221 protein-coding genes, 2 tRNA genes, 1 other RNA gene, 2 riboswitches and 6 other annotated features (1 of these 232 cut by a window edge) are annotated in these 230686 nt (G+C 38.4%); of the genes, 194 read left to right on the forward strand and 30 right to left on the reverse strand.

Features of this window, described 5'->3' with window-relative positions; genetic code table 11:
- The 3 genes from AC1ECF_RS00005 to AC1ECF_RS00015 all read left to right on the forward strand — a co-directional run.
- A partial coding sequence (locus AC1ECF_RS00005) for a DUF2269 family protein (RefSeq protein ID WP_480387327.1) occupies nucleotides 1–329 on the forward strand: 329 nt, incomplete at its 5' end.
- Nucleotides 330–380: 51 nt separating this feature from the next.
- Complete coding sequence (locus tag AC1ECF_RS00010) at nucleotides 381–590, forward strand: hypothetical protein (RefSeq protein ID WP_480387328.1); 210 nt, start codon at nucleotides 381–383, stop codon at nucleotides 588–590.
- Between the two features lie 285 nt (nucleotides 591–875).
- Complete coding sequence (locus AC1ECF_RS00015) at nucleotides 876–1502, forward strand: hypothetical protein (RefSeq protein WP_480387329.1); 627 nt, start codon at nucleotides 876–878, stop codon at nucleotides 1500–1502.
- Nucleotides 1503–1823: 321 nt separating this feature from the next.
- Here AC1ECF_RS00015 and rpsD read toward each other — a convergent pair whose 3' ends face one another.
- Nucleotides 1824–2426 (reverse strand): 30S ribosomal protein S4, encoded by a 603-nt coding sequence (rpsD, locus tag AC1ECF_RS00020; protein WP_480387330.1) that lies wholly within the window; start codon nucleotides 2424–2426, stop codon nucleotides 1824–1826.
- Between the two features lie 401 nt (nucleotides 2427–2827).
- Here rpsD and AC1ECF_RS00025 point away from each other — a divergent pair, with 401 nt between their 5' ends.
- Together AC1ECF_RS00025 and megL are read left to right on the forward strand one after the other, a co-directional pair.
- Entirely contained in the window at nucleotides 2828–4681 is a 1854-nt protein-coding gene (locus AC1ECF_RS00025; RefSeq protein WP_480387331.1) for a sensor domain-containing diguanylate cyclase, read from the forward strand.
- Nucleotides 4682–4749: 68 nt separating this feature from the next.
- Nucleotides 4750–5937 (forward strand): methionine gamma-lyase, encoded by a 1188-nt coding sequence (megL, locus tag AC1ECF_RS00030; RefSeq protein WP_480387332.1) that lies wholly within the window; start codon nucleotides 4750–4752, stop codon nucleotides 5935–5937.
- Between the two features lie 69 nt (nucleotides 5938–6006).
- Here megL and AC1ECF_RS00035 read toward each other — a convergent pair whose 3' ends face one another.
- Complete coding sequence (locus tag AC1ECF_RS00035; protein ID WP_480387333.1) at nucleotides 6007–6486, reverse strand: GAF domain-containing protein; 480 nt, start codon at nucleotides 6484–6486, stop codon at nucleotides 6007–6009.
- Between the two features lie 15 nt (nucleotides 6487–6501).
- A complete protein-coding gene (hisJ, locus tag AC1ECF_RS00040; protein WP_480387334.1) occupies nucleotides 6502–7299 on the reverse strand; it encodes a histidinol-phosphatase HisJ in 798 nt (265 codons plus the stop codon).
- 149 nt (nucleotides 7300–7448) lie between these two features.
- Here hisJ and ezrA point away from each other — a divergent pair, with 149 nt between their 5' ends.
- From ezrA to rarD, 5 genes are all read left to right on the forward strand, one after another.
- Nucleotides 7449–9149 (forward strand): septation ring formation regulator EzrA, encoded by a 1701-nt coding sequence (gene ezrA, locus AC1ECF_RS00045; RefSeq protein WP_480387335.1) that lies wholly within the window; start codon nucleotides 7449–7451, stop codon nucleotides 9147–9149.
- 427 nt (nucleotides 9150–9576) lie between these two features.
- Nucleotides 9577–10710, forward strand: coding sequence for a cysteine desulfurase family protein (locus tag AC1ECF_RS00050; protein WP_480387336.1), 1134 nt, complete (start codon nucleotides 9577–9579; stop codon nucleotides 10708–10710).
- A 6-nt stretch (nucleotides 10711–10716) separates the two neighbouring features.
- Nucleotides 10717–11919, forward strand: a complete 1203-nt coding sequence (gene thiI, locus AC1ECF_RS00055) for a tRNA uracil 4-sulfurtransferase ThiI (RefSeq protein ID WP_480387337.1) — start codon at nucleotides 10717–10719, stop codon at nucleotides 11917–11919.
- Nucleotides 11920–11999: 80 nt separating this feature from the next.
- On the forward strand, nucleotides 12000–12197 hold the full coding sequence (locus AC1ECF_RS00060) for an alpha/beta-type small acid-soluble spore protein (RefSeq protein ID WP_480387338.1): 198 nt from the start codon (nucleotides 12000–12002) through the stop codon (nucleotides 12195–12197).
- Between the two features lie 208 nt (nucleotides 12198–12405).
- Entirely contained in the window at nucleotides 12406–13323 is a 918-nt protein-coding gene (rarD, locus tag AC1ECF_RS00065) for an EamA family transporter RarD (protein WP_480387339.1), read from the forward strand.
- On the opposite strand, the gene AC1ECF_RS00070 is transcribed toward rarD, so the two are convergent.
- Entirely contained in the window at nucleotides 13318–14118 is an 801-nt protein-coding gene (locus AC1ECF_RS00070; protein ID WP_480387340.1) for an NAD kinase, read from the reverse strand. The two genes, rarD and AC1ECF_RS00070, sit on opposite strands and share 6 nt — an antisense overlap.
- A gap of 103 nt (nucleotides 14119–14221) precedes the next feature.
- On the opposite strand from AC1ECF_RS00070, the gene sppA reads away from it, so the two are divergent.
- The 5 genes from sppA to AC1ECF_RS00095 all read left to right on the forward strand — a co-directional run bounded on the left by sppA (nucleotide 14222) and on the right by AC1ECF_RS00095 (nucleotide 18601).
- Nucleotides 14222–15232, forward strand: coding sequence for a signal peptide peptidase SppA (gene sppA / locus AC1ECF_RS00075; protein WP_480387341.1), 1011 nt, complete (start codon nucleotides 14222–14224; stop codon nucleotides 15230–15232).
- 11 nt (nucleotides 15233–15243) lie between these two features.
- Nucleotides 15244–15819 carry an RDD family protein gene (locus tag AC1ECF_RS00080; protein ID WP_480387342.1) on the forward strand — a complete coding sequence of 192 codons (576 nt, stop codon included), beginning with the start codon at nucleotides 15244–15246 and terminating at the stop codon, nucleotides 15817–15819.
- Between the two features lie 33 nt (nucleotides 15820–15852).
- Nucleotides 15853–16356, forward strand: coding sequence for a thiol peroxidase (gene tpx / locus AC1ECF_RS00085; protein WP_480387343.1), 504 nt, complete (start codon nucleotides 15853–15855; stop codon nucleotides 16354–16356).
- 57 nt (nucleotides 16357–16413) lie between these two features.
- Nucleotides 16414–17346 (forward strand): class I SAM-dependent methyltransferase, encoded by a 933-nt coding sequence (locus AC1ECF_RS00090; protein ID WP_480387344.1) that lies wholly within the window; start codon nucleotides 16414–16416, stop codon nucleotides 17344–17346.
- Between the two features lie 64 nt (nucleotides 17347–17410).
- Nucleotides 17411–18601, forward strand: coding sequence for an acetate kinase (locus AC1ECF_RS00095; RefSeq protein WP_480387345.1), 1191 nt, complete (start codon nucleotides 17411–17413; stop codon nucleotides 18599–18601).
- Between the two features lie 278 nt (nucleotides 18602–18879).
- On the opposite strand, the gene AC1ECF_RS00100 is transcribed toward AC1ECF_RS00095, so the two are convergent.
- Nucleotides 18880–19323, reverse strand: a complete 444-nt coding sequence (locus tag AC1ECF_RS00100; RefSeq protein ID WP_480387346.1) for a universal stress protein — start codon at nucleotides 19321–19323, stop codon at nucleotides 18880–18882.
- A gap of 185 nt (nucleotides 19324–19508) precedes the next feature.
- Here AC1ECF_RS00100 and ald point away from each other — a divergent pair, with 185 nt between their 5' ends.
- The 3 genes from ald (at nucleotide 19509) to AC1ECF_RS00115 (ending at nucleotide 21483) form a co-directional block, all read left to right on the forward strand.
- On the forward strand, nucleotides 19509–20621 hold the full coding sequence (gene ald, locus AC1ECF_RS00105) for an alanine dehydrogenase (RefSeq protein ID WP_480387347.1): 1113 nt from the start codon (nucleotides 19509–19511) through the stop codon (nucleotides 20619–20621).
- A 173-nt stretch (nucleotides 20622–20794) separates the two neighbouring features.
- Nucleotides 20795–21148: a fluoride efflux transporter CrcB gene (gene crcB, locus AC1ECF_RS00110; RefSeq protein ID WP_480387348.1), complete on the forward strand. Its 354-nt coding sequence runs from the start codon at nucleotides 20795–20797 to the stop codon at nucleotides 21146–21148.
- On the forward strand, nucleotides 21142–21483 hold the full coding sequence (locus AC1ECF_RS00115; RefSeq protein ID WP_480387349.1) for a fluoride efflux transporter FluC: 342 nt from the start codon (nucleotides 21142–21144) through the stop codon (nucleotides 21481–21483). The genes crcB and AC1ECF_RS00115 overlap by 7 nt, the downstream gene beginning before the upstream one ends.
- A gap of 216 nt (nucleotides 21484–21699) precedes the next feature.
- Here AC1ECF_RS00115 and AC1ECF_RS00120 read toward each other — a convergent pair whose 3' ends face one another.
- A complete protein-coding gene (locus AC1ECF_RS00120; RefSeq protein WP_480387350.1) occupies nucleotides 21700–22791 on the reverse strand; it encodes a M24 family metallopeptidase in 1092 nt (363 codons plus the stop codon).
- Nucleotides 22792–22899: 108 nt separating this feature from the next.
- On the opposite strand from AC1ECF_RS00120, the gene AC1ECF_RS00125 reads away from it, so the two are divergent.
- Together AC1ECF_RS00125 and AC1ECF_RS00130 are read left to right on the forward strand one after the other, a co-directional pair.
- Complete coding sequence (locus tag AC1ECF_RS00125) at nucleotides 22900–23589, forward strand: metal-dependent hydrolase (protein ID WP_480387351.1); 690 nt, start codon at nucleotides 22900–22902, stop codon at nucleotides 23587–23589.
- 56 nt (nucleotides 23590–23645) lie between these two features.
- Entirely contained in the window at nucleotides 23646–24953 is a 1308-nt protein-coding gene (locus AC1ECF_RS00130) for a DRTGG domain-containing protein (RefSeq protein ID WP_480387352.1), read from the forward strand.
- Nucleotides 24954–25006: 53 nt separating this feature from the next.
- Here the strand turns inward: AC1ECF_RS00130 and AC1ECF_RS00135 are convergent, their stop codons facing one another.
- Complete coding sequence (locus AC1ECF_RS00135; RefSeq protein ID WP_480387353.1) at nucleotides 25007–25315, reverse strand: YtpI family protein; 309 nt, start codon at nucleotides 25313–25315, stop codon at nucleotides 25007–25009.
- A gap of 92 nt (nucleotides 25316–25407) precedes the next feature.
- Between AC1ECF_RS00135 and AC1ECF_RS00140 the strand changes: the two genes are divergently transcribed.
- From AC1ECF_RS00140 to AC1ECF_RS00175, 8 genes are all read left to right on the forward strand, one after another.
- Nucleotides 25408–26337: a DHH family phosphoesterase gene (locus tag AC1ECF_RS00140; RefSeq protein ID WP_480387354.1), complete on the forward strand. Its 930-nt coding sequence runs from the start codon at nucleotides 25408–25410 to the stop codon at nucleotides 26335–26337.
- 15 nt (nucleotides 26338–26352) lie between these two features.
- Entirely contained in the window at nucleotides 26353–29412 is a 3060-nt protein-coding gene (gene dnaE / locus AC1ECF_RS00145; RefSeq protein ID WP_480387355.1) for a DNA polymerase III subunit alpha, read from the forward strand.
- A gap of 691 nt (nucleotides 29413–30103) precedes the next feature.
- Complete coding sequence (locus AC1ECF_RS00150) at nucleotides 30104–30748, forward strand: FadR/GntR family transcriptional regulator (protein ID WP_480387356.1); 645 nt, start codon at nucleotides 30104–30106, stop codon at nucleotides 30746–30748.
- The gene (accD, locus tag AC1ECF_RS00155) at nucleotides 30749–31621 is read left to right on the forward strand and encodes an acetyl-CoA carboxylase, carboxyltransferase subunit beta (protein WP_480387357.1); all 873 of its coding nucleotides are present in this window, start codon (nucleotides 30749–30751) and stop codon (nucleotides 31619–31621) included.
- Complete coding sequence (locus tag AC1ECF_RS00160; protein WP_480387358.1) at nucleotides 31615–32568, forward strand: acetyl-CoA carboxylase carboxyltransferase subunit alpha; 954 nt, start codon at nucleotides 31615–31617, stop codon at nucleotides 32566–32568. The genes accD and AC1ECF_RS00160 overlap by 7 nt, the downstream gene beginning before the upstream one ends.
- Before the next feature lie 98 nt (nucleotides 32569–32666).
- On the forward strand, nucleotides 32667–33626 hold the full coding sequence (gene pfkA, locus AC1ECF_RS00165) for a 6-phosphofructokinase (RefSeq protein ID WP_480387359.1): 960 nt from the start codon (nucleotides 32667–32669) through the stop codon (nucleotides 33624–33626).
- 130 nt (nucleotides 33627–33756) lie between these two features.
- Nucleotides 33757–35517, forward strand: a complete 1761-nt coding sequence (pyk, locus tag AC1ECF_RS00170) for a pyruvate kinase (RefSeq protein ID WP_480387360.1) — start codon at nucleotides 33757–33759, stop codon at nucleotides 35515–35517.
- 274 nt (nucleotides 35518–35791) lie between these two features.
- Nucleotides 35792–36184 (forward strand): FxsA family protein, encoded by a 393-nt coding sequence (locus AC1ECF_RS00175; protein WP_480387361.1) that lies wholly within the window; start codon nucleotides 35792–35794, stop codon nucleotides 36182–36184.
- Here AC1ECF_RS00175 and AC1ECF_RS00180 read toward each other — a convergent pair.
- A complete protein-coding gene (locus AC1ECF_RS00180) occupies nucleotides 36162–37136 on the reverse strand; it encodes an AI-2E family transporter (RefSeq protein WP_480387362.1) in 975 nt (324 codons plus the stop codon). The two genes, AC1ECF_RS00175 and AC1ECF_RS00180, sit on opposite strands and share 23 nt — an antisense overlap.
- A gap of 185 nt (nucleotides 37137–37321) precedes the next feature.
- Between AC1ECF_RS00180 and citZ the strand changes: the two genes are divergently transcribed.
- The 28 genes from citZ (at nucleotide 37322) to AC1ECF_RS00320 (ending at nucleotide 66538) form a co-directional block, all read left to right on the forward strand.
- A complete protein-coding gene (gene citZ / locus AC1ECF_RS00185; protein ID WP_480387363.1) occupies nucleotides 37322–38437 on the forward strand; it encodes a citrate synthase in 1116 nt (371 codons plus the stop codon).
- A 77-nt stretch (nucleotides 38438–38514) separates the two neighbouring features.
- Entirely contained in the window at nucleotides 38515–39780 is a 1266-nt protein-coding gene (gene icd / locus AC1ECF_RS00190; protein ID WP_480387364.1) for an NADP-dependent isocitrate dehydrogenase, read from the forward strand.
- Between the two features lie 481 nt (nucleotides 39781–40261).
- Nucleotides 40262–40570 carry a hypothetical protein gene (locus tag AC1ECF_RS00195; RefSeq protein WP_480387365.1) on the forward strand — a complete coding sequence of 103 codons (309 nt, stop codon included), beginning with the start codon at nucleotides 40262–40264 and terminating at the stop codon, nucleotides 40568–40570.
- A 133-nt stretch (nucleotides 40571–40703) separates the two neighbouring features.
- On the forward strand, nucleotides 40704–41642 hold the full coding sequence (mdh, locus tag AC1ECF_RS00200) for a malate dehydrogenase (RefSeq protein WP_480387366.1): 939 nt from the start codon (nucleotides 40704–40706) through the stop codon (nucleotides 41640–41642).
- Between the two features lie 189 nt (nucleotides 41643–41831).
- On the forward strand, nucleotides 41832–42275 hold the full coding sequence (locus AC1ECF_RS00205; RefSeq protein ID WP_480387367.1) for a MaoC family dehydratase: 444 nt from the start codon (nucleotides 41832–41834) through the stop codon (nucleotides 42273–42275).
- 57 nt (nucleotides 42276–42332) lie between these two features.
- Nucleotides 42333–43040, forward strand: a complete 708-nt coding sequence (locus AC1ECF_RS00210) for a response regulator transcription factor (protein ID WP_480387368.1) — start codon at nucleotides 42333–42335, stop codon at nucleotides 43038–43040.
- Nucleotides 43037–44563, forward strand: a complete 1527-nt coding sequence (gene pnpS / locus AC1ECF_RS00215) for a two-component system histidine kinase PnpS (protein WP_480387369.1) — start codon at nucleotides 43037–43039, stop codon at nucleotides 44561–44563. Before AC1ECF_RS00210 ends, pnpS begins: the two co-directional genes overlap by 4 nt.
- Before the next feature lie 14 nt (nucleotides 44564–44577).
- A complete protein-coding gene (locus AC1ECF_RS00220; RefSeq protein WP_480387370.1) occupies nucleotides 44578–45792 on the forward strand; it encodes a carboxylate--amine ligase in 1215 nt (404 codons plus the stop codon).
- Between the two features lie 826 nt (nucleotides 45793–46618).
- A complete protein-coding gene (gene hflK, locus AC1ECF_RS00225) occupies nucleotides 46619–47626 on the forward strand; it encodes an FtsH protease activity modulator HflK (protein WP_480387371.1) in 1008 nt (335 codons plus the stop codon).
- On the forward strand, nucleotides 47626–48594 hold the full coding sequence (gene hflC / locus AC1ECF_RS00230; protein WP_480387372.1) for a protease modulator HflC: 969 nt from the start codon (nucleotides 47626–47628) through the stop codon (nucleotides 48592–48594). The genes hflK and hflC overlap by 1 nt, the downstream gene beginning before the upstream one ends.
- A gap of 105 nt (nucleotides 48595–48699) precedes the next feature.
- Nucleotides 48700–51327 (forward strand): DNA polymerase I, encoded by a 2628-nt coding sequence (polA, locus tag AC1ECF_RS00235; protein ID WP_480387373.1) that lies wholly within the window; start codon nucleotides 48700–48702, stop codon nucleotides 51325–51327.
- A 12-nt stretch (nucleotides 51328–51339) separates the two neighbouring features.
- On the forward strand, nucleotides 51340–52212 hold the full coding sequence (mutM, locus tag AC1ECF_RS00240; protein WP_480387374.1) for a bifunctional DNA-formamidopyrimidine glycosylase/DNA-(apurinic or apyrimidinic site) lyase: 873 nt from the start codon (nucleotides 51340–51342) through the stop codon (nucleotides 52210–52212).
- Nucleotides 52213–52224: 12 nt separating this feature from the next.
- The gene (gene coaE, locus AC1ECF_RS00245; protein WP_480387375.1) at nucleotides 52225–52815 is read left to right on the forward strand and encodes a dephospho-CoA kinase; all 591 of its coding nucleotides are present in this window, start codon (nucleotides 52225–52227) and stop codon (nucleotides 52813–52815) included.
- Nucleotides 52816–52934: 119 nt separating this feature from the next.
- On the forward strand, nucleotides 52935–53969 hold the full coding sequence (locus AC1ECF_RS00250) for a glyceraldehyde-3-phosphate dehydrogenase (RefSeq protein WP_480387376.1): 1035 nt from the start codon (nucleotides 52935–52937) through the stop codon (nucleotides 53967–53969).
- Nucleotides 53970–54215: 246 nt separating this feature from the next.
- Nucleotides 54216–54599 (forward strand): adenosylmethionine decarboxylase, encoded by a 384-nt coding sequence (gene speD, locus AC1ECF_RS00255; protein WP_480387377.1) that lies wholly within the window; start codon nucleotides 54216–54218, stop codon nucleotides 54597–54599.
- A gap of 120 nt (nucleotides 54600–54719) precedes the next feature.
- Complete coding sequence (gene nrdR, locus AC1ECF_RS00260; RefSeq protein ID WP_480387378.1) at nucleotides 54720–55184, forward strand: transcriptional regulator NrdR; 465 nt, start codon at nucleotides 54720–54722, stop codon at nucleotides 55182–55184.
- Nucleotides 55185–55208: 24 nt separating this feature from the next.
- Nucleotides 55209–56558, forward strand: a complete 1350-nt coding sequence (locus tag AC1ECF_RS00265; RefSeq protein ID WP_480387379.1) for a replication initiation and membrane attachment family protein — start codon at nucleotides 55209–55211, stop codon at nucleotides 56556–56558.
- A 10-nt stretch (nucleotides 56559–56568) separates the two neighbouring features.
- On the forward strand, nucleotides 56569–57507 hold the full coding sequence (gene dnaI / locus AC1ECF_RS00270; protein ID WP_480387380.1) for a primosomal protein DnaI: 939 nt from the start codon (nucleotides 56569–56571) through the stop codon (nucleotides 57505–57507).
- A gap of 78 nt (nucleotides 57508–57585) precedes the next feature.
- Nucleotides 57586–57810, forward strand: a binding site (T-box leader).
- Nucleotides 57811–57883: 73 nt separating this feature from the next.
- On the forward strand, nucleotides 57884–59821 hold the full coding sequence (gene thrS, locus AC1ECF_RS00275) for a threonine--tRNA ligase (protein ID WP_480387381.1): 1938 nt from the start codon (nucleotides 57884–57886) through the stop codon (nucleotides 59819–59821).
- A gap of 225 nt (nucleotides 59822–60046) precedes the next feature.
- The gene (gene infC / locus AC1ECF_RS00280) at nucleotides 60047–60610 is read left to right on the forward strand and encodes a translation initiation factor IF-3 (protein WP_480387382.1); all 564 of its coding nucleotides are present in this window, start codon (nucleotides 60047–60049) and stop codon (nucleotides 60608–60610) included.
- A 30-nt stretch (nucleotides 60611–60640) separates the two neighbouring features.
- Nucleotides 60641–60841, forward strand: a complete 201-nt coding sequence (gene rpmI / locus AC1ECF_RS00285) for a 50S ribosomal protein L35 (RefSeq protein WP_480387383.1) — start codon at nucleotides 60641–60643, stop codon at nucleotides 60839–60841.
- Between the two features lie 46 nt (nucleotides 60842–60887).
- Nucleotides 60888–61247 (forward strand): 50S ribosomal protein L20, encoded by a 360-nt coding sequence (gene rplT / locus AC1ECF_RS00290; RefSeq protein ID WP_480387384.1) that lies wholly within the window; start codon nucleotides 60888–60890, stop codon nucleotides 61245–61247.
- A gap of 99 nt (nucleotides 61248–61346) precedes the next feature.
- Nucleotides 61347–61631 (forward strand): DUF1294 domain-containing protein, encoded by a 285-nt coding sequence (locus tag AC1ECF_RS00295; RefSeq protein WP_480387385.1) that lies wholly within the window; start codon nucleotides 61347–61349, stop codon nucleotides 61629–61631.
- 922 nt (nucleotides 61632–62553) lie between these two features.
- Complete coding sequence (locus AC1ECF_RS00300; RefSeq protein ID WP_480387386.1) at nucleotides 62554–63927, forward strand: VanZ family protein; 1374 nt, start codon at nucleotides 62554–62556, stop codon at nucleotides 63925–63927.
- A 164-nt stretch (nucleotides 63928–64091) separates the two neighbouring features.
- Nucleotides 64092–64268: a hypothetical protein gene (locus AC1ECF_RS00305; protein ID WP_480387387.1), complete on the forward strand. Its 177-nt coding sequence runs from the start codon at nucleotides 64092–64094 to the stop codon at nucleotides 64266–64268.
- A gap of 166 nt (nucleotides 64269–64434) precedes the next feature.
- Nucleotides 64435–65169 (forward strand): DUF5694 domain-containing protein, encoded by a 735-nt coding sequence (locus AC1ECF_RS00310; RefSeq protein WP_480387388.1) that lies wholly within the window; start codon nucleotides 64435–64437, stop codon nucleotides 65167–65169.
- A 44-nt stretch (nucleotides 65170–65213) separates the two neighbouring features.
- On the forward strand, nucleotides 65214–65981 hold the full coding sequence (locus tag AC1ECF_RS00315; RefSeq protein ID WP_480387389.1) for a hypothetical protein: 768 nt from the start codon (nucleotides 65214–65216) through the stop codon (nucleotides 65979–65981).
- A complete protein-coding gene (locus AC1ECF_RS00320; protein ID WP_480387390.1) occupies nucleotides 65978–66538 on the forward strand; it encodes an ATP-binding protein in 561 nt (186 codons plus the stop codon). The genes AC1ECF_RS00315 and AC1ECF_RS00320 overlap by 4 nt, the downstream gene beginning before the upstream one ends.
- Before the next feature lie 483 nt (nucleotides 66539–67021).
- Here AC1ECF_RS00320 and AC1ECF_RS00325 read toward each other — a convergent pair whose 3' ends face one another.
- On the reverse strand, nucleotides 67022–67408 hold the full coding sequence (locus AC1ECF_RS00325) for a sigma-w pathway protein ysdB (protein WP_480387391.1): 387 nt from the start codon (nucleotides 67406–67408) through the stop codon (nucleotides 67022–67024).
- 95 nt (nucleotides 67409–67503) lie between these two features.
- Here AC1ECF_RS00325 and AC1ECF_RS00330 point away from each other — a divergent pair, with 95 nt between their 5' ends.
- From AC1ECF_RS00330 to AC1ECF_RS00350, 5 genes are all read left to right on the forward strand, one after another.
- Nucleotides 67504–67989, forward strand: coding sequence for a dUTP diphosphatase (locus AC1ECF_RS00330; RefSeq protein ID WP_480387392.1), 486 nt, complete (start codon nucleotides 67504–67506; stop codon nucleotides 67987–67989).
- Between the two features lie 111 nt (nucleotides 67990–68100).
- On the forward strand, nucleotides 68101–70002 hold the full coding sequence (locus tag AC1ECF_RS00335) for a DUF2207 domain-containing protein (RefSeq protein WP_480387393.1): 1902 nt from the start codon (nucleotides 68101–68103) through the stop codon (nucleotides 70000–70002).
- A 114-nt stretch (nucleotides 70003–70116) separates the two neighbouring features.
- Nucleotides 70117–71205: a M42 family metallopeptidase gene (locus AC1ECF_RS00340; protein WP_480387394.1), complete on the forward strand. Its 1089-nt coding sequence runs from the start codon at nucleotides 70117–70119 to the stop codon at nucleotides 71203–71205.
- Between the two features lie 137 nt (nucleotides 71206–71342).
- On the forward strand, nucleotides 71343–72308 hold the full coding sequence (gene argF, locus AC1ECF_RS00345) for an ornithine carbamoyltransferase (protein WP_480387395.1): 966 nt from the start codon (nucleotides 71343–71345) through the stop codon (nucleotides 72306–72308).
- Between the two features lie 216 nt (nucleotides 72309–72524).
- The gene (locus AC1ECF_RS00350; protein ID WP_480387396.1) at nucleotides 72525–74612 is read left to right on the forward strand and encodes an S-layer homology domain-containing protein; all 2088 of its coding nucleotides are present in this window, start codon (nucleotides 72525–72527) and stop codon (nucleotides 74610–74612) included.
- A gap of 167 nt (nucleotides 74613–74779) precedes the next feature.
- On the opposite strand, the gene sspI is transcribed toward AC1ECF_RS00350, so the two are convergent.
- Nucleotides 74780–74989, reverse strand: coding sequence for a small acid-soluble spore protein SspI (sspI, locus tag AC1ECF_RS00355; RefSeq protein ID WP_480387397.1), 210 nt, complete (start codon nucleotides 74987–74989; stop codon nucleotides 74780–74782).
- 126 nt (nucleotides 74990–75115) lie between these two features.
- Between sspI and AC1ECF_RS00360 the strand changes: the two genes are divergently transcribed.
- The 5 genes from AC1ECF_RS00360 (at nucleotide 75116) to AC1ECF_RS00380 (ending at nucleotide 82628) form a co-directional block, all read left to right on the forward strand.
- Nucleotides 75116–75877 carry a TrmH family RNA methyltransferase gene (locus AC1ECF_RS00360; RefSeq protein WP_480387398.1) on the forward strand — a complete coding sequence of 254 codons (762 nt, stop codon included), beginning with the start codon at nucleotides 75116–75118 and terminating at the stop codon, nucleotides 75875–75877.
- 54 nt (nucleotides 75878–75931) lie between these two features.
- Nucleotides 75932–76161: a binding site (T-box leader), on the forward strand.
- Nucleotides 76162–76469: 308 nt separating this feature from the next.
- On the forward strand, nucleotides 76470–77507 hold the full coding sequence (gene pheS, locus AC1ECF_RS00365; protein WP_480387399.1) for a phenylalanine--tRNA ligase subunit alpha: 1038 nt from the start codon (nucleotides 76470–76472) through the stop codon (nucleotides 77505–77507).
- Nucleotides 77508–77519: 12 nt separating this feature from the next.
- The gene (pheT, locus tag AC1ECF_RS00370) at nucleotides 77520–79931 is read left to right on the forward strand and encodes a phenylalanine--tRNA ligase subunit beta (RefSeq protein ID WP_480387400.1); all 2412 of its coding nucleotides are present in this window, start codon (nucleotides 77520–77522) and stop codon (nucleotides 79929–79931) included.
- Between the two features lie 417 nt (nucleotides 79932–80348).
- A complete protein-coding gene (locus AC1ECF_RS00375; RefSeq protein ID WP_480387401.1) occupies nucleotides 80349–81767 on the forward strand; it encodes a sodium:solute symporter family protein in 1419 nt (472 codons plus the stop codon).
- A gap of 126 nt (nucleotides 81768–81893) precedes the next feature.
- Complete coding sequence (locus tag AC1ECF_RS00380) at nucleotides 81894–82628, forward strand: Fe-S oxidoreductase (protein ID WP_480387402.1); 735 nt, start codon at nucleotides 81894–81896, stop codon at nucleotides 82626–82628.
- A 34-nt stretch (nucleotides 82629–82662) separates the two neighbouring features.
- Here the strand turns inward: AC1ECF_RS00380 and AC1ECF_RS00385 are convergent, their stop codons facing one another.
- A complete protein-coding gene (locus tag AC1ECF_RS00385; protein ID WP_480387403.1) occupies nucleotides 82663–82848 on the reverse strand; it encodes a hypothetical protein in 186 nt (61 codons plus the stop codon).
- A gap of 113 nt (nucleotides 82849–82961) precedes the next feature.
- On the opposite strand from AC1ECF_RS00385, the gene AC1ECF_RS00390 reads away from it, so the two are divergent.
- The 8 genes from AC1ECF_RS00390 to AC1ECF_RS00425 all read left to right on the forward strand — a co-directional run bounded on the left by AC1ECF_RS00390 (nucleotide 82962) and on the right by AC1ECF_RS00425 (nucleotide 86688).
- Complete coding sequence (locus AC1ECF_RS00390; protein WP_480387404.1) at nucleotides 82962–83372, forward strand: NUDIX hydrolase; 411 nt, start codon at nucleotides 82962–82964, stop codon at nucleotides 83370–83372.
- 102 nt (nucleotides 83373–83474) lie between these two features.
- On the forward strand, nucleotides 83475–83600 hold the full coding sequence (locus AC1ECF_RS00395) for a hypothetical protein (protein ID WP_480387405.1): 126 nt from the start codon (nucleotides 83475–83477) through the stop codon (nucleotides 83598–83600).
- A complete protein-coding gene (locus AC1ECF_RS00400) occupies nucleotides 83588–84028 on the forward strand; it encodes a DUF402 domain-containing protein (RefSeq protein WP_480387406.1) in 441 nt (146 codons plus the stop codon). Before AC1ECF_RS00395 ends, AC1ECF_RS00400 begins: the two co-directional genes overlap by 13 nt.
- Nucleotides 84025–84543: a GrpB family protein gene (locus AC1ECF_RS00405; RefSeq protein WP_480387407.1), complete on the forward strand. Its 519-nt coding sequence runs from the start codon at nucleotides 84025–84027 to the stop codon at nucleotides 84541–84543. The genes AC1ECF_RS00400 and AC1ECF_RS00405 overlap by 4 nt, the downstream gene beginning before the upstream one ends.
- Nucleotides 84540–84725: an NUDIX domain-containing protein gene (locus AC1ECF_RS00410; protein WP_480387408.1), complete on the forward strand. Its 186-nt coding sequence runs from the start codon at nucleotides 84540–84542 to the stop codon at nucleotides 84723–84725. Before AC1ECF_RS00405 ends, AC1ECF_RS00410 begins: the two co-directional genes overlap by 4 nt.
- Before the next feature lie 2 nt (nucleotides 84726–84727).
- The gene (locus AC1ECF_RS00415; RefSeq protein ID WP_480387409.1) at nucleotides 84728–85015 is read left to right on the forward strand and encodes an NUDIX hydrolase; all 288 of its coding nucleotides are present in this window, start codon (nucleotides 84728–84730) and stop codon (nucleotides 85013–85015) included.
- Between the two features lie 14 nt (nucleotides 85016–85029).
- Nucleotides 85030–86112, forward strand: coding sequence for an NAD(P)H-dependent flavin oxidoreductase (locus AC1ECF_RS00420; RefSeq protein WP_480387410.1), 1083 nt, complete (start codon nucleotides 85030–85032; stop codon nucleotides 86110–86112).
- A gap of 15 nt (nucleotides 86113–86127) precedes the next feature.
- Nucleotides 86128–86688, forward strand: a complete 561-nt coding sequence (locus AC1ECF_RS00425) for an AAA family ATPase (protein WP_480387411.1) — start codon at nucleotides 86128–86130, stop codon at nucleotides 86686–86688.
- A 437-nt stretch (nucleotides 86689–87125) separates the two neighbouring features.
- Here AC1ECF_RS00425 and AC1ECF_RS00430 read toward each other — a convergent pair whose 3' ends face one another.
- Both AC1ECF_RS00430 and rnhC read right to left on the reverse strand, forming a co-directional pair.
- Nucleotides 87126–87635, reverse strand: a complete 510-nt coding sequence (locus tag AC1ECF_RS00430; protein ID WP_480387412.1) for a GNAT family N-acetyltransferase — start codon at nucleotides 87633–87635, stop codon at nucleotides 87126–87128.
- A 12-nt stretch (nucleotides 87636–87647) separates the two neighbouring features.
- On the reverse strand, nucleotides 87648–88589 hold the full coding sequence (gene rnhC / locus AC1ECF_RS00435; protein WP_480387413.1) for a ribonuclease HIII: 942 nt from the start codon (nucleotides 88587–88589) through the stop codon (nucleotides 87648–87650).
- A 79-nt stretch (nucleotides 88590–88668) separates the two neighbouring features.
- Between rnhC and zapA the strand changes: the two genes are divergently transcribed.
- The 15 genes from zapA (at nucleotide 88669) to AC1ECF_RS00510 (ending at nucleotide 105500) form a co-directional block, all read left to right on the forward strand.
- Complete coding sequence (gene zapA / locus AC1ECF_RS00440; protein ID WP_480387414.1) at nucleotides 88669–88929, forward strand: cell division protein ZapA; 261 nt, start codon at nucleotides 88669–88671, stop codon at nucleotides 88927–88929.
- Between the two features lie 4 nt (nucleotides 88930–88933).
- Nucleotides 88934–89476, forward strand: coding sequence for a CvpA family protein (locus AC1ECF_RS00445; RefSeq protein ID WP_480387415.1), 543 nt, complete (start codon nucleotides 88934–88936; stop codon nucleotides 89474–89476).
- Nucleotides 89477–89538: 62 nt separating this feature from the next.
- Nucleotides 89539–91242 carry a DNA polymerase/3'-5' exonuclease PolX gene (gene polX / locus AC1ECF_RS00450; protein WP_480387416.1) on the forward strand — a complete coding sequence of 568 codons (1704 nt, stop codon included), beginning with the start codon at nucleotides 89539–89541 and terminating at the stop codon, nucleotides 91240–91242.
- Nucleotides 91243–91259: 17 nt separating this feature from the next.
- On the forward strand, nucleotides 91260–93623 hold the full coding sequence (locus AC1ECF_RS00455) for an endonuclease MutS2 (RefSeq protein ID WP_480387417.1): 2364 nt from the start codon (nucleotides 91260–91262) through the stop codon (nucleotides 93621–93623).
- A gap of 73 nt (nucleotides 93624–93696) precedes the next feature.
- A complete protein-coding gene (locus AC1ECF_RS00460; protein ID WP_480387418.1) occupies nucleotides 93697–94107 on the forward strand; it encodes a DUF350 domain-containing protein in 411 nt (136 codons plus the stop codon).
- A gap of 264 nt (nucleotides 94108–94371) precedes the next feature.
- Nucleotides 94372–96072, forward strand: a complete 1701-nt coding sequence (locus AC1ECF_RS00465; RefSeq protein ID WP_480387419.1) for a long-chain-fatty-acid--CoA ligase — start codon at nucleotides 94372–94374, stop codon at nucleotides 96070–96072.
- Nucleotides 96073–96160: 88 nt separating this feature from the next.
- On the forward strand, nucleotides 96161–96742 hold the full coding sequence (locus AC1ECF_RS00470; RefSeq protein ID WP_480387420.1) for a TetR/AcrR family transcriptional regulator: 582 nt from the start codon (nucleotides 96161–96163) through the stop codon (nucleotides 96740–96742).
- Between the two features lie 16 nt (nucleotides 96743–96758).
- Nucleotides 96759–97532: an enoyl-CoA hydratase gene (locus AC1ECF_RS00475; protein ID WP_480387421.1), complete on the forward strand. Its 774-nt coding sequence runs from the start codon at nucleotides 96759–96761 to the stop codon at nucleotides 97530–97532.
- A gap of 18 nt (nucleotides 97533–97550) precedes the next feature.
- Nucleotides 97551–98324 (forward strand): electron transfer flavoprotein subunit beta/FixA family protein, encoded by a 774-nt coding sequence (locus AC1ECF_RS00480; protein WP_480387422.1) that lies wholly within the window; start codon nucleotides 97551–97553, stop codon nucleotides 98322–98324.
- Between the two features lie 66 nt (nucleotides 98325–98390).
- Nucleotides 98391–99368, forward strand: coding sequence for an electron transfer flavoprotein subunit alpha/FixB family protein (locus AC1ECF_RS00485; protein WP_480387423.1), 978 nt, complete (start codon nucleotides 98391–98393; stop codon nucleotides 99366–99368).
- 316 nt (nucleotides 99369–99684) lie between these two features.
- Complete coding sequence (locus AC1ECF_RS00490; RefSeq protein ID WP_480387424.1) at nucleotides 99685–100404, forward strand: hypothetical protein; 720 nt, start codon at nucleotides 99685–99687, stop codon at nucleotides 100402–100404.
- Between the two features lie 311 nt (nucleotides 100405–100715).
- A complete protein-coding gene (locus tag AC1ECF_RS00495; RefSeq protein WP_480387425.1) occupies nucleotides 100716–101012 on the forward strand; it encodes a hypothetical protein in 297 nt (98 codons plus the stop codon).
- Nucleotides 101013–101626: 614 nt separating this feature from the next.
- Nucleotides 101627–101947 (forward strand): thioredoxin, encoded by a 321-nt coding sequence (gene trxA / locus AC1ECF_RS00500; protein WP_480387718.1) that lies wholly within the window; start codon nucleotides 101627–101629, stop codon nucleotides 101945–101947.
- A gap of 193 nt (nucleotides 101948–102140) precedes the next feature.
- Nucleotides 102141–103931: an excinuclease ABC subunit UvrC gene (gene uvrC / locus AC1ECF_RS00505; protein WP_480387426.1), complete on the forward strand. Its 1791-nt coding sequence runs from the start codon at nucleotides 102141–102143 to the stop codon at nucleotides 103929–103931.
- A gap of 39 nt (nucleotides 103932–103970) precedes the next feature.
- Nucleotides 103971–104148: riboswitch (Lysine riboswitch) on the forward strand.
- A 131-nt stretch (nucleotides 104149–104279) separates the two neighbouring features.
- Nucleotides 104280–105500 (forward strand): aspartate kinase, encoded by a 1221-nt coding sequence (locus AC1ECF_RS00510; RefSeq protein ID WP_480387427.1) that lies wholly within the window; start codon nucleotides 104280–104282, stop codon nucleotides 105498–105500.
- Between the two features lie 50 nt (nucleotides 105501–105550).
- Here the strand turns inward: AC1ECF_RS00510 and AC1ECF_RS00515 are convergent, their stop codons facing one another.
- Nucleotides 105551–105961 (reverse strand): YslB family protein, encoded by a 411-nt coding sequence (locus AC1ECF_RS00515; protein ID WP_480387428.1) that lies wholly within the window; start codon nucleotides 105959–105961, stop codon nucleotides 105551–105553.
- 289 nt (nucleotides 105962–106250) lie between these two features.
- Here AC1ECF_RS00515 and AC1ECF_RS00520 point away from each other — a divergent pair, with 289 nt between their 5' ends.
- The 13 genes from AC1ECF_RS00520 (at nucleotide 106251) to AC1ECF_RS00580 (ending at nucleotide 116144) form a co-directional block, all read left to right on the forward strand.
- Entirely contained in the window at nucleotides 106251–106862 is a 612-nt protein-coding gene (locus AC1ECF_RS00520; protein WP_480387429.1) for a succinate dehydrogenase cytochrome b558 subunit, read from the forward strand.
- 48 nt (nucleotides 106863–106910) lie between these two features.
- Entirely contained in the window at nucleotides 106911–108671 is a 1761-nt protein-coding gene (sdhA, locus tag AC1ECF_RS00525) for a succinate dehydrogenase flavoprotein subunit (RefSeq protein WP_480387430.1), read from the forward strand.
- 2 nt (nucleotides 108672–108673) lie between these two features.
- Complete coding sequence (sdhB, locus tag AC1ECF_RS00530) at nucleotides 108674–109450, forward strand: succinate dehydrogenase iron-sulfur subunit (protein WP_480387431.1); 777 nt, start codon at nucleotides 108674–108676, stop codon at nucleotides 109448–109450.
- A gap of 114 nt (nucleotides 109451–109564) precedes the next feature.
- Complete coding sequence (locus tag AC1ECF_RS00535; RefSeq protein ID WP_480387432.1) at nucleotides 109565–110017, forward strand: acyl-CoA thioesterase; 453 nt, start codon at nucleotides 109565–109567, stop codon at nucleotides 110015–110017.
- Nucleotides 110018–110078: 61 nt separating this feature from the next.
- Entirely contained in the window at nucleotides 110079–110303 is a 225-nt protein-coding gene (locus AC1ECF_RS00540) for a helix-turn-helix domain-containing protein (protein ID WP_480387433.1), read from the forward strand.
- Nucleotides 110304–110376: 73 nt separating this feature from the next.
- Nucleotides 110377–110832 carry a MarR family winged helix-turn-helix transcriptional regulator gene (locus AC1ECF_RS00545; RefSeq protein ID WP_480387434.1) on the forward strand — a complete coding sequence of 152 codons (456 nt, stop codon included), beginning with the start codon at nucleotides 110377–110379 and terminating at the stop codon, nucleotides 110830–110832.
- A 9-nt stretch (nucleotides 110833–110841) separates the two neighbouring features.
- Nucleotides 110842–111636, forward strand: a complete 795-nt coding sequence (racE, locus tag AC1ECF_RS00550) for a glutamate racemase (RefSeq protein WP_480387435.1) — start codon at nucleotides 110842–110844, stop codon at nucleotides 111634–111636.
- Between the two features lie 68 nt (nucleotides 111637–111704).
- Nucleotides 111705–112460 carry a ribonuclease PH gene (gene rph / locus AC1ECF_RS00555; RefSeq protein WP_480387436.1) on the forward strand — a complete coding sequence of 252 codons (756 nt, stop codon included), beginning with the start codon at nucleotides 111705–111707 and terminating at the stop codon, nucleotides 112458–112460.
- Complete coding sequence (locus AC1ECF_RS00560; protein ID WP_480387437.1) at nucleotides 112460–113056, forward strand: XTP/dITP diphosphatase; 597 nt, start codon at nucleotides 112460–112462, stop codon at nucleotides 113054–113056. Before rph ends, AC1ECF_RS00560 begins: the two co-directional genes overlap by 1 nt.
- A gap of 4 nt (nucleotides 113057–113060) precedes the next feature.
- Nucleotides 113061–113555 carry a metallophosphoesterase family protein gene (locus AC1ECF_RS00565; RefSeq protein WP_480387438.1) on the forward strand — a complete coding sequence of 165 codons (495 nt, stop codon included), beginning with the start codon at nucleotides 113061–113063 and terminating at the stop codon, nucleotides 113553–113555.
- 86 nt (nucleotides 113556–113641) lie between these two features.
- Nucleotides 113642–113715: transfer RNA gene (locus tag AC1ECF_RS00570), tRNA-Arg, on the forward strand.
- Between the two features lie 217 nt (nucleotides 113716–113932).
- Nucleotides 113933–114451 (forward strand): hypothetical protein, encoded by a 519-nt coding sequence (locus AC1ECF_RS00575; protein ID WP_480387439.1) that lies wholly within the window; start codon nucleotides 113933–113935, stop codon nucleotides 114449–114451.
- A 187-nt stretch (nucleotides 114452–114638) separates the two neighbouring features.
- Nucleotides 114639–114738: riboswitch (purine riboswitch) on the forward strand.
- Nucleotides 114739–114848: 110 nt separating this feature from the next.
- Nucleotides 114849–116144: an NCS2 family permease gene (locus AC1ECF_RS00580; protein ID WP_480387440.1), complete on the forward strand. Its 1296-nt coding sequence runs from the start codon at nucleotides 114849–114851 to the stop codon at nucleotides 116142–116144.
- 89 nt (nucleotides 116145–116233) lie between these two features.
- Here AC1ECF_RS00580 and AC1ECF_RS00585 read toward each other — a convergent pair whose 3' ends face one another.
- Nucleotides 116234–116788: a TVP38/TMEM64 family protein gene (locus tag AC1ECF_RS00585; protein ID WP_480387441.1), complete on the reverse strand. Its 555-nt coding sequence runs from the start codon at nucleotides 116786–116788 to the stop codon at nucleotides 116234–116236.
- Nucleotides 116789–117021: 233 nt separating this feature from the next.
- Here AC1ECF_RS00585 and AC1ECF_RS00590 point away from each other — a divergent pair, with 233 nt between their 5' ends.
- Together AC1ECF_RS00590 and AC1ECF_RS00595 are read left to right on the forward strand one after the other, a co-directional pair.
- A complete protein-coding gene (locus tag AC1ECF_RS00590) occupies nucleotides 117022–118338 on the forward strand; it encodes a hemolysin family protein (protein ID WP_480387442.1) in 1317 nt (438 codons plus the stop codon).
- Between the two features lie 45 nt (nucleotides 118339–118383).
- Nucleotides 118384–119448 (forward strand): hemolysin family protein, encoded by a 1065-nt coding sequence (locus AC1ECF_RS00595; protein WP_480387443.1) that lies wholly within the window; start codon nucleotides 118384–118386, stop codon nucleotides 119446–119448.
- A 94-nt stretch (nucleotides 119449–119542) separates the two neighbouring features.
- On the opposite strand, the gene cyoE is transcribed toward AC1ECF_RS00595, so the two are convergent.
- Complete coding sequence (cyoE, locus tag AC1ECF_RS00600; RefSeq protein ID WP_480387444.1) at nucleotides 119543–120439, reverse strand: heme o synthase; 897 nt, start codon at nucleotides 120437–120439, stop codon at nucleotides 119543–119545.
- Nucleotides 120440–120680: 241 nt separating this feature from the next.
- Between cyoE and AC1ECF_RS00605 the strand changes: the two genes are divergently transcribed.
- The 11 genes from AC1ECF_RS00605 (at nucleotide 120681) to AC1ECF_RS00655 (ending at nucleotide 132000) form a co-directional block, all read left to right on the forward strand.
- The gene (locus AC1ECF_RS00605; RefSeq protein WP_480387719.1) at nucleotides 120681–120788 is read left to right on the forward strand and encodes a sigma factor; all 108 of its coding nucleotides are present in this window, start codon (nucleotides 120681–120683) and stop codon (nucleotides 120786–120788) included.
- A 62-nt stretch (nucleotides 120789–120850) separates the two neighbouring features.
- Nucleotides 120851–121240: a hypothetical protein gene (locus AC1ECF_RS00610; RefSeq protein ID WP_480387445.1), complete on the forward strand. Its 390-nt coding sequence runs from the start codon at nucleotides 120851–120853 to the stop codon at nucleotides 121238–121240.
- Between the two features lie 195 nt (nucleotides 121241–121435).
- Nucleotides 121436–123640: an MMPL family transporter gene (locus AC1ECF_RS00615; protein WP_480387446.1), complete on the forward strand. Its 2205-nt coding sequence runs from the start codon at nucleotides 121436–121438 to the stop codon at nucleotides 123638–123640.
- 347 nt (nucleotides 123641–123987) lie between these two features.
- Nucleotides 123988–125211: a DUF819 family protein gene (locus tag AC1ECF_RS00620; RefSeq protein ID WP_480387447.1), complete on the forward strand. Its 1224-nt coding sequence runs from the start codon at nucleotides 123988–123990 to the stop codon at nucleotides 125209–125211.
- Nucleotides 125212–125352: 141 nt separating this feature from the next.
- Nucleotides 125353–126513 carry a GerAB/ArcD/ProY family transporter gene (locus tag AC1ECF_RS00625; protein WP_480387448.1) on the forward strand — a complete coding sequence of 387 codons (1161 nt, stop codon included), beginning with the start codon at nucleotides 125353–125355 and terminating at the stop codon, nucleotides 126511–126513.
- Complete coding sequence (locus AC1ECF_RS00630) at nucleotides 126510–127970, forward strand: spore germination protein (RefSeq protein WP_480387449.1); 1461 nt, start codon at nucleotides 126510–126512, stop codon at nucleotides 127968–127970. Before AC1ECF_RS00625 ends, AC1ECF_RS00630 begins: the two co-directional genes overlap by 4 nt.
- Entirely contained in the window at nucleotides 127960–129111 is a 1152-nt protein-coding gene (locus tag AC1ECF_RS00635) for a Ger(x)C family spore germination protein (RefSeq protein ID WP_480387450.1), read from the forward strand. Before AC1ECF_RS00630 ends, AC1ECF_RS00635 begins: the two co-directional genes overlap by 11 nt.
- An 85-nt stretch (nucleotides 129112–129196) precedes the next feature.
- Nucleotides 129197–129270, forward strand: a tRNA-Arg gene (locus AC1ECF_RS00640).
- Nucleotides 129271–129766: 496 nt separating this feature from the next.
- A complete protein-coding gene (locus tag AC1ECF_RS00645) occupies nucleotides 129767–130297 on the forward strand; it encodes an RNA polymerase sigma factor (RefSeq protein WP_480387451.1) in 531 nt (176 codons plus the stop codon).
- Nucleotides 130290–130991, forward strand: coding sequence for a hypothetical protein (locus tag AC1ECF_RS00650; protein WP_480387452.1), 702 nt, complete (start codon nucleotides 130290–130292; stop codon nucleotides 130989–130991). The genes AC1ECF_RS00645 and AC1ECF_RS00650 overlap by 8 nt, the downstream gene beginning before the upstream one ends.
- Before the next feature lie 37 nt (nucleotides 130992–131028).
- Nucleotides 131029–132000: a leucine-rich repeat domain-containing protein gene (locus AC1ECF_RS00655; RefSeq protein ID WP_480387453.1), complete on the forward strand. Its 972-nt coding sequence runs from the start codon at nucleotides 131029–131031 to the stop codon at nucleotides 131998–132000.
- Nucleotides 132001–132188: 188 nt separating this feature from the next.
- On the opposite strand, the gene AC1ECF_RS00660 is transcribed toward AC1ECF_RS00655, so the two are convergent.
- Nucleotides 132189–133418: a helix-turn-helix domain-containing protein gene (locus AC1ECF_RS00660; RefSeq protein WP_480387454.1), complete on the reverse strand. Its 1230-nt coding sequence runs from the start codon at nucleotides 133416–133418 to the stop codon at nucleotides 132189–132191.
- Between the two features lie 286 nt (nucleotides 133419–133704).
- On the opposite strand from AC1ECF_RS00660, the gene AC1ECF_RS00665 reads away from it, so the two are divergent.
- From AC1ECF_RS00665 to AC1ECF_RS00720, 12 genes are all read left to right on the forward strand, one after another.
- Entirely contained in the window at nucleotides 133705–136011 is a 2307-nt protein-coding gene (locus AC1ECF_RS00665; RefSeq protein ID WP_480387455.1) for a glycoside hydrolase family 2 protein, read from the forward strand.
- A 98-nt stretch (nucleotides 136012–136109) separates the two neighbouring features.
- On the forward strand, nucleotides 136110–137120 hold the full coding sequence (locus tag AC1ECF_RS00670) for a sugar kinase (protein ID WP_480387456.1): 1011 nt from the start codon (nucleotides 136110–136112) through the stop codon (nucleotides 137118–137120).
- Nucleotides 137121–137230: 110 nt separating this feature from the next.
- Nucleotides 137231–138589, forward strand: coding sequence for an MFS transporter (locus tag AC1ECF_RS00675; RefSeq protein WP_480387457.1), 1359 nt, complete (start codon nucleotides 137231–137233; stop codon nucleotides 138587–138589).
- A gap of 207 nt (nucleotides 138590–138796) precedes the next feature.
- Nucleotides 138797–139657 (forward strand): SDR family oxidoreductase, encoded by an 861-nt coding sequence (locus AC1ECF_RS00680; protein ID WP_480387458.1) that lies wholly within the window; start codon nucleotides 138797–138799, stop codon nucleotides 139655–139657.
- Between the two features lie 38 nt (nucleotides 139658–139695).
- Entirely contained in the window at nucleotides 139696–140337 is a 642-nt protein-coding gene (locus AC1ECF_RS00685; protein WP_480387459.1) for a bifunctional 2-keto-4-hydroxyglutarate aldolase/2-keto-3-deoxy-6-phosphogluconate aldolase, read from the forward strand.
- A gap of 84 nt (nucleotides 140338–140421) precedes the next feature.
- On the forward strand, nucleotides 140422–141840 hold the full coding sequence (gene uxaC, locus AC1ECF_RS00690) for a glucuronate isomerase (protein WP_480387460.1): 1419 nt from the start codon (nucleotides 140422–140424) through the stop codon (nucleotides 141838–141840).
- A 21-nt stretch (nucleotides 141841–141861) separates the two neighbouring features.
- A complete protein-coding gene (uxuA, locus tag AC1ECF_RS00695; RefSeq protein ID WP_480387461.1) occupies nucleotides 141862–142908 on the forward strand; it encodes a mannonate dehydratase in 1047 nt (348 codons plus the stop codon).
- Between the two features lie 88 nt (nucleotides 142909–142996).
- Nucleotides 142997–143836, forward strand: a complete 840-nt coding sequence (locus AC1ECF_RS00700) for an HAD family hydrolase (RefSeq protein ID WP_480387462.1) — start codon at nucleotides 142997–142999, stop codon at nucleotides 143834–143836.
- A 355-nt stretch (nucleotides 143837–144191) separates the two neighbouring features.
- Nucleotides 144192–144614: an organic hydroperoxide resistance protein gene (locus AC1ECF_RS00705; protein WP_480387463.1), complete on the forward strand. Its 423-nt coding sequence runs from the start codon at nucleotides 144192–144194 to the stop codon at nucleotides 144612–144614.
- A gap of 201 nt (nucleotides 144615–144815) precedes the next feature.
- Entirely contained in the window at nucleotides 144816–145574 is a 759-nt protein-coding gene (locus tag AC1ECF_RS00710) for a class I SAM-dependent methyltransferase (protein WP_480387464.1), read from the forward strand.
- Nucleotides 145575–145647: 73 nt separating this feature from the next.
- Nucleotides 145648–145851 carry a hypothetical protein gene (locus AC1ECF_RS00715; protein ID WP_480387465.1) on the forward strand — a complete coding sequence of 68 codons (204 nt, stop codon included), beginning with the start codon at nucleotides 145648–145650 and terminating at the stop codon, nucleotides 145849–145851.
- A 14-nt stretch (nucleotides 145852–145865) separates the two neighbouring features.
- Complete coding sequence (locus AC1ECF_RS00720) at nucleotides 145866–146003, forward strand: YfhE family protein (protein WP_480387466.1); 138 nt, start codon at nucleotides 145866–145868, stop codon at nucleotides 146001–146003.
- A 41-nt stretch (nucleotides 146004–146044) separates the two neighbouring features.
- On the opposite strand, the gene AC1ECF_RS00725 is transcribed toward AC1ECF_RS00720, so the two are convergent.
- From AC1ECF_RS00725 to AC1ECF_RS00735, 3 genes are read right to left on the reverse strand one after another with little or no spacing between them, the layout of a single operon-like run.
- Complete coding sequence (locus AC1ECF_RS00725; protein ID WP_480387467.1) at nucleotides 146045–146776, reverse strand: ABC transporter permease; 732 nt, start codon at nucleotides 146774–146776, stop codon at nucleotides 146045–146047.
- Entirely contained in the window at nucleotides 146773–147507 is a 735-nt protein-coding gene (locus AC1ECF_RS00730) for an ABC transporter ATP-binding protein (RefSeq protein ID WP_480387468.1), read from the reverse strand. The genes AC1ECF_RS00725 and AC1ECF_RS00730 overlap by 4 nt, the downstream gene beginning before the upstream one ends.
- Nucleotides 147491–147937 (reverse strand): helix-turn-helix domain-containing protein, encoded by a 447-nt coding sequence (locus AC1ECF_RS00735; RefSeq protein WP_480387469.1) that lies wholly within the window; start codon nucleotides 147935–147937, stop codon nucleotides 147491–147493. The genes AC1ECF_RS00730 and AC1ECF_RS00735 overlap by 17 nt, the downstream gene beginning before the upstream one ends.
- Nucleotides 147938–148117: 180 nt before the next feature.
- Between AC1ECF_RS00735 and AC1ECF_RS00740 the strand changes: the two genes are divergently transcribed.
- The 3 genes from AC1ECF_RS00740 to AC1ECF_RS00750 all read left to right on the forward strand — a co-directional run bounded on the left by AC1ECF_RS00740 (nucleotide 148118) and on the right by AC1ECF_RS00750 (nucleotide 151877).
- Nucleotides 148118–148708: a DUF6198 family protein gene (locus AC1ECF_RS00740; protein WP_480387470.1), complete on the forward strand. Its 591-nt coding sequence runs from the start codon at nucleotides 148118–148120 to the stop codon at nucleotides 148706–148708.
- 94 nt (nucleotides 148709–148802) lie between these two features.
- Complete coding sequence (locus tag AC1ECF_RS00745) at nucleotides 148803–150395, forward strand: amidohydrolase (RefSeq protein ID WP_480387471.1); 1593 nt, start codon at nucleotides 148803–148805, stop codon at nucleotides 150393–150395.
- A gap of 21 nt (nucleotides 150396–150416) precedes the next feature.
- Nucleotides 150417–151877 carry an alanine/glycine:cation symporter family protein gene (locus AC1ECF_RS00750; protein WP_480387472.1) on the forward strand — a complete coding sequence of 487 codons (1461 nt, stop codon included), beginning with the start codon at nucleotides 150417–150419 and terminating at the stop codon, nucleotides 151875–151877.
- A 94-nt stretch (nucleotides 151878–151971) separates the two neighbouring features.
- On the opposite strand, the gene ku is transcribed toward AC1ECF_RS00750, so the two are convergent.
- Nucleotides 151972–152802, reverse strand: coding sequence for a non-homologous end joining protein Ku (gene ku / locus AC1ECF_RS00755; protein WP_480387473.1), 831 nt, complete (start codon nucleotides 152800–152802; stop codon nucleotides 151972–151974).
- A gap of 114 nt (nucleotides 152803–152916) precedes the next feature.
- Here ku and AC1ECF_RS00760 point away from each other — a divergent pair, with 114 nt between their 5' ends.
- The 15 genes from AC1ECF_RS00760 (at nucleotide 152917) to AC1ECF_RS00830 (ending at nucleotide 171523) form a co-directional block, all read left to right on the forward strand.
- Nucleotides 152917–154755, forward strand: a complete 1839-nt coding sequence (locus AC1ECF_RS00760; protein ID WP_480387474.1) for a DNA ligase D — start codon at nucleotides 152917–152919, stop codon at nucleotides 154753–154755.
- A 118-nt stretch (nucleotides 154756–154873) separates the two neighbouring features.
- Entirely contained in the window at nucleotides 154874–155194 is a 321-nt protein-coding gene (locus tag AC1ECF_RS00765; protein WP_480387475.1) for a general stress protein, read from the forward strand.
- Between the two features lie 173 nt (nucleotides 155195–155367).
- The gene (locus AC1ECF_RS00770; RefSeq protein ID WP_480387476.1) at nucleotides 155368–155925 is read left to right on the forward strand and encodes an integrase; all 558 of its coding nucleotides are present in this window, start codon (nucleotides 155368–155370) and stop codon (nucleotides 155923–155925) included.
- Between the two features lie 1013 nt (nucleotides 155926–156938).
- On the forward strand, nucleotides 156939–157946 hold the full coding sequence (locus AC1ECF_RS00775; protein ID WP_480387477.1) for a hypothetical protein: 1008 nt from the start codon (nucleotides 156939–156941) through the stop codon (nucleotides 157944–157946).
- A gap of 124 nt (nucleotides 157947–158070) precedes the next feature.
- Nucleotides 158071–159351: a trigger factor gene (tig, locus tag AC1ECF_RS00780; RefSeq protein WP_480387478.1), complete on the forward strand. Its 1281-nt coding sequence runs from the start codon at nucleotides 158071–158073 to the stop codon at nucleotides 159349–159351.
- A gap of 160 nt (nucleotides 159352–159511) precedes the next feature.
- A complete protein-coding gene (gene clpX / locus AC1ECF_RS00785) occupies nucleotides 159512–160783 on the forward strand; it encodes an ATP-dependent protease ATP-binding subunit ClpX (protein WP_480387479.1) in 1272 nt (423 codons plus the stop codon).
- A gap of 147 nt (nucleotides 160784–160930) precedes the next feature.
- Nucleotides 160931–163249 (forward strand): endopeptidase La, encoded by a 2319-nt coding sequence (gene lon, locus AC1ECF_RS00790; protein WP_480387480.1) that lies wholly within the window; start codon nucleotides 160931–160933, stop codon nucleotides 163247–163249.
- Nucleotides 163246–163827 carry a ribosome biogenesis GTP-binding protein YihA/YsxC gene (gene yihA, locus AC1ECF_RS00795; RefSeq protein ID WP_480387481.1) on the forward strand — a complete coding sequence of 194 codons (582 nt, stop codon included), beginning with the start codon at nucleotides 163246–163248 and terminating at the stop codon, nucleotides 163825–163827. Before lon ends, yihA begins: the two co-directional genes overlap by 4 nt.
- A gap of 356 nt (nucleotides 163828–164183) precedes the next feature.
- A complete protein-coding gene (gene hemA / locus AC1ECF_RS00800; RefSeq protein WP_480387482.1) occupies nucleotides 164184–165551 on the forward strand; it encodes a glutamyl-tRNA reductase in 1368 nt (455 codons plus the stop codon).
- 78 nt (nucleotides 165552–165629) lie between these two features.
- Complete coding sequence (ccsA, locus tag AC1ECF_RS00805) at nucleotides 165630–166460, forward strand: cytochrome c biogenesis protein CcsA (RefSeq protein ID WP_480387483.1); 831 nt, start codon at nucleotides 165630–165632, stop codon at nucleotides 166458–166460.
- 16 nt (nucleotides 166461–166476) lie between these two features.
- Nucleotides 166477–167406 (forward strand): hydroxymethylbilane synthase, encoded by a 930-nt coding sequence (gene hemC / locus AC1ECF_RS00810; RefSeq protein WP_480387484.1) that lies wholly within the window; start codon nucleotides 166477–166479, stop codon nucleotides 167404–167406.
- Nucleotides 167399–168157, forward strand: coding sequence for a uroporphyrinogen-III synthase (locus AC1ECF_RS00815; protein WP_480387485.1), 759 nt, complete (start codon nucleotides 167399–167401; stop codon nucleotides 168155–168157). The genes hemC and AC1ECF_RS00815 overlap by 8 nt, the downstream gene beginning before the upstream one ends.
- The gene (hemB, locus tag AC1ECF_RS00820; RefSeq protein ID WP_480387486.1) at nucleotides 168157–169140 is read left to right on the forward strand and encodes a porphobilinogen synthase; all 984 of its coding nucleotides are present in this window, start codon (nucleotides 168157–168159) and stop codon (nucleotides 169138–169140) included. Before AC1ECF_RS00815 ends, hemB begins: the two co-directional genes overlap by 1 nt.
- A complete protein-coding gene (gene hemL, locus AC1ECF_RS00825) occupies nucleotides 169140–170432 on the forward strand; it encodes a glutamate-1-semialdehyde 2,1-aminomutase (RefSeq protein ID WP_480387487.1) in 1293 nt (430 codons plus the stop codon). The genes hemB and hemL overlap by 1 nt, the downstream gene beginning before the upstream one ends.
- A 374-nt stretch (nucleotides 170433–170806) precedes the next feature.
- A complete protein-coding gene (locus AC1ECF_RS00830) occupies nucleotides 170807–171523 on the forward strand; it encodes a hypothetical protein (RefSeq protein WP_480387488.1) in 717 nt (238 codons plus the stop codon).
- On the opposite strand, the gene AC1ECF_RS00835 is transcribed toward AC1ECF_RS00830, so the two are convergent.
- Complete coding sequence (locus tag AC1ECF_RS00835) at nucleotides 171500–171691, reverse strand: hypothetical protein (protein ID WP_480387489.1); 192 nt, start codon at nucleotides 171689–171691, stop codon at nucleotides 171500–171502. The genes AC1ECF_RS00830 and AC1ECF_RS00835 overlap by 24 nt on opposite strands.
- 74 nt (nucleotides 171692–171765) lie before the next feature.
- Nucleotides 171766–171993: a binding site (T-box leader), on the forward strand.
- A 45-nt stretch (nucleotides 171994–172038) separates the two neighbouring features.
- On the opposite strand from AC1ECF_RS00835, the gene AC1ECF_RS00840 reads away from it, so the two are divergent.
- Nucleotides 172039–174681 carry a valine--tRNA ligase gene (locus AC1ECF_RS00840; protein WP_480387490.1) on the forward strand — a complete coding sequence of 881 codons (2643 nt, stop codon included), beginning with the start codon at nucleotides 172039–172041 and terminating at the stop codon, nucleotides 174679–174681.
- Nucleotides 174682–174793: 112 nt separating this feature from the next.
- A complete protein-coding gene (locus AC1ECF_RS00845) occupies nucleotides 174794–175129 on the forward strand; it encodes a DUF3784 domain-containing protein (protein WP_480387491.1) in 336 nt (111 codons plus the stop codon).
- 3 nt (nucleotides 175130–175132) lie between these two features.
- Here the strand turns inward: AC1ECF_RS00845 and AC1ECF_RS00850 are convergent, their stop codons facing one another.
- Both AC1ECF_RS00850 and AC1ECF_RS00855 read right to left on the reverse strand, forming a co-directional pair.
- Complete coding sequence (locus tag AC1ECF_RS00850; protein ID WP_480387492.1) at nucleotides 175133–175936, reverse strand: ATP-grasp domain-containing protein; 804 nt, start codon at nucleotides 175934–175936, stop codon at nucleotides 175133–175135.
- A complete protein-coding gene (locus tag AC1ECF_RS00855; protein ID WP_480387493.1) occupies nucleotides 175933–176811 on the reverse strand; it encodes an ATP-grasp domain-containing protein in 879 nt (292 codons plus the stop codon). The genes AC1ECF_RS00850 and AC1ECF_RS00855 overlap by 4 nt, the downstream gene beginning before the upstream one ends.
- Nucleotides 176812–176899: 88 nt before the next feature.
- Here AC1ECF_RS00855 and AC1ECF_RS00860 point away from each other — a divergent pair, with 88 nt between their 5' ends.
- The 21 genes from AC1ECF_RS00860 (at nucleotide 176900) to pheA (ending at nucleotide 193980) form a co-directional block, all read left to right on the forward strand.
- Nucleotides 176900–178120 (forward strand): bifunctional folylpolyglutamate synthase/dihydrofolate synthase, encoded by a 1221-nt coding sequence (locus AC1ECF_RS00860; RefSeq protein ID WP_480387494.1) that lies wholly within the window; start codon nucleotides 176900–176902, stop codon nucleotides 178118–178120.
- A gap of 99 nt (nucleotides 178121–178219) precedes the next feature.
- A complete protein-coding gene (locus AC1ECF_RS00865) occupies nucleotides 178220–179923 on the forward strand; it encodes a sensor domain-containing diguanylate cyclase (RefSeq protein ID WP_480387495.1) in 1704 nt (567 codons plus the stop codon).
- Nucleotides 179924–180467: 544 nt separating this feature from the next.
- Entirely contained in the window at nucleotides 180468–180830 is a 363-nt protein-coding gene (locus AC1ECF_RS00870; RefSeq protein WP_480387496.1) for a hypothetical protein, read from the forward strand.
- Nucleotides 180831–180882: 52 nt separating this feature from the next.
- Nucleotides 180883–181638, forward strand: a complete 756-nt coding sequence (locus AC1ECF_RS00875) for a prepilin peptidase (RefSeq protein WP_480387497.1) — start codon at nucleotides 180883–180885, stop codon at nucleotides 181636–181638.
- Between the two features lie 87 nt (nucleotides 181639–181725).
- A complete protein-coding gene (locus AC1ECF_RS00880) occupies nucleotides 181726–182379 on the forward strand; it encodes a hypothetical protein (protein ID WP_480387498.1) in 654 nt (217 codons plus the stop codon).
- 95 nt (nucleotides 182380–182474) lie between these two features.
- Nucleotides 182475–183077 carry a Maf family protein gene (locus AC1ECF_RS00885; RefSeq protein WP_480387499.1) on the forward strand — a complete coding sequence of 201 codons (603 nt, stop codon included), beginning with the start codon at nucleotides 182475–182477 and terminating at the stop codon, nucleotides 183075–183077.
- The gene (gene radC, locus AC1ECF_RS00890; RefSeq protein ID WP_480387500.1) at nucleotides 183074–183772 is read left to right on the forward strand and encodes a RadC family protein; all 699 of its coding nucleotides are present in this window, start codon (nucleotides 183074–183076) and stop codon (nucleotides 183770–183772) included. Before AC1ECF_RS00885 ends, radC begins: the two co-directional genes overlap by 4 nt.
- Before the next feature lie 90 nt (nucleotides 183773–183862).
- Nucleotides 183863–184879, forward strand: coding sequence for a rod shape-determining protein (locus AC1ECF_RS00895; protein WP_480387501.1), 1017 nt, complete (start codon nucleotides 183863–183865; stop codon nucleotides 184877–184879).
- A gap of 17 nt (nucleotides 184880–184896) precedes the next feature.
- On the forward strand, nucleotides 184897–185799 hold the full coding sequence (gene mreC / locus AC1ECF_RS00900; protein ID WP_480387502.1) for a rod shape-determining protein MreC: 903 nt from the start codon (nucleotides 184897–184899) through the stop codon (nucleotides 185797–185799).
- Nucleotides 185796–186317, forward strand: a complete 522-nt coding sequence (gene mreD / locus AC1ECF_RS00905) for a rod shape-determining protein MreD (protein WP_480387503.1) — start codon at nucleotides 185796–185798, stop codon at nucleotides 186315–186317. The genes mreC and mreD overlap by 4 nt, the downstream gene beginning before the upstream one ends.
- A 38-nt stretch (nucleotides 186318–186355) precedes the next feature.
- The gene (gene minC, locus AC1ECF_RS00910; protein WP_480387504.1) at nucleotides 186356–187027 is read left to right on the forward strand and encodes a septum site-determining protein MinC; all 672 of its coding nucleotides are present in this window, start codon (nucleotides 186356–186358) and stop codon (nucleotides 187025–187027) included.
- A gap of 1 nt (nucleotide 187028) precedes the next feature.
- A complete protein-coding gene (gene minD / locus AC1ECF_RS00915) occupies nucleotides 187029–187829 on the forward strand; it encodes a septum site-determining protein MinD (RefSeq protein ID WP_480387505.1) in 801 nt (266 codons plus the stop codon).
- A gap of 549 nt (nucleotides 187830–188378) precedes the next feature.
- Nucleotides 188379–188924: a hypothetical protein gene (locus AC1ECF_RS00920; RefSeq protein WP_480387506.1), complete on the forward strand. Its 546-nt coding sequence runs from the start codon at nucleotides 188379–188381 to the stop codon at nucleotides 188922–188924.
- 25 nt (nucleotides 188925–188949) lie between these two features.
- A complete protein-coding gene (locus AC1ECF_RS00925) occupies nucleotides 188950–189513 on the forward strand; it encodes a site-2 protease family protein (RefSeq protein WP_480387720.1) in 564 nt (187 codons plus the stop codon).
- Between the two features lie 52 nt (nucleotides 189514–189565).
- Nucleotides 189566–189643, forward strand: a sequence feature (ribosomal protein L21 leader region).
- 12 nt (nucleotides 189644–189655) lie between these two features.
- Nucleotides 189656–189964, forward strand: coding sequence for a 50S ribosomal protein L21 (rplU, locus tag AC1ECF_RS00930; protein ID WP_142643117.1), 309 nt, complete (start codon nucleotides 189656–189658; stop codon nucleotides 189962–189964).
- Between the two features lies 1 nt (nucleotide 189965).
- The gene (locus AC1ECF_RS00935; protein ID WP_480387507.1) at nucleotides 189966–190301 is read left to right on the forward strand and encodes a ribosomal-processing cysteine protease Prp; all 336 of its coding nucleotides are present in this window, start codon (nucleotides 189966–189968) and stop codon (nucleotides 190299–190301) included.
- Between the two features lie 12 nt (nucleotides 190302–190313).
- On the forward strand, nucleotides 190314–190604 hold the full coding sequence (gene rpmA, locus AC1ECF_RS00940) for a 50S ribosomal protein L27 (RefSeq protein WP_480387508.1): 291 nt from the start codon (nucleotides 190314–190316) through the stop codon (nucleotides 190602–190604).
- Nucleotides 190605–190787: 183 nt separating this feature from the next.
- Nucleotides 190788–191321, forward strand: a complete 534-nt coding sequence (locus tag AC1ECF_RS00945) for a Spo0B domain-containing protein (RefSeq protein ID WP_480387509.1) — start codon at nucleotides 190788–190790, stop codon at nucleotides 191319–191321.
- Nucleotides 191322–191326: 5 nt separating this feature from the next.
- On the forward strand, nucleotides 191327–192616 hold the full coding sequence (gene obgE / locus AC1ECF_RS00950; protein ID WP_480387510.1) for a GTPase ObgE: 1290 nt from the start codon (nucleotides 191327–191329) through the stop codon (nucleotides 192614–192616).
- Between the two features lie 17 nt (nucleotides 192617–192633).
- The gene (locus AC1ECF_RS00955) at nucleotides 192634–193089 is read left to right on the forward strand and encodes an ACT domain-containing protein (RefSeq protein ID WP_480387511.1); all 456 of its coding nucleotides are present in this window, start codon (nucleotides 192634–192636) and stop codon (nucleotides 193087–193089) included.
- 12 nt (nucleotides 193090–193101) lie between these two features.
- Nucleotides 193102–193980, forward strand: coding sequence for a prephenate dehydratase (gene pheA, locus AC1ECF_RS00960; RefSeq protein WP_480387512.1), 879 nt, complete (start codon nucleotides 193102–193104; stop codon nucleotides 193978–193980).
- 186 nt (nucleotides 193981–194166) lie between these two features.
- On the opposite strand, the gene AC1ECF_RS00965 is transcribed toward pheA, so the two are convergent.
- On the reverse strand, nucleotides 194167–194694 hold the full coding sequence (locus tag AC1ECF_RS00965) for a 3H domain-containing protein (protein ID WP_480387513.1): 528 nt from the start codon (nucleotides 194692–194694) through the stop codon (nucleotides 194167–194169).
- A gap of 139 nt (nucleotides 194695–194833) precedes the next feature.
- Between AC1ECF_RS00965 and AC1ECF_RS00970 the strand changes: the two genes are divergently transcribed.
- The 8 genes from AC1ECF_RS00970 to AC1ECF_RS01005 all read left to right on the forward strand — a co-directional run bounded on the left by AC1ECF_RS00970 (nucleotide 194834) and on the right by AC1ECF_RS01005 (nucleotide 201642).
- A complete protein-coding gene (locus tag AC1ECF_RS00970) occupies nucleotides 194834–195724 on the forward strand; it encodes a LysM peptidoglycan-binding domain-containing protein (RefSeq protein WP_480387514.1) in 891 nt (296 codons plus the stop codon).
- Nucleotides 195725–195737: 13 nt separating this feature from the next.
- Nucleotides 195738–196586: a phosphotransferase gene (locus AC1ECF_RS00975; RefSeq protein WP_480387515.1), complete on the forward strand. Its 849-nt coding sequence runs from the start codon at nucleotides 195738–195740 to the stop codon at nucleotides 196584–196586.
- A gap of 196 nt (nucleotides 196587–196782) precedes the next feature.
- Nucleotides 196783–197400 (forward strand): Holliday junction branch migration protein RuvA, encoded by a 618-nt coding sequence (ruvA, locus tag AC1ECF_RS00980; RefSeq protein ID WP_480387516.1) that lies wholly within the window; start codon nucleotides 196783–196785, stop codon nucleotides 197398–197400.
- A gap of 18 nt (nucleotides 197401–197418) precedes the next feature.
- Nucleotides 197419–198441 (forward strand): Holliday junction branch migration DNA helicase RuvB, encoded by a 1023-nt coding sequence (gene ruvB, locus AC1ECF_RS00985; protein WP_480387517.1) that lies wholly within the window; start codon nucleotides 197419–197421, stop codon nucleotides 198439–198441.
- Nucleotide 198442: 1 nt separating this feature from the next.
- Nucleotides 198443–199483 carry a tRNA preQ1(34) S-adenosylmethionine ribosyltransferase-isomerase QueA gene (queA, locus tag AC1ECF_RS00990; RefSeq protein ID WP_480387518.1) on the forward strand — a complete coding sequence of 347 codons (1041 nt, stop codon included), beginning with the start codon at nucleotides 198443–198445 and terminating at the stop codon, nucleotides 199481–199483.
- Entirely contained in the window at nucleotides 199484–200623 is a 1140-nt protein-coding gene (tgt, locus tag AC1ECF_RS00995) for a tRNA guanosine(34) transglycosylase Tgt (RefSeq protein ID WP_480387519.1), read from the forward strand. It abuts the gene before it with no gap.
- Nucleotides 200624–200668: 45 nt separating this feature from the next.
- Nucleotides 200669–200929 carry a preprotein translocase subunit YajC gene (yajC, locus tag AC1ECF_RS01000; RefSeq protein ID WP_480387520.1) on the forward strand — a complete coding sequence of 87 codons (261 nt, stop codon included), beginning with the start codon at nucleotides 200669–200671 and terminating at the stop codon, nucleotides 200927–200929.
- Nucleotides 200930–201003: 74 nt separating this feature from the next.
- Nucleotides 201004–201642, forward strand: coding sequence for a DUF421 domain-containing protein (locus tag AC1ECF_RS01005; RefSeq protein WP_480387521.1), 639 nt, complete (start codon nucleotides 201004–201006; stop codon nucleotides 201640–201642).
- Here the strand turns inward: AC1ECF_RS01005 and AC1ECF_RS01010 are convergent.
- The gene (locus tag AC1ECF_RS01010) at nucleotides 201639–203165 is read right to left on the reverse strand and encodes an oligosaccharide flippase family protein (protein WP_480387522.1); all 1527 of its coding nucleotides are present in this window, start codon (nucleotides 203163–203165) and stop codon (nucleotides 201639–201641) included. The genes AC1ECF_RS01005 and AC1ECF_RS01010 overlap by 4 nt on opposite strands.
- Before the next feature lie 90 nt (nucleotides 203166–203255).
- On the opposite strand from AC1ECF_RS01010, the gene AC1ECF_RS01015 reads away from it, so the two are divergent.
- The 6 genes from AC1ECF_RS01015 (at nucleotide 203256) to dtd (ending at nucleotide 212295) form a co-directional block, all read left to right on the forward strand.
- Nucleotides 203256–203585: a post-transcriptional regulator gene (locus AC1ECF_RS01015; protein WP_480387523.1), complete on the forward strand. Its 330-nt coding sequence runs from the start codon at nucleotides 203256–203258 to the stop codon at nucleotides 203583–203585.
- Nucleotides 203586–203719: 134 nt separating this feature from the next.
- Nucleotides 203720–205999 carry a protein translocase subunit SecDF gene (gene secDF / locus AC1ECF_RS01020; protein ID WP_480387524.1) on the forward strand — a complete coding sequence of 760 codons (2280 nt, stop codon included), beginning with the start codon at nucleotides 203720–203722 and terminating at the stop codon, nucleotides 205997–205999.
- Nucleotides 206000–206651: 652 nt separating this feature from the next.
- Nucleotides 206652–208997, forward strand: coding sequence for a single-stranded-DNA-specific exonuclease RecJ (gene recJ, locus AC1ECF_RS01025; protein WP_480387525.1), 2346 nt, complete (start codon nucleotides 206652–206654; stop codon nucleotides 208995–208997).
- The gene (locus AC1ECF_RS01030) at nucleotides 208988–209503 is read left to right on the forward strand and encodes an adenine phosphoribosyltransferase (RefSeq protein WP_480387526.1); all 516 of its coding nucleotides are present in this window, start codon (nucleotides 208988–208990) and stop codon (nucleotides 209501–209503) included. The genes recJ and AC1ECF_RS01030 overlap by 10 nt, the downstream gene beginning before the upstream one ends.
- Nucleotides 209504–209651: 148 nt before the next feature.
- Nucleotides 209652–211844, forward strand: coding sequence for a RelA/SpoT family protein (locus AC1ECF_RS01035; protein WP_480387527.1), 2193 nt, complete (start codon nucleotides 209652–209654; stop codon nucleotides 211842–211844).
- A gap of 13 nt (nucleotides 211845–211857) precedes the next feature.
- Entirely contained in the window at nucleotides 211858–212295 is a 438-nt protein-coding gene (gene dtd, locus AC1ECF_RS01040) for a D-aminoacyl-tRNA deacylase (protein ID WP_480387528.1), read from the forward strand.
- 90 nt (nucleotides 212296–212385) lie between these two features.
- Here the strand turns inward: dtd and AC1ECF_RS01045 are convergent, their stop codons facing one another.
- Nucleotides 212386–213909: an N-acetylmuramoyl-L-alanine amidase family protein gene (locus AC1ECF_RS01045; protein WP_480387529.1), complete on the reverse strand. Its 1524-nt coding sequence runs from the start codon at nucleotides 213907–213909 to the stop codon at nucleotides 212386–212388.
- 113 nt (nucleotides 213910–214022) lie between these two features.
- Nucleotides 214023–214265: a binding site (T-box leader), on the forward strand.
- A 70-nt stretch (nucleotides 214266–214335) separates the two neighbouring features.
- Between AC1ECF_RS01045 and hisS the strand changes: the two genes are divergently transcribed.
- The 3 genes from hisS (at nucleotide 214336) to AC1ECF_RS01060 (ending at nucleotide 218816) form a co-directional block, all read left to right on the forward strand.
- Nucleotides 214336–215610, forward strand: coding sequence for a histidine--tRNA ligase (gene hisS / locus AC1ECF_RS01050; RefSeq protein WP_480387530.1), 1275 nt, complete (start codon nucleotides 214336–214338; stop codon nucleotides 215608–215610).
- Between the two features lie 4 nt (nucleotides 215611–215614).
- Nucleotides 215615–217372: an aspartate--tRNA ligase gene (gene aspS, locus AC1ECF_RS01055; protein ID WP_480387531.1), complete on the forward strand. Its 1758-nt coding sequence runs from the start codon at nucleotides 215615–215617 to the stop codon at nucleotides 217370–217372.
- Between the two features lie 1168 nt (nucleotides 217373–218540).
- The gene (locus AC1ECF_RS01060) at nucleotides 218541–218816 is read left to right on the forward strand and encodes a YqhV family protein (protein ID WP_480387532.1); all 276 of its coding nucleotides are present in this window, start codon (nucleotides 218541–218543) and stop codon (nucleotides 218814–218816) included.
- Between the two features lie 76 nt (nucleotides 218817–218892).
- On the opposite strand, the gene AC1ECF_RS01065 is transcribed toward AC1ECF_RS01060, so the two are convergent.
- Entirely contained in the window at nucleotides 218893–220167 is a 1275-nt protein-coding gene (locus AC1ECF_RS01065; RefSeq protein ID WP_480387533.1) for an MFS transporter, read from the reverse strand.
- 92 nt (nucleotides 220168–220259) lie between these two features.
- Nucleotides 220260–220886, reverse strand: a complete 627-nt coding sequence (locus AC1ECF_RS01070) for a LysE family transporter (RefSeq protein ID WP_480387534.1) — start codon at nucleotides 220884–220886, stop codon at nucleotides 220260–220262.
- Between the two features lie 209 nt (nucleotides 220887–221095).
- On the opposite strand from AC1ECF_RS01070, the gene ssrS reads away from it, so the two are divergent.
- The 3 genes from ssrS to AC1ECF_RS01085 all read left to right on the forward strand — a co-directional run bounded on the left by ssrS (nucleotide 221096) and on the right by AC1ECF_RS01085 (nucleotide 222390).
- Nucleotides 221096–221282, forward strand: a non-coding RNA gene (ssrS, locus tag AC1ECF_RS01075) — 6S RNA.
- Nucleotides 221283–221373: 91 nt separating this feature from the next.
- Nucleotides 221374–222132 (forward strand): tRNA threonylcarbamoyladenosine dehydratase, encoded by a 759-nt coding sequence (locus tag AC1ECF_RS01080; protein ID WP_480387535.1) that lies wholly within the window; start codon nucleotides 221374–221376, stop codon nucleotides 222130–222132.
- A 63-nt stretch (nucleotides 222133–222195) separates the two neighbouring features.
- Entirely contained in the window at nucleotides 222196–222390 is a 195-nt protein-coding gene (locus tag AC1ECF_RS01085) for a hypothetical protein (protein WP_480387536.1), read from the forward strand.
- A 225-nt stretch (nucleotides 222391–222615) separates the two neighbouring features.
- Here AC1ECF_RS01085 and AC1ECF_RS01090 read toward each other — a convergent pair whose 3' ends face one another.
- Nucleotides 222616–223914 (reverse strand): replication-associated recombination protein A, encoded by a 1299-nt coding sequence (locus tag AC1ECF_RS01090; RefSeq protein ID WP_480387721.1) that lies wholly within the window; start codon nucleotides 223912–223914, stop codon nucleotides 222616–222618.
- Between the two features lie 220 nt (nucleotides 223915–224134).
- Between AC1ECF_RS01090 and cymR the strand changes: the two genes are divergently transcribed.
- From cymR to alaS, 6 genes are all read left to right on the forward strand, one after another.
- Complete coding sequence (cymR, locus tag AC1ECF_RS01095) at nucleotides 224135–224557, forward strand: cysteine metabolism transcriptional regulator CymR (protein WP_480387537.1); 423 nt, start codon at nucleotides 224135–224137, stop codon at nucleotides 224555–224557.
- A 12-nt stretch (nucleotides 224558–224569) separates the two neighbouring features.
- A complete protein-coding gene (locus tag AC1ECF_RS01100; RefSeq protein ID WP_480387538.1) occupies nucleotides 224570–225709 on the forward strand; it encodes a cysteine desulfurase family protein in 1140 nt (379 codons plus the stop codon).
- Nucleotides 225710–225724: 15 nt separating this feature from the next.
- The gene (gene mnmA / locus AC1ECF_RS01105) at nucleotides 225725–226837 is read left to right on the forward strand and encodes a tRNA 2-thiouridine(34) synthase MnmA (protein WP_480387539.1); all 1113 of its coding nucleotides are present in this window, start codon (nucleotides 225725–225727) and stop codon (nucleotides 226835–226837) included.
- Nucleotides 226838–226848: 11 nt separating this feature from the next.
- Nucleotides 226849–227505: a tetratricopeptide repeat protein gene (locus AC1ECF_RS01110; protein ID WP_480387540.1), complete on the forward strand. Its 657-nt coding sequence runs from the start codon at nucleotides 226849–226851 to the stop codon at nucleotides 227503–227505.
- Nucleotides 227506–227522: 17 nt separating this feature from the next.
- Nucleotides 227523–229940: an SF1B family DNA helicase RecD2 gene (gene recD2 / locus AC1ECF_RS01115; RefSeq protein ID WP_480387541.1), complete on the forward strand. Its 2418-nt coding sequence runs from the start codon at nucleotides 227523–227525 to the stop codon at nucleotides 229938–229940.
- A gap of 36 nt (nucleotides 229941–229976) precedes the next feature.
- Nucleotides 229977–230182: a binding site (T-box leader), on the forward strand.
- Between the two features lie 133 nt (nucleotides 230183–230315).
- On the forward strand, nucleotides 230316–230686 hold the beginning of the coding sequence (gene alaS, locus AC1ECF_RS01120; RefSeq protein WP_480387542.1) for an alanine--tRNA ligase. 2263 nt of this gene lie beyond the right edge of the window; the window shows 371 of its 2634 coding nt (coding positions 1–371); its start codon is at nucleotides 230316–230318; the stop codon falls past the right edge of the window.

Genomic DNA, 230686 nt, shown 5'->3' on the forward strand with positions numbered 1-230686 from the left:
CAGCAAAGAATATTATGGTTGCTGACTATGTGTTTACTTTACCCAGTATTATCACTTTACTAATTTCTGGGTTTTTATTAGCGATAAAAAGTAATTATTCTCTTGATGAAATAAACTGGTTAACAGTTTCCTTAGCTTTATTTACAATTACAGGAGTGATATGGATTACTCTATTGTTACCCCTGCAAAGAAAAATGATTAAATATAGTGGAGAAGAATTCAATAAAATTGATTATAAAAAAGTCTCTAGAACTTGGGATGTTATTGGGATAATATCAACGATAATTCCCCTTCTTATTTTGTATTTAATGGTGGTCAAACCTTTTTAAAAATTTCACTAACGGGGGCTTTAGTGAAATAAGGATGAGGGGGATTTAAAATTGAAAGAATTTATTGGTGTATTTTTTGTTTGTATTGTTATCTGTTGGATTTTTGCTATTTTCTTCCTCAATCTCATCGTAGAAAATATATGGGCTTTAATTATTTTTATTGCATTTCTGTTAGCGGTGTTAATTACAATTTTCATAAAACTGGCAATTAAAATTGAAGAATTAGAAAAGAAAGTGGAAAAGTTATTAAATAACAAATAGGGTTAAGAGATTAAATTGCGTTAATAGTTGGAGTGCTTTTGTGAAACAACATACTTAAACAAACGGGTGCTTTACTACAATATCAAGGGCTGTGTGATCAGCTCTTTTTTGCTATGCTGCTAACGGGGCAGTTTAGTTTAAGAAGAAGGATTTTTTGCGATTGTATTGAATAAGTTAATATATGTAAATTCGTTGAACAAAAGGGGTGTTTTTTGTGGAAGAACTAGGTTCTTTTGGTATTGGTGATCTGTTATCTTATAAACGCTTATTAGGAGTGGTACATGAATGAATAAAAAAATATTCATAGGAATGCTTTTATTCACGTTACTGTTAATTTCAGGGTACTCTAATAAAGAATTAGTTCAGATTCATGCAGAAAAAGAACAATTAACTAGTGAGGTTTCACAATTGAATAAACTGCTCGCTGATAAAGATGAAGAAATAAGCAGTTTAGAGGAAGATTATTCAAATAAGATAACTGAGTTTGGCGAACTGACTAAGAATTTAGAAATGGTTCGATGGTCATCCATTGCCAGACTAGATGATTATAATAATTCATTCTATAATTTAGAAGAGGTTTATAAGATTCATTCGAATCATGTCATTAAAGATGATTGGTATGTGATTAATGATGAGTATTTTCAAATCGAATTATTAGATTATGAGAATGCTAAGAAAGTAGACTTCTATACATTAAGAATGGAGTCGGACGAAGGCAAAATTTTAGTATTTACTGATACTGATTCTAAGGATGGTTGGGTCTATACAAATGATACTATTAACAAAATCATAAATAAACATAAGATTTCTGGGAATTCTACGTTTAGACCATATTTCGTCATTTACACAGAAGTGACGCTTGAGGATGGGAATGTTATTAGGACATCAAGGTTACCGATATATTATAAATGAATTACCAAGATATACTTATTGAACTAACGGGGGCGTTAGTACAAGAAGATAAAAATGGCTTGGGTTGTAAACAACTCTAGAAAATAGAGTTTCGGAGAAGATGATATAGTGAATTTATACAGATTTAATTTAATATAGGCAAAGCAATAACAACTTAGATTGCTATTAAGAAGACACCTAAAAAACGCCCCCAAACTGCCCCCAAATTAACACATTTTAATAAACCTTAATGCGTATTTAATAATATTAAAAAAGCCTTACAAACCCTTTAATATCAGGGCTTGTAAGGCTTTTAATATCACTCTTTGCAGAGCAATTTAATTAACGAGAGTAGAACTCAACGATTAGAGCTTCGTTAATTTCAGCAGATAATTCGCTGCGCTCTGGAAGGCGTACGAATGTACCAACTTTTTTGTCAGCGTCGAAAGAAAGGTATTCAGGAACGAAGTTGTTCACTTCAATAGCTTCTCCAACTACTGCAAGGTTTTGAGATTTTTCACGAAGAGAGATCTCTTGACCTGGTTTTACGCTGTAAGATGGGATATCTACGCGTTTTCCGTCTACTAAAACGTGACCGTGGTTTACTAATTGACGAGCTCCACGACGAGTACGAGCAAGACCTAAACGGTAAACTAGGTTGTCAAGGCGAGTTTCAAGAAGGATCATGAAGTTTTCACCGTGTTTACCTTGCATTTTACCAGCTTTATCAAATAAGTTACGGAATTGACGTTCGTTTACACCATAAGTATGACGAAGTTTTTGTTTTTCTTGTAATTGTTGACCATATTCAGTCAATTTTTTACGTTGGTTAGGACCGTGTTGTCCTGGTGCGTATGGGCGTTTTTCTAATTCTTTACCAGTACCGCTTAGTGAGATACCAAGACGACGTGAAATTTTCCAAGATGGACCTGTATAGCGAGCCATGAATGACTCCTCCTTTTTATTGGTTTTATTTTGTTGTAAAATAAGACCAGATGTATTCAGTCTAGAAGCCATTTCATTTTCATGCATCATCGCCCTTGCAGCCAAAGGGTTACGGGATACACCATCTACGTGAGTAGAGGAACAAAATGAACAAACTAGTCCATACAACTGCTGCGTTTATTTTACACAAAGTCTATTGTATCTCTCGGTAATAGGAAAGTCAATAAATTTAAAAGGAGATTTCAAATAAACGGAGGAATTTTCTATAAGATTGGAAGTAAATGATTTCCTATGAATTAATAACTTCATATATTTGACAAAAAGTAAATTTTATAGTCAAATAGATATAACGAGGGAATAGGGATAAAAGCATCATTTCTTTTAAAAACTGAGGTGTCCACATGGAAAGCGATGTTAACTTGTTACTGTTAAAAAGCCGAATGTTTGACATTTGGAATGAATATTCATTTAGCCATGAATCAAGTGCTAAATGGTTTCAGGATTTAAGGGTTTTGCTCGCAGAGTTCTTCGATATACATGAAGCAAATTATTATATTAATGACACAAATACCTTTGTACAGGTTAATTGGAACAGCTCCTTCTTTCAGAAGAGAAACATCATACTTTTGAAAGAAATTGAGGGCTTCTTCTTTGAAAAGGACTATGCGGAAATTGCTTTTATTCATGTGGGGCAATCCTCTAGACCGACCGTTTCTGTTTTATTGCGAGAAAACGCAGAGGTACTAGGCTTGCTAACATTAGAAGTAACAGATAAGTGGATACAGTTTACAGAAACACCATATTTGAATGAATTCATTTCATTAGTAACTAAGTTAGTGAAGACAATCAGAACCTCTATCTATCTTTCTCAGCAGGAGCATCAGTATAGGAATTTGTTTAATATAACAAAGACTTTCTATTCAACTTTGGAAATAGGGGATATTTTGGAAGGGACATTATCTGCGGTGAAGGATGCCTTCCCAAATTTCCAATCAACGCTTATTTTATCAAATGATCAAGACAGAAAAACTTCTATTCCATACAAACTTTTTGATTTTACAATCGAGAGACCGGCTACTGTAGAAGCTTTCGTGTCTGGGGAAATCACTTCAGAGTTGGCAGAGGATTTAGTCGTCCGTCTTTTGAATGTCCCTATTAAAGGGAAACAAGGTATATACGGGGTCTTACGTGTTGCTACCCCTTTAGATTATCTGTTTTCCACTAGACAGAAGGACTTCATATCCATGCTCGCGAATACAGCAGGTAATGCTTTAGAGAATGCCAAGCTATATATTCAATCTCATCGTCTAGTAGCAGATTTACAGTTAATTAATGAAACATCTCAAAAGTTAAATATGAACCTATCTAAACAAGAAATGATTGAATTTCTAACAAACCAATTGATGAAATCCTTTCACCCAGAACAAGTATGTTTTGTTTTTATAGAGAACGAGGAATATCAAATTTTTAGCGGGTCGGAATATTTCTATACATTGGATGGGCAAAGGTATATACAGCATGTAGGGAATCATTTTAAAAAGCAGAAGGATTCTTTATTTATTGCTGACTTTAATAGAATCACAAGCATAGCTCAACGCTATCGTTCGTTAATAGCTATCCCCTTGCGTGAGCAAGATACAATTGTAGGCTTTAGTATTGTGATGCACAGTGAACCTTACTTTTTTTCTTTTGATAGCTTTAAATTAATGCAATCACTTATACAGCACTCGTCACTTGCCATTAGTAACGCTGCATTAAGAATGAAGCTTCAGGAGATGGTGGATCGAGATCATTTGACCAATTTGTATGCTCGAATATATTTGGACAAGTATGTAGAGCAATCCATTGGAAAGGACCAAAACGGAGTATTTGTGTTAATGGATATTGATAATTTTAAACAGATCAATGATACACATGGACATCAAACGGGAGATATAATCTTACAGCAAATTGCCACACTAATCCAACGAAAAGTCGAGAATATCGGTATCGGAGCTAGATGGGGAGGGGAAGAACTGGCTTTATATTTCCCAAACATGACACTGGAAGAAGGTATTAATAAATGCAAGGAGCTGCTTGAGGTTATTCCATTATATTCAGAACCAAGTGTCACAGTATCTATCGGATTGGCTAGCTGGTCAAAGGATACAGTTATCAATTATCATCATCTGTTCCATAATACAGATATTGCACTTTACGATGCTAAAAATAATGGAAAAAATCAGATGTGTATATTTGAAGGTGCTCGTCTTTAGGCGAGCTTCTTTTCTTTTTTCTGCTAAATGTGTAAACTGTATGTAAGCGTTTACAAAGGAGTGTATGTATGAAGAAACAAATAGTAGAAAAAGAGACAGTCATTATCCATGAAGGTTATGAAACAGCTAAACACTTAGATAGCTTAGCAGTTCCGTTGTACCAGACCTCTACCTATGCATTTGAAAATGCAGAACAAGGTGCAAAAAGATTTTCTGGAGAGGAAATGGGAGGAATATATTCAAGACTAGGAAATCCAACGGTCCAGGTATTAGAGGATAGAATGGCAGCGTTAGAGCACGGTGAAGGGGCACTGGCTTTTGGCTCTGGGATGGCCGCAGTTAGTACTATATTAGTTTACTTGACGAAGGCAGGAGATCATATCTTATGTACAAGAGGGATTTATGGCTGTACATTTGGTTTACTGAATATAATGGAGGAAAAGTATAATATTTCTCATGATTTAGCGGCGTTAAGTTCAAAAGAAGAAGTAGAAGCTGCAATCAAACCTAATACAGCTTGTATTTATATAGAAACACCGATAAATCCTACAATGGAAATTGTGGATATTGAAATGATTACCGAAATTGCAAAAAAGCATCATATCCCTGTGGTTGTAGATAACACGTTCTCTTCTCCATATCTTCAAAATCCTTTAGATTTAGGAGCAGATTTTGTATTACACAGTGCAACAAAATATATTAATGGTCATGGAGATGTCATTGCTGGTCTTTTGATAGGGAAAGACAAAGAGGAAATGGTAAAAATTAGATCAACTGTTCAAAAGGATTTTGGCGGGATTATTTCCCCATTTGATGCATGGCTTTTAATTAGAGGATTAAAAACCCTTCATATAAGAATGGACAGACATAGTGAGAATGCTGAAAAAGTTTTTCGATATCTAAGTGGTCAGGACAAGGTGGATAGTATCTTTTATCCGTTTGACCCTATGAGCCCACAATATGAGATTGCTAGGCGTCAAATGAAAAATGGGGGAGGATTAATATCTTTCAACATCAAGGGCGGGGTGGAGGTAGCCCAAAAGTTTATGAATAAGTTGAAGCTTATTAAAATAGCTGTAAGCTTAGGAGATGCTGAGACATTAATACAGCATCCTGCTACCATGACACATTCTGTCGTGCCTGAGAAGGAAAGAAACGCAATGGGCATCACAGACGGTATGTTAAGGTTGTCAGTTGGATTGGAAAATGTAAAGGATATTATAGACGACCTTGAAAATGCATTTTCTTCTATATAACAGGTAATAGAAAAGCTACTACCCAAGATCATGTAAATCCTTGTGTAGTAGCTTTTCCTTGTTATGGAGTTATAAGTGCTTAATCAGCACTTGAATAAATTGCCCCAGTCCTTTTGCATCTTCTTGGGAGAAACGATTTTTAATAGGGCTATCAATATCCAGGACCCCTATTAATTCCCCGTCTTTTACGATTGGTAAGACAATTTCTGATTGAGAAGCAGCGTCACATGCTATATGTCCAGGGAATTGGTGGACATCTGGAACTATGATTGTTTCCTGTGTTTCTGCAGAGGTCCCACATACCCCTTTTCCAAGCGGAATCCGAACGCAGGCAGGGAGGCCCTGGAATGGTCCAAGGACAAGCTCTCCATTTTCCACCAAATAAAAGCCTACCCAATTAATTTGATCAAAAAACTGATTGAGCAGTGCAGAAGCATTGCTTAAATTAGCAATGACATTTGGTTCGCCAGTTAAAAGTGCATCTAGCTGTTTTGCAAGCATTGTATAATTAGCGGATAAATCTTGTGAGTAAGTTGATTTTGTGAACATTGATACATCTCCATTCTAGTATAAGCATTCAAATTGCTTATAAAATTGATGTAAATCCTTAACTTGATGGGCGTCCGAACCAAATATGATAGGAATCCCAAGTGCTCGTGCCTCGTGGACGAAGGGAAGAGGAGGATAGCTCTCTCTACAATATGGCTTCGCAAGGCCGGCGCTATTTAGGTCGAGTTGTAGATTGCTATTTTTTAATTCTTGTAGGATTTCTCGAATATATTGCTCGTCGTTTATTTTCTCGGATAGTGCTAATTGGAATTTATGAACAAGTGTAATATGTCCAATCCTTTTCGGTTTATATTTTCCAAGTTCACTCTTTATTGAATCCATCACTGTTTTATAATACAATTTATAGACGGATAATGGTTCACTTGTAAGTTGAACAAACTCAAGGAAGGTTTCCTTCGAGTAATCAATACATACGTATTTTTGCTGATAATAAAGAAAATGAACCGATAGAATTGCATCATCCAAATATTTTCCATAAGTATCTAGAAATTTAGTAGTTTCCTCTTCGAAATTAGAAATATAATCCACCTCAAGACCGGTTGATATAACAATATCTTGTTTGTATTGCTTTTTCAACTGTTCTAAATCGGAGATGTAATTTTCTAATTGCTGGAGGTCCATGCCACTATCCTTTTGAGGGGTTGGATCAAGGAATCCTGCTGGCAGTGGGGCATGCTCTGTGAACGTGATTTCCTCAAATCCATGTTTAATTGCTTTTTCTATATATCGATGGAAGGTATCTAGTGTACCATGAGGACAATAGGGTGTATGAATATGCCCATCTTTTTTCATATATTGACCTCCTTTTGAGTATGAAGTATATTTTATGACAAATTTCATAGTTTTTATCATGTTTTATGAAACAATAACATAAAAAGCATGGTAAGATATAGAGTAAGATATTAAATAGTATTTTTTGATTTTGGAACAGGGGGCTTACGATGAAGTATATCATCCCAGCAGTCATTATACTTTTAGTAATTGCAGTAATTGCGTTTATTATAAGAAGAAAGCATACAACAGAGATCGCCAGGTTAGAGCATGAAAAACATCAAATTCAAAATAAACCCATTTTAGAAGAGATGACAAAGGTCAAGCAACTAAATATGAATGGGCAAACAGAAGAGATGTTTGAAAGATGGCGTAATACTTGGACGGAAGTTATGGATGTCCATATGTCTAAAATAGACGTCCTCTTGTTTGATGCAGAGGAATGTGTGGATAAGTTTATGTTTATGAAAGCCTCTAAGATAGAAAAAGAGCTCCATTTTCTAATTTCCACTTGTGATGATAAAATGAATGGAATTTTGAAAGAATTAGAAGAGCTTATCGGTAGTGAGGAAAAAAACAGGATAGAAATTGAACAGTTAAAAGAACAGCACCGTTCAGCAAGGAAAACTTTGCTAGCGCACCAATATTCTTTTGGAGAAGCTGCAAGACCATTAGAAGAAAAGCTCGAGTCCTTTATCCCTCTGTTTGAGCAATTTGATGAGTTAACTGACACAGGGAATTATTTAAAGGCTAGGGAAATCGTTATATCTATACAAGACGAGGCTCAAAGATTCTTCCATAAGATTCACCAAATTCCTACCCTTCTAACCGAGTTGCAACATAAAATTCCGGCTACTATTCATGAATTGCGTGTCGGGCAGAGAGAGATGGAAGAGAGCTCTTATTATCTGCAGCATCTGGAAATGACGAATAAGCTGGATTCTTTAGAGAAGGAGCTAATCGAGCTTAAGGCGGATATTGTCCAGTTAGAGGTAGCAAGGCCTTTGGCTAGAGTGGAAGAGATAAAGGATGAAATTGATACACTATATGACTTGCTTGAAAAAGAAGTGATAGCTAAGAAGTTTGTGGACGTTCATAAAGCTCAAACAGAAAGTCGTCTAAAAGAGGTGACGTCTGTCACTAGAGCAATAAGTGAAGAAGCGGCATATGTACAGCAAAGCTATCGACTTCCGGAGAAAGAGGCAGAAATCCCTCAAAGCTGCTTAAAGGAGTTAGAGGAGCTTGAGAAGCGTTTCTCTATTCTTTCATTACGAGTACAGGAAGAAAAATCTGCTTACTCCAGCTTGCAAGAAGAGCTACATGAGATTGCAGAGGAAATAGATCGTTTATATGAGGAGCAGGACCGATTTGCAAATCGTTTAAAAAACCTGCGAATTGATGAAAACAAGGCAAGAGAGAAGCTTGACGAGTTAAAGTTATTGCTTCATGAAACGGATCGAATGATTCAAAAGGCAAATCTTCCGGGGATTCCCGAAGAGATGGATGTTCGATTAGAAGAAGCAGAAGAGCATATTTATATTGCTATGCAAAGTCTTCAAGAGGTGCCTCTAAACATGACATTGGTGGATAGTTATTTAGTAAAAGCAGAAGCATGCATGGAAGAGGTTCATCAAAAAGCAAAAGAAATGCTAGAAAATGTAGAGTTAACAGAGAGAATTATTCAGTATGGTAATCGTTATAGAAAAACGAATCCTGAAGTTCACGCTCGTCTGCTCGAAGCAGAGGAAGCATTCAGACAATTGCGCTATGCAAAGGCATTAGAGGATGCTGCAACAGCAGTGGAGGAAGTAGAGCCAGGTGCCTTGAAGAAAATTGAAAAGCTGATAAAAGAGGCAGCTTGGCATACATAATACGACAGTGAAAAATGAACATGTTAACCGGAAAAATACCACCTCACATGGAAAAGTGAAGGTGGTTTTTTTCCGAGTCAAAATCCTCGTATGCCTTTTAAAGGTTCTATAATATTTGTTGAGGGTATTTATACAAATTATATGAAATAGCCCAAATCACATATTTTATATACCTGAATTGACTAGAAAGTAGTTATAGAAAGGTGATTTGTGCACTATCAAGCAAATGTATTTCTGAATTATGTATGCGGCAGACTCCAGCGGGAATAGCTCGTGCGGAAAATCAACTTTTATCGTGACATGGCACGATAAAAGTTAGTTGGAGCCGTGCCCGCGGAAAGCGATGCCTGTAATGGAGATCAACGGTACTTTATTAGGATAGGACACTACTCAACATTTGAATTATAACCTAAGAAGGAGTGAAAAAATGATTTATCTTGATAACAGTGCAACAACCAAGGCTTCCAAAGAAATATTGGAAACATATGTTGCGATAAATGAACAATATTGGGCCAATCCCTCTTCCATCCATTTATTTGGTCATAAAACAAATGAACTTTTAGAAACAGCTAGAGGCCAAGCGGCTACCATATTAAAGACTGCCAAAAATAAAATCTATTTTACCTCTGGTGGAACTGAATCAAATAACCTCGCTATTTTTGGCCTTGCAAATAAGTACCGATCTAGAGGTAGGCATATATTGGTCTCCGAAATTGAACATCCTTCGGTTTTAGAGGCTGCAAGAAGATTATCTACACTAGGCTTCGAGGTGGAATGGATTCCAGTTGGCGAGGATGGTGTGGTGGACATAGAGGCATTTGCTTCCTTGCTAAGAGAAGATACCGTTTTGGTTAGCGTAATGCATATAAACAATGAAACTGGGGCCGTACAACCAATTAAAAAAATTATTAGCCTAACAAGAGAGGCGAGTAGGGCGGTAATTCATGTAGATGCAGTTCAGAGCTTCGGAAAACTTCCTATAAACTTTAAGCTATATGATATAGATGCGCTTACTATTTCCTCTCATAAAATCCATGGACTAAAGGGGTCTGGCTTACTAGCGTTAGCTGAGAATAAAGAAGTAGAGCCTATAATCTTTGGGGGTGGACAGGAAAGTGGGATTAGAAGTGGAACCACTCCCGTTCCGTTAGCTGTTTGTACCGCAAAGGCAATGAGATTAGCGGATGAAGGATTGGAAGCAAATCAATTAAAAATGTGGAATATGACTAATTCGCTTATCCCATTTTTACAGAAATTTAAGGATGTAAAAATAATATCACCTGAGCAGAGAGCTCCTCACATCCTTACGTTGTCGGTAAGAAATATAAAGGGTGAGGTTCTAATCAATGCGCTGCAAGAAAAAGATGTGATAGTATCTACTAGTAGTGCTTGTTCCTCTAGACAAACAAAGACAAGTCATGTATTACAAGCGATGCATCTGTCCGATGAGTATATAAACGGAGTAATAAGACTAAGTGTCAGTCACGAAAATACAATGGATGAGATAGAGCAATTTAAACACATATTTAAAGAAGCGATGAGCGTCATCAAAGGAGACTAGAGATAGATGAAATGGGAAAAGATATTAGTTAGATATGGCGAGCTTTCTACAAAGGGAAGAAATAGAAAGCAGTTTATCAATCATTTAAGAAATAACATTAAATTTTCATTTGCAGACTTACCGAATTTAAAAATACAGGCAGAACGTGATCGTATGTTCTTAACTTCAACGGTGGAGGCCGAAATAGAAGAATTAATTAAACGATTACCAAATATATTTGGCATCCAATCCTTCAGTCCAGTGGCGTCTTGCGACAAAGAGTTAGACACGATCAAGCAGACAGCCCTTCAGATAATGGAGAACCTACCTACAGAGGGTCAAACGTTCCGAGTTACCGTGAAACGGACGGACAAGTCATTTCCTTTGGATACTTATGAGTTGCAAGCGAATATTGCTACTCATGTCTTAAGAGCGTATCCTTCTTTAAAGGTGAAGATGAAGCAGCCAGATATTGACCTAAGAATTGAAGTGTTAAGTGAGGCAGTGTATATGATGGCTCAAGTCATCCCGGGTGCTGGTGGTATGCCTTTAGGATCTAACGGTCGATCACTTCTCATGCTTTCTGGAGGAATAGATAGTCCGGTAGCAGGTTATATGTTAATGAAGCGAGGAGTAAGAATAGACGCAATTCATTTTCATAGCCCGCCATTTACTAGTGAACGTTCAAAGGAAAAAGTGATGGATTTAGCTAATATACTGAGTCAATTTGGTGCAACTGTTAGACTTCATATCATACCTTTTACAGAAATCCAGCAAAGTATACAAGCGCAGATTCCTGAAAATGTATCAATGACAACTACAAGAAGATTAATGCTGAAGATTGCGGATCAAGTGAGAGAAGAAATAGGAGCACTTGGAATAGTAACTGGAGAGAGCTTAGGCCAGGTAGCTAGTCAAACTTTAGAAAGCCTGACAGCTATTAATGCAGTTACCACAACGCCTGTCTTAAGACCGCTTATCAGCATGGACAAACTAGAGATTATTGATATTGCGCGTCATATTGGCACTTACGATACATCAATCCTTCCATATGAAGATTGCTGTACAATCTTTACTCCATCTTGTCCAAAAACGAAGCCTAAGCTTGAAAAGGTCGAATACTATGAGAGTTTTAGGGATTATGATGTGATGATAAAGGATGCAATAGAGAAACGAGAAATCATCTCGTTCCCTCAGAAAAAAGAAAAGGAATTTCACGATTTCCTTTAATCTTAACAAAAAATACCTCTCCTTCTTGTACATAAATTAGGGTCAAAAGACCATTCTAATCTCACAAGGAGGTGAGAAACATGCCAAACAACAATGAACTTCTAGTACCAGGAGTACAACAAGCAATTGATCAAATGAAATACGAAATTGCACAAGAATTTGGTGTTAACCTTGGTGGAGAAGCTACATCGCGTGCCAACGGATCCGTAGGCGGAGAAATTACTAAGCGATTAGTTCGTCAAGCACAACAACAAATGAGCGGTGGCTTTAAAGCTTAACCATTAAAGGAAAGCCGGTAGATTTATTCTACCGGCTTTTATGATGTTTTAAACAGAGAATATGAAAGCACCGATGAAGTGATAATCTTCATCGGTGCTGTTGTTCCTCTCCCAGCAAAATTTTTAAGAAACAAACCTGTTTACTGTACACTGAGAAAGTCATATAATTATTTTAATATTTCGTTTTTCAAAATAGTGAGGTGTTTAGATGGAGTCCGAAGAGCGGCATGGCATTTTAGCGGTTATTATCGCTTATTCATTATGGGGATTTATGCCTCTTTATTGGAAGGCTCTTTCCCACGTATCAAATGAAGAGATATTAGCCGGTCGCATCATCTGGTCATTTGTATTCACAATGGTTATCGTTTTGATTGGACGCAATTGGAGAGTACTTATACGTGATCTACAGGAGTTAAGGAAAAATAAGAAGTCGTTTTATAGCCTTTTTTTGGCCTCTTATTTAATTGCAGGAAACTGGTTTATCTATATATACGCTGTCAATGAGGAATATATTGTCCAAGCTAGCCTTGGCTACTATATCAACCCATTATTTTCTGTAGTTCTAGGAATATTATTTTTAAAAGAAACATTATCTCCGGCCCAGAAGCTTGCCGTTAGTATGGCGGGTCTGGGTGTTGTATTGCTTATTATTACATATAAAGAAATACCTTGGATTGCTCTCGCATTAGCAACAACCTTTGCTTTTTATGGTTTAATCAAAAAGCATATTGCAATCGACGCAATAAGGGGACTAACGCTCGAAACATTATTTGTCCTGCCTGTGGCATTGCTGTATTTTGGTTATCTGTTAATAAACAATGAGGCAGTATTCTTTACAAGTGATACAAAGACTATCTTATTAATAATTTTTACTGGTGCTGCTACAGCTATACCACTTATTCTCTTTGCCAAGGGAACAAAAACCATGCCTCTTTATATGTCTGGTTTTTTTCAGTATATAGCTCCAACTATTATGTTGTTAGTAGGTATCTTTTTATATAACGAGTCATTCAGTAAAATGGAGTTCTTTTCCTTTTCCCTTATATGGCTTTCTCTGATTGTTTTTACATTCTCGAAAGTATTGGAATATAGGAGGAAGAAGTTAATCCCTTTAGGAGATTTATAAGAATGATCGTTTGATCTTGTCCCAAAAGCTATTATTTTTTAGCTTCACAGTTTTCACTATAGCATCGCTTAGCTTAATAGAAACTGATTCTACACGCTGGATGCTTAATGCTTCATTATCAGTACTCATAGACGGAAAAGAATTTGTCTCTGGTGGTAGGTGTAAATCAAGTACACGATTGCCGCTTAGAATGAAAGAAGATCCTAATGTTCTAAATTCGTTATTATTTACAGAGGCAATCTCAGCAACCTGAATACATGGGATCAGTGGATCAACAATTGCTCCATTTAAAGATTTATTGTATCCAGAGCTACCGGTAGGTGTGGAAATAACCATTCCATCTCCACGGAATCTTTCAAATCTCTTTCCGTCTACATAAACATCCAAGTCGAAAGCTCTGACGATGTTGGAACGAATGGTAAATTCATTTAAACAAAGGAATTTAGGCTGCTTATCTACAGATACCTCTAGTACTGGATACTTTCTTACTTCAATGTTTTGATTTAAAAGTGCCTCAGCCATTTCTTCAATATTCTCTACGTAAAAATCGCAATACATATGAAGAGCATCTGTAAGAGAAATTCCTGCATAGAGACAATCTTGACGAAACTCTGTTTTTCTTACCGCTTGCAGGAATGTGGCATCTGTACCGATGCTAACGATAATAGAAGCATTTTTGTGGTCTTCTTCTACTTCGAATCCATATTGTTTGATTAAAGAAGTTACTTCTTTCTTCCTTTGAAGGGATTCTGTATCGTTTTTTGTGTAAAGATAGATTGTGTTTCTTGTTGACATATATTTTACTCCTTTATAAAAAGATATAATTTATTTTATCATTTATTGAAACATTTACTCACTATTTTCGTATGAAATAATGCAGGGAAAAGGAGGAAATTAAATGAATATGAAAAGATGGTTTGCCATACTAGGGGCATTCATATTATTAACCGTGTCAATTTTTGTTAATACGCTTTCAAGTGTCTTTTCCACAGACTGGGCAACTTTAATGGATGAAATGGCTGGTGCGAGTGCAACAGAGTTTTATGAGACAGTATTAGAACCGGGAAGTGGGTCCAATCGAATCGCATTGTTAACAGTAGATGGAACTATCCAAAATACAGGCAGTGCGGGCTTGTTTGCATCTGAAACATATAATCACGTATTTTTTATGCAACAGCTGGAGCAAGTGAAGGCAGATGACTCAGTTAGTGCAATTGTACTTTCCGTAAATACTCCAGGTGGAGGAGTTGTAGAATCCGCTGAAATTCATCGGAAGCTTGTAGAAATACAGCAAGAAACAGAAAAGCCTATTTATGTATCTATGGGAAGTATGGCTGCGTCAGGCGGATATTACATATCAGCTCCCGCTGACAAAATCTTTGTAACAAAGGAAACGTTGACGGGATCTATCGGCGTTATTATGCAAGGAGTCAATTATGGGGAGCTTGCAGAGAAATATGGTGTAGAGTTTGTAACGATTAAATCTGGTCAATATAAAGACATTATGAGCTCCACTAGAGACATGACAGAAACAGAAAGAGGAATGCTTCAAGAGATTATTGATGACTCTTACGAAGGATTTGTAGATGTCATAGAAGAAGGGCGGAATATGACGGAGCAAGAAGTAAAAAAGGTTGCGGATGGTCGTATTTTAAATGGAAGACAAGCTATTGAGGCAGGTCTAGCGGATGAATATGGCTTCCTTGAAGATACGGTGGCAGCGATAAAAGCAGACTATCAATTAGAGGATGCTGAAGTATTCCAATACGGATATTCCCCAAGCTTTAGTTCATTATTTGCTATGAAAGCTCAATCATTCTTAGGTGTTGATATTGAAACCCAAATGATTGCAAAGCTAATCACTGATAACAATGCACCAAAAATGATGTATCTTTATGGAAATGAATAGGAGGGATTAACATGACGGAAAACCATCATCCAGAGGTACAAGATAGTGAGCCTGTCAAACAGCAGGTGCTTGTACAACGAACGGAGAAATTTGAGCATAAGTTTGCTGGTTTCTGGATTCGCTTTTGGGCATATACTGTTGACCTCCTAATCTTATCAGCTGTCGGAATGCTGTTATTTAAACCAATTTTCCGACTGTTTTCTTGGGATATTGATAATCCTTTTTGGTATGCACCTTACACCTTGTTAACAGCAACTGTTTTTTATCTGTATTTTGTTATAATGACAAAATTATGGTCTCAAACAATAGGTAAGATTATTTTTGGTATAAAGGTAATTGCAAAGGACGGTTCGAAACCATCTTGGGGAACGGTTATTTTTAGAGAATGGATTGGACGACTAATATCTATCATTCCGATGAACCTTCCTTATCTAGTGGTAGCTTTTACGCCAAAAAAACAAGCATTACATGACTTTATTGCTGATACCCTCGTGGTGCATGAAGCAGTGTACGATAAAAAAGAGATTGTAACATATAAAAAGGTGCCTGTACTTGCAAATGAGTTGCAAGAGCCTAAAGAAGTTTAGTAAGATAAAGTTATTGAAAAGGAGGCTACAATCATGGCTCAAGTAACATTTAAAAATAACCCAGTAACCTTAGTAGGAGAAGAGGTTAAGGTAGGGCAAAAAGCACCTAACTTTACTGTGTTGGCAAATGATTTGTCACCTGTAACCCTAGATGATACAGCCGGAAAAATTCGTTTAATTAGTGTAGTTCCTTCCCTTGATACTGGAGTTTGCTCAACACAAACTAATAAGTTTAATGAAAGTGCTGCTAGTTTAAGTGACGATGTAGTAATTTTAACTATATCTGTTGACTTACCATTTGCACAAAAGCGCTGGTGTGGGGCAAATAATGTAGCTGCGGTTCAAACATTATCAGATCACAAGGATCTTTCCTTCGGTAAGGCTTACGGGGTTCTTATGGAAGAACTAAGATTACTTGCGCGTTCTGTGTTCGTAGTGGACAAAAATGATACGGTAACCTACGTGGAATACGTAAGTGAAGGTACTGAACATCCAGACTATGAAAAAGCAATTGAAGCTGTTAAATCATTAAGCTAATCAAACACATTAAAAGGAACCCACTCTTTGAGTGGGTTTTAATATGAGGGATAATAAATGACATCAAACGTAGAACAAATTTTTACTTTTATTGATCGAGAAAGTACTTTCATGGAAAATCAGGAATCTGCAACTTACCTGGAAGGAGTTGTATTTGCACTTGAATTATGGCTGGAAGGGAAAAGGTTGCCAGAAATAACATCACCTAAGAAAGAGGAAGTTCGTAAGGCAATTCAGCTTGCCATTTTAAAAGGTATGAACAAGTCCACTCAGCCAAATCATCAGATGACTCCGGATGCATTAGGTTTGTTGGTAAGTTACTTAGTAAACATCATGAATAAGGACAAAGAAAAAATTACTATTCTTGACCCTGCCTTAGGGACAGGAAATTTGCTTTATACCGTTATGAATATGCTTTCTCAACCAGCTAGTGCCTATGGAGTAGAAATTGATGAGTTATTAATACAGCTCGCTGCACAAACTGGGGAGCTTTTGGAACAAGACGTCCAGCTATTTAGACAAGATGGCCTTAGACCTTTATTTATCGATCCAGTTGACATAGTAATCAGTGACTTGCCAGTTGGATATTATCCAGATGATGAAGTATCAAAAGATTACCAATTGAAGGCGACTGAGGAAATGTCTTATGCTCACCATCTGTTTATAGAGCAATCTATGCGATATGTGAAAGAAGGTGGGTACTTATATTTCTTCGTGCCTGCTAGTCTTTTTGAGTCTAAGCAATCTGCTCAGCTGCATAAATTTATAAAGGAGCAGGGGTGGATAGAAGCAGTACTGCAGCTTCCAGATTCACTTTTTAAAACAAAAGGTCAAGAAAAAAGTCTGATAATATTGCAGAAGAAAAGCGATTCTTTGAGAGCTCCGAAGGACGTATTATTGGCAAAGGTTCCAAGTATGTCCAATAGAGAGGCAATGGTACTATTTTTGGAAAAAATTAATACGTGGCAAAAAGAGAAATCCTCTATGTAAAGTGTTGCTTGCTTCCTTTCTGCAAGGTACAATCATTGTACTTATTCAGAAAGGGGCGTTGTTAATGCCGAAAATATTAGCTGTAAACGCTGGCAGCTCTTCTTTAAAATTCCAATTATTTGAGATGCCACAAGAAACAGTCGTTGCAAAAGGATTAGTAGAACGTATAGGTCTATCAGATCCCTTTTTTACCATGACAACAGAAAATGAAAGAATTCAAATGACAGAAGTGATTGAAAATCATGAACAAGCTGTCGCTCTTTTGATCCGCATGCTGGTTGAAAAAGGAGTTATTGAGAAACTAGAGGATATTGAAGGTATTGGACACCGTGTGGTACATGGTGGTGAACAATTTAACCAGTCCGTGTTAGTCGATGAAAGGGTAATCGAGGTTATAGAAGACCTTGCGGATTTTGCTCCTTTACATAACCCAGCTAACGCAATAGGAATTCGTGAATTTAAGAAGGTTCTACCTAATGTACCGACTGTAGCTGTTTTTGATACTGCTTTCCATCAAACGATGCCTGAAAGCTCCTTCTTATATTCCATTCCTTATGAGTATTATGAAAAGTATGGAGTAAGAAAATATGGTTTCCATGGAACTTCTCATAAGTATGTTTCTCAACGTGCTGCAGAGATGTTAAAGAGACCGATTGAAAAGACACGCTTTATCTCCTGCCATTTAGGTAATGGAGCAAGTATTGCTGCGATTAAAGGCGGGGTATCCATTGATACATCTATGGGCTTTACACCATTAGCAGGTGTTACAATGGGAACTAGATCCGGAAACGTTGACCCTGCATTGATTCCTTACTTAATGGAGAAAACAGGAAAAAGTGCTGAAGGTATTCTAGATGTATTAAACAAAAAATCAGGTCTACTAGGAGTTTCAGGATTTTCTAGTGACTTGAGAGATATTGTTTCTGAAGCATCAAAAGGAAACGACAGAGCACAGCTTGCATTAGATGTATTTGGAAGTAAAATTCATAAATACATTGGATCTTATGCAGCTAAAATGGATGGTGTAGATGCAATCATCTTTACTGCTGGTATTGGTGAAAACAGTGATGTAGTACGTGCGAAGGTTCTTCAAGGACTACAATTCATGGGCGTTTATGTGGATCCAGATTTAAACAAGCTGAATGGAAAAGAAGGCTTTATTAACTTCCCTCATTCTCCAGTTAAAATCATGGTAATCCCAACAAACGAGGAGATTATGATCGCTCGTGACGTAATGGATCTTGCAGGATTGTAAGTCTCTGATAGCTTATAGAGAAGATAAAGTCCTTTAGAGGAAGTTACGCTAAAATAATACATGATCTTAGAAACGAGTATGTGAAAGTTTATCTATCACATACTCGTTTTTTTACTGATTGAATGGTATGAGATTAAAACGAAGCCTAAGTAATTAAGGGATATGCTTAGGATATTGTTTTGTTGGAAAAGGACAATAAAAAACGGATAGACGGCAGGGGAGCCTGCGTGTCTATCCGTTTTTATTTAAGATAAGAATTTATTTAGATGCTTCCTATCTTATTTTACATCATCAGTACGAACAACTAAAACATCACATTTTGATGAACGTACAATGTACTCAGATACACTTCCGATTAGGAATCTTTCCATTGCATTTAATCCAGTAGCTCCACAGATGATTAAATCTGCTTCTACTTTGCTTGCAATATCTTTAGAAATCATGATTTTTGGTGATCCGTATTCAACAATAACTTGAACATTTTCCACGCCAGCTTCTAAGGCTTCTTTTTTATAGCCTCCAAGTAGGTCCTCCGCAAAAGTTTGTGCTCTTTCAGCGATAGAACGGTCATAGGCTTCGATTGCCGCAAAAGAACGTGTATCAATGATGTTTACTAAATGTAGAGTTGCATTGTTTCTTTCAGCAATTGCAACCGCCTTTTTAAAGGCATATTCCGCCTCCTTAGAACCGTCTACAGCTACTAGAATGTGGTTGTACTTCATTTGAATTTCCTCCTTTTTATTTACACTATATAATTCGATAATATTCGTCAGATTCCTCCCAATTCTAAGAGTTTATTTAGGCAAATTTGTGAACGTAAAAGATAAATAATTGGGCATTTTGAAAATATTAATGATAAAATAAGACTTGTTAGTAACCAATGACTATTTTAAAAGGAGATATAGGGATGCGTATAGGAATTCCAAAAGAAACAAAAAACAACGAAAATCGTGTTGCCATGACACCAGCTGGAGTAGTTAGCTTAACATTAAACAATCATGAGGTGTTTATTGAGACAGGTGCTGGCCTTGGATCTAGTTTTACTGATGAGGATTATATTGCTGCAGGTGCAACGATTGTAAAAACTGCACAAGAGGCATGGGACCAGGAAATGGTTATGAAAGTAAAAGAACCAACGTCCGCTGAATATCATCTTATTCGTGAGGAATCTATTTTATTCACTTATTTGCATTTAGCACCAGAGGAAGCCTTGACTAAGGTTCTATTAGAGAAAAAAGTGACTGCTATTGCCTATGAGACAGTTCAGCTACCAAATAATAGCCTTCCACTTCTTTCGCCAATGAGTGAGGTTGCTGGAAGAATGTCAACGCAAATAGGAGCGCAATTCCTTGAACAAATTCATGGCGGAAAAGGTATTCTTCTTGGAGGAGTTCCTGGTGTGCCGAGAGCGAATGTTGCCATTATTGGTGGAGGTATCGCTGGGACGAATGCTGCGAAGGTTGCGATTGGTATGGGAGCTAAGGTGACAATAATCGACCTGAATGCAGATCGTTTACGTCAGCTAGAGGATTTATTTGGTTCGAACGTTCAAACTTTAATCTCTAATCCATATAATATTGGAGAAGCGGTAAAAGCAGCGGATTTAGTAATAGGCGCTGTATTGATCCCGGGTGCAAAGGCTCCTAAATTGGTTACAGAGGAAATGATTAAAGAAATGACACCAGGTTCTGTAGTCATTGATATTGCAATTGACCAAGGTGGAATCTTTGAAACATCTGATAGAATAACAACACATGATAACCCGACATATATTAAACACGGGGTAGTTCACTATGCAGTTGCAAATATGCCTGGTGCTGTTCCTAGAACGTCCACAATGGCTCTTACAAATGCTACGGTGCCATATGCGGTTCAGATAGCTAATAAAGGCTATAAACAAGCCTGCTTGGACAACCCTGCTCTATTAAAAGGTATTAACACCCTGGCGGGACATATTACGTTCGAGGCTGTAGCAGAAGCTCAAGGATTACCTTATACAAACGTAACAACTTTATTATAATCTTACGAGAATCACCCAGTCCCTTAGAGGATTGGGTGATTTTGTGTTTGTTAATTAATAAGTTTCTTATATCTTCAATCTTCGTTCATTGAATAATCCTCTTTCTAAAGGCTAGGATAGAAATGATAGTGTTTAATCGCAATTATAAATGATATTAGAAATGGGTGTAATGGGTGTTATATGTATATATCGGGTTAGCTGGTGCCCTTGGTGCAATTAGCCGCTATTCGTTAGGATTACTTTTATTCCCGACGTTCTCCTTTCCTTTTGGAACATTATTTATTAATATAGCTGGTTGTTATCTGTTAGCTACACTTCTTTCTAGAAGTAAAAAAATACCAGATAGTATGAAGACAGCAATTGGGACAGGCTTTCTTGGTTCCTTTACGACATTTTCTACTTTAAGTCTTGAGACCGTTAAACTGGTTGAAAGTGGACAAGAGGCTATGGCGTTTTTGTATATATTGTTTTCTGTGCTTGGTGGAATGGTAGCTAGTAAGCTAGGGTGGAGGAGAGAAGTATGCTGAATCAATTGATATTAATTGGATTAGGTGGGGCTTTAGGAGCTGTAAGCAGATTTTATATATCTGGAAAATTAAATTCCAAAGCTGACTTCCCGATCGGTACACTGCTTGTTAATCTAGCGGGTTCTTTTTTCTTGGGTTTTCTTTGGGGATGGTTGGAAGGTGAACCATTCTATTTATTTGCTGGAATAGGTTTTCTGGGAGCATTGACCACATATTCGACCTTACATGTAGAGCTGCAAAAATTAAGTAAAAAGAAAGGATTATGGATTATCTATTTGCTTTCTTCTTATCTTGGGGGCTTTCTTCTGGCTTATGCAGGCTACCTCTTGATATAAAAGGGGTTGCTAACCAGTGCAGGAGCAAGACTGCATAACAGACATTACAAAAGAAGGAAGAGGGTGGGAAAAACTTATTTCTATCTTGATGGGTTATATCCTTTTGGTAATTTATTAATCAGTATCTACCTTTAAGAATAAGAAAGCACTTATGATTCTCCATATACGAAAGAATCATAAGTGCTGCTCAATTGTTTTATCCCAATCTCTAGATTTCTAGAGGATTATCAATTCTTTCGGGAACTTGGTTAAAACCTCTACTCCGTCTTTTGTAACGACCACATCATCTTCGATACGAACTCCTGCAATGTCTGGGTGATAGATACCCGGTTCAATGGTAAAAACCATACCCTCTTGAAGCTGAAGCTCATTTACTCCAGTAATAGAAGGATATTCGTGGACGGAAATGCCCAACCCGTGTCCAAGTCTATGCGTAAAGTATTCGCCGTAGCCAGCCTCGGAAATAATATCACGAGCGATTTTATCTAGCTCCATTGCAGAGATGCCTGGCTTTACAGCTTGTACGGCACTTTCTTCTGCCTTTAAAACTGTATGATAAATCTCCTTCATTTCTTCTGTAGGCTCACCGTATGCTACGGTTCTTGTAATATCAGAGCAATAGCCGTTGTATACAACACCTAAATCGAAAAGGATAAAGTCTCCCTTTTGTATTCTTCTTTCTCCCGGTGTTCCGTGAGGGGAGGCTGTCTTTTTCCCGCTTAACACCATCGTGTCAAAGGACATTTGACTAGCACCCTTTTCTTTTACTGCTTTTTCAATTGTGTTAAGTATTTCTAATTCTGTTTTTCCTTCTGCGATTTCTTTTACTCCAACTTCAATCGCATAATCAGCAAGTTCAGCAGCTTTTCGCATATTTTCAAGCTCTTTTTCAGACTTGATGACACGAAGCTCGTTAATTTTTTCGTCTACACGACTAACTTGTAACTCAGGAAATCTTTCTGTGATTGCTTCTAATCTTTCCACTGTTACATGTGATTTTTCAATTGCTAGTGTATGTAAACTACCAACCTTTTCTTTAATGGAATCAGCTAAGATATCCCAAGCATTATCCGTATCCTGGTGACCTATTATATCGTCCTTCCAGCCTGTCTCCACCGCGTCTGGCATTTCCATTTTCGGACAAATCAATAACGGAGCTGCATCTCTGAAGATGACAACACCAAGTAATCTTTCATGTGGATTACTTTTAAATCCCGTGAAATAAAACACATTATCCGGTGTTGTAATAAAGGCAGCATCTAAGTTGCTTGATTGAAGAAAACCTTGTATTTTATCAATAGGAGTCATTTGAGCACCTCTTTCATCATGATAAAAATAGCATACCAGATTAAAGGATTTCAGGCATCTGCGTTGAATGAAACAAAGGAAAGAATTTTATCAAAGGGAGAGATATTAATGAAACTTAGTTATCATGGACATTCCGTTGTGAAAATTCAAACCAAACAGCATACAATTATTATTGATCCGTTCATCAATGGAAATGAGCTAACAGATTTAGTGGCCGATGACGTAAAGGTGGATGCAATTCTATTGACTCACGGTCACGACGATCATGTGGGAGATACAGTTGCCATTGCAAAGAAAAACGATGCATTGGTAGTCGCTCCATTTGAACTTGCAAATTATTTAGGCTCTAAGGGAGTAAAAGTTCATCCCATGGGGATAGGAGGAGAGTATGACTTCGAGTTCGGACGGGTAAAATTAACACAAGCCTTCCATAGCTCCTCTACAACACGTGAAGATGGGACTTCCATATATTTAGGGATGCCTACAGGTATTATTTTTACAGCTGATGATGTAACTATATACCATGCTGGAGATACTGGCCTGTTTGGAGATATGAAGCTTATTGGTGAGAGAAATGAGATTGATGTTGCTTTCCTGCCAATTGGAAGTAACTTTACAATGGGTCCAGAGGATGCTGCTTATGCGGCAGAATTGATAAAACCTAAAATTGTAGTGCCAATTCATTTCAATACTTTTCCACCGATAAAACAGGACCCACAGCGATTTAAAAATCTCGTGAAGGGTGTGCAGGTGCAAGTACTTTCAGCTGGTGAATATGTCCATTTAGAACTTCAATAGAAATCAACTAAAATGTGGTACAATAGGACGTATAACAATCGTTTGGATGTGACTACATGGTAACAAAACATGAGCAAATTTTAGCTTATATTGAAAACCTTCCTGTTGGAGATAAGATTTCTGTTAGGCAAATTGCTAAAGATCTTTCTGTCAGTGAGGGTACTGCATATAGAGCAATAAAGGAAGCAGAAAACAGAAGGCTTGTTAGTACGATTGAACGAGTAGGAACTATACGAATCGAATTAAAGAAGAAGGAACACTTTGAGCGTCTAACATTTGCGGAGGTAGTAAATATAGTAGATGGACAAGTGTTAGGTGGGAAGAGTGGCCTTTATAAAACATTAAACAAATTCGTGATTGGTGCGATGAAGCTTGAGGATATGATGAGGTATGTAGAGCCAAGCAATTTACTAATCGTAGGGAATCGATTTAAAGTTCATGAAGCTGCTCTATACGCTGGCGCAGCAGTATTAATCACTGGAGGCTTTGATGTGTTAGAAAGCACGAAAAAGCTGGCAGATGAATTAGAGCTCCCTATTATTTCAACAAGCTATGATACCTTTACCGTAGCCACGATGATCAACCGTGCAATAGATGATCAGCTCATCAAAAAGGATGTTCTGCTGATTGAGGATATTTATATTTCCTTGGAGGATACTCACTTTTTATATACAACAGATCACGTTAAGCAATACAGAGAGTTAAATGACGAAACCAGTCATGGAGGCTTCCCAGTAGTAGATAAATCAAACAAACTAGTGGGAATCGTTACTGCTAGAGACGTTATTGGAAGGACAAGTAATGAATTGATTGAAAAGGTAATGACTAAAAATCCAATCTCTATCACTACGAAGACAAGCGTTGCATCTGCTAGTCATCGAATGATATGGGAAGGAATCGATTTATTACCTGTCGTAAAGGATAGCAATTATTTGGTTGGCGTAGTTAGTAGGCAGGATGTGTTAAAGGCCTTGCAGGCAGCTGCTAGACAGCCTCAGAATGGAGAAACCATTGAGGATATTGTGAAGCAACAAATAAAAGTAGCATCGGCGGATGATTATGTATTTGAATTTGTTGTTACTCCTCAAATGACGGATCATTATGGGACAATGTCGAACGGAGCTTTAACTATCCTACTGACAGAAACGGGCGCTCAATCATTGAAAATCCGAAAACGTGGGGAAAGTGTTGTAGAAAATATGACCATCTATTTCACTAAGCCAATCCAATTAGAAAGCCTTCTGCGGATTCAGGTTCGTTTTTTAGAGCTGAGTAGAAAAGTTGCCAAAATGGATGTAGAAGTTTATAACGATAAGCAATTAGTCGGAAAAGCAATGATTACTTATCATTTACTGGAAAGGTAAGGGCAATAAAAAAAGTAGGCAGAATCGCTCTTTCGATTTTGCCTACTTAAGAGTTATTGGTTTAGCTCAAGCTCTTCTTGTACAAACTTTCCATAGTGTTTTGCAGCTTTCCAGTTGTGATACATAAAATATACACCTAGAATGATGAATATTGCCGATACAATTACAGTAATGCCCGATTGATAAATATATAGGAAGTTACCACCAAATAATGCGATAAAAGCGCCTAGACATACTGAGGATTTAGCTGCATACCATTTCTTCCGAATTGGCAAATAAGTCCGAATTTGTTTCGTTTTGAAATATAAATACCAAACGAAAGAAACTATTATTCCTACTACCAATATTCCATTTATAAACATAACGAACCTCCAATAAAGATTAGCTTCTATTATTGTAAAGGTAAATATTCAAAAAGGCGAATAGTTAATATCACCAAATGGAGGGAAAAGTCTTGAAAAGACAAATCATAGACACAATCGAAAGCTACGACAAAATTATTTTACATAGACATGTCCGTCCTGACCCGGATGCATATGGGTCACAGATTGGTTTAAAAGAGCTAATTGCCTACAACTATCCTGAAAAGCAAGTTTTTGCGACTGGGACGCATGATAGTACGTTAGATTTTCTGGCATATCCAGATACAGTAGAGGAAAAAGAATTTAAAGATGCTTTAATTATTGTGACAGATACTGCTAACACAGAAAGAATTGATGATCAGCGATATTCATTAGGCAGCTATCTCATTAAAATTGATCATCACCCAAATGATGATGCATATGGGGACTTACTATGGGTAGATACAGATGCTAGTTCTGTAAGTGAGATGATTTGTGAGCTATTCGATGAGGGGCAAGCCTATAAAGGCTGGAAGATGAATAGCTCGACTGCTAGACTACTTTATGCTGGAATAGTAGGGGATACCGGCCGTTTTATGTTTCAAAGCACAACAGAACAAACGATGATTCAAGCTGGCAAGCTACTACGTTATGGCTTTGACCGCTCTGAACTATTTAATGGTATGTATGAGGTGGAAAGTAACCTTCTTCAACTCAAGGGCTATATCTATGAGAATTTTTCAATGGAAGATGGCGGAGTTGGTCACATGAAGCTATCTAGAAACCTGTTACAGAAATATCAAGTTGGAGAATCCGAGGCATCTTTACTTGTCAGCAGCCTATCTGAGGTAAAGGGTATGAGATGCTGGGTATTCTTTATAGAAGATGAAAAGGAAATAAGAGTAAGATTCCGTTCTAAGGGCCCAGTCATTAATGGCATCGCTAAGAAATACGGTGGTGGAGGGCACCCTCTTGCAGCAGGAGCAGCCATACAAAGCTGGACGGAAGCGGATCAAGTAATAGAGGACTTAAAAAAGCTTTAAATTGAGGTGTTACCTATGAAAACAGTGTATCCACAAATTGTGACATCAGCGGATATGCTGAAAAGTACAATTCAATTGGAACAGCTTATGGAAAAATTGAAAAAGAATAATGCTAGGGCAGCTGCCATTACAAATAGTAGATTGTATGGTTTGTTGCCTTTTTGGCATGCAGCAAAGAAACATCAGATTCATCCGGTATTTGGTCTTAGCCTGAAGGTAGAACTAGTTGGAGAAGCTTCTGTCGTTTTGTATGCAAGAACGGATGTCGGCTATAAAAATTTGCTGAAAATTTCTAGTAGCATGGAAACAAGAGAAGCAACTCTATTGCCAAGAAAATGGCTGGAAGCATACAAGGAAGGGCTGTCCATTGTTTATAAAGGAAATGAGCAGTTCACCAAGGAAAATCTGCTTGCATTAAAGGATATCTTTTCAGAAGGCTATCTTTACCTAGGGATTGTAAGACCTAATGGTAACAGATTAACAGAGGAGCAGGAAATCGTAGAAACCGCCTCCCAAGCCTTCGTACCAATCACTGTTTATCATGAAAGTAGATATATTGATCCTAGTGATGCCTTTGCCTATGAAGTGCTTAATGCGATGGATCAGTCTGTCAAAATGTCTGACCCTCATAGGATTAAGCCTGCATTAGATGCCCATGTTCTTTCTGAAGCGGAATGGAACAACTGGTTTGCAGGTAATGAAGACTGGTTAGCAAATACCGAAGCTATGCTCGAATCCTGTCGAGTGGATGTGGGGAAGACGATTAGAATAATGCCCAAATTTCCATTACCTGATGGGATAACTGCAGGGGACTATCTAAGGAAACTTTGTGAAGATGGGCTTAATCAAAGATTATCACCTATACCGTCCCAATACTCTCAAAGGCTTACATATGAACTAGATGTCATAAAAACAATGAACTATGAGGATTACTTTTTAATCGTTCAAGACTTCATGAAATTTGCTAAGAATGCAGGAATATTAACAGGGCCCGGTAGAGGGTCCTCTGCCAGCTCCCTTGTTGCCTATTCTCTTGGGATTACGAATGTTGACCCATTAAAATACGGCTTACTATTTGAGCGTTTCTTAAATCCTGAGCGTATTTCTTTACCAGACATCGATATTGATTTCGCAGATTCTAGACGAATGGAGGTTGTCCATTACGTCGCCGAAAAATATGGGAAAAACTATGTCTCTCAAATTATTACATTTGGTACTTTATCCGCAAAATCTGCAGCGAGAGAAGTTGCGAGAGTCTTTGGATTTGAAAATACTACCCTCGAAGCTATCTCTTCGTTTATTCCTAACAAGCTAGGAATAACTCTGAAGGAAGCTTATCAAAGCTCACCAAAGCTACGAGAATTTATTGAGACCGAAGAAATAAGAAAGAAGTGGTTTCGGGTAGCCCTTGCAATAGAAGGTCTTCCAAGAAATGCTTCTACTCATGCAGCTGGTATAGTAATGTCCCCGATACCGATTGTAGAGATAGTTCCGATACAAAAAGGGCAGGAAGAGATCTATTTAACGCAATGGCCAATGAGGGAAGTAGAGGAAAAAGGTCTATTAAAGATGGACTTTTTAGGGCTTCGAAACTTGACTATTATCGAACGTATTTTAAAGACAATAAACTATCAGCGCTCTGTTAAGTTTACTTTAGAGGATATTCCATTAAACGATGAAAAAACCTTTGAAATGCTTCGGCAGGGTGATACAACGGGAGTATTCCAGCTTGAATCAGAAGGTATGCGGAATGCCTTAAGACAAATCAATCCAACAAAATTTGAAGATATTGTGGCAGTAAATGCTCTATTTAGGCCAGGACCTATGGAAAGCATACCTTTATATGCTGCTAGGAAAAGTGGTAAGGCAGCCATCACTTATGAGCATCCAGTGCTTGAGCCTATTTTAAAAGAAACCTATGGAATTATCGTGTATCAGGAGCAAATTATGCAGATTGCCTCTCAAATGGCAGGCTTCACGTTTGGTGAGGCAGATATACTAAGACGTGCTGTCAGTAAAAAGAATAGAGAAATACTAGAGAAGGAACGCAAACATTTTATGCAAAAGGCAATGGAAATGGGTCATACTTCAGAGGCGGCTGGCTCTGTGTATGATCTGATTGTTCGTTTTGCAGATTATGGGTTTCCAAAAAGCCATGCGGTAGCTTACAGTATCATCTCCTATCAGCTAGCTTATCTAAAGGCCAATTATCCTATTCACTTCTATGGAGCACTACTTACTTCGTCAATGGGGAACCAGGAAAAGATCAACCAGCTAGTGATGGAAATGAAGCACAAAAAAATTCCTGTTTTACCGCCATCCATTTTTAAAAGCTATGCATCTTTTACTATAGAAGATAACGCTGTTCGTTTTGGACTACAGGCTGTTAAGGGGGTTTCCTATCCTTTTACACAGAAACTCTTACAAAAGCGTTCGGAAAATAAAAAATGGGGAGATATATTTGATTTAGCAGCTGATTTATCAGCAGTCCATTTTTCAAGAAAAAATATAGAACCTTTAGTGAAGGCTGGTGCTCTAGATGAATTCGGCGAGGAAAGGTCCACCCTACTCGCTACAATTGATGCGGCTGTTAAATATGCGGAGCTTATTAATCCCAAGGACGAGGTAGACTTGTTTGAGGGAGATGCAAATCCCTTCGGAAAATCCAAATATGTTCGAAGGGAACCTATGCCATTATTAGACCAGCTTCAATTTGAAAAAGAAGTGCTTGGCCAGTATTTCTCAGAGCATCCTACTGCTTCATTGAAAAAAAATGCTCCGAATATCCAGGATATTTGGGATCTACAAAGAGTCTCAGGATTCATTTTTGGTAAGATTTTAGGAATTATTTTAGATATAAAAAAAATACGGACCAAAAAGGGAGAGGCCATGGCGTTTGCCACTATTCAGGACGATACCGGAACGCTCTCCATTACCTTATTCCCTGAGGAGTATACAAAATACAGCACGCTCTTAAAGGAGCGCAAGATTATCTATGTAGAGGGAAAATGTGAAAGAAGATTTGGCAAGGTGCAGATGGTGGCAAAAGTAATAAAAGAAATAAAAACTCTATAAGGCTTCTTTGGTAATAGAGTATCATATCTAGTAGAAGTAAAAACAAATAGGCCGAAAAGCCCTTATGATTCTTAATCTTGAAAAGAATCATAAGGGCTTTCTTACTTTTTGAAACTTAGTTCTCCGCTGCGTAGGACGCTTTCCGCGGGCCAACAGGATGTTGGTCAGGAAAAAGTTGTCACAGGATGTGACGTTCTTAGTTTTCCATCCCCAAAGGTAAGCCAGCACCCAACGCTTGCGCGTACGGCTGTGCTGTCTTACCTACCACCCTGCTCCCGCAGGAGTCGCCTACGCTGCTACGAACCAAAAGTTCTCCCACTAAACTCGAAAAGATATGATATTGACGACGCTATTATTCATTTCTTCTTACTTATTGTCGACGAACTAATTATTATTTACTACTAAAGTTAAAAATTTGATTAATAAATTTTATTAAAACCTATGACAAAAGGAATAGTTTTGTCTCAGCCTCTTTTCTCTATAATAAATCAGTCTCTCTCCATCCTAGCTACGGATAAATTCGCTAATTTTAAAGGATTTGCTGACTGCTCCTTCAAGTGCTTTCTTCCCTAACTTCTGGTGGTGAACCTAAATTTTTACACTATAACTCTTTACCTTTGTGAATTTTTTTTGTATTCTAATATTTAGAAGTGGTCAGACCACTTTGTAATTTATGGAAGAGTGATAGTTAGTGAACCCAAATAATAGTTCAAGAAAAATGTTTTTAGAGATTGTTAAACAGCTCAGACAGTTGATTGCAGATGAAAAAATTCCGGTTGGTGGAAAAATTCCTTCTGAAAGAGAGCTCGCTGAACGTCTACAAGTTGGTAGATCCACAGTAAGGGAAGCGCTGAGAAGCTTAGAGCTACTTGGCATTATAGAAACTAGAAGAGGAGAAGGAACCTTTCTATCCGATTACCGTAAGCATCAGCTTGTGGAATTATTATCTACCTTTATTCTTCAAGAAACGAAAGAAAAGGAAGATGTGCAGAAGACACGAGAAGCGATAGAAATTGATGCTATTCGTACGGTCTGTAGAAATGAAGAGCTACATAAGCTATTTATTTGGGATGCTTTTTTAGAAAAACTAAAAACGGAGGAAATTTTACAAGAAGATATTTTGCGTGAGATACTAATTATTTCTAACAATAGACTTGGATTGAAGATATGGTTTTTATTAAAGCAGTTTGCTGGTGAACCGTTTAAAAGTAACATGAGCAGTTTAGAAAAAGAGCTTTGGACAAAGCTACTCCTACATCTTAAGGAAGGCAACGTTCAGCAGGTAATAGATTTATATAGTGAATGGCTTCTGGTACTAAACAAGGGAGAGGTTTAAATGAGCATTCGAGATATATTTAAAAAAAATAATAAGAAAAAGTATGCAACTATTCCGAGTGAGAAAGCTAAAAATGATGTCCCAGAGGGTATTATGATTAAGTGTACGGAATGTCGTAAAAACGTCTTCACAAAGGATTTAATGAAAAATTTAAAGGTTTGTCCTTCTTGTGATCATCATATGAAAATGACTGCTCAAGAAAGAGTAGAAATTTTTTTAGACGAGGGGACATTTGCGTCTATGGATGACCATTTGGAAACTGTTAACCCTCTTGGCTTCCCAGGCTATATAGAGAAGGTGAAGGCAGATGCGAAGAAAACCTCCTTAAACGAAGCAGTCCTTACTGGTATAGGTACTTTGAAGGAACAGGTAGTAGTGGTGGCAATCATGGACTCTCATTTCCGCATGGGCTCAATGGGATCGGTTGTTGGAGAAAAGATCACTAGAGCGGTAGAAAAAGCAACGGAGCTTCGTGTTCCCTTTATCATTTTTACAGCGAGTGGTGGAGCTAGAATGCAGGAAGGGGTCTTATCCCTCATGCAGATGGCTAAAACCTCTGTGGCCCTTAGGAGACATAGTGACCATGGGCTTTTATATGTATCCATTATGACTCATCCGACTACGGGAGGTGTGTCTGCGTCCTTTGCATCGATAGGAGATATTAATTTAGCAGAGCCTAAGGCATTAATTGGCTTTGCAGGGCGAAGAGTAATCGAACAGACGGTACGCGAAAAACTTCCAGAGGACTTTCAAACGGCAGAGTTTTTGCTTGACCATGGGCAGTTAGATGCTGTAGTGCATCGGAAGAATATGAGAGATACTGTTGCAAATCTAGTGAAGCTTCATACTAGAAAGGAGGAAACAGTATGGTAAAGGCATTGCCTTTTGAAGAGCCTATCGTTCAATTAAAAAAGAAAATTAATGAGATTAAAGAATATACGACCAGTACTAATGTAGATATGAGCGAGGAAATTAGCAATCTAGAAGAAAGATTGAAAAAACTAGAAATAGAAATTTACGAAAATATGGAGCCCTGGGATAGAGTACAGGTTGCTCGTCATCCAAATAGACCAACTACGAGAGATTATGTAGAAAAGCTTTTCACCAATTTCTTAGAATTGCATGGAGATCGCTTGTATGGGGACGATGCTGCAATACTAGGAGGAATTGGTGAACTAGATGGAAATCCGGTTACGATTATAGGACATCAGCGCGGAGTAGATACGAAAGAAAACATTAAAAGAAACTTTGGGATGCCACATCCAGAAGGCTATAGAAAAGCTTTGCGTTTAATGAAGCAAGCTGAAAAATTTGATAGACCTATTCTTTGTTTTATTGATACAAAAGGTGCTTATCCAGGGAAAGCAGCTGAAGAACGTGGACAAAGTGAAGCAATAGCTAGAAACCTTGTAGAGATGGCCGGATTGAAGGTTCCTGTTATTAGTATTGTCATTGGGGAGGGAGGTAGTGGAGGCGCACTAGCGCTTGGTATCTCTAATCAGATTCTCATGTTAGAAAACTCTACTTATTCGGTGATTTCACCAGAGGGAGCAGCCTCCATTCTGTGGAAGGATGCTTCTCTCGCAAAACAGGCAGCGGAGGCAATGAAGATTACTGCACCTGATTTAAAAGAGATGAATATTGTGGACAAAATAATACCAGAGGTTCTAGGTGGAGCACACCAAAGCTTAGAAGAGCAAGCTGGATATATGAAAAAGGCGATCATAGCTTCTCTCCAAGAATTAAGTAAACTGTCAAAAGAAGAATTAATTCAACATAGGTATAATAAATTTAAAAATATTGGGGAATATAAAGAATAGCAGAAAAGATGCGTCTATTTTTGGACGCATTTTTTTTAAATCAATTTCATGATAAGCTAATAGCAAATACATATATTTTAGGTTAGGAGGTTTTGCAGATGAAACGTATTGGCGTTTTAACAAGCGGTGGAGATGCCCCAGGTATGAATGCTGCAATCCGCGCAGTGGTTCGGAAGGCTATTTTCGAAGGTTTAGAGGTATTTGGGATCTTACATGGTTACCAAGGGTTAATCGCAGGACAAATTGAACCGTTAGATTTAGGGTCTGTTGGTGATATTATACAACGTGGCGGTACAAAACTTTATTCTGCAAGAAGCGATGAGTTTCGAACAGAAGAAGGCCAACAGAAAGCGATTCAACAGCTTAAGAAACATCAAATTGACGGTTTAGTTATTATAGGCGGCGACGGTTCCTACAGAGGCTCCATGACCTTAACGAAAAGCGGCTTCCCATGCGTGGGTATTCCTGGAACTATTGATAATGATATACCAGGAACAGACTATACATTGGGCTTTGATACGGCGCTGAATACCGTAATAGAATGTATTGATAAAATAAGAGACACTGCAACATCTCATGATCGAACTTTTATTATCGAAGTAATGGGAAGGGATGCTGGTGATTTAGCACTTTGGGCTGGACTAGCAGGAGGTGCAGAGACCATTATCGTTCCTGAGATAGAGATGAATATAGAAGAAGTAGTAGATCGTCTAAAAAATGGAACAGCACGTGGAAAAAAACATAGTATTATAGTGGTTGCAGAGGGAGTAATGAGTGGAGAACAATTTGCAGCTAAGCTAAGGGATCATGCAAATATTGAAACACGAGTTTCTGTTCTTGGCCATATCCAACGTGGTGGATCTCCAACTGGAAGGGACCGTGTGTTAGCTAGCCAGTTTGGAGCGAAGGCAGTAGAGGTATTATTAGAAGGAAAGGGTGGTCGAGCAATTGGGATTCAAAATCACCAAGTGGTAGACTACGACATGACCGAGGCCTTTGAAAACAAAATAGTTTTTGATAATGCAATGTATCAATTATCAAAAGAATTGTCTATTTAATTAGGAAAGCTTTTCTCTTTGTAATTAATTCCTTCATTTTGGAAATGACTATTAAGAGTTGAAGGAGAAAAGATAACATATATTATGAATTCCTATAACTACAAAAGTTTAAAAAAGAAAGGACTATAATATGCGAAAAACAAAAATAGTTTGTACAATCGGACCAGCAAGTGAATCAGAAGAGGTATTGGAGAAGTTAATAAGAGCAGGCATGAATGTAGCTCGATTAAACTTTTCTCATGGTAGCCATGAGGAGCATGCAGCCCGTATTGAAAGAATCAGAGCAGTATCTAAAAAAGTTGGGAAAATTGTTGGTATCCTATTAGACACAAAGGGACCTGAAATCCGAACTCATAAAATGGAAAACGATGCAATCGATTTAGAAGTTGGCCAAACGATTGACATCTCCATGAAAGAGGTATTAGGAAATAAAGAGCGTTTTTCTATTACTTACGAAAAGCTTATTGAGGATGTAAAAGAAGGATCAATCATTTTATTAGATGACGGACTTATTGAATTAGTTGTAAAAAACGTAGACAAAGCAAACGGCCTTATTTCCACTTACGTTCAAAATGCTGGAACCTTAAAAAATAATAAAGGTGTTAATGTACCAGGAGTATCTGTTCAGTTACCAGGTATTACAGAAAAGGATGCAAAAGATATCCTTTTTGGAATTGAACAAGAAGTTGATTTCATCGCCGCTTCATTCGTAAGACGTGCAAAGGATGTACTTGAAATCCGTGAGCTTCTTGAAAAGAATAATGGTTCTCATATCCAAATCATCCCTAAAATTGAAAACCAAGAAGGCGTGGATAATATTGATGAAATTATCCAAGTATCAGATGGCCTAATGGTTGCACGTGGTGACCTCGGAGTAGAAATTCCAGCAGAAGAAGTACCACTTGTTCAAAAGATATTAATTCAAAAGTTAAACGATGCTGGAAAGCCAGTTATCACTGCAACACAAATGTTAGATTCCATGCAGCGTAATCCTAGACCAACAAGAGCAGAGGCAAGTGACGTTGCGAATGCGATCTTAGATGGAACTGATGCAATTATGTTATCAGGTGAAACTGCAGCAGGATTGTATCCGGTAGAAGCTGTGAAAACAATGGATAAAATTGCTCGTAGAACAGAGAATGCGGTTGATTACCGTGCAAACGTTAATAAGCTAAGTAAGGGAAGAGAAGTAAACTTAACAGATGCTATTGGTCAAGCTGTTGCCCACACTGCTATTAACTTGAAAGTAAAAGCTGTTATTGCTCCTACAGAGAGTGGATATACTGCAAAAATGATCTCGAAATTTAGACCAGGTGTGCCGATTATTGCCGTTACATCAACTAGTAAGCCATCAAGAAAATTAACGCTTGTTTGGGGTGTCTATCCGATTGTTGGGAAGAAGGCGCATTCTACAGATGAAATCTTAGAAATTTCGGTTGAGGAGAGCATTCTTCATCACTATGTAACACATGGAGATCTAGTTATTATCACTGCGGGTGTTCCAGTTGGTGAAGCAGGAACAACAAATCTCATGAAGGTTCATGTAATTGGAGATATGGTAGCCAAAGGACAAGGTATTGGTAAATTGACTGCTGTTGGTAAAGCGACTGTGGTTCATTCTGCAGATGACCTTAAAGGGAAAGATACTAGCGACAGCATCATCGTGACTATTGGATCTGATAAAGACATGATTCCAGCTATTGAAAAATGTCGTGGATTGATCACAGAAGAGGGAGGCTTAACTAGCCATGCAGCTGTGGTAGGGTTAAGCTTAGGTATTCCTGTCATTGTTGGTGTGGAAAATGCAACCAATATCATTTCAGACGGTCAAGAGCTTACACTTGATGCTGAAACAGGTGTCATCTACAATGGGCATGCAAGAATAATCTAACCAAGTCAAAGTTCTGTTGATCATACTTATCTAATTATATGTATTAGCAAAAGCACTCTTGGTTTAGAGTAAGACGAGTCCGGACAAACTCCGCTAAAATGTCCGACAAAGTGGAGAACTAAGTATATTAGATAAGGAAGCACTTACGTTTTTTACAATAGGTAAAAAATCGTAAGTGCTTTTCGTTTTTTATTCTCGGTCTTTGTTTCTTTTTAAGCAAGTCAACCGACTAAAGTAAAGAAGATGCTTTATAATAAATATAGGGGGGTTACCTATGAAATGGATCATTGGTTTATTTGTTTTGTTACCAGCAGTAGAATTATATATCCTGCTATTAGCGGGAAAGACCTTTGGTGCCCTTAATGCACTTCTATTAATCATCCTAACGGGTGTTGGTGGGGCAATCATTGCGAGAAGACAAGGGTTGAAAGCATACAAAGAGTTTTCAGAAAGCATGAGAAATTTTCAAGCTCCTGGAGATGCAGCGATTAACGGGCTTTTCGTCCTAGCCGGTGCAATCTTTGTTATTCTTCCAGGGTTTATAACGGATATTACTGGTTTACTGTTTTTATTTGCACCTACCAGAAAGCTTTTCAAACCAATTCTATATAAATGGATTCGAAAGAAGATGAAAAATGGACAAGTTATTGTAATGAAGTCTTCCTAGTGGCTTCCCATTTGTTTGCAAACAAATAAATAAAGGGACTAAATAAAATTCCTATAAAACCAAACATTAAAAACGCTGCTGCACTTAGAAAAAATACATGAACGGCTCTCATTTTCATCGATTTTGACCAGAGCATAGAATCGGCAATATATCGGGTTATCTGAACAAATATGTATAACAATAAGATAATGATCCCAAATAATTTGTCACCTAATAAAAAGAAGTAAATACTTAGTGGAATCAACACTATGCCGGTTCCTAAAAAGGGAATACTATCTACCAATGAAATAAGAAATGCATGCTTAATGGGATTATGCATTCCGAGTACGCTAAAGCCTATCGCCAATAAAGTAAATGTAAGGAATATGAGACGTACTTCCACACCTAGAAAATTATTTACAATAACATTAATTTTCACAAGTGCCTTTTCAAAGAAAAGTCGGACTCTATCCGGAAAGAATATTAAGAACCATAGGCGATCCTTTGTTGATTCCATTAAGGAAAAAAATAACCCTATACTAAACAACAGCACCTCAAAAAAATAGGAGGGAAGATGGGTTACTTTATTTAATAGATTCGTTAGAATCTCATTTAGTACATCTTGGAACTTACCTTCAAACATCACAAAGACTGGATGCTTTTGTAATTGGTCAATAGGGAGCAACATGATATGTTCATGAATTAATGGGATTAAGGTAATAAGTGATTGGATAATAAAGAAGACGAATAAGAGAAAAATAGAGAGAATGAGAACTTCCGTAAGAACTACGCTGACAAAGATAGGTAATTTTAGTTTTCTATGTAAGAAGCTTGTAAGTGGATAAAGGAAATAACCAAATAGGATGGATAATGTAAGTGGATATGCTATTAATAGGATGAGAGTAATGATTCCAATCGGTAACCAGTATGTAAGGAAATCTCTCTTATTTAATTGAAAACTTATGTTATTCATCCATTCTTTTCAAAATATGGTTTATTTAAAAGTTATTTTTTAATAATTTTAAGCGTTTTCATTCACAAATTATCCAAAATTGATTATAATACTTGAGTAAGCATTTTAGGTACATACAAATACAGGTAAACTTATTCTATAGATTCATAGAATGGAAGATGCTTGTAAAAGAAGGGGAGATTTAAATGACATCAACTCGTGGTTTAGAAGGAGTAGTTGCTACTCAATCTGCTATCAGTTCCATTATTGATGACACACTTACTTATGTTGGATATGATATTGATGATCTAACAACTAATGCGAGCTTTGAAGAGGTAGTATATTTACTTTGGCACAAGCGTTTACCAAATGTATCTGAGTTAGCAGAGCTTAAACAACAATTAGCTGACAATATGGCGGTACCTCAAGAGGTATTAAACCAATTCAAGGTATATCCTATTGATAAGGTACACCCAATGACTGCACTAAGAACAGCAGTTTCCATGCTAGCATTATATGATGATGCTGCAGAAGATATGTCAGACGAGGCTAACTACCTGAAAGCTATCAAGTTACAAGCAAAGCTTGCAACTCTAGTTACAGCATTCTCTCGTGTTCGAAAAGGATTAGAGCCAGTTGCTCCAAAATCGGATCTAGGTTATGCTGCAAACTTCTTGTACATGCTACATGGAGAGCTTCCAGCAGATATCGAAGTAGAAGCTTTTGACAAAGCATTAGTATTACATGCAGATCATGAATTAAATGCATCTACTTTTACTGCTCGTGTATGTGTAGCAACACTTTCTGATATTTACTCTGGAGTAGTATCAGCAATTGGTGCTCTGAAAGGGCCACTTCACGGTGGAGCTAATGAGCAAGTAATGAAAATGTTAACTGAAATTGGTTCACTTGATAAAGTGGACGAGTATATTAACAACAAGCTTGAAAATAAAGAAAAAATCATGGGATTCGGTCATCGTGTATATCGAAAAGGCGATCCTCGTGCTAAACATCTGCGCGAAATGTCAAGAAAATTAACAACACTTCGTGGAGAGTCTAAGCTTTATGATATGTCTACTCGTATTGAAGAAATTGTAACTGGTCAGAAAAATCTTCCACCAAACGTTGATTTCTACTCTGCATCCGTGTATCATTCTTTAAATATCGAGCATGACCTATTCACACCAATCTTTGCAGTATCTCGTGTTTCTGGTTGGACTGCTCATATCCTTGAGCAATACGCTAACAACCGCTTAATCCGTCCTCGTGCTGAGTACGTAGGTCCAGGAATGCAAAAGTATATTCCTATCGAGGAAAGATAAGATTGTTTGTACACAGATTAGGGCTTAAACACATCGTGTTTATGGCCCTATGATTATGATAGTAGGAGGAAAAAGCAATGACATCTGGAAAAATTACAGTAGAAAACGGTGTACTTAACGTACCAAACGAACCAGTAATCCCATTCATCGAAGGTGACGGAACAGGTCCTGATATTTGGGCTGCAGCATCTCGCGTGCTAGAAGCATCAGTTGAAAAAGCATACAACGGTGAAAAGAAAATTCAGTGGAAAGAAGTACTAGCTGGTCAAAAAGCATTTGATCAAACAGGTGAGTGGTTACCACAAGAAACTTTAGACGTAATCTCTGAATACCTAATCGCTATTAAAGGACCTCTTACAACTCCAATCGGTGGTGGTATCCGTTCTCTAAACGTAGCGTTACGTCAAGAGTTAGACCTATACACTTGCTTACGTCCAGTACGTTACTTCACAGGTGTTCCATCTCCAGTAAAACGCCCAGAAGACACTGATATGGTTATTTTCCGTGAAAACACAGAGGATATCTATGCTGGTATCGAGTATGCAAAAGGTACAGAAAATGCGAAAAAGTTAATCGACTTTTTACAATCTGAATTTGGTGTGAAGAATATTCGTTTCCCAGAAACTTCTGGTATCGGTATCAAGCCAATTTCTGAAGAAGGTACAAAACGTTTAGTTCGCGCTGCTCTAAACTACATCATTAAAGAAGGTCGTACTTCTTTAACATTGGTACACAAAGGAAACATCATGAAGTTTACTGAAGGAGCTTTCAAAAACTGGGGCTACGAAGTTGCTGAACAAGAATTTGGTGACAAAGTATTCACTTGGAACCAATACGATAAAATCAAAGAAGAACAAGGTACAGAAGCTGCTGACAAAGCACAAGCTGATGCACTTGCAGCAGGTAAAATCTTAGTAAAAGATTCTATTGCTGATATCTTCTTACAACAAATCTTAACTCGTCCAAAAGAGTTTGATGTAGTTGCTACAATGAACTTAAACGGAGACTATATCTCAGATGCATTAGCTGCACAAGTTGGTGGTATCGGTATTGCTCCAGGAGCAAACATCAACTATGTAACAGGTCATGCAATCTTTGAAGCTACTCACGGTACGGCTCCAAAATATGCTGGTCTTGATAAAGTAAACCCATCTTCTGTAATCCTTTCAGGTGTGTTAATGCTTGAACACCTTGGCTGGAACGAAGCTGCTAAACTTATCATGGATTCAATGGAGAAAACAATTGAATCTAAAGTAGTTACTTATGATTTCGCTCGTCTAATGGATGGCGCTACAGAAGTAAAATGTTCAGAGTTCGCTGACGAATTAATTAAAAACATGTAATTTAAAAAATTTGGAATTATATTTTGAAAGGCTGTCAAGAAAAGTCATGTGTTTGACTTTTCTGGCAGCCTTTTTAGTTTCTGTAATATTTGTAAGGGTATTCCTAAGAAATATAACTGGTAAGCGAGGTGATGGACGCTATCAGAATCTTAATTAGGAAATGTAATCACATGAGTTGTCGACCTTACTTTTCCTTCCTCTATGCTCTCTCTTTCTAAGAGTGGTAGTGTTTCCGTCTCAATACTAACTAATCAAAATCCACTTTTTACCAATAAAGGTGACTCCGTATTCTTCTATGCATAATCAGTAATACAGTAAAAACTTGGAGTCATTTATATTTACTTGTACATTACGTATAATAATGGAAGATATGTATTCATACTCTCAAAAGCATGCAGCATGTTATTGGATATTTATGTTCAAGTATAATGAATGAAAACTTATTCTATAAAAGCAAGGAGAAAGTCTGGAGGAAGGTAAAATGAAATATTTTTATCAAGTAGAAAACCCACAGCAACCTTTTCAGTTGTTTCAGCACGAGAAATATTATGAAATACCTCTAAAGGATATTTTGCTTATTAAAAAACATCTAACGGAATCTGTAAAATATGCCCTCTATATGGAAGAAGAAATTGTCTATTTGCTTACGAATGTATCTATCAAAGATAACTGTATCTTCGGTTATGGCAGCTATAGTAAGCCGTATTGCAAACGCGAAGATCTGAATAGTTTGTCTCTAGAAATCTTAGATAAAGATGCATATAACTGGTATATGACGCAAGCAAGGTAATGGAGGTTCACCAAAATTTCTAACCGAGTTATAATAGGGAATAGGATGACCGTTAGACTGACCTATAAATAGAGAGTATGTGTATGGAGGTCATGGTCTAAGAATGCTTGTCCAAAAAAGGAGAGTATATCAGATGACATTAAAACGTAAAAAAATTTCTGTTATTGGCAGTGGTTTTACAGGCGCAACTACTGCATTCTTGGTAGCTCAGAAAGAGCTTGGGGATGTTGTGCTAGTCGATATCCCGCAAGCTGAAAATCCTACAAAGGGAAAGGCTTTAGACATGGCTGAAGCTGCTCCTGTATTAGGCTATGATGTAAACATCACTGGTACGTCTAATTATGAAGACACCAAAGGCTCGGATTTAGTGATTATTACAGCTGGTGTTGCCAGAAAACCAGGAATGAGTCGTGACGACCTGGTCCAAACAAATCAAAAAGTAATGAAGGCAGTGACAAGGGAGATAGTAACATATTCTCCAAACACCACCATACTCGTATTAACAAATCCTGTGGACGCAATGACATACACGGTATACAAAGAATCAGGATTTCCAAAGGAACGGGTAATAGGTCAGTCAGGTGTATTAGATACTGCTCGTTTTCGGACGTTTATTGCTCAAGAGTTAAACCTGTCAGTAAAAGATATTACGGGCTTTGTTTTAGGAGGCCATGGTGATGACATGGTGCCTCTCATCAGATATTCTTATGCTGGTGGAATTCCATTGGAAAAGCTGCTAGATGCTAAGCGTTTAGAGGAAATTGTGGAAAGAACACGTAAGGGTGGTGCAGAGATTGTGAACCTTTTAGGAAATGGTTCTGCATACTACGCACCTTCTGCCTCATTAGTAGAAATGGCAGAGGCCATTTTAAAGGATCAAAAGCGAGTGCTACCTTCCATTGCGTACTTAGAAGGCGAATATGGGTTGGATGGTATTTATTTAGGTGTACCTACAGTACTGGGTGCAGGAGGAATAGAAAAAGTTATAGAGCTAGATTTAACGGAGGAAGAATTAGCTCTTTTAAACAAATCAGCGGATTCCGTAAAGGCAGTTATGAAAATGTTAAGCTAAGCTTTAGTGCTGAAGGGTAGGTAGGGTGAGATCCCTATCTATCTTTTTTTATGTCTGTTTAGGGATGTTATATACAAAACAATTCTGAGAATAGTTTTAGCGGAAGAATGTTTTGACTTTATCATCAGTTGCGAAGGACGGGGAATTATTGTTAAGATGAAAGTAGCTAACAGATTGGAGGAATAGTTTTTGCTATTAGGGAAAAAGCATAAAATCGGTCGCGGTATGGAGGAGCTTACAGTAGGAGAAAAACTAGTTCTTACTGAAAAAATCGAAGACAAAGATTTACTGCTCTACTTAGGTTTGACGAATGACAATAACCCTTTGTACATACAACATGATTTTACGATAAATACGATCTATTCTAAACCTATTGTTCCACCTATTATGCTAACGGGGATTGTGACTTCCTCGATATCTAAGTATTTACCAGGACCAGGTTCTCACGTTGTTAGACAGGAGGTAGCCTATCCGAAGCCAACCTTTCATTATGCTTTATTAACATTTACCTTAGAAGTGAAAGAAAAAGATGTACATAAAAATGAAATCACGGTTCATGCGATAGCGAAGGATGAACAAGAAGAGGTAGTTCTGGAAGGACTATTTACTGTTCTCCCACCAAAAGTACTGTAATCAGATGTTTTAAGTGATTTGGAAAGATATTTCCAAATTATAATTTGGAGGAAAATAATGCATACTGTATTAGTTGTAGATGATGAAAGCTCAATTGTTACGCTACTTACATATAATTTAGTGGAAGCGGGATTTACTGTTATAACCGCTAATGACGGTGCAGAGGGTTTTCAATTAGCGATGGAGGAGCAACCGGATGTAATTGTATTAGATTGGATGTTGCCCAAAATGGATGGAATGGAGGTTTGCAAGAAGCTTCGTCTCCAAGGAATCCATATTCCAATCATTATGCTCACTGCCAAAGGAGAAGAGTTTGATAAGGTACTGGGTCTAGAGCTTGGTGCAGATGATTATATGACCAAGCCATTCAGCCCGAGAGAGGTGATAGCTAGGGTAAAGGCCATGATAAGAAGAACAGGTCTTAGTGCGAATCCGGTAAAGGAAAAAACCGATGATTCGTATGTTTTTGGCCCTTTAGAAGTTTATCCAGAACGTTTTGAGGTTTTTTTGAATAAGGAGCAGCTCTTTTTTACGCCAAAGGAATTTGAGTTACTTATTTATTTAATTGAGAATAAAAACAAAGTCCTGACTCGTGACCAGCTTTTAAGTGCTGTATGGAATTATGATTTTGCAGGAGATACTCGAATAGTGGATGTTCATGTCAGCCATTTGCGAGAAAAAATAGAGGAAAATAGCCGAAGACCAATGTTCATCAAAACAATAAGAGGGCTAGGCTACAAGTTTGAGGAGCCAAAGTCTCTATGACATTTCATACTCAAATATTCCGTACCTTCGCTGTTCTATTAGGAGTTGTCATGCTTGGAATCGGAATCATTCTCGGGCAGATATTCCCCTTTTTAGTTCAACAAGCAGTAGATACAAATATTGACACGAAGCTAAAAGAGGCTTCTGTGTATATGGAGGAATATGAACTTACTGCAGAAGAACAATTTCTTTTAAGAGAAGCTTTACAAGCTGAATTTATTGAACGAGATATTCGAAAGGAAAAAGAATCTCTTTGGCTTTTTCTGTTCTTTGTCCTTTTATTTGTCTACTTACTATCCCTCTTTATCGGATTTAAGTTCTGTAAGAAATTTACCCAGCCTGTTGAACATGTAACAGAAACTGCAATGGAGTTAGCCAAAGGACATTATCATGTAAGAGCTTATGAGAACAATGACTTAGGAATGTCGAAACTAACAAACTCCATTAATATTCTAGCAAGGAACCTACAAGAGATTTCTGTAATTCGAGAAACAGAGCAAGAGCGACTAAAAACCTTAATAGAGAACATGGTGAGTGGTCTTATTATGATTGACAGAGATGGAAAAGTGACGATTGTCAATCGAGCATTCTTAGCACAGCTTGATATGTCGGCTGGGGATGTTACAAATAAGCAATTTAAATCAATTGGGCTTCCTGATAAAATAGAGGAGTTTATAGACCATCTTTTTTTGACGGAGACCTCTCATAAGCAGCAAATAAATATTCAAAGAAGTCCCCATAATTATAGTGTTGTTGCCTATGGAGCTCCAGTTATAGGGGAGCATGGGAAATGGCTGGGGATTGTGGTAGTGATTCATGACATCACAGAGATAGTGAAGCTAGAGCAGATTCGAAAGGATTTTGTTGCAAATGTTTCGCATGAGTTGAAAACACCCATTACTTCTATAAAAGGATTTGCCGAGACGCTCCTATTAGGAGCATATAAAAAGGAAGAAAATCTCCTCTCCTTCTTGGAGATTATCTATAAGGAAAGTAATCGTCTTCAAATGCTCATTAATGACCTATTAGACTTATCAAAGATTGAACAAGAAGGATATACAATGAATATTACCAAAGTAAGGCTCTATGATGTGGTTGTTAGTTGTTTGGAGATGACAAATCATTTATTAGAAGAAAAAGAGATGGAAATTGACTTAAATGTAAATGAAACAATCTACGTGAAGGGCGACTATCATCGTATTATTCAAATTATGATGAATCTATTAACCAATGCTATTTCTTATTCTGGAAATCATACTACGATTCATATAAGCGTTGGGCAAAAAGGTTCATATGGCTATTTACAAATAAGAGATGAAGGTATTGGAATCAAGCTAGAGGAGCAGGAGCGCATCTTTGAAAGGTTTTATCGAGTAGACAGAGCGCGCAGTCGAGAATCAGGTGGGACTGGTTTAGGGCTGGCTATTGTCAAGCATTTGGTAGAGACCCATCATGGATATATAGAATTAGAAAGTGAAGTAGGGAAGGGAACACAGTTCACTGTGTATATTCCTCAACCCTAGCAACGGAGGTAAAGATGAACAAACAACCATTTATTCCAATTATCGTTGGAACGGATATAAACGCCTATAATATGGCTATATCCTTTCATGAAGAATACAATATTAAACCTATCCTAGTCGGAAAAGAAGAAATGTCCTTTACTAAGTGGAGTAACGTAATTGATCATATTGAAATTCATCCTAACTTATGGGATAAGCAAGCATTTGTAGCTGTATTGTCTGAGGTGGCAGACAAATATCAATCACCGGACAAGCAGTTACTTTTGGTTGGAACAAATGACTTTTATGTTCGATTGATCATAGAAAATGCAGATGTTCTTCGAGAAAAGTTTGTTTTTAACTATATGTCTGAGGAATTGATGAATAACCTGTTAGTAAAATCTAATTTCTACAAGCTTTGTGAAGAACATGGCATTGACACACCTAAAACATATTTTTATTCCTGTGCAAAGAAAGAGCCGTTTACAGAGGAAGTCCTTTTTCCATTGATTATAAAACCAAGCAATGGGGTCGAATATTATAAGCATAAGTTTCAAGGGCAGCAAAAGGTTTATCGAGTAGAGAATCAGCAGCAGCTTCAAGAGGTCATCAGTAAAGTAAATGCGAGTGGATATCAAGAGGATTTGATTATTCAAGATTACATACCTGGTGATGATACTTATATGTGGGATTCTGTTTTCTATATGAGCTCGAAAGGAAAGGCCCAGCTTAGCACGCTTGCTCAAGTTGTGCTTCAAGAGCATACTGTGACAGCGATAGGAAATTACACAGCTTTGATTACGAGATATAACGAAGATCTAATGAAAAAGCTTCAGCATTTCCTAGAGGCAGTCGGCTATGTAGGCTTCGCCAACTTTGATTTGAAATATGACGAACGTGACGGCAAATTTAAAGTATTTGAAGTGAATATTCGTCAGGGAAGATCAAGTTATTATACTACTGCGCTTGGCCATAACATGGCTAGATATTTTGTGGATGATATTATTTACCATAAAGACAAGGAGCTAACCTTGTTGAATGAGCATTACTTGTTCACTGTAGTACCGAAAATTGTGTTGAAAAAATTTGTGGATAATAAAGAAATACAGCAAGAAATTCGTACACTGCTTCGTCAAGGAAAATGGGGTAACCCGTTATTTTATAAAAATGACCGAAATCTTACGCGTAAGCTTTATTTGATGGCACGTCAATTAAATTACTATAAAAAATATAAAAATAATTCTTGGTAAAAATAGAGGGCATTGAAAAAGTCTATTAGTATTAGAAGCGAGTATGTGGAGGAGAATCTTTCGCATTACTCGCTTTTTAAATTGTTGATTACCATTGTGGTAGACGCTTTTCACGGAGCCCAACAGGATGTTGGTTAGGAATACGTTGTCACACGATGTGACGTCTTGGTTTTCCCTCCTTTAGCCTCCCTCGCTTTGCTCAGTACAGGTGCTTTTCTGAAAAAACCGATGGGCTGGGAAAAAAGTGAATTCTTAAATAAAAGAGAAGGACAAAACAATTTTTTATGATTTGTTACACATTTTTTTACAAGATTCTTATCAAGATTTATTTATTAGAAGGTAGCACCAATGGTTCGAAACAGCGTCGGTGACTCCTGTGGGAACGCAAATTTATTAGCGACGAAAGAGGAGTCCCAAAGGAACAAAGGCAAAAAAACGTCACATCGTGTGACAATGCCTTTGTGACCAACATCCTGTTGGCCTCCGGCGCAGTGAAGAACCATACGTTTTAAAAGTAAGAAAGCACTTACGATTTCTTCAAAAGTATAAATCGCAAGCGCTGTTCTATTGTTTTGTCCCAGGCTTTCGTTCTTTTTTTATACGCTTAATTATTTGCGTGCCTACAGCTAGTCGGAAGAGTAACATCCTTTTCGTAATAGGCATATCATTTACCACTGAACTTTTTCGTAAGGGGCTTGTCAAAGAAAGAGAACTGATCACAAACAAAACTTGTTTTTTCGAGTTATTCATACTTATTAAAAATATATTGAAACCAATTGGATATCCTTTCCGTATAAGACCTATAGATAGAGAAAGGGGAAAGAAAATGAGTACAAAGAGAGTGTTATCGATCATAGCTATATCAGTCGTTGGTATCGTTTTATTATCTGCTTTGTTAACTTCTTGGTATACAGTGGATGAATCTGAACAGGCAATTGTTATAACCTTCGGTGAAGCAAGTGATCCAATTGTAGAGCCTGGCTTAAAGTTCAAAATGCCTTGGCCGATCCAAAAGGTAGAAAAGTTATCGAAGGAAACGTTCGGTCTTCAATTTGGTTATAGCCAATCGGAGGACGGTGAGATTACCTCCTTTGACAAGGACACCAAAATGATTACAGGCGATGATAATATCGTTCTTGCAGATCTAGTTGTTCAATATAAAATTACTGATCCTAAAAGATATTTATTTAACTCGGAAAATCCTCAAGAAATTCTTCATGATGCAACATCTGCATCTATTAGATCTGTAATCGGTAACTCGAAGATTGACGCAGCATTAACAAATGGAAAAGCGGAAATCGAGGCTGCTACAAACGAAATGCTTCAAGGCTTAATAGAGAAATATGATATTGGTATTACGGTGTTAACAGTGAAGCTTCAGGACGTGGAGTTGCCAAACGCCGAGGTTCGTGCAGCATTCACTGCCGTGACAGACGCAGAGGAAACGAAAAACACGAAAAGAAATCAGGCTGAAAAATACAAAAACCAAATGGTAAGTGAAGCGGTTGGGGAAAAGGATGCAATTATCTCCAATGCAGAAGCTTATAAATTTGAGCGTATTGCTCAGGCAAATGGTGACGTGGCAATATTTAACGAGCTTTATGAGGAATATCGTAACAACCAAGAAATTACTAAACAGCGATTAATCTTAGAAACGTTAGATTCTGTTCTTCCAGGTGCACAAATCTATATTATGAATGATGAAGGCGGCACGATGAAGTACTTGCCGATTCAGCCGGTAGATAGTAAGCAAGCGACAACTCCTAAGGCAGAGACAGAAGCAAAGACAGAAGCAAAAACAGAAGCAACTAAAACAGAAGGGAGTGGGCAATAATGGCTGACAATCATAACCCTTTTGAAAACCTAGAAAATAAATATAAAACGGTGAAAAACAAACCGAAGAAGGAAAAGACACCTTTTGACTTTAAAAAGCATTCCAAATCATTTATCGCTATTCTCCTTATATTTGTTGTAGCGATTATTGCGGTTGTAAACATCTATGTTGTAAAAGAAGGCGAATATAAAGTAGTCCGTCAGTTTGGTGAAATTAAAGACATTAAGAGTGAGCCAGGTCTTCATATGAAAATCCCTTTCCTTCAAAGTGTGTCTACAATTCCTAAGTACCAAATGAATTATAAGCTTTCTGAAAGAGAAATAAATACAGCTGATAAGCGTCGTATTATTGTAGATAATTATGCTGTTTGGAAGGTAACCAATCCAAAGCAAATGATATCTAGTGCGGGAAGTCTGGATGGAGCCGGCGCTCGGATGGAGGAGTTTATCTATTCTGTCGTACGTACAGAGCTTGGGCAACTAAAGTATAGCGATATTATTAATGATGAAAATTCAGAGCGTGGAAGTCTAAATGATAAAATTACTGCACATGTAAATGAGCTTCTTGCAAAAGAATATGGTATAGAAGTAGTAGATGTGCGTATTAAACGAATTGATTTACCGCAGGAAAATGAACAATCCGTATTTAATGAAATGATTTCAGAGCGTCAAAGTATTGCCCAAGAATTCCTTTCTACAGGTGATGCAGATAAGAGACGTATCGAAGCAGAAACAGATCGTACGGTAAAAGAGATGCTAGCAACAGCTAATGAACAAGCAGCTGAAATAAGAGCAGCTGGAGATGCAGAGGCTGCTAAAATCTATAACACAAGCTTTTCGAAGGATCCAGAGTTTTATTCCATATACAGAACGCTAGAATCCTATAAGAAAACAATTGGAGAAGACACTATGATTATCATTCCTTCTGATTCTCCATATGCACGAATTCTTTCTGGGTATCTAGAATAGTATATAAATCGTCATTCCCCTTACTCTCATGGTAAGATATAAGGAATGACGATTTTTTTTTGCGTAAATAACGCGTAATTATTTAATTTCAAGGAGTGAAGGATTATGTCATCTGAAAAAATCCTGTTGCTAGATGGAAACAGCTTAGCATACCGAGCATTTTTTGCGTTACCACTTTTAACAAATGAACATGGCATACATACCAATGCGGTTTATGGGTTTACCATGATGCTACAAAAAATAATGGAAGAGGAAAATCCTACGCATATGCTCGTAGCGTTTGACGCTGGAAAAACTACTTTCCGCCACGCTACATTTGGTGAATACAAAGGTGGAAGACAAAAAACTCCGCCAGAGCTTTCAGAACAATTTCCTTATTTACGAAAATTGATCGACGCCTATGGAATCAAACGATATGAACAAGAGATGTATGAAGCAGATGATATTATCGGCACCTTGAGTAAACAAGCAGAAGCTAAAGGTCGGCAAGTGGTCATCGTTTCAGGGGATAAAGACTTAACACAGCTTGCTACAGACAATACAACCGTATATATCACTCGAAAAGGGATTACCGATATTGAAAAATACACACCTTCCCATGTGCAAGAAAAATATGGACTGACTCCTATCCAAATTATCGATATGAAGGGACTAATGGGAGATTCGTCTGATAATATCCCAGGAGTACCTGGAGTTGGAGAAAAAACTGCGATTAAGCTGTTGAAGGAGCATGGATCCGTTGAAAAGCTATATGAAGCAATAGACTCTGTGAGCGGGGCAAAGCTGAAAGAAAAGCTTGTTGCCAATGAAGAGCAAGCGAAGATGAGTAAGGTGCTTGCTACAATTGAAACAAATGCGCCAATTCAAGTGAGTCTTGAAGATATTTCCTATAGTGGACCTAATATGGATGAGGTCATTAAGGTATGGAAAGAACTTTCCTTTAAGACCTTACTAGAAAAGACAGAATATGTCGTGGAGGACCACGAAACTACTGAAACGAACTTTGAGGTGTTGGACAAGCTAAACCCAGCTATTTTGACGGATGAAATGGCTGTTCTATTAGAGATGTTTGATGAACAATACCATACTGCTCAACTATTGGGAGTAGCACTTTCAGATGGAGGAAAATCTTACTTCATTGAAGGTAGTGAGGCATTTCAATCAAATGAATTTTGCACATGGCTAGCAGATGAAAGCAAAACAAAATATGTAGCAGACTCTAAAGCTACACAAGCAGTGTGTAGAAAGCACGGTGTCACAATTACCGGTGTAGAGTTTGACCTTTTACTTGCAGCATATATTGACAATCCAGCTATCTCTTCAGAGGACGTTGCTTCCATCGCCAAAGAATATGGATACTATAATCTTTTCACTGATGAAAGTGTATACGGGAAAGGTGCGAAGAAGGCAACTCCAGAATTACAAAGGTTAGCAGAGCATGCAACTAGAAAAGCGCTTGGGATTTGGCACTTAAAGCCTATCGTAGAGAAAAAGCTGAAGGAAAACGAACAGTTTGAACTATATAAAGAACTAGAGCTACCACTTGCCTCTATTCTTGGTTCAATGGAATCGGATGGAGTAAGTGTGGACAGACAGGTCTTAGAAGACATGGGCAAGGACTTAGAAAGCAAGCTTCAGGACATCGAAAAGAAAATTCATGAGCTTGCCGGAGAATCCTTCAATATTAATTCTCCTAAGCAGCTAGGAGTAATTCTTTTCGAAAAGCTAGGTCTCCCTCCAATTAAGAAAACAAAAACTGGTTATTCTACAGCCGCTGACGTACTAGAAAAGCTAGCAAGCGAGCATCAAATCATTCAAGAGATATTATTATACCGACAGTTAGGAAAGTTAAACTCTACTTATATTGAAGGCCTTCTAAAGGAAATACATGTAGAGGATGGAAAAATTCATACTCGCTATCAGCAGGCATTAACTTCCACAGGAAGACTAAGCTCCATCAATCCTAACCTTCAAAATATACCAATTCGTTTGGAAGAAGGAAGAAAGATTCGAAAGGCTTTTGTACCGTCCAGACCTGGCTGGGTTATGTTTGCTGCTGACTATTCTCAGATTGAGTTACGAGTACTAGCCCATATGTCTGGAGATCAGAACCTAATAGAAGCGTTTATTCACGATATGGATGTTCATACAAAAACTGCGATGGACGTTTTTCAAGTTACTCAAGAGAATGTGACCTCGGAAATGCGCCGAGCAGCTAAGGCGGTTAATTTCGGGATTGTCTATGGAATCAGTGATTATGGACTTTCACAAAGCTTAAACATTACAAGAAAAGAAGCAGCAAATTTCATCGAGCAGTATTTGAACAGCTTCCCTGGCGTAAAGGAATATATGGATGAAACCATAGCAAAAGCCAAGCAGAAGGGTTATGTCACGACTATTTTAAATAGAAGAAGATATCTTCCTGATATTACAAGCTCGAACTTTAATTTAAGAAGCTTTGCAGAGAGAACTGCTATGAACACCCCTATTCAAGGCAGTGCGGCAGATATTATTAAAAAAGCGATGATTGATATGGCTGAAAGATTATCAAATGAAAAACTACAAACAAGAATGCTGCTCCAAGTGCATGATGAGCTTATTTTCGAAGCACCACAGGAGGAAATAGCAATACTAGAAAAAATTGTGCCAGAGGTCATGGAATCTGCCATTAAGCTGATTGTTCCCTTAAAGGTAGACTATGCATATGGTCCTTCTTGGTATGAAGCAAAGTAAGGAGTAATAGAAATGCCGGAATTACCAGAAGTAGAGGGGGTTGTAAGAGGCCTCCAGCCAGTAGTTACTGGAAAAACGATTAAGTCTGTCGATGTTTCAGAAACAATCCTTACCTCCAAGATGAAGGGGAAGGAAGCCATTATTAAAGGGAGCAGCGTAGAAGATTTTCAAAGGCTGCTAGTCGGAAAACAAATTACAAGCATTCAAAGAAGATCCAAATATATTTATTTTCATCTTCAACAAGATAAAAAGGAACAGCTCCTCGTATCCCACTTAGGGATGTCGGGGGCCTGGTTCTATGTACGGAGCATACTCGATATATTGGAAGAGAAATTTAGGAAACATGCGCACGTTACCTTACACTTTGAAGAAGGTGACATGCTTGTATATGCCGATATTAGAAGATTTGGTGAACTGCGATTTTTAGAAAAAGAGGCTGATCACCCTCCCTTACTATTAATGGCACCTGAGCCGTTTGATGAAAATGCCCTTGATCATTTCTTAGAGCTAAGTAAGCTCCCTAAATATGAAAATAAAGCGATTAAGGAATTTATCATGGATGGGCATGTCGTTTCAGGATGTGGGAATATCTACGCAACTGAGGCGCTTTTTCGGATGAAAATACACCCTGCTAGAAAGGTAAAAAGGATTAGCAGAGAGAGAAAGATTCAGCTTTTCCAAGAAATTGTGATTGTTCTACTTGATAGCATCGAAAACGGAGGAAGTACTATTTCTGATTACCGTTCCATTAATGGTGGTGCGGGGAATATGCAACACAGGCTCCAAATGTATGGAAAAAAGGAATGTGGCGCTTGTGGCAGTAAAACGAAACAGCAAACAATTGGTGGTCGAACATCAACGTATTGTGGAAAATGTCAAAGGTAATGGGGGAACAAGATGATTATTGGATTAACAGGTAGTATTGCAAGTGGGAAGAGCACTGTTTCTAATATGCTGAAGTCTATGGGCTATCCCGTCATAGATGCTGACCTTGTAGCGAGAGTAGTGGTGGAAAAGGGGACAGAAACATTACAAGCAATTCAGTTTGCTTTTGGTGATGAAATATTAACGGAGGATGGGTCCTTAAATAGAGAAAAATTAGGATCCATCATCTTTCATTCTCCTGCTAAACGGAAACAGCTAAATGACATTATACATCCTGCAATCAGAGCAGAAATGCTCAGACAGAAAGAGGAGCTAATACAAGCCGGTCATCAAACAATTATTATGGATATACCCTTGCTCTTTGAAAGCAAGCTACAATCCTTTGTAGATAAAATCATTGTAGTGACCGTTACAGAGGAGACGCAGCTTCAAAGACTAATGAAAAGAAATAATTATACTTTAGAAGAGGCAAAAGCACGGATACACTCCCAATTGCCTCTCTCCATCAAAGAAAAGGGTGCAGATGCTGTCATATATAACAACGGTACGGTTCAATCGGCGGAAGAGCAATTAAAAAAAATATTGCTGTCATGGAATATATAATTGTTCGAATACTCCGAATATAATATACTGTCGTTTTAAGGCTGCGTATTCATAAAAATGTGTTATACTAATTACGAGTAAAAAACAAAAAAGTATCACACGTTATAGGAGGATATAAAATGTCAGCTTCGGTAGCAATTAATGGTTTTGGTCGTATAGGTCGTATGGTATTTCGTCAGGCAATTTTTCAAGAGGATTTAAGAATAGTAGCAATTAATGCAAGATATTCACTAGAGACGCTTGCTCATCTGATTAAATATGATTCAACACACGGTACCTTTACTGGAGAAATTGAAATTACAGACAATGCTTTAGTAGTGAACGGTCAAAGAGTAGAAATTGTTAACGAGCGTGAACCAGAAAATCTTCCTTGGAAAGAATTGAACGTTGATATCGTGATTGAGTCAACAGGAAAGTTCAATGATGGAGAAAAAGCTTCTGGACATCTGAAAGCAGGAGCAAAAAAAGTCGTTATTACTGCACCTGCTAAAAATGAGGATGCAACAATAGTGATTGGAGTAAACGATGATCAATTAGATGTTGCAACACAAAATATCATCTCTAATGCAAGCTGTACAACAAACTGCTTAGCTCCAGTAGTAAAAGTGTTAAATGATTCATTCGGAATTGAAAATGGGTTAATGACAACTGTTCATGCCTATACAAACGATCAAAATAACTTGGATAACCCACATAAGGACTTAAGACGTGCTCGTTCTTGTGGGCAATCAATTATTCCTACTTCTACGGGAGCAGCTAAAGCGCTTTCACTAGTTCTTCCGGAACTAAAAGGGAAAATCCATGGTATGGCGCTTCGAGTTCCAACTCCAAACGTATCTTTAGTAGATTTAGTAGTGGATGTCAAACAACCAGTTACAGCAGAACAAGTCAATGAAGCATTTGTGAAGGCTGCGGAAGGTCCGATGAAAGGAATCCTTGGAATTTCAATGGAGCCACTTGTTTCTATTGACTATAACACTACTACTCAATCTAGTACTATTGATGGCTTAACTACTATGGTAATGGGAGATACAAAGGTGAAGGTTTTAGCTTGGTATGATAACGAGTGGGGCTATTCTGCTAGAGTAGTAGACTTAACAAAAAAAGTGGCTAATGCGCTACAAGTTGAGGATAACTTTGTAAGAAATAGCTGATTGAAGTGTCGTCTGGCCATTTATTAAATGGTCAACAACCTATATTTTAAAATTTTTTCCATCCTCTTTCTAAATTTCTAGAAAGAGGATTTTTTTTATTGCCAAACGAATATATATATTCTATAATTGGAATCGTGTACTTCTAGTACATGGACTACTTAAAGGGTTAGGACCTCTTTGGACTAACTTTCCCCCGTGGTAGTCAACTTTGATAAAAATTAAACTAATCAAAGGGGGAAACGGACATTGGAGACAATGGGACGTCACATTATTGCAGAACTATGGGAGTGCGATTTTGACAAGCTTAACGATATGCAATTTATCGAGCAAACTTTTGTTGATGCTGCACTCAAATCTGGTGCAGAGGTTAGAGAAGTTGCATTCCACAAATTTGCACCTCAAGGTGTGAGTGGAGTCGTTATTATTTCTGAATCGCATTTAACGATTCACAGCTTTCCAGAGCACGGATACGCTAGCATCGATGTCTACACATGTGGAGATTTAGATCCGACAATCGCTGCTAACTATATTGCAGACGCTCTTAATGCTGGAACGCGCGAAACGCTCGAAATGCCTCGTGGTATGGGGCCAGTTAATGCACCAAAAGCACGTGTGTCAGTTCAAGCGTAAGAAAAACATGACTATAATGAGTGAGCAGAGGAAGAGATTCCTCTGCTTTTTCGATTTTATTGAAAAAAATTGTTATAATAGATATACAAAAATTTAATGTATGATTTAGGAGAGGTATATATGAGGTGCCCAGCATGCCAATTTAACGGTACGAAGGTAGTTGATTCACGCCCAGTGGATGACAACAAGGCTATAAGAAGAAGAAGGGAATGCGAAGACTGTGGTTTTCGATTTACCACTTTTGAAAAGGTAGAGGAAACGCCTTTAATTGTAGTGAAAAAGGATGGGTCTCGAGAGGAATTTAGTCGCGAAAAGGTATTGCGAGGTCTTATTCGAGCTTGTGAGAAAAGACCGGTGGCTTTAAGTCAGCTTGAAGATGTTGTTTATTTTATTGAGAAAGAGCTAAGAAGAACGGGGAATTCTGAAATTAAATCGGAAGAGGTCGGAGAAAAAGTGATGGACAAGCTTGCGGAAATAGATGAGGTAGCTTACGTTCGCTTTGCTTCCGTTTATCGACAATTCAAAGACATCAATGTATTTATTGAGGAACTAAAAGAGATATTAAAGAAAAACCCTTCGTTATAAAAGGAAAGAGATGGTGAATGAAGTATGTTATATAAAGAGCTGAATGCTACTGATTCATATAAAATTCGCTTGCCATATTCTTTTTCGGACTATGATCGTCAACTATTGACTTTGTTTTATCAGCCGATCGTTGGTGCTGAGGGAATAAGTCTTTATTTAACCTTATGGGCAGATGGAGAATTAAAAGATGAGCATGAGTGGCCCCATTATCATTTAATGAATGTGCTGGGTGTGTCCCTAGGTAAGGTTTTTCAAGCAAGAATATCGTTAGAGGCAATTGGTCTGCTAAAAACCTGGCAAAAGTCTGAGGATAGCGGTAGAATGTTTTACTATGAATTAGAGGCGCCGCTTGACCCCGAATCTTTTTTGAAGGATCCATTGCTCTCGATGTTCTTATTTAATAAAATTGGAGAGCATGCATACAAGCAGCTGCGTAGCAGGTACATACAAAATGCTGACTGGAACGAAGGGTATAAAGAAGTATCTCGTACTTTTTTAGATGTGTTCAAACCATCAACTAGAGGAAAAGCATCATTGTCTGTTGAAGAAGAATATGAATCTAGGGGAGAGCGTGGGAAAATCCCATTTTTTTATGACAGCTTTGATTTTGGTCTATTACAGGAGGGATTATCAGAGCAGCTTGTCCCTAAATCTGCTTTAACCTTTGAAGCAAAGGAATTAATCGCCAAGCTTGCTTACCTCTATAATTTAAGTCCAATTGAAATGCAGAAGGTAGTTATTCTAGCATTGGACGAGGAGCTTCGCTTGACGGAAGCCAGATTGACGAAAGCCTGTGCAGAATATTACAAGCTGACAGTCTCTAAAACAGCTCCTGTCATAGAAAAGATAGAGCCAAAAGTATCTACTCCTGCACCAATTAGGTCCATGTCTAAAGAGGAAGAGCTTCTCTATTATTTAGAAAATACTCCTCCGGTTGACGTACTAAGAGATATTGCGAACGGGAAAGAGCCGATTTTAGCGGATGTTCAACTGGCTAATCATTTTGTGACGTATTTCAAAATGCCAATTGGTGTGGTTAACGTATTGCTGCAATATGTTTTGTTGCGAACTGATATGAAGCTAACAAAAAACTATGCAGAAAAAATAGCTTCCCATTGGAATCGTAAGGGTGTCAAAACAGCCAAGGAAGCAATGGAGCTTGCAAGAAAAGAGCATGAGCAATACCTAAAATGGAAGACAGAGGGCTCCAGCGCAAAAACTTATACGAAAAAGCCTACCAGAGAAGAAAAGGTGCCAGACTGGTTCTATAAAAAAGATGGTAAGTTGAAACAATCAGGAAATGTAACGAACGGTATTCAAGACATTGATGCAGAGCGCCAAAAACTGATGGAAGAACTCGGAATAAAGAGGTAGGTGAAAAGAAATGGAACGAGTAAACGAAACATTAAAGAGAGTCATTTCCCCGGAAATATCTTCAAAATTAAGTGAACTACAGCAAGAGGTATTAGAGGATGCGGAAGTTCAAAAATTTATGGAACAGAATGCAGAAGTGATTACGAAAGAAATGGTAAGAAAGAGTTTAAACAAGCTTTATGAATTTAAATCTCAGTCACACCAATGCGAGGACTGTCCTTCCTTGGGTGAATGTGTTAACCTCATGAAGGGCTATGAGCCAAAGCTTTATATTGACCGTAACTTGATCGATACAGAGTATATTCGCTGTCGGCGTGGGGTAATGGAGGATGAGAGACGGAAGGTAACTTCTATGATTGATAGCATGCATATGCCGAAAGAAGTTATGGAAGCCAGCCTATCTAATATAGATCTGGAGGATGGAAGCAGGGTTGTTGCTGTTCGTGCTGCAAAGGATTTCTTAAATGAATGGGAGCAGACAAATGAACTGCCATCCAAAGGGCTCTATATATATGGGGAGTTTGGTGTAGGGAAGTCGTATTTGCTAGGAGCATTGGCAAACGAATTAGCAGCAAGACATATCCATTCCGTTGTTATCTATGTGCCTGAGTTCTTAAGAGAAATGAAGCAGGCTATTCAGGACCATACGTTGTCTCAAAAAATCGACTTTGTGAAAAAGGCTCCAGTACTCATGCTTGACGATATTGGTGCAGAGGCAATGACAAGCTGGACACGTGATGAGATATTAGGTACCATTTTACATTATCGAATGTCTGAGCGTTTACCTACTTTTATTACCTCTAATTTTAATTACAATGAGTTAGAGCATCACCTTTCAGTTACACAGAGAGGGGAAAAGGAAGTAGTAAAGGCAGGGCGTATTATGGAGCGTATACGTACCTTGACAGTGCCAATTATGCTACAGGGCAAAAACTGGCGTAATACGTAAAATCAAGGAGAAAATTGTTTAAATAACAACTTGCAAACAAACTTTTCCTAACGTATAATCAAGTTCATATAAGGATAACTAAATGCCTTGATGAGGACAATAATCAGTTTGTACGACTTTTTAGAGAGAGAAGCCTTGGCTGTAAGCTTCTTAAGTACCGGCAATCGATTTACCACCTCGGAGCAGTAGCTGTGAATAGCTGTAGCAGCTTACCGGTCACCGGCCCGTTAGCCGATGTAGAGCTTCGTCTATTTCTAATAGACTGAAGAAGGGTGGAACCACGAATCGTACCTCGTCCCTTTTATAGGGAGGAGGTTTTTTGTTGTATAAAAAACCTTTAGGTACCATGTAATTATTAAACGAAGGAGTGTCACAAATGGCAGAAATGATTAAATTAACATTCCCTGATGGGGCTGTGAAGGAATTCCCTGCGGGAACTTCTACTGAAGATGTAGCACAATCTATTAGTCCAGGTCTTCGTAAAAAGGCATTAGCAGGTAAACTAAGTGGACGTCTTATTGATTTAAAGACACCAATTACAGAGGACGGGGAAATTGCAATTATTACTCCGGAATCAGAGGAAGCATTAGAAATCCTTCGTCATAGCACTGCGCATTTACTTGCACAGGCAGTAAAACGCCTTTTCAAGGATGTAAAGCTTGGTGTTGGACCGGTAATTGAAGGGGGCTTCTACTATGACGTGGATTCTCCAGAGCCGATTACAGCGGACGACTTAGTTTTAATTGAAAAAGAAATGAAAAAGATTATTAATGAAAATATCGAGATTGTCCGTCATGACGTATCTCGTCAAGAGGCTTATAATCGCTTCAAGGAAATTGACGATGAATATAAGCTGGAGCTATTAGAAGCAATTCCGGAGGATGAGCAGGTTTCTATCTACGAGCAAGGTGATTTCTTTGATCTTTGCCGCGGAGTCCATGTTCCTTCTACAGGGAAATTAAGGGAATTCAAACTATTGAGCATTGCAGGTGCATACTGGCGCGGAAATAGTGACAATAAAATGCTTCAACGTATCTACGGGACTGCTTTCTTCAAAAAAGAAGACCTTCAAGAGCATCTTCGTCTGTTAGAGGAAGCAAAAGAACGTGATCACCGTAAAATCGGGAAAGAGCTAGATCTTTTCATGAATTCTCAAAAGGTTGGTCAAGGTCTTCCTTTATGGCTTCCAAATGGAGCTACGATTCGTCGTGTAATTGAGCGCTACATCGTGGATAAGGAGCTAAAGCTTGGTTACAAGCACGTGTATACACCAGTACTAGGGTCCAAGGAGCTTTACGAAACATCTGGTCACTGGGAGCACTACCAAGATTCCATGTTCCCACCAATGGAGATGGATAATGAGACACTTGTACTTCGTCCGATGAACTGTCCACACCACATGATGGTTTTTAAAAACGGAATGCATTCTTATCGTAACCTTCCATTACGTATTGCAGAGCTTGGAACAATGCACCGCTACGAAATGTCTGGAGCTGTTTCGGGATTGCAACGCGTACGTGGAATGACATTGAACGATGCTCATATTTTTGTGCGTCCTGATCAAATCAAAGAGGAATTTAAAAAGGTAGTAGAGCTTATTGTTTCTGTCTACAAAGACTTTAAGTTAGAAGACTACTCCTTCCGTCTTTCTTATAGAGATCCAGAGGATAAAGAGAAATATTTTGATGACGATGACATGTGGGAAAAAGCACAAAGCATGCTGAAGGAAGCAATGGATGAACTAGGCTTTGACTACTTTGAAGCAGATGGAGAAGCTGCTTTCTACGGTCCAAAGCTTGATGTCCAAGTGAAGACAGCTATTGGTAAAGAGGAAACGCTATCCACAGTTCAACTTGATTTCCTATTACCAGAGCGCTTTGACTTAACGTATGTTGGAGAAAACGGTAAGCAGCATCGCCCTGTTGTTATCCACCGTGGCGTAGTGTCTACAATGGAACGCTTTGTAGCATTCTTAATTGAGGAATATAAAGGTGCTTTCCCAACATGGTTAGCTCCTGTTCAAGTGGAAGTTATCCCAGTTTCTAACGAAGTACACTTCGAATATGCAAAAGATGTAGAAGAAAAATTAGTTGCTGCAGGCTTACGTGTAGAAATGGATGATAGAGAAGAAAAGCTTGGCTATAAAATTCGTGAGGCACAAATGCAAAAAATCCCATACATGCTTGTTTTGGGAGATAAAGAGTTAGAAGCAGGGACAGTAAATGTACGTAAATACGGAGAACAAAAATCAGAAAGCATTCCTTTTGATGAGTTCTTAGCTCGAATAAAAGAAGAAGTTTCACATAACAGTTGACATGTTACCTAGTAGATGATATAGTTAATAAGGTTATTGAATACAAGTTTGTGGTATAAGAAGAGGCTGCCCGCTTCTCACCTGTTTGACACATTTGTTGACTGGTAAGCACACGATCGACTGTAACATGCGTTGCATGTTCTCATATCGGCGGGCAGACATTTATGTCTGTTCGCTTTTTTAATGGATCGAAAACGGCGTAACTAATTCGTTTCTACGGAATGTATGCCCAAACCATGTATTCGCGACACTATCTGGAGGTGGATTGTTATTAGCAAAGACATGTATGTAAACGATGGCATTCGAGCACGCGAACTACGCGTTATTGACCAAAATGGAGAACAATTAGGTTTAAAAACTCGTAATGAAGCACTTGAAATTGCAGGTCGTGTAAATTTGGATCTTGTCCTTGTGGCTCCTCAAGCCAAGCCGCCGGTCGCTCGTATCATGGACTATGGTAAATTCAAATTTGAGCAGCAAAAGAAAGACCGCGAAGTTCGTAAAAATCAAAAAGTCATCGTTATAAAAGAGGTTCGTTTGAGCCCAACAATAGATGAGCACGATTTCCAAACGAAATTAAAAAACGCGATCAAGTTCCTTGAAAAAGGAGACAAAGTGAAAGCATCTATTCGCTTTAAAGGACGTGCGATTACTCATAAAGAGATTGGTCAACGTGTATTAGATAGATTCGCTGAAGCTTGTGCGGAAGTATCCACTATCGAAGCAAAACCGAAAATGGATGGCCGCAGCATGTTCTTGGTGCTAGCGCCAAAGAACGAAAAACAGTAATAGAGTACAATTGTTTAGGAGGAATTCGACATGCCGAAAATGAAAACTCACCGTGGAGCTGCGAAGCGTTTCAAAAAAACAGGTACTGGTAAATTAAAACGTGACCGCGCTTACGGAAGCCACTTATTCGCTAACAAATCTACTAAAGCTAAACGTCATTTACGTAAAGCAAAAATGGTAACTTCAGGCGATTACAAACGTATCAAAACTTTACTTACTTACATGAAATAATAAGAGAAACTTACACATTCGATAGAATAAGCAGGAGGTAATGAATATGCCACGCGTAAAAGGCGGAACAGTGACGCGCCAGCGTCGTAAAAAGGTATTAAAATTAGCTAAAGGTTATTACGGTTCTAAACATACATTATATAAAGTAGCAAACCAACAGGTTATGAAATCTTTAATGTATGCATACCGTGACCGTCGTCAAAAGAAACGTGATTTCCGTAAATTATGGATCACTCGTATTAATGCAGCAGCACGTATGAACGGTCTTTCTTATAGCCGTTTAATGCACGGTTTAAAGCTTGCTAACATCGACGTTAACCGTAAAATGCTTGCAGACTTAGCAGTAACTGATGCAGCAGCATTCGCTCAATTAGCAGATGCAGCTAAAAAAGCAATCAATAAATAAGTAGTACTTACGAAAAGCTGATAGAGGAATTCTATCAGCTTTTTTTAATAGGAATGAGAGTTTGTTGATGTAGTATTGCATTTTTATGGGGGAATTTTGATGATAAATGTGGTTCTTATTTTTATTTTGTTGATGTCCATTTCAGCGTTTTGCTTGATGGGGTATGATAAGGCTCAGGCAAGGAAAAGTGGGCAGCGAATTCCGGAGAGAACGTTATGGACGTTTGCTATTTTTGGTGGGGGAATCGGTGCTTACTTGGGTATGCGAGTTTTTCATCATAAGACGAAGCATACGAATTTTCGGGTTGGCTTTTTGATGCTCTTGCTTATGTATATGTTTTTGATATTCTGGCTGCTGTCGGATAATGAAGTGATAGTTTTTTAAGTGGACTGCTGTATGCTTAATAAGATATTAGTGGACCTCATTATAAGGAGTTCCTCCTAGTTGTTGATGTCCGCTTTAGGCGTACGCTTGGAGTGGAGGCCAACAGGATGTTGGTCAGGAAAACGTTGGCACACGATGTGACGTTCTTAGTTTTCCCTCCAGAAGATAAGCCATCACCGAACGCTAACGCGTGCCGTTGTGATGTCTTATCTGTCTCACTCATCCCACTGGAGTCGACGCCTACGCTCCCATCAACCAGATGGCTTTATAATTAATAGTACCAAACCATGGAACTCCTCGTTGTTAAGGTCCGCTTTTCGTAGAAACCAACAGAATCGTTTGCTCTTATCAACTACATACTCCACATATAGCGAAATGCTTCCTCGTGAAACTCCTTTCTCCCTCATCTTAGAGAAATTTTTAATAATCTCTTAATCATATACCACCTGCTAGTAGTGTGCTTAGAAAGCAGAGCTGCTTGCCGATTGTTCTAGTTGCTACATAAGTAAAGGAGGATAAAAAATAGTTTTCTCACAAAATACATAGCATTTAAATTCTAATCGTTTAATAACACTTATTCAGGATGTCCTTTCTGTAGAAACTTTTGTCAGCCTTTTAAATCCCACGCGAAACTATCTGGAATGGATTTGCCTAACCAATCATTCTACATATTTATTTAAAGAAAAATTATTTCTTCTAATCACCATCTTCCGTTTTGCAAGTATCTTCAACAATAGGGCCTGATTGTTGTATAACGAATATCATTAGTTATATGCGTTCTCAAGGTTATATACTATAAAATTCCCTAACAACGCTTTGGGGATTTTTTTGTGAAATAAAAACTCTCTTTATTGGAACTTTTTGCAATATAATTCCGTTAAAATTATAAGTGATTACTTAAATCAGAATAGGAGTGGTAGACGTGAGATTAGAAGAGATTATTCAGATGTTACAACGAAATATAGTGTTGGCACTAAGTGCGACAATTATTATTTGTTTAATTGTTTTTATACTATATCGATTTATTTATTTGAAAAAGTTTGCTGGTGATAAGCGATTGAAAGGTAAACAAGTAGTTGTTTCTGTATCGTTTATATTATATATCATATCAGTATGTGCGCTAACGCTACTGAACCGTGGGGCAAATTATGAAGGTAACGTCAATTTAGCACTGTTTAGCTCGTTTCGAGAAGCTTGGTATGATTTTAGTGTGCGTGATTGGCAATATATTTATTTTAACATTGCAATGTTTGTGCCCTTTGGCATTTTCCTGCCACTATTATTTAAACGATTTTCCTCACTAGTCTGGACGTCACTTGCTGCGGTATTATTTACTGGATTTATTGAAGCTGTACAATACATAACAGGTGTAGGCATTTTTGAATTAGATGATTTATTTAATAATGTAGTAGGAGCACTCATAGGTTTTGGTTTAGTGAAGGTTTTCATAGTGAAACGATGGTCTTTACGAGCTTTATCTTTAACGCCATTACTACTTGTCATTGGATTATCACTAGGAATGTTTACATATTATGAGCAAAAAGAGTTTGGGAATTTAGCTATCGTTCCCGCGGTTAAGGCGAATATGGGAGATGCGAGGGTATCAACGATGATAACTTTCAATGACGAAAACCCTACGGCAACAGTTTACAAGGCACCAAGTTTAACGAAGAACGAAGCGCAACAAAAGGCTTATGAAATATTTGAAAAAATCAATGTAGATACATCTTCAATAGAAATTATTGATTATCAAAATGAAGCAAATTACCGCTATCATGGGGAGCCTTCGTATTTTATATGGCTTCACTTTTTAGATGGATCCTATGAAATTACCGATTTTTCAAGTTTTAATGTGGAACCTGCTGATACAGATGAACAAACATTAGCATTTTCTCTCCAAGAAATGGGGATAACCATTCCGGAAACTGCACAATTTGAAAGAATGGATGTAGGTCGGTATGAATGGAAAATCAATCAATTTGAAACAAATAACCAGTTAATTGATGGAACATTGAAAGTAGCTTATTATCAGGATAAAACGATTAAAAGTGTATTAAATAACATAGTTGAATATAAAAGGGTAAGAGAAATTAAGTTAAAAAGCGAACAACAAGCCTATAATGAATTGTTAGATGGTAAGTTTAAGGTATATGATAAAAATATTAAGGAAATGCAAATTCAACAAGTAAAGCAAGCATATGAACTGGATTCTAAAGGATTTTATCAACCTATTTATGTATTTAGTGGCACAATTAACGGGGAAAAGAGCGTTATCTATATACCTGGGATAGAATAAAAAGTGAATATTAAAATTTTTATTTAACTCTAATCATAAAGAAACTGAGATATGATTTAAATTGAACTATACAAATTGAAGGTACGAATGTTGTTAAATCAACGTTTGTGCCTTTTTGCTTGTACTATTGATTATACAGTTTTTTATAAAAATTGCACAAACAGTTGAACAGAAAGTATTTGCTTGAGGATTCTGCATTTGAGGAGCTTTCTTCTATTGAGCTAGCGGCACTAATTTACAAGGAGCAATATGGGGCAAGCAGTATAGATGAATTTGGTATTGATTTATATCAAAAGCCTTTAACAAAATTATTATGTTTGAATACAAACGAAGCTTTTTGACAATCAAGCATTTAGTGGAAGAAAAAGGTGGAGGAGACCCACTTGTACTATTTAACGAGTATCACAAGTGGCATAAGGAAGACAGACAGAAATCTCTTGCCGACTATATCCAAAATGAAGGAGAATCCAAACTTCTGTAGAATGCTGAAGTAAGGGGGGATTTTATATGGGTAAACCAAAAGTGATGATATTGGGGACATTTCATATGGGGCAGACTGGTGATTTAATTCAGACAGAGGTAGATCAACTGTTGTCTGCTAAAAGACAAGAGGAAATAAAAATAGTAGTAGAGAAAGTGAAGGCTTTTAAACCTACAAAGGTAGCTGTCGAGGTGGAAAAGAGCAAAAATAACCAGATAAATGAAGAGTATAAAAACTACCTAAATGGTAGCTATTCGTTAGGATTAAATGAAGTTGATCAGATTGGTTATCGCATTGCTGCAGAATGTAATCATCCAGAGGTTTATTGTATTGATTGGATGGAAAAGGGAGTGGCAATAAAGAGTGCTGGAGAGGTCTATCAATGGGCGAAGACAAATGAACCGGAGCTGTTCCGATTTATATATGGGGAAATGGAAGCTATGCTTGAAGAAAAGTCTGGATATCAAAGTATATTAGAGATGTACCAAGAAATAAATAATCCTGAAATGATAAAGAAGCATCAGAAAATGTACATCAATTCTGCTAGATTAAAAAATGCCGATCAATATATTGGTCTGGATTGGCTGCTATGGTGGTACCAGCGAAACTTGATTATATTTACGAATTTAACAGAGTTAATTGAAGCCAGTCATGAAAGAATATTATTAATTATCGGTGGTGCACATGTAGAAATGTTAAATAACTTTTTAAGAGAAAGCGACCTCGTAGAAGTAGTATTGGCGGATGATTACTTATCTTAATTATTTTTGGAAATTATTGTAAAATAAGGGGAGGGGGGACTTTTATGAAACATATTTATGCGTTTGAAAAGCCAGAGGATGCGATACAGTATATGAAAAGAATTGAAAGCTTTCAGGAAAGACTTTCAGAATTTCAACAGCTTTTGCAAGAAAAATTTGAGTTAAGAGAGAAGCCGAAAGGATATGTATGGACCTCGGAGCCACTTGCAACAAGTTTCTTCTCTGAGCTGCCAATTCCAGCCTTTACAAATAAGGATCTTGTTTATATAACACCAGATTTGGACGCTTGGAGAAGCTTTTTCTTAAGAGTATATAAGGATATAAAAGACGAAAAAGTGACGAACTATTATCAAAATCTAAGTGATGAAATCATTTTAACTATTGCAGGACATGAGCTAGTACATCATATAGACTTATTTGTAGATGAATTCGAGGAAGATTACTTAGAATCCATCTGGTTTGAGGAAGGAATGTGTGATTATCTAAGTAGAAGGTATTTGTTAGGAGATTCAGCATTTGAGGAGCTTTCTTCTACTGAGCTAGCGGCACTAAACTTTTACAAAGAACAATATGGGGTGAACAGTATAGATGAATTTGGTACTAGTACATATCAAAAGCCTCTAACAAACATTATGTTTGAATACAAGCGAAGCTTTTTGACAATCAAGCATTTAGTGGAAGAAAGAGCTGGAGGAGACCCACTTGTACTATTTAACGAGTATCACAAGTGGCATAAGGAGGGCAGACAGAAATCCCTTGCAGATTATTTCCAAGTGAATCATTTGTTTCGTGCGAAGGAGACAGTTGAATGAATCGCTTCGTCATTATGACAGTAGGAAAAACGCATAGCGGGAAAACCACCTTTGCACATAAATTAGAAAAGGAACTTGCAAATTCGGTAGTAATCGATCAAGATAATCATGCCCAGTTTCTAAAAGACTATTACCCGACTTTATTTCACCAAAAAGGACCGAATAAGATAAAGTATACTTTGACTCAAACAATGGTAGATTATGTGGTACACGAAACAAACCATCATATAATCCTCTGTAATTCTAATTATAATAAGCTTGGTCGAGAAAAGCTGTTAACTTATTATAAGCAAAATGGTTTTACAACGATTCTTATATTTTTTGATCTCCCGGATGAAGTGCTCTACAAACGAGTGAAGAACAGTAGTAGAAATACGGATATGTTAAGGACTGCTAAAAGCTTTTTAGAGGTATTGGATCGTCAGCAATCAGATATGGAGAAGGAAGAGGTTTGTGCTCCAACCGAAGGGGAAGCGGATTATTTCTTTACAATTCAAATGGAAAAAGATGTGCAAGAGGTAGTGAATCATCTGGTTGCTAATTTCGAAGATAGATAGGCATTTATAACAGGCACGCACTTCCGATTTTATCTGGAAGCTGCGTGCTTGTTCATTTAGAGAATTCAAGTAGTCACTAAAAATTCCGTTAGCTTTTCTTTTAACGAAATTGGGTTATCAATGCATGGATATTGTCCTGCTTGGGGAATCAGGCAAAAAGGACTCTTTGGTATAGATGAGGACAGCTCCTTTACGAATTTAACCGGTCGGGGGTCTGTTTCCCCGTGTATAAATAGAGACGGAACATGCATATTGGCCAGTATTTGTTTCCATTCCTTTTTCTCGAAATAGGAGGGAATTTGAGAACCGATTTGTTCATTAACCTCATTGTTTATATATGGCGCTTCTACTTTAGGGAGCTTGTGAAAATTTGCTTGATCATATAAATCAGTTTTTAGGCTATGCTCTCCCTTTCTGCTTTTGAAAAATAAAAACAGACTAAAGAAGTAATAGTCTGTTTGAGATGTATAGTTGGGTATGGTCTTATGCTTCTTCCTTCATTAGCTGCTCGATTGGGCTTTTCCAATTGATATGAGCAGATGGGTAATTCATTTTAATCTCTTGTTGAAGGAAGTAAAAATCTTCTTTGGTGAAGCCGTGTAATTTTGATGGTTCCTTTGCCCATACAAAAATGGAGACTACCTCAAAAGCTTGGTCTGTAGTCCCTAAATATTTTTCTCCTTCAAACATAACTCCCTTATAGGTGATAAAGAAATTTTTACGAACATTTTTAATGTCATCATAGAAATAGTAGCTTTCCTTTTCATGTGCCTCATCAAGCTTTCTTTTTGGGTCAAATAAGTAACGCAAAATTTTATAAAAAATATATATTATAAGTACAATGATAAGCAATCGTAAAATATGGACCAAGAGAATGTCCTCCTTGTATAATGCAGTATAACTGCTATACGATAGAAGAAGTAGTTTGGTTTCAAAATATCTCAAAAAATTTTTTAGGAGGAAATATGAAGTTACAACAATTATTTCAAATGCAGAAGACGTTAGATCAATACATAGAAAAAAATATGAACATACAAGAAGATGTGTTTCAAAAGAAAGGACTCGCACTGTTAATAGAGCTGTCTGAGCTTGCAAATGAAACTCGATGCTTTAAATTCTGGAGTAAAAAGGGTCCTTCTGAACGAGCAATTATACTAGAGGAATATGTAGACTCTATTCATTTTCTGTTATCTCTAGGGATTGCACGTGACTTAGAAGATTTAGAAGAATGGCCAGCTGCAAAGGTGGAGGGAGAGTTAACAGCACTATTTCTTGAAACAAGTAACGCTATTCTTCTCTTCTTAAAGAATCCTACAAAAGAAGCTTATCAAAAAGTGTGGATATTATATGGGGCTATTGCGGAAAAGTTAGGCTTCACAAACGAGGATGTTTTAGAGGCTTATATTGAAAAGAATAAAACAAACTATGAAAGACAAAAAAATGGCTACTAAGTTAGCGTGTCGTGTGACTAGGTAAATCATGAGAGTGAGATTTCCAAAATAATGAAACCAACAAGTAAGGCAGCTCGTAAAGAAGCGAGAGGTTGATTTAGGGGGTGTCTTATGAAAAAAGCAATCATTTCTATCATTCTTTTACCCATCACTTTGTTCTTTTTTTCTAGCTATGCAGAGGCAAAATCCTTTGAAATTGAACGGATACATATAAAATCTTGGATACAGCCCAATGGGGATTTATTAGTCAACGAAGTCTATACTTATCAATTTGATGGGAAGTTTTCTAGGCTTACACGTGAATTTCCAAGCAAATATAATGGGAAAGTAGAAGATTTTTATGCTTATGAAATTACGGAGCCGGACGCAGAGCCAGGATTTATAAGTGGAGACTCCTTAAGGCAGTTAGAAGTAAAATTTGATGAGCATATGTTTAAAAGCTCTATCAATAAATCGAGTGAACGTGCATCCTTTCTATATGCCTATACATTAAAGGATGCAGTTCTCACTTATAACAATTATAGTGAGCTAAAGGTTACCTATTTTGAGAACGGTTCCTCTCATGATACGGATTATCAAAATGTAACAATTGATTTTATTCTCCCAGAAACTGTTTCTACAGACAATTTTGGCGGCTTTTTATTTGATCGTCATGCCTTAGAGGCAGAAAAAAGTGAATATGGGATTCGTTTTCATACTCCCGTTTCCAGGGCCTTCTCTACTACAAAGGCAAGCTTTTATTTTCCTTCTCATGTAATGAAAGAGATGGTCAAAAGGAATAGTGGATATTCCTTAAATGAAGTACTGGCACTAGAACAGGAAGAATGGAAAGATATGAAGGAGCGCCTAGATGCTATCGAAGTGTTGAAAAATAAAATTCCTTATTTTTCATACGGAATTCTATTGCTTGCCTTCCTATCTTTTATTCTTTTGCCACAAAGGCATTTCTGGCGAAGGGGAGCAATAGAGGATGTTATGACGGCTGATGTATTGTATTTGTACTTTGTGGATAAGAATGGGAAGGCAAAGACAAATAGTTTTTTAGCAGGGCTTTTTTCTTTAGTAGAGAGAGGCTTTGTGAAAGTATCTAATGCTAAACCGGCTTTCCGATTTAAAGGTGATGAGGAATCACCAAAGGAAACATTGGAATTTGACCTATTAAAGAAAGAGGCATCTTATTTTCCTTATGAACAAACAATGGTTGACTGGTTGTTCCGTGATAAGAAAAGATTCAATTTACATCAAGCTGCTGGAGTAGGAAAGAAGGATAAGAAAACAGAAGCTTCTGGTTTTTTTCATGGTCAGGTGAGGATATTTCGTACAAAGAAAAGAGATTGGGAGCAAGAGGTCTTTAAAGCCCTTAAAGAGGCAGGAACCTTTCATAATAAAATCCAATTAATCCTCCTTAGCATTGTTGTATTCTTATTGATGCTAATCACCTCCTATTCATTCTATTTGGACTTGCAAGGTATGATTATGATAGGATTGATCATCTTTATCTCGGTTATATTTATAGGAACTACTCTGTCTAAAGGAAGGTCTTATAAGGAGCTGACACTATATAGTGTCATCATGTTTTTTATTATTGTTCAAATAGTAGACGAGGAATTATTAAATATGCTGCTTGGGATGCTGTTTTCTATAATTGTTCTTTCTGTTGCCCTTCCAACCTATATACTTTCTCCCAGTGCAGTTCAAGTGAAGGATGCTATCCGCTCTTTCAAAGAAAGTCTTAAAAATAAACAAGAAGTAGAGCTTTACCAGCATAATCACAATTGGGTTGTCAGAGCATATTTATTAAAGCGGAGTAAACAAAAAATCCCGATATTATCTACTAATGTTCCAATTGCAACGATTTTAATGGCAGAAGAGGATCCAATTTCTTATGTAGAGAAGACATGGTTATGGACGAACACACCAATATCCGGTAGTTCATCTGGCGGAGACTCAGGTAGTTATTATGGATCGAGTGGAGGGTCTTCTGGTGGGGGCGGAGGGGCTGGAGCGGATTAACAGATAGTAGTCTGCTTCTCCTATCATCTGTCCACTGTAAATGAAAAATTATTTTGAAAATGCCGTCAATTTATCATATAATTGGATGGTGAGATTATTTAGGAGGCCGAAGTAATGACAAAATTAGATGAAACATTAACAATGCTAAAAGAATTAACAGATGCAAGAGGGATACCAGGCAATGAACGTGAACCTCGTCTTGTGATGGAAAAGTATATTGCTCCTTATGCAGACAAAATTGAGTATGACAACCTAGGCAGCTTAATAGCTGAAAAAGTTGGGGACGCAAACGGACCGAAAATCATGGTAGCTGGACACCTTGATGAAGTAGGCTTTATGGTATCGAAAATCGATGATAAAGGGTTTATTAGCTTCCAAACAGTTGGTGGCTGGTGGTCCCAAGTGATGCTTGCACAGCGAGTTTCCATTGTGACACGTAAAGGGGAAACAATTACTGGAGTAATCGGCTCAAAGCCACCTCATATCTTGCCTCCTGAGGCTCGTAACAAGCCAGTTGATATTAAAGATATGTTTATCGATATTGGCGCTTCCTCGAAGGAAGAAGCAATGGAATGGGGAGTACTTCCTGGGGATATGGTAGTACCTTATTTTGAGTTCTCTGTTATGAACAATGAAAAGCTTCTTTTAGCAAAAGCTTGGGACAATCGTATTGGTTGTGCTATTGCAATCGATGTATTAAAAGGGCTCCAAAATGAAAAGCACCCTAACATCGTGTATGGTGTAGGAAATGTGCAAGAAGAGGTTGGTCTCCGTGGGGCAAAAACTTCTACGATGAAGGTACAGCCAGACATCGGTTTTGCTGTTGACGTAGGTATCGCAGGAGATACTCCAGGTATTACTCCAAAGGAATCTACAAGCAAAATGGGAGCAGGACCACAAATTATCCTTTACGATGCTTCGATGGTTTCTCACAAAGGGCTTCGTGAATTTGTAATCGATACAGCGGATGAAAACAATATTCCTTACCAATTTGAAACAATTGCAGGTGGAGGAACTGATGCAGGATCTATTCACATTACAATGAACGGTGTGCCGGCATTAGCTATCGGTATCGCTACTCGTTATATACATTCACATGCAGGAATTTTACATCGTGATGATTATGAAAATGCAGTAAAATTGATTGTAGAAGTAATTAAAAAGCTTGACCGTGATGCATTAGACACGATTAAATTTAGTTAAAACATAGACAACTAAAGGGTTCATACCCTTTAGTTGTTTTTTTATATTTTTTGTATATAAATACACTTGACATTATAAATATACCTAAACTATAATTGTTAATACATAAATATACATGAAAAGGAGTTATTATAAATATGAAGCTGCTTGAATGGGTTAATTTAAAGGTGGTTGATAGTCTGAAAGGAAAAGATTTATTAACACTTTTAGATTATTCAAGGGAGGAGATAGAGGATTTAATTCAGCTTTCCATAGACTTGAAAAAGCTGACGAAGCTTGGTAAGTGCCCCCCTTTGTTGGAAGGAAAAACATTAGGGATGATTTTTGAAAAGCATTCTACCAGAACAAGGATCTCCTTTGAAGTTGGAATGAAGCAGCTTGGTGGAAATGGTATGTTTATGAATGCACGAGATCTTCAAATAGGTCGAGGCGAATCTGTATACGACACTGCGCATGTCCTTTCTGGTTACTTAGATGGGATTATGATTCGTGCCAATTCCCACGAAATGGTAAAGGAGCTTGCGGAGCATGCAAGTATTCCGGTGATTAATGGACTAACTGATTTGTATCATCCGTGCCAAGCATTAGCAGATATTTTAACTATACAAGAAGTAAAAGGGTATACGAAGGGCTTGAAGCTTGCGTATGTGGGTGATGGGAACAATGTAGCCCATTCCTTAGTGATAGCGGCCGCTAATATGGGCATGCACATTTCCGTTGCAACTCCTCCAGGATATGAGCCGAAGCCCGAAATCATTCAAAAGGCTAGAGAAATTGCTTTAAGTAACGGAGGTTCCTTGTTTGTCTCTAACGATCCAGTGGAAGCTGTTGTGAACGCTGATGTTATTTATACAGATGTTTGGACGTCCATGGGTCAAGAAGAGGAAACCATTAAACGTTTAGCAGATTTTAAATCTTTCCAGATAAATGACGCATTGGTATCCAATGCGAAAGCAGATTATATCTTCTTACACTGTCTTCCTGCACATAGGGAGGAAGAGGTGACGGCTTCTGTCATAGATGGCCCACATTCTTATATTTTTCAGCAAGCTGAGAATCGTTTGCACGCACAAAAAGCACTATTGGCTTCCGTGCTTGCCTAATAAATGAATAACTAAATATGCTGGCAGGATGGCTAGCTGTTTAGTGCTCGATGTTGTCTGTCTAGAAGGACGGCCTCATCGATACATAGTGAGAGTGGTTTGGGAGACGCCAAATCACTCTTTTTTTCTTTTTGAAATTTTTCCTGTTTTATCATCATTTTCTAATAAATAGTATTTATAATGAGAGCAATGACTATTAGCAAGGGAGCTTTCATCATGGTACATACATACCGTATATCATTATTTTTAAGCATATTTCTATCCTTCATTTGTTTAACTGTTTCAGCAGAAGAAGCTGATTCTAATGAAGTAAGTATAGATGCTCGTTTCACAGATATTTCAAACAAATATTGGGCGAAAAATCAAATCATGCATCTGGTGGAGCTTGGGATATTGACGGGCGACCGCGATTTACAGTTCAGACCTAACGCGCTAGTAACTGTTAAAGAAGCCAATCAGGTATTATCCAAAGCTTTTCAAACAAAAGCAATCGTCAAAGGAAGTCAGATAGGATATTTAACGGAAGGAAGACTGAAAGCATTTTTGGGAACAGTGGATTCTGAAAGTGAACAGTTAAAATTAGTCCCTAAAGAGAAAATACAAGATACGTTGAGTGACGATGGTTTTCTAACAAGAGCCACTTTTGCTGCTTTGCTTCATGAGGCGCTTGTAGAAAAGGAATATATCCGAGAGGGAAAGAACTACACTATTACGAATTTGGCAGTCTCAGAAAATTACTCGCTTATAGAGGAAAATGTCAAACTAGTAAAAGTGTCTTTTGATGAGCACCCTATCTACTTGAGATCTTTAGAAAACATCTCTTTTATTAAGCATGAAAGAATTGATAATGGTTTTTCAAGAGATAATATTTATACCTATAGGGTGGGCGAAAAGGGAGCAACTATTGAATTGACAGTTCGTTCCTTTGATAATGGAGATTATTTTTTATTCTCTAAAATGAATAATCCAACGAATACGCCACTTACAGTAGATGTGATTCAAAAGGAAAATTTTGTTGCGTCCATCGAGCTATATCGTTATGATCGCTATGAAATTAAGCGAAGTGGAGAAGATGTATTTGGGCAGGATATCACTTCCTATCCAACAGGCTTATTGCGATTTGTAAAAGAGGATGGAGTGTTAGAGGAGAGAATGGTAGGGCAATCCTATCAATCTAAGCAGCTGTATATGGATTACCCAGATGGTGGAGAGAGCTTTATGCGTGAGCTGTTAAATGAGTATGAGGCACTTTCTTATGCCCAAGTAGGAACTACCATTCAATCTGTCCATTCTCTGCATTCTGATGGAGAGGATATAGTAGAGCAATGGTATATGGATGCGGTGAACCCACTATTTCTTACAGACGAGCATCGGGAGAATTGGATGCTAGAATCCTCTCAGTATTATAAAAAACGAAATAAGTGGTACACTGCCGATGGTCAGTATAACAAAATGGCTACTACTACTGAGCCAATGCCTGAATCTGGATTAGGGTATGGCAGAATTCTTCTCCTGCAAAAAGAGGACCGTGCCCTTGTGCTGTATAAGGAACAAAAGGATCGATATTTTGAGAACCTTATCTATAATTCCTTTGTAAACCTTAAGAACTTTAAAGGAGAAAAGGAATACTGGGAAACTGAGGTCACAAGTACGTATTTAAAGGACTTATATAATATTACTGCCCCATTCATTGATACTAGGTTTAACGAGCAAATTGCCTTGTTTTATTATAATAGCGCGGATGATTTTGGGATTGACAACGGGAACGAGCCTCTTCGAAATTATGCGGATTTACTGGTAGCCCAGAAGGAAAAAGGAAATGTCATTTGGGTGGATGACAAATCTTATTACATCTCCGATTATTTCCCAATTATACAGGATGTAACGACACATGCGTCTATGAATCATGTATTAGGTGGGATGAACATTCTATTAATGGCCTATGAAACATTCGGGGAGCAAAAGTACCTCGATGCTGCGTTGGCAGTACAGACGGCAATTGAAAAAGATAAAAAGAGTTGGATCCGGGAGAACGGAGATATTTGGTATCGAATTAATGCTGAGGGTGAATATAAGGGGGATGATTATAAGCATCTAACCTTAGAGGATTTAATCATCTCTTATAAGCTCTGGAGCGGTATAGATTCAAAGCAATTACCGTTGCTAGAGGAAATGATTGCTTCGAAAGCAGCCTATTTGTCTAGTGAAAAGCTCGGTTACACAACGAAAATAAAAAATGGTCTACAGGAAATAGGGATGCTTCAGTATTTGCCTAAGGGAAATGAACGTACGGATGCACTATAAAAAGAGCTGCTGAAAATGGTTTATACCTTGTTTCAGCAGCTTTTCCTATGCTTGATCTACATGCCCCTTGTCTCTTGGTCTTTTAGCAGTTGGCACAGGAGAAACAAGGGGGAGTATGTAGGCTTGCAAGTTCATTGTTGGAGGAAATACCTTTGGTGTAAACTCAGTTACTTAGCAAAGGCAGCGGAAAGCTTGTTTAACACTGTTTGCTTACTAGCGTCATCTGCACTTTTCCACCATTTTTCAAAGAACACGCCTAAACCTGGCAGTAAATGCTCCTCGCCTCGTTGAATGGCATCCTCCACAACACCTTTGATTTGTGCTGGAGAGTAATTGGCCATATTTGCTGAAATTGCCTCTCTAATTTGAAAATCCATTATCATCACTCCTTGCTTTTATTTTTCCCAGTGCTTCACATGATATACATATTTTTTGATACACTTATGAAGTAGAATGAAATATAATGCAAGCATGACAAAAATTAAATTTGAGGCGGTTATAGAATGAAGAGAATTGAATCCCCACAAAATGCGTTGGTCAAGCATTGGAAAAAGCTTGTAAACGTTAGAAAAGAACGAGATAAAACAGGAGAATTTATAGTAGAAGGCTATCATTTAGTTGAAGAGGCAATCAAGCAAAAGAAAAATGTCCTGTCGATCATCATTAGCGATTCTAGCCATATTCCTGCTAACTGGGATGTGGAAGGTATACAAGTAGTAGAAATTCACGATGATATTAAGGATGAGCTTGCAGAAACGGAGCATACACAAGGAATATTTGCACACTGTAAACAGCAAGCTAATAATCAAGACATTACTTCTTGGAAGAAGGTTCTTTTAGTAGATGCTGTTCAAGACCCAGGGAATGTCGGAACGATGATTCGCACAGCAGATGCAGCAGGTATTGATGCAATTGTTCTTGGGAAAGGCTCAGCAGATGCTTATAATCCAAAGACACTTCGCTCCGCTCAAGGCTCTCATTTCCATATTCCGATTGTAAAGGGAGACCTGAACTGGTGGATTGAAAAGCTAAAGGAGCAGGGGATTCAGATTTATGGAACTGCTTTACAAGACTCTACTCCATATAATGAGGTCACTGGTGGTGACAGCTTTGCGCTTATTGTTGGCAATGAAGGAAGCGGGATTAAAGAGGAGTTTTTAAGACAAACAGATCGAAATATCTTGGTTCCACTTTTAGGACAAGCAGAATCCTTAAATGTTGCGGTGGCGACTGGTATTCTGTTATATGGCCTTACTTTAAAATAATTGTGCTTGAACATCTTGTCATAAATCCGTATAATATACAGTAATTTGATAAATTGAAAAGCTGTAATCGGGAAAAGTATGTATGTAGTTTCAAAATAGGGATTTTACACCGTGACTGGAAGTGTAAATTGCGAAAAACATATAGAAGTTCACCCCGCTAGCTGCCACCGGGACCAGTCGATACTGTAAAGGTGAGCCGGTGAAGAGCCGTTAATCAAATCAAGAGATTGCAGAGGAATCTGCAATAATCAGGGTGGTACCGCGAATAGAACCTCGTCCCTTTTTTGGGAGGAGGTTTTTTATTTTGGAAGAAAAGAGGGAGTCCTGTAAAAAGGTATCTGCCTAGCTTCAGCGTCTTGCCACCCGAGGTCAGATGTGCAAAGGCTGTGGGGCAGAGCCCCCTCGCCTTTTCCCATTTGCTTTTCTGGGCATACCAGGAGCTTCAGCATTTCTTGATGTCCAGCTTCAGCGCCTTGCCCCTCGAGGTCAAATGTGCAAAGGCTGTGGTGGCAGAGCCTCCTCGCCTTTTCCCATTTGCTTGTCGGGGCAGACATAGGCGCTTCAGCATTTCTTACTTATTAGGAGGGTTATTATGGAAGCACAACTTCAGCAGTTGAAGGAGGAAGCAATCCAAAAGATTGCCGAATCGCAAAATGTTAAAGAGTTAAATGATGTGCGTGTCGCATATCTAGGAAAAAAAGGTCCTATTACAGATTTATTAAAAGGAATGGGCAAGCTCCCAGCAGAAGAAAGACCAAAAATGGGCGCACTAGTAAATGTTGTTCGTGAAGAGGTAACAGCTGTTTTAGAGGAAAGAATGACTCTTCTGCAAGAGAAAGCGATTCAAGAGCAGCTAGAAAAAGAATCAATCGATGTAACACTACCTGGTCGTCCAGTTAAGACAGGTAATCATCATCCATTAACACGTGTAGTAGAGGAAATTGAAGACCTTTTCATTAGCATGGGCTATGAAATCGCAGAAGGACCAGAGGTGGAGAAGGATTACTATAACTTCGAAGCACTAAACCTTCCGAAGGGTCACCCAGCACGTGACATGCAAGATTCTTTCTATATCTCAGAGGATATCTTGCTACGTACGCACACTTCTCCTGTTCAAGCTCGAACAATGGAAGCAAAAGAAGGGCAGCCAATTAAAGTTATTTGCCCGGGTAAGGTGTACCGTCGTGATAATGATGATGCGACACACTCACACCAGTTTACTCAAATCGAAGGTCTTGTAATTGGCGAGAATATTCGCATGAGTGACCTAAAAGGTACGCTTTCGGTATTTGCGAAGAAAATGTTTGGTGAGGACCGTGAGATTCGCCTTCGCCCAAGCTTCTTCCCGTTCACAGAGCCTTCTGTTGAGATGGATATCTCTTGCTTCAAGTGTGGTGGTAGCGGCTGTAACGTATGTAAGAAGACAGGCTGGATTGAGATTCTAGGTGCAGGTATGGTTCATCCAAATGTGTTAGAAATGGCTGGCTATGATTCGAAAAAGCTTTCAGGCTTCGCATTTGGAATGGGACCAGAGCGTATCGCAATGTTGAAATATGGTGTGGAAGATATTCGTCATTTCTATACAAATGATGTGCGTTTCTTATCACAATTCCACCGCTCAGAAGTGTAAGGAGGAAATGACATGTTAGTATCGACTAAATGGTTATCAGAATATGTAAATACACAAGGATTAGACCCAAAAGAGCTTGGAGAGAAAATTACTCGCTCAGGTATTGAGGTAGATGCAGTAATTGATCGCTCTCAAGGAATGACGAATGTTGTGGTTGGTCATGTAAAGGAATGTGTAAAGCATCTCGAAGCAGATAAGTTAAATATTTGTCAGGTAGATGTAGGTGAGGAAACTACTCAAATTATTTGTGGTGCTCCAAACGTTGCTGCTGGACAAAAAGTAATCGTTGCACGTCCTGGTGCAGTATTACCAGGTGGAATAAAAATTAAAAAAGCGAAGCTACGTGGGGAAGAGTCAAACGGAATGATTTGCTCTCTACAAGAGCTTGGAATCGAAGGCCGTGTAGTGGCTAAAAAATATGCAGAAGGTATTTATGTGCTTCCTGAGACAGCAGTTCCTGGAGAAAGTGCTCTTCCTTTATTAGGTCTAGATGACATAGTTCTAGAGCTTGGGCTAACGCCGAACCGTTCAGATGCGCTAAGCATGCTTGGAGTTGCATATGAGGTAGGTGCTATCCTTTCAGAGGATATGAAATATCCAGAAGCTAGCTATACGGAAAGTAATGAAAAAGCAGAGGATTATGTGAAGCTTCATATTGAAGCGAAAGAAGAAAATCCGATGTATGTTGCAAAGGTAGTAAAAAATGTGCAAGTGAAGGAATCTCCACTTTGGCTACAAAACCGTTTAATGGCTGCAGGAGTTCGTCCACATAACAACGTAGTAGACATTACGAACTACGTGTTGATGGAATACGGTCAACCGCTACATGCTTTTGACTACGACCGAATTGCGACAAAAGAAATCGTTGTTCGTCTTGCAAATGAAGGCGAAAAAATTACAACGCTCGATGATCAAGAGCGTACACTTAAAGCAAATAACCTTGTCATTACAAATGGTCAAGAGCCAATTGCCATTGCAGGTGTTATGGGTGGTGCAAACTCTGAGGTTCATGATGGAACAACTACGGTTGTTATTGAATCTGCTTACTTCACAGGTGGATCAGTACGTCAAACGTCTAAGGATCATAGCTTACGAAGCGATGCTAGTGCACGTTTCGAAAAAGGGGTTGACCCTAACCGAGTGATAGCAGCTGCTGAGCGTGCTGCAAGTCTGCTTGCAGAGCTTGCAGGGGGAGAAGTACTTGCTGGTTCTGTAGTTGTAGATGAGCTAGATAAAACGCCGGCAGAGGTTGTAGTATCACCTGACTTTATTAACAGCCGTTTAGGTATGAAGATTTCATTAGAAGATATGACTTCTATTCTGACTCGCTTAAAATTTGACTTTGAAGCAGCCAATGGTTACTTATATATCAAAGCACCAACTCGTCGTCAGGATATTAAAATTCCAGAAGATATCGTAGAAGAAATTGCGCGTATGTATGGATATGATGAAATTCCAATGACTCTTCCAGTAGAAGAATCAAAACCAGGTGGCTTAACTCCTTACCAGGCTAAACGCCGTTTAGTTCGTCAATATCTAGAAGGCGCTGGGTTATATCAAGCAATTACTTATTCCTTAACCTCAAAAGAGGCAGCACAAAAATTTGCTTTAGAGACTGCTCCAGTGACTGAGCTACTTATGCCAATGAGTGAGGAACGCAGTACGTTAAGACAAAGCCTTATCCCTCATTTATTAGAGGCAGTTACGTATAACACTGCTCGCCAAGCAGATACAGTGGCACTTTATGAAGTAGGATCTGTATTCTTAGGAGAAACAGAATCAGGTCTACCGCACGAAGAAGAGCATTTAGCTGCAGTAATCGCAGGTAAATGGGGGGAGCACAGCTGGCAAGGCGAGAAAAAAGCAGTAGATTTCTTTGTCTTAAAAGGAATTGTGGAAGGCCTAATAGAAAAGCTTGGTCTTGCTGCAGAGCTAACATTTGAAAAAGCAGCAGTAGAGGGCTTACACCCAGGACGTACAGCTTCCATTAAGCTAGCGGGTGAGCAAGTAGGAATAATCGGACAGCTGCATCCTGCTGAACAAAAGGCACGAGACTTAAAAGATACGTACGTAGTAGAGTTGAATCTGGTGAAAATCTTACAACAGCCTGTTGACGCATTGTACTATGCACCAGTTTCTAAGTTCCCATCTATTACACGTGATATCGCTCTAGTGGTAGACCGTGACAAAACAGCCGGTGAGCTGCAAGCGGTTATCCAAATGTCTGGCGGCAGACTGTTAAAAGGTGTTCATTTATTTGACCTTTACGAAGGAGAAAAAATGGAAGCAGGCAAGAAATCCATTGCCTTCTCTCTAACTTATTTTGATCCTGAGCGTACTCTTACAGACGAAGAAGTTGTAAATGCTCATAATAAAGTACTAAAAGCACTAGCAGAACAAGCTGGCGCAGAATTACGCGGATAATAAATAGTGTGGACTGCATTCACTCTTGGCGAGTGAATGCAGTTTTTTTATTGGTGAGTAGGAAACGGAAATGCATTTTTACAAAAGAAGAAGCACCAGCCAAGCGGTCGCACGCTGAGTGAGAGTAAATCTGCTCTATCCGAGAGTAAACCTGGCCCAATCGAGAATAAATGCCCTGAATGAGAGTAAGCAAGCGCTATCCGAGAATAAAATCTATCTATCCGAGAGTAAACCTGTCCCGACCGAGAGTAAATAGAAGCTAACCGAGAATAAAGCGGAATAGGCTATCCAAGCCTATGTTTTTTCTTGTTTGTGGTTTAATCTACCTGAAAATGGGTACTGGAGTATTAGCAAAATTTTATCAATAACATAATTTAATTGATAAAATTTTCAATACATAGGGAAATGGGGAGTTGGATGGACTTAGGTTTTTGGACGTGGACAATCACGATTGTTTTATCACTTATTTTCATTGGAATGTCATTTTTATTTAAGAAGAAAGCGGATGAAAGCTTTGCTCATTATGCGATAGCTGGTGGGACATTGCCTTTCTTTTTATTACTCTTCACAGATATTGCCACGATTATGGGAGTTGGAAATTTTGTTGGGCATTCTTCAAAGGGTTATGAAATTGGGATAGCTAATATCCCGTTTGTGATAGGGGAACAAGGCGGGAAGATTTTATTCGCATTAGTATTTGCAGGTTTTGCAGCGAAATTTACATATAATACGGTAGCAGAAATGATGGATGATTTAATTGTACGAGACAAAATTTTTCGAAGTATGGTGGCTATTTTAATCTCGGCAATTATGATTGCCTGGGTGAGTGGTCAAGCGATGGGGATGGGCGCTCTCTTTTCAACTTTTACTGGAATAGATCCTGTTCCTATGATACTCGTATTTTCTGCTGTCTTTATTATTTATACTGCGGTTGGAGGGATGTATTCTGTAGTATGGACGGATCTCGTGCAGGGTGGAATCCTAATAGGAATGGCTGTGTGGTTTTACTTTCAAGTTTTTAAGAAAATTGATTTCAGTTATTCTAATTTAAAGGTTGGGCTGGAGGAAGCGGGAGCAATTGAGCTAGCCCAGATGAATCTTTCCGTTATGGAAATTATCTCTTTGGTTGTCACGGGGACTTTAGGGATGTTGGTTGCACAGGTTTACTGGCAAAGATGCTTTGCTTCTAAAAATCCCAAATCTGCCTCTCGAGCAATGTTAATCAGTGGTGTTGTTGCTATCATTTTTACTATCTTTGCGACGTTGAGTGGACTAGTAGTTAAGATGATAAATCCTAATCTTGATTCTAATAATGCGATTTCCTGGTTAATACTTGACCAAATGACGGAAGTTGCTGCACTTGCCTTTTTTACGATGATTTTCTTGGCGGCAATTTCAAGTGCCTCTTCTCTTCTTCATTCGGCAGCAGTAGTGATTGTTAATGACCTCGTAATACCTAATATGAAGCCAAAGTCCGATTCCTTTTATCTCAAGCTTACCCGTTGGTGTGTCGTCGGTTTTGGGATATTTACAATCGTGACAGCGATATGGGCCGACTCTATTATCGATCTCTTTTCTCTAGCATATACGATGGCTGGAGGAGGGGTTGTACCGGTATTAATTGTTGGGCTCCTCTGGAAACGAAATAAAGACAAAGCGTTTGCGATGGGCTCCAGTAATAGTAATGTCTCTATTTGGGGAGCTAGAATTGGAATAGTCGTTGGTTCAGTTGCTTCTTTAACTTTAGGGGTACTTTGGGGACTTTTGCTTTCTGCATTAGTGATTATTACTCTTTCTAAAATGATTCCGTCAAAGAATCCTCAAACAACGCTATAGTATATTCGTGTAGATAAAGTTGGATGGCCGACTTTGTCTACATTTTTTTATGCAAGCTCGTCGGATTGGCATAAAGGAATACTTCCGATAAAATAAAAGAGAATAGAAAGATAAATAGGTGATAGAATGCCAGCATTAACATTTGATCAAGAGTTTTTATTAAATGAACATCGAATTTACACAACGAAACCACTTCGCACGCTGTTTACATTGGAAAGATTAAGTAAAGAATTTTTTCAAGAAGAGTTTGGGAAGCTCATGCAAGGGATAACAGATGCAGAGAATCCTGTAGCGGCTGTGTCACACTTCAGTAAGCGATATGGAATGTTTTTTGCCACACAATTTTATATGTTAGCTGCTTATGATATGGTTTGGGATGGGAAGCACACAGAGTTACATTTTGATGTGACAAAGGAATTTGGTACTTACACAGTGGCAATGTTTATTAACCCAAATGATTTCCGATATGTGAAGGCTGATGAAAGAGAAAAAGTTATCGAAAAAATATTGTATCAGCAAGGTTATGAAATTGTTCAGTTTTTGAGACAAACGACTAGTATTTCACCTTTAACAATATGGGAAAATTTCTTTGTTCATTTGGTGAATCAATACGAGAGATTACTTGGAGATCCCGCATTTGCTACGCAAGCAATGGATGACATAGACATTTTAGAGGATGCAAAGGTATGGAGTCGTTTTTCGAATAAATCCCTCTATTACCAATACACTGAGGGACGAAATCCTGCTAACCTTGTTAATCAGCCGATTCGCAAGACCTGTTGCTTATCTAAGGATATTCCAGGGCAAGCTGCATGTGGGTATTGCCCATTAACGACAGATGAAAAACTTCTATCCAAATAAGAAGGATAGAAGTTTTCTTTGTATGGATCGTTCATCAAGTATCTCTATGATCAATCCACCAATCAATGTGGTCTAAATTAAATACCACTAGGTTATTAAGTGGCTTGAGGTGTGGTATTTCTTTCCGATATAAATAATATTCTACTTGCTCTTCTGTTAATGGGCGCCCGATAGATTGTAAATAAGCCACCAAGTTAGTAACCCCATAAACCTTTCTCAAGATACCACCCCCCGTAAGATTTAAGATTGAGACAATGTTAAAAGGATATATATATGCTATACCCGATTATCAGAAAATAAATCTTTGTTATACTAAAGAGAAGAGGTGAGTATATGGATAGAGTAGATGTGGTATATGCTCTTATCATAGATAAGGAGCGAGAAAATGTATTGATGGTACATAATGTCGGTGCAAGTTGGACATTGCCGGGTGGCACGGTTGAGCTTGGAGAAACATTAGAAGAAGCAATTGTTCGGGAGGTTCAAGAAGAAACGGGATTGACGGCTAGAATAGAAGGCATTGCTTCTGTAAATGAAGCATTTTTCCCTCAGCGAGATAGTCATGTTTTATTTGTCACTTTTGTAATGAGTGTGGATCATGATAATTTTTCTATTCAGCTGCCAGAGGAAATTTCTGAAATAAAATGGGTCCCTATAGAGGAAGCAAATAGGCTTATGCCATATCATCCAAATGGAGTACAATCACTATTAAAGGGAAAAGCTACCTATATTTATCAAGGGTAATGTTTTATATTATACTATGGTATTTTATGTAATATAAACGATAGTTTAGAGTATAATTTGAATTAATAGATTGGAGAGATCCAGTGACTTGGGGGGAAATGGGTGCTTAAAAAACGATTCGCAAATAGACCTGATTGGAAGCGAGTTAGTGAACGGAGATTCGCAATAATGGAAGCTTGTGAAAAAGATTTTGAAGGCACTGTTACTCTATTAAAATGGAAAAAGTAACAGAGCCTTTATTTGTCCGTTATGAGGAGCACGAGTTATGTATCGTGGATCATGGCTACTCCTGGCTTCAGCATTTCCCTATTGGTAAGCCATATACACTGACTACTGTGTTTAATGAAATGGGAGAAATTGTCCAGTGGTATATGGATATCTGTCAAAATAATGAGAGAAATGAAGAAATCCCGTACTGGGTGGATATGTTCCTGGATATCGTCGTTCTTCCCTCAGGGGAGATTTTTTTATTGGATGAAGAAGAGTTAGAGGAAGCGTTCGATGAACAAGTGATCTCACAGATACAATATGATTTTGTAAAACAAAAAGCAGTAAAACTAATGGAACTAATTAAGGAAGAGAAATTTCCACTCCTTTTTATTGCTCACAAACATAAAAAAGATCTGGAAGTCCTGCTTGAGGAGGTAATAACGTGAGAAGGGTTGAAGTAGTTCCTTACAACGAAGAATGGCCAAAGCTATTCCAGCTTGAAGCTGTCTTGATTAGACAAGTGCTTGAACCAGAAATAATAGATATTCATCATATTGGTAGCACCTCAGTACCTGGTCTACATGCAAAGCCCATTATTGACATGATTCCCGTAGTAAGGAGTATCAGCAATGTAGATAACTATACAAAAAGTATGGAAGACATAGGATATGAAGCGCTTGGCGAAAATGGACTTCCTGGACGGAGGTATTTCCGAAAGGGAGGAGACGAGCGCACTCATCATATCCATGTCTATGAAGAAGGACATCCTGATATAGAAAGGCATCTTGCTTTTAGAGATTATGTAAGAAGTCACCCAGAGGACCTGCATGCTTACGGACAATTAAAACTAGCGCTTGCTGCTCAATTTCCTACTAATATGGATGCTTATATTGAGGGGAAGGATCAATTAGTAAAAGAAATAGAAAATAAGGCAATTGCCTGGAGAAAAATGAGTATATGAATTTTCACAGGCCATTTGGTGTATATGGGATTTTAGTAGATGAAGGAAAGCTAATGGTTATTCATAAAGGGGGAGGCCCATACAAGAATCGATGGGATCTTCCTGGGGGCAACTTAGAAGAAAGGGAAACTCTTTTGGAAGCCTTACATAGAGAGTTTATGGAAGAAAGGGTCTACAAATAGAAGTGCTATCTCAGGTTGGGGCATTTGATTTTCTCTTAGAAACAGATTGGCGCCAGGGCACGCTCGTTCATCATATTGCTATCTTGTATTTGGTGAAGGCTGTCGGTGGGTCTATCTGTATACCAGAAAAATTCGATGGACAGGATTCTTTAGGGGCTTCGTGGGTTGGTTTAGAAGATATAGTAGAAGGAAATGCTTCTCCATTAGTGTTAAAAGCAAAAGAGTATCTTTCTTCACATACGGATAATCTGGAGGTAATTACCTATCGTGATTGGAAAGTGAAACTTTAACTGGAGTGATGGCCATGTTACGAAACAATTGGACGGATAGATTAAAGGTAAGCACACCTATTATTCAAGCGCCCATGGCTGGTGGGATAACGATAACGAAGCTTGTGACAGAGGTATCTTTATACGGAGGTCTCGGGATGATTGGTGCTGGCTATATGACTGCAGAACGGCTAGAGGAGCAGATAAAGGAAGTAAAACAGCATATGACTCACCCATTTGGAGTGAATTTGTTTGTTCCCAGTAGTTTTCAGGCTGATGAGGAAAAAATACGGGATACACAGCTCCTTCTTCAGAAGTACGAGAGTTCACTAGGAATGGAGCCTCAAAAGTTACGACTGCCTACCTTTGAGGAAACAAACAAGGAATTTGAAAATCAAGTGGAAACCATCCTGTCAAACCGTGTGCCTATTTGTTCTTTTACTTTTGGCTTACCTTCGAGAGAGGTAATCCAAGAGCTTAAGAAAAAGGGGATTCTTCTCATTGGAACGGCAACTACAGTAGATGAGGCAATGGCCAATGAGGAAGTTGAAATGGATGCTGTAGTAGTGCAAGGCTACGAGGCTGGAGGGCACCGTGGAAACTTCCTTAGTACGCATGAGGAAGGGAATATTGGTCTTATGTCTTTTATTCCCCAGGCCGTGGAGAAGGTTCGTATTCCAGTGATTGCAGCGGGAGGTATCATGGATGGAAGGGGAGTCGTAGCAGCTCTTTCATTAGGTGCGCAAGCAGTGCAGATGGGTACTGCATTCCTTGTATGCAAGGAGAGTGGAGCATCTTCTATTCATAAGCAGTCTGTTTTACAAGCAAGACCAGAAGAGATACAGCTAACTAGAGCCTTTTCTGGAAAGTGGGCAAGAGGCATAGAAAATAAGTTTATGCGAGAAATGAACGAAAGAGAAACCATAATACCTGACTTTCCGATACAGCATACATTAACACAGCCAATCAGGAAAGCTGCAACCGAGCAGAACAAATCGGACTACATGTCTCTATGGGCTGGTCAAAGTCCTATGCTCTCGAAGGATCAAACAGTAAAAATGTTAATGGATTGTTTATGGAAAGAGGTTGAGCTAGTTAAAAAATCAATTCTCATGTAAATGGAGGAAAAGACAGTGGAAAAGTTTGTTTTTATCTTTGGTCCGCAAGCTGTTGGGAAAATGACAGTAGGCCAGGAGTTAGCGAAAAGTACTGGGCTCAAACTATTTCATAATCATATGACCATAGATTTATTAGAGCCACTTTATGGATTTAGCCCTGAAATGTGGAGGCTGGCAAAGCTATTTCGGAAAGAGATCTTTCAATCCTTTGCAAATAGTGAGGAATACGGTTTAATTTTTACAAAGGTTTGGTATTTTGATCAACAAGAGGATTGGGAAGATATTGAACAGATTTGCCAAATTTTTAGAAGCAAAGGGGTAGAAATTTATTTTGTGGAGCTTGAAGCAGATGTAGAGGAAAGACTGGTTCGTAATAAAACCCCTCATCGTTTAGAGCATAAGCCGACCAAAAGGAATACGAAACAGTCAGAGGAGAATTTGTTATCCTCTTATAAGGACAAAAGAATGAATTCACTTGTTGGAGAAATAAAAGAAAAAAATTACTTGCGAATCAATAATACATACCTAAAGCCATGTGAAGTCGCTTCCTTGATAAAAAAGGAATTTAGCTTATAACGAGCAGGTATTTTATAATGGTTAGAACTCATTAATCAAAGAGAGTTGGACAAATCGAAAGAGAAGCACTTATGATACTAACTAATAAAAGAATCATAAGTGCTGTCTTAATTTGGTTTATTTTCATAATGGGTTATATTCTTTTGGGGAATTTAATGATTAAATTATAATTTTATAAGGAAACTTTAATGGTTCGTAGCAGCGACGGCGACTCCAGTGGGAGTAAGGTGTCAGGCAAGACGGCACAACCGCACGCGCGAGCGTTGGGTGCTGGCTTGCCGCGCCCCCATGGAAAGCGTCCGACGCAGCGGAGAACCTAGAATAGCTTTGTCTCAGTCTCTTTACTCTATTCAGTCTAGTTTCTCTTTATCTACCAGCCAGAACGGAAATCAACCTATCTTTGTGAAGGATTATGCAAATACATGAACACAAAAGCTCTACTTCTTCAACCTCATTTCATAGTATGGCTCTTCTTGCTCGGTATCCTCAAACCATTTGAGGCCTTTGTATTCAAAACCGATCTTTTCTAATATTTTCAGCGATTGGGCATTCGCTGGACTAGCGGAAGCGACAATTCGCTCCACCTGTCCATGCTTTTTTGCCAGCTCTATACTAGCAACAGCCGCCTCGGTTGCGTAGCCTTTTCCCCATGACTGTTTATTGAAATGATAAATCAGCTCTATTTCTTGCAAATCCGCTGTTATGTTAAAGCCAGCTGCACCGATGACTTCTCCTAATTTTTTCTCAAACAAACCATATACAGATAATCCATGTCTTCTATGACAAGCTTGATAAGCTTCTATGACCTGTGGGAGAATCTCGAGGGAGGTTGCTCCATTACACTGCTCCATGACTTCCTCATCGCCCCAGAACTTCATCATATCTGATAAAAAGCTTTCTTCTAGTACTACCCCTATTAAACGTTCTGTTTCAAACACAGCTTCCATTTTAATTCTCCCTTAGGTAAATCGTTTTTTATTTACTAGTGCAATAGCCTTTTGGGTATTGGCAAAATGCCATTTCGTGATGGCCTTCAAAAAACCTTCCCCGTGCTTCATATAAATTTTTGCTGCTACCTCATCCACTTTCGAGCTTGCCCCTTTCGGAATAGTCGTTTGAGCAATTTCTGTTAAACGATCCATTTCCTTTAAAAAAGCATATCTTGCAATAATGGAAGCAGCGGCGACTGAAACATGTAGTTGCTCAGCCTTCGTTGAGAAAAGCACATTTTCACGAATGATTTCTTTTTCGTTTTTAATGTGATTATAATAGATTCCCCGTTCAGCAAATTGGTCGATTAAGATGTAGTCCGGTCTAGCTGGTTCTATTTTTTTCAATACATGCTTTAGCGCCTGGTTATGTAAGAGGGCTTTTATTTTGCCTTGTGACCAGCCTTTTGCTTGTATCTCATTATATTTTACATTCTTTAATACCAAAACGCAATAAGTGATGGCAGACATAATGTCTGGAGCCATTTTACGCATTGCCTCATCCGTTAGCATCTTTGAATCCTTTACTCCTAGTTCTTTTATGAGCGCAACTTTTTCTGCCGGCACATAGCATGCGGCCACTGTGATGGGACCAAAGTAATCGCCAGTCCCTGTCTCGTCAGAACCTATTACGGAAAGTTCTTCGAAATTAGCCGGCAGCTTGTCTCCTTTTACTGAACTCACCACAGCTTTTTGCTTTGGTTGCTCGGATGTACCCCATCTAGCCGCTTCGCGGGTGGCACCACTTCCTTGGAATAAAACCTTGCCGGACTTATAGGCTGTGATAGCTGTATCTGCTAGCTTGGCTGCAAAAATTACTCCGTTAGCCGTCCGATCAATCTGGTAGGTTTTATAGTGATTTTTCAATTTTTGAATGTCATCGTTCGACAATATAATTACTTCATTTGCCATTAGGGTAGTTCCTTTCTTCACATCAGAATCTATTTCGTGTTATTATTATACATAGGATTTTCTGGGGGAGGGTTCGTCTTTGTCAGAACTAGAAAAAACAAGAATTTCTGTCGATATCTATGGACAGAAATATAAAATGGTAGGTTCCGAAACTTCTGGTCACATGAGACTCGTTGCCTCCATCGTAGATGATAAAATGAGAGAGATACATGCTCATAACCAACAACTAGATATAGCAAAGTTAGCAGTGCTGACCGCTGTTAATGCAGTAAACGATTACATAAAAGTGAAAGAGCAGCTTGAACTTTTAGAAGAAGAATTGAAAAGGCTAAAGGACTGAAAAAATGTTAGATATTATTATTCTTATTTTGCTGATAGCTGGTTTTATAACTGGGGCAAGAAGAGGGCTAATTGTTCAGTTGATTCACATGACTGGCTTTATTATTGCGCTCATCGTTGCGTATATCTATTATAAACCACTTTCAGAGAAATTTGTTTTATGGATCCCATTCCCAGCAATAACTTCTGATTCAAAGCTGACAATTGCCGTAGAAAATCTTGATCTCGATCAAACCTTCTATCGAATTATCTCTTTTGTATTAATTTTTATGGTGGTAAAGTTTGGACTGCAGCTGATTGCATCCATGTTTGATTTCTTGAAGTATTTGCCTATACTAGGCTTTGTAAGCAATGTAGTTGGTGCTTTTTTAGGACTGGTTGAATTTTATTTTCTTATCTTTGTATCTTTATATGTATTAGCGTTACTTCCAATAGGAACTCTACAGGGCTTGATGGATAGCTCCATACTTGCTGGCTGGATATTGGAGCATACACCGATCCTTTCAGAAATAGTGAAAAATTGGTGGTATATATATGTGGAAAACTAAACATGTATAACTAATTGACTTCTCTCAGTGGAGGGAAGTTTTTTTTGAATGGAGGATATGATATGGATAAAAAGACAATCATTAAAACGTTAGAAAAAATAGCATTATATATGGAGCTACAAGGAGAAAATCCATTTAAGGTTGGTGCTTTTCGTAAGGCGGCTCAGGTTTTAGAGTTAGATGATCGCAGCCTATCTGAAATGGATAACATCACATCATTAAAGGGAATTGGAGCAGCTACAGGGGCTGTAATTGAGGATTTAATAAACAATGGTGAGTCATCTCTATTAAAAGAGTTGCAAGAGGCTGTTCCAAGTGGGCTTCTTCCAATGCTTAAAATACCAGGTCTTGGGGGCAAAAAAATCGCAAAGCTCTATAAAGAATTACAAATAGATTCGATTGAAGCTTTAAAGGGAGCTTGTGAAGCTGGACAGGTTCGAGAGCTTGCAGGTTTTGGGCCGAAGACAGAACAGAAAATTTTAGCAGAGCTAGAAACCTTCCAGCTTAAGCCGGAGCGATCACCATATTGGCAAATGGAGCCATTAGTCGAAATGATTGAAGGAATTCTTGCCTCAATAGCGGAAGTGGAGAAGTTTTCGGTTGCTGGGTCCTTTAGAAGAGTAAAGGAAACTAGCAGCGATTTAGATTTTATTGTAAGCACTAATTCACCAAAGGAAGTTAGAGAACAGCTGTTAGACAAGCTGCCGCTTTTAAAGATAGATGCAGCCGGAGATACAAAGGTATCTGTCACACTGGACGTGGATAATGAGGTAGATGTGGACTTTCGATTGGTTGAGCCTGCCCAATTTGCTTCCGCACTACACCATTTTACTGGCTCTAAGGACCACAATATAAAAATGAGACAAATTGCAAAGGAACAAGGGAAGAAAATTAGTGAATATGGCGTTGAGTTGGAGGATGGAACCGTAGAGCACTTTCAATCTGAAGAAGAGTTCTATGCATATTTTAACTTGCCATTTATTCCACCTTCTGTACGAGAGGATGGTACTGAGCTTTCCAAGCTGGACAAGCTTTCTTCGCTTGTTGCATTAGAGGATATCCATGCAGATCTCCATATGCATACGACGTGGTCGGATGGGGCTCACTCCATTGAAGAGATGGTAGAGGCTTGTCGTGCAAAAGGCTATAAGTATATGGTGATAACGGACCACTCTAATTACTTGAAGGTAGCAAACGGTCTTTCAAGAGAAAGACTCTTAAAGCAAATAGAGGCAATCCGTGAAATAAATAAAAAATACGATGACATAGAAGTGCTTGCCGGTACTGAAATGGATATTTTACCAGATGCGACATTAGACTTTGATGATGATTTATTGAAGCAGCTAGATTTTGTTATTGCATCCATCCATTCTAGCTTCAGCCAGCCACAGGAAAAAATTATGGAACGCTTACTGACAGCGATGAAAAACCCATATGTCCATATGATTGCTCATCCTACTGGAAGAATTGTTGGAACGAGAAGTGGCTATGACCCTGATGTTCCTACGCTTATTCAATGGGCAAAGGAACATGGGAAGATTCTCGAATTAAATGCAAATCCACATCGCTTAGACTTAGATGTGGAGTATTTAAAAATGGCTCAGGACCTAGATATTCCTATTGCAATAAATACGGATGCTCATCATATTGATCAGCTGAAATACATGGACGTAGGGGCTCAATATGCACAAAAGGCATGGTTACACAAAGATACTGTAGTAAATACATGGCCACTAGAAAGATTTAAGGAGCAATTGAAGAAATAAATTAGGAGGTGTCTCTTGTGATAGCAGAAAGAGCACTGAAAACATTAGAATTCTACAAGGTTCGCGAAGAGGTAGCAGCCTATTGCACGTCCTCTCTCGGAAAATCACATATAGAAAATCTTGTACCGTCCATAGATCTTGCACAGGTGAAAAAGCTGCTAGAGGAAATGGACGAAGGACTAACGATTCTACGCATAAAAGGAAATGTACCAATGGGTGGAATTACAGATGTTCGCCCACATGCGAAGAGAGCACAAATTGGCGGAATGCTAAGCCCGGTGGAATTAATGGAAACAGCAAGCACTATTCGTGCAAGCAAGATACTACGCAATTTCCTAGAGGATGTAGTGGAGAAGGAAGCAGTTTCTATTCCTCATTTTCTAGAAAAAAAGGATGCACTACCTATTCTGACTGCGTTAGAGCATGAAATCAATGATTGTATCGATGAAAATGGGGGAGTGTTGGACAGCGCAAGCCAAACACTACGGTCCATTAGACAACAACTAAGAATACAAGTAAGTCGTGTACGTGAAAAATTAGAAAGCTACACTCGTGGAGCAAATGCATCTAAAATGCTTTCTGATTCCATCATCACAATACGTAATGATAGATATGTAATCCCAGTAAAATCTGAATATCGCAGTCACTATGGTGGGATTATTCATGACCAATCTGCTTCCGGTCAAACGTTATTTATTGAGCCGTCTGCTGTTGTTCAATTAAATAATGAAATACGGAGTCTAAAGGTAAAGGAGCAGGAAGAGATCGAGCGAATCCTTCTGCGTCTTACAGGTGAAGTGGCAGAGGTAGGACATGACATATTCCTTTTAGTAAACATACTTGGGGAGATAGATGCTATCCTTGCCAAAGCAAAGTATGGACAAGCGGAAAAATGTACAATGCCTACGATTAACGACCAAGGGTATATTCGTTTAATAAAGGCGAGACATCCTTTAATTACAAAAGATGTTGCAGTCCCAAATACAATTGAGTTTGGGAAAGATTATACAGCTGTTGTCATCACCGGTCCCAATACTGGTGGTAAAACGGTAACCTTAAAAACAGTTGGTATTTGTACATTAATGGCTCAAAGTGGAATTCCTATTCCCGCTTTAGATGGCTCAGAAGTATCGATGTTTGAATCAGTATTTGCCGATATAGGAGATGAGCAATCGATTGAGCAAAGCTTAAGTACTTTCTCCTCTCATATGGTGAACATCGTAGACATTTTAAAGAAATATAATGACCGTTCCTTAATACTTTTTGATGAGCTTGGTGCTGGTACTGACCCTCAAGAGGGTGCGGCACTAGCTATTGCCATTTTAGATGCTGTTCATGGGACAGGTGCTAGAGTAATGGCAACCACGCATTATCCTGAGCTGAAGGCATATGGCTATAATCGTCCAGGTGTAATAAATGCCAGCGTTGAATTTGATGTGGAAACACTTAGTCCAACTTATAAGTTGCTATTAGGAGTTCCTGGAAGAAGTAATGCATTTGAGATTTCTGAACGACTGGGTCTTCCACCTTTTATTATCAATCAAGCCCAATCCTACACGGGTACTGATCGCGGGGAAGTTAATTCAATGATCGCTTCCTTAGAGGAAAGTAGAAGACAGGCTGAACGAGATGCAGAAGAAACAGAAAAACAGTTAGACAACGCAAAACAGCTAAAGCAGGACTTAGAGGAAAGGCTTGCTGAACTGGAAGACAAAAAAGAAAAATTAGAGCAGAAGGCGAAGGATAAGGCGAAAAAAATTGTGGAGGATGCACGGAGAGAAGCAGACGAGATTATTTCCGAGCTGCGTAAAATGCAAGCCAACACCCACAAGCTTGTCAAAGAGCATGAGCTGATTGATGCGAAGAAACGTTTAGAATCAGCACTTCCAAATAATCCTGTTCTGAAAAAGCAGAAAAAGCTGAAGGAACAGCAAAGAGTATTGAAGCCAGGGGATGAGGTGAAGGTACTAAGCTTTGGACAAAAAGGAACGCTTTTAGAAAAACTGTCTGATACGGAATGGTCCGTTCAGATTGGTATGCTAAAAATGAAACTGGATGAATCAGATCTCGAGTATATGAAGCCTGAAAAACAAAAACAGACTGTTTCTGTTAACGCGGTAAGAGGTAGAGATACACATGTAAAGCTGGAGCTTGATTTACGCGGCGAGCGCTATGAGGATGCGATTATACGTACGGAGAAGTATATTGACGATGCGGTATTAGCTAATTATCCAAGAGTCTCCATCATTCATGGGAAGGGCACCGGAGTACTAAGGCAGGCTATTCAGCAGTACTTGAAAAATCACTCTCGTGTGAAAAGCTATCGTTTTGGTGAAGCTGGAGAGGGAGGCCATGGTGTGACCGTGGTAGAATTAAAATAATAAAAATAATAACTGGGAACTTTTTCTCTTTATTTTTCGTAAAGAGGAAAAAAGTGAAGGGGTTAGTGAGTAAATGTTACTGTCTAGTTTTTGGTCCAATCCTTTAGTCGAAGCTGCAGGTTATTTTAGTGTCGTTATACTCTGCCTTGTAGTATCCATGGTCCTGTTCGAAATCGTGACTAGGTATCGAAATTGGGAAGAAATAAAAAAAGGTAACGTCTCTGTTGCAATGGCAACAGGGGGTAAGATTTTTGGTGTGTGTAATATTTTCAAATATTCCATAGAGGAACATAACACCTTATTAGAAATGCTCGGGTGGGGCCTCTATGGTTTCACTCTACTAATCATTGCATATTTGCTTTTTGAATTTCTAACCCCTTCTTTTAATGTTGATCAGGAGATAGCAAAGGATAATCGCTCTGTCGGCTTTATCTCCTTGGTAATTTCGGTTGGATTGTCCTTCGTAATAGGAGCAAGTATATAGTAGGAGAGGCTTACATGGAAAAATTGTCGAAAGTTTTAATGGTTGTCTGCGTTATTTTTGTCGTGGTAGGTATAATATATTTAGCGTTAAACTAATAGAATAAGTTAACCGCTCATTTATCAAGACTGTTTATACTCGCTCCTTCAACTGAACTAGCGGATAAACAGTCTTTTTTATTTTAAGAATTGAATTGTCATTCATTTTTATCTATAATTAAAAATAGGAATATTCACTCTATTAAAATCGAACAAAGGGGGCAAACAAATGACTGAAAAACCATGGCTTTCTCACTACCCGCCAGAAATCCCGCATTCGCTCGACTATGAAGCTATTCCAGTTCAGGAGTATTTAACTCGAGCTTATAAAAGGTTTCCGTCGAAGGTAGCAATACATTTCATGGGGAGAGATGTAACGTACAAAGAGCTATATGAGTCTTCAATGAAGTTTGCAAATTACTTGGTGTCATTAGGGATCAAACCTGGTGACCGTGTAGCTATTATGCTACCAAACTGTCCGCAAGGAGTAATAGGCTACTATGGAATCCTTTATGCAGGGGCTATTGTAGTGCAAACAAATCCTTTATACACAGAACGTGAGCTTTCCTACCAAATGAAAGACTCTGGGGCTAAGGTCATACTAGCCATGGATATTTTATTTCCAAGGATCACAAAGGTATTAAAAGAAACAGACTTAGAAAACGTCATTATTACAGGTATCAAAGATTACTTGCCATTTCCGAAAAATCTTGTATATCCTTTTATCCAAAAAAAGCAATATGGCTTTAGTGTAAAAGTAGAGCATCGCGGGATGAATCATTTATTTACAGAAATTATGAAGATCAATAAAACGGGCACTATTGATGTGCCATTCAATTTTGAAGAAGACATCGCATTACTGCAATATACTGGAGGAACAACAGGGTTTCCAAAGGGTGTAATGTTAACGCATAAAAACATGGTTGCAAACGCTTCTATGTGTAACGCTTGGCTATTCAAATGTAAGCCAGGGGAAGAAATCGTCTTAGCTATGCTACCTTTCTTCCATGTATATGGGATGACTACAGTGCTTGTGTTCTCCGTAATGCAAGGAAATAAGATGGTCCTCATACCGAAATTTGATGTGGAAACTGCTTTAAAAACAATTCATAAACAAAAACCGACTCTTTTCCCAGGCGCACCAACTATGTATATTGGTATCTTAAATCACCCGGATATAAAAAAGTATGATTTATCCTCTATTCAAGCATGTATGAGTGGTTCTGCAGCATTACCAATAGAAATACAAGAGCAATTTGAGACGATAACTGGTGGTAACTTGGTGGAGGGCTACGGCTTAACGGAAACTTCTCCGGTAACGCATGCGAATTTGATCTACGATCGTGAGGCACGTGTGAAGGGATCTATTGGTTTACCATGGCCTGATACCGACGTTCGAATTTTTGGGATAGATTCAACAGACCCGCTTCCACTTGGGGAGATAGGTGAAATTGCTATTAAAGGACCTCAAGTAATGAAAGGCTATTGGAATAGACCTGAGGAAACAGAAGCGACGATGAGAGACGGATGGCTTCTGACAGGTGATTTAGGGTACATGGATGAAAACGGTTACTTTTTTGTAGTTGACCGTAAAAAAGATTTAATTATTGCGGGAGGCTTTAATATTTATCCTCGTGATGTGGAGGAAGTGTTATATGAGCATCCTGCAATACAGGAATGTGTTGTGGCAGGTGTACCTGATCCATATCGTGGAGAAACAGTCAAGGCGTATATTGTATTCAAAGAAGGAAAAACTGCAACTGAGGAAGAATTAAATAAACATTGCAGAGAAAATCTTGCTGCATATAAGGTACCTAGACTATATGAATTTAGGGCCGAGCTTCCAAAAACAGCAGTAGGAAAAATATTAAGAAGAAGTCTGATTGCTGAGGAAAAAGAAAAAGCGCAGCAAGAAGCAGTACCAAGTTAATTTCAAGATTGACAGAAGAAAAAATTGAATATAAAATAAAAATATGAATGAATCATCATTCATATTTTTATTTTTGGTGGTGGATTCATTGAAGAAGGACAAACCTAAGTATAAGCAGATTATCGACGCAGCAATTATAGTCATTGCAGAAAATGGATATCACCAATCACAAGTATCTAAAATTGCAAAGCAAGCTGGAGTTGCGGACGGAACAATTTACTTATATTTCAAAAACAAAGAGGATATTTTAATATCTGTCTTTGAAGAAAAGATGGAAGTGTTTGCTGATAACCTAAAAGAAATTCTAAAAGAGGATATTAGCGCTTCTGAAAAATTATATAAGATGATTGAGAATCATTTCACCGTGCTTTCTGAAAATCATCATTTAGCAACTGTTACTCAGTTGGAGCTAAGACAATCAAATCTTGCTTTACGAATTCGCATTAATGCAATTCTCAAAAATTACCTTGTTCTCTTGGATTCTATCCTAAAAGAAGGAATAGAAAAAAAGGAGTTCGAATATTCAGTGGATATTCGTTTAGCAAGACAAATGGTTTTTGGTACAATTGATGAGACGACAACCACTTGGGTGATGAATGAATATAAATATGATTTGGTTGCCCAAACAAGTAAGGTACACCGTCTCCTGTTAAATGGTATTAAAAGCTAAAAGAGGATGTGAGCAAATGGAATTTTTATCATGGACAGTGGAAGATCATGTAGCAACGGTTACACTTAATCGTCCACCAGCAAACGCTTTAGCAAGGGGTGTAATTTTAGAAGTAAATAGCCTGCTAGATGCTGTGGAAAACGATGAAAATGTTCGAGTTATCTTGCTTAAAGGTGAAGGACGCTTTTTCTCAGCAGGGGCGGACATTAAGGAATTTACACAAGTAACAAGTGGGGAAGAGTTTTCAGAGCTAGCTGCTAGTGGTCAAGCGATTTTTGAACGTGTCGAGACATTCTCTAAGCCAGTAATTGCTGCTATCCATGGTGCTGCCTTAGGTGGCGGTCTTGAGCTAGCAATGAGCTGTCATATTCGACTAGTTTCAGAGACAGCTAAGCTTGGGCTTCCAGAGCTTCAATTAGGCTTGATACCTGGATTCGCAGGGACTCAAAGACTTCCTCGATATGTAGGATTTGCTAAAGCAGCAGAAATGTTGCTAACTAGCGAGCCAATAAGTGGGGAAGAGGCCGCAAGACTTGGTCTAGCAAATCATGCTTATAAGGAAGAGGAGCTTTTTGAACGAGCAAACGAACTTGCTGTAAAGATTGCCAAAAAGAGCCCAATTGCTGTGAAAGAAGCGCTTAAAATGCTTCAATATGTGAAGCCTGCTTCCTATTATGAAGGGGTGAAAGCCGAAGCCGGTTCATTTGGAACTGTCTTTGTATCTGAGGACGCCAAGGAAGGGATTTCAGCTTTTATTGAAAAGAGACAACCTGTTTTTAGAGGTAAATAATCAAAGGAGGATGCTAACATGAACATTTATGTTTTAGTGAAACGTACATTTGATACGGAGGAGAAAATCGTTGTAAGCGGGGGGAAAATTCAAGAGGATGGTGCTGAATTCATCATCAATCCTTACGATGAGTATGCAATCGAAGAAGCAATCCAAGTTCGTGACGCACACGGCGGAGAAGTAACAGTTATCACAATGGGTGGAGAAGATGCAGAAAAGCAACTTCGTACAGCTCTAGCTATGGGTGCAGATAAAGCAGTCCTTATTAATACAGAAGATGATGTGGAAGAAATGGACCAATTTACCGCAGCGCATATCATTGCAGAATACTTGAAGGATAAAGATGCAGATCTTATCCTGGCTGGTAATGTTGCAATTGATGGCGGTTCTGGTCAGGTTGGACCACGAGTTGCTGAATTACTAGGCATCAACTATGTAACTACTATTACAAACCTAGAAATTGATGGTACAACAGCTACTATTAAACGTGATGTGGAAGGCGATACAGAAGTATTAGAAACTTCCTTGCCACTTTTAGTAACTGCACAACAAGGATTAAACGAACCTCGCTATCCTTCTTTACCAGGAATTATGAAAGCGAAGAAAAAACCTCTAGAAGAAATCGAATTAGATGACCTTGATATCGATGAAGATGATGTGGAAGCAAAAACAGAAACGATTGAAATCTATCTACCTCCTAAAAAGGAAGCTGGAAAAGTGTTAGATGGCGAGCTAGCAGATCAAGTAAAAGAGTTAGTTCACTTACTTCACTCAGAAGCAAAAGTAGTTTAATAGATACGTTTCTAGCTTACAAGTATCTATCTCGAGTATTTCATTAACAAAATGGGAGGAACAAACATGTCTAAAAAAGTATTAGTTTTAGGGGAAGCACGTGAAGGTGCACTTCGTAACGTATCATATGAAGCAATCGCTGCTGCAAAGCAAATTTCTGGTGGTGGAGAGGTAGTAGGAGTTCTACTTGGAGCTGCTGTACAAGACTTAGCTGCTGAGTTAGGGAAATATGGAGCTGACCGTGTCATTACGGTGGAGCACCCACATTTGAAGCAATATACATCTGATGGCTTTGGGCAAGCATTGATGGCTGTTATTGACCAAGAAAGCCCAGATTCCATCGTATTTGGACACACTGCACAAGGAAAAGACCTTTCTCCAAAAATCGCTAGTAAGCTACAAGTTGGATTAGTATCTGATGTAACAGCTATCGAAGGAGAAGGAGATGATGCAGTATATATTCGTCCAATCTACTCTGGTAAAGCATTTGAAAAAGTAAAAGTGAAGGATGGTATTGATTTCATCACCATTCGTCCAAACAACATTGCACCACTTGCGAAGGATGACAGCAAATCAGCAGACGTGTCATCTCTATCGGTAGATATTACAAACCTACGTACTATCATTAAAGAAGTAGTTCGCAAATCATCTGAGGGTGTAGATCTTTCTGAAGCGAAGGTTGTTATCGCTGGTGGCCGCGGTGTGAAAAGTGAAGAAGGCTTTGCACCACTAAAAGAGCTTGCGGATGTATTAGGTGGCGCTGTTGGTGCTTCTCGTGGAGCTTGTGACGCTGACTACTGTGATTATTCACTACAAATCGGACAAACTGGTAAAGTCGTAACTCCTGACCTGTATATCGCAGCGGGTATCTCTGGAGCAATTCAACATTTAGCAGGTATGTCTAACTCTAAAATTATCGTTGCAATCAACAAAGACCCAGAAGCAAACATCTTTAAAGTTGCTGACTACGGAATCGTTGGAGATCTATTCGAAGTAATCCCAATGCTTACGGAAGAATTCAAAAAACTTAAAGTGAATGCGTAAATAAACGAAAGGGCATCGAATTTCGATTCGATGTCCTTTATTATGTGGTGGTAAAATTTTTGTCATCGTTTTTTGGTTATCATCGTAATCATTTATCGCAGATTCATAACTCCAAAACATGGATAGCTATAACAGTCGAATTTGAGTTGGTTTCAATTCCTCGAAATTGTGAAGCACAGAAGTGATGATGGTTCCATCAGCAAAATAATAGTAGACAGTTGTTTATTACCAATTAATGAAACTTATCGTTCATTAAGAACGTATCGATTTTGAGTATATTATCCTCGAATATTGGCAGTTATCAAGGAGGGGTGAAATGAAGAAAAAGTTATTAATTATTAGTCTTATCCTATTGGTTATTTCAGCGATACCATTATTTCAAATACTAAGAGAAATAGTAATCGATTGGAATCTAAATAGTCGCTATAAAATCGAACATGCATATACTGAGCAAGGCTACCCCTCAACTATCGATGTGCAGGAAATTGAAATCAACGGTCGCACCATAGAGATAGTTGAAGAACAAACTGGTAAAAAGGGAAGTTTAACCCTATGGGATAAAGAGGAAAGAGTAGAAGCTGGAGATATCGTGAAACTTCATCTATTAGTTGATGGTAAAGAAGTCTCGCAAGCAGACGAAATCTGGCTCTCAAATCGTGATAGAGGAAGCCGTTATTTTTCTTGGCTCGATATTTTAACTGTTAACGAAAAGATAGCCATCGTACAACGTATCACAGACGATGATGAAGCAATGAACCATCGTAGATGGAAAATTATTTGGATTGATGAGCAAGGTGATATTACCGAAGAAGAAGTTTCCTATGAAAAGCGAAATAAAAATCCACTTGCGGTTCGTCTAATAAACGAGGCGGGTGCATCATTAATGAGTATGGGCTATTATTCAGACATTACGAAGGTGTATCCTTCATTCATCTTTCCTTTAGTATTTCCATTGGGAACGGGGTCATTAGGCATTCTGTTATGTATAATTGCATATCTCACAAGAAGAACATCATTAAATCAGATGAATAACTAAAAATGTAAATTAACAGATACTACGTCAAGAGTTGGTTGACGATACAGAGTTGACCCGTAAATCAGGGGCAACTCTGAGTTTTTATGTTAAAACAACAATATAAATTAACATAGCCAATACATTAGTGCCTAAAAACCTTTTATACTCGTTAATTGCTCTTCTCATCGTTTATGTTACAAGTTTTTATATTTTGAAGAAGTTTGGATTTAATATATAAACCTTCATTAATATTCATAAATCGCGATTTGGATGTCTAATATTATCCAGATTTAATGGTATATTTATTAAAAATATATTTAAGGAGGTTTTTTATGAATTCTTTGGTTATATTCGTTTTAGTTCTCTTTATTCTTAATGTATTTGTGATTTTTTTATCAAGATTGAATTGGTCGGTATGGATAATGGCAGGTGTTATTTTTATTATTTCTTCCCCAATAGTTCTAGTTCTGACAATGAATAACGTTGGTCGTAATGTTGGAGATGGAATTGCAGGCGCTGTGGCGGGGCTTACTTTTGGTGGTCTTTTGATTATCAATACAGTTATTTTATTAATTGTGGGAACTTTTGCAAGGAAAAAGTGGAAGCGAGCTGATTTAGAACAGCAATAAAGACTTATAAATCATATAAACAACATTTCCAAATGTTACGTTCAGGAGCCTTCTCAGAGCAGCTCAGAAGCCAATAAGAATAGCTGAATTTATATTGGAGTTTTCAATCTATTTCTTTATAGTTTACTAGTGAATAAGCAACTGCTCATTTGGTCAAGCTGATTCTTATAGTAAAGAAGCGAACAGCGACGACTCCAGTGGGATGAGTGAGACAGTTGAGACATTACAACGGCACACGCAAGCGTTCGGTGATGGCTTATTTTTGGGAGGGAAAACTAAAAACGTCACATCGTGTGACAACGTTTTCCTGACCAACATCCTGTTGGCCTCACGGAAAGCGTTCGCAAGAGAGCGCAATATACTTGTTTCTTCTTTTCTTATAATAGTGACATGAGCCATTATTTATCTTAATTATTTATTGCCTAACATAAATCCTTCATACGTATATTCCATTGTCTTTAAAACCAGTTTATCAACTAGCCAAAAGGGTAAATTACAATATCGCAATATGGACTTTTACTGATTGAAAGTATAGAATGATACCTCTAAGCTAAAATGTAGAACTAGCTTTTTTTGTCTGCTATAATCTTACTTAGAGTTACCAAAGGAGGAATATAAAAATGGCAATTGTTCACGGTACAGATCAAACCTTCAATCAAGAAGTAGAAAACGGATTAGTATTAGTAGATTTCTGGGCGACTTGGTGCGGGCCATGTAAAATGATCGCTCCAGTACTTGAGGAATTAGATGCTGAAATGAGCGATAAAGTGAAAATCGTAAAAGTAGACGTAGATGAAAACCAAGCTACTGCTAGCGAATTTGGTATCATGTCTATCCCTACACTAGTATTATTCAAAGATGGTAAGCCAGTAGATAAAGTGGTAGGCTTCCAACCAAAAGAAGCATTAGCTCAATTTGTAGAAAAAAATGCTTAATAAATAAAACCGGGTCCTTTTAGGCGCCCGGTTTTTTTAAAGACAAGAAAGTATATAATTCTAGTCTAGCTCCAGCGCCTTGACCCCTCGAGATTACTTGTGCCACAGTTGTGGTGGTGTGGTCTCCTTACTGTTCCCCATTTGCTTATCGGGACAGACATAGGCGCTTGTGCTTTTCTTAAAAGGTGATGAAATGAACGAATTAATTCAACAGAAATGTGCCATTTTACCTGACCAGCCCGGCTGTTACCTGATGAAGGACAGACAGGGCACTATTATTTATGTCGGGAAAGCCAAGGTATTAAAGAACCGAGTACGTTCCTATTTTACCGGTTCACATGATGGAAAGACCCAAAGATTAGTACAAGAAATCGTTGACTTTGAATATATCGTAACGTCGACCGAGCTAGAAGCACTGATTTTAGAGCTTCATCTTATCAAAAAGCATGACCCTAAATATAACGTCATGCTGAAGGACGACAAAACGTATCCATATATAAAAATTACAGCTGAAAAAAATCCTAAGCTGATTATTACTAGACAGGTTAAGAAGGACAAAGGGAAATACTTTGGTCCTTATCCAAATGCCCATGCAGCACATGAAACAAAAAAGCTGCTTGATCGTTTATATCCCCTCCGCAAATGTCAGAAGCTCCCAAACAAGGTGTGTCTCTATTATCATATTGGTCAATGTTTGGCTCCATGTGTGAATGATATTGAGGACAATGACTATACGGAAATCATCCAAGGAATGATCAGTTTTTTAAATGGTGGCCATGGAGATGTAAAAAAGAGCTTAACGGAAAAAATGAATCACGCAGCAGAGAATCTAGAATTTGAAAGGGCGAAAGAATATAGAGATCAGATTGCCCATATTGACCAAGTGATGGAAAAACAAAAGATGACGATGAATGATTTTACAAATCGAGATATCTTTGGCTACAAGGTGGATAAGGGTTGGATGTGTGTGCAGGTGTTTTTTATTCGCCAAGGTAAGCTAATAGAAAGAGACGTATCTCTATTCCCGCTTTATCGTGACCCAGAAGAAGAGTTTCTTACCTTCCTAGGGCAGTTTTATGCAAAGGCTGAGCATATTAAACCGAAAGAAATATACGTTCCTGCTACGACAAATATAGAGCTTGCGACGGAGCTCTTGCAAATGAAAGTAATCGTTCCGCAAAAGGGTACTAAGAAAAACCTAGTAGACCTAGCACAAAAAAATGCGGAAATTGCATTAACAGAGAAGTTTCACTTAATTGAAAGACAAGAAGAACGAACAATCGGAGCGGTGGAGGAACTTGGTAAGCTAATGGGGATAGCTGCTCCTAAACGGATAGAGGCTTTTGATAATTCTCATATTCACGGAACAGATGCTGTATCTGCAATGGTCGTATTTGTCGATGGAAAGGCACATAAAAAAGATTATCGTAAATATAAAACACGAACTGCCGCAAAGCACGATGATTATGGTGCTATGCGTGAGGTTGTAAGGAGAAGGTATATACGAGTGTTAAAGGACGATCTTCCACTTCCCGACTTAATCATTATTGATGGAGGGAAAGGGCAAATAGAAGCGGCTAGGGAGATTATAGAGGATGAATTGGGGTTAGATATTCCAATAGCAGGTCTAGCTAAGGATGGTAAGCACCAAACCTCCTCTCTTCTTTATGGCGATCCACTTGCAATTATTCCAATGAAACGTACTAGTGAGGCTTTCTATCTTCTTCAGCGTATCCAGGATGAGGTCCATCGATTTGCTATCACTTTCCACAGGCAGCAAAGAGGAAAGCATACAATTGCCTCTTCTTTAGATGGTATTCCAGGAGTAGGCCCTACTCGTAAAAAACAGCTATTAAAGCATTTTGGCTCTTTAAAGCGTATGGAAGCAGCTACAAAGGAAGAATTTATGGAAGCTGGTATTCCTGCTAAATTATCCGAACAATTAGTGGAGCATTTTCAAAAAAGTTCCTTGTCTTCCGAATAATACTGTGTTATGTTAGTAAAAACTTAATATTCACTTTTCAGTGAAGATAGAGGTGCGAGTCAACAAGAGTAATCTACAGGAGGAAGAAAAGTTCCTGCGATTGTAGAGGAAAGGGTTGTTCGCCGAAATATAGGATGGCTTTTCTCATTCTATGTTGGTCCTGCGTTTAAGAAATGTAGGATTGTCAGAATGTATATTCTGGAGGGCTATCTCAAATAGACATCTTTTTGACCGTGTATGAGAGTTAGCTTTTCACAATATGTGAAAAGCTTTTTTTTATCCCAACAGAGACTCGGGGTTAACTCGAGATGACGTATGTCATAGAGAAAAAAGGGAGATGAAAAATACGTGAGTAGAATTGTCATGAAATTTGGAGGAACATCTGTAGGTTCTATAGAAAAAATTGAGCATGTAGCAAGACGGATTCGAATAGAAAGAGAAAAGGGGCATCAAATTGCTGTCGTTGTGTCAGCCATGGGCAAGTCAACGGATGAGTTAGAAAAACTAGCAGCAGAGATTACGGACACACCAGTGAAAAGGGAGATGGATATGCTTCTATCAACTGGAGAACAGGTCACAATGTCCTTATTGGCTATCCAATTAAATGCCCTTGGAATAAAAGCAATTTCCTTAACTGGTTGGCAAGCAGGCATTATAACTGACCAGGTACATAGAAATGCTCGAATTGAAAAACTAGAATCAGAAAATATTCAATCCTACTTATCAGAAGGACAGGTAGTCATTGTAGCAGGATTCCAAGGCATGACAAAAGACTCTGCTATTACGACGCTTGGTAGAGGCGGCTCTGATACCACTGCAGTAGCGATTGCAGCTGCAATTGAAGCAGACATTTGCGATATCTATACAGACGTGGATGGTGTGTATACGTCCGATCCAAGGTATGTGAGAGATGCAAGAAAGCTAAAACAGTTAGAATACGATGAAATGCTAGAACTTGCTAACTTGGGAGCAGGTGTGCTTCATCCGAGGGCAGTTGAATTTGCCAAAAACTACAAAATTCCTCTCAGGGTTAGAGCGAGTTATAACGAAGGGGAAGGTACTATATTAAAGGAGGAAGTAGATTTGGAAAAAAACCTGATTGTTCGTGGAGTAGCGTTTGAAGCAGATATAGTACGGTTAACAATCGAATATGAGGTGCCTTTCAATGGATCGTTGTCCTCCATATTTACCACCTTGGCAAATCATCATATAAATGTGGATATTATTGTCCAAAGTATTATTGACGGTGTAAAGCCTACTGTATCTTTCTCTATTAAAAAGGAATCCCTTGCGGAGGCGATTTCTGTCTTAGAATCCCATAAGGGACAACTTGGTTTTACTTTTGCGGATTTTGAAGTAGGTCTTTCAAAAATTTCAATAGTTGGTTCAGGTATGGTCTCTAATCCGGGGGTGGCTGCACAAATGTTTGATCGATTGAGAAAGGAAAATGTGCCGATTAAAATGGTCAGCACCTCAGAAATAAAAGTGTCCGTAGTAGTTCCACAGGAAAATATGATTCAAGCGGCAAATGCTTTGCATGAGGAATTTGGTTTGGCAATCAGTAACTAAGCTCCAGATAAAAAAGCCAATCCAGTTATCATGGATTGGCAGTTTCTTTGTTATTTACTTTTTGCATCCCATTTAATAAGAAAAGAGACAATTCCTGTCTTTTTTGTAATCTCATCATAGCATTCTGTCAGATAGCCCTCAATTTTTTGATGTTGCTCAGCTAGAAAACCCGCCTCCAAGCTATGGCATCTATTTACTCCGCTAGGAGGTAAATGATACATATGTAAAAGATAGGACAAGGAATCCTTTGTGGATTTCTCTAATTCAAGCTTTCCCCAACCTGCTTCGTGAAAGAATGAGACAGCTTCTTCCATTGAATAAAGGGGAAATTTTCGAGCAAGATCTTTTCCCGCCCAATATAAAATATCTTTTTCATGTTTCCCGAGAATGGAAGTGAGAACGTGATCTCTTAACAGCTCATACCCGAAGGTAGAAACCTGGGACTCTTCTCTTTCACCCATGTACAACCCTACTTTCAACGCAATTTAACAAAACTACTACTCTATTTTAGCATAAATACTTTTTCTAGAGAAAAGGAATACTTTGTGAAAAAAGATACAATCTGTTATAGAGGAAACAGAGGGAAAGATATGCAAAATGCCCAAACATGCCTTGACGCTCCAAAATGTTGAGAGTACAATGGATATGTCATAAATTCGAAACATGAAGACAATAAACAAAATTGATACAATTATTTTATCGAAATAATAAATCTTTTTGTTTTATGTCAATTTGAGGGGGGTTATTTTGTTGACGAAAGAACGCGAATTTTACATGCGTCGTTTGCATTCTCTACTTGGTATTATTCCAGTAGGAGCATTCTTAATGGTTCACTTAGTAATAAACCATTTTGCTACAAGAGGAGAAGAGGCTTATAACAATGCTGTTGGGTTTATGGAAAGTATGCCGTTCCTCATTTGGATGGAAATATTCGTAATTTACATTCCATTGCTATTCCATGCTTTCTATGGTATTTATATCGCATTTACGGTTAAGTATAATCCAAATAGATATGGTACCCTAAGAAACTGGTTATTCATTTTCCAACGTTTTACCGGTATTTTCTTAGTTGTATTTATCGCATGGCATGTATTTGAAACTCGTTTCCAAAAAGCAATTGGTGCGAAGGAAGTTAACTTTAATATGATGGAAGAAATTCTGGCAAACAATTGGATGCTAGGTTTCTATATTGCTGGGGTTGTCTCTGCGGCATTCCACTTAGCAAACGGAATTTGGTCTTTCCTTATTAGCTGGGGAATTACACAATCTCCAAAATCACAAAGAATCACTACTTATGTAACTTTAATAATCTTCATAGCGATATCTGTAGTTGGTGTACAGGCGCTTCTGGCATTTAGATAAGAACCTACTACACTTTAAAACTACTTAATTAATGAGGAGTGAGATAGAATGGCAAAGAATAAACTGATTGTTGTCGGTGGAGGTCTAGCAGGACTGATGGCAACAATGAAGGCTGCCGAGGAAGGTACGCCAGTAGATCTATTTTCATTAGTTCCCGTAAAACGCTCACACTCTGTTTGTGCTCAAGGCGGAATAAACGGGGCTGTAAATACAAAAGGTGAGGGAGATTCACCTGCAGTTCACTTAGATGACACTGTATATGGTGGAGACTTCTTAGCTAACCAACCTCCAGTAAAAGCAATGACAGATGCAGCTCCTGGAATTATTCACTTATTCGACCGTATGGGAGTTATGTTCAACCGTACTCCAGAAGGTCTTTTAGACTTCCGTCGCTTTGGTGGTACACTTCATCACCGTACAGCTTTCTCTGGTGCGACAACTGGTCAGCAATTGCTTTACGCACTTGACGAGCAAGTTCGTCGTTTCGAGGTAGAAGGTTTAGTAACAAAATATGAAGGTTGGGAATTCCTGGGTATTATTAAAGACCAAAACGGACATTGCCGTGGTATTAAAGCACAAAACCTTCAATCTATGGAAATCCGTGCATTCCGTTCTGATGCTGTTATTCTAGCAACAGGTGGACCTGGGATTATCTTTGGTAAAACAACAAACTCTATTATTAACACTGGTTCTGCAGCTAGTATCGTATATCAACAAGGTGCATACTATGCAAATGGAGAATTCATTCAAATCCACCCAACAGCAATTCCTGGAGACGACAAGCTTCGACTAATGTCGGAATCAGCACGTGGAGAAGGTGGACGTATCTGGACATATAAAGATGGTAAGCCATGGTACTTCTTAGAAGAAAAATATCCTGCATACGGTAACTTAGTACCACGTGATATTGCAACACGTGAAATCTTTGATGTATGCGTTAACCAAAAGCTAGGTATTAACGGGGAAAACATGGTATACCTTGATCTTTCCCATAAGGATCCACATGAACTAGACGTTAAACTAGGTGGAATTATCGAAATTTATGAGAAATTCACAGGTGATGACCCTCGTAAAGTTCCAATGAAAATCTTCCCTGCAGTTCACTATTCAATGGGTGGATTATGGGTTGACTATGACCAAATGACAAATATCCCTGGATTATTTGCAGCTGGTGAATGTGATTATTCTCAACATGGTGCAAACCGTTTAGGAGCTAACTCATTACTTTCTGCAGTATTCGGTGGAAGCGTTGCCGGTCCAAATGCAGTAAAATATATGAAATCCCTAGACTCTCATGCTGACGATTTAGATGCTTCTATTTATGAAGAGGCAGTGAAGGAAGAGCAAGAGAAATGGGATGCAACACTTGCTATGCGTGGAACTGAAAATGCTTACTTGCTACACAAAGAGCTTGGTGAGTGGATGACAGACAACGTAACAGTTGTTCGTTACAACGATAAATTAGAGGCTACAGATAAAAAAATCCAAGAGCTTCTTGAAAGATATGAAAATATTAATATGGATGATACGCAACGCTGGTCAAACCAAGGCGCATCATTTACTCGTCAATTGAAAAATATGTTATACTTAGCACGTGTTATTACGTTAGGAGCATTGAATCGTAATGAAAGCCGTGGCGCTCACTACAAACCTGATTTCCCAGAGCGAAATGATGAAGAGTGGATGAAAACTACAATGGCTAAATTTGATCCAGCAACCGGAGCGCCTATTTTCCACTATGAAGATATAGACGTATCGCTTGTTCCACCACGTAAACGCGATTATTCTTCTAAGAAAGGAGAACATTAATCATGGTGACAGCTACGGAAACAAAAAAAGTACAGCTTGAAATTTTCCGTCAGGATACTCCAGAATCTAAACCATATTGGGAAAAATTCGAAGTAAATTGGCGTCCAAATATGAACGTTATCTCCGCATTAATGGAAATCCGTAACAACCCAGTAAACGCTGAGGGGAAAGCTACTGCACCTGTTACTTGGGACATGAACTGTCTTGAAGAAGTGTGTGGAGCCTGTTCGATGGTTATCAATGGTCGTCCACGTCAATCTTGTTCTACTCTAGTTGATCAGTTGACGCAGCCAATCAAATTGGAACCAATGAGAACGTTTCCAGTAGTACGTGACCTTCAAATTGATAGAAGCCGTATGTTTGACGCTTTGAAAAAAGTAAAAGCATGGGTACCAATCGATGGATCTTATGATCTTGGTGAGGGACCACGTATGCCAGAGCGTAAACGCCAATGGGCTTACGAGCTTTCCAAATGTATGACTTGTGGTGTTTGTTTAGAAGCATGTCCAAATGTAAATGAAAGTGCTTCATTTATTGGACCAGCTCCACTATCACAAGTACGTTTATTTAATGCTCATCCAACTGGTGCGATGAACAAAGACGAGCGCTTAAATGCAATCATGGGAGATGGGGGCCTTGCAAACTGTGGTAACGCACAAAACTGTGTCATCGCATGTCCAAAAGGTATTCCATTAACAACTTCTATTGCTGCGCTTAACCGTGATACAACAGTTCAAATGTTTAGAAACTTCTTCGGAAGCGATAACATGGTAGACTAATATAATAAAAAACTGCGTAGAACAAAATATTCTATGCAGTTTTTTTCGTTCTTTGTTACAATAATAAAAATGAACAACTATTCATTTTGTGGCGAAGGAAAAGGGGATGAAGTAATGAGAGCATCATACATAGAAGATTTAGCAACATGGGAGAAAGAGTTTTCTTTTTATTCAGAGGTAAGTGTTCGTTTTTCTGAAACGGATATGTACGGTCACTTAAATAACACCGTCAATTTTGCTTATTTTGAATATGCACGTATTGAATATTTTAAACATATCAAACTGATGAATGACTGGTTGAATCCCAAGGGAGAAAAAATACCTGTAGTAGCAGATCTTCAATGTGATTACGTCAAGCAGGTTTTCTTTGATGAAAAGCTACGTATTTATGTGAAGGCGAATTCTATTGGTGGCTCTTCTGTAGATATTCATTATATGGCGAAAAATGCGAAAGATGAAACTGTGTTTACTGGAAGAGGTACGATCGTACAAATTGAAAGAAAAACGGGAAAAGCTGCAAAATGGACGGAAGAAGAACGAAAAGTTTTTGAAAAGAGTATTCTGTAGCCGTCACCACCTCTATATACCCTACATACGTTAGAAGGAGAGCGGATAGGGGGCTATGGCATTGTACGATGGAAATCAGCAACGATCAATATTGACGAGTAGAGAACGTCAAATTTTTCAATTACTCGTAGAGGACAATTCTACAAAGGATATTTCAATTCAGCTATCTATTAGTGAAAAGACTGTTAGAAACCATATTTCGAACACCATCCAAAAACTTGGCGTTTCTGGAAGATCACAAGCAATTGTTGAACTATTAAGGTTGGGTGAATTGTCATTGGATTAATATGAATCCTTGCCATTTTCCTCAGAACAGTTCACAATAATAGATAGATGTATTGTTTTGAGGAGTGAAGCATATGGCAGAGGAAACAAACATGGTTAAGCAAAACCTGGAAGATGTTGCTTTTATAGAAAAAGAACTTCGACATATTTCCGGTATTATTAAACAAAAAGGGCGTCAAATCCTTAATTCTTATACAATTACACCTCCACAATTTGTTGCATTGCAATGGCTCTATGAGCATGGTGATATGACAATTGGGGAATTATCAAATAAAATGTACTTAGCTTTTAGCACAACCACGGACCTCATTGATCGAATGGAGAAAAATGAGTTAGTCCAGCGGGTGAGAGACGAACAGGATCGTCGGGTTGTTCGCATTCACCTTCTAGTGGAAGGAGAAAGAATTATCCAAGAGGTAATTGAAAAGCGACAGCAATACCTTGAAGAGGTTTTAAAGCAATTCGAACCAGAACAAGTAGCAAATTTATCAACTTTATTAGAAAAATTACATCAAGCGATGAAGAACTGAGGAATTAACGTGAAAGCCCCAATAGGTGTGATAGATTCCGGAGTCGGAGGATTAACTGTAGCAAAAGAAATCATGCGACTCCTCCCAGACGAAGAAATTATATATATTGGCGATACAGCAAGATGCCCATATGGGCCGAGGTCGAGTGAAGAGGTACGAAAGTTTACGTGGCAGATGGCTCTCGCCCTGTCTAAAATGAATATTAAAATGCTAGTGATAGCATGCAATACTGCAACTGCGGTAGCGCTTGACTCCTTAAGTAAGAAAATGCCATTCCCAGTGATTGGCGTTATTTTTCCAGGGGCGCGTGCAGCTAGTAAAGCAACGAAAACACATGAAATTGTAGTATTAGGTACAAGCGGTACAATTAAAAGCGGAGCCTATGAAGAAGCGATAGCTGCTCTTCATTCCTCCAGCAAGATAATTGGATTAGCTTGTCCAACATTTGTTCCCATCGTAGAAAGTAATGAGTACGAGGGTGAGTTTGCGAGAAAGATGGTTTTTGAAGCTCTCGCTCCCTTAAAAACGGAGCAATTCGATACGGTCATCTTGGGCTGTACACATTATCCGCTACTGCAAAAGCATATTGAAGAGGCGGTTGGTGATACTATACATGTACTATCCTCTGCGGAGGAAACTGCGCATGATGTGAAGGAGTACTTAGATTATCATCAGTTGCACCATCCTGAAAAAGGGATGAAGACGCCTATATTCTATACAACTGGCTCTGTACCGATATTTAAAACAATTGCAGAAAAATGGTTAGCAATACCAAACGCTGACGTAAGAACAATTTCATTTTAAAAAGGACCCTGTTAGAAGATTTCAGATAGCGGGGTCTTCTTTTGTCCAAAACATTAAAGGAGAATATGATGAGCAGAATTGATGGACGACAACCAAAGCAACTAAGAGAAGTAAAAATCGATACCAATTATTTAATGCACCCAGAGGGATCTGTTCTCATTTCCGTGGGAAATACAAAGGTCATCTGTAATGCGACAATCGAGGACAGAGTACCACCATTTTTAAGAGGACAGGGAAAAGGCTGGATCACTGCAGAGTACTCTATGCTCCCAAGGGCTACAGAAGCTCGTACGCAGCGTGAATCAAGTAAAGGCAAGGTTACAGGTCGCACAATGGAAATTCAGCGTCTAATCGGACGAGCACTGCGTTCAGTCGTTGACCTGGAATTAATCGGAGAAAAGACTATCTGGATTGACTGTGATGTCATTCAAGCAGATGGAGGGACAAGAACGGCTAGTATCACCGGCGCATTTGTAGCCCTTACGATTGCTTTACATAAGCTATACGTAGAAAAAGAGCTTCCGACATTCCCAGTTCGACAATTCCTAGCGGCGACAAGCGTTGGCATAGTTGAAGAGATTGGTGTTGTTCTAGACCTGAATTACCAGGAGGACTCAGCTGCTGCAGTGGATATGAATATCATACAAACGGGCAATGGAGAGTTCGTGGAGCTTCAAGGTACAGGAGAGGAAGCGACTTTCTCAAGGAAGGATCTACATGAGCTGTTGGAGTATGGTGAATACGGCATCCAACAATTAATTGAAATACAAAAGGCTGCGTTAGGTGACCTTGCGAATAAAATCGGTGAGGGAGAGAATGCATAATGAAACAAATTATTATTGCAACGAAAAATAAAGGAAAAGCAAAGGATTTTGAAGCATTATTTAACCCCCATGGCTACCAAGTGTTAACGCTACATGACGTAGCAGAGCATATGGATGTGGAAGAAACAGGTACAACATTTGAAGAAAATGCATTATTAAAAGCGAGAGCTCTAGCAGAGTATTTACAGGCAATCGTCATCGCGGATGACAGTGGTCTTGAGATTGACGCATTAGATGGCCGCCCAGGCGTTTATTCTGCCCGATATGCAGGAGAAGAGAAGAGTGATGAGGCAAACATGCAAAAAGTGTTAGAAGAGCTTCAGGGTGTTCCTGAGAGCGAAAGAACAGCTCGCTTTGTTTGCGCAATTGCAGTTGCCTCTCCATCCATCGAGCCATTTACAGTCCGAGGAACATGTGAAGGCATTATCGCAACTGAGCGAAGAGGGACAAACGGGTTCGGCTATGATCCAATTTTCTTTGTGCCTAGTGAAGGGAAAATGATGGCCGAGCTATCTCCTGAGGAAAAAGGTGCTATATCTCACCGTGGAAATGCACTTCAACAGTTATCCTCCAGACTAACAGAATTATTGGGGTGATTGGATGAAAATACTCGTTATTAGCGACACACATGGCGACAAGCGTAGAATGGAGCATGTGATAGCCAACAATCAGGATGTTGACCTAATCATTCATTGTGGTGATAGCGAGCTAGAAGCTGCTTATTTTGACAATAAAGAAATTCAGATTGTACGAGGTAACTGTGATTTTGATGAACATTATCCGGAGGAAAGAATTCTGGAGCTAAATCAGGAGAGATTTTTAGTAGTTCATGGTCATAAGCATAACGTAAAAAGTACGCTAATGCCTCTTTTTTATCGGGCGAAAGAGGTTGAGGCTACGGTTGTATGCTTTGGTCATTCGCATCTATTGGGAGCAGAGCTGCAGGACGGAATACTCTTTGTGAACCCGGGCAGCTTAACAAATCCTCGTGGTCGCAAGGAAAAGAGCTATGCCTTGCTTGAAAAGACTGACTCCAACTGGGTCGTTACATTTTACGATGAGGAAAATAAGGAAATAGAAAAAGGTATTTTCTAAATTTCTCAAAATACGATTGACATTCAATAGTTATCATTATATAATAAATTTTGTCTTTCCCATCAGATTTGATCGGAAAGAAAAATGTCTCGGTAGCTCAGCAGGATAGAGCAACGGCCTTCTAAGCCGTCGGTCGGGGGTTCGAATCCCTCCCGGGACGTAATTATTTAGAAAAATTTCACTAACTGAAAAGCGCTTCAAATCCTTCTATGTCAAGGGTTTGGAGCGCTTTTCTTTATTAAAAAAATAATGTCATAAATCTACTGTTACATTTATTTGGAAATTAAGTATATGATCGACCTTGCTAAATGGTAAAATTAGGTATACTTAGTTTAAAAAGTAACCTAACTTTCTATTTAAAAAGGCAGGAGGATAAAATGAGTAAAAAAATTCGAATATTAATTAGAGCTTCCATAATTTTAAATGTCTTATTGATTTCAATAGTAGCTTGGGGATTTAATCAAATGAATTATGTTACAGAACGTGTCCTTGTATTGGATGTCGCCGATAATTTATTTACATTGAACAATAAAATTACACACCAAAGTGATAATGATTGGGCAAATCCAAGTTTGGTTACTGATGAAGTAATTAATACTATAGAAGGTATTTCTCTTAGTATGAATATTGCTGCCACTTCGAATACACTTTCAGAGAAAGATTTAGAAATTCTTTGGCAGTTATGGGGTGTTTTGAGTGAATATCGACCTTATCCAATGGACACATTTGATAGTTATAGTAATATATCCGAGCAGGACATTAACGATTTTGAACAATTAGGCCAATTATTAAGTGAAGTTGGAATAGATATCAAAAATGCAAATGAATTTGGTTGGGAGACAGAATCTCTTATAGAAACATTTGAAGAATTAACAGTACAAATAGAAAACCGATAGTATGATGTATGAATCGATAAAGAGTTAAACCTTACCCTAGTGTTCCCTTAAACAAGAGGGATAGGATGATAAATTTTTCCTTATATTGAGTAGTTTCTCCGTAACATTTAGTATTATTAGAATTTAAGAACATTTCAATATTCTATTGACCTATTATGCTAACCTTGTTATTATTCTACTATAATTTTTAAACTGAATAGATACACCTTGTATAATTTCAAGAATATGGCTTGAAAGTTTCTACTAGCTACCATAAATAGCTGTCTACAAGGAATGGGAAATGTATTTAATCTTTATTCCATTTCGTAGATAAGCTTTGGCCAAATAGTGGTCAAAGCTTTTTTTATATCAAGGGAGATTGGACCATCTTTAAATCTAGCATATAGGAGACTACATCATGAGAAACTTTTTTAAATTTACAGAACGGAATACGTCCTATAAGCAGGAAACAATCGCAGGAGTAACGACCTTCCTATCTATCGCTTATATATTAGTCGTAAATCCAATTATTCTTAGCCAATCTGGGATGGATAGTGGGGCAGTATTCACTGCAACTGCCCTTATGGCAATCATCGGAACGCTAATGATGGGATTGCTTGCTAACTTTCCAATTGCCATTGCGCCTAGTATGGGATTGAATTCATTTTTCACTTTTTCTGTTTGCATTGGAATGGGGATAGAATGGCAAGTTGCTTTAACAGGAGTGTTTGTAGCAGGGATTATTTTTATGGTATTAAGTCTACTGAAGATCCGAGAGAAGATTATTAATATTATTCCAATCGATTTAAAATATGCGATAGCTTCTGGGATTGGATTCTTCATCACATTCATTGGCTTAAAAAACGGTGGAATTATTATAGGGAATCCAGATACATTTGTTTCAATCGGGGATTTAAATTCACCAATGACCTTACTTGCAATTCTCGGCCTTGTCATTACAATCGTTCTGTTAGTTCGAGACGTAAAAGGTGGCATTTTCTACGGAATGGTTATCACAACGGTTGTAGGTATGCTTTTCGGATTGATTGAAGTTCCTTCATCCGTTGTTGGGAATATACCGAGCCTTGAACCAACATTTGGTGTCGTCTTTTCCCATTTAGATGATATTTTTACCCCTGAAATACTGACGGTTATTTTCACTTTTTTAATCGTTGCTTTTTTTGACACAGCTGGTGCATTAATCGCACTTACTAGTCAAGCAGGAATGATGAAAGGGAATACTATCCCGAATATCGGAAAGGGATTACTTGCCGATTCTTCTGCTGCAGCAATTGGCGCTGTATTAGGTACATCGACACCGGCTACAAGTATTGAATCTTCTGCGGGTATTGCGGTAGGAGGAAGAACGGGCTTTACGTCTATTATTGTTGCAGCATGTTTTCTGGTTGCTTTATTCTTTTCTCCGCTTGTTGCAGTAATTTCCGTGGAAGTTACATCAGCTGCTTTAATTATTGTCGGTGCATTAATGGCTATGGAAATTAGTAAAATAAATTGGAAAAAATTAGAGGTCGTCATTCCTTCTTTTTTAACCATTATTATGATGCCTCTGACTTCTAGTGTAGCAATCGGGATTGGACTAGGCTTTGTTCTTTATCCAATTTGTTTAGTAGCACAAAAGCGTTATAAAGAAGTTCATCCAATTATGTATATGCTTTGTTTGTTATTCATTTTGTACTTTGCTTTTATTGTGTAGAAAAGTTGCTACTAGAGAGCAACTATTAAACGGAAAATGCATCAGAACCTTGCAAGAAAAGGTTTTGATGCATTTTTTATTCTCTAATTTTACTTTTGCCATTTCTTTTTGAGCTTATTTCCTAGTAAAAACAAAGCTAAAAGGTACAATGCAATGACCAAAAGAGAGTGCCAGTTTCCTGTTGCCATTTGATGACCTGCCAATGAAAACCCTAAAATGGTCGGGAGTTTTCCTAAAAAGGTAGTGGCGATAAAGGGAAACAGTCGAACATTCGAGATGCCAGCTATTAAATTAACGCCGGCAGAAGGCATAATTGGAATGATACGACCAAGGAAGACCGCTAAAAAGCTGTTAGTCTCAATTAGCTGAAGATATTTTGTGAATGTCTGTCGTTTTGCTAAATATTTCATTGCGATATTACGCAATACATTTTTACTGAGTAAAAATAAAATAACCGATCCCGTAATCGTACCTGTCATATTGATCAGTAAACCTATTTTGAAGGAATGCTGTCCAGCTATCAAGGCAGCTACCAATGGTATCGGAGCAAATGGCACCATAGAGACAAATGCCATCGCTAAAAATTGATAGAGCCAATCGAATGAATGCTCGCTTTGTAAGATAGAAAAGATAGTTTGTTTCATTGTAAAGCCTTTCTAGTATGTTTTAGTTATAGTATACAAAAAATTGGCTGGTTACTCATACATACACAAATTAGAGCTATGACGTAAGGGGTATTACTCGTTTATAATAAAAATTTTTGATATTATGAAACTATATAGTGGACGTTTTCGTATACTATATTTATTGCTTTAGAGTAACAAAATCTAAAGCTTTGTAAAAAAACGGAGGTGAATCCCTCATTTGAGGGAACATATTGGACTCGAGTATCGTAAACATTATTTTATTAATTATCTTTTTAGGACTGACAGCTTTTTTCGTCGCAGCGGAATTTGCAGTAGTGAAAATTCGTAAATCAAGAATTAATCAGCTGATTGAAGAAGGGAATAAAAAAGCTGTTATTGCTCAAAAGGTTGTAAGTGACCTGGACTATTATTTATCAGCATGTCAATTAGGGATCACGATTACAGCACTTGGCTTAGGAGCTTTTACAAAACCTTATGTGAAGCAATTAATGTATCCCGTGTTTGAATGGATGAATACACCTGAAACACTCATGAATGTCTTGTCATACGCAATATCACTTGCAGTAGTAAGTTATTTACACGTTGTTGTGGGAGAAATGGCTCCAAAAACATTGGCGATTCAGTTCTCAGAAAAAGTTACTTTAATGCTAGCGCCACCACTATACTATTTTGGTAAGGTGATGAATCCATTTATTAAAGCTTTAAACGGAACATCTCGCTATTTCCTACGTGCAGTTGGTGTGAAAGCAGCAAGCGAAGATCAAGCATACTCTGAAGAAGAATTAAAAATTATCATGGCACAAAGTTTTCAAGGAGGAGAGATTGATAAGCAAGAATTAGAATACATGGAAAATGTATTTGCCTTCGATGAACATGTTGTCAAAGATATTATGATTTCTCGTCAAGAGCTTGTAACAATTGATAAAAATATGGATACCAAAGAGATTTTATCGATTTTAGATGAACATAATTATACTCGTTATCCAGTGGTAGAAGAAAATGATAAAGATAAAATTATTGGTTTTGTCAATGCAAATAAATTGCTTACTAGAATTGTAACGAATAGACCAGTTGTATTGACTGACTTTATAAGAGCAATTCCATTTGTATTTGAACAAACGCCAATTCAAGATGCCCTTTTGAAAATGCAAAAGGAACGTGTACATATAGCATTGGTAATTGATGAGTATGGTGGTACAGCTGGTATTTTAACGTTGGAAGATATATTAGAAGAGCTTGTCGGAGAGATTCGAGATGAATTCGATGAAGATGAAGTAGATGAAATCCGAAAGACAGGTGAGCAAGAATACACTATTAATAACCGTGTATTATTAGAAGATTTAGAGGACCGCTTTGGTCTCGATTTCGAGGACACAGAAGAAATTGATACAATTGGTGGTTGGCTGCTTCAGGCTGTTTTGAAAGATGCTTCAGAGATAACTGAGGGATTAGAAATAAAGCATGGTAATCATTTATGGGTGATCGGTGAAGTAGAAAACTATCATATTAAAGAGGTAGTCTTTAAACAAGATGTTTTTAAACAATAATTACGGTTATTAATGGAGGTGAATCCCTTTTACTAAGGGAATATATTGGACAGTATAATTATAGTAAATTTAGCATTAGTCGCTTTATTCATCTTACTTACAGCGTTTTTTGTAGGTGCAGAATTTGCGATTTTAAAAGTACGTATGTCACGATTAGATCAGCTTATCTCAGAAGGAAATAAGAAAGCGGTGCTCGCTAAGAAGGTAACACAAGATCTTGATTATTATCTATCTGCCTGTCAACTTGGTATAACGATTACTGCGTTAGTTTTAGGAGCTCTCGGGGAACCAACTGTTGAAAAAATGCTGGCTCCTGTATTTGATTTCTTAAACATGGGAGAGACGCTGTCTACTGCATTGTCTTATGTGATTGCATTATCAGTTGTAACATTTTTACATGTGGTATTAGGGGAATTAATGCCAAAAACATTGGCAATTCAATATGCTGATAAAATGACACTTTTCTTAGCGCCCCCACTTTATTGGTTTGGTCAGGTTTCAAAGCCATTTATTTCGGTTTTAAATGGCTCTGCTCGTCTGCTATTAAAGGCTTTCGGTGTAAAGCCTGCGGGACATAACGAAGTATATTCAGAGGAAGAGTTGAAAATGATTGTAACTCAAAGCTATGAAGGTGGCGAAATAAACCAGACGGAGCTAGCTTACCTGGAAAATATTTTTGCGTTTGATTCTCGTCAACTACTAGATATTATGATTCCTCGCTCTGAGGTTATCATGCTGGAAAAACAGCAAACGCTAGAACAAATGGTAGCAGTTATCGAAGAATTTGAATATACTAGGTATCCTGTTATTGATGTGACAAAAAAGAAGAATGATGTCATAGGTATTATTAACACGAAGGAAATGTTGAATGATATAGCCGTTGGTCGTACGAAAGATATTACGTCCTTCATCCATGATATCCCTCGTTTTAAAAGCACGACGACTATTAAGGAAGTATTTTTAAAAATGCAGCAAACACGTAAACATATGGCTGTCGTGACGGACGGTAAGGGTAGTATCGTGGGATTATTAACAATGGAAGATATACTTTCTGAAGTTGTCGGAGAAATTCAAGATGAAGATGATGGAGATATTGTATACATGACATAAGATTCTTACTCCGTATGAGTAAAAGAAAAAGCGTCTAAAACCTTTATTACAAAGGTTTAGACGCTTTTCTTCTTGTTTATAGAAGAATGTTACTTTAGAAAGCGTGAGAGATCAATCCAATAATGGAGTATATGATTACAGTAAAGTAGATGGTCGTCATATGAAGGAGGGAAAAGACGAACATTTTATTTGCCCAAACCTTCATTTCCATTTTTCGTGCGCCGAACAAGCTTAATCCTAACCAAATAAGACCTAATACAAGAGAAACCAGTGTCAGCCCTAAGCTTAGTGGGTAAAATAAAAAGCTAGATAACACTAAGAGAATCAAGTAAAAATTGGTCTGAATATAGGTTCTTTTCGCGCTTTTTACAACAGGCAGCATCGGAATATTGGCTGCTGCATAGTCAGCGTGTTTCCGAATAGCGATTGCATAGAAATGTGGCATTTGCCAAATGACCATGATGAACACTAAGGCCCAGCAAGCAGGATGCCAAATATCTGGTGCCACTGCTGACCAACCAATTAAAGGAGGCATCGCTCCTGATATACTGCCAACCTCTGTATTCCAAACTGTATGACGTTTTGTCCACATTGTATAAGGCACTACATAGAAGAATACCCCTAGTAAACCAAGTAAAGCAGTTAAGGGTGAAGTCCAATATAATAAAATAAGTCCCCCCACTAATAAGAGGCTTGCCATAATGGCCACCTGTTTTATGGAGATTGTGCCAGTGACTGTTGGTCGAACCTTTGTACGAGCCATAATGGCATCTATATCTCGGTCATAAATATTATTGAAAGAACCAGCAGCTCCGATGATTGCAGCTGTCCCTATAATTGTAAAAATGACATTCCAAATATTTTCAATGAAACTATAATTATACGTATATAATGCAAGCATTAATCCGGCAATCATCGGTATGAGATTGGATTTTATAATGCCAGTCTTCACTACTTGTGCCCATAATGATCTTTGAGATTGTTTTTTCATTGTAATTATAACTCCTTATCTGTTCACCAGAACTAATATTACCTAATCATTTGAGTGAATACCATCCTTTTGCTTCTTTTTTCACAAAGAGTTATGAACATTTTAGGGCTAATTAATTGTCCAGCTTAATATGGATATAGAAATTTACTCTCATTTTCGTCTTTTCACCAGGTAGCTCCGTTTATATATTGTAAGGAAGGAAGGGGAAGCGTTGGGCCAATCAGAATTAGTTGAAAGAGGAATGCTTGAATATACAGATTTGCTGTATCGCATTGCTTATTATTATGTGAAAGATTCATATGTGGCGGAGGATATTGTACAGGAACTTTATCTTATATGTCATCCCTAACTTTTGGAGATGAACCTTTATGTTGTATAATTTAGAAAATTATATCAGGGAGGCTTTTGAAATTGAACAGGCTTTTACTACCTCTATTTCTCTTTCTATTACTAGCAGGATGTTCCGGTGAAGGAGAGGAGTTTGTTGCTCCAACAAATTCAGTTCCTACTGAAAATCCAAAACCTGGAGCTTATCTTTCTAAACAAAATGCAGATATCTTTTATTGGGAAGGACTTGTATATACCAATGGTTCTGGCCTTGACTGGGTACAAGATACAAACTACCAAATAAAAGAAGAAGCAGGAGAGATAATGAACCATACTAGTGAAGCGGAAAAGTTCATAGATAAATCGGCAAATGTTCTACCAGTAGGTACAAAAATTTTTGTAACAGATACGAGCTTACTGATTGCAATTGTGGAGGGGAAGGAAATTCCTTATATCCCTATGATAGAGGGTTAGCACATTCTATAAAGGGTACCTTTAGGACACATTTCATAAGTCTTTGCGGTTGCCAATAGAATACCGAAATATGGTATACTTCAAAGCTAGGAAGATATAAAAAAGCTATTATTTCTAAAGCGTTTTTAGGTGTTAAGGTACCAGAAATGTAGTTAAGAGGTAATGGTACTATGAGAGAGAAAAGAGGTAAGAGACATGAAGAAACACCCCCTTGAACGATGGGGAGAAATCATGGGAGGCCCAAAAACACGATGGGTTGTTGTAGCCTTGTGGCTAGCCGCAGCTATTTTGTTAGCCCTAATTTTCCCGCAAGTAAATAGCGTTGAAAATTTTGCTGGTGACGACCTGCCAGAGGATGTTATGTCCATACAGGCAGACAAGATAATCAGCGAGGAATTTCCTTCTGATTCAGGGATACCCTTGCTTATCGTATGGTATAAGGAAGCAGGTTTAGAGCTCTCGGATTTAGAAGGAATTCAAAAGCTTTACGGAGAGCTTGGGCAAAATCCACTTCCAGGACAGGAATCCATTCCTCCTTTTGATCAAATGCCGACTCAAGCTTTGATGGGGTCTCTTTCAGAAAATGGTGCGGCTATTGTAACGCCTATTTTCTTTGATACTTCAACAAATACGGAAACCTTAAAAGAAAATTTAGCAAAAATAACAGAAATAACAGAAGAACAGCTTGGGGTTAACCCTTATGAAACCAAATTAGATGAAGATGTACTGCATGCTCGCTATTCAGGGCCAGTAGGTATATCGGTCGATGCTACAGATCTATTTAAATCTGCAGACGTTCAATTGATGATTGCAACGGTTATCATCATATTAGTAATCTTGTTGTTGATTTATCGTTCTCCAATTCTAGCAATGATTCCATTGATTGTGGTAGGAGTGGCATTCTTAGTAGTAAGTCCGCTGCTTGGATGGATGGCTGAGAGTGGTTGGATTGATAAGGATGCGCAAGCTGTAGCAATTATGATTGTATTGCTATTTGGTGCCGGTACTGACTATTGTTTATTCCTCATTACCCGATACCGAGATATTCTTTTAACTGAGAGCAATAAATATACTGCACTTGCAATAGCGGTTCGAGAATCAACTGGTGCCATTGTCATGAGTGGATTAACAGTGGTTATCGGGCTTGCAACACTTGGTCTAGCTGATTACGGTGCTTTCCAACGTTTTGCTGTACCATTCAGTTTTGGTGTGTTATTGACTGGCTTTGCAGTTGTAACTTTATTGCCAGCTGTCTTAGCATTTTTAGGCCGAGGGGCATTCTGGCCGTTCGTACCTAGAACAGAAGAGCTAGGGAAAGCTCATGCGGAAAAGAAAAATAAACCGTATAAGCCACAAAAGGTCAATCATCGTTATATGCGTAAGATTGGAGATTTTGTCACGAATAAGCCATGGCGTGTTATTCTTATCTCCGGTATTGTTCTAGTTGCGTTAGCAATTGCATCTACCAATATAAAGTATAACTATGATTTACTTTCTTCCTTCCCAGAGGATATCTCTTCACGTGAAGGTTTTACGATAATTGAAGAAAACTTCACTCCTGGAGAGCTAGCGCCTGTTGAATTGCTTGTGGATACCCAAGGACAGGAATTAAATATTACAGAGCAGCTTTTGGCGTTGCCTTATATTGATCTTGTAAATGAGGTTCGTACAGGAGAAAAAAATCCAGATATTCAGTTGTATGAGGTGGATTTAAACAAAAATCCATATTCTAACGAAGCAATGGATGACGTTGTACAGATGAAGAAAGATGTCGAGGAAATTCTGAAGGAAGCAAATATTTCAGGAGAGTACTGGATAGGCGGAGAAACAAGCGCTCAACTTGATACAAAGGAAGTTCAAAAGGCTGATGAAACACTGATTCAACCTGTAATGATCGTTATCATCTTCCTCGTATTGGTTGTATATTTACGTGCACTTGTAACATCCATTCAGCTGATGGCTACGGTGCTTGTATCCTTCTTTGCGGCACTTGGAGCTGGCTGGTTAATCATTCATGGATTACTTGGTCATGAAGCAATGGCAAGTTCTATTCCTTTATATAGCTTTGTGTTCATCATTGCACTTGGAAATGACTATAACATCTTCATGATTAGTGAGATATGGAAGAATCGGAAGCGTGGAAAAACGCATAAGGATTCTATTGCTGGAGGTGTAGCTTCAACTGGAGCAGTAATCACTTCCGCAGGGTTGATCTTAGCTGGTACCTTTGGAGTATTGGCTTCCCTACCGATTCAATTGCTTGTTCAATTCGGTATCGTCACAGCAATTGGTGTATTACTAGATACATTCATTGTAAGACCATTATTGGTACCTGCTTTAATTACTGTGTTTGGAAAATGGTCTTACTGGCCAGGAAAGCTATTTAAAAAAGATTTATAAAAAATGAAACCGACTCTTTTGGGAGTCGGTTTTTTTGTTTTGAATGAATATAGAGCCGATTGCTAAGGTAAGGGAGAAAGCTATCGCGTGGAACGAGGGAGCTACTGCTCGGTCCGTGAGCCTTACTGTGCGGAAAATGATCTCCACTTCTAGAAATTGCAAATATTAATGGCAGCTCTGTTCGATGGGCCCATATTCATAACCGTCCTCAATTAATAAAGATTATACAAAGAAAGGCTCTTATTCTAGCAAAAGGATAGAGCTTTTTATTTTTGGATTTTGAATAATCTGATTTATTAGGCTATACTTATAGAGTAGTATATACATAACAAAAGGGGAGGAAAAGAATGAGTCAGACGCTCATACAAGCAGATGATACAATCACCCTTTGGGGCATCATTGTGATTGTTGCATCCTTGAGTATTTTTTTAGAGCAGCGTTTTAGCTGGGCTGCTAAGATGACAGGAGCGATCATCGCGCTGTTGATTGCTATCTTGCTGTCCAATACGGGTATTATTCCAACTGAATCTGCTGTCTATGATTCTGTTTGGGGAATTATCGTTCCATTAGCCATTCCATTACTTTTATTCCACGTGAATATTAAAAAGCTGTTTCGAGAGAGCGGAAGGCTTTTGTTGATCTTTTTGATTAGCTCAATTGGTACGGTGGCAGGAACAATTTTAGCATTCTTCATATTAAAGGATCATATCCCTATGCTCGATAAGCTTGCAGCGATGTTCAGCGCAAGTTATATAGGAGGAGGGGTAAACTTTGCTGCAATGGCAGCTAAATTCGAAACACCTGGTGAGCTAGTTTCCTCAGCGGTAGTAGCGGACAATTTAAATATGGCATTATTATTTGTTATCTTAATGTTTATCCCTACTATATCTTTCTTCCGAAATAAATATAAAACGCCACATATTGACTTGTTGGAAGCGGAAGGGTCAACAAAGGATGACAACTTAGCGAAGGCATATTGGAAGGCAAAAGAAATATCGTTAAAAGATATCGCTTTATCTGTGGGTATAGCTTTTGCTATGGTTATTGTGGCAAAGAAAGTTTCTGGCTGGTTTGATACGCTGATTCCATCAGGAGAGGACGTAAACTTTCTACTGAATCTTGTTAACGGCTTAATAGGTGACCAATATCTCATGCTAACTACGTTAACATTTTTAGCGTTGTTGTTCTTTCCGAGGTTTTTTGACGAATTACGTGGAAGTCAGGAAATTGGAACTTATTTAATTCATATCTTTTTTGTAGTAATTGGTATTCCTGCATCTATTCCATTAATTATCGAGAATGCACCTCTATTATTGGTTTTTGCTCTTATTATTGTGGTGATTAATTTGGTTGTTTCCTTATCAGGCGCAAAAATATTCAAATTTGAGTTAGAGGAGACACTACTAGCAGTAAATGCAAACATCGGTGGACCTACTACAGCAGCTGCATTTGCAATTGCGAAGGGGTGGAGAAACTTGGTTGCTCCTATCCTTATTGTGGGTACGCTAGGTTATATTATCGGAAATTATGTGGGAACATTCTTAGGTTTGTGGTTAGAAGGGTTTCTATAGTTGTTCAATTTTAGAGCACTCCAAACAGCTGGCTGTTTGGGGTGTTTTTTCTTTCTTCAAATTTTCATGTGCTAAAACTTATATAATGCACTAATTTTGTCCAAACTGGGGAGTATCAAAAAGTGATAGAGGGTTTTCGTATTGAACAGAGTAGGGCCTATTAGTATATTGCATGTCATCGCCATTACCTTAACGGTGATTGGCTTAAAAAATCATGTTTCGATTCTCCCAGCGATGTTAGCCAATGGAGGGAGAGATGGATGGATGGCGGTTATTTTATCAGCTATTCTTATTTTTCCTTGGCTATTTCTTTTGATATACGTCCATAATCAATCAAAACAACAAAATATGAGGGAATGGATATTAGATACCGCCGGGCCTAGACATGGTAAGTTGCTTCTTTATATCATTAGTATATTTCTCGTTTTCTCAGCCGCAATTAGTATGCGAGAAGCAATCCAATGGATGAAAATGACTTTCTTACCATTAACCCCTCTCCTTATTTTGTTAATAGTATTTACGGTTTTGTGCATTCTATTAGCATCCAGCAATATACAAACGATTGCCATTCTCAACGTGATAGTTTTGCTTGGGGTGCTTATATTAGGTTTTTTTATTGCGTTTGTAAATATAACAGAAAAGGATCATTCACTATTATTACCTATGCTAGAGCATGGGATGGAACCAGTTTGGAAGGCCACTGTTTTCCCGGCATCAGGTTATACCGAGCTCCTTTTTCTTTTATTCATACAGCAGCATTTTAAAGATAAAATGAAGTGGCATCACTTAGCGATTCTATTGTTTTTAATAGGCGGATTAACTTTAGGCCCTCTAATTGGTGCCATTACCGAATTTGGTCCAGATGAAGCTGCAAAACAGCAATACCCTGCTTATGAGGAATGGGGGCTAGCAACAATAGGCCATTACATCGAGCATGTAGACTTTTTTTCCATTTATCAATGGCTTACAGGAGCTTTCATACGTGTTGGTGTTTTCTTATTTATCGTTGTTGAGTTACTTGAACTAAAACAAAAAAATAAGAAAAAGAAAATTTGGCTTGGACTAGCTCCTGCTTTTTTCTTTCTTTGTATTTATTTTGTTTGGCTGAACGATCAAATTTTCACAAAATTAAGAGGTCATTATTTTCTCGTTTTTTCTTTTGTTTTTACTTTTATCTTAGCCTTTATATTGGCAGGCATGGCCTATTATTCTAAGAAGAAAAAGAAAAATAATGAAAAGCAAGAGCGATCAGGGAGGAGAAGGCGAGCAAAATCGGTTGGGAAGGAGAAGGAGACTTCATGAAACAATCAGAGGAAACTATTGATTTAAAAACCTTGAAGGCATTATTTCAGAAGAATGCAGATATCAAGCATCAAACGTATCAATTTGGTAAGAATAAGGTCTTTTTTATCCATTGTGAATCAATGGTTGATGTCCAGCTGTTGAATGAAGTGGTAGTTCCACGGGTCCAAAAGCTTTGTGAGGATAAGAGTGACGAAGAGAAGTTTAGAGATGAAATTTTAAACCACCTTTATGTTCCTGGATTAAAACAGGTAAATTCAAAGGACGACTTGATCACGGATGTGTTTAATGGCTTTCTACTCCTATATTTTGAAGAAGACGGCCTTTTGTTTACATGCAATATAGCAAAAAAACCAAATAGAAATCCAGAAGCATCTTCAATGGAGGTTCTGATTAAAGGACCTCGGGACAATTTTATAGAAAGCGTTCAGGTTAATACGGCGTTAATAAGGAAAAGACTTCCAACTAATTCGTTGGCAATAGAAAAGCTAGAAATAGGCACTAGATCAAAAACGAAGGTTTCCGTTCTTTACATGGATGACATTGTGGATAAAGAAATACTAGAAGATTTAATGAAGCAATTAAAACAGGTGGATATCGATATCATTGTTAGTGGTGAGTTATTAATGGAGATGGTGAATGTGACGTCTCCCTTTATTCCGAGAAATGACTACACTGGTAGACCCGATTATGCAGTTCAGTCATTAATCAGGGGAAGGATTGTTATCTTAATAGATGGTGTCTCCTATGCGATTATTACTCCTGTAAATTTGTTGATGCTACTTAAATCGGGAGAGGATATAGAATATCCTGTTGCTTTCAGCTCTGCTGAACGGTTATTAAGGGTGCTTGGATTAATCTTGGGATTAATACTACCAGCTTTTTGGCTAGCACTCACTAGTTTCCATCAGGATCAGCTCCCTTTTCAGCTTCTAGCAACCATTTCTCAAAACAATTCTGGTCTCCCACTTCCGTCAGTTGTAGAAATGCTAGTAATGCTTGTCATGTTCGAGCTATTTAGGGAGGCAGGTCTTCGATTACCATCCGTCATAGGAGGTACGATAAGTGTTGTTGGCGGTTTGATTGTTGGGGATGCGGCAATTCGAGCAGGTTTAACAAGTCCAGCTATGATTGTGATTCTTGCTATTTCTACTATTTCTACCTTTACTTTGGTAAATCAATCTTTGGTAACTGCAGTAAGTATTATTCGCATAATGTTTATTCTAGTTACGTCACTCTTGGGATTGTTTGGATTTTTTGTTTGTCTGTATGCGTTAATTTTATATTTATCGAATATACGAATTTTTGGGGTTCCATTTATGAATATAGGAACCGATCTTAGCTTTTCTACTATGAAAAAAACCCTATTAAGGCTAAGCCCTAAAAATTATATGAAGAGACCAAGCAACTTAGATACACAAGATAAGAACAGGGGAGAAGATGACAATGCAAACTAGAATAATAAAGCTTTGTATACTGTTAGCTTTTCTTCCGTTGTTGTCTAGCTGCTGGGATGCTAATGAACCAAATAGAATGCGCTATATTTATGGAATTGGAGTAGATTACAAAGACGGGAAATACGAACTGTATACGCAAATACTTGATTTTGTAAATATTGCAAAAACCGAATCTCCCCAACAGGATGCTTTACAGGTAGAGGTGACTAAGGGGAGTGGGCATACAATAGAAGAGGCTATTTTTGATGTCTACCATTCGATAGATTTAAAAATATTTTGGGGGCATATGACCTATATGGTGTTTTCGGAGGAAGCGTTAAAGGAAGGAAGGGCTGATGAAGCCATTAATGCATTTATTCGTAATAGAGATACAAGATATCAGGCATGGATTTATGCAACATCAGATCCTGTGGAAGACATCTTGCTCTTAAATCCACTATTTAATAATGCGATGACAAGGCTAAGGCTTGTAGATCCTATGAGCTCTTATAAACAAGAATCATTTATTGAGCCTATTAACCTCCGTAAATTAATTATCGATTTAAATGAACCTTCTCATGAGGTGAACATCCCCTATATCACCATGAAGGATTGGAAGACAGAAAAAGGCGAGGATCAGCTACCAGAAGTAGCGGGAGTAGCTACAATCAACTCAAAGGAACTAAAAGGGATTATCAAGGATGACAAAGTTCGCGGACTTCAGTGGATGACTAAGGAAACCATACGTGGCGAGGTATCGCATAAAAGAGAAGAAGAAGGCGACTATCTCGCTGCAATAGTGGATAACCTTAAAATTAAAGTAAAACCATTTGAGGAACAAGGACAAGTATATTTTGATATAAAACTAAATATGAATGTTCTACTAGGCAGCTTTGAAGGCAAGATTTCTGCCGATGAAGTGAAAAAGAATGTAAAAGAACAATTAAAGTACGAAATTAAAGAGACATATAAAGAAAGCCTAAAGCATGATATAGATATTTATCGACTATCAGAATATGTCTATCGACATGAGCTTGATATGTGGAGGAAATATCAAAAGGATGGAAAAGTAGAACTGACAGAGGACTCCATCCGATCTCTTACGATAGAAGTCAATAAAGTTTACAGTGGTAGAAAGAAATTTAAAGATACAATCGAATAAAAACCAAAAACAATATTGACTTTTATTAAAAAGTACCAGATAATATATATTGTCTTTCATTTCTTTAAAGAAACGAAAAACAATTGTCTCGGTAGCTCAGCAGGATAGAGCAACGGCCTTCTAAGCCGTCGGTCGGGGGTTCGAATCCCTCCCGGGACGTAATAAGGTTTAATATGTTAGAGCTTAAAGAAAAGCGCTTCAAATCCTTATATTTTAGGGAGTTTGGAGCGCTTTTTCTATTTTTGAGAAACCGATAGAAAATGAAAGGTTTCTACACATTTTCTACACAAGATAAGTTTATAGAAAAGGCTACTACTCTTGGAGTAAGAAATCGTGGTGTTAAAAAGGCTCCTTCTAAGCGAATTAATGAAAATATTAAAGTTGTAGATCCTTTTAATAAATAGGTGGGCTATCTTACCAGAAGTTTTATTTATCAAGGCAGACAATGATAGATAAAAGCAGAGCTCAGTTCGAGAACAAGCTGCAAAGACCATAGCAAGAGGAATGTTTAACTTTTCTAATTCAATTCCACCAAAAAGCTAATATTTAAGTTAAGGAGGATTTATCCTCCTTAACTTTTTTTGTAACCTTTTTCCTTTTCTTTGCGTCTAAAGGGTACATTGCAGTTAGGAGTTAATTGGAAAGGGAGGTTAAAATGAAGGGGATAAATGACCGACAATTTGAACAAATCATGAAAGAGCATGGGGAGCCGTTAATTCGTTTAGCATATTTGATGGTAAAGGATTGGGGAGCAGCCGAAGATATCATGCAAGATGTTTTTATAAAGTATTACTTAAATCGAGATCAATTCCAGGGAAAATCTACTCTTAAAACTTATTTATATAGAATCACAATAAATTGTTGCTACGACTATTTAAGGAGTTGGAAAAATAAGAAGAAGAATTTTACGGAGCAGATAAAGGGTTCATTCACAGAGAGTTATAACCCTGAAAAAGAAATACTTTCTAACGATCGTAATAGTACGTTACTAGAAGAGATATTAAAACTGCCAACTAAATATCGTGAAGTGATTTTACTCTTCTACTATCAAGAATTTAAAATAGAAACCATTGCTCTCATTTTGAGTTGTTCTGAAGGAACGGTGAAGACAAGACTATCAAGAGCTAGAAAGTCATTGAAAACAAAATTGTCTGTAGTAAACGGGGAGGGTTGGGCGAATGAATGAAATAAAAAAAGAAATCGATTATTTCATAGGAAAAGAGCCCCGTTTTAATCGTCACTTAGAGAACCGGATTAAGACGAAAGCAACCGAGAAACGTAAGGACGAGAGGTATAAAATATTTGGTAAAGGATTGCTGAGTTATACAATATCTATCGTTTTAGTGGCTTCTGTGTTCTTTCTGTTGTTCACTGTTTTGCAAAAGAACGTTGAACCTACCGGCAAAACTAACGGGGAATCAAACTCAAATTTAGAGGATGACAAGTCATTCATAGACAACGAGGAACATAATGAATTATCTGTAGATACAACGGAAGAAGACAAGGTGAAGGAACCAACTGAAGAAGAAATAGAGGAAACTAAAAGTTTAACGAATGAAGTTGTAGAAAAGTTCTTGCTCGCGCTTTACGCGAAAGACAGAGCAACAGCACAATCACTTCTTGCATCAGAAGCTAAATTAAAAGATAATTTTGCGATAGAATATGGGAATTATGAATTTGAATTTACGTTTAATTACAAAGAAGATGTAACTAGTTCTGAATTATATGGATACGAATTTATTGATGGAGACAGACAAAGATTTAGGTTGTTTTATGATATTACTTTTAATCGGTCCAATACTTATCCATACTTCTTGATAATAGAACTTGTCTATCAAAATGGGGAGTGGCTAATAGCCAATATAAATTCAGATGTATAGGTTGATTAAAAAATATCGAGTAGAGAAGGGGCAAATGATGAGAAAAAAATACCTGGTGTTATTTCTTATTTTTGTGTTAGTTGGGTGCGAAAGTGAAAGCAATAGTATAAAGAAGAATGATACTCAACAGATGGGAATTCAAGAAGAGACTGAAACAGCGGGGGTGGTAAATATTCCAGCTGCACTACTAAACGAAATTTCTCAGCAGATTGGAGTTCCGCAAGAAGATCTAACACATGAAGACTTATTAAGGGTAAGCAATTTAACCATTAATAGCCAGAATAATGATGATACCTCTGCATTATCTGAAATGAAAAATTTAGAACAGCTTTTCGTAACTGCTCCTATTGATATTGAATCCATTAGTCAGTTAAGCAACTTGAAATATCTTTATCTCCAAAATACACCTGTTTCAGAAGTGGATTTTTTAAAGTCTTATAAGCACTTAAATACTGTTGAAATATCAAATAGCGAGCTAGAGGATTTAAAGGGTTTTCCAGAGTTGCAAAATATAGAAAGTATTTTTCTAGTCAATAATCAATTACAAGACTTAGGGCCATTGGAACCTTTGAATTCTCTTAAATATTTAGATATTACGAATAACCAAGTTATGTCTTTGGCACCACTCGAAAAATTAGTGGCTCTTGAAGATCTTACTTTAATGAATAATCCAATTGAGGACTTTTCAGTAGTAGCCAAGTTAACCTCTTTGCGTTTTCTTTTAATGAATGGAACGCCTCTTACTAATCTTGAATTTGCTAGTTCTTTGAATAACCTGGAGCGTTTACAAGTTGCTGATACAGCCGTTTCAGATTTATCTCCTTTATCAAGATTAAAAAATCTAACATACTTGGACATAAGAAATACAAATGTAACGTCTATTAAACCGCTAATTGATAACAAGGAGTTAAAATATTTAATACTTAATAAAGACAAGGTGAAAGATTGGGAGCTGCTCGAAGGTAAAGGAGATTTAATGATTTCTGAAATAGAAATAATGGCTAATTAAAAAAATAGCTATCAATTCTAAACAATCTACTATTATTAATAATGAATAAAAAGGACGAAGCCTCTATATATCATAAGTACTAGTGGGCTTAGTCCTTTATTTTATCCACTTCCTCGCTTTTTAATAGGAATGATCCTGTTTATCTGTAGTTTTTATGAAGTAATTTAGCACTACAAAAATCCCATAGCCTAATCAAAAGGATGATTACGCCTATATTGGGATGGAGTAACACCAGTTATTTTCTTAAATACTCTACTGAAATAATTTACATCGTTGAACCCAACTATAAAAGCAATTTCTGTGATGCTAGTAGAGTTAGTTTGTAAGTAAACCTTTGCGGCTTCAATTCGATGTTGATTAATGAAATCAATCAAGCTCATTCCGGTATCTTCTTTAAACTTTCGTGAAAGGTGGGAGTCGTTCACGTGAATGGTTTCTGCAATTCCCTGTAGAGTAAGAGGGCTTTCGAGGTGTAATTTGATGTAATTAACAGCTTTCTGGACAATAGCACTGTATTTTCTGGTTGAATGTTCACTTACAAGATCACAATATTCTATCACCATCTTCTTCTTTAGATCCTTCAGATATGGTAAATTATTCGCTCTTTCAATTAAAATAGCAAATTTCTCAGAAATATTGTGTATATAAATTGGATGTACTCCACCGTTCTGAGCTGCAATTCTACATAAGGTATTCATCACAACTAATAAATTTTTAAAGCCTCTGAGAGGGCTTTCTGGTAATCGTTTATCTAATTGCGTATAACTTAGTTCGTTTATTAGTTTCCTTAACTCCTCTTTATTGCCTCTAGATATAGCTTCCATTAATATTTTTTCATTTTGATAACGCAGTTCGATAATATCAACGCTTTTTACAATATCTTCTTTTAGTTTCCCCTTATTTTTCACTGGATGTAAGGAACTAGAAGTAATTAACTGAGAAGGAAGGTATGTATGATTAACTAAATTCACAAGGGTTGCACCAATACTGCTAGCAGTACCACTACTCACAATAGGGAGTGATTTATAAAACTCCTTTAATGAGTTATGTTCGCTTACCGGTAAATTATTATAAGATATTACACTGCTAACAAAATAGTCGTTAGGAACTGTAGCCACAAAGGGTCCTACAATAATCCCTCCGTACAATACATTATTTCTCCATATCCCCACACTTATATAATCAAGTCCATAAGTGTTTGTGTGATAGTAATAAGCCGTGGGGGGGTGCTTCTCAAGTGTTTTGGTAATCTTGAAATATTTTACATTGTTTTTTTGTAAGCTTGCGGGCATAGTAAGTCTATCTAATTGAAATAGTATATTTTCCTCTTGATCGATTAGCTTTACATCAAGGTTTGTTAACGAAAAGATTATATTGCATATTCGAATGAAATCATCATATTCAAAGGTTTGGTCCATCCTTTTATCACCTCTTCTATCCTTACTTCCTAATTATTATGTCCCGGTCTGTACAAAATACGCATAATTTGTGCTAAAAGATGCAAGATAATACGATAAAAAATAATTGCTTGAGTAATACAATATAAACTGTTAAATGCACATTTTACAAGTTGAAAATTATTTTCAATAGAATGTAAGCGCTATCTTCATCAGTTTACATACCTGATTTAATCTTACTTTAGATACTTGTTCTATGAGTTTTTAGCGCTACCTCAAGTATGAATACTACACAAGGAGTCAAACAATGAGAAAAATACTTAATTTGAACACTGCTTGGAAGTTTAGCAAACAAGATGTAGAAAATGCTTCAGCTAAAACATTTAACGATCACGATTGGGAAAATGTAAGCGTTCCTCATACATGGAATGCAATAGACGGAGCGAATGGCTTTGATTTTTACAAAGGTGCTTGCTGGTACCGTAAAGAATTTTTGGTAGACACTTTGGCCTCTGGAAATAAGGTATTTATTGAATTCAACGGAAGTAATAGTGTGACGGACGTCTATGTAAATGGACAACACATGGGTCAACACCGTGGCGGTTATTCTACATTCCGTTTTGATATTACGGATGTCATTGAATTTGGCAAGCCTAATACGCTTGCTGTAAAAGTGGATAACACAGTTGTAGAGGATGTTTATCCGCAAATGGCTGACTTCACATTCTTTGGAGGAATTTACCGAGATGTGAACCTGGTAATTGCAAATCCGGTTCATTTTGATTTAATGGATTACGGCTCTCAAGGTGTTTATATTGTACAAGATGAAGTGAACGAAGAAAAAGCATCTCTTACGATTAAATCTAAATTAGTAAATGATTTGGAAGAAGAGAAGAAAGTACGTGTGTGGATAGACTTATTAGATTCTGAAGGCAATAAGGTTGCATACGCAGCAAAAGAGGTAGTTTTATCTGCTGGAGAAAACCAAGAAGTTCACATGCCAGCTACAATTGAAAATCCTATATTATGGGATGGACTAAAAAATGCCTATATGTATAAAGCACATATTACATTAACAAGCTTCAATGATGTGGTGGACGAGCTAATTATACCTTTCGGAGTAAGATATTTCGAAGTTGATTCAGAAAAAGGATTCTTCTTGAATGGTAAACCGTTACGTCTAAATGGTGTTTCAAGACACCAAGATCGTAAAGACATGGGTTGGGCAATCACACATAAAGAACATGATGAAGATATGGCTTTGATTAAAGAAGTTGGAGCTACATCCATTCGATTGGCTCATTATCAGCACGATCAATATTTCTACGATCTATGTGACCGTGAAGGAATGGTTGTTTGGGCGGAAATCCCATTCATCTCTATTATGTCTAAGACAGAATTAGAGGGAATTAATGCGAAACAACAAATGATTGAGCTTATTCGTCAAAACTTCAATCATCCTTCCATCATGTTCTGGGGCATCCAAAACGAGATTCAAATCGGCGGAGATCGTCCAGAAGTGCGTAGAGTCGTAAAAGAATTAAATGAATTGACTAAGCAAGAGGACCCAACTCGCTTAACAACGATGGCTAACGTTATGATGGTTCCTGATACGGATGAGTATAACTACCTTACGGATATCGTTGGTTATAACAAATACTACGGCTGGTACCAAGGGAAAGCGGAAGACTTTGCTGAGTGGCTAGATGGTTTCCATGCAATTAACCCACAGGTGAAGCTTGGGATTTCTGAATATGGTGCGGAAGGGATTATTGAGTATCACACAAATGATCCACAAGTGAAGGATTATACAGAAGAATACCATGCACTATACCATGAAAAAGTATGGAAAATTTTCTCTGAACGTCCATACCTATGGTCAACTTATGTGTGGAATATGTTTGACTTTGGTGCAAACATTCGTGATGAAGGTGGCGTGAAAGGTCGTAACAATAAAGGGTTAATTACTTACGACCGTAAGATTAAGAAAGATGCTTTTTATATGTACAAAGCAAACTGGTCTACAGAAAAATTTGTTCACATTACAAGCAAACGTTTTGTAGATCGCTCTGATGAAGTTATCAAGGTGAAGGTATATTCAAACTGTAATCAAGTGAAGCTTCTTGTAAATGGTAAGGAGGTTAAAGCAAGTTCAAGCGATAGCCATATCTTTATCTTTGAAAATGTAGTGCTGAATGCTGGACTAAATGAAGTGAAAGCTATTGCACAAGAAGATTCTAAAGAATTTGTGGATGTGGCACACTTCAATAAAGTAGCAGAACCAAATCCAAGCTATGAGTGCCCTGAGGAAGGGAAAGGCGGAGCTGTGGCTAACTGGTTTGATATGCCGGACTTAGAAGATGTGGAAGTGGAAGAAATAATCATCACGGATGATGTATACTCCACACGTTGTTCTTTAGGTGAGTTATTCGCAAATGAAGAAACAAAAGCAGTACTAAATAAATACCTAGCTGGTTTTGGTCCTGATCATCCGATGTTCGGCATGATGGAAGGTACATCAATTAACGATATTGCTTCATTAGCAGAAGAAATATTTACGGATAAATTAATGTACGCCCTAAACAAGGAATTAACGAAAATTAAAAAATCCTAAGTAGGCAAAAAGTAATAAGCAGAACAACTAGTTGAATACTCAGCTAGCTGTTCTGCCTATACTATTTGAACATACATTCTGAAAGTGATGGTGCAAAAATGAAGTCAATACTGTTATTCGGTGAAATATTAATGCGATTAACGCCATACAAAAACAGACTTCTTACACAGGCTAGCCAATTAGAAATAGAATTTGGAGGATCTGAAGCAAACATTGCTGTCGCCCTAAGCAATTGGGGGACTAAAGCTTCCTATACAACATGTGTACCTGATAATAATCTAGGATTAGCAGCAATTATGCAATTACGTAAATTTGGCGTAAATACAGATTATGTTGTGCATAAAGGTCACAGATTGGGTTTATATTTCGTAGAACAAGGATACTCGTCTCGTCCGACAGAAGTTATTTATGACCGTCAAAACTCGGCCTTTGTTGAAGCACTCCCGAGTGATTATCAATTCGAGGAAATGCTAGAAAATGTGAAATGGGTTCATTTAAGCGGTATTAGCATGGGAGTTAGTAAGCAAGCTCGTGAGGTTACTTTAAAACTCGCTAAATTAGCTCAAGAGAAGGGTATTAAAGTAAGCTTTGATTTTAATTATCGAACGAAGATTTGGAGTATTGAAGAAGCAAGGGACGCTTTTTTGGAAATTTTACCTTATGTCAATGTTTGTTTTGGAAGCTATTTAGATGCCTATACCATTCATGAGCTGCATGGGAAACAACCAAGAGTTGAAACGCTAGCTGAAAAACTAGTTATTCTAAAAGAATTGTGTGAAGAATTTGGTCTAGATGCATTTTTTACAACAGAGCGAGAAGTTCTAGGGGACAACGCACAGAAGTTAAGTTGTGCAGTTGTTACGAGCAACGAGCAACATATGCTAGGTCCCGTTAAAGTAAATGTGCTCGAGCGGATTGGAACAGGAGACTCTTTCGTCGCAGGAGTTTTATATGGTTTAAATAACTCCTTTAGTCTAACCGAAACACTGGACTTTGCTTTATCATCTTTTGCTTTGAAGCATACAATCGTTGGTGACTTCCAAGTCGCAAGCAAACAGGCAGTTATAGATTTTGATATTAACGGCAAACAAGTTGTCATCAAAAGATAGGTATTACCTCAATAAATTTACTCATAATAAAGTTATAAAGAAGTATGGGTGCTGCTCATACTAAACGAGTAGTACTCGTACACGTCAATATTATGGAGGTAATTATAACTATGCGGCCATTTGGTATGCGCGATAAGTTAGGGTATTTGTTTGGTGATTTCGGTAACGACTTTTTCTTCTTGTTAGTAAGTTCATTTTTAATGGTATATTACACGGATGTTTATGGACTAAGTGCAGCGTGGGTAGGTGGATTGTTCTTAATTGCTCGTCTATGGGATGCAGTTGCAGATGTTACTTGGGGACGTTTTATTGATACGAGAAATCCAAGTAAAAATGGCAAATTCAGACCTTGGATATTAAGAATGTCATTCCCGCTTGTGTTCACAGGAGTATTAATGTTCGTTACTTTCCCGGGTATGACTACAGGATTCTATGAGGCATATGCATTCGTAACGTATCTTGTATGGGGTACTTTATATAGTACGGTAAACATTCCATACGGGTCTATGGCATCAGTTATGACAGAAGACCCAATAGAACGTACAAGCTTATCTACCTATAGAACAATTGGTTCTACATTAGCAGGTTTAATTATCAATGCATTAGGACCACAAATTATCTTTGTGGATAATAAAGCAGATGCAGGTGGTTTCTTTGTAGCTGCAATTCTATTTGGTCTTCTTTCAATCAGCAGCTACATCGCTTGTTACAAGCTTACTACAGAGCGTGTCGTTGCTCCAAAAGGATCAGCTGAAAAGATGGATTTGAAAACGACATTAAAAGGTTTAGCAAAAAACAAGCCACTTATTGCAATACTTGCTGCATCGTTAATTTTTATGATGAACATGATGCTTGTTGGTGCGGTTAACGTATATCTATTTAAAGATTACTTCTCAAGTGCTGGTACATTAAGCCTTGTAAGTATTGCTCAAACAATAGCTGTATTACTTTGTGCCCCATTTGTGAAAACACTTACGACTAAGTTTGGTAAGAAAGAAATGTCCATTGTAGGTTTACTCGTTGCCAGTGCAGCGTATTTCGTATTGTACTTCTTGAAAGATATCGATGCAATGACATTCATTTATATTTCGTTCATTGGTTTTATTGGATTCGGCTTGTTTAATACCGTAATTTGGGCATTTGTAACGGATGTTATTGATTATCAGGAGTATCTAACCGCGCAAAGGGAAGATGGAACAGTTTACTCTGTCTATTCATTTGCACGTAAAGTGGGTCAAGCCATAGCCGGCGGTATTGGTGGTTTTGCTATAGCGGCAATCGGTTATGACGCTGCACGCGAAGTTCAAACAGAGGAAGCACTTAATGGGATTCATACATTAGCGACATTAGTCCCTGCTATCGTTTATTTACTCATTTTATTAATTTTATTGTTCTTCTACCCATTAACCAAAAATCGTTTAGCAAAAATGCAGAAAGAGTTGGCAGCAAAACGCGCTTCCAAAGAATAAGGAAACATCTAGTAGGGCATATTAGGATATCAGTGTCTTGTAAAAAGGATACTTATAGCTATACTGGTAAAAAAAGTTTTCAAATTATTGTAAGATATGTAAGGAAACTTATCTATTACCGTGCATAAGCAATTGAATTTGGGTGCTTTAGGCGTTAAAATGTAAAATCGCCGGAGGCACTAATATATTTCTGGAGGTCTATGTAGAATGACTTTTTTACCTTTTCAAATTGATTTAAAAGACAAAGTCGCTGTAGTAACAGGCGGAGCAGGAATCCTTTGCGGTCAATTCGTTGACGCTTTGGCTGCTTGTGGCGCAAAAGTGGCTATCCTGGATCGCGACTTAGCAAACGCAGAAGCAAAAGCAGCATCCGTTACAGAAAAAGGCGGAATTGCAATTGGTGTAGCTGCTGATGTACTTAGCAAAGAAAGCTTAAAAGCTGCTCATGAGGTTGTGCTTGAAAAATTTGGACCTTGCGACATTTTAATTAATGGCGCTGGAGGAAATCATCCACTTGGAACAACTACAAAAGAGTATTTATACGCTGAAGACATCAAAGAAAAGTTAGATGATACTATCACTTTCTTTGATTTGGATCCACAAGGAGTTCAATTTGTATTCAACTTAAACTTCTTAGGTACATTACTACCTTCACAAGAATTTGCTTCAGACATGATTAATCGTAAGGGCGCTACAATCATTAATGTTTCTTCCATGAATGCGTACACGCCATTAACGAAAATTCCAGCATACAGTGGAGCAAAAGCAGCTGTAAGTAACTTTACTCAATGGTTGGCAGTTCATATGTCAAAAGTGGGTATTCGTGTTAACGCAATTGCACCAGGGTTCTTCGTTACTGCGCAAAATGAAAAATTATTAAAAAATGAAGACGGTTCTTATACAGAGCGTTCTGAAAAAATCCTTCGCAACACACCGATGGACCGTTTCGGGGAAGCAGAAGAGTTAGTAGGTACAATGCTGTATCTAGTATCACATGAGGCTTCAAGCTTTGTTAACGGAGTTGTCATCCCAGTTGATGGTGCATTCTCTGCATACTCAGGTGTATAAGGTAAAAAAGTGAAGTTAAAGGCATAAGAGGTGATTAGATGTTACAAAAATTCGAAGTGCTTAAAGAAATGCGTGAAGGCTATGTAGTAGCTGTAGTTCGTGGAAACACGAAAGAGGAAGCTGTGGAAATTGCAAAGCAAGCATTTAAAGGTGGTATTCGCTCGTTAGAGATTACTTTCACAACACCAGATGCTGCGGAAGTAATTGCAGAACTTGCAAGCCTAAAGGAAGAGGGCATGATCATTGGTGCAGGTACTGTGCTTGATGACACAACTGCTCGTATTGCCATCATGAAAGGTGCACGTTACATTGTGAGTCCACATTTTGACCGTAATATTTCCTTAATGTGTAACCGCTACTGTGTACCATACTTACCAGGTTGCGGATCTGTAACAGAAGTGCTGGAAGCAGTAACCTATGGATCAGATGTTATCAAGATGTTCCCAGGAAGCTTGCTAGGTAAATCCTTCATTAAGGACGTACACGGGCCACTTCCACATGTTCAAATGATGCCATCAGGTGGCGTGAGCAAAGATAACTTAGCGGATTGGATCGAAGTAGGTGCATTCGCTGTAGGTATCGGAAGTGCTTTAACGAAAAATGTAAAAGATGGTGACTATAGCAGTGTGCAAACGACTGCAAGAGAGTTTATGGACCATCTAGAATCCCTTAGGGGTTAATCATAGTTCTTCTTTGCATTTGTTCGGCACTGAATGAATGCGAAGAAGATTATTTAGATTTGTATATGAAGGAGGGACAAGTGAATGAGTTCATTTATCCATGAGAACTTTATGTTGAAAAATGAAACTGCTGTGAATTTATACCATAAATTTGCAAAAGATATGCCAATCTATGATTATCACTGTCACTTATCTCCAAAAGATATTGCTGAAAATCGTAAATTTAATAACATCACGGAACTATGGCTCGAAGGTGACCATTATAAATGGAGAGCAATGAGAGCACATGGAATCTCTGAGAAGTACATTACTGGTGATGCTAGTTCAAAGGAGAAATTCGAGGCTTGGGCTAAAACAGTTCCATATACTGTTGGAAACGCTTTGTATCACTGGACACATATCGAGTTGAAAAATTACTTCGGAATCGAAGAATTATTAAACGAACATACATGGGAAAGCATTTGGGATCGTTGCAATGAATTGTTACAGCAAGACGATTTTTCTGTTCGTGAACTTATTAAACGTTCAAATGTAAAAGTAATAGGTACTACAGATGAACCGACAGACGATCTTATGCATCATGCGCAAATTGCTGAATTACCAGATTTCCCAGTGAAGGTTCTTCCATCATTCCGTCCTGACAAAGGATTAGAAATCAATAAAGCTACTTTCGTTCCATTCGTGGAATTACTTGAAAAGGTAGCTAATCAATCATTAGCAACTTATGCGGATTATATTGCGGCTCTATTAAATCGAGTACAATACTTCCACGAAAAAGGGTGCAGAATTTCTGACCATGGTCTTTCTGAGGTTCCATTTGCTGAATTTGAAGAAAGTGAACTAGATGCAATTTACCAAGCTGGACGTAACGGACAACCTGTAAGCATAGAGGATGAAAATAAATTCAAGACGGCCATTTTGATTGCTCTTGGTAAGGCCTACACAGATAGAGGCTGGGCAATGCAAATTCACTTTGGTGCTATCCGCAACAACAATACAAAAATGTTCCAAAAGTTAGGACCTGATGCTGGATTTGATTCGATCAGCGACCAAGGCGAAGTAGCAGCACCATTAAATGCTCTACTAGATGCACTAGAAATCAGAGATTCTCTTCCAAGAACAATTATTTACAATTTAAATCCTGTTTATAATGAACTAATTGGTACAACAATTCAAAACTTCCAAACAAACGAAGCTGGAATTGCAGGTAAAATCCAATTTGGTTCTGGTTGGTGGTTTAATGATACAAAACCAGGTATGATTCGCCAATTAACAGCTTTAGCTGATCAAGGATTATTAAGTCACTTTGTAGGAATGCTGACAGATTCACGCAGCTTCATCTCTTACAGCCGACATGAGTATTTCCGTCGTATCCTATGTAACTTAGTAGGTACATGGGTGGAAGAAGGAGAGCTTCCAAACGATGAAGCATTACTTGAAAAGCTTGTAACAAACATCTGCTTTAACAACGCGAAGAATTATTTTAATATAGATCTTCAATAATTTTTAGGAGGAAACACAACTATGGAAATGAGTTTTCGTTGGTATGGAAAAACTGATTCTATCCCATTAGAATACATTCGCCAAATTCCAGGCATGAAAGGAATTGTAACAGCTATCTATGATATCCCTGTTGGAGAAGCTTGGCCAATGGATAAAATTGAAGAGCTGAAAAAAACTGTGGAAGATGCTGGTATGCATATCTCTGTTATTGAAAGTGTACCTGTACACGAAGATATCAAGATTGGTTTACCAACTCGTGATAAATATATCGAAAACTACAAAACAACTTTACGTAATTTAGGAAAAGCTGGTATTCCAGTTGTATGCTACAACTTTATGCCAATCTTTGACTGGACACGTACAGATTTAGAATACCGTCTTCCAGATGGTTCTACAGCACTTATCTTCGAAGAAGAAGTTGCGAAGAAAATGGATCCATTAACAGGAGAACTTTCATTACCAGGTTGGGACTCCAGCTATAAAAAAGAAGACTTACAGCAATTATTTGATCACTACAAAAATGTAGATCATGAAAAGCTATGGGAAAACCTCGAGTACTTCATTAAAGAAATCATCCCAGTTGCAGAAGAAGCTGGCGTGAAGATGGCTATCCACCCTGATGATCCTCCATTCGATATCTTTGGATTACCACGTATTATCACAAACAAAGAAAACCTTGAAAGATTTGTTAATCTATATGATAGCCCTAACAACGGCTTGACTATGTGCAGTGGTTCCCTTGGATCTCATCCGGAGAACGATTTCCCTGAAATGCTTCGTTACTTCGGTAAAAAGGATCGTGTTAACTTCGTACATGCCCGCAATGTGAAATTAACAGGTGGTATGTCATTCGAAGAAAGTGCACATCCATCTGAGTATGGCTCTGTTGATATGCACGAAGTAATTAAAGCTATGGCTGACTTCAACTACACTGGCCCTATCCGTCCGGACCATGGAAGAATGATCTGGGGAGAAACAGGTAAACCAGGATATGGTTTATATGACCGTGCCCTAGGAGCAACTTACCTAATTGGTTTGTGGGAAGCAGAAACTAAAAATAGAAAATAATTTACCGTAGCTTTTGCCTAACTGGATTGTGACTTTCTCAATTCAGTTAGGCCTTATTTTATAGAATGGTGAAAATGGAGGACTTACATTGAAAGATCAAATTTCAGAATTCGTTAAAACAAAGAATTTTCTAGTTTGCGTCGATTCCGATGGCTGTGCAATGGATACAATGGACGTGAAACATATGAAATGTTTTGGACCAAAAGTAATTGAAGTATGGGGTTTAGAACACATTGAAGAGCGTTTCATGAAATTGTGGAATGATATTAACCTTTATACAAGATCAAGAGGAATTAACCGTTTTAAAGGTTTAGTAAAAACAATAGAAGATTTAGCTGCAGAAGGAGTAGAAATGCCGGATATCTCTTCTATTAAGCATTGGGTAGAGACGACGAACGAACTTTCTAATCCTTCATTAGAGCGTGCTATTGCAGAAACGAATGATGAACAGCTTAAGAAAGCTCTGCAATGGAGTAATGAAGTAAACAAAGCAATTACAGAACTAGAAGATGCAGATGCACCATTTGAAGGAGCAAAAGAAGGTCTTGCTGCAGCAGAGAAAGTTGCGGACGTGGCAATTGTATCCTCTGCAAATGGAGGGGCTGTAGCAGAAGAGTGGACTAGACATGATCTAGCACCACATGTCCAAGTAATGTTAGGACAAGAAGCTGGAACAAAAGCTTACTGCATTGAGCAATTAAAAAAATTCGGCTTTGAGAACGAGCAAGTACTAATGGTTGGGGACGCACCTGGTGACTTGCAGGCTGCTGAACAAAATGGTGTATGCTACTATCCAATCCTTGTTGGTAAAGAAGCATTCTCATGGGAAAGATTTAGAAATGAAGCTTTAACTAAGTTTACAAATGGTACATTTGCTGGTGAATATCAGGAACAGCTTATTAAGGAATTTTATGATAACTTAAAATAAGAGCCTTCCTACAATTGAAAGATGAGGGAACTTCCCGACTCACATAACAGAAGTTCTAATTGGGAGAGAATTTATCCATGCTTTCTGCGAATCAAAACCGTTAATAGAATTGAACGCTTCAAGCTTTTATTGAGCTTTGAAGCGTTTTTTTATTTGAAAAGAAACTGCAAAGAATATAGTGATATTTATACATTACTTAAATATTGAAAGGAAATATTCCAGAATTTTCAGTAGCGATTAATCCATCAGAACCTCGAGGGTTAAGATATCTTTATTGTTAATAATCCTTTGATATCTTTTTAGGAAACAGGGTATACGTTTAGGGAGAGATATTACGAATAAAGGAGCTGGAATGATGTCAGATAAATTATTTACTGCAAGTGCAACAGCTTTGGGTGGAAGAGAAGGAAAAGTACGCTCAGATGATGGGGTTATTGAACTGGATACAGCTATGCCAGGTACACCAAGAGCTAAGCAGCTAGAGAACGCTACAAATCCTGAGCAGTTATTTGCTGCGGGATATGCAGCTTGCTTTGATAGCGCATTACAGTTAACAGCTAGAAAGGAACGAGTACAATTCACTTCAGAGGTTACGGCCAATGTAAGCCTTTTAAAGGATGAAACAGATCAAGGCTTTAAGCTAGCTGTAGTTTTGCAGGTAAAAGGGACGGATATAGAGAAAGACCAATTGGAGGAATTAGTGCACAAAGCACACCAAGTTTGTCCTTATTCTAAGGCAACTAGAGATAATATAGAGGTTAAACTAGAAGTGGTTTAAATGGAAGGCCTATAAGGGGAATGCCTCTTGTAGGCTTTTTTGAGGTTGATAATTTTTTCTCATCTTTCTTCTATTAAATAACTGCTTTACTTTTCACGCAGTTCAAATCGCAACCATTTAAATTTGTTCTTTTCCCTTTTAACCCATCTTTCATCATGTAATAATCATATGAAAGTGATTGATTATCTTAAGGAGGAAGAAATGGATAACCATAACATTCAAAACAAAAAGGCATGGGAATTTAGAGCATATGAATTTTGGAATAAGAGATATGGTTCGCCAAGAGAGAAAGCAGAGCAAATACTGAAGGCTCCAATAGTTCAGTTAAAAAAGCATGCAAAGTATTTTAATGATAATATCCAAGGTAAGCGTATAGCAAATCTTTGTGGCTCTAATGGTCGTAAGGCAGTTCCACTTTCTCTATTAGGTGCAAAAGTTACTGTCTTTGATATATCAAAAGAAAATAAGAGATATGCCTTAGAACTGGCGAGTGAAGCAAACACATCTATTGAATATGTGGTTACTGATATCTATGAAATTGATCTCACAAAGTATGGGAACTCATTTGACATTCTGTACTTAGAGGGAGGAATATTACATTATTTCCATGATATAAACAAATTGATGAATATCCTGTTTACTTTGTTAAAAGATGAAGGTGTAATGATATTAAGCGATTTTCATCCATTTAGAAAATGTATTGTCAAAAAAGAGAATGCCTTTGAACTAGAGCTGAATTATTTTAATGAAGATATACAAACTGGTGAGGTAGCTTATAAACATTATTTTGATGAAAAGGAGCAGAAGGATTTCCCTGATGTATCTATTAGATTATACACATTCAGCGAAATACTGAATGCTATTATCTTTTCTGGCTTTAGACTTCAAAAAATGGAGGAACATCAAGGCTGGAATGGTGAAAATATTCCTTGGGAGTTTACGATCGTCGCTAGTAAATAGAGATAGAATCTGGCTTTTAGCATAAATCCTCTTGTAATGAGCAAAATTAACTCATGCAGGAGGTGAATGAAATTTGGGAAAGAATAGTAAGGAAACATTAAATAAAAGAACGCATAATCCTTTTCATACCTTTAAAGAATTACATCATAATAAGACAAGTCACAACCATAATCCTGAAGACAATGTAGCTGAGTTTGCAGAAGAATTTGATTCGAAGCTAAAGAATAAAAATAACAAGACGAATCACGATAAAAATCAGCAATCGAATAAAAAATAGAAAGGAGAAGCAATATGAAAAACCAGAGACCTCCACATGAGCAGCTCACGACAAAGGATAATGGATTGACTTCTACACAGGAAGTCCTTTACCAAAAAGAATTTAAGCACGCGGATAAAGCCGTGAAGAATAAAAAGCACAAAGATAGGTAAGAAATTACTGCTTCAAGCTTAGCTTGAAGCAGTTTTCTACTTTAATCCTCACTCATTTTCTTCTTAAATACCATAACTGCTATTACTAGTATTGCAATTCCATATCCAAGCACCCACCAAATATGAGGAAAAATAGCTTGATAATTTCCACTAACTGCAGCTTTTCCCATGTCTACTGCATGCACAAAGGGTAAATAGTAGGCGACGGTTTTAAAGAGTCCACCTACTAGGTTGAGATCAAACCATGCACCTGAAAGCCATGCAGTTAGATTCGTTAGTAAAGCACCACATATAGCGGTAGCTGCTTTTTCACTGAAGACAGTTCCACAAAATAAACCAATTCCAATAAATAAGATAGAAGTGGGGATTAATAACAAAAGTGCAATCAAGAGAGAGGTGGATATGTTCATGCCTAATATAATCGCTACCGAAAAGCAAACAAGACCTTGCAATAATGCCATAGGAAGTAACGGCAATGTATATCCTATAATATAATCCCTCGCCGTCAAAGGAGTGGTAAAAAGTCTTGTTAAAAAGGAGCTAGATCTGTCTTTAGCCAGGATTTGTGCAGAAAATAAAGACAAAAAAGATAGACTAAAGAAAGCAATACCAGGTGTCAAAGACTCAATATTAAATAAATCGGTTGGGATGTTTTGATTAATTGCTGTAAGCAATAAAAGCAATATGATTGGAAAGCATATACCGAAAAAGAGGGAAACGGGATCTCGTATTATTTCTTTTGTTGTTCTGCTTGCAAAAACAAGAGCTTTCATTGGCTATCTCCCTTCGTTACATAATACACGAACGCATCCTCGAAGCAAGAAGTGCCTGTCTTATCTACCAATTCTTTCGCACTCCCTAAAGCCTTCACTTGTCCGTCTTTCAAAATGCATATGCGGTCTGAAAGAGTCACTGCCTCTTCAAGGTAATGAGTGGTCAAAATAATTGTGGTAGATTCCTTTAATTTTTGGATAGATGTCCAAAGCTCTCTTCTAGCTAATATATCTAGTCCTAAGGTTGGTTCATCTAAAAATAAAATCCGTGGCTCACTTATTAATGCCATACCGATACTTAGGCGTCGTTTCCATCCTCCTGATAAGGTTTTGCTTTTTTGGTGTTTAACCTCCTGTAAAGAAAGCTTTTCCATCACTTTCTCTGTTTTTTGCGCTATCTCTTCTCTTGAAAACCCATATAAGCCCGCCATGAGCTGCAAGTTTTCGAGGACAGTTAAATTGGGGGCGATTGCAGTTTCCTGCGGGGAGACAGCAATCACTTTTTTTACTTTTTGGGGTGCTGTTTTTATGCTATTACCAAATAAAAAAGCGTCACCACTACTAGGCTTTGTAATACAGGATAGCATGTTAATAAGTGTTGTTTTACCCGCTCCATTTACTCCAAGCAAGGCAAGAAGCTCTCCTTCCTCGATGGTAAGAGAAAGCTGATGCACAGCGACTTTTGCTTTATACTTTTTCGTTAGGTTAACTACTTCAATTGGATTCGTCATGCTTGTTCTCCTTTTTACCGCCCATCATTGCCATATTAAAGAAGGGCTTCATATAGGTCTCCGGAATGATTGCTAATCCACGTTCTTCATCGCCTACGATGACGAGCGTATTTCCGGGATGTATATGAAAGAGCTCTCGAGCCTTTTTGGGTATTACTATTTGTCCTCGTTCTCCAACAGTGACCGAACCAAAAAAATGTTTCCCTTTCGGTGGTATTGGCAATCCTAGCCCTTCATCCTTGTAGTGAACTAGGCTATCAATCGATATATTATATAGCTTAGCTAATTCCATACAATGGGTGAGGTCAGGAATAGAATCGCCTTTTTCCCATTTAGCAACAGCCTGTCGTGACACGTTTAAATGTTCCGCGATCTCTTCTTGGGTAAGTTGATGCTGAGAGCGAAGCATTTTAAGATTCATACTTATCATACTTTACCTACCTCCTAATCTTATTATTCCTTGAAAACTGGTCAATTGTCTAGCAACCAACTGTAACATCGATGTTATAGTTGGTTGCTAAATATTTGTATAGAGACTTATTTCTTATTTATACATCTTGTCTACTTCATCTTCATACATTAGAGCATACCCGAAAAGGGAGTGGTGGAGATGTTTATAGTAAAGAAAGGAACCATCATTTTGGTGGGAAGTTTTCTTATATCCATTGGCATTAACCTTTTTTTAGTGCCGTATAAGGTGTTAGACGGTGGAATTATAGGAGTAGCTTTAATTTTAAACTACCTATGGGATTTAAAAACGGGTGCAACGATTATCTTTTTTAGCATCCCCATATTTTTAATTGCTTGGTTTAAATATCGTAATTATTTTTATAATAGTCTTCATGGGATGATTGTTTCTTCCTTATTTATTGACCTTTTGAAGCAAACAAACCCAAAAATATATTTCGAGGCAATACCAAGCGCAATTGTTGGTGGAATTCTAGTCGGCATAGGTATTGGGCTGATGCTTCGTTATGAAACAAGTACAGGAGGCACTGACTTAATTGCACAATTTATCTCTGACCGAACAGGAGTAAATGTAGGCATTAATATTTTCGTGATTGATTCATTAGTGGTAGTAGTAGGAGGCCTACTTCTTTCAGAAGATACTTTTTTTCTTTCTATCATTACCATTCTCTCTGTGGCGTTGACAACCAGCCTGTTAACCCGAAAGGTAATACAGAAACCAATAACCCATTGATTAAAAGGACAAGTTTTTAAAAGTATTTATTTATTGCTATTCATCTGTCAGAATATTAAAATAAAATAACTAACAACTAGAAGGGGTAGATAAATTGAAAACAATCTTTACTAACGGAAAAATTTATACGTTTAATAAAAATGAGCCTTTTGTAGAGGCGATAGTGACAAACGGAGAAAGAATAGAAGATTTAGGATCTTACGAGGATATGAAGCTGGCATGGGGAAGAAGCGGCACAAAAATAGTAGATTTAGGAGGAAAGACTGTTCTTCCAGGTCTCATTGATAGCCATTTACATATCTCTAGTGTAGGAATTAACTCGCTGGAGCTAGATTTAACTGGTGTAAAGTCGAAGGACGATTTGCTTCAACGTATAAAGTTTAAGGCAGAAACTCTTCGGCCAGGAGAATGGATTTTAGGCAGGGGGTGGGACGAGAATCTTTTTCCTGATAAACAAATACCGATAATAGAAGAGCTAGATTTTGTAGCCCCGGGTAACCCGCTATTCTTGCCAAGAGTTTGTGGACATGCCTTCCTAGCTAATAGTAAAGCCTTTGAAATCGCTGGTTATTATGATGAGTTGCCTATACCATTTGGCGGCACTGTCGTGAAAAACGAGCAAAACAAACCGAATGGTCTTCTATTAGAGACTGCTTCCAACATAATCACTGAGCACATTCCTAAAAAAACCTATTCACAGCTCAAAAAAGCACTAACTGTTGGTATGCAAGAGGCTGTACGTTTTGGATTAACAGGAATTCATACAAATGACCCTACTTATTTTTATGGTGCAAAACAGACGTATCAACTTTTTGACGAAGTAGTAAACAAGGAAGGCATTGGACCTCGCAGCAACCTTTTAATCGATTATCAATATCTAGAAGAGTTAAAGGCAGAAGGTATGTACGCAGGATACGGAAATAACAAGGTAATGATTGGAGCAATAAAGTTTTTTGCTGACGGAGCATTGGGTGGTAGGACAGCACACCTATCGAGAGCATATGCAGATGATCCAGGTAATTTTGGGAGCGCAATTTATGAAAAGGAGGAGCTTTTCCGCTATTTCCAAGATTGCAGAGACGCTGATATGCCAATAGCCGTTCATACTATTGGAGATCAAGCTCTCACCGATGTTCTAGATATATTAGATCAAATGGAGTCTGTAAAATTCCGAGATAGACTTATTCACGTTTCTCTTTTGAATGAAGAGCTGATTCGTAGACTAAAAAGTCCACATAGAATCACCGATTTACAGCCGAAATTTGTGTCCAGTGATTTTCCTTGGATTATCGACCGTATTGGAGAAGAACGAGCTAAACTTGCCTATCCGTTTAAAACGCTACTAGAGGCTGGTGTTATTTGTGCAGGTAGCTCAGATGCACCGATTGAGCCTTTAAATCCGCTACTAGGGATTTATGCTGCTGTTACTCGTCGAAAAGAAGGAGAAACACATGCAGGTTATATTGAAAGTGAGAAGCTATCTATGTACGAAGCAATTGAACTATTTACACTTGGTGGAGCCTATGCAACAAACGAGGAAAAAGAAAAAGGGTCACTGGAAAGAGGAAAACTAGGGGATATGACTGTACTTTCTAAGGATCCATTCACCATGGAAAGTCCAGATGAACTACTAAATACGGAGGTGGAGCAAACAATCATAGGAGGGGAAATAAAATATCATAAATAAAATAGAATAGGAGCTGAGAGAGTGGAACAAATCTTAGAAACAATAGTAGATTGGCTTTGGGGCTTACCATTAATTTTTACGGTATTATTTGTCGGTTTATATTTTACTATTGGAAGTAAGCTATTCCAATTTGGGTATTTGCCCCATATTTTTAAGGAAACGTTTGGTAGACTATTTAGCAAGCGTGATAAATCGGAAGATTCGAAAGGTCTGTTGACACCCTTCCAGGCTGTTAGTACCGCAATAGGAGGAAGTGTTGGAGTAGGAAATATAGGTGGTGTAGCAACAGCTATTGCTATTGGAGGACCTGGGGCAGTATTTTGGATGTGGATAACTGCACTTCTTGGAATGATTACCAAAACAGTTGAAGTAACGTTGTCCGTCTATTATCGAAGCACCGATGAAGAAGGAAATCCATATGGAGGACCTACCTATTATATTCAGAAGGGTCTAGGTGAAGAGAAGAGATTTAAATTTTGGAAGGTACCAGCTATTTTATTTGGGTTTGGTATTTTTACTACCTTCTTTATTACTCTTCAAAACTATACGATATCTGAAGCATTAAGTTCCTCCTTTGATATTGGGATGATTACTGCCTCTTTTATCTATTTGGTTCTTATTTATGTAATTGTTTATGGAGGCATTAAAAGAATCGGGGAAATTGCAGGTCGTTTAGTACCTTTTATGTGTATCTTTTATCTTGTAGCTGGACTTTTTATTATTTTTAAAAACTATTCAGATATCATCCCGGTTTTTGAGCTTATTTTTAATAGTGCATTTAGTGGTAATGCGGCGGTAGGTGGATTCGCAGGAGCGGCTATTGCACAAGTGATCCGTATGGGTGTGGCAAGAGCGGTTTATAGCAATGAAGCAGGTTGGGGAACTTCGCCAATGATTCATTCTACTGCAAAGACAAGTCATCCAGTAAAGCAGGGGATGTGGGGAGCGGTAGAGGTTTTTATTGATACCATCATCGTTTGTTCCATCACGGCGTTTACAATTATCATTACAGGTGTTTGGTCTTCTGGGCTTAGCGGAGCAGAATTAACACTATCTGCTTTTGAAATTGGCATTGGAGAGATTGGCCGTTATGTAATCACTATATCTGTATTCTTATTCGGATTAACCACTTCGACAGGTTGGTACACATATTACGAAATTATACTACGCCATGTGTTTGGTGATTCAGATCAGACAACTTTAAAATATAGGGTGTTATTAGCGTTTAAATGGCTATATCCAATCCCTGGTTTTTTAATGGTTGTTTACGCTGTATACTTTAATATGCCAGGTCAGGCTGTATGGTATTTTGCGGATATTACTACTGCCATTCCTACCTTTGTTAACCTTATCGTCATCCTGATCCTGAGTGGAAAGTTCTTCGAGCTTCTCCGAGATTACAAGGCTAGGTATTTAAACATTGGACAGATTGATCCAAATTTCAGTGTGTTCTATGAGGACAAAATGAAAAAAGGTAAGTAAAAGACAAAGTAGTACAAATAGACAAACTTGAATTTTAAAAATTGATACATTCATGAAAAAGCTGCTCCTAAGATCGTTAGGGCAGCTTTTTTCGTTAAGAGGTTTTCTTTTTTGGCGTTCTTTTTCTGGTTGTTGTTTTTTTCTTTGGCTTTGTTCTATCCAATGAAGCTTGAAGTGCAGCCATTAAATCGGTGACGTTCGATGCTGCAACAGGCTGTTTTGCATCTGTTTCTACTATTAAGGTGTTGTTCTTCTTCTCTTCTATTAGCTCCATTAAGGCCGTTCGATAATCATCCTTATATTTTTCAGGTTCAAATTCAGTTGTTAGCTGATCTACTAATAGTAAAGCTGTTTCTAGCTCCTTTTGAACCACTTCTTGTTCAATAGGGATGTTGGGCACCTCGGCAACTGGGCGAACCTCATCCGGAAAATGTATTGTCTCCATAACGAGCATGTTTTTATATACTCTTACAACAGCAAGCTGTTCCTTTGCGCGAATAATAATCTTTGCTACTCCAATCTTCCCGGAGTCTAAGAGTGCTTTTCTTAAAAGCGAGTAGGCCTTTGAGCCACCACTATCTGGAGCCATATAATAGCTTTTTTCGAAATAAATTGGATCGATTTCCTCTAGCTTAACAAAATCTATAATTTCTACCGCTTTGTCTTCATTTTCCTTGCGCAGCTTTTCCAACTCTTCCTCATCTAAAAGGACAAACTTATTTTTGGAATACTCATATGCTTTCACAATATCTTCATTTTTCACTTCTTTATTACACCCTTCACAAACTTTCTTATAAGTGATGGGCGTATGGCATTCTTTATGGAGCTGTCGAAGCTTAATGTCTTTATTTTCAGTGGCAGCATGGAGCTTTACAGGGATATTAACCAACCCAAAGCTAATGCTTCCTTTCCAGACGGTATGCATATCATTCACGACCTTTTTATCTTACTTTGGAATATTTTTAATGAAATATGTATGACTGACTAGAAAATAATAAAACTAACAGTAAAATGAAGCCAAGAGAAGGCAGGTTTACAAATGAAACCCATGCTATTAACATCCGCAGTTGATATTCCAAAAGGAAAGGATTGGTTATATGAAGTAAAGTATGATGGCTTTCGTTGTATCCTTGAATGGAATCAGGAGATTGTTTTATGGAGTAGAAATGGAAAAAATTTAAACAATATGTTTCCTGAAATTATTCATTTCTGCAAAGAGCTGAGAGATCAAATAGAAGAGTTTCTTCCTTTAAGCCTCGATGGAGAGCTTGTATATCTAACGAATAATTTTAATAGTGATTTCACCAAAGTTCAGGTAAGAGGAAGAATGCGAACGGAGAAGTCTATTTTGGAGCATGTAAATAAGTTTCCCTGTCATTATGTTGTATTTGATATTTTGCAATACAAGGGAGAATTACTAACATCTCTACCATTAAATGACCGTAAGAAAAAGCTACTGCAATTATTTAAAAAGCTTCAGCTTCCTCTTTCTATTTCTTATACAAACCCAGAAAGACTGCAAATGATTGATGTCTTTAAAAATAGTAAGGAGTTATTGGGACAGCTTCAAGCGTCTTGTGGAGAAGGAATGATTGCAAAGCAGCGAGCTAGTGTCTGGACAAGTGGGAAGAGAACAAACCAGTGGGTGAAAATAAAAAATTGGAAGCTTATACATGTCATCTTGACCAGTTACGATAAGGAAAATGGCTATTTTAAGGGAGAAGTTTATAAAGGGAACAAGCTTGTAGAGGTTGTAAACGTAAAAAATGGACTCTCTGAAGAAGAGGAGAAAACGTTAGTACAATTTTTTCGACGTAATGGACGTCAACTAACAGAGAATGTTTGGGATATTGAACCATCTATCTGTATCATTGTCGCCTGTATTGATTTTGATGGGAAAAGCTTAAGAGAACCACGATTTTATGCTTTTGCCTTAGATGTCGATCCACAAACATGCACTTGGGAAAGACTCACATATGATATGTTTCCTATTCCGGAGAGTGTGAAGGTTACCCATCCCGATAAGCCGGTTTGGCCATCGATTCAGATAGACAAGGAAGGTTTCCTATATTATCTGCAGCAAGCTTCGACATACATGCTTCCCTTTCTAAATAACCGACTATTAACAGTCATTCGCTATCCACATGGTACGCTACGAGAGGAGCGATTCTATCAGAAAAATTGGGAGGACAAGTTACCTAGCTATGTAAATACCACAGTTTTCGAGGGAAATCGTTATGTGGTTTGTAATAATATTGAAACGCTACTTTGGCTTGGAAACCAGTTGGCTCTTGAGCTCCACATACCTTTTCAGCTTTATGAAATGGACAAGCCGACTGAAATAGTGTTTGACTTAGACCCTCCATCTGTAGAGGGATTTTCACTAGCAATCGAAGCGGCAATTCGAATGAAAGCGATATTTGATCAGTTTCAGCTGCCCTCCTACGTGAAGACTTCCGGAGGTAAAGGATTGCAGCTGTACATACCACTTCCGGAAAATACGTATTCCTATGAACAAACTCGTATTTTCACTAAATTTATATGTGATTTTCTTGTGGAGCAGGAGCCTAATTGGTTTACCACAGAGAGGTTGAAAAAGAATAGGAATAATAAGCTTTATCTAGATTACGTGCAGCACCATGAAGGGAAGACAATTATTGCACCGTATTCAACCCGAGGAAATGATCGAGGCTTAATTGCCACTCCTTTGCTTTGGGAAGAGGTGAAGGAGGGGTTACATCCAGAGCTCTTTACCATTCCGGCAGTAATAGATAGGATACAAACAATAGGAGATCCTTTTCGTCACTTTCGACAAGATATTGAGCCGGAGCAGTTTCAATCTGTCTTAGAAAAGCTAAAAAATATCATGACAATGTAACTGATTAGGGCTTAAGCTTCAATTTGGTCATCTTATGTTTTAGATAATCTTTGCTGGGAATATAAAGACTACGTGAGCGATAGAAAAGCTCACTAAAACATGTAAGGAGGAATGTAACATGGCAAACAACCAAAACAATCGCAGAAACAACAACGGCAAGCTGTCATTTGAAGAAGCGGGACGTAAAGGTGGGGAAGCAACCTCCAAAAATCATGGACAAGACTTCTATGAAGAAATCGGCCGTAAAGGCGGGGAATCAACTTCTAGTAACCATGGCCAAGATTTCTATGAAGAAATTGGTCGCAAGGGTGGAGAAGCACGGAGCAATACCGGTAACTCTAGCAATACCGGTAATGGTAACAACGGCAAAATGAGCCGTGAAGAAGCAGGTCGCAAAGGCGGAGAAGCGAGCAGCCGTAGCCGACGCTCTAACAATTAATTTATACTAATTAGAAGACAAATAAAAAGTTTTGAAATACCCAAAGTCGAGATTTCGGCTTTGGGTATTTCTCGTGCAAAAATCTTGTTTTCTTCCTTTTTTTGTTATATAGTTTCTCTTGTGTGAAAAAAATGGTAGACAACTACCTTAAAGAGGAGAAACTGAATAACTGAATGAACCAAGTGGTAACTACTCAGAATATACAGCAGATAATTAGCTCGACAATGGATACAGTTGAAATGGATGTTGAGATTAGAAAAGACCGATCCGGAGTAAATATGAGCTATAACTTCATAGGGCATTATTTAAGCTTTGATGAAAAGCGTTTAATAGAAGCAAAAGAAGAAATGTCATTTCCTATTACCCTCGAAACTTATATTGAAATACTAACAATCCATGAGCTTGGCCATGCCATAGATAGAGATAATTTGATGGCTACTATAGATCGTACTTATGAAATCTTTGAAATGAAAAATAGTTATTCTATAAAAGAACTTTATACGAACCTAGCACTTCTCGCTATGCTGATTGAGGAGCATGATATGAATTTAGTTTTTGAAGAGACTGCATGGGAGAATGCAGAGAAGCTTAATAAACATTTTGCTATTGCAGATGAGATGACCTTTCAAGCAGTCAAACAACATAGCCTTTCCACATATATAGCGTCTTACCAAAGAGACTTACTATTATTTCAAAAGCTTCGTGAGCAAGAAGCAATGCAAATTGCTTAGAAGTTATGAAAAATCATATGAAATACACGAAAGTAGTACAAACCAAGGCTATGGTTTGTACTACTTTTTTAGTAGAGATGGAGGAAAGCCGAACAGTCTTTAGAATCATCCGAAAATAGTAAAAGAACAAATTAACTTTACCTCTTGTTATGTATCAGTTTAATATGCTGGGATCCTTAAAAGAAATATGTCAATGGCTTAACTTAGGGTAGGAAAAATTAAGTACCTCACGTCTTGTGACAACGTATTCCTGACCAGAATCCTGTTGGACTCCGGAAAACGCCCAACCATGTGGACAACCTCTTTTCCTGACATTGTTAGAGGAGGATGGGATAAAACTATTCCTTTCTTGAAAGGTTCTATTCTTTTAAAAACTATTAATTAAAAACTATTTTTAGAAGTGTACACGAATGGGTTCGGAGCAGTGTCGGCGACTCCTGCGGGAGGATGGAGACAGGTGAGACATAGCAACGGCACGCGTTAGCGTTCGGCTATGGCTCATTTTAAGGACGGAAAACTAAGAACGTCACATCGTGTGACAACGTTTTCCTGACCAACATCCTGTTGGCCCGCGGAAAGCGTCCGACACAGCGGAGAACCTAAGATTCATAAAATAAATTCTACCTTTTAATCGTACATTTTTTGATTCATCAATTATATATGAAGGGACAGAGATTAGTTATAAGAAAGTTATTATAAAATAGAAATGAACCTATTACTTGCAAAGAATACTATAAAGTTTAATTAGTAGCTATACAGGGAAAAGAATAAAGAAAAACACATAGGATATACCGAATACACCACAGCTGCAAAGTATTAAAAAGCTGAACAGTGAGAAGAATAATGAAAGAAGAGATGATAGCAAAATTAGGATATTCCAGAAAAAAGCGATATTGGAATATCTCTTTTTATTTTTCTTTCATTTTTTACAAAAAATCACATTTAAAAGTGAGAAAATAAATAGAAAATGATATACTATCATCATACATAGAACAAAGAGGCGGTTAGGTTTCATGAAGAAAAAAAATCATTACCTGCAGACAAATGATAAGGTTATCGTGTTCCCTGGCATGGTAGAAACATTGATAACGGAAGGTTTGGCTTTTGCAGAAAAGAATAATTATATAAAAGCAGCTGCATGCTTTGATGAGGCAAAGAAATTTGTAAAGCTTGATGATATGATTTTGAGTGTATATATCCTGACTTTATTGGAAACAAGAAGAACTCAAGAGGCAAGAGAAATTTGTGAGGAGCTATTAGAGGGGAAATCCCCTGCTTTTGAGCAAATTGTCGAGCTTTACCTAACCATCCTACTTGATTTGAAGGAATATACCGCTTTAAATGAAACGATATCTTACATATTATCTGAATATGAGTTCTCTAATGAGCGTAAGACCAACTTTCAGCAACTGCTTGAGCTTAGCGGTCGGTTAGCGGGGGAACAAAGTCCGCTGATGCCTGAGGGAGAAGTAGAAGAAGTGGAAAAAATAGAAAAAGATAAGATTGAATATGAGCATTTTATCAGTCTCCCCTTTGTTCAGCAGGAGCAAATCCTGCAACAGGCCTTTTATCAGAATATATCTGACGCTATTAAAGAAATTAAGTTGATTGCTGAGAGTGAGATGGTACCACCTACCATTCAAACGCTTGCTCTTTTACTTCTTGGTAGTGCAGGGGTTCTGGAAGAAGTGAAAGTTAACAAATATGGGCAACAGATGAGTATTTCTCCTGCTAAGCCACCAGTTAATACAGCAGTTGATCGAATGGAGCATATCACTCAATTGGTACAAGAAAAGCTAGCAAAGGATCCGTCTCAACAAGCATTGACAGCAGAGCTTATCCATCGACATGCTTACGCACTTTTTCCGCTAAACTGGAAAGGCTATGAGGATGAGGAAATAGCAGATGCATATTCCACATTTGTGGAAAGCTTATTTATGGGAGAACCAAATGTATCTACTCCTTTACTCGATTTTATATGGAAAATAGAACTCTCGCTTCAAGCACCAAATAATCAATAGTGTTGAAACTCTCTTTAGTTATGCTATAATATACAAGTTGTCAATATAATTAGTATGAACTAAGCCTTTTCAATTCTTTATCAGGCTACTAAATTATTGTAAATCATTTTTGGAGGTAGAATATATGTCAGTTAAATGGGAAAAACAAGAAGGAAATAACGGTCTTTTAACAGTCGAAGTAGCTGCTGACGTAGTGAACAATGGACTAGATCAAGCATTCAAAAAAGTAGTAAAGCAAATTAATGCACCAGGTTTCCGTAAAGGAAAAATGCCTCGCCAAATGTTTGAAAAAATGTATGGAGTGGAATCCTTATACCAAGACGCACTTGATTTCATTCTTCCAGAAGCATATGCTTCTGCTGTCGAAGAAGCTGGAATTGAGCCAGTAGATCGTCCAGAAATCGACATCGTAACTATGGAAAAAGGTCAGCCTCTTGTTTTTACTGCGAAAGTTGTTGTAAAACCAGAAGTAACTTTAGGAGACTACAAAGGTCTTGAAGTGACAAAACTAGATGAAACAGTTACTGACGAAGAAATTGAAGAGCAATTAAAAAGCCAACAAACTCGTTTAGCTGAACTAGTAGTGAAAGAAGATGCAATCGTTGAAGGAGATACAGCAGTTATCGATTTCGAAGGTTTCGTGGATGATGTTGCTTTTGAAGGTGGAGCTGGATCTGACTATCCACTAGAAATTGGTTCTAACTCATTCATCCCTGGCTTTGAAGAGCAATTAGTTGGTGTGAAGGCTGGAGAATCAAAAGATGTAGAAGTAACATTCCCAGAAGAATATCACGCTGCTGAGCTTGCTGGAAAAGCTGCAACTTTCAAAGTGACAGTAAAAGAAGTAAAGGGAAAAGAACTTCCTGAGCTTAACGATGAATTTGCAAAAGAAATCGATCCTGAGGTAGAAGGAATCGACGCATTACGTGAAAAGTTAAAAGAAAGAACAGCTGAAGAGAAAAAACAACAAGCTGCACAAAGCTTACGTGATGAACTAGTAGAAGCTGCAGCAAACAATGCAACAATCGACATTCCAGAAGCAATGATTGAAACAGAAACTGATCGTATGCTACAAGAATTCGGTCAACGTTTAGAGCAACAAGGAATGAACTTGGATCTTTACTACCAATTCTCTGGTCAAGATGAAGCGGCTCTTCGTGCACAAATGGCTGAAGATGCAAAAAATCGTGTAAAGGTTTCTTTAACTTTAGAAGCGATTGCTAATGCAGAAAATCTTCAAGCGTCTGAAGAAGATGTGAACGCTGAACTTGAAAAAATGAGTGCTCAATTCAACATGTCTGCTGATGACATTAAACGAGTTCTTGGTGGTACTGAGGTACTTGCAAATGACCTTCGTTTCCAAAAAACAGTTGAATTCTTAGTAGATAACGCAAAAATTTCTTAATTGAAAACATAGCGTTATAATAGAACAAGGTACAGATTTGATCTGTGCCTTGTTTTATACCATACATAGATGTTTCTAGATAAAAAAATATACTTAAACTTTTTATTTGATTCTCGGAATAGAATCTTGTAAGATAATGGCTTGAATAGGGGTGAATATTTTGTTCAAATTCAATGATGAAAAAGGGAACTTAAAATGTTCTTTTTGTGGCAAGCCACAAGAACAAGTTCGAAAGCTTGTTGCTGGACCAGGTGTATATATTTGTGATGAGTGTATCGATCTTTGTTCAGAAATTGTAGAAGAAGAGCTTGGTACAGAAGAAGAAGTAGAGTTCAAAGAAGTTCCTAAACCAAAAGAAATCTTAGCTATCTTAGATGAGTACGTAATTGGGCAAGAAAGAGCAAAAAAATCCCTTGCTGTGGCTGTTTATAATCACTACAAACGTATCAATTCAAATAGCGTAATAGATGAGGTAGAGTTATCTAAATCTAATATCGTGCTAATTGGGCCAACAGGTAGTGGGAAAACGTTACTGGCACAAACATTAGCACGTATCCTAAACGTTCCTTTTGCTATAGCAGATGCAACTTCCTTAACGGAAGCTGGATATGTTGGAGAAGACGTAGAAAACATTCTTCTAAAGCTAATTCAAGCGGCAGATTACGACATTGAAAAAGCAGAAAAAGGAATTATCTATATAGATGAAATCGATAAAGTGGCACGTAAGTCTGAAAATCCATCGATTACACGTGATGTTTCAGGTGAAGGTGTACAACAAGCCCTTCTAAAAATTCTAGAAGGTACAGTAGCGAGCGTTCCTCCACAAGGTGGTCGTAAGCATCCACATCAAGAGTTTATTCAAATAGATACAACTAATATTCTGTTTATCGTTGGTGGAGCATTTGATGGTATAGAACAAATCATCAAGCGTCGTCTTGGAGAAAAGGTTATAGGATTTGGAGCAGACCCAAACAAAGCAGCTTTACAATCTAAGTCAATGCTTTCTAATCTCATTCCAGAGGATTTATTGAAATTTGGTTTAATACCAGAGTTCATTGGTCGTTTACCTGTACTTGCAAGTCTGGAGCAATTAGATAATGAAGCATTGGTACGTATCTTAACAGAACCAAAGAATGCACTAGTAAAACAATATCAAAAAATGATTGAGTTAGATAACGTGAAATTGACGTTTGAAGACGAGGCATTAGTTGAAATTGCGAAAGAAGCCATCGAGCGAAAAACAGGTGCACGTGGTCTTCGCTCTATCATTGAAAATACGATGCTAGATGTGATGTATGAGCTTCCTTCTCGTGAGGACATTGTAGAATGTATCATTACAAAGGAAACTCTTACGAACGGTAAAAGACCAAGACTGTTATTAGCTGACGGTACCGAAGTAAAAGATACAGATAACAAAAAAACATCGGCTTAAATTTCAGCCATTTGAACAGCTGGCTTCCACTGCGTCATGCACGCAAGCAGGATGTCAGCTATTTTTCTTTGAAGCTCCTGTAGAGGGGCTGTTATTTGTATGATACTGTTTGCTTTCGGACACAATAATACGGAGGTGATATCCCGAATGGCAAATAAAAACTATTATCCCTTGTTACCCTTAAGAGGTCTTTTTATTTTTCCTACCATGATTCTTCATATAGATATCGGTCGTGAAAGGTCGATTGCTGCATTAAACGAAGCGATGAAAAGAGAAGAAAAATTATTTCTCACTGCTCAAAAAGAGATAGAGGTGGAACAGCCATCTGAAGAAGATATCTACTCGATGGGTATCCTTGCGCATATCAAGCAGATTATAAAGCTGCCAAATGGGACGATGCGTGTCCTTGTAGAAGGTATACAGCGAGCAGAATTCATTGATTATCGGGAGACGGAGACCTACGATGAGGTCACTGTAAAGGCATATGAGGAAGTCCTAGAAGGAGACCAGGAGACGAAAGCTCTTACTAGATCTTTACTGCTTAATTTCGAAAAATTCACGAGATCTTCTAAGCACCTAACAGAGGATAGCTATAAATCGGTGGCGAATATTGATGAGCCAGGTAGGCTTGCAGATATGGTTGCCTCTAGTCTACCTTTAAAAATTTCAGATAAGCAAAAATTACTTGAAATTGTGGATGTCAAAGAGCGTCTCGAAACATTGATCGCTCAGCTTTATAATGAGCAAGAAATATTGACATTAGAAAAGAAAATTCACACACGAGTAAAGAATGCAATGGAAAGAACCCAAAAGGAATTTTATTTGCGTGAGCAAATGAAAGCTATCCAAACAGAGCTTGGTGACAAGGAAGGGAAGACCGGAGAGGTTGCAGAGCTTAGGAGAAGAATTGAACAAGCAGGGCTTCCTGAAAATACAAAGAAAAATGTACTCAAGGAGCTTGATCGCTACGAAAAACTTCCTACTCAATCACCTGAAAGCGGTGTTATACGTAACTATATCGATTGGATTGTGTCACTTCCATGGACGAAGGAAACAAAGGATCAGCTAGATATTAAGCGCTCTGAACAAATCCTCGACCGTGATCATCATGGTCTAGAATCCGTTAAGGAACGCGTGCTAGAATATCTTGCAGTTCGCCAGCTAACAAAGTCTCTTCGGGGCCCTATCCTTTGTTTAGCAGGACCTCCTGGAGTTGGGAAAACTTCTCTTGCAAAATCAATCGCTGAATCCCTTGGAAGGAATTTTGTCAGGATTTCTCTTGGTGGCGTTCGAGATGAATCGGAAATTAGAGGACATAGACGTACCTATGTCGGAGCTATGCCAGGACGCATCATCCAAGGGATGAAAAAAGCAGGCACGATTAATCCACTGATTTTATTGGATGAGATTGATAAAATGTCGAATGATTTTCGGGGGGATCCATCAGCAGCCATGCTAGAAGTATTGGATCCTGAACAAAATAATTCATTTAGTGATCATTATATTGAGGAAACCTATGATTTATCAAAGGTTCTTTTTATTGCAACAGCAAACGATTTGAGTACCATTCCTGGACCTCTAAGAGATCGTATGGAAATTATCTCAATTGCTGGTTACACGGAAATGGAAAAGCAATCTATTGCCAAAAACCATTTACTACCGAAACAGCTGAAAGAGCACGGCTTGAAGAAGACACAGCTTCAAGTAAAAGATGAAGCAATATTGGATGTTATTCGTTATTATACACGTGAAGCAGGAGTAAGAAGTCTCGAGCGTGTACTTGCTAATATTTGCAGAAAAGCTGCATTGCAAATTGTCTCTGGAGAAAAGAAACGAGTAACTGTTTCCTCCAACAACTTAGAAGGCTTGATTGGAAAACACAAGTACAGATATGGACAGGCAGAAACGGAAAATCAAGTAGGGGTTGCTACAGGACTAGCTTATACGACAGTAGGTGGAGACACTCTTCAGATTGAAGTCTCCTTATCTAAAGGATCAGGTAAGCTACAACTGACTGGGAAGCTCGGAGATGTAATGAAGGAATCGGCACAGACTGCTCTCTCTTATGTGAGGTCAAGGGCTACAGAGCTTGGAATTGATTCGACCTTTCATGAAAATCATGACATTCATATACACGTTCCAGAAGGAGCTGTTCCCAAGGATGGACCTTCTGCGGGTATCACGATTGTTACAGCGCTTGTATCTGCCTTAACAGGACGTGCGATTAAACGTGAGGTAGGAATGACGGGAGAGGTAACACTTAGAGGACGAGTTTTACCGATAGGTGGGTTAAAGGAGAAAACATTAAGTGCCCATCGAGCAGGATTGACAACGATCATTTGTCCAAAGGATAATGAGCGGGATATTGAAGATATACCAGAAAGCGTTCGTGAAGTATTAACATTCCATTTGGTTTCCGATGCTGAGGAAGTGCTTCAACTAGCCTTAGAGGAGGCAAAACAATGAAGATAAATAATGTAGAGTTACTAATAAGTGCAGTACGCCAAGACCAATATCCAGAAGGAGGGCTTCCAGAGTTTGCATTGGCAGGACGTTCCAATGTCGGGAAGTCCTCGTTCATCAACAAGATGATTGGTAGAAAAAGTATGGCTAGGATTTCCTCAAAGCCTGGGAAGACTCAAACGCTTAATTTCTATAAGCTGGAGGAAGACCTGCTATTTGTGGATGTACCTGGTTATGGCTATGCCAAGGTTTCTAAATCAGAAAGAGCTGCATGGGGTAAAATGATTGAAACCTATTTTACCTCTCGCAGTGTTTTAAAGGCTGTTATTCTAATTATTGACTTGCGTCATCCGCCGACAACAGATGATGAAATGATGTACGATTTCCTAAAGCATTATAATATCCCTTGTATCGTCATTGCTACAAAGGCTGATAAGATAGCGAAAGGTAAATGGGATAAGCATAAGAAAATCGTAAGAGAAGGTCTTCAGATGGAGAAAGAGGATCCATTAATTGTCTTTTCTTCCGAAACCGGCTTAGGTAAGGATGCTGCATGGGCAGAGATAGAAAGTAGAATTTAGTAGAATACCTTTCTTCTCGAAGGGTTATAAAAAACCAATTAGGGAATGATACTCCTAATTGGTTTTTTTGTGCCTATTTTAGAAGTGCCTTAAAGGTTCGTAATAGATTTGGTGATAGATTCATGAATCGTTTAACATGAATTATTTATTAGCTTAATTGTACAGAAATGTTTAAAAAGTTAAACATTTTAAAAAGCAGTTAGAACGTTTGTATTACTGAATGTATTTTGTTATCATTATTTTATAATAATTCTAATCTAATAGTTCATATCTTAGTCACAAATAAAAAATTTGGTATTAATAACCTATGCTATAATAGGAATAATAAAATGAACGTGAAAGGGTGACATGATTCCATGCATACAATCGTGGTGGGTGTCAATTATCGAACTGCTCCAGTAGAGATTCGAGAAAAGCTTTCGTTTATAGAGGACGAGCTTCCAAACGCTATGCAGGCACTACAAGAGCAGAAAAGTATACTGGAAAATGTAATTGTTTCTACGTGTAACCGTACAGAGATTTATGCAACCGTGGACCAATTGCATACAGGCAAGTACTACGTTAAACAGTTTCTAGCTAATTGGTTTGAAATACCAATGGAAGAGCTGTCTAGATATTTATTTATCCATGAGGATGACCATGCGAATAAGCACCTGTTTCATGTTACAGCTGGAATAGACTCGATGGTTCTTGGGGAAACGCAAATATTAGGCCAAGTAAAAAAAAGCTTTTTAAACGGTCAAGAATATGGCACAACAGGTACAATTTTTAACCAGTTATTTAAACAAGCAGTGACATTTGCAAAACGAGCGCATGCGGAAACTGCAATTGGAGAAAATGCTGTATCTGTATCTTATGCGGCAGTGGAGCTAGGCAAGAAGATATTTGGTTCTCTAAACCATAAACATGTGGTCATATTAGGAGCCGGTAAAATGGGGGAGCTTGCCATTCAGAATCTTCATGGCAGTGGAGCAGGTAAGATTACGGTCATTAACCGAACTTACGAGAAGGCCAAACTGCTAGCTGCAAAATTTGCTGGAAATGCTAAGCCTATGGATGAGCTACAATGCGCTTTACTAGAAGCGGATATTCTAATTAGCTCTACAGGATCAACAGATTTTGTTATTGATCTGGAATTGATGCAATTTGTGGAGCGTCTACGCAAAGGAAAGCCATTATTCATGGTGGATATAGCAGTACCTCGCGATTTAGACCCGCGTATTGGTGATTTGCCAAACGTATTTTTATATGATATAGATGATTTACAAGGGATTGTAGAAGCAAACCTTGCTGAACGAGAACGTGCGGCAGCCCAAATTAGTAAGATGATAGATGAGGAAATTGCCCAGTTTAATGATTGGGTCACTACCCTAGGAGTAGTTCCAATTATTTCAGCACTTCGTCAAAAAGCTAACCGAATACAAGTAGAAACAATGGCGTCTATAGAAAATAAAATGCCGGATCTCACTGAACGAGAGAGAAAGATTTTAAGCAAGCATACGAAATCAATTGTAAATCAGCTCCTAAAAGAGCCTATTCTACAGGTGAAGGAGTTATCAACTTCGAATAACTCTGCAGAACAGCTAAGACTATTCCAACAAATTTTCGGAATAGAGGAAGAAGTAAGAAGAGAATTTGAATTACAGCATGACAAAACAAAAATAAACATAAATCAATCCCTAGTGGATAACAAAGCATTAAAAAAGGACTTATCATTTAATTAAGCAAAAGGAGGCGTTTGTATCTGATGGTGACTACTAGATATACGAACGTCTCTTTTTATGCTTAAGGGGAGAAATAATATGGCTGATTTGGCGATGACAAGGCTACACGAGATTATGGTCATCCTTCAATCTGTTAGCCTTGTTTTCTATTTTATTGACTACCTAAGTAAAGATAGGCGTGCACAGCGTTTAGCAGTAGGTCTCCTTGCTATTGTGTGGATATTACAAACCGTTTTTCTCATCATGTATATTATCGAAATGAAGCGATTTCCGATCCTCTCCTTGTTCGAGGGAATCTATTTTTATGCCTGGTTGATTATCTTGCTGGCGCTGGTCGTTCAGCTTATATTTAAACTAGAGCTGCCCGGCTTCTTCCTAAATATTATTGGTTTTATTTTTATGACGATTCATACCTTTGCACCTGGTCAATTGGAACAATCTGCTGTGAGAGATTCTCTAAGATCAGAGCTTTTATTCATCCATATTACCTTTGCTTTTTTAGCATATGCAGCTTTTGCTTTATCGTTTGTTTTCTCTATTTTATACTTACTATTATATAGAGTACTAAAGAGGAAGAAATGGACGAAGCAATTTTCACGGCTACCTTCGTTAAGTAAAGCGGAATCTGGAATGACAATGTCAGTAGTCACAGGAATTCCTCTGTTGTTCGTTAGTTTAATCCTTGGACTGCAATGGGCTTATATATCGCTGAATGAATTCTCCATTTTTGATTTTAAGATTGTGAATTCTTTTATTTTATTAGTCATTTATATCGCGGTTCTTTTCTTGCGAAAAAGAGCTAGATTTACAGGGACTAATTATGCGTGGATCCATGTGTATGCTTTCCTGTTTGTCTTGATAAATTTTTTATTGGGTAGTCAATTATCACAATTCCATTTTTGGTATTAAGAAAGGTAGCGATTTTATGCGTAAGATTATCGTAGGTTCTAGAAGAAGTAAATTGGCATTAACACAAACAAAATGGTTTATCCAACAAATGAAGGATAACGGAGCACCGTTTGAATTTGAAATAAAAGAAATTGTGACAAAGGGAGATATAATCTTAGATGTCACGCTTTCTAAGGTTGGTGGGAAAGGGCTGTTTGTAAAAGAAATCGAACAAGCACTTCTTAATAAGGAAATAGATTTTGCGGTTCACAGCATGAAGGATATGCCTTCTGTCTTACCTCCAGGTCTTACGATGGGATGTACGCCAAAGCGTGTGGATGAGCGTGATGTGTTCATTTCTAAAAATCATGTAAAATTCATGGATTTACCAGCAGGTGCGATTGTAGGGACAAGCAGTCTTCGTAGAAGTGCACAGCTGTTGACAATGCGTCCTGATATTGAAATAAAATGGATTCGAGGCAATGTGGAAACGAGATATCAAAAGCTAAAAGATGGAGAATACGATGCTATTATCTTAGCGGCAGCTGGACTTAAACGTCTAGGGTGGAGCGAGGATGTAATTACGGAGTACCTTTCTGTAGAAGATTGTGTACCGGCAGTAGGTCAAGGTTCTTTAGGAATTGAATGTCGGGAAGACGATAAGGAGCTACTAGCAGAGATTCATAAATTAACAGATAAGGATACATGGGATGCTGTAGCGGCAGAGCGTGCCTTTTTAGCTGCAATGGATGGTGGCTGTCAGGTACCAATCGCTGGACATGCAACTGTATCAGAATCGGGGATTACATTAACTGGTCTAGTAGCTGCGCCAGATGCTTCTGTTATCTATAAAGAGGTTGTTTCTGGAACGAACCCTGAGGAAGTTGGGAAAGAAGCAGCACGTATACTTACAGAGCAAGGAGCCTATGACTTAATTCAAAAAGTGAAGGCTGAGATGGATGTCTAAGCTTCCACTTTTAGATGAATACGTTATTTTTACTGGGATAGTTCGAACAGAGGAACCAATAGATCTTACTGTAAAGCTTGGCGGTATACCAATCGTCTCTCCTTTTATCACAACTAAGGAGATTGCAGATGAATGTGACCACGAACATTTAATGAATGGCAATACATGGGATTGGTTTATCTTCACTAGTCAAAGCAGCGTTCATGCCTTTATAAATAAAATAGAACGGTTTGGGATGTCTCCGTCAGATTTTCAAGTTAAATTTGCTGCTGTTGGTGAGAAAACAAAGGCTGCTCTTGAAAGGAAGGGCTTTCCTGTTCACTTTACACCATCTATTTATAGTGCGGATGTATTTGTTCAGGAGTTTCCGAAAATAGCACCGACAACGGCAAAGTGCTTGTTTTTAAGAGGAAATCTTGCAAAGGAGACAATCTCTCAACAACTTCACCATTACGTAGAGGAATGGACGGTCTATGAGACTGTAACGATGAAGGAAAACGTTCATAGAGTCCAAGAAATACTAGGTAGTGGTAAGAGCTGCTCTATCCTATTTACCAGTCCTTCTACCGCAAGGGCCTTTCATGAGACGATAGGGAAAGAAATCAATTATACTTTATTTACTGTCTGTGCCATCGGACATGTAACGAGAGATTACTTGACTACGTTAGGGATATCTGTTCAAGTGATGCCCGATACGTATACACTATTAGAGCTAATAAAGAAGCTCGCTGAATGGAAAGGAAGAGAATGATGAAAGAATTACACTTTCAGCGTCATCGTCGATTAAGACATACAGCTGGTATTCGATCAATGGTAAAAGAGACATACCTACATAAAGAGGACCTGATCTATCCGATTTTCGTGATAGATGGGGAAAATATTAAAAATCCAGTATCCTCAATGCCTGGAGTATTCCAATTTTCTTTAGATCGTCTTGGGGAAGAAGTGGATGAAGTAGTAAGTTTAGGCATTCCGTCTGTCATTCTATTTGGAATCCCAGCAGAGAAAGATGCAGTAGGGTCACAGGCTTACCATGATCATGGGATTGTCCAAAAAGGGATTCGTTTAATTAAAGAACGTCACCCAGATTTAGTAGTGATTGCTGATACTTGCTTATGCGAATTTACAGATCACGGACATTGTGGGGTTGTGGATGAGAATGAACGCATTTTAAATGATCCTTCTTTAGATTTACTTGCAAAAACAGCAGTTAGCCAAGCGAAAGCGGGAGCAGATATTATTGCACCTTCCAACATGATGGACGGCTTTGTAGCAGCCATTCGAGCTGGCTTAGATAAAGCAGGCTTTCCACATATCCCAATCATGAGCTATGCAGTGAAGTACGCATCTGCCTATTATGGTCCTTTCCGTGAGGCAGCAGACGGTGCGCCAAAATTTGGAGACCGCAAAACGTATCAAATGGATTATTCAAACCGTATGGAAGCGATGCGAGAAGCAACCTCTGATGTGGAAGAGGGAGCAGATTTCTTAATTGTAAAGCCTGCGCTTTCCTATTTAGATATCATTCGCGACGTGAAGAATAACTATGATTTACCAATCGTCGCTTATAATGTAAGTGGAGAGTATGCAATGGTAAAGGCTGCTGCTATTAATGGTTGGGTGAATGAAAAGGATATCGTGCTTGAAACGCTAACAGGTATGAAGAGAGCAGGAGCAGACATTATTTTAACGTACCATGCGAAAGATGTGGCACGTTGGCTGGAGGAAAAATAATGGAAAAATCATATGAACAATCAAAAAAAGCATTTGCAGTTGCAAAGGAATTAATGCCAGGAGGAGTTAATAGCCCTGTTCGTGCATTTAAATCGGTGGATATGGACCCAATTTTCATGAAAAGTGGGAAAGGTGCTATGTTAACCGATATCGATGGGAATGAATATATCGATTACGTGTTATCATGGGGTCCACTAATCCTTGGACACTCTGAGCCAAACGTAGTGAAAGCAATCCAAGCAGTTGCGGAAAGCGGAACAAGCTTCGGAGCTTCTACCTTGATCGAGAACGAACTAGCGCAGCTCGTAATTGATCGTGTTCCTTCTATCGAAATGGTCCGCATGGTTTCTTCTGGAACTGAAGCTACGATGAGTGCTCTTCGTCTAGCACGTGGATATACCGGTAGAAATAAAATCTTAAAATTTGAAGGCTGCTATCATGGACATGGAGACAGCTTATTAATAAAAGCTGGTTCAGGCGTAGCTACACTAGGCTTACCTGACAGCCCAGGGGTTCCTGAATCAGTTGCGAAAAATACGATTACAGTAGCCTATAATGATATCGAAGGTGTCCGCTATGTATTTGAAAACTTCGGTGACGATTTAGCGGCTGTAATCGTGGAGCCTGTTGCAGGAAACATGGGAGTAGTACCACCTGTAGCTGGCTTCCTAGAGGAACTAAGAGAGTTAACTGAAAAGAATGGTACCGTATTAATTTTTGATGAGGTAATGACTGGCTTCCGTGTAGGTTACAATTGTGCACAAGGCTACTTTGGAGTGACTCCGGACTTAACTTGCCTTGGTAAAGTAATCGGCGGAGGTCTTCCAGTCGGTGCATTTGGAGGTAAACGTGAAATCATGGAAATGGTCGCGCCTGCAGGTACTGTATACCAAGCGGGTACATTATCCGGAAATCCACTTGCGATGACTGCAGGCTATGAAACTCTTTCTCAATTGACAGAGGATTCTTATAAGCACTTTATAAAGCTAGGGGACATGCTAGAGGCTGGCTTTAAAGAAGCAGCAAGCAAGTACAACATCCCTCATACAGTAAATCGTGCAGGTTCTATGATTGGCTTCTTCTTCACAAATGAGCATGTTACAAGCTATGACGTAGCTAAGACCTCTGATTTAGAGTTTTTTGCGAAATATTATCGCCTGATGGCAGAGGAAGGAATTTACTTACCTCCATCTCAATTTGAAGGAATGTTCTTATCTACGGCTCATACAGAGGAGCATATCGCAAAAACGGTACAAGCCTTCCATACAGTATTCGAGAAATTAGCAAAATAATTGAGAAAATGGTAGGGGGAGCCCTACCAATTAAGCCAAACGCCTGACTGTCCTAGACAGTGAAGCGTTTGGCTTTTTTATGTGGTGGAGGTTTGGATAGTGGGCAGGGTGTCTAGCAGGTTTGGGATGTCTTTGTGGTTAAGGGTCTGATCTTTACGATTAGTTGCTTGATCTTAGCGATGAATGGCCGAGTCTTAACGATTAGCTAGTTGATCTTGACGATAACTTTATTGGTCTTACCGTTAAGCAAACACTCTTCACAATACCATCTCCTATCCTTATCATTTTGCTTGCTCAAGCGCTAGCAGCTTTTTATTTTCATCATAATTTCCCTCGCGCTATCATAATTTGTCCTATAAGAAGGAGGAGAGAGTATGGGAGTAAGAAGCTGGAATGTTAAGGAGCAGTTTTGTTTTCCGGAAAGTTTTGGCATGCTTAAAGGAGTAAAATCGTTAAATGTGACCCCGCAATATATTCATAGACAGGTTGAGGATACTGTGGAATTACAAGGTATTTATCACGTAACTTGTCATGTGGAGTTTGATAGGGAAAAGGTTGCTAGCTACACACCGAGTGATTTTACTCAAATTGACGATTTGGATCTCGATGGAGAAGTCGGTTATTTTGAATATGCAGTTCCCATGTATGAAATAATCGATGAACGTATCCAGTCTCACAGTGAGCCGGTAGTTAGTTTGAAGGAAATAGAATCAAAGACAGAGGAGAAAGGATTAGAGATTACCTGGTCAGTTAAGCTGGAATATGAGACTAGCAAGCCTGAGCAAGTAGAGCCTAATTCTGATAGCACTCCTACTTTTTTCGAGTCTTCTTCTGTAAAAATATTTGAGTCCATAAACCATGCCACTTACGATTTAGTGGAGGAAGCACCAGCTCTAATACCACAGGAAGCACCACCGCAAATGCCACAGGAAGCACCACCGCAAATGCCACAGGAAGAAGCTAAAATAAGATTAACAGAAACAAAATTAGAGAGCCCCGCTTTTGCAGACTCGGAGCTCGAATTTATTCATAGCCTGGAAGACGGCTACTCTAAGGTTGTATATCCATCAAATAATATCTTTCGAGAATAAATAACAAAGAAGAAATAAAAATACTAGTAGGATAAAATCCCAGCTCGTTGGTGCGAAAATCACTCGTAGTAATTGAAAGCCGGCGATGGGTATAATGATACCTTTTAGATAAAAGCGAATCGTCCGAAGCCAATACGGTAGGAAATACGGATTGTATCCTCTTTTCATTTGTTTTACCTCCTTTCACAATCCAATGCTTGACGGCATATAATATCATCTTATACAATAGGTACAACCAAATATTTGATGCTATGAATGGGAAGAGTAAAATGACTTGGCTCTCGAAAGAAAGGAAACAGCCAGCTGAAATGTTTCTGTTAGCCACCATTTGAAGGTAGCCCAAGAGCAGCTATTGTGAACTAGTAGTAGTAATAGCCGGTTTGAAGCCGTTATCTAATTGAGAGCGTGATGTGCATTTCTGCATCTGCGAATAAAGGTGGTACCGCGAAACAAACTCCTTCGTCCTTTAGTGATGAGAGGAGTTTTTTTATTTTCAGAAACGGGAGGAAACCAACATGACAAATGAAACAACGATGTCAACCAAGTACGATCCGCAGTCTATTGAAAAGGGGCGCTACGAGTGGTGGCTAAAAGGTAAGTTCTTTGAGGCTCAACCGGAAAGTGATAAGGAGCCATATACCATTGTAATCCCACCGCCTAACGTTACCGGAAAGCTTCACCTTGGGCATGCATGGGATACAACACTACAAGATATCCTGATTCGTATGAAGCGCATGCAGGGGTATGACGCTCTTTGGTTACCAGGAATGGACCATGCAGGGATTGCAACACAAGCAAAGGTTGAAGAGAAGCTTCGTGCAAACAATGTTTCACGCTATGACTTAGGCCGTGAAAAATTTGTGGAAGAAACATGGAAGTGGAAGGAAGAATATGCAGGCCATATCCGTGAACAATGGGCTAAGCTTGGGCTCGGTCTAGACTATTCTCGTGAACGCTTTACCTTAGACGAAGGGCTATCCAATGCAGTAAAAGAGGTTTTTGTAAAATTATATAATAAAGGCCTTATTTATAGAGGAAAGCGAATTATCAACTGGGATCCTACGACGAAAACAGCTCTTTCCGACATTGAAGTAATCCATAAGGATGTACAGGGTGCATTCTATCATATGCACTACCCACTCTCTGATGGTACTGGAACGATTGAAGTTGCAACTACTAGACCTGAGACAATGCTTGGGGATACAGCGGTAGCCGTTCATCCAGAAGATGAGCGCTATAAGCATTTAATTGGCAAAACAGTAACGCTGCCAATCGTAGGAAGAGAGATTCCAATCGTTGCGGACGATTATGTGGATATGGAATTTGGTAGCGGGGCTGTAAAGATTACTCCTGCTCATGACCCAAATGACTTTGAAATCGGAGCTCGTCACAATTTAGAACAAGTGCTTGTAATGAATGAAGATGGTTCCATGAATGAAAACGCTGGAAAATACGAAGGAATGGACCGCTTCGAATGCCGTAAGCAGATTGTGAAGGATCTTCAAGAGGCAGGGGTTTTATTTAAAATCGAGGAGCTTATGCATTCCGTAGGTCACTCTGAGCGAAGCGATGCAGTAGTAGAACCATATTTATCAACTCAATGGTTCGTTAAAATGCAGCCACTTGCAGAAGAGGCGATCAAGCTGCAAGAGACGGAAGGAAAAGTAAACTTTGTTCCTGAGCGTTTCGGAAAAACATATCTTCGCTGGATGGAGAATATTCATGACTGGTGTATTTCTCGTCAGCTATGGTGGGGGCATCGTATTCCAGCTTGGTATCATAAAGAGACTGGAGAAGTATACGTTGGACTAGAAGAACCAAAGGATCTGGAAAACTGGAAGCAGGATGAAGATGTATTAGATACTTGGTTCTCGTCAGCATTATGGCCTTTCTCTACTCTTGGCTGGCCGGATGAAGAGAACGAGCTTTATAAACGTTATTATCCAACAAGTACGCTGGTAACAGGCTATGATATTATCTTATTCTGGGTGTCCCGTATGATATTCCAAGGAATCGAATTTACAGGTACACGCCCATTTGAGGATGTGTTAATCCATGGCTTGGTTCGCGCAGAAGACGGACGCAAAATGTCTAAGTCTCTAGGAAATGGAATCGACCCGATGGATGTAATCGACAAGTATGGTGCTGACTCGTTACGTTATTTCTTGAGCACAGGTACTTCACCAGGCCAAGATCTTCGTTTCTCTGTGGAGAAGGTAGAAGCTGTTTGGAACTTTGCGAATAAAATCTGGAACGCTTCTCGATTTGCGTTGATGAACATGGATGGATTGAAATATGAAGAAATCAATCTAGAGGGTAAAAAATCCGTAGCGGATGCATGGATCCTCACTCGTCTAAATGAAACAATTGAGCAGGTAACAAGATTATCTGAGCGCTATGAATTTGGAGAAGTGGGTCGTGCCCTTTATAACTTCATCTGGGATGACTTCTGTGACTGGTATATCGAAATGGCGAAGCTTCCGTTAAATGGAGACGATGAAGAAGCGAAGCTAACAACTCGCTCCGTGCTTGCTTACGTATTAGACAATACGATGCGTTTATTACACCCATTCATGCCATTCATTACAGAAGAAATCTGGCAAAACCTTCCGCATGAAGGGGAGTCCATTACGCAAGCTGCATGGCCAACTGTGAACGAGGCATTCACTGACCATGAAAAAGCTAATGGTATGAAGCTGCTAGCAGAAATTATTCGTTCTGTTCGTAACATTCGCTCCGAGGTACAAACGCCAATGAGCAAAAAGGTTCCTTTATATATTTCTGCTCATGATGAACAGACACATGCAATTCTAGAGGAAAATGCGAAATACCTAGAAAGATTCTGTAATCCAGAGCCTCTAGTAGTAGGATTAAATCTGGCAGATCCAGGTCAATCCATGTCGGCGGTTGTTACTGGCGCAATTCTTTATCTACCACTTCAAGGCTTGATTGATATCGATGCTGAAAAAGCTCGCCTGGAAAAAGAATTGGAAAAATGGACGAAGGAAATCAAGCTTGTACAAGGCAAGCTTTCCAACGAACGCTTTGTAGCTAAAGCACCTGAGGCTGTAGTAGCAGAGGAGCGTGCAAAGGAACAAGATTACCTAGAAAAGCATGCAACTGTGTTGAAACGTCTCGAAGAATTAAATAATCTGTAAGGTGGAAGAGCAGCTGTGTGCTGCTCTTTTTTTCATCCTTTGTCTGTAATTATTGGTAAATGTATAATAAAATAGAATAATTGAATGGTTAAACGATTAAGGGGTGAGAAACATGAATACGCCTGCATGGGTGATGCTAGGTATTGTTGTTTTATTTAATATGCTCGGTATATATTTTTCCCTTGGTAAGGGTGCCATGCTAATTGCTGGCTTTAATACGATGCCAAAGGAGGAGCAGGAGAAATACGATGTAAAAGCTGTATGTAAAGCGATGGGGAAATTAATGTTTGCCCTCAGCTTTAGTATGATTTTTTGGGTCGTAGGAGCTGCTACTGATCAGATGGGTGTATTCCATATTGGGACAGCGCTTTTCTTCTTTATTATTTTTGTTGGCATAATCTATATGAATACAGGTAATAGGTATAAAAAAAAGAGTGATTCCCATTGAGGATCACTCTTTTTGCATTAGCTGCTTCTTTATATAATTCATAATCGGGATAGCAATATCCGTTTGGGTCGTCTGGAAAAAAGAACGTGCTCCAACAGGATCCTCTAATTCATTGAAAATCCAACCACCATTTGGCAATAAAAGAAAGTCCATTCCAATATAATCGCTCTTTAAGGCACGTGCGATTTTTTGGACATCCGCAATCTCGGCAGCATCTAGCTCATACTTTTCTACAGTCCCACCTAGCGTATAATTAGATTTAAAGCTATTGGGAGCTCCTATTCGCTTTACTGCACCAATTACCTCTGTTCCAAGCATAAATACTCGCACATCGGTTGCGTTGGTTTCAATATATTGCTGCGCGATAACAGTTTGCTCTTTATATTTTTCTATAAACTGCTTTGCAGCCTCTTCATTTTCAAACAATTCCACCTGCATCCCGCCATGTCCATCAATTGTCTTAAGGACCACAGGAAAAGTAGTAAGCTCCGAAGCTTCTTTTACGATTTGAGTAGGGACTGTCGAAATCCCTAGAAGCTGAACAAATTGAAGTGCTTTGTATTTATCATTGGCAATTTCATTTACCTGCGCACGATTAAACAAAGGGACACCTTTTTTCGCAAGCTCCTTGGAAAGTTTAGCGTTCCTGGAGCGAAAAAAGATAAAATCTGCAGGTGGGTAATGATTCTGTTGATCATCCATTACCTGCATATCAAGCCCGTTATTTTTTCCTGCATTTATTAATCGATCAATAAAGCTTTGGTTTCTTATTATTTCTTGAGGCTCATATATTAACAGACCTTTCATACAGAAAAGGCCCCTATTTTTGATAGAATATAAGAAATCATTGCATCTCCTACATTAATACCAGTTACGTTAAAAATATTTCGGATATGGGCAACCCCGTTTACTTCACAAACTAAAGGCTCCTCATTTTCTCCAAATAAAAGATCTACCCCTGCAAACTCAGCGTTTAGAGCCTGAGCGGCCTGTATCGCAACCTCTTTTTGTCGCTCTGTTAACTCAACACGGGAGGCTGTTCCACCGTTTGTGATATTTGCACGGAAATCAGTTTCCGAATGACGATGCATACAAGCAACTACCTGACCTCCAACTACATTTACTCGGATATCTCTTCCTCTGCTTGACTCAATAAATTGCTGGAAGACATATTCAATCCCTTTGAGCTCTTCCACCTTTTCGAAGAATTGCTCTCTCGTTTCGATTAGGTATACCTTCATCCCAAAGGAACCATGTGCCTCTTTAATAATAAGCGGGAGCTGCAGTGTTTGAAGCACTTGTTCATAGTAGCCAGTATGTTGAATCGTGAACTCCGGATATACCTTTGGCGCAATAATTGTTAGAGGCATCGGGACAGCCGCATTGGAAAGAGCTAGATATTGCTTTGCCTTATTGTCGCATATTTCGATTACATCTGGATCATTAAATACAGGGATACCCTGTTGCTTCAAGTATCGTGCTAGCAAGATATCTTTGTCTAAGAAAACGACAAAGTCTGGCCTTACTGACAGTTTTTCATGAATATTGATAAGTAGCTCATAATTTTTTACAAGGAGCACTTCAATTCCTTGCTTTTCAGCCGCTTCTTTTAGGAGGAGAGCTTGATCAAGAAATTTGTCATGTGTAAGACTACCGTTGTAAATGATCCAACATGTTTGCATATTATGAATGACCTCCACGAGTGCGTGTTATAATGTGTTCACAAGAAGTTTAGCACGAAAGTGAATCAACGGGAATAGGGTGAATGACTTGGAAATAAAAAAATTTAACAGCTATAAGAAAAAATGGAATGTAGGGAGTGAAACAATTATTAAACCAGGTCTTGATAGTATTTTAGCGGCACTAGAAAAGCTGCAAAATCCACAAGATAAACAGAGGATCATTCATGTTGCTGGTACAAATGGAAAAGGCTCCACCATCACATTTATGAAGGAGCTTGCTAAAGAGCATGGATATACATATGGCGCATTTACATCACCTTGCCTGGTAGATGTGCATGATCAGATTCAGATTAATGGGAAAAACGTAACAGAAGAACAAATGGATAGAGCCTTTCAAAAAATTCAAGCAGCTGGTCTAAGCGGAAAGCTGACTGAATTTGAATTACTGACAGTCGTAGCATTTCTAGTCTTCGAGGAGCAAAACCTAGATGTGCTTTTGATAGAAGCTGGGATGGGTGGAAGATTTGACAGTACAAATGTGTTTGCGCAGTCCATAGGGGTGATCCCAAGCATTTCCATCGATCATACAAACTTTCTAGGAGATACAATCGAAAAGATTGCTTGGCATAAAGCAGGAATTATAAAAGAGAATAGCAAAGTAATTATAGGAAATTTGCCAGACGATGCTAAAGTGATAATTTTAAGAGAAGTTATGGAAAAAAAAGCTAACCTAATAGAGCTTTCGAAAGATATAACAATAAATGAACATTCATTCATTTATAATGATTATCAGTTTGCCGAATTAAAGCCTAGTATGCTAGGCAGTCATCAATTTTCTAATATAGCTTTAAGCATCACTGCTTTATTAGAAGCAGGCTTCGAACTAGAAGAACAAAAGGTACGAAGAGCAGTGGGAAATGCGTCCTTATTGGGTAGGATGGAGCAAGTGAGTGATAACGTTTATATGGATGGGGCGCACAATATTGCAAGTGTGGAAGCCCTAGTAGAAACAATTAAAGCTAAGTTTTCAAATCAAACAATTCGTTTTATTGTAGGAATGCTTAAGGATAAAGAATATGTATCGATTCTCCGAAAGCTAGAAGAAGTGGCTGATAGCTTTGAATTCGTTGAATTTAAGCACGAGCGGGCACTTTCTCCCGAAGTATTATATAAACACTGTATACACAGTAAAAAGGTTATAACGAAGGATATAGACGAGATAGATTTAAAAAATATGGAAAAAAATCACATTACTATAGTCACGGGTTCTCTTTATTTAATTTCCGAGATTAGAAAAATAAACAGGTAATTGGTAATTTTAATTATTCGGAGAATTCGTGTTATAATTTTTCAATAGCAACAGTGTAAAAAGTAATAGTAAATAGCGGAGGAAGGGATGGATAGGCCTATGGATATTTCAGTTAAAGCTAAAAAAAATATATTTTACCTGTGGCTTTTAGTTGTTCCATTAGGGGTCTTGTTTGTGTATTCCTACTTCCCTAGTAAGCCGATTGATTGGGGGATCTACTTATCCTTTATCGTACTAGGGTTATTAACGACCTTGTTCCCTTTCTTTATTGGTGGCTCTACCATGTTCCTTACACAGTGGGTTACCCTTGCTATTATTATGAAATATGGGGTGCTCGCTGAATTAATTGCCATGCAGATTGCAATCCTACCACTGATCTATCATATGAAAATAACGAACGATACTAAATATAAGGTATACTATAGCTCCTTTATGTTTTTCCTTATCTCGGTAGTATCTGGTTTGTTTGCTTTACTGTTAGACTTTGAGCTCGGAACGAAAGATATTAAGAGCGTTATTATATTTGGTATTGTATATGGTTTGCTAAATATTATATTAAACCATGTTCTTCTTTATCTTCGTGAAGTAGTAACAGGCCTAAAACCACTGTTTTTAACGAAAGATTTTTTGTGGGATCTCATCTATTTATTGATTACCTTACCATTCGGCATTAGTTTATATATGCTAGAAGGACAGCTTGGATATATTTCTATCTTGCTTTTAGGTATCCCATTTTTTATTATCACTTTATTGATCAGAATGTATAACGACTCAGAAAGAGTGAATGCCGATTTAACGAGAGCTAGTGAGTTCGGGCATGAGCTAGCAGAGCAGCTTTCTTCAAAAGAAATTATGGACTTATTTATGGAAAGAATAACGAAAATGTTTCCTATAGATAGTGCCTATATTATCGATGTTGTAAAGGATAAGTTTATCGTTCTTCGGGCGATAGAGTACGAGGAGAAAAAAGAAATTTTTTGTTCCCATGAAGAAATTAAATATAGTCTGATCGGACGAGCATATGAAAAGGCCTCGCCGGCGTTATATAACAAGCAGACAGAGTGGATGTTTATGAGACCTCCGTTTCTCGGACTAAATATCCAAAGTGTTATGACGGTTCCTATTTATCGCAATAGTAAGATTGAAGGAATTCTCGTATTAGCATCTAGACATAAATATGCCTTTGAATCCTATCAACTAAATATTGTTCACTTGCTTTGTTCCTATTTTGCGGTTTCTTTAGAAAAAGCAAGATTTGTACGTGAACAAGTAGCGAAGAGTGAAATTTGTGAGCTGACGAAGCTACATAATTATCGTTATCTTGATAGACAGCTAGAAACAGATATGAATAAGTTGTCTTTAGGGGTATATAGGTCTGTCTCTTTGATCATGTTAGATATCGATAAGTTTAAATCTGTGAATGATACGTATGGACATCATAGTGGAAACCTAATCCTCCATAAATTTGCAAACATTTTGAAGGAGGAAATAGGAAATGAGGGAACAGTAGGAAGATATGGCGGTGAGGAATTCGTTGTCATTCTACCAGACTATACGAAGATCCAAGCAATCAATCTAGCTGAACAGCTTCGCTACAAAATAGAGCATACCCCATTTACCGTTCAAAAGGACCTATCCGAAATAATTACCGAAGAAATAATATTCATTACTGCAAGCATTGGCGTATCCAGCGCACCGGACGACAGTGACGAAGGCACATCCTTAATCCGAAACGCCGACCGCGCTCTATATATCGGTGCCAAGCAAGCGGGTAGGAATAAGGTTGCGGAGTATGTGAAATGAATATAAAGAGAAAGCCTTGATCGAAAGGACCAAGGCTTTTAATTATCTGGAAGGCAATATTTTCAAGGCACTATAATATTTGTTGGTATCCTTATTGAAGGGCATAGGACAAAACAAAAGTGATGAAACAGAATATGTATGAATCCGACGTTTCAATCACTTCTTGGGAAGATTATATTAGATTTATAAGATTAAACTATAATGTAGGAAGAAAAGCAGTTTGGAAATTATCTCTACCCATTATTCATCCTAATTTATACTTCTCTATCCATAATAATAGGTGGCTCTACTCTATAAATTATATGTTGTTTTCTTTTAAGATTTTTATATATTTTATCAATTTCAGGATCATAGTTAATTTTAAGTCGAGAATTACCTAGTAATTCAGCTCCATATAATTCAATGTTTTTCCCTGAAATTCCCCTCCTCAATGTTAATATTTGGAACTATCCCTAAAATTTTTATGTCATCTTCAGAGTAAAAAAATCCACCAATATTATTACTTCGTAAGTCATTTAATTATGATGATGGCGTAATTTATAGTATGCAATATGTCGTTGAGATACAGGACGTTGAGAATGAAAATACTGTTGATTTAGCGGAAGAAACTGAAACAGTTGGAGTGACAGATGAAGTAACAGATGAAAGTCAAGAGCCTCCCGTGTCTTCTCTAGAAACTGTTCATCTACCTAATAATTTAAAGTTAGTCACTTTTAATCTTTCTGTCTCAACTAAAAATTATCAGCATTTAGTGGAATTAATAAAAGAAATTGAAAATCTTGAACGTGTCATTCGAGTGAATCAAGTCACTTTAGCGGCACCGGGAGAAGAAGAGTTACTTCTAGCAGAGGAAACTGGATATACTTTAGCGACTATACAATTAACTACCTTTTTCCATAATCAATAACAGTAAGCGGAGTATCAAACTTGAAACTTATTACTAGAAATTAGGTGTTTAAGTGGAAATAGTTATTACATTCATTATATTTTTTTACGGTCTAATCTTCGGCTCTTTCTTCAATGTCGTGGGACTTCGTGTTCCTATGAAGGAGTCGATTGTTCGGCCTCCGTCACATTGTAAGACGTGTGATCGGAATTTGACGGCTAGGGAATTGGTGCCGGTTTTTTCGTATGTTTTCTTAAGGGGAAAGTGTAAGGGTTGTGGCAACAAAATCAGTTGGGTGTATCCGATGATGGAGCTGTTGACCGGCCTTTTATTTGCGTTGGCTTATTGGGATCTAGGGTTCTCATTAGAGTTTATCGTGGCACTTTTGTTTATTTCCCTGCTTGTGATTATTACGGTTTCTGATTTAGCTTATATGCTGATTCCAGATAAGATTTTGTTGTTCTTCCTTGTGCCTTTAGCTATTATGCGGTTTGTGTCTCCGCTAACTCCTTGGTGGGATAGTCCTCTGGGAGCCGTTGTAGGTTTCACGGTGCTTTTACTTGTGGCGCTTGTATCGAAGGGCGGCATGGGAGGAGGAGACATCAAGCTTTTCTTTGTGATTGGCTTGGTGCTTGGGACGGTTCATACCTTACTAACGTTATTCCTTGCTTCCGTTTTTGGGACAGTTTTCGGGCTTATTTCGTTGCGAATTATGAAAAAAGGACGAAAAACGCCGATTCCGTTTGGACCTTCCATTGCAAGTGGCGCAATTATTACGTACTTTTACGGAAGCTTGATTGTCGATTGGTATGTTAATTTGTTTGTTTAAGTAGATAACTTTTTAGGACAAGCCGACAAAGGTCTTGTCCTTTTTTATTTGCCAGATGATAAGGTGTAGGTAAACGAGGTGAAGCGGGTGCCAATACGAAGAAGAAATAGTCCGAAAAAAATGATTCTGCTAGCAGGGGCGCAAGGTGTGATTATTGGTGTTGTGGGGGTTTTGTTGTTTGGTCTCCTGTTAAATTTAGCAAGTGATAAGGAAGTGGCTGAGAAGGAGGACAATGAGCCGTCCACGGACGTTTCTGCTCCAAAAGATAACAAAGAGGGTGAAAAAATTGATGTCGCAGCAGAGCCAAATTTGGCGTTTAAGGCGCGGCAATATGGAATGTTCACGACGAAGGAAAGTGCTATTTCCTTTATGTCTGCAGAGCCGTCTTTAACGAAGGCGGGGATTGTCCAAATTGAAGGAAAGTTCTATGTATGGAGCGATGTGTTTGTGAATGAGGTTGCGGTGATTCAACAAGAGGAACTCCCTTCCTTTATTAAGACTTTTTATGTTTCCACCAGTAGCTGTGAAAGCTCACAGGTTCAAAAAATGTTTACAACTCTAAATGAAGAAACAATCTCTAAAAATTATTTTGATTCACTGTCTAATAAAGAGGAATATCCAGAGGATTTACCTAGCATCGTTCAAGCCCTATCAACGTTTTCCGACGCTCCATCCGTTCTTAGGCTACACCTTTTTACTCACTATCTAGAGAAGAACAATTGTATAAAATTAAGTTTCTAAAGGCAAAAAGACGTGAAAATCTTGTTGTTTTATTTTTTAACCAATTTCCATTTTCTCCTTTCTTCTGTATGCTTACATATATAAGGGAGGAATGTATGATGATAAAAGCAAATGTGCCAATTATTTTAGCGAGTCAGTCTCCAAGGAGAGAAGAGCTTCTAAGTAAACTGAATATCCCGTTTACGATTCAGGTATCTGGTGTAGATGAAGAGATAGCTGGAAAAGCGACACCTAAAGCTCTTGCGCTAATCATTGCAAAGAAAAAGGGAGAGCATGTTGCAAACGAGCATCCAGAATCAATCGTTATTGCAGCTGATACTACTGTATTCTTAGATGATTATTTATTATCTAAGCCTAAAAATGAACACCAGGCAAAGGAATATCTTAGAAGGCTATCCGGAAAAACGCATCGGGTGATTACTGGTGTCTCCATTAAAGGGATGGGAACTGATGTTGGATTTTCCGAAACTACATATGTGACTTTTCATGAACTCACCGATGAATTAATAGATGCTTATGTAGCGACTGGTGATCCGCTTGATAAGGCTGGTGCCTATGGAATACAAAGCATGGGAGGGCTATTAGTACAGCGGATTGAGGGAGATTACAATAACGTAGTCGGTCTTCCTTTAAGTAGGTTATTCCATATTCTTCTTGATATGAGAGTCTTTGAATTAGACGGGGAGGGAATGCGATGACCGTGCAGCTTCCTCCAACTTTGATGATTCGAGATGTGCATTCAGCAGATAGACCTAGGGAGAGACTTATCAGGCAAGGGCCTGAAAGTCTCTCTAATCAGGAGCTGATCGCCATTCTTCTGCGTACAGGAACAAAGCAGGAGTCTGTTCTACACCTTGCAAATCGTGTACTCACTTTCTTTGAGCATATCCAGGAGCTAAAAAATGCAACGCTGGAAGAAATGATGTCTGTGAAGGGCATTGGAGAAGCAAAAGCGGTGCAGTTATTAGCTGCCGTGGAGCTAGGTAGAAGACTTGCACAGCAGCAGACAAATGAAAAATTCACCATTAGATCCCCAAAAGATGCAGCCTCTTACTTAATGCCGGATATGGTTTCCCTCCAACAAGAGCATTTTGTCGTTTTATTCTTAAACGTAAAAAATCAGATTCTCCACAAACAAACGATCTTCATAGGCTCCTTGAATGCCTCTATCGTCCATCCAAGAGAAATATTTCGTGAAGCTGTAAAACGTTCCGCTGCTTCCATTATTTGTGCGCATAATCATCCTTCTGGTAATCCTACTCCATCCGCTGAAGACATTGATGTGACTAAACGCTTACTAGAAGCAGGAAAGCTCATGGGTATTGAGTTGCTTGATCATGTTATCATCGGAGACCATCAATTTATCAGCTTAAAAGAAAAGGGGTATATGTGACACTGTGCTTTTTTCTCTCTTTCCGTTATAATGAATGGTATTACTGAGACAGTAGTTGATATTTGTATTGGAAGAAAGGGAGTAAAAATTGTGTTTGGATTTGGATCAAGAGATGTAGGTATAGATTTAGGAACAGCAAATACGCTTGTTTTCATTAAAGGAAAAGGTATTGTGCTAAGAGAGCCTTCGGTTGTAGCGAAGAATGTTCAAAATGGTGATATTGTAGCTGTCGGAAACGATGCGAAAAATATGATAGGTCGTACACCAGGCTCTATTGTCGCAATTCGTCCAATGAAGGATGGCGTAATTGCAGATTTCGACACAACCTCTGCCATGATTGAGTACTATTTGAAGAATGCCATGAAAGCATCAGGTATGTCTTGGAGTAAGCCGAATGTCATGATTTGTGTACCGTTTGGAATCACTTCTGTGGAACAGCGTGCTGTAATTGATGCAGCAAAGCAAGCGGGAGCTAGAGAAGCGCTGACAATTGAAGAGCCTTTTGCTGCTGCTATCGGTGCGAATTTACCAGTTTGGGAACCTACCGGTAGTATGGTCGTTGATATTGGTGGAGGGACAACCGAGGTTGCTGTCATCTCTCTTGGTGGCGTTGTAACGAGTGAATCTGTACGAGTAGGTGGAGATGCGATGGATATGGCGATTACAAGCTATGTTCGCAAAACGTACAACCTAACTATTGGGGAAAGAACGGCAGAAGCGATCAAGATGGAAATTGGATCTGCTCGAGTGACTGATAAGGAAGAAATGATGGATATACGTGGTCGCGATTTAGTGACTGGTTTACCGAAAACTATTGATATTTCTTCTAAAGAAATCGCGAATGCGCTAAAGGAGTCTATTGCAGCAATCATTGATGGCGTGAAGAAAACTTTGGAGCAAACTCCGCCTGAGCTTTCTGCTGACGTGATGGAGCGTGGAATCATGCTTACTGGCGGTGGAGCACTGCTTAGAAATTTAGACAAGGTTATTAGTGATCAAACAAATATGCCAGTTTTCATTGCTGAGAATCCACTTGACTGTGTGGCTATCGGGACTGGTAAGGCGTTGGATCATATGTCATTATTAAAACGCCAACAATCTAAATAGTAGGGAGAAAGCGAGCTATGCCACAATTTTTTTCAAATAAGCGATTAATCTTGCTACTTGTAGGGATGATTTTTCTTGTGGCACTCATCGGCTTTTCTTTGCGAGACCGAAATCATGCATCTTTGCCTGAACAATTAATTAAAGACGTAGTCGGCTTTGGACAATCTATGTTTTCCAAGCCGACTCAATATGTTACTGGTATTTTTAACGATGTAGAGTCTCTGCTTCATACATATGAGGAAAATACAAAGTTAAAAGCAAGGTTGGAGGATTATGCATCTCTTCAAGCGAAGGTAAATGACCTGAAGCAAGAAAATGAAAAACTGAAGGATATCGTAGAGAAAGAGGATGACATAAGAGATTATGAGTCTATTCAGGCTACGGTCATCGCAAGAAACCCTGATCAGTGGGAAGAAAAGATAATTATTGACCGTGGGGAAATACACGGTGTGGAACAGAACATGGCAGTTATGACTGCAAAAGGTTTGATAGGCAAGGTTACATTGACTACACCTTATAGTGCGACCGTGCAGCTAATGTCTACTCAGAATCCAAATTATCGTGTTTCAGCTGTAATTACTGATTCAGAGGAAGTGTTTGGTTTGATTGAAGGATATGATCAAACAAGAAGAGAATTAATTATGAAGCGAATCGATTCAGATTATGAAGTTAAAAAAGGCCAAAAGGTTATTACTTCTGGATTAGGAGGAATCTTTCCAAAGGGCATCCTAATTGGAGAGGTTACCGAGGTGACTACAGATGATTACGGCCTTACAAAGCTCGCTTATATTAAGCCAGCAGCAAGTTTTTCTTCTTTAGATCATGTAATTGTTGCGAAACGCACTATTCATTCGGTGGATGGAGCAGATGGAGGAAACACAGAAGCTGACTTAGGAGAAGGCGCAGGGGATGAATCATGATTAGATATGTCATTGTCATCATTTCGGTTCTATTATTTTATATGGAACCGATTTTTGGGCTTTTTTCTCCCATCGAGCTTAATGGAGAGACATATACGCTAGTTCCCAGGTTTTTGATTATCTACTTAATATTTGTCTCGATTTATTATGATAGAAAACGTGCAATGTTGTACGGTTTGTTTTTTGGACTCTTGTATGATGTCTTTTTCATTGATATTATTGGATTATATTCTTTTATTTACCCGTTAATGTGTTTAGTTGCTAGTTTTATTATTAAATTCATCCACCAGCATTTGTTGGTAGCAACTATCTTGGCACTTTTGTTAGTAGCAGCTGTAGAGACATTGTTATTTTTCTTCTATACATTTATTGGTATTAAGGTAATGACATTAGCAAGCTTTTCGAGCTATCATCTCATCCCTACTATGATCGCCAATTTAGTGTTTATCCTAATGTTTGGGTGGGCGTTTAAATATCTTCTTCTATACCGTTTTAATCAAAAAGCATCGCTTTCCTAGCATGCTAGTCGTTAAATGGTGGATCTGAGGTGACTTGATTGACAAAAAAGCAGTTAATATCGATTAAAGGAACGAAAGAAGGCCTTGTATTACGTTTAGACGATCAGTGTTCATATGCAGAGCTTTTAGAAGAACTAACGAAAAAAGTTTCTGATGATGGTTTTGAAGGACAGGCCGAAGTACTTTTACAGCTAGGTTATCGATATTGCAACGATGAACAGAAAAAAGAAATTATTAATTGTGTGCAAAAGACGGAACACCTTCGAGTATCGAAAATTCAAAGCGAGGTAATGACCGTCGAGGAATGTAACCGAAAGCTGTTGGAAAATCAATCAGAAACATATGTAGGAATTGTAAGGTCAGGACAAGTCGTTACTGCAGAAGGCGATCTTGTGGTCATTGGTGATGTAAATCCAAATGGCAGAGTTGTCGCTGGCGGAAACGTATTTGTCCTGGGTAGATTAAAAGGGATTGCTCATGCTGGCTCTAATGGTAATAGAGAGGCTGTCATTGCAGCATCCTGGCTAGAGGCGACACATCTTATTATTGATAATGTCATAGAAACGATGACAGATGAGCTAAGTGTTTTGTCTGAACAACCAGAAATGGAATGTGCTTACTTACATACAAATGGATCTATCGCAATAGATCGTTTGCAGGAACTTAGATTAATAAGACCAAATCTATCATCATTTAAAGGAGGAAGCTAATGTGGGAGAAGCAATTGTTATAACCTCAGGAAAAGGAGGAGTCGGTAAGACGACTACCACTGCTAACCTTGGTACTGCATTGGCTTTACAAGGCAAAAAAGTGTGCTTGATGGATACCGATATCGGCTTACGAAATCTTGATGTTGTGCTTGGCCTGGAAAATAGAATTATTTATGATTTGGTAGATGTAGTAGAAGGTCGCTGTAAGATTCATCAAGCGCTTGTAAAGGATAAGCGCTTTGAGGACAAACTTTACTTGTTGCCGGCTGCTCAAACGACGGATAAAAACGCAGTCACACCTGAGCAGATGAAGAATCTTGTGACAGAGCTTAAGCGCGATTATGACTATGTGCTGATCGATTGTCCTGCTGGAATTGAGCAAGGATATAAAAATGCCATTGCTGGAGCAGATAAGGCAATCGTCGTTACGACTCCGGAGATATCAGCCGTTCGAGACGCGGATAGAATTATTGGCTTACTGGAGCAAGAGGAAGCAATTGATCCACCAAAACTTATTATCAATCGTATTCGTCAGCACCTTATGTTAAAGGGCGACGCATTAGATATTAATGAGATTACTACTCATCTCTCCATTGACTTGCTAGGTATTGTGGCGGACGATGAAAATGTCATTTCTTCGTCTAATAAAGGAGAGCCTGTAGTGATGGATCCAACCAACCGAGCTGCATTAGGCTACCGGAATATAGCAAGACGTATTTTAGGAGAATCCGTACCATTAATGTCCATGGATACCCCTAAAAAGGGAGTTATATCAAAAATCAAATCTATTTTCTCTAAATAATATAAACATAACATTAGTAGCACAACCAAGACCGTGGTTTGTGCTACTATTTTTTTTTTTTTTTTTTGCTGGGATCTTGAGATTTTGTCTAAGAAACTGGAATTGATAAGGCTATGGGAAGCGTTTTTGTTAGCCCTATCTAACACAGTGATTAAAAATTGTTTAAAGACCAATACATAAAAAACTATCACTAACGCATAGCAATTGTTAATAAAAGTAAATAAAAATTGTTTGTTCGGTCTCACAAATCAATGCTTTCTTGGTGGGGAATATCCTTCTTGGGATTCATATTACAAAATTTATGGTTCTTCGCCACAAGGTGGGGATGACATATAAGAAAAAGTTGGTTGCCAAGCGTCCGACGCAGCGGAGAACCGAAGATGCAAACTAAAAAAACAATCAGACTTTATAAGAGTCCTTTCATTCGCTTTATCCCAACAATAACTATCTATCCAAGAAGACTGAAACTACCTAAAAACTTTTTCGTGAGCTTTTTTTGGACATAGAACTGCAAGTAGTATCATACATTTTTCTTAGGGGGAATGTTATATGCTATCAAAAAAGAAATGGTTTCTAGCGATCATCTTCGTCATTTTCTTTATTACATGGTACAAGCTTGAAAGCAATGATACGCTATCTAGCGATTATACTACTATGCTTATGGCTCCTCAGAAGCCTTCTGAAATGTATGCAAAAGTAAAATCATGGGTAGCACCGGAGGAGGATTTGGTCAGTGTAAGTGGGCCTGTTCTGGATATTCCTGCAATTGAATATACGACGATCCAACCGTTTGATAAAGGAGCAATCCTCTCTTTGGAGTCATATATGGAAATTGGGGCTACGAATGATGGACTGATTATTTACACGGGCTATACAAAGAAAACTGGTAAAACACTTTCAGTTTTATACGACTCGGGAGAGACGGTTACTTATGGCTTTGTGGATGAGTTTTATCAGCTGCCATATACGACTGTAAATGCAGGAGAGCTCTTTGCCTCTGTAAAAGACAATGTCCTATATATGCAGGTAGAGAAGGATGGAGAGATATTGGAAACAAACGATATCGTGCAATGGTTAACGGCTAATTATGAGTAAGCAGTTTTTTCGTATACACCCGATCATGATTCCTTTTCTACTTTTTTTCCTTTTAGAAGGAGAGATTGCATTCTATGCAATAATCTTTGGCTCTCTAATCTTCCATGAGCTTGGACACTTATTTGGAGCTAAACTGGTAGGGGGTAAGGTGAGAAAGTGTACCATCCTTCCTTATGGCGGGGAAATTCAAATTGAACAATTTTCCAAATGGAAGAAAGGGGACCAGTTGATTGTGATACTAGGAGGTCCCTTTTTTACTGTTCTCATTTTGCTTATTAGCCTTTGGGCCTCCTTTCCACAATCTGAGCTCATTACCTATACCCAGCTGGCAATTCTTACGATAAACTTACTTCCCATTTATCCACTTGATGGTGGGAGACTTCTTTCTGCCCTTTTTCCAGCCTGGTATATTGAAATTATTAGCTTTTCTATATTGGTTAGTTTTTTGCTCTTTTACGTGAGTTTATTTCACTTCCCAAAGGCTCTTTTTCTTAGCATTTTGTTTTTTTATATCTTACTTCAGAACTTGAATTTTTGGCGTTATAGAAGATATAAGCTAGCTTTTGATAGATTGACGAAAAGCACTTGACTCTCATTAGTTAAGTGTGGTAATATTTTAATGTTATTGTTTGTAGCAGCACCCGTTGCTACAACCGCTCTGAAAAGGTTTAAGTATTCGGTAACGAATCACCTTTAAGAAGGCGAGTCTTAGTCTAAGAGGAGGTGCAGGTATGTACGCAATTATTGAAACTGGTGGTAAACAAATCAAAGTAGAACAAGGGCAAGAAATCTACATTGAAAAATTAGATGTAAATGCTGATGAAGTTGTTACTTTTGATAAAGTTTTATTCGTAGGTGGAGATGATGTAAAAGTAGGCGCTCCATTCGTGGAAGGTGCAAAAGTAACAGCGAAAGTTGTGAAAAACGGCAAAGCTAAAAAAATCATCGTTTTCAAATACAAAGCGAAAAAGAACTATCGTAAAAAGCAAGGTCACCGTCAACCATACACTAAATTAGTAGTAGAATCTATTAGTTTATAAGATGATTAAAGTGACAGTGACAAGAGATCAATCAGGTCTTATTCATTCTTTTGAAATGAAAGGACATGCTGACTTTGCTGAACATGGGAAAGATTTAGTTTGTGCTGGTGCATCTGCTGTGTCATTTGGTGCTGTAAATGCTGTTATAGCATTGACTGGTATCACTCCTATCATTAAGCAAAAGGGTGACGGAGGGTATTTATACGTTGAAGTGCCTAGTATTGAAGACTCTGAAAAAGCTGCAAACATACAGTTAATTTTAGAATCTATGATTGTCTCTTTACAAACGATTGAGCAGGATTATGGGAAGTATATAAAAATTACCTTCAAAAAGTAGGAGGTGGAACATATGTTAAGATTAGATCTTCAGTTTTTCGCTTCGAAAAAAGGAGTAGGTTCGACTAAAAACGGTCGTGACTCACAATCCAAACGTCTTGGCGCTAAACGTGCTGATGGACAATTCGTTTCTGGTGGATCCATTTTATACCGTCAACGCGGAACTAAAATTCATCCAGGTGAAAACGTTGGACGTGGTGGAGATGACACACTTTTCGCTAAAGTTGATGGCGTAGTACGCTTTGAGCGTTATGGCCGTGACAAGAAAAAAGTAAGTGTATATCCTGTAGCTCAAGAAGCTTAATTTGCGAATTCAAAAGGACTGCATTTATGCAGTCCTTTTTTTGTGGAAAAGTTTTGCAGCAATACCCAATGAGTGAAGGATAAATGAATAAATAGGAAAAAGTATATATTGCAGTAAAGCAAAATGTTCGCTTACCTGTTATACTTATTAGAGGATAGCAAACGGTGGAGTGTGTATAATAATATGACTGATAAAACTATTACAATCAATAAAGTACTTCGTCATTCCATGCATGATTTTTTGAATAATATGCATTTAATTCAATTAAATATTGATATGGGAAAACAGGAGGAAGCCAAAAGTTTAATCCGGAGTTATGCACAAAAATGCTCCCAATTCTTTGATATTAATAATATCGGTTTGTTCCTGACAAATGAATGGCTGCAAACATTTCCTATCAGGTTTAATCTTATTACTGTCGAAGTGGAAACCTCTTTAAGAGATTTTAAGGCAACGACAGAAGACGATCAGGAGATTTATGAGATACTAGAGCAATTTGTACAGTCTATTTATCCTCATTTGACTGGATATCAAGAGCAAAAATTAACTGTTTCTATATTTATAGAAGAGAGCCTGCGTATTCAGGTAGAAATGATAGGAGAATGGAGCTCCTATGATTGGTTTTCACCATCAACGCAGTTTGCATCGATTGAATATATACAAAATAAAGAAGGACGTTTGCAATTTAACATTATTGCAAAAGAAAGATTGGAGTGAAGTAAATGTTTGTCGATCACGTGAAGATTTATGTGAAGGGTGGAGACGGCGGAGATGGAATGGTTGGTTTCCGTCGTGAAAAATATGTACCCATGGGTGGACCAGCTGGTGGAGATGGAGGAAAAGGCGGAGATGTAGTCTTTGTTGTAGATGAAGGTCTTCGTACACTAATGGACTTCCGTTATAAGCGCCATTTTAAAGCAGATCGTGGTGTTCATGGATCTAGTAAAAACATGCATGGTGCAAATGCTGATGACTTAGTAGTAAAGGTTCCACCTGGCACGGTAGTTATTAACGAAGAAACAGGACAAGTTATCGCAGACCTTGTAGAACATGGTCAAAAGGCTGTAATTGCAAAAGGTGGACGCGGCGGACGAGGAAATTCACGATTTGCTACACCTGCGAACCCAGCGCCTGAGCTGTCTGAAAAAGGGGAGCCTGGTGCAGAGCTAAACGTTACACTTGAGCTTAAAGTACTGGCAGATGTAGGGCTAGTTGGGTTCCCAAGTGTAGGGAAATCTACTTTGTTGTCTGTAGTTTCTGCAGCTAAACCGAAAATTGCCTCTTACCACTTTACCACGATTGTTCCTAATCTAGGAATGGTGGAAACAGAGGATCACCGAAGCTTTGTTATGGCAGACCTTCCAGGGTTAATAGAAGGTGCACACCAAGGTGTAGGGCTTGGTCATCAATTCTTACGTCATATAGAACGTACAAGAGTTATTGTGCATGTGATTGATATGTCTGGTATGGAGGGCAGAGACCCATACGAGGACTATGTAACAATCAACGAAGAGCTAAAGCAATATAATCTTCGATTGACTGAAAGACCTCAGCTAATCGTTGCAAACAAAATGGACATGCCGGAGGCGGAAGAAAACTTAGCGGAATTTAAGAAGAAGGTATCTTCTGATCTTAAAATATTCCCTATTTCTGCGATATCTCGTCAGGGACTAAATGAGCTTCTTTTTGCCATTGCAGACGAGCTAGAGGCAGCACCTGAATTCCCGCTAGAGCATGTAACAGAGGAAGAGTCACAAACCGCAGTTATGTATAAGCATGAAGCGGAAAAAGATGATTTTGTCATCACAAGAGACGATGACGGTGCATATGTGCTTTCTGGTGGATCAGTAGAACGTTTATTTAAAATGACTGACTTTAGCAGAGAAGACTCTATTAGAAGATTCTCTAGACAGCTTCGCGGCATGGGAGTAGATGATGCTTTACGTGCAAGAGGTGCGAAGGATGGAGACACTGTACGCCTGCTACAATTTGAATTTGAATTTATCGAATAAGGAAAGAGGAGAGCCGGATGAAGGATGTTACGAGTCAACGTTTTTTTCTAGTGAGAGAAGACGTGCTAACCGAAGCAATGCAAAAAACACTTGATGCTAAGCAATTGCTACAATCAGGGAGGGTATCCTCGATATGGGACGCGGTAAAGCAGGTAGACTTGTCTCGAAGTGCCTTTTATAAATATCGTGATGCGGTTTTTCCGTTCCATTCGATTGTTCAAGAAAAAATCTTAACTGTATTTTTGCAGCTTGAGGATAGAGAGGGAACGCTTGCAAGGCTCCTCTCCTTGGTTGCAGAATCAGCTTGCAATGTTTTAACGATTCATCAGACGATACCGATCCAGGGTAGGGCAAGTGTTACGTTATCATTAGATGTCACAGCCATGAACAAAGAGCTAGATGAATTCATGAGCGAAATGAAGCGTTTGGATTTTGTGGAGTCTGCAGAAGTAATCAGCTCAGGAGCTATTTAAGGAGAGGGTATTTTGTCTACTCAACAAGTTTCATACTTAGGACCAGAGGCTTCCTTTACACATCTAGCCTCTAAGTTTTTATTTCAACAAGAAGAGCTAATTCCTATGAGAACAATTCCAGAATGTATTGAGTCTGTTAGTAACGGAACTGTTGATATAGCAGTGGTGCCACTAGAAAATGCATTAGAAGGTACAGTCCCATTGACCATCGACTATTTGTTTCATGAAGTGGAAGTATCGGTGATTGCAGAAATTTTAGCTCCTATTGAGCAGCACTTAATGGTGCATCTAAAAAACAAGGATAGATGGGAGCAAATTACACAGATATATTCTCATCCACACGCTTTGGCTCAGTGTCACAAATATTTATATAATCGATTCGGTAAGGTTCCATTGGAGCAGTCTTCCTCCACTGCAGCTGCAGCGAAATATGTTTCGGAAAATGAAGAGCTTTGTATTGCTGCAATAGGTAATGCTTCAGCAGCAACGGAGTATGGATTGACTATCGTACAGCCGAACATACACGATTTTCATTTTAATCATACTCGTTTTTTTGTTCTTTCTAAGAGCAAGGATAAAGTAGTGACTCCCGGACATACGGGACAAATAAAAACGACGGTAATGATTAACCTTCCGAAGGATGATCGATCAGGAGCCCTTCATCAAGTATTATCTGTATTTGCTTGGAGACAGCTGAACCTGAGTAAAATTGAATCTAGACCTTTAAAGACAGGGCTGGGTCAATATTTTTTCATAATAGATGTGCTTGAGGATGAAGAAAAGCCAATGATGGTGGGAGCGCTAGAAGAGTTGAAGGCGTTAGGATGCGAGGTTAAATCGTTAGGATCCTATTATACATATGAAACAAATAAAGGGGTGCCCCATGAGTAGTAAGCTTATGGGACCCCCTTTTTATTTATAATTTGGACTATCGCATGGCTTATACTATACTAGCTACCTTTTCAGTAGTAACGAGCCGTCTCCTGAAGACCTTTTCTAATGAATCGATTTGTTCGTTTGCAAGAATCACTGGTGTTTAAGTGGAAGACAGAGATACACTGTCAAATCACTCCTACTCTAGTCCTCAAGCAAATAGCCTTTTTTTCGGATAGCGTCTATTCCTCTTTCTAGGATTGCCTCGGATGGAGCAGATAAAAGATGTAGATGGATGCCAGAGGTTAACTCTAACAGAAAGGCTGCCTCCGTCTCTTTTATTTTCTTTAAAAACAATTCGACATCCTGTCGATTGGAAACCATGATGGGAGAAGTTATTTCTCCGTAAACAGGATGCTCAATCATTACTTTTTCTACGGTTACACCCTCATCAACCAGCGTGAAAAGCTCGTCCTCTGTTTCGTGGGGCTGGTGAGTACATGCTACCTTCCGTTGTACGTAATTATTTTCCTGGCTTGGCAGTAAGATATACCCTTGGCTAGTTGCCACGATAGGGTGGTTTGTGGCCTTTAAGAGGGTAATATCATTCACGATTACCTGTCTACTAACATTCGCTAATTTTGCTAGCTCTGCACCGGTGACAGGCTGTGATTGTTCTTTTAGATACGTATAAAGCCAGCTTCTTCTTTCTTCCCCTTTTAACTTTTTCATCACAAAAGTCCTCCAAACTTGCATAACGATATAATGGTTATTCATAAGTTTATCATGAAGGGATGGGTCAATGTTTGAAAATCTGTGACCAAATTTTAACGATAGACATAATGTAAAGGAGAACGAAGGGAGGAAGACTTTGCAAGTTCATATTGTCAAAAAAGGTGATACATTGTGGAAAATATCTAGAGAATATGGAGTTTCTTTTGATGAAGTAAAAAAGCTAAATGCACATCTTGCAAACCCAGATTATATTGTACCGGGAATGAAAATTTTTATTCCAGACATGAAGACGAATGAAACATCCATGGGACACCCATATTCAGATGGGCGTCCAGTAAAAAAAGATATGGGGGCGGCACCTCATTATGGTTCTCTGCCACCGAAAGCGAAGCAATATACGGCACCAGCTACTACACCTTCCAAGGAGCAGCCAATAAAAGCTCAGCCGATGAAGGAACAGCCAAAAGCACAGCCAATCCAGCCTGTACCAATTCCAATGCCAACACCAATGCCAACGCCAATGCCAGCACCACAACCTATTCATATCCACCATCAGCCGATCTATCAAGCACCCCCGGTACAGCCGATTCAACCATATATCATACCATTCCACATGATGCATAAACCTGAAGTGGAAAAAATGCCTTCCCCGAAAGGCTGGAAGCTAGATGAATCCACTGGCATCGATATTCATGTAAACTTCGAGGAAAATTATACTTATAATGTTCAGCCGCCGAAGGAAGAAGTGAAAGAGCAAATGGTTGCGCCTATGTTAGATGAACCGTCATCTGCTATTTATCATAAGCATTATGAGTCATGTGAACAACCAATGTTTACAGGACCAATGTATTATGCACCACACGGTTTTTGTGGACATTGTGGTCATCAGCAGTACCCGATGTATGGAGAGCCTGTATATAACCATTCATACATGCAACCGATGCCACAATTCCATGCCCATCAAGGCTGCGGCTGCCACCATACATCCCATTATCCCGTTCATCCATACAACCCATACCCTTATTAAGAATCTAACTTAAGTGAAAACATACACGAAGCAGATAAAAAAGAATGTATGGAAATGGAAGAATGAAAATGGTGTGTATTCTGTAAAAAAGTATCCTTTATTAGAGCAAGCCGAAAAGATTCGTTTCATTCATTATGAGCTTCAACAGCTAGAGGATCCTTTTGTTTTGCCAATCGTCCCCTCTACTCAAGATGATTTTATTATCCAGCCATGGTTTAAAAGTACCCGTTCCGTTAATTATAAAAATGTAGAGGATCGAATGGGAGTCTATAACATCTTAGATAGGCTCCATCAGTCTTCTTCTATAATCAATTGGGAGGATAGTGGGTACTTACAGCCCTTTGATTTAGTGAATAAATGGCAAGGAAGGCTTATGAGGGTAAAAAGTATTTCTGGGTTTCTGGAAATCCATTTAGGGTATCAGTTAACCCAGACCCTTATTATGTATGGAGAAATTGCCTTGGCCAATATCCAGCAATTCGATAGTGCAAAGCAAACACTCCTGCATGGAGACGTTGTACACCATAACTTTTTGACGAATGATTTTTCTTATAAGATTATTGATTTTGATCTTGCAGTCCTTGGTCCGCGTGAAATAGAAAATATTCTTTGGATTCATCGAGTGCTACCTGACTTGGACTATCAAGTCGACAAGATAATCGAAGAATTTCCTTCCTTGGAAGAGGTTATCGCAAAATATAAGGAAGCCATTATGTATCCAAATGAGATTTTTAGAGAATGGCTATATGCTTTTGCGCTGCCAGAAGAAAGGAAATACAAGTTTATTGAGCAACTGGTTCCTTATACAACGAAGGCTATAACAAATTGGCCAAAGCTGTGCTATAATTTAAGTAAATTATAAGAATGGGTGTCTCATAAGTAGAATACTTATGGAACACCCTTCTTTCTTTGGCTGATATTTGTTTTGTAGCAGATTCCTAAGATGTCGCATGAAATGCAATATCCTTGTAGCAAAGGGGCTCTGGAAATGACTTTTCAGAAGGTCCCTTCTTTGTATATATGCTATAATAATGATAGATTATGGAGGAGAAACTGAGATGTATGATTACATAAAAGGACAGGTCACCAGAGTGACGCCAGAATATGTGGTAATAGAGCAGCAAGGGATCGGCTATCAAATATATACCCCAAACCCCTTTGTTTTTCATAAAGGCGAAGAAGTGATTCAGATTTTTACCCATTTGCATGTGAGAGAGGATGCACACCAGTTAATGGGCTTTCCAACACTTCCACAAAGAGAGCTTTTTCGTAAGTTAATCTTAGTGTCAGGAATTGGACCTAAAGGTGCTCTCGCTATTTTGGCGAGTGGGGAACCAAATCATGTTATCCAAGCAATTGAGAGGGAAGACGAAGCCTTTTTAGTGAAATTTCCAGGTGTCGGAAAGAAGACTGCTCGTCAAATGATACTTGACTTAAAGGGAAAGCTAAACGACTTAATCGATATAGAATTATTAGACTATACAGAGGTGGAGCCATCGTTGTTCTCAGAGGAGTCCGATCATGAACTAGAGGAAGCGATGCTTGCACTTGCAGCCTTGGGCTATTCCGAGCGAGAGCTCTCTAAAATTCGCTCTACCCTAAAAGACAGCAAGGATTTAACTACTACGGATGCATATATGAAAAAGGCCTTACAGCTATTATTTTCCGGCAAATAAGGAGAGGAGGGACTGTGTATGTCAGAAAGGGTTATATCAAGCGAGGCTTCTCATTACGATGAGCCTTTTGAACAGTCGCTTCGTCCTCAATTATTATCTCAATATATTGGACAGGATAAAATTAAACATAACTTGGCCATTTTTATAGAAGCTGCACGAATGAGAAGTGAGAGTCTAGACCATTGTCTATTATATGGCCCGCCTGGTCTTGGTAAGACGACACTTGCTGCAGTTATTGCAAATGAAATGAATGTTCAAATTCGAATGACTAGTGGTCCAGCAATAGAACGGCCTGGTGATTTAGCTGCTATTCTTAGCTCGCTGGAGCCTGGTGATGTATTATTTATAGATGAAATTCATCGCTTGAACAGATCAATTGAAGAAGTTTTATATCCTGCAATGGAGGACTTTTGCTTAGATATTGTGGTAGGAAAAGGACCTTCTGCTAGAAGTGTTCGATTGGATTTACCACCTTTTACGCTAATTGGCGCTACTACGAGAGCCGGCTCTTTATCTGCTCCGCTAAGGGATAGATTTGGTGTCCTCCTGAGACTGGATTATTATGAAGAGGAAGCATTAACCTCTATAGTAAAAAGAAGTGCAGAGCTATTCAATGCATCCATCGACTACGAATCTGCAGGTGAAATAGCCAGACGGTCTAGAGGGACGCCGCGTATTGCAAACAGGCTACTAAAGAGGGTCCGTGACTATGCGCAGGTAAGAGGAAACGGGAATATAACGTTACCGATTGCTAACGAAGCTCTAGAACTGCTTCAAGTGGACCCAAAGGGAATTGATCATATAGACCATAAGCTGCTTATTTCGATGATTGAAAGATTTAGAGGCGGCCCAGTAGGCCTAGATACCATTGCTGCTAGTATTGGTGAAGAATCCACCACGATAGAGGATGTGTATGAGCCATATCTTCTTCAAATCGGCTTTATCCAACGTTCTCCTAGAGGTAGGATTGTGACACCACTAGCATACGAACATTTAGGAATACCATTGTTAGATGAAATGAATAAAAAAGGAAGGTCTTAATGTGCGAGTAGAAGATTTTGATTTTGAATTACCAGAAGAATTAATAGCACAAACACCTTTACAGGATAGAACAAGCAGTCGACTACTTGTGGCTGATTACCCAAATAACCAGCTGTCCCATACCACTTTTGCTTCCATTATTGATGAGCTACATGAGGGAGATTGCCTTGTCCTAAATGACACGAAGGTAATGCCTGCTCGTTTGATGGGGGTTAAGGAGGATACTGGTGCCAATATTGAGGTATTGTTGCTAACCCAACTAGAGGGAGACGAATGGGAGACGCTTGTCAAACCAGCAAAACGAGTAAAAATCGGCACAAGAATTGTTTTTGGTGAAGGTCTTCTCGTTGCTGAATGTATTGGTGTGAAGGAGCACGGAGGGAGAATTCTTCGATTTGAATATTCCGGTGTGTTTTTTGAAATTTTGGATAAGCTAGGAGAAATGCCACTTCCTCCTTATATCCATGAAAAGCTCGAGAATAAGGATCGTTATCAAACGGTATATGCCAAAGAGCAGGGATCCGCTGCAGCGCCAACTGCGGGACTTCATTTTACAAAAGATCTGCTTGAAAAGATTCAGGCAAAGGGAGTGAAGCTTGCTTTTGTGACCTTGCATGTAGGTCTAGGAACCTTCCGTCCAGTAAGCGTAGATTCTATAGATGACCATGAAATGCATGCAGAATTCTATCGTATAACGAAAGAAACGGCAGACCTTATTAATAATGTAAAGAAAAACGGTGGAAAGGTTGTAGCCGTTGGGACAACCTCTACACGAACTTTAGAAACGGTTGCTAGCAAGTTTAATGGAGAACTACAAGAGGATAGTGGCTGGACGTCTATTTTTATTTATCCTGGCTATGAATTTTCTTGTATAGATGGGATGATTACTAATTTCCATCTTCCTAAATCCACGCTTGTGATGCTGGTTAGTGCTCTAACATCGAGAGGTTTTATTTTAGATGCATATAAAGAAGCAGTGAATTTACGTTATCGTTTCTTTAGCTTTGGAGATGCAATGTTTATAAAAGGAAGGAATTATTAAATGACTGCTATAACATATGAATTGATTAAAAAAGATAAGCAAACTGGAGCGCGTCTAGGGATTGTGCATACACCACATGGATCTTTTGAAACGCCTACATTTATGCCAGTGGGTACACAGGCAACAGTTAAAACGATGGCTCCTGAGGAAATTAAAGAGATGAAGGCTGGGATTATACTAAGTAACACTTATCATCTATGGCTTCGCCCAGGTCACGACATTATAAAAGAAGCTGGCGGTCTTCATAAATTCATGAATTGGGATCGAGCAATCTTAACAGATTCCGGTGGCTTCCAGGTCTTTAGTTTAAGTGATATGCGTAGAATCGAAGAAGAGGGAGTACATTTTCGTAACCATTTAAATGGAGACAAGCTCTTTTTAAGTCCTGAAAAATCAATGGAAATCCAAAATGCATTGGGCTCGGACATCATGATGGCATTTGATGAATGCCCACCTTATCCAGCAAGCTTTGAATACATGAAAGCATCAGTAGAACGTACCTCACGATGGGCAGAGCGATGCTTGACTGCTCATACAAATACGGAAAAACAGGGGCTATTCGGAATTATTCAAGGGGGAGAGTATGAGGAGCTTCGCAGACAATCTGCAAGTGATTTAATTTCTCTTGATTTTCCAGGATACGCGATTGGAGGATTATCTGTTGGTGAGCCAAAGGATGTCATGAATCGAGTGCTTGATTTTACTACTCCGTTAATGCCTGAAAACAAGCCACGATATCTAATGGGAGTAGGGTCACCAGACTCCTTAATAGATGGCTCTATACGTGGAGTGGATATGTTCGATTGTGTACTACCAACTCGTATTGCTCGAAACGGCACTTTCTTCACACATAAGGGACGTCTTGTTATAAAGGGAGCAGCTTATGCTCGTGACTTTGGTCCGATTGATGAGAAATGTGATTGCTATACTTGTAAAAATTATTCACGTGCTTATTTACGCCATTTATTTAAGGCAGATGAGACATTCGGATTGCGCTTAGCATCGTATCATAACCTTCATTTCTTGATGAAATTAATGGAAAATGTACGTCAAGCAATTCGAGAAGACCGCTTATTAGACTTTAAAGAAGAATTTTTTGAAGAGTATGGTTATAATAAACCGAATGCAAAAAACTTTTGATTCTTGTATACTGTATAGAGAGTAAAAAGGAGGGAAATATTATTCATGGAAACACTAGTGGGATTGTTGCCTATTATCGCTATGTTTGCGGTAATGTGGTTCTTTATTATTAGACCAGCACAAAAACGTCAAAAAGCAACTGCAGAAATGCAAAATAGCTTAAAACGTGGAGACAAAGTAATCACTGTTGGTGGTCTACACGGTACAATAGATGCTATCGACGATACAACGGTGTATGTGACTGTTGCTGATGGTACTCGCTTGCAATTTGAGCGTGTCGCAATTGGACGAGTTATTACTGAATAAGCAACTAAAAAAAGAACTTACTCTTTATGAGTAAGTTCTTTTTCATTGGGAACACTATGCTAGAGGTGAGTCCTATGATGGATATACTTATAATTATTGGTAGAACCTTTATATTATATTGGTTAATATTAGTCATCTTTCGTCTAATGGGCAAGCGAGAGGTTGGAGAGCTTAGTATATTTGATTTGGTAGTTTTCCTATTAATTGCTGAAATAGCTAGCTTTTCTTTGGATGACCCAGAAACAGATTTCATCCAGGCAATTATTCCAATGGTTATCCTACTAATTATTCAAGTATCAGTTTCCTATCTGACGATGAAATACAAAAGATTTAGAGACCTGCTGGAAAGTAATGCTTCTCTGATTATAAAGAATGGCGTCATCATGGAAAAGGAAATGAGAAAGCAACGTTATAATCTAGATGACTTGCTGCAACAGCTGAGAGAACAGCAAGTAGGATCCATTCAGTCAGTAGAAACTGCTTTTTTAGAGCCTTCTGGAAATCTTTCCGTCTTCAAGAAGGAGGAAGAGCAATACGTTTACCCTTTAATCCTAGATGGGGACATCCAGCAAAACCATTTAAGAATTATTGGAAAGAGCGAAAAATGGCTTAGAGAAGAGCTAGAGAAAAAGCTTGTGCAGAATGTAGAAAATATTTTTTACTGCAGCTATGAGAATGATGAGTTGTATATTCAGTTGAAATTAGAGCATTAAAATTTATTTTTCGTTGTTTTTGCGATATTAAATATGATGCGAAGTTCTTTGCGTTTTATTTGACCAAAAAGAGCGAGGCCGATTATTAAGATTACTAGCGTAATGAGGCAATCAATTATTAGTGGCTGTTGTCCGATTTGATAAAGCAGGGGTCTTCCAATGATCGTAAGCAAGAAAACAGCATAAGGTAGAGCGAAAAACGAGAAGCCGATTTGCGCTTCTTTTTTTTCCTTCAAGGAAGCGATATGTAAGAAGGATGTAATAAGTACTCCAAATCCAATCGCAACGATTGCTCCTTTTTCTTGGATGGCTGGCTGAGACGCTAAGAAAAATAATAGGAGCAGCTTGCCGATTCCACCATAAAGAGAGTTTAAAAAAGCAGTGTTTGAGCTATTTAAAGCCTGCAAGATTGAGAATAGCGGACTTTGAATGTAATAAAAGAAAAAGATTGGAGCTAAGATTCTCATGTAAGTGTCAACATTCTCTACATGAAAAAGAGCAGACACTAGATCCCCGCCATGAAGATAAAAGACAGTCGCAGCGAAACACCCAGTAAGCGTGGAGAATTTTAAGGATAAATGAATTCTTTCCTTCAATAGCACAAAATTATTCCTTGCATAGGCATCACTTACCGCTGGAATCAGCACAATCGAGAGAGCTGCGGAAATGAAGGACGGAAATAGTAGTAATGGGATAAGTACTCCTGAAATTACTCCGTAGAGTGTCGTTGCTGCTACAGCTGTCATCCCAGTTATGGCCAATGCCTTGATGAAAATAATTGGTTCTAAAAACCATGTAAAAGATCCAAAAAGCTTACTCCCTGAGGATGGTAATGCAATAGACATCATTGGGGTTAGAGGATAGGATTTGCTTGGTTTCGTATGGGTTTGCTTTTTTTTCCACTTGTCATACTTCCATTTCAAATAAATAAACGCAACCGCTTCCGCAATTAATGCCAGGAGCATAGCATATGCAGCCGCTTCCTGTGGCGTAGAAGAGGTCAAAAAGAAAGGTAAAGCAAAAGTGATTAATACAATTCTTACAACCTGTTCCATCAATTGAGCAATTGCGGTTTCTTCTAGTCGAGCAATCCCTTGAAAGAAGCCCTTTAAGATTCCTCCAGCAGCTGCGATTGGAATAATAGCAATAGATATATATAGTGTCATGGTGATTGCTTCATTTTTAAGTAGGCTGCTTGAGATGAGAGGTGTTACCAAGATAAAAATTGGTGTAAAAACAATCAGGGTGATGACGGTTACAATAATGGATGTTCGAATAACCGAAAAATACTGGTTTACTGCATTCCTTGTCCGAAGCTCAGCAATAATTTTAGCGATGGCAATTGGAATACCTAGTTGAATAATAGATAGGAAGAAGATAAATGCTGGATAGGCAGCACTATAGATACCAACTGCTTCTTCCCCTGTAAGTCGAACAAATTGCATACGATAAATAAAACCTAAGAACTTGGACAAAAAAATGGCAACCATTAAAACCATTGAGCCTCTTAAAAAAGTTGACAAATAAACACTTCCTTCTCAAATACAGGAACTTCGTTTACAATAACAATATGAGATTGCTAAGTACATTATTCTATAAAGAGGTGCGGTATTTTGGAAAACTTACACAATGATATTTATACCCACGTACTGCCAGCATTAGAAAGTAAAAAGAACGAGTTTAAAGTTTATCAGTATGACACCGTAAATGAAATGGACCTATGGAAATATCTTGTGCACAAGAAATGGCGCAAAAAAGAGGTTAGTTCTATTTCTTTACATCAAATCGTGAACGATATCATGTCTTTAACCCCTGCTGAATACATGACCTTTGAGCAGATTGAGAATTATAGGTCATCAAATTGGTTCGCAGAAATTAATCATGAGGAATTACAGGTTTTGTTAAATCCTAAAAAAGCGGAAGCAGAAGAGGAAAAGGAATAGAATAGCCATTTGACAGTAAGCCTTTCCTGTTTCATAATTAACTTGTTGCTTTATGGAAAAATAGAGAGGTATTATCAACACTAACTGTCCTTGAACAAAGGTCTTTAGCGTTATCATAGGAGGAAATAGTACATATGAAAACTAGAGGACGCATAGTCGCGTTTTTATTACTCATCGTAGTGTTTGCTGGAACGATTAGTCCGACAGTTGGTGGAGTTCTAAACAATATTAAATTAGGACTTGATTTGCAGGGAGGCTTTGAGGTTTTATACGAGGTTGATCAACTAAATGAAGAAAGCCCTGAAATTACCGACGATATTGTAACGGATACTGCGGAAGCATTAAATAGTAGGGTCAATTCTATCGGTGTAAGCGAACCTAGTATACAAATCGAGGATGGAAATCGTATCCGAGTTCAGCTGGCGGGAGTAGAAGACCAAAACTCAGCTAGAGAGCTTCTGTCTACCCAAGCTAACTTAACTTTCCGAGATTCTAACGATGTCGTTATGTTAGATGGAAATGATTTAAAAGAGGGTGGAGCAAAGGCGGAGTTTAACCAAAACGGTCAGCCAATTGTAACACTCCAATTGAAGGATGCCAATAAGTTTGGACAAATTACTTCCGAGATTTCATCAAGACCATTTCCAGACAACGTGTTAATTATCTGGCTGGATTTTGAAGAAGGTGTAGATTCTTACGCTGCAGAAGTGGTAAAACCTCCAGAAGAACAAAAATTTATCTCTAATCCAACTGTTAGTCAAACAATCAATTCAGACAGTGTAGAAATTTCTGGTTCCTTTACAGTAGAAGAAACAAAAAGCTTAGCAGGAATTTTAAATGCAGGGGCATTACCTGTCAAATTAACAGAAATTTATTCTACTTCTGTTGGAGCTCAGTTTGGCGAACAGGCTTTAGATAGTACCGTATTAGCTAGTATCATCGGGGTAGCGGCAATCTTTATCTTTATGATTTTCTATTATCGCCTACCTGGAGTAGTAGCAGTTATCTCTTTAAGTGTTTATATTTACTTGATTCTATTGATTTTTGATTGGATTAACGGAGTACTAACATTACCTGGTATTGCAGCGATTGTTCTTGGGGTAGGTATGGCAGTCGATGCGAATATCCTAACCTATGAAAGAATAAGAGAAGAGCTTAGAGTAGGTAAGTCAGTGAAGAAAGCCTTTGATACAGGTGCTAAATCATCTTTCACTGCAATTTTAGATGCAAATATTACTACCTTACTTGCAGCGGTTGTTCTTTTCTACTTTGGTACAAGCTCAGTAAGAGGGTTTGCTACGTTATTGATTATAAGTATTTTGGTAATATTTATTACAGCAGTTTGGGCATCTCGTATTTTACTAAGTCTATTAGTGAATAGTGGATACTTTGATAACAAGCCTGGCTGGTTTGGTATACCGAAGAAGAAGATGCACCCAGTTGAAGACGAGGTAGATACACTTGACCTAACAACGAAATTCGATCGCTTCGATTTTGTGCATAGTAGAAAAATCTTCTACATTGCTTCCATCGTTTTAACGGTAGCTGGAATCATTATTCTAAGTGTATTCAAGCTAAATCTAGGGATTGACTTTTCACAAGGAACACGTGTCCAAATTCAATCTGAGCAAGCTTTAACTCAAAGTATTGTTGCTGAAAAGATTGAAAGTATCGGGCATCCTTCTGAAGATATTGTTATCTCTGGAGATGAAAGCGAAACCGCTGTAGTTCGATATAAAGAAGATTTTAGCCAAGAAGAAATCAATACTTTAAAAGAAGAATTAAAGGCTGAATTTGGTGTTGAGCCAAGTATAAATACAGTCTCTCCTACAGTTGGTCGTGAATTAGCTCAAAATGCAATGTATGCATTGCTATTTGCTGCAATAGGTATTGTTATTTATGTAGCATTTAGATTTGAGTGGAGAATGGGACTAGCATCCGTCGTATCCTTACTGCATGATGCCTTCCTAATGGTTGCCATCTTCAGTATTTTGAGACTAGAGGTAGATATAACCTTTATTGCAGCAGTTCTAACCATTGTTGGTTACTCAATTAATGATACGATTGTTACATTTGACCGTATACGAGAAAATCTACATCGAAGTAAGGTTATTACATCCGAAGCTGAGCTTGCTGAGGTTGTGAATAAATCACTACGTCAAACGTTAGGACGCTCTGTAAATACTGTTTTAACAGTCATCTTTGTGGTAGTTGCTTTATTACTATTTGGTGCAGAAGGCATTCGCAATTTCTCTATTGCATTGTTGATCGGCTTAATTGCAGGAACTTACTCATCTATATTCATCGGTGCACAGCTATGGTATGACCTAAAGGTTAAACAGCTACGTAAATCTGGTGGAATTGATGTGAAAAAAGAAGAAAAAACATGGGGTTCAGATGAGCCTGTAGTTTAATAAGTAGAAAATCTGGGTTCACTTAGGTGCGCTCAGGTTTTTTATTTTGCATTCGGGATGTGAGGAGGTGAAGGTGCTCGTACAAGATATTTATTCTTGTATTGCTAATGTATTCCGCAGGCCTGGTTACGATGATAGTGAAATAAATCGATTTCTACAATATTTGTTGGTGGTATCTATATAAATGCAAAAGATTACACTTTTTTTAAAACTGACTAGGAACAATCTATAAAAAGTAGATTTGTGCACTATAAAACACCTATATGACCGAAGATGTATATAAAAATGTTGGGATTCTCATTGGTTATAGAGAGTTGATTGGAATTGAGGGTGGCAGACTCCTGCGGGAAAAGCAAATGTTATTTGCGACGAAAGAAAAGCGTAAGGAACACCCGTGCGGGAAGGATCCAGACTAAGAGGAGTGAAGGTAAGGAAGGAAAACTAAGGTCGTCACATCTTGTGACAACGTTTTCCTGACCAACATCCTGTTGGCCTCCACGGAAAGCGTCCGGCAGCAATGGAGATCAAAGGAGTTTATTAAAAGCCATCAACATTTGACCTTAATCCATTAAACCTAGCAAATTAACTTACCAATCATAGGTGCTTTCGTTCTTGACGGGATAGGTTATAATAGATTGAAGGATGTGATAGCGTGATACAGTCTCAGAAAAGGTGGAGAATCTCTCGACCAGAGGAACAGCTTGTGAATGAATTAGAAAGCGCACTTTCTATTCCACGAGTGTGCGCAAAAGTACTCGTTTCAAGAGGTTTTCATCAAGTAGAAGATGCGAAACGATTTTTATTTATAAATGAAGAACATATACATAATCCTTTCCTACTAACAGGTATGGAGGATTTGGTGCAGAGAGTGAATGCTGCAATAGAACTTAATGAAAAAATATGTATCTATGGTGATTATGATGCAGATGGTATAACAAGCACCACGGTGATGATGAAGACACTTCAGTCTTTAGGGGCTGATGTAATATATAAAATTCCAAATCGTTTCATAGATGGATATGGACCTTGTGAAAGATTATTTCAAGAGGCATTTGATGAAGGAGTAAAACTAATCATTACTGTGGATAACGGAATTTCTGGACATCAGCCAATTGAATTCGCAAAGAGTCTTGGTATGGACGTCATCGTAACGGATCATCATGAGCCAGGGGAAGAACTACCAAAGGCTGATGTTATTATTCATCCAGCACTTAGCGATGAATATCCGTTCAAGCATTTAGCCGGAGTCGGAGTTGCCTTTAAGGTAGCACATGCCTTGCTTGGAGAGATGCCAAAAGAGTTATTCTATTTGGTTGCAATAGGTACAATTGCAGATTTAGTTTCACTTACAGAAGAAAATAGATATTTTGTTCAACAAGGTGTTAAACAAATGCGCCAAACTGATTCTATCGCAATAGAGGCCTTGGCAAATGTAAGTGGGGTGGAAGTATCCACCATTAATGAAGAAACAGTCGGGTTTATGTTTGGACCACGAATCAATGCAATTGGGAGACTAGGAGAGGCTGCACCGGGTGTACAGTTGTTTCTTTCTGAGGATCCACATGAGGCGTTGGCAATTGCTAGTTTACTCCAGGACAAAAATAAAGAAAGACAAGTAATTGTAAAGCAAATAACAGAGGAAGCAATGGAACTGATTGAGACCGAATATGATGTCAAGGGCCCTTGTGTAATAGTGGTAGGAAAAGAAGGCTGGAATCCTGGTGTGTTAGGAATTGTGGCATCCAAGCTAGTAGAAAAATATTATCGTCCTGCTATTGTCTTGGGCTACGATACAGAAAAACAAATTGCGAAGGGCTCCGCTCGTAGTATAGAGGGCTTCCATATGTACAAAGAGCTCGCGAAAAACAGCGATATCCTACCTCATTTTGGTGGTCACCCGATGGCAGCTGGGATGACCCTGCCGCTAGAAAATGTCGAGATTTTTAAAACTCGAATGAACAGACAAGCGATGGAATGTTTAGAGGAAGAGCACCTGATCCCGGTTATTACAATAGATGTTCCTGTAGAAATGCATGAAATTTCAACGGAATCTATTCAAGCTATTCAGCAGCTCGCTCCGTTTGGAATGGATTTTGCGAAGCCTGTGTATTGCATAGAGAATGTGGAGGTAGCCTCTGTTCGAAAAATCGGCTCTAACCAAGATCACTTGAAAATAGAGCTTTCACAGGATGCTGTATTGTTGGATGCAATAGGCTTTGGAAAAGGGAATCTTGCGGACGAAATCTCCCCATCTGCTAAGCTATCTTTTATTGGAGACTTGCAAATAAATGAATGGAACGGCCGAAAAAAACCACAGCTGATGATTCAAGATGCCAAAACAGACGATTGGCAGTTATTTGACGTGCGAGGTATTAAACAAATTAATCGCTGGTTGCCAAACATCCCAACAGAGGAAACTGTATTTGTATGCTTTCACAAGGAGATGATGGATTATTTCCAATCTGTTATTTCTGAACCAATTTGCATGTTTAATCAATTAAAAGTGTCGGAGCAACAATATATTTGTTTATTAGATATGCCAGCCTCGGAGGAAAACTTAACGGAGCTATTAAGAGCCTACCCTTGGAAGCGAATCTATGCTCATTTTTATGTTGATAGTTCTAGTTATTTTGAAGGAATCCCTACTAGAGAGCAATTTAAATGGTATTACTCTTTTCTAAAGAAAAGAGGAGTCTTTGATTTGAAAACACATGTTCATCAGCTGGCAAAACATACAGGCTGGAATCAGCAAACAATAAATTTCATGTCAAAGGTGTTTTTTGAGTTAAATTTTGTTAAAATAGAAAATGGAGTGTTGGCGGTCAATGAGAATGTCGAAAAGCAAGACTTATCAAAGGCACCGGCCTATCGCATGCGTGCAAAGCAAATTGACCTAGAGCAAAAGCTTTTGTACGCACCATACAAAGAGTTGAAACAATGGTTTGAAGAGCGTATAGCAGTGCAAACCGTTCCTGAGGAGGAGCAAACATGGATTTAAAGAAGTATGTAACAATTGTAGAGGATTGGCCAAAACCAGGCATTCGATTTAAAGATATCACCACTATTATGGATAATGGTGAAGCATATAAATATGCAACAGACCAAATAGTCGAATATGCAAAGGAAGTTAATGTAGATATTATTGTAGGGCCAGAAGCTCGCGGTTTTATCATTGGCTGTCCAGTGGCTTATGCACTAGGAATTGGCTTTGCCCCAGTTCGTAAAGAAGGAAAGCTTCCACGTGAAGTAATCCGTGCTGAATATGGTTTAGAATATGGAAAAGACACTTTAACGATGCATAAAGATGCAGTTAAGCCAGGTCAACGTGTGTTAATCGTGGACGACCTATTAGCTACTGGCGGAACGATTGAAGCAACGATCAAGCTTGTAGAAGAACTTGGTGGAGTTGTAGTAGGTTGCGCATTTCTTATCGAATTGACGTATCTAAATGGTAGAGAGAAATTAAAGAATTACAATATCCGTACATTAATGCAATACAGCTAATACTAGTTTGTTGTTTCCGTAACTTTACGAGACAAAGCTTTCGAGCTAGTAATACAATAGAAGGGTGGACTTTACAAGTCCCTCTTTTTTTTTATAAAATATAGCTTATATACTATTTTTGAAAAATAATGAAACAAGGTGAGTTGACATGGCAAAAGATCAGGTGAAAACAGCAGAAGATGTTTTTCATACGGTTTCCGGATATATGAACAAAGAGCATGTTGACTTTGTTAAAAAGGCCTATGAATTAGCAGAGCACGCCCATCGGGAGCAATTTCGTAATTCTGGAGAACCATATATTTTACATCCCATTCAAGTAGCCGGAATTCTTGCCGATCTTCAAATGGACCCTGAAACGGTTGCTGCTGGATTTTTACATGATGTAGTAGAAGATACAGAGTACACTAGAGAAGATATTGTAAGAGAGTTTAATGAGGAGGTTGCCTTACTTGTGGAGGGGGTAACCAAGCTCGGAAAAATTAAATATATGTCTAAGGAAGAGCAGCAAGCGGAAAATCATCGAAAAATGTTTATTGCTATGGCACAGGATATTCGTATTATCCTCATTAAACTTGCTGACCGCTTACACAATATGCGGACGCTTAAGCACCTTCCAGAAGAAAAACAACGTCGTATTTCGAATGAAACACTAGAAATTTTCGCTCCTTTGGCGCACCGCCTAGGAATTTCTGCTGTGAAATGGGAGCTTGAAGATACTGCTTTACGTTATTTAAATCCACAGCAATACTATCGTATTGTTAACTTTATGAAGAAAAAACGTACGGAGCGGGAGTCATACTTAAATGATGTGATGACCGATATTAAGAAGCAGCTGAATGAAATGGAAATAGATGCGGATATTTCTGGTCGACCAAAGCATATCTATAGCATCTACCGCAAAATGGCAGTACAAAATAAGCAATTCAATGAAATCTATGATTTACTTGCCATGAGAATTATCGTGAATAGTATTAAGGATTGCTATGCAGTACTAGGTGTCATTCATACCCTTTGGAAACCAATGCCAGGAAGATTTAAAGATTATATTGCAATGCCGAAACAGAATCTTTATCAATCTCTCCATACTACTGTAATAGGACCTAATGGTGAACCGCTAGAAGTCCAGATTCGTACAGAAGAAATGCATAATATTGCTGAATATGGGGTTGCTGCTCACTGGGCCTATAAGGAAGGGAAGAAGATTGACTCTGGCACTCAAACAGTGGATACAAGGCTATCCTGGTTTAGAGAAATTTTGGAGTTCCAGCAAGAGTCCTCTAATGCAGAGGAGTTTATGGAATCATTAAAGTTTGATTTATTCTCTGATATGGTATATGTTTTCACACCAAAAGGAGACGTGATCGAGCTTCCTGCTAGTTCTGTACCGATTGACTTTGCATATCGAGTTCACTCAGAAGTAGGGAATAAGACGATTGGTGCCAAGGTTAACGGGAAGATGGTGCCACTAGATACAAAGCTAAAAACTGGTGATATTGTTGAAGTGCTAACCTCTAAGCAATCATTTGGTCCTAGCCGAGATTGGATTAACATTGCCCAGTCCTCTCAAGCAAAAAATAAAATCAAGCAGTTCTTCAAAAAACAGCTGAGAGATGAAAATATCCAAAAAGGAAAAGAGCAAGTTGAAAAGGAAATAAAGGCACAGGAATTTGATATCAAAGAGGTACTAACCCCTGAAAACATTAAGCGTGTATGTGAAAAATATGCTTTTGCCGGTGAAGAGGATTTGTATGCTGCTGTCGGTTTTAATGGTATTACCGCACAGCAGGTAGTTAATCGTTTAGCTGAAAAGATGCGTAAAATCCGTGATCAAGAAGAGGCTTTAGAGAAAATTCATACAGAAATGAATTCTCCTTCTCCGAAGAAGGTCACTGAATCTGGGGTAATTGTAAAAGGTATTGATAATCTACTTATTCGTCTTTCAAGATGCTGTAGTCCGGTACCAGGAGATGAAATTGTTGGCTTCATCACGAAAGGGAGAGGGGTATCTGTTCACCGAGCAGATTGTCCGAACGTGCAAAATGAAGAGGCTCATACACGAATCATACAAGTGGAATGGGAGCATGCTGCTGCCGATGTGAAGAAGGATTATCAAGTAGACATAGAGATATTTGCTTTTGACCGGGCTGGCTTATTAAATGAGGTTTTACAGGTGGTAAATGAATCAAAAACGAATATCGTTGCTGTTAGTGGTAAGTCAGATAATGATATTGCAACTATCCATCTATCTATTCTAATCTCCAACATTGCTCATTTGAACAAAGTAGCGGATCGAATAAAACAGTTGCCTGATGTCTATTCAGTTCAACGTATCATTAATTAAAGGAGCGCCAGTTATGAAAGTTTTATTACAGCGCTGTAAGCATGCAAGTGTGACGGTGGACAACCATATAACAGGAAAGATTGATCATGGGTATTTACTGCTGGTAGGAATAACCAGTTCAGATACAGAGAAAGAGATTACTTATTTAGCTGATAAGGTTGCAGCCTTACGCCTCTTTGAAGATGACGATGGTAAAATGAACCTTTCGTTAGAGGAGGTAGGTGGTTCTATTCTGTCAGTTTCTCAATTTACCTTATACGCAGATACGAGAAGAGGAAGAAGACCTAGCTTCACAGAAGCTGCAAGACCAGAGCAAGCGAAGCCACTATGGGAGCTTTTTAATGAAAAGCTGAAAGCGAAGGGCTTTAAGGTGGAAACAGGAGTCTTTGGAGCAATGATGGACGTAACATTTACAAATGACGGCCCTGTCACAATCATGTTAGAGGCATAATACAGTATTTCCCGAAGCAAATAAAGAGCACTTATGATTCACTTTACTGAACAATTGAATCATAAGTGCTCTCTTTCTGTCTTGTGAGTATTATTTAGCTAATAGACTATCAAAATAGTTGATAATCCCATTGTAAATTCCGTGGGTAGCTTGTTCACGAAATGCGTGTGTTGTTACATGCTGTTCCTCTGTAGGATTGCTGAGATATCCTAGCTCTATTAAAATAGCTCTTTGTTTATTTTCTCGTAGAACAAGATAGTTGCCTGGTTGAACACCGCGGTCCCTGAGGGAAATCATATTTCCTAAGCCGTCGTGTACATACTTCGCTAGCTCATTTTGATAGCCATGCATGTAATAGGTAGTGAAGCCTCGAACGGAGCTATTATTGATAGCATCATAGTGTAAGCTGATAAAGGCATCAGCACCAGCTTGGTGACCTATGGAAACTCGCTTACGTAAGTCCACATATACGTCAGATTCTCTTGTCATGATTACATTGGCTCCTGCTGCTTGAAGCTTGCTCGATAATAGTTCAGCAGTCTTCAATGTAATATCCTTTTCATCTGTCCCTAAGGCTCCAGTAGTTCCTCTATCATTCCCACCATGTCCTGCATCAATAACAATAGTTAATCCCTTTAATGTTCCTTTTTTCCGACTCTCTTTTTTCGTAGGTTCTTTCAGGGTTGTTGTCTCAGAAGAGGAACCGGAAGATACTACCCAGCTTGCCACATAGGCCGTACTCTTGTCTGGAAGTTCAATTTGATACCAATCGTTTGTCTTTTCTTTTATCGTAAAAATTTCTCCTGCTGATGCTCTATAAACTACTTCACTTGATGTTGAGCTATCAGACCGGATATTTGTTCCATTGTAAAGTATTGTTATATTCTCCTGCTTTTGCGAATTAGAAGGAGCTTTATTTGTTATTGTTCCATAAAAACTATATACCCAGCCTTTTTTTCCGGATACTTCGATTTGAACCCATTGGTGGTCAATTTGTAGAATTTCAAAAGAATCGCCCTTGTGGACTTGTCCAATTTTTTTAGAGGACAAATCGGGTTTCGTTCTTACATTCAGTGTATCCACTGAGATAGTAAATGTTTTAGCGGATGTATCGGCTGGTATTGTATCTTCTTCGGTAGTTTGGTCAATAATAGTGACATATGTATTGTTTACCCAGCCTGATTGACCTTGAAAGTCAATTTCAACCCATTCTCCTTCTGTTTTAGCAGCGGTGTATTGATCTCCCTCATTGAGTTGACCAATAACTGGAGCGGATGTGGAAGGTAGTGTTCGTACGTTTAGACGATTTACTTTCGAAACGATTTGTTTCTTGGAAAGCTCTTGAGCCTGTGCAGTTGTGTACCAGCTAGCAACCCAGCCTGTACCAGAGCCATACTCAATTTGTAGCCAGTCATTTTCTTTTCCAACAACCTTCAGTTTCTCATTTTTCGCCACAGCCCCAATAGTACTATAGGTTAGTCCTGGACCTGATCGAACCTTTAGTGAGGCAACGTCTACTACATACTCTTGGTTGTTTGCCTGAACAATGGCAGGAAGAATAAGTAGAAAGGATAGAAAAAATATTGTCATTTTGTGGATGAATTTATCTTTCATTGAAACACCTCCTAAACCTATTTTAAATAGTTAGAAAAAAAATTACTACTCTTTATTTAAAAAGGTTGACTTATTTCTTCAACGTCATTATGATAAAGTATAATCAAAAACTAAGATAACCAATGACCGAAAAAGTAGCTTCTTTGCTTTGGATGGCAAGAGAGGGAAAGACGTGGCTGGAAGCTTTCCTACATCGCACAAAGGGTGAACAACATTCGCGAGGATTTTTGTCGAAAGAGATAATATCTTTATTAGGCAAAAACGGAGCTGGCCGTTATCCAGTAATGAGAGGGTCAAAACATTTTGGCCAACTAGGGTGGAACCGCGGAAGCTGACTATTAGCTCTCGTCCCTTGCAATATGCAAGGGGCGGGGGCTTTTTTATATTTTCCAGTTTACTGCCAAAATTGAGAGAGGAAGAAGAGAAATGGACATAAAATTACCTAGAGGAACCCAAGATACCCTTCCATCGGAAACGCCAAAATGGCAGATGGTAGAGGAGCTAATAAGAGAGCAATGCAAGGCTTTTCATTACAGTGAGCTACGCACTCCAATCTTTGAACATACAGAGCTATTCACAAGAGGGGTAGGAGATACAACGGATATTGTTCAAAAGGAAATGTATACATTTCAGGACAGAGGGAATCGTTCTCTTACGTTAAGACCAGAAGGAACTGCGTCAGTGGTACGTTCCTTTGTAGAGCACAAAATGTTTGGATATCCAGATCAACCAGTCAAGCTTTATTATATGGGACCAATGTTCCGATATGAAAGACAACAGGCAGGTAGATATCGTCAATTTGTACAGTTTGGGGTAGAAGCGATTGGCAGCATGGATCCAGCTATCGATGCAGAGGTTATCTCCCTTGCAATGTCTGTTTACCAAAAGGCAGGCTTAAAGAAATTAAAGCTAGTTATTAACTCCTTGGGAGATACAGAGAGCCGTATTGCGCACAGAGAAGCGTTAATCAATCACTTTAAGCCACATATTGAAGAGTTTTGCTCTGATTGTCAAAACAGGCTACAAAAAAATCCATTGAGAATCTTGGATTGTAAAGTAGATAGAAATCACCCATTAATGGCTGCCGCTCCTTCTTTAGCCGATTATTTAAACGAAGAATCGGCTAGCTATTTTGAAAAGGTAAAGGAATACTTAACTTTATTGAATATACCGTTTGAAGTAGACCCTAACTTAGTTAGAGGGTTAGATTACTATAATCACACTGCCTTTGAAATTATGAGTGCGGCAGAGGGCTTTGGAGCAATTACGACGTTAGCGGGTGGCGGAAGATATAATGGGCTGGTAGAACAGCTTGGTGGTCCTGATGCGCCTGGCATCGGGTTTGGAATGAGCATCGAACGTCTCTTGTTAGCGATGGAGGCAGAGGGCATCTCATTTGACGATAAATCCTCTCTTGATGTTTATGTAGCTTCTATGGGAGAAGCTGCAAAAAGCAAAGCTATATCAATTGCTTATGAGCTTAGACAAAATGGTATTTCTGTAGAAACTGATTATTTAAATCGTAAAATAAAAGCTCAATTTAAATCTGCTGATCGCTTGCATGCAAAAGCAGTGATTGTCATTGGAGATGAAGAGCTTGAAAAACAAAGCGCTATGTTAAAGGATTTAACAACAGGAAATCAGCAGCTAGTTCCATTTAGCTCTTTAGTAAGCGAAGTACAAAAGTTATCGGAGGAATAAGAATATGAGTAGAACACATACAAGTGGCGAATTAAATGAACAACATATTGGGCAATCGGTTGAGTTAATCGGCTGGGTTCAAAAAAGAAGAGACTTAGGCGGACTTATCTTCGTGGACCTTCGTGATCGCTCTGGTTTAGTCCAAGTGGTATTTAATCCAGAAATCTCCGAGGCAGCTATACAAATTGCAGAGAAGCTTCGCAACGAATATATCATTCAGGTAAAGGGACAGGTTGTAGCAAGAGCAGAGAACCAAGTAAATAAAAATATGCCATCTGGAGCAATTGAGGTATATGCATCAGAGGTAACAATTATCAATGAAGCGAAAAACCCACCTTTTGCTATTGAAAATCAAACAGATGCTGGGGAAGATATAAGATTAAAATATCGTTATCTAGATTTAAGAAGACCTGTAATGTACGACACGTTTAAAATGCGTTCAGATATAACAAAAACAGTTCGTCGCTTCTTAGATGACGAAGGGTTTATTGAGGTGGAGACACCAATCCTGACTAAGTCTACTCCAGAAGGTGCACGTGACTATCTTGTACCAAGTCGTGTGCATGATGGAGAGTTTTATGCGCTTCCACAGTCCCCACAGCTGTTTAAGCAATTATTAATGGTAGGCGGTTTTGAGAAATACTATCAAATAGCTCGTTGTTTCCGTGATGAAGATTTACGTGCTGACCGTCAGCCTGAGTTTACACAGATCGATATGGAAATGAGCTTCCTATCAATCGATGAAATCATGGAAATGAATGAGCGCATGATGCAAAAAATTATGAAGGATGTAAAAGGAATCGATGTTTCTATTCCTTTCGCTCGGATGGATTACGATGAAGCGATGGATCGCTTTGGTTCTGACAAACCGGATGTACGCTTCGGGTTAGAGCTACAGGACCTTTCAGAGCTAGTAAAGGACAGCTCCTTTAAGGTTTTTGCATCCGCAGTAGAAAATGGTGGACAGGTAAAAGCGATTAATGTAAAAGGAGCAGCGGAAAAGTATTCTCGTAAGGATATTGATGCGCTTGGAGAGTATGCCGGTAGATACGGTGCAAAAGGTCTTGCGTGGCTGAAGGTGGATGAAGAAGGACTTAAAGGACCGATTGCTAAGTTCTTCGAAGGAGAGTCAGCAGTAGCCTTAATGAACAAGCTAGAAGGTGAATCTGGAGACTTATTGCTATTCGTAGCAGATAAAAAATCTGTTGTTGCTGACGCACTAGGTGCACTTCGTCTTAAATTGGCGAAAGATCTATCCTTGATTGATGAAAGTCGTTTTGAATTCCTATGGGTTGTCAACTGGCCATTATTTGAATATGACGAGAAAGAAGGCCGCTACTATGCAGCCCACCATCCATTTACACGACCAGCGGATGAGGACCTGCCATACCTAGAAACTGATCCAAGTAAGGTAAGAGCACAGGCATATGACCTTGTTTTAAACGGCTATGAGCTAGGCGGGGGATCACTACGAATTTATTCAACAGAGGTTCAAGAAAAAATGTTTAAGGTGCTAGGATTCTCAGAGGAAGAAGCAAAAGCTCAATTCGGGTTCCTATTAGAAGCATTTGAATATGGCACACCTCCACACGGTGGAGTTGCATTTGGACTTGACCGTCTTGTAATGCTATTATCCGGCAGAACAAATCTTCGTGATACAATTGCCTTCCCTAAAACTGCTAGTGCAAGCTGTTTACTAACACAAGCTCCTAGCCCAGTAGCGGAGGCTCAACTAGAGGAATTAAATTTAAAGCTAAAATAAGAATGCTTTAAAAATCAGGTTGAAAAGAATCAAAAATAAGAAGTACTTATGTTCTTAGCATCTTATAGAACCATAAGTGCTTCTTATTTATTTTATTTTGTTCCTTACCCTTAAACAGAACGGTGTTGGCATTAAGCTAATCCTCGCTAAATTTGGTTATGTATAGTAATTATTGTTAGTAGGAAATTCTATTTGTTTGGAGTATCCTCGTTGACTCCTACAGAAGTAGAATGAGAATCGAGACAATATTGCCTCATGCGTAAGTGTGGAGTTGTGGCTTATTTGTAAGAAACACTAAAAACAAAAATGGTGTTGATTTCCGTTCTGGCTGGACGCTTTCCTGGGGTCGCGGCTTCGGGACAACAGGATGTTGTTCAGGAAAACGTTGGCACAGGATGTGCCGCTTTTAGTTTTCCTTCTTGTTTCGGATGCTTCCGAAACAATTGGATTTTCCGCACGCGCTTATCCCCTAGGAGTCGCCAGCCGACACTTCAATCAACTTTTTCTAATACGTCATCCTTGGCTTTTGGTAATGAACCTAAAGTTACAATATCGAGTGACAACGTTTTCCTGACCAACATCGTGTAGGCTTCGTGTGAAAAGCATGCCCTGAGGGTAGCAAAAACAATTGGTTATTTTATAATAAGGTGAAGTGATATTACAGAAATACTATCTTTCTCCACTTCCAAACAAAATTTATTTATAAGAATCCTACACTAATGGCAGCGTCAGTTCCGATCAAAGAGCACTAATGCTAACTACCTTATAGAACCATAAGTAGTGTTTCTTATTTTAGTAAATCCTCTAATAGCAACATGTTCTATTTTATTTAAGACATAATTTATTAAATTTGCTTTTAGTAGCAAACCTACTGGTTCGGAGCAGCGTCGGCGACTCCAGTGGGAGCAAGGTGGTAGGAAAGACAGCACGGCCACGCGCGTAAGCGATGGGTGCTGGCTTACGGTGGGAAAACTAAGAACGTCACGTCGTGTGACAACGTTTTCCTGACCAACATCCTGTTGGCCTCCACTCCAAGCGTCCGACGATGCGAAGAACCCGATGTCCGATTAAAGAAGCGCAAACCCAATATCTGTTTTTTGTAATGTCTCTTTAAACATATATAAGACATGCTTTCACATATGATAGTTTATCTATTGTATTTGGGAGGATGATTGTAGTTATTGAAAAAGCACTATTGTTTATCATTGCATTACGAATGATATCAGGGAGCATAGAGATAACCGCTGCAATGTTCATGTTAAAATTCAATGACTTAGAAAAGGCTCTTTATATTAATTCCCTTCTTGCTCTAGTTGGACCTACTATCTTAATTGTTACGACAGGAATCGGGTTAGTAGGCTTAGCAGATAAGGTTTCAATGACAAAGATTGTATGCTTATTTGCTGGCATATTGTTGATACTCTATAGCTTAAATTCCAAATAAAGGAGAAGAAAGAGGTATCCCATAAGACTTTAGCTTATGGGATACCTCTTTTTAGATTATTACAATTAGTTTTTAACTATAAAGCCTTTTTCCTTTTTTCTAATTCTTCTACGTTAATAAATTTTATCACCATAAACAGGAGAATAAGACCAGCTACGCTAAAAGTGATGTATAGTCCATTTAAGAAATTATCTAAGACCAGAGAAACTACTGGCGGGCCAGCTGCTACTCCTATAAAGCGTGCAGAGCTATAAAAGGAAGAAATCGTTCCTCGTTGCTGTTTTTTAATATTTTCAGTAATAAGTGCATCTAATACGGGAAGCAGTACCCCAATCGCCACTCCTAAAATACTGGTAACAATGAGCAGGAGGATCAGTTTATCTTTCACAAATCCAACAAAAATGACACTTATTGAGGTTAAAGCTAGTGAAACTACCATAATTTTCTTCATCGAGCTTAGCTTGCCTTGAATCTTTCTTCCTGTCAAAAAGGAAGCAATACAAAGGAAAAGCAACGGAATTGCAAGGACAAACCCTTTTTTTATTCCTTTTATATGATGAATTCTCTCTAATTCCTCGGATAAGAAAAAAAGTACTCCAAATAAAACAAACATGACAAAAATTCCATTTAAAAAAATGGAGAGTAGCCACTTGCCTTCCTTCTTGAAAGTATGCTTCACCTTACTAAGGAAAACCTTTAGCTTATCGGGTTTTCTTTTTTCCTTGGGAGGTTTTACAAAAAACATAATTAGAAGTATGGATATTAAGCTGAAGAAGGAAATTGAAAAAAATGGCAGGAACCATAAGAGAGCAGCAAATGCAGAACCTAATATAGGGCTTAAAACTTTTCCAAAAGTATTGGATGTTTCAATAATTCCTAATGTCGCACTAGTTTTTTCATCATCATCTTTGTATATATCACCAACTAATGGTAAGACAATAGGCATCGCTCCAGATGCTCCTATCCCTTGTAAGATTCTACCGATAATAATCCAAGTGAATGGATCATCTAGCTTCCAAGAAGCGAAGCCGGCAATCAATCCACCTATTAAGGCTAACAGTAAACTAGGGAGGATGACTGCTTTTCTTCCAATTCGATCAGATAAATACCCGGCAACAGGAATAAGAATGATTGCTGCGATGGAGTAGCTAGTAATAATCATACTTGATTGAAACGAGCTAATATCCACTTTTTTTTCTAAAATAGGTAGTACAGGTATTAACATGGAGTTCCCGAGCGTCATGACCAATGGAATCGAAGCGAGACTTAAAATACACATTTTCGTAACGGTGAAGTGGTTGCTCTTTTTAGTGGAGGCTTTCTTTCCGTTATGACGATGTTTCTTGCTCATAAACACACCTCATTATTATTTTCAATAAGGGTATGTTCTCCTTTCAGAAGCGAAATTATGCAATAGTTAATATGGATGAAGAATAGGTTGAATTAAAATAAGGAATGATAAGCTTGTATGCCGAAATAGATCCCAAAACCGATCATAGACAGAGAAGAAATAATGGAGATTGTTTTAAGTAAAGATGTCGATAAAAATCTTCTAGAGCCGCTAGAAATAGAGGCCATAAATAGGTCAACTGCTGTTATGCCTAAAAGAATCGTAACACTTAATAATATTACCTCAAGACCAGACATAGTACTTGAACCACCTACTAAGACAGAGCCGTATATCCCTAACCAAAATAATATGGTTAAAGGATTAAGCATAGCCATTAGAAGGCCAGCCAGGAAGGAATGGCGTAGTCTTACTACCTTCCGATATTTTGAATCCATTGATATATTATTTACTGTTAAAAGGTTTTCAATACCAGTATACATAAGCACAAAAAATCCAAAAGCCCATAGGAATGTTTGTACCCCAGGATTGTCAATGAAATGACCTACGCCAAAATAAACCATCAACATGTAGAGGATATCTGTTGCAATAGCACCTAAACCAAAAAACCATGCATGAAAGAACCCATTTTTAATTCCTGTGTTGATTAATGTTGCTTTGACTGGGCCAATTGGTGCAGCCAATGATACACCCAATATAAAATAAGTAAATAAAGAATTCACAGATAGCCCTCCGTTATTTGTCGTATCAATGAATGATATTCAAAAGTAGGACAAAGTAGGACTAGTTGTTTTAGATTTTTTCTTTTTACATTTTTTGCCATGTGGGATATTTACGAAAATATGACTATCTTCTATAAACAGAATAGTTAAATAATAGCATGGTGAAACAATTGCTGTTCTTTAAAAGATGTGGTAACATACAAGTAATACGAATCCTGATGTGTTCGCTATATGCCAATCAGTTTTGACCGAACACTTTTATCGTCGGGAGCTTTACTTTTATTATTAATGAAATGCCCTTTCAGAGGGACTTCAAAAATAATAAAGAGGGCACCCACCTGCTATGTGCGGGTTCAAAACGATATGCTTTGATTAGTCGGCACGATTGGGATTCGTCAAACTTTTATTATAATCCTCTGGCAACTGTTGCTAGAGGTTTTTTAATGAGTTAATTCCCACTAAACTGATATAAATGGAGTGTTATCATATGTTGCATCAATTTTCTAGAAATGAACTTGCAGTTGGCAAGGAAGGTATCGAATTATTAAAAAATAAGACAGTAGCCATTCTCGGTATTGGTGGTGTTGGCTCATTTGCTGCGGAGGCATGTGCTCGAAGTGGAGTTGGAAGAATACTATTAGTAGATAAGGATAACGTGGATATCACGAATATTAATAGACAACTAGTAGCATATATTTCAACGATTGGACGATCGAAATCAGAGGTAATGAAGGAAAGGATCGCCGATATTAATCCAGCTTGTGAGGTAATCGATATGCATATGTTTTATACCGAAGAAACCTATGAAAAATTCTTCGAAATGAACATTGACTATGTAATTGATGCATCTGACACAATTATTTATAAAATACATTTGATGAAGGAATGCCTGAAACGAGGGATTAAGATCATATCTAGTATGGGAGCGGCTAACAAAATGGACCCTACTAGATTTAAAATTGCAGACATTTCTAAGACGCATACTGATCCTCTAGCGAAAGTAATTCGAACAAAGCTAAGAAAGGACGGCATCCGAAAAGGGATTCCAGTAGTATTCTCGGATGAGAGTCCGATTATAGTACGGGAGGATGTTGTAGGAACAGTAGGGAAGCCGGATGCAACAATCCGTAAAGCCCAAATGCCACCATCCTCTAACGCTTTTGTACCTTCTGTTGCAGGATTAATCTGTGCAAGCTGGGTAATTAATGATATTTTAAAAGATATTCAGATAAATCGTGTTCAGTAATAGTTGCAGTTTTTACCACATCACTTATACTTAAGTAAAGACAAGTATGTGAGGTGGAAAAGGATGACAGAAACATCAAACCAACAAGAGCCCAAAAAGAAAATGTCTCTTCAAGAAGCAGTGAAGCTTCGACTAGAAGAAAAGAAAAACCAGGCAACAGGTAATAATGCAAAAGGGAATATGCAAGCAACAAACCAAAAGGCAAAAAGTCAGCAAACGAAGAAGGTTAGTAATACACGTAGAAAAATGGGCGTGTAAGATAATTCAAATCCAAACACAACAAACAGGTAACGAGAAATGCTTCCGTTACCTGTTTGTTGTGTTTTTTTATGCTTCTTGACCAAAAGGAATGAAGGGCAATTCCTTATTTTAGAATAATATTTACATTTCCTGGGAAATTATATTCAAAAAAGATATATCTTTTTTGAATATAAATCTTTTTACGAGTAAGCAAATGCGAGTCTTATACTTACTCGTTATCTTTTATTTTCTTTCATTATCTTTCTTTTTAAATTCCTCTAATCGATTATAAATGCCAGCCAAACGCTTTTCTTCTCCCGCCTCAATAGGAGTATAGAATTTTGTGCCGACTAAGTTATCTGGTAAATAGCTTTGGTTGACCCACCCTCCAAAGGTACCTATTTTATGGTCATGTGGATAAACATAACCACCATGTCCAAGCTCTTTTGCTCCTGCATAATGTGTATCCTTGAGATGGCTTGGTATTTCACCTGTTACTCCCTCATGAATGCTATTGATGGCTGCGTCTAATGCTAGATAGGCAGAATTTGATTTCTCTGATAAGCACATCAACACTACTGCATTGGCGAGAGGGATTCGTGCTTCAGGTAATCCAAGCCTTTCTGCTGCTTGAACAGCGGCTAATACTTGAGGACCAACGGAAGGATTAGCTAGACCGATGTCCTCATAACTCATGACTAGCAGTCTACGAGATACAGCAACCAGATCTCCATTTTCTAATAAGTGCGCTAAATAATATAAGGCCGCATCTGTGTCGCTGCCTCGGACAGATTTCTGTAAGGCAGAGAGTAGATTATAGTAATGGGAACCCTTTTTATCTCCAAAGACTCCTACTCTATCTATTAAGCTGTTAAGAATAGAGTCGCTGACTACGGTTACACCGTCCTCTTCAAAGCTTGCAAAAACGGTGGATTCTAACAGGGTAAGTGCCTTTCTTGCATCTCCATTTGTTGCCTCGGCAATACGTATTCGTTGCTCTTCACTAATTTGGATTGGTATCTTTCCTAAGCCTTTTTCTTTGTCTTTAAGTGCTCGTTGAAGGAGGATGTAAATATCTTCTGTAGTAAGCCGTTTTAATTGTTTAATTTCCCCACAGCGTGACCTTATCGCTGGATTTACGTCATGAAATGGATTTTCGGTTGTAGCACCAATTAATATTATCGATCCATTTTCCACATGAGGTAAAAGGGTGTCCTGTTGAAGCTTATTAAAGCGATGAATTTCATCTAAAAATAAGATAACCTTTCCACTAATTCTCGCCTCTCCGACTACTTCTTCCACATCCTTTTTACCAGAGGTGGTGGCGTTCAAAGCGATGAACGGGAGTTTTGTTGTACCAGCTATCGCAAAAGCTAGCGATGTTTTCCCTATTCCAGGGTCACCGTATAGCAGCATGGAGGGAACATGTCCATTCGTGATCATTTTATATAAGGCGGTTTGTGGGCCAATAATATGCTGTTGCCCTACCACTTCATCAAGATTTTGAGGTCGCATGCGATATGCGAGTGGTTCGTTCTGCAAGATAATCTCTCCTTCATGAGAAGCTGATAAGTAGTAAACGTACATTTGTTCTTTTATTATATAGAAGATGACTAAAAAAGTCATTTCCAAGTCATCCTTAAGCCTAATTATGCTATACTAGGAACAGAATTTTTTCCTTTCTAATAGGAGAAGTATAGATCCTCTGAAGGGGTAAGGAAATAAACATTTTGGAATGTTAACTGTTAATGAGGTGTAAAAGGTGAAGTTTTCAACAAAGGGCCGATATGGCTTAACAATAATGGTAGCATTAGGGAAGAAATTTGGAGAGGGACCGCTTGCACTACGTCAAATTGCAGCAGATTATAGCTTATCAGAAGCCTATCTGGAGCAAATCATTTCTCCACTGAGAAATGCAGGCTTGGTTCGCAGTGTTCGAGGGGCATATGGTGGATATATGCTCTCTAAGGATCCGAGCGAAATAACAGCAGGGGACGTCATTCGAGTTCTGGAAGGACCAATCCAAATAATAGAAGGAATAGAGGCAGAGGCTGCTCCACAAAAAGAGCTATGGCTTCGTATACGAGATGCTGTAAAAAATGTCTTGGACACTACTACTATTGAGGATTTGGCTAAGCACCAGCAAGATGCAAGTGAAAATGACGGCTATATGTTTTATATATAAGGGAGTAATAAAATGAAAAGAATTTATTTGGACCATGCAGCAACTACACCTATGTCCGAAGAAGTAATCCAAACTTTTACAGATGAATTGAGTCACATATACGGGAATGCTTCCAGTATTCATCAAACTGGTAGACTCGCAAGAAAGAAGCTTGACGATGCGAGAGCAATCTTAGCAAAAACAATCGGTGCCTCTGAAAACGAAATTACGTTTACAAGTGGAGGGACAGAGGCTGATAACTATGCGATTTTTGGCACCGCGTATGCTAGAGCGAATAATGGTAAACACATTATCACAACAACCATTGAGCATCATGCAGTTTTGCATGCATGTGAGCAACTAGAGCGAGAAGGGTATGAAATCACTTATTTGCCGGTGGACCAAAACGGGCTTATTGATGTAGAAGACTTGAAAAAAGCTCTAAGAAGCGATACTATCTTAGTTTCCGTGATGTTTGCGAACAATGAGATTGGAGCCATTCAGCCCATCAAAGAAATAGGAAACCTGCTAAAGGATCATCAGGCGTTATTCCATACAGATGCTGTACAAGCATACGGAAGCGTCAAAATAGATGTAGAAGAATGTTATATTGATTTGCTAAGTGCCACAAGCCATAAGATTAATGGACCAAAAGGGGTTGGTTTCCTTTATCAGCGAAAAGGAGTAAATTTGAAGCCAATCTTTTATGGTGGTCAACAAGAGCGAAAAAAACGAGCAGGAACAGAGAATGTACCTGCAATTGTTGCTTTTGCGAAAGCAGCACAGCTTAAGCAGGAGAACTTAGATAAGAATCATTTACACTATAAAGAATTAAGAGATGTATTTCTAAGGACGTTAAAGGAAAACAATGTACCATTCACGATTAACGGTGACATAGCGCACACGCTTGCGCATGTTGTAAATATTAGTATCCCTAAGACGGATGTAGAAACATTTTTAATACAACTCGATATGGCTGGTATCGATGCGTCAAGTGGATCGGCTTGTACTGCAGGATCCATTGATCCCTCCCATGTGTTGGTGGCAATGTATGGAGAAGACACACCAGAGCTTCGTAACTCGGTTCGTTTCAGCTTTGGAATTAATAATACAGTGGAAGATGCAGTTCTCGCTGCAGAAAAAATAAGCAGCATTATTCGGAAGTATGAATGAAATGAGTGATAAAAGATGAAAAGAAAAGAAGATACACGAGTCGTGGTAGGAATGTCAGGAGGAGTTGATTCCTCCGTTGCAGCATACTTATTAAAAGAACAAGGGTATGATGTAATCGGCATTTTCATGAAGAACTGGGACGATACCGATGAAAATGGCGTCTGCACGGCGACAGAGGATTATGAGGACGTTATTAAAGTATGTAATCAAATTGGCATCCCTTATTATGCAGTGAATTTTGAAAAACAATATTGGGACAAGGTCTTTACGTATTTTTTAGATGAATATAAAGCAGGAAGAACGCCAAACCCAGATGTCATGTGTAATAAAGAAATTAAATTTAAAGCATTTTTAGATCATGCTCTTGCATTAGGAGCAGACTATTTGGCGACTGGTCACTATGCGCAAGTTGAGGTGCGTGATGGACAAACACGTATGCTTCGCGGGAAAGATACGAATAAAGATCAAACGTATTTCCTTAACCAGCTAACACAAGAACAGCTGGAAAAAGTAATGTTTCCAATTGGCCATTTAGATAAAAAGAGAGTAAGAGAAATTGCCTTGGAGCAAGGGCTTGCTACTGCAAAGAAAAAGGATTCTACTGGTATTTGCTTTATTGGCGAAAGAAATTTCAAAGAGTTTCTAAGTCAATATCTACCTGCAAAACCAGGTGCCATGGAAACGATGGACGGAAAAGTAATGGGCAAGCACGATGGTCTTATGTACTATACAATTGGACAACGTCATGGTCTTGGAATTGGAGGAGCAGGAGATCCTTGGTTTGTAATCGGTAAGGACTTAAAACGAAATGTCTTATTGGTTGGACAAAATATCAATAATGATGCGTTGTTCTCCACAAGCTTACTTGCTACCGATTTATCCTTTACTACTACCTTGGAAAAGCCATCGACCTTCCGCTGTACTGCGAAATTCCGTTATCGTCAAGAGGACGTGGGGGTAGAGGTGGAACTATTGCCAGATAATAAAGTGAAGGTAACGTTTGACCAGCCGGTCCGTGCTATTACACCAGGTCAAGCAGTTGTTTTTTATCAAGGCGACGAATGTCTTGGAGGAGCAACTATTGATGAGGTATTTAAAGAAGGACATAAGCTAGAGTACGTAGGCTAGGAGGTAATAGGATGAATTACAATGAACTTGGGATACAAGCGATACAGGAAAAGGATTACACAAAAGCAGCAGAATACTTTACAAAGGCTATAGAAGAGGAGCCTACGGAGGCAATCGGTTATATTAATTTTGGTAACTTACTTGCCTCTATGAATGATCAAGAGCGTGCGGAAAGATTCTTCCAGAAAGCCATAACGTTAGATGAGAAAGCTGCAACTGCTTATTATAGCTTAGCAAATCTCTATTATAATGCCGAAAGATTTGAGGAAGCTGCAAAGCTCTATGAAAAAGCGATAGCTAACAATATTTCTGGAGCAGATGCCTATTATATGCTAGGAAAATGCTTTCAAAAGGGAGATCTTCCTAAGCTGGCACTTCCGTATCTACAAAGAGCATATGAGTTAGATGCAGAGGACGTGCAAATCAAGCTGACCTATGGAATTGCTCTTGCTAGCTTAGAGATGTTCGAGCAAGCTGAGCCGATTTTTAAAGAAATATTGGATATCGATTCAGAGAATGCAGATGCCCATTATAATCTAGGTGTCCTATATGCTGTATCAACTTCAGAAACAGAAAAGGCATTGAAGCATTTAAAAGAAGCATTTACCATTCAACCAACTTACGACCAAGCGAAATATGTGTACGATATGATTTCACTACGAAATTAAAAAGGAGAGAGACAATCGTGAACAACGAAGTGAACAATGAAAAGCAATTTATAACAGGTCGACCGATTGTCTCGATCTTTCATAATCCCCAAAACTTGTTCTCCATTATAAAACTTAAGATTAAGTCCACTAATACTACATATACAGAAAAAGAAATAATTGTTACTGGCTATTTTCCTCCTTTAGTTCTGGAAGAAGCATATAAGTTTACCGGTTTTGTTAAAAATCATCCGAAGTATGGTATTCAGTTTCAAGTCGAGACTTTTCAAAAGGAAGTCCCAGCTACAGAAACTGGTATCATCCATTATCTTTCTAGCGATTTATTTCCTGGAATAGGTAGGAAGACTGCGGAACAGATTGTTCAGCTATTGGGACCAAATGCTATCAATAAAATATTAGATGATGCAAGTGTGTTAGATAAAGTTCCAAAGCTTGGAGAGGATAAAAAGAATACCTTACGAACTGGATTAGAGCAAAATTTGGGTCTAGAAAAGGTGATGATCCAGTTAAATGAGTGGGGATTCGGTCCACAGCTGGCAATGAAGATTTACCAGGTGTACCGTGAAGAAACAATGAATGTCTTAACCAAAAATCCTTACCGTCTAATTGAAGAGGTAGAGGGAGTGGGGTTCATCCGTGCAGATGAGCTAGGCTTTAAGCTTGGGATGAAAGGGAATCATCCGGATCGAATCAAGGCTGCCATTTATTTTCTCTTACAAAATGCCTCTCTTAGTGAGGGGCATGTATTCTTATATGCAGAGCAGCTGCTAGAAGAAGTAAAGAGACTTTTAGAAAGCTCACAGCGAGAGGAAATTACATACGAGTCTATCACCACCTGCTGTATAGAGCTTGCAGAAGAAAGTAGAATTATTGGAGAGGTAAATCGCTTCTATTTACCTTCTCTTTATTTCTCGGAAGTTGGGATCAGCTCCAAAATTGAGTTACTCTTACAAGAGAATGACCAATTTCAAAATTTCCCAATTTCAGAAATAAAAAAGCATGTGGGAGAGTTAGAGGATAGATTAGGTGTCCAATATGCTGATACGCAGATGAAGGCAATCGAGACAGCGTTGAATTCTTCTATCACACTGTTAACAGGAGGGCCCGGTACCGGAAAGACAACAGTTGTCAGGGGGATTGTGGAGCTCTATGCGGAGCTTCATGGTCTTTCATTGGACCCAAAAGAATGGGTAAAGGACAAAAAGGCCTTTCCTATTGTTTTGGCGGCTCCAACAGGTAGAGCAGCCAAGAGACTTAGTGAATCAACAGGATTGCCTGCTATGACAATTCACAGGTTACTAGGCTTCACTGGTCAAGAGGATGCGGATGCAGAGGGAAAAGAAATAGAGGGCAAATTAATCATTATCGATGAGACCTCCATGCTTGATACATGGTTAGGACATCAATTATTAAAGGCTATTCCGAAGGATGCACAAGTCATTTTTGTGGGGGACCAAGATCAATTGCCACCTGTTGGACCGGGTCAAGTGTTGAAGGATCTACTTGCCTCTAAAAGGATTCCAACTGTTGAATTAAAGGATATTTATCGTCAAGCAGAGGGGTCTTCCATTATTGAGTTAGCCCATGATATGAAAAATGGGGTAGTTCCATCTACTTTGCTAAATAAAACGAAGGACCGCTCGTTTATAAAAGCTTCGACTGAACAGATTCCAAAGGTAGTGGAGCAAGTATTAAAGAGTGCTCTTTCAAAAGGGCTCTCTATTCGGGAGATTCAAGTGCTGGCACCAATGTATAGAGGGCCTGCGGGAATTGATACTTTAAACAAAATGATTCAGGAAATGGTGAATCCGAATCCAGATGGCACAAGAAAAGAAATGATTTTTGGAGATACAACGTATCGGATTGGAGACAAGGTTCTGCAACTGGTTAACCAGCCAGAAAGCAATGTGTTCAATGGCGATATGGGAGAGGTAATTAGTATCTTTCGAGCTGCAGAAACTGCGGATAAAAAGGAAATGATGGTAGTTTCTTTTGACGGTAATGAGGTAACTTATGAAAAAACAGATTTAAATCAGATCACGTTAGCTTATTGCTGCTCTGTACATAAATCACAGGGAAGCGAGTTTCAAACAGTCATTATGCCGGTGACAAGAAGCTATATGAAAATGCTTAGACGTAATCTTCTTTATACTGGTATTACACGGGCGAAAAATTTCCTCATACTTTGTGGAGATCCAGAGGTTTTTAAAATGGGAGTAGAAAGAACAGACGACCTAACACGTCTTACTACCCTATGTAATCGCCTGACGCAAGAAGAGACAATGGATCAGCAAGAAGAGGAGATTGAACAAATAGAGGAAGCAGACAATACGCTCGTAGATTCTTCCTTTCTATCAGGGGATAATTATCACGCGATAGATCCTATGATCGGCATGAAAGGGATTACTCCCTATCAATTCTTAGAATCTGATTGACAGTTTTCCTTTCGTTCCTTATAATCAAGTGCATATATGAAAATGATGACAGAGAAAGTACTATTTGTTGACTGTATAGAGAGGAACTCCATTGGCTGAAAGAGTTCTCAGGACAATAATTAGGAAAGCTACTCTTGAGTGCAGCTAATCACTGCCGTATAGCCGCGTTAAGGTTTCGAGAGACATGGCAAACTGCTATGTAACTAGGGTGGTACCGCGAAAATATAGCTTTCGTCCCTTTTAGGGATGAAGGCTTTTTTTATTTTCAGCAAGTATTCCAATGGGACCTCACGATAGCTGATAGTCTGTACAAGCTTTCTAATTGCTCTATTTTTCATTAATATTTACTAATTAAAAAAAGTAGGAGGAACTATCATGAAACAACTGACTGGTGCACAGATTAGACAGATGTATTTAGACTTTTTCATGGAAAAAGGGCATAGTCAAGAGCCTTCCGCTCCACTAGTGCCGATTAATGACCCGTCCTTGCTATGGATTAATAGTGGGGTTGCTACATTAAAGAAATATTTTGACGGGCGAGTAATTCCGGACAATCCACGTATTACAAATGCCCAAAAATCTATTCGTACTAATGATATCGAAAATGTTGGGAAAACGGCTAGACATCATACGTTCTTTGAAATGTTGGGGAATTTCTCTATTGGTGATTATTTTAAAAAAGAAGCGATTCATTGGGCTTGGGAATTCCTTACGGATGAAAAATGGATTGGTTTCGAACCAGAAAA

It is taken from the genome of Psychrobacillus sp. Z3-81 (assembly GCF_056620325.1).

What these genes read in the sequence shown, in the direction of transcription:
- AC1ECF_RS00015 (WP_480387329.1), top strand. Translation starts at nt 876, where the DNA reads ATGAATAAAAAAATATTCATAGGAATGCTTTTATTCACGTTACTGTTA.
- rpsD (WP_480387330.1), bottom strand. Translation starts at nt 2,426, where the DNA reads ATGGCTCGCTATACAGGTCCATCTTGGAAAATTTCACGTCGTCTTGGT.
- AC1ECF_RS00025 (WP_480387331.1), top strand. Translation starts at nt 2,828, where the DNA reads ATGGAAAGCGATGTTAACTTGTTACTGTTAAAAAGCCGAATGTTTGAC.
- megL (WP_480387332.1), top strand. Translation starts at nt 4,750, where the DNA reads ATGAAGAAACAAATAGTAGAAAAAGAGACAGTCATTATCCATGAAGGT.
- AC1ECF_RS00035 (WP_480387333.1), bottom strand. Translation starts at nt 6,486, where the DNA reads ATGTTCACAAAATCAACTTACTCACAAGATTTATCCGCTAATTATACA.
- hisJ (WP_480387334.1), bottom strand. Translation starts at nt 7,299, where the DNA reads ATGAAAAAAGATGGGCATATTCATACACCCTATTGTCCTCATGGTACA.
- ezrA (WP_480387335.1), top strand. Translation starts at nt 7,449, where the DNA reads ATGAAGTATATCATCCCAGCAGTCATTATACTTTTAGTAATTGCAGTA.
- AC1ECF_RS00050 (WP_480387336.1), top strand. Translation starts at nt 9,577, where the DNA reads ATGATTTATCTTGATAACAGTGCAACAACCAAGGCTTCCAAAGAAATA.
- thiI (WP_480387337.1), top strand. Translation starts at nt 10,717, where the DNA reads ATGAAATGGGAAAAGATATTAGTTAGATATGGCGAGCTTTCTACAAAG.
- AC1ECF_RS00060 (WP_480387338.1), top strand. Translation starts at nt 12,000, where the DNA reads ATGCCAAACAACAATGAACTTCTAGTACCAGGAGTACAACAAGCAATT.
- rarD (WP_480387339.1), top strand. Translation starts at nt 12,406, where the DNA reads ATGGAGTCCGAAGAGCGGCATGGCATTTTAGCGGTTATTATCGCTTAT.
- AC1ECF_RS00070 (WP_480387340.1), bottom strand. Translation starts at nt 14,118, where the DNA reads ATGTCAACAAGAAACACAATCTATCTTTACACAAAAAACGATACAGAA.
- sppA (WP_480387341.1), top strand. Translation starts at nt 14,222, where the DNA reads ATGAATATGAAAAGATGGTTTGCCATACTAGGGGCATTCATATTATTA.
- AC1ECF_RS00080 (WP_480387342.1), top strand. Translation starts at nt 15,244, where the DNA reads ATGACGGAAAACCATCATCCAGAGGTACAAGATAGTGAGCCTGTCAAA.
- tpx (WP_480387343.1), top strand. Translation starts at nt 15,853, where the DNA reads ATGGCTCAAGTAACATTTAAAAATAACCCAGTAACCTTAGTAGGAGAA.
- AC1ECF_RS00090 (WP_480387344.1), top strand. Translation starts at nt 16,414, where the DNA reads ATGACATCAAACGTAGAACAAATTTTTACTTTTATTGATCGAGAAAGT.
- AC1ECF_RS00095 (WP_480387345.1), top strand. Translation starts at nt 17,411, where the DNA reads ATGCCGAAAATATTAGCTGTAAACGCTGGCAGCTCTTCTTTAAAATTC.
- AC1ECF_RS00100 (WP_480387346.1), bottom strand. Translation starts at nt 19,323, where the DNA reads ATGAAGTACAACCACATTCTAGTAGCTGTAGACGGTTCTAAGGAGGCG.
- ald (WP_480387347.1), top strand. Translation starts at nt 19,509, where the DNA reads ATGCGTATAGGAATTCCAAAAGAAACAAAAAACAACGAAAATCGTGTT.
- AC1ECF_RS00115 (WP_480387349.1), top strand. Translation starts at nt 21,142, where the DNA reads ATGCTGAATCAATTGATATTAATTGGATTAGGTGGGGCTTTAGGAGCT.
- AC1ECF_RS00120 (WP_480387350.1), bottom strand. Translation starts at nt 22,791, where the DNA reads ATGACTCCTATTGATAAAATACAAGGTTTTCTTCAATCAAGCAACTTA.
- AC1ECF_RS00125 (WP_480387351.1), top strand. Translation starts at nt 22,900, where the DNA reads ATGAAACTTAGTTATCATGGACATTCCGTTGTGAAAATTCAAACCAAA.
- AC1ECF_RS00130 (WP_480387352.1), top strand. Translation starts at nt 23,646, where the DNA reads ATGGTAACAAAACATGAGCAAATTTTAGCTTATATTGAAAACCTTCCT.
- AC1ECF_RS00135 (WP_480387353.1), bottom strand. Translation starts at nt 25,315, where the DNA reads ATGTTTATAAATGGAATATTGGTAGTAGGAATAATAGTTTCTTTCGTT.
- dnaE (WP_480387355.1), top strand. Translation starts at nt 26,353, where the DNA reads ATGAAAACAGTGTATCCACAAATTGTGACATCAGCGGATATGCTGAAA.
- accD (WP_480387357.1), top strand. Translation starts at nt 30,749, where the DNA reads ATGAGCATTCGAGATATATTTAAAAAAAATAATAAGAAAAAGTATGCA.
- AC1ECF_RS00160 (WP_480387358.1), top strand. Translation starts at nt 31,615, where the DNA reads ATGGTAAAGGCATTGCCTTTTGAAGAGCCTATCGTTCAATTAAAAAAG.
- pfkA (WP_480387359.1), top strand. Translation starts at nt 32,667, where the DNA reads ATGAAACGTATTGGCGTTTTAACAAGCGGTGGAGATGCCCCAGGTATG.
- pyk (WP_480387360.1), top strand. Translation starts at nt 33,757, where the DNA reads ATGCGAAAAACAAAAATAGTTTGTACAATCGGACCAGCAAGTGAATCA.
- AC1ECF_RS00175 (WP_480387361.1), top strand. Translation starts at nt 35,792, where the DNA reads ATGAAATGGATCATTGGTTTATTTGTTTTGTTACCAGCAGTAGAATTA.
- AC1ECF_RS00180 (WP_480387362.1), bottom strand. Translation starts at nt 37,136, where the DNA reads ATGAATAACATAAGTTTTCAATTAAATAAGAGAGATTTCCTTACATAC.
- citZ (WP_480387363.1), top strand. Translation starts at nt 37,322, where the DNA reads ATGACATCAACTCGTGGTTTAGAAGGAGTAGTTGCTACTCAATCTGCT.
- icd (WP_480387364.1), top strand. Translation starts at nt 38,515, where the DNA reads ATGACATCTGGAAAAATTACAGTAGAAAACGGTGTACTTAACGTACCA.
- AC1ECF_RS00195 (WP_480387365.1), top strand. Translation starts at nt 40,262, where the DNA reads ATGAAATATTTTTATCAAGTAGAAAACCCACAGCAACCTTTTCAGTTG.
- mdh (WP_480387366.1), top strand. Translation starts at nt 40,704, where the DNA reads ATGACATTAAAACGTAAAAAAATTTCTGTTATTGGCAGTGGTTTTACA.
- AC1ECF_RS00210 (WP_480387368.1), top strand. Translation starts at nt 42,333, where the DNA reads ATGCATACTGTATTAGTTGTAGATGATGAAAGCTCAATTGTTACGCTA.
- pnpS (WP_480387369.1), top strand. Translation starts at nt 43,037, where the DNA reads ATGACATTTCATACTCAAATATTCCGTACCTTCGCTGTTCTATTAGGA.
- AC1ECF_RS00220 (WP_480387370.1), top strand. Translation starts at nt 44,578, where the DNA reads ATGAACAAACAACCATTTATTCCAATTATCGTTGGAACGGATATAAAC.
- hflK (WP_480387371.1), top strand. Translation starts at nt 46,619, where the DNA reads ATGAGTACAAAGAGAGTGTTATCGATCATAGCTATATCAGTCGTTGGT.
- hflC (WP_480387372.1), top strand. Translation starts at nt 47,626, where the DNA reads ATGGCTGACAATCATAACCCTTTTGAAAACCTAGAAAATAAATATAAA.
- polA (WP_480387373.1), top strand. Translation starts at nt 48,700, where the DNA reads ATGTCATCTGAAAAAATCCTGTTGCTAGATGGAAACAGCTTAGCATAC.
- mutM (WP_480387374.1), top strand. Translation starts at nt 51,340, where the DNA reads ATGCCGGAATTACCAGAAGTAGAGGGGGTTGTAAGAGGCCTCCAGCCA.
- coaE (WP_480387375.1), top strand. Translation starts at nt 52,225, where the DNA reads ATGATTATTGGATTAACAGGTAGTATTGCAAGTGGGAAGAGCACTGTT.
- AC1ECF_RS00250 (WP_480387376.1), top strand. Translation starts at nt 52,935, where the DNA reads ATGTCAGCTTCGGTAGCAATTAATGGTTTTGGTCGTATAGGTCGTATG.
- nrdR (WP_480387378.1), top strand. Translation starts at nt 54,720, where the DNA reads ATGAGGTGCCCAGCATGCCAATTTAACGGTACGAAGGTAGTTGATTCA.
- AC1ECF_RS00265 (WP_480387379.1), top strand. Translation starts at nt 55,209, where the DNA reads ATGTTATATAAAGAGCTGAATGCTACTGATTCATATAAAATTCGCTTG.
- dnaI (WP_480387380.1), top strand. Translation starts at nt 56,569, where the DNA reads ATGGAACGAGTAAACGAAACATTAAAGAGAGTCATTTCCCCGGAAATA.
- thrS (WP_480387381.1), top strand. Translation starts at nt 57,884, where the DNA reads ATGGCAGAAATGATTAAATTAACATTCCCTGATGGGGCTGTGAAGGAA.
- infC (WP_480387382.1), top strand. Translation starts at nt 60,047, where the DNA reads ATGCCCAAACCATGTATTCGCGACACTATCTGGAGGTGGATTGTTATT.
- rpmI (WP_480387383.1), top strand. Translation starts at nt 60,641, where the DNA reads ATGCCGAAAATGAAAACTCACCGTGGAGCTGCGAAGCGTTTCAAAAAA.
- rplT (WP_480387384.1), top strand. Translation starts at nt 60,888, where the DNA reads ATGCCACGCGTAAAAGGCGGAACAGTGACGCGCCAGCGTCGTAAAAAG.
- AC1ECF_RS00295 (WP_480387385.1), top strand. Translation starts at nt 61,347, where the DNA reads ATGATAAATGTGGTTCTTATTTTTATTTTGTTGATGTCCATTTCAGCG.
- AC1ECF_RS00310 (WP_480387388.1), top strand. Translation starts at nt 64,435, where the DNA reads ATGGGTAAACCAAAAGTGATGATATTGGGGACATTTCATATGGGGCAG.
- AC1ECF_RS00315 (WP_480387389.1), top strand. Translation starts at nt 65,214, where the DNA reads ATGAAACATATTTATGCGTTTGAAAAGCCAGAGGATGCGATACAGTAT.
- AC1ECF_RS00320 (WP_480387390.1), top strand. Translation starts at nt 65,978, where the DNA reads ATGAATCGCTTCGTCATTATGACAGTAGGAAAAACGCATAGCGGGAAA.
- AC1ECF_RS00330 (WP_480387392.1), top strand. Translation starts at nt 67,504, where the DNA reads ATGAAGTTACAACAATTATTTCAAATGCAGAAGACGTTAGATCAATAC.
- AC1ECF_RS00335 (WP_480387393.1), top strand. Translation starts at nt 68,101, where the DNA reads ATGAAAAAAGCAATCATTTCTATCATTCTTTTACCCATCACTTTGTTC.
- AC1ECF_RS00340 (WP_480387394.1), top strand. Translation starts at nt 70,117, where the DNA reads ATGACAAAATTAGATGAAACATTAACAATGCTAAAAGAATTAACAGAT.
- argF (WP_480387395.1), top strand. Translation starts at nt 71,343, where the DNA reads ATGAAGCTGCTTGAATGGGTTAATTTAAAGGTGGTTGATAGTCTGAAA.
- AC1ECF_RS00350 (WP_480387396.1), top strand. Translation starts at nt 72,525, where the DNA reads ATGGTACATACATACCGTATATCATTATTTTTAAGCATATTTCTATCC.
- sspI (WP_480387397.1), bottom strand. Translation starts at nt 74,989, where the DNA reads ATGGATTTTCAAATTAGAGAGGCAATTTCAGCAAATATGGCCAATTAC.
- AC1ECF_RS00360 (WP_480387398.1), top strand. Translation starts at nt 75,116, where the DNA reads ATGAAGAGAATTGAATCCCCACAAAATGCGTTGGTCAAGCATTGGAAA.
- pheS (WP_480387399.1), top strand. Translation starts at nt 76,470, where the DNA reads ATGGAAGCACAACTTCAGCAGTTGAAGGAGGAAGCAATCCAAAAGATT.
- pheT (WP_480387400.1), top strand. Translation starts at nt 77,520, where the DNA reads ATGTTAGTATCGACTAAATGGTTATCAGAATATGTAAATACACAAGGA.
- AC1ECF_RS00375 (WP_480387401.1), top strand. Translation starts at nt 80,349, where the DNA reads ATGGACTTAGGTTTTTGGACGTGGACAATCACGATTGTTTTATCACTT.
- AC1ECF_RS00380 (WP_480387402.1), top strand. Translation starts at nt 81,894, where the DNA reads ATGCCAGCATTAACATTTGATCAAGAGTTTTTATTAAATGAACATCGA.
- AC1ECF_RS00390 (WP_480387404.1), top strand. Translation starts at nt 82,962, where the DNA reads ATGGATAGAGTAGATGTGGTATATGCTCTTATCATAGATAAGGAGCGA.
- AC1ECF_RS00400 (WP_480387406.1), top strand. Translation starts at nt 83,588, where the DNA reads ATGGAAAAAGTAACAGAGCCTTTATTTGTCCGTTATGAGGAGCACGAG.
- AC1ECF_RS00410 (WP_480387408.1), top strand. Translation starts at nt 84,540, where the DNA reads ATGAATTTTCACAGGCCATTTGGTGTATATGGGATTTTAGTAGATGAA.
- AC1ECF_RS00420 (WP_480387410.1), top strand. Translation starts at nt 85,030, where the DNA reads ATGTTACGAAACAATTGGACGGATAGATTAAAGGTAAGCACACCTATT.
- AC1ECF_RS00430 (WP_480387412.1), bottom strand. Translation starts at nt 87,635, where the DNA reads ATGGAAGCTGTGTTTGAAACAGAACGTTTAATAGGGGTAGTACTAGAA.
- rnhC (WP_480387413.1), bottom strand. Translation starts at nt 88,589, where the DNA reads ATGGCAAATGAAGTAATTATATTGTCGAACGATGACATTCAAAAATTG.
- AC1ECF_RS00445 (WP_480387415.1), top strand. Translation starts at nt 88,934, where the DNA reads ATGTTAGATATTATTATTCTTATTTTGCTGATAGCTGGTTTTATAACT.
- polX (WP_480387416.1), top strand. Translation starts at nt 89,539, where the DNA reads ATGGATAAAAAGACAATCATTAAAACGTTAGAAAAAATAGCATTATAT.
- AC1ECF_RS00460 (WP_480387418.1), top strand. Translation starts at nt 93,697, where the DNA reads ATGTTACTGTCTAGTTTTTGGTCCAATCCTTTAGTCGAAGCTGCAGGT.
- AC1ECF_RS00465 (WP_480387419.1), top strand. Translation starts at nt 94,372, where the DNA reads ATGACTGAAAAACCATGGCTTTCTCACTACCCGCCAGAAATCCCGCAT.
- AC1ECF_RS00475 (WP_480387421.1), top strand. Translation starts at nt 96,759, where the DNA reads ATGGAATTTTTATCATGGACAGTGGAAGATCATGTAGCAACGGTTACA.
- AC1ECF_RS00480 (WP_480387422.1), top strand. Translation starts at nt 97,551, where the DNA reads ATGAACATTTATGTTTTAGTGAAACGTACATTTGATACGGAGGAGAAA.
- AC1ECF_RS00485 (WP_480387423.1), top strand. Translation starts at nt 98,391, where the DNA reads ATGTCTAAAAAAGTATTAGTTTTAGGGGAAGCACGTGAAGGTGCACTT.
- AC1ECF_RS00490 (WP_480387424.1), top strand. Translation starts at nt 99,685, where the DNA reads ATGAAGAAAAAGTTATTAATTATTAGTCTTATCCTATTGGTTATTTCA.
- AC1ECF_RS00495 (WP_480387425.1), top strand. Translation starts at nt 100,716, where the DNA reads ATGAATTCTTTGGTTATATTCGTTTTAGTTCTCTTTATTCTTAATGTA.
- uvrC (WP_480387426.1), top strand. Translation starts at nt 102,141, where the DNA reads ATGAACGAATTAATTCAACAGAAATGTGCCATTTTACCTGACCAGCCC.
- AC1ECF_RS00515 (WP_480387428.1), bottom strand. Translation starts at nt 105,961, where the DNA reads ATGGGTGAAAGAGAAGAGTCCCAGGTTTCTACCTTCGGGTATGAGCTG.
- sdhA (WP_480387430.1), top strand. Translation starts at nt 106,911, where the DNA reads ATGGCAAAGAATAAACTGATTGTTGTCGGTGGAGGTCTAGCAGGACTG.
- sdhB (WP_480387431.1), top strand. Translation starts at nt 108,674, where the DNA reads ATGGTGACAGCTACGGAAACAAAAAAAGTACAGCTTGAAATTTTCCGT.
- AC1ECF_RS00535 (WP_480387432.1), top strand. Translation starts at nt 109,565, where the DNA reads ATGAGAGCATCATACATAGAAGATTTAGCAACATGGGAGAAAGAGTTT.
- AC1ECF_RS00545 (WP_480387434.1), top strand. Translation starts at nt 110,377, where the DNA reads ATGGCAGAGGAAACAAACATGGTTAAGCAAAACCTGGAAGATGTTGCT.
- rph (WP_480387436.1), top strand. Translation starts at nt 111,705, where the DNA reads ATGAGCAGAATTGATGGACGACAACCAAAGCAACTAAGAGAAGTAAAA.
- AC1ECF_RS00560 (WP_480387437.1), top strand. Translation starts at nt 112,460, where the DNA reads ATGAAACAAATTATTATTGCAACGAAAAATAAAGGAAAAGCAAAGGAT.
- AC1ECF_RS00565 (WP_480387438.1), top strand. Translation starts at nt 113,061, where the DNA reads ATGAAAATACTCGTTATTAGCGACACACATGGCGACAAGCGTAGAATG.
- AC1ECF_RS00575 (WP_480387439.1), top strand. Translation starts at nt 113,933, where the DNA reads ATGAGTAAAAAAATTCGAATATTAATTAGAGCTTCCATAATTTTAAAT.
- AC1ECF_RS00580 (WP_480387440.1), top strand. Translation starts at nt 114,849, where the DNA reads ATGAGAAACTTTTTTAAATTTACAGAACGGAATACGTCCTATAAGCAG.
- AC1ECF_RS00585 (WP_480387441.1), bottom strand. Translation starts at nt 116,788, where the DNA reads ATGAAACAAACTATCTTTTCTATCTTACAAAGCGAGCATTCATTCGAT.
- cyoE (WP_480387444.1), bottom strand. Translation starts at nt 120,439, where the DNA reads ATGAAAAAACAATCTCAAAGATCATTATGGGCACAAGTAGTGAAGACT.
- AC1ECF_RS00605 (WP_480387719.1), top strand. Translation starts at nt 120,681, where the DNA reads ATGCTTGAATATACAGATTTGCTGTATCGCATTGCTTATTATTATGTG.
- AC1ECF_RS00615 (WP_480387446.1), top strand. Translation starts at nt 121,436, where the DNA reads ATGAAGAAACACCCCCTTGAACGATGGGGAGAAATCATGGGAGGCCCA.
- AC1ECF_RS00620 (WP_480387447.1), top strand. Translation starts at nt 123,988, where the DNA reads ATGAGTCAGACGCTCATACAAGCAGATGATACAATCACCCTTTGGGGC.
- AC1ECF_RS00630 (WP_480387449.1), top strand. Translation starts at nt 126,510, where the DNA reads ATGAAACAATCAGAGGAAACTATTGATTTAAAAACCTTGAAGGCATTA.
- AC1ECF_RS00635 (WP_480387450.1), top strand. Translation starts at nt 127,960, where the DNA reads ATGCAAACTAGAATAATAAAGCTTTGTATACTGTTAGCTTTTCTTCCG.
- AC1ECF_RS00645 (WP_480387451.1), top strand. Translation starts at nt 129,767, where the DNA reads ATGAAGGGGATAAATGACCGACAATTTGAACAAATCATGAAAGAGCAT.
- AC1ECF_RS00650 (WP_480387452.1), top strand. Translation starts at nt 130,290, where the DNA reads ATGAATGAAATAAAAAAAGAAATCGATTATTTCATAGGAAAAGAGCCC.
- AC1ECF_RS00655 (WP_480387453.1), top strand. Translation starts at nt 131,029, where the DNA reads ATGAGAAAAAAATACCTGGTGTTATTTCTTATTTTTGTGTTAGTTGGG.
- AC1ECF_RS00660 (WP_480387454.1), bottom strand. Translation starts at nt 133,418, where the DNA reads ATGGACCAAACCTTTGAATATGATGATTTCATTCGAATATGCAATATA.
- AC1ECF_RS00665 (WP_480387455.1), top strand. Translation starts at nt 133,705, where the DNA reads ATGAGAAAAATACTTAATTTGAACACTGCTTGGAAGTTTAGCAAACAA.
- AC1ECF_RS00670 (WP_480387456.1), top strand. Translation starts at nt 136,110, where the DNA reads ATGAAGTCAATACTGTTATTCGGTGAAATATTAATGCGATTAACGCCA.
- AC1ECF_RS00675 (WP_480387457.1), top strand. Translation starts at nt 137,231, where the DNA reads ATGCGGCCATTTGGTATGCGCGATAAGTTAGGGTATTTGTTTGGTGAT.
- AC1ECF_RS00680 (WP_480387458.1), top strand. Translation starts at nt 138,797, where the DNA reads ATGACTTTTTTACCTTTTCAAATTGATTTAAAAGACAAAGTCGCTGTA.
- AC1ECF_RS00685 (WP_480387459.1), top strand. Translation starts at nt 139,696, where the DNA reads ATGTTACAAAAATTCGAAGTGCTTAAAGAAATGCGTGAAGGCTATGTA.
- uxaC (WP_480387460.1), top strand. Translation starts at nt 140,422, where the DNA reads ATGAGTTCATTTATCCATGAGAACTTTATGTTGAAAAATGAAACTGCT.
- uxuA (WP_480387461.1), top strand. Translation starts at nt 141,862, where the DNA reads ATGGAAATGAGTTTTCGTTGGTATGGAAAAACTGATTCTATCCCATTA.
- AC1ECF_RS00705 (WP_480387463.1), top strand. Translation starts at nt 144,192, where the DNA reads ATGTCAGATAAATTATTTACTGCAAGTGCAACAGCTTTGGGTGGAAGA.
- AC1ECF_RS00710 (WP_480387464.1), top strand. Translation starts at nt 144,816, where the DNA reads ATGGATAACCATAACATTCAAAACAAAAAGGCATGGGAATTTAGAGCA.
- AC1ECF_RS00720 (WP_480387466.1), top strand. Translation starts at nt 145,866, where the DNA reads ATGAAAAACCAGAGACCTCCACATGAGCAGCTCACGACAAAGGATAAT.
- AC1ECF_RS00725 (WP_480387467.1), bottom strand. Translation starts at nt 146,776, where the DNA reads ATGAAAGCTCTTGTTTTTGCAAGCAGAACAACAAAAGAAATAATACGA.
- AC1ECF_RS00730 (WP_480387468.1), bottom strand. Translation starts at nt 147,507, where the DNA reads ATGACGAATCCAATTGAAGTAGTTAACCTAACGAAAAAGTATAAAGCA.
- AC1ECF_RS00735 (WP_480387469.1), bottom strand. Translation starts at nt 147,937, where the DNA reads ATGATAAGTATGAATCTTAAAATGCTTCGCTCTCAGCATCAACTTACC.
- AC1ECF_RS00740 (WP_480387470.1), top strand. Translation starts at nt 148,118, where the DNA reads ATGTTTATAGTAAAGAAAGGAACCATCATTTTGGTGGGAAGTTTTCTT.
- ku (WP_480387473.1), bottom strand. Translation starts at nt 152,802, where the DNA reads ATGCATACCGTCTGGAAAGGAAGCATTAGCTTTGGGTTGGTTAATATC.
- AC1ECF_RS00760 (WP_480387474.1), top strand. Translation starts at nt 152,917, where the DNA reads ATGAAACCCATGCTATTAACATCCGCAGTTGATATTCCAAAAGGAAAG.
- AC1ECF_RS00765 (WP_480387475.1), top strand. Translation starts at nt 154,874, where the DNA reads ATGGCAAACAACCAAAACAATCGCAGAAACAACAACGGCAAGCTGTCA.
- AC1ECF_RS00770 (WP_480387476.1), top strand. Translation starts at nt 155,368, where the DNA reads ATGAACCAAGTGGTAACTACTCAGAATATACAGCAGATAATTAGCTCG.
- AC1ECF_RS00775 (WP_480387477.1), top strand. Translation starts at nt 156,939, where the DNA reads ATGAAGAAAAAAAATCATTACCTGCAGACAAATGATAAGGTTATCGTG.
- tig (WP_480387478.1), top strand. Translation starts at nt 158,071, where the DNA reads ATGTCAGTTAAATGGGAAAAACAAGAAGGAAATAACGGTCTTTTAACA.
- lon (WP_480387480.1), top strand. Translation starts at nt 160,931, where the DNA reads ATGGCAAATAAAAACTATTATCCCTTGTTACCCTTAAGAGGTCTTTTT.
- yihA (WP_480387481.1), top strand. Translation starts at nt 163,246, where the DNA reads ATGAAGATAAATAATGTAGAGTTACTAATAAGTGCAGTACGCCAAGAC.
- hemA (WP_480387482.1), top strand. Translation starts at nt 164,184, where the DNA reads ATGCATACAATCGTGGTGGGTGTCAATTATCGAACTGCTCCAGTAGAG.
- ccsA (WP_480387483.1), top strand. Translation starts at nt 165,630, where the DNA reads ATGGCTGATTTGGCGATGACAAGGCTACACGAGATTATGGTCATCCTT.
- hemC (WP_480387484.1), top strand. Translation starts at nt 166,477, where the DNA reads ATGCGTAAGATTATCGTAGGTTCTAGAAGAAGTAAATTGGCATTAACA.
- AC1ECF_RS00815 (WP_480387485.1), top strand. Translation starts at nt 167,399, where the DNA reads ATGTCTAAGCTTCCACTTTTAGATGAATACGTTATTTTTACTGGGATA.
- hemB (WP_480387486.1), top strand. Translation starts at nt 168,157, where the DNA reads ATGAAAGAATTACACTTTCAGCGTCATCGTCGATTAAGACATACAGCT.
- hemL (WP_480387487.1), top strand. Translation starts at nt 169,140, where the DNA reads ATGGAAAAATCATATGAACAATCAAAAAAAGCATTTGCAGTTGCAAAG.
- AC1ECF_RS00830 (WP_480387488.1), top strand. Translation starts at nt 170,807, where the DNA reads ATGGGAGTAAGAAGCTGGAATGTTAAGGAGCAGTTTTGTTTTCCGGAA.
- AC1ECF_RS00835 (WP_480387489.1), bottom strand. Translation starts at nt 171,691, where the DNA reads ATGAAAAGAGGATACAATCCGTATTTCCTACCGTATTGGCTTCGGACG.
- AC1ECF_RS00840 (WP_480387490.1), top strand. Translation starts at nt 172,039, where the DNA reads ATGACAAATGAAACAACGATGTCAACCAAGTACGATCCGCAGTCTATT.
- AC1ECF_RS00845 (WP_480387491.1), top strand. Translation starts at nt 174,794, where the DNA reads ATGAATACGCCTGCATGGGTGATGCTAGGTATTGTTGTTTTATTTAAT.
- AC1ECF_RS00850 (WP_480387492.1), bottom strand. Translation starts at nt 175,936, where the DNA reads ATGAAAGGTCTGTTAATATATGAGCCTCAAGAAATAATAAGAAACCAA.
- AC1ECF_RS00855 (WP_480387493.1), bottom strand. Translation starts at nt 176,811, where the DNA reads ATGCAAACATGTTGGATCATTTACAACGGTAGTCTTACACATGACAAA.
- AC1ECF_RS00865 (WP_480387495.1), top strand. Translation starts at nt 178,220, where the DNA reads ATGGATATTTCAGTTAAAGCTAAAAAAAATATATTTTACCTGTGGCTT.
- AC1ECF_RS00870 (WP_480387496.1), top strand. Translation starts at nt 180,468, where the DNA reads ATGCAATATGTCGTTGAGATACAGGACGTTGAGAATGAAAATACTGTT.
- AC1ECF_RS00885 (WP_480387499.1), top strand. Translation starts at nt 182,475, where the DNA reads ATGATGATAAAAGCAAATGTGCCAATTATTTTAGCGAGTCAGTCTCCA.
- radC (WP_480387500.1), top strand. Translation starts at nt 183,074, where the DNA reads ATGACCGTGCAGCTTCCTCCAACTTTGATGATTCGAGATGTGCATTCA.
- mreC (WP_480387502.1), top strand. Translation starts at nt 184,897, where the DNA reads ATGCCACAATTTTTTTCAAATAAGCGATTAATCTTGCTACTTGTAGGG.
- mreD (WP_480387503.1), top strand. Translation starts at nt 185,796, where the DNA reads ATGATTAGATATGTCATTGTCATCATTTCGGTTCTATTATTTTATATG.
- AC1ECF_RS00920 (WP_480387506.1), top strand. Translation starts at nt 188,379, where the DNA reads ATGCTATCAAAAAAGAAATGGTTTCTAGCGATCATCTTCGTCATTTTC.
- AC1ECF_RS00925 (WP_480387720.1), top strand. Translation starts at nt 188,950, where the DNA reads ATGATTCCTTTTCTACTTTTTTTCCTTTTAGAAGGAGAGATTGCATTC.
- rplU (WP_142643117.1), top strand. Translation starts at nt 189,656, where the DNA reads ATGTACGCAATTATTGAAACTGGTGGTAAACAAATCAAAGTAGAACAA.
- AC1ECF_RS00935 (WP_480387507.1), top strand. Translation starts at nt 189,966, where the DNA reads ATGATTAAAGTGACAGTGACAAGAGATCAATCAGGTCTTATTCATTCT.
- rpmA (WP_480387508.1), top strand. Translation starts at nt 190,314, where the DNA reads ATGTTAAGATTAGATCTTCAGTTTTTCGCTTCGAAAAAAGGAGTAGGT.
- AC1ECF_RS00945 (WP_480387509.1), top strand. Translation starts at nt 190,788, where the DNA reads ATGACTGATAAAACTATTACAATCAATAAAGTACTTCGTCATTCCATG.
- obgE (WP_480387510.1), top strand. Translation starts at nt 191,327, where the DNA reads ATGTTTGTCGATCACGTGAAGATTTATGTGAAGGGTGGAGACGGCGGA.
- AC1ECF_RS00955 (WP_480387511.1), top strand. Translation starts at nt 192,634, where the DNA reads ATGAAGGATGTTACGAGTCAACGTTTTTTTCTAGTGAGAGAAGACGTG.
- AC1ECF_RS00965 (WP_480387513.1), bottom strand. Translation starts at nt 194,694, where the DNA reads ATGAAAAAGTTAAAAGGGGAAGAAAGAAGAAGCTGGCTTTATACGTAT.
- ruvA (WP_480387516.1), top strand. Translation starts at nt 196,783, where the DNA reads ATGTATGATTACATAAAAGGACAGGTCACCAGAGTGACGCCAGAATAT.
- ruvB (WP_480387517.1), top strand. Translation starts at nt 197,419, where the DNA reads ATGTCAGAAAGGGTTATATCAAGCGAGGCTTCTCATTACGATGAGCCT.
- tgt (WP_480387519.1), top strand. Translation starts at nt 199,484, where the DNA reads ATGACTGCTATAACATATGAATTGATTAAAAAAGATAAGCAAACTGGA.
- yajC (WP_480387520.1), top strand. Translation starts at nt 200,669, where the DNA reads ATGGAAACACTAGTGGGATTGTTGCCTATTATCGCTATGTTTGCGGTA.
- AC1ECF_RS01005 (WP_480387521.1), top strand. Translation starts at nt 201,004, where the DNA reads ATGATGGATATACTTATAATTATTGGTAGAACCTTTATATTATATTGG.
- secDF (WP_480387524.1), top strand. Translation starts at nt 203,720, where the DNA reads ATGAAAACTAGAGGACGCATAGTCGCGTTTTTATTACTCATCGTAGTG.
- AC1ECF_RS01030 (WP_480387526.1), top strand. Translation starts at nt 208,988, where the DNA reads ATGGATTTAAAGAAGTATGTAACAATTGTAGAGGATTGGCCAAAACCA.
- AC1ECF_RS01035 (WP_480387527.1), top strand. Translation starts at nt 209,652, where the DNA reads ATGGCAAAAGATCAGGTGAAAACAGCAGAAGATGTTTTTCATACGGTT.
- dtd (WP_480387528.1), top strand. Translation starts at nt 211,858, where the DNA reads ATGAAAGTTTTATTACAGCGCTGTAAGCATGCAAGTGTGACGGTGGAC.
- AC1ECF_RS01045 (WP_480387529.1), bottom strand. Translation starts at nt 213,909, where the DNA reads ATGAAAGATAAATTCATCCACAAAATGACAATATTTTTTCTATCCTTT.
- hisS (WP_480387530.1), top strand. Translation starts at nt 214,336, where the DNA reads ATGGACATAAAATTACCTAGAGGAACCCAAGATACCCTTCCATCGGAA.
- aspS (WP_480387531.1), top strand. Translation starts at nt 215,615, where the DNA reads ATGAGTAGAACACATACAAGTGGCGAATTAAATGAACAACATATTGGG.
- AC1ECF_RS01060 (WP_480387532.1), top strand. Translation starts at nt 218,541, where the DNA reads ATGATTGTAGTTATTGAAAAAGCACTATTGTTTATCATTGCATTACGA.
- AC1ECF_RS01065 (WP_480387533.1), bottom strand. Translation starts at nt 220,167, where the DNA reads ATGAGCAAGAAACATCGTCATAACGGAAAGAAAGCCTCCACTAAAAAG.
- AC1ECF_RS01080 (WP_480387535.1), top strand. Translation starts at nt 221,374, where the DNA reads ATGTTGCATCAATTTTCTAGAAATGAACTTGCAGTTGGCAAGGAAGGT.
- AC1ECF_RS01085 (WP_480387536.1), top strand. Translation starts at nt 222,196, where the DNA reads ATGACAGAAACATCAAACCAACAAGAGCCCAAAAAGAAAATGTCTCTT.
- AC1ECF_RS01100 (WP_480387538.1), top strand. Translation starts at nt 224,570, where the DNA reads ATGAAAAGAATTTATTTGGACCATGCAGCAACTACACCTATGTCCGAA.
- mnmA (WP_480387539.1), top strand. Translation starts at nt 225,725, where the DNA reads ATGAAAAGAAAAGAAGATACACGAGTCGTGGTAGGAATGTCAGGAGGA.
- AC1ECF_RS01110 (WP_480387540.1), top strand. Translation starts at nt 226,849, where the DNA reads ATGAATTACAATGAACTTGGGATACAAGCGATACAGGAAAAGGATTAC.